This window comes from Streptomyces sp. WAC07094 (assembly GCF_036320405.1).
In the GTDB taxonomy this organism is placed as follows: Bacteria; Actinomycetota; Actinomycetes; order Streptomycetales; family Streptomycetaceae; genus Streptomyces; species Streptomyces lannensis.
Map to the genome: position 1 here is coordinate 1 of NZ_JAVMJZ010000002.1, position 225,426 is coordinate 225,426.

214 protein-coding genes and 21 pseudogenes are annotated in these 225,426 nt (G+C 68.4%); 117 read left to right on the top strand and 118 right to left on the bottom strand.

Annotation, left to right across the window (positions count from 1 at the left end; translation table 11 throughout):
- Window positions 1-28: 28 nt before the first annotated feature.
- The 5 genes from RCR19_RS38060 to RCR19_RS38080 all read right to left on the bottom strand — a co-directional run bounded on the left by RCR19_RS38060 (window position 29) and on the right by RCR19_RS38080 (window position 5,878).
- Window positions 29-1,057 (bottom strand): hypothetical protein, encoded by a 1,029-nt coding sequence (locus tag RCR19_RS38060; RefSeq protein ID WP_331263088.1) that lies wholly within the window; start codon window positions 1,055-1,057, stop codon window positions 29-31.
- 32 nt (window positions 1,058-1,089) lie between these two features.
- A complete protein-coding gene (locus RCR19_RS38065; protein ID WP_331263087.1) occupies window positions 1,090-2,823 on the bottom strand; it encodes a thiamine pyrophosphate-dependent enzyme in 1,734 nt (577 codons plus the stop codon).
- A gap of 40 nt (window positions 2,824-2,863) precedes the next feature.
- Window positions 2,864-3,706, bottom strand: coding sequence for an alpha/beta fold hydrolase (locus RCR19_RS38070; RefSeq protein WP_331263086.1), 843 nt, complete (start codon window positions 3,704-3,706; stop codon window positions 2,864-2,866).
- A gap of 249 nt (window positions 3,707-3,955) precedes the next feature.
- Window positions 3,956-5,152 (bottom strand): helix-turn-helix domain-containing protein, encoded by a 1,197-nt coding sequence (locus tag RCR19_RS38075; RefSeq protein WP_331269676.1) that lies wholly within the window; start codon window positions 5,150-5,152, stop codon window positions 3,956-3,958.
- A 225-nt stretch (window positions 5,153-5,377) separates the two neighbouring features.
- The gene (locus tag RCR19_RS38080; protein ID WP_331269677.1) at window positions 5,378-5,878 is read right to left on the bottom strand and encodes a hypothetical protein; all 501 of its coding nucleotides are present in this window, start codon (window positions 5,876-5,878) and stop codon (window positions 5,378-5,380) included.
- Window positions 5,879-6,135: 257 nt separating this feature from the next.
- Between RCR19_RS38080 and RCR19_RS38085 the strand changes: the two genes are divergently transcribed.
- Window positions 6,136-6,687: a DUF308 domain-containing protein gene (locus RCR19_RS38085; protein WP_331269678.1), complete on the top strand. Its 552-nt coding sequence runs from the start codon at window positions 6,136-6,138 to the stop codon at window positions 6,685-6,687.
- A gap of 110 nt (window positions 6,688-6,797) precedes the next feature.
- Here RCR19_RS38085 and RCR19_RS38090 read toward each other — a convergent pair whose 3' ends face one another.
- From RCR19_RS38090 to RCR19_RS38100, 3 genes are all read right to left on the bottom strand, one after another.
- On the bottom strand, window positions 6,798-7,844 hold the full coding sequence (locus RCR19_RS38090; RefSeq protein WP_331269679.1) for a helix-turn-helix domain-containing protein: 1,047 nt from the start codon (window positions 7,842-7,844) through the stop codon (window positions 6,798-6,800).
- A 555-nt stretch (window positions 7,845-8,399) separates the two neighbouring features.
- Window positions 8,400-8,765, bottom strand: a complete 366-nt coding sequence (locus tag RCR19_RS38095) for a hypothetical protein (RefSeq protein ID WP_331269680.1) — start codon at window positions 8,763-8,765, stop codon at window positions 8,400-8,402.
- Entirely contained in the window at window positions 8,762-9,025 is a 264-nt protein-coding gene (locus RCR19_RS38100; RefSeq protein ID WP_331269681.1) for a hypothetical protein, read from the bottom strand. The genes RCR19_RS38095 and RCR19_RS38100 overlap by 4 nt, the downstream gene beginning before the upstream one ends.
- Before the next feature lie 594 nt (window positions 9,026-9,619).
- Between RCR19_RS38100 and RCR19_RS38105 the strand changes: the two genes are divergently transcribed.
- On the top strand, window positions 9,620-10,468 hold the full coding sequence (locus RCR19_RS38105; protein WP_331269682.1) for a hypothetical protein: 849 nt from the start codon (window positions 9,620-9,622) through the stop codon (window positions 10,466-10,468).
- A 460-nt stretch (window positions 10,469-10,928) separates the two neighbouring features.
- On the opposite strand, the gene RCR19_RS38110 is transcribed toward RCR19_RS38105, so the two are convergent.
- Window positions 10,929-12,158, bottom strand: a complete 1,230-nt coding sequence (locus tag RCR19_RS38110) for a SpoIIE family protein phosphatase (RefSeq protein WP_331269683.1) — start codon at window positions 12,156-12,158, stop codon at window positions 10,929-10,931.
- Between the two features lie 554 nt (window positions 12,159-12,712).
- Between RCR19_RS38110 and RCR19_RS38115 the strand changes: the two genes are divergently transcribed.
- Window positions 12,713-13,219: a hypothetical protein gene (locus tag RCR19_RS38115; RefSeq protein WP_331269684.1), complete on the top strand. Its 507-nt coding sequence runs from the start codon at window positions 12,713-12,715 to the stop codon at window positions 13,217-13,219.
- Window positions 13,220-14,638: 1,419 nt separating this feature from the next.
- On the opposite strand, the gene RCR19_RS38120 is transcribed toward RCR19_RS38115, so the two are convergent.
- On the bottom strand, window positions 14,639-14,935 hold the full coding sequence (locus RCR19_RS38120) for a hypothetical protein (RefSeq protein ID WP_331269685.1): 297 nt from the start codon (window positions 14,933-14,935) through the stop codon (window positions 14,639-14,641).
- A 247-nt stretch (window positions 14,936-15,182) separates the two neighbouring features.
- On the opposite strand from RCR19_RS38120, the gene RCR19_RS38125 reads away from it, so the two are divergent.
- Window positions 15,183-16,355, top strand: coding sequence for a site-2 protease family protein (locus tag RCR19_RS38125; RefSeq protein WP_331269686.1), 1,173 nt, complete (start codon window positions 15,183-15,185; stop codon window positions 16,353-16,355).
- A gap of 164 nt (window positions 16,356-16,519) precedes the next feature.
- Here the strand turns inward: RCR19_RS38125 and RCR19_RS38130 are convergent.
- Window positions 16,520-16,950: pseudogene (locus RCR19_RS38130) on the bottom strand (DUF4259 domain-containing protein).
- A 211-nt stretch (window positions 16,951-17,161) separates the two neighbouring features.
- Entirely contained in the window at window positions 17,162-17,584 is a 423-nt protein-coding gene (locus RCR19_RS38135; RefSeq protein ID WP_331269687.1) for a hypothetical protein, read from the bottom strand.
- A gap of 826 nt (window positions 17,585-18,410) precedes the next feature.
- Here RCR19_RS38135 and RCR19_RS38140 point away from each other — a divergent pair.
- From RCR19_RS38140 to RCR19_RS38150, 3 genes are all read left to right on the top strand, one after another.
- Complete coding sequence (locus tag RCR19_RS38140) at window positions 18,411-18,557, top strand: hypothetical protein (RefSeq protein WP_331269688.1); 147 nt, start codon at window positions 18,411-18,413, stop codon at window positions 18,555-18,557.
- Between the two features lie 114 nt (window positions 18,558-18,671).
- Window positions 18,672-21,308, top strand: coding sequence for a discoidin domain-containing protein (locus tag RCR19_RS38145; protein ID WP_331269689.1), 2,637 nt, complete (start codon window positions 18,672-18,674; stop codon window positions 21,306-21,308).
- A gap of 280 nt (window positions 21,309-21,588) precedes the next feature.
- On the top strand, window positions 21,589-22,002 hold the full coding sequence (locus RCR19_RS38150; protein WP_331269895.1) for a cytidine deaminase: 414 nt from the start codon (window positions 21,589-21,591) through the stop codon (window positions 22,000-22,002).
- 23 nt (window positions 22,003-22,025) lie between these two features.
- Here RCR19_RS38150 and RCR19_RS38155 read toward each other — a convergent pair whose 3' ends face one another.
- Together RCR19_RS38155 and RCR19_RS43320 are read right to left on the bottom strand one after the other, a co-directional pair.
- The gene (locus tag RCR19_RS38155; RefSeq protein ID WP_331269896.1) at window positions 22,026-23,330 is read right to left on the bottom strand and encodes an IS30 family transposase; all 1,305 of its coding nucleotides are present in this window, start codon (window positions 23,328-23,330) and stop codon (window positions 22,026-22,028) included.
- A complete protein-coding gene (locus RCR19_RS43320; RefSeq protein WP_348541442.1) occupies window positions 23,228-23,512 on the bottom strand; it encodes a hypothetical protein in 285 nt (94 codons plus the stop codon). Before RCR19_RS43320 ends, RCR19_RS38155 begins: the two co-directional genes overlap by 103 nt.
- Window positions 23,513-24,657: 1,145 nt before the next feature.
- Here RCR19_RS43320 and RCR19_RS38160 point away from each other — a divergent pair.
- The 4 genes from RCR19_RS38160 (at window position 24,658) to RCR19_RS38175 (ending at window position 28,752) form a co-directional block, all read left to right on the top strand.
- Entirely contained in the window at window positions 24,658-25,299 is a 642-nt protein-coding gene (locus tag RCR19_RS38160) for a hypothetical protein (RefSeq protein ID WP_331269690.1), read from the top strand.
- A 75-nt stretch (window positions 25,300-25,374) separates the two neighbouring features.
- Window positions 25,375-26,007, top strand: coding sequence for a response regulator transcription factor (locus RCR19_RS38165; RefSeq protein WP_331269691.1), 633 nt, complete (start codon window positions 25,375-25,377; stop codon window positions 26,005-26,007).
- A 52-nt stretch (window positions 26,008-26,059) separates the two neighbouring features.
- Window positions 26,060-26,683: a DUF4255 domain-containing protein gene (locus tag RCR19_RS38170; RefSeq protein ID WP_331269897.1), complete on the top strand. Its 624-nt coding sequence runs from the start codon at window positions 26,060-26,062 to the stop codon at window positions 26,681-26,683.
- 11 nt (window positions 26,684-26,694) lie between these two features.
- Window positions 26,695-28,752 (top strand): ATP-binding protein, encoded by a 2,058-nt coding sequence (locus RCR19_RS38175; protein WP_331269898.1) that lies wholly within the window; start codon window positions 26,695-26,697, stop codon window positions 28,750-28,752.
- Window positions 28,753-28,848: 96 nt separating this feature from the next.
- Here the strand turns inward: RCR19_RS38175 and RCR19_RS38180 are convergent, their stop codons facing one another.
- Window positions 28,849-29,244 carry a GNAT family N-acetyltransferase gene (locus RCR19_RS38180; protein WP_331269692.1) on the bottom strand — a complete coding sequence of 132 codons (396 nt, stop codon included), beginning with the start codon at window positions 29,242-29,244 and terminating at the stop codon, window positions 28,849-28,851.
- 292 nt (window positions 29,245-29,536) lie between these two features.
- Between RCR19_RS38180 and RCR19_RS38185 the strand changes: the two genes are divergently transcribed.
- Window positions 29,537-30,013, top strand: coding sequence for a hypothetical protein (locus RCR19_RS38185; protein WP_331269693.1), 477 nt, complete (start codon window positions 29,537-29,539; stop codon window positions 30,011-30,013).
- Between the two features lie 249 nt (window positions 30,014-30,262).
- On the opposite strand, the gene RCR19_RS38190 is transcribed toward RCR19_RS38185, so the two are convergent.
- The 3 genes from RCR19_RS38190 to RCR19_RS38200 form a co-directional block, all read right to left on the bottom strand.
- Complete coding sequence (locus tag RCR19_RS38190; protein WP_331269694.1) at window positions 30,263-30,502, bottom strand: hypothetical protein; 240 nt, start codon at window positions 30,500-30,502, stop codon at window positions 30,263-30,265.
- A gap of 131 nt (window positions 30,503-30,633) precedes the next feature.
- Window positions 30,634-31,404, bottom strand: coding sequence for a GNAT family N-acetyltransferase (locus RCR19_RS38195; protein ID WP_331269695.1), 771 nt, complete (start codon window positions 31,402-31,404; stop codon window positions 30,634-30,636).
- 532 nt (window positions 31,405-31,936) lie between these two features.
- Window positions 31,937-33,358: a hypothetical protein gene (locus RCR19_RS38200; RefSeq protein ID WP_331269696.1), complete on the bottom strand. Its 1,422-nt coding sequence runs from the start codon at window positions 33,356-33,358 to the stop codon at window positions 31,937-31,939.
- 265 nt (window positions 33,359-33,623) lie between these two features.
- Here RCR19_RS38200 and RCR19_RS38205 point away from each other — a divergent pair, with 265 nt between their 5' ends.
- From RCR19_RS38205 to RCR19_RS38220, 4 genes are all read left to right on the top strand, one after another.
- A complete protein-coding gene (locus RCR19_RS38205; protein WP_331269697.1) occupies window positions 33,624-35,168 on the top strand; it encodes a phage tail sheath subtilisin-like domain-containing protein in 1,545 nt (514 codons plus the stop codon).
- Between the two features lie 114 nt (window positions 35,169-35,282).
- Window positions 35,283-35,726 (top strand): phage tail protein, encoded by a 444-nt coding sequence (locus RCR19_RS38210; RefSeq protein WP_059131189.1) that lies wholly within the window; start codon window positions 35,283-35,285, stop codon window positions 35,724-35,726.
- Window positions 35,727-35,764: 38 nt separating this feature from the next.
- Window positions 35,765-36,190 carry a hypothetical protein gene (locus tag RCR19_RS38215; protein WP_331269698.1) on the top strand — a complete coding sequence of 142 codons (426 nt, stop codon included), beginning with the start codon at window positions 35,765-35,767 and terminating at the stop codon, window positions 36,188-36,190.
- Window positions 36,187-36,342 (top strand): DUF6760 family protein, encoded by a 156-nt coding sequence (locus tag RCR19_RS38220; RefSeq protein WP_331269899.1) that lies wholly within the window; start codon window positions 36,187-36,189, stop codon window positions 36,340-36,342. The genes RCR19_RS38215 and RCR19_RS38220 overlap by 4 nt, the downstream gene beginning before the upstream one ends.
- A 1,517-nt stretch (window positions 36,343-37,859) precedes the next feature.
- On the opposite strand, the gene RCR19_RS38225 is transcribed toward RCR19_RS38220, so the two are convergent.
- The gene (locus RCR19_RS38225) at window positions 37,860-38,051 is read right to left on the bottom strand and encodes a hypothetical protein (protein ID WP_331269699.1); all 192 of its coding nucleotides are present in this window, start codon (window positions 38,049-38,051) and stop codon (window positions 37,860-37,862) included.
- A gap of 1,540 nt (window positions 38,052-39,591) precedes the next feature.
- On the opposite strand from RCR19_RS38225, the gene RCR19_RS38230 reads away from it, so the two are divergent.
- The 10 genes from RCR19_RS38230 to RCR19_RS38275 all read left to right on the top strand — a co-directional run bounded on the left by RCR19_RS38230 (window position 39,592) and on the right by RCR19_RS38275 (window position 48,021).
- Window positions 39,592-39,819 carry a hypothetical protein gene (locus RCR19_RS38230; protein WP_331269700.1) on the top strand — a complete coding sequence of 76 codons (228 nt, stop codon included), beginning with the start codon at window positions 39,592-39,594 and terminating at the stop codon, window positions 39,817-39,819.
- Window positions 39,820-39,868: 49 nt separating this feature from the next.
- Window positions 39,869-40,306: a phage tail protein gene (locus RCR19_RS38235; RefSeq protein ID WP_331269701.1), complete on the top strand. Its 438-nt coding sequence runs from the start codon at window positions 39,869-39,871 to the stop codon at window positions 40,304-40,306.
- Entirely contained in the window at window positions 40,306-41,043 is a 738-nt protein-coding gene (locus RCR19_RS38240; RefSeq protein ID WP_331269702.1) for a LysM peptidoglycan-binding domain-containing protein, read from the top strand. Before RCR19_RS38235 ends, RCR19_RS38240 begins: the two co-directional genes overlap by 1 nt.
- A gap of 37 nt (window positions 41,044-41,080) precedes the next feature.
- The gene (locus RCR19_RS38245) at window positions 41,081-42,934 is read left to right on the top strand and encodes a VgrG-related protein (protein ID WP_331269703.1); all 1,854 of its coding nucleotides are present in this window, start codon (window positions 41,081-41,083) and stop codon (window positions 42,932-42,934) included.
- Complete coding sequence (locus RCR19_RS38250; RefSeq protein WP_059131193.1) at window positions 42,934-43,341, top strand: GPW/gp25 family protein; 408 nt, start codon at window positions 42,934-42,936, stop codon at window positions 43,339-43,341. Before RCR19_RS38245 ends, RCR19_RS38250 begins: the two co-directional genes overlap by 1 nt.
- 5 nt (window positions 43,342-43,346) lie before the next feature.
- Window positions 43,347-45,299: a putative baseplate assembly protein gene (locus RCR19_RS38255; RefSeq protein ID WP_331269704.1), complete on the top strand. Its 1,953-nt coding sequence runs from the start codon at window positions 43,347-43,349 to the stop codon at window positions 45,297-45,299.
- A complete protein-coding gene (locus RCR19_RS38260) occupies window positions 45,296-45,847 on the top strand; it encodes a phage tail protein (RefSeq protein WP_331269705.1) in 552 nt (183 codons plus the stop codon). The genes RCR19_RS38255 and RCR19_RS38260 overlap by 4 nt, the downstream gene beginning before the upstream one ends.
- Before the next feature lie 428 nt (window positions 45,848-46,275).
- On the top strand, window positions 46,276-47,145 hold the full coding sequence (locus RCR19_RS38265; RefSeq protein WP_331269706.1) for a hypothetical protein: 870 nt from the start codon (window positions 46,276-46,278) through the stop codon (window positions 47,143-47,145).
- A 163-nt stretch (window positions 47,146-47,308) separates the two neighbouring features.
- A complete protein-coding gene (locus RCR19_RS38270) occupies window positions 47,309-47,800 on the top strand; it encodes a DUF2975 domain-containing protein (protein ID WP_331269707.1) in 492 nt (163 codons plus the stop codon).
- Window positions 47,800-48,021: a helix-turn-helix transcriptional regulator gene (locus tag RCR19_RS38275; protein ID WP_331269708.1), complete on the top strand. Its 222-nt coding sequence runs from the start codon at window positions 47,800-47,802 to the stop codon at window positions 48,019-48,021. The genes RCR19_RS38270 and RCR19_RS38275 overlap by 1 nt, the downstream gene beginning before the upstream one ends.
- Window positions 48,022-48,318: 297 nt before the next feature.
- Here RCR19_RS38275 and RCR19_RS38280 read toward each other — a convergent pair whose 3' ends face one another.
- Entirely contained in the window at window positions 48,319-49,164 is an 846-nt protein-coding gene (locus tag RCR19_RS38280) for a helix-turn-helix transcriptional regulator (RefSeq protein WP_331269709.1), read from the bottom strand.
- 145 nt (window positions 49,165-49,309) lie between these two features.
- On the opposite strand from RCR19_RS38280, the gene RCR19_RS38285 reads away from it, so the two are divergent.
- The 9 genes from RCR19_RS38285 (at window position 49,310) to RCR19_RS38325 (ending at window position 63,006) form a co-directional block, all read left to right on the top strand.
- Window positions 49,310-50,158, top strand: coding sequence for an SDR family NAD(P)-dependent oxidoreductase (locus RCR19_RS38285; protein WP_331269710.1), 849 nt, complete (start codon window positions 49,310-49,312; stop codon window positions 50,156-50,158).
- A gap of 920 nt (window positions 50,159-51,078) precedes the next feature.
- Window positions 51,079-53,919 (top strand): BTAD domain-containing putative transcriptional regulator, encoded by a 2,841-nt coding sequence (locus RCR19_RS38290; RefSeq protein ID WP_331269711.1) that lies wholly within the window; start codon window positions 51,079-51,081, stop codon window positions 53,917-53,919.
- A gap of 146 nt (window positions 53,920-54,065) precedes the next feature.
- Window positions 54,066-55,052: an NAD-dependent epimerase/dehydratase family protein gene (locus RCR19_RS38295; RefSeq protein WP_331269712.1), complete on the top strand. Its 987-nt coding sequence runs from the start codon at window positions 54,066-54,068 to the stop codon at window positions 55,050-55,052.
- 270 nt (window positions 55,053-55,322) lie between these two features.
- Entirely contained in the window at window positions 55,323-55,571 is a 249-nt protein-coding gene (locus RCR19_RS38300; RefSeq protein ID WP_331269713.1) for a hypothetical protein, read from the top strand.
- An 874-nt stretch (window positions 55,572-56,445) separates the two neighbouring features.
- Complete coding sequence (locus RCR19_RS38305; RefSeq protein ID WP_331269714.1) at window positions 56,446-57,357, top strand: SCO0930 family lipoprotein; 912 nt, start codon at window positions 56,446-56,448, stop codon at window positions 57,355-57,357.
- A gap of 305 nt (window positions 57,358-57,662) precedes the next feature.
- On the top strand, window positions 57,663-58,337 hold the full coding sequence (locus RCR19_RS38310; RefSeq protein ID WP_331269715.1) for a DUF4232 domain-containing protein: 675 nt from the start codon (window positions 57,663-57,665) through the stop codon (window positions 58,335-58,337).
- 328 nt (window positions 58,338-58,665) lie between these two features.
- Complete coding sequence (locus tag RCR19_RS38315) at window positions 58,666-60,105, top strand: hypothetical protein (RefSeq protein WP_331269716.1); 1,440 nt, start codon at window positions 58,666-58,668, stop codon at window positions 60,103-60,105.
- Between the two features lie 259 nt (window positions 60,106-60,364).
- Window positions 60,365-62,776, top strand: a complete 2,412-nt coding sequence (locus tag RCR19_RS38320; RefSeq protein WP_331269717.1) for a glycoside hydrolase N-terminal domain-containing protein — start codon at window positions 60,365-60,367, stop codon at window positions 62,774-62,776.
- A gap of 125 nt (window positions 62,777-62,901) precedes the next feature.
- Window positions 62,902-63,006: a twin-arginine translocation signal domain-containing protein gene (locus RCR19_RS38325; RefSeq protein ID WP_331269718.1), complete on the top strand. Its 105-nt coding sequence runs from the start codon at window positions 62,902-62,904 to the stop codon at window positions 63,004-63,006.
- Window positions 63,007-63,174: 168 nt separating this feature from the next.
- Here the strand turns inward: RCR19_RS38325 and RCR19_RS38330 are convergent, their stop codons facing one another.
- From RCR19_RS38330 to RCR19_RS38360, 7 genes are all read right to left on the bottom strand, one after another.
- On the bottom strand, window positions 63,175-63,855 hold the full coding sequence (locus tag RCR19_RS38330) for a GntR family transcriptional regulator (RefSeq protein ID WP_331269719.1): 681 nt from the start codon (window positions 63,853-63,855) through the stop codon (window positions 63,175-63,177).
- An 84-nt stretch (window positions 63,856-63,939) separates the two neighbouring features.
- Window positions 63,940-64,596 carry an amino acid ABC transporter permease gene (locus tag RCR19_RS38335; protein WP_331269720.1) on the bottom strand — a complete coding sequence of 219 codons (657 nt, stop codon included), beginning with the start codon at window positions 64,594-64,596 and terminating at the stop codon, window positions 63,940-63,942.
- Entirely contained in the window at window positions 64,596-65,276 is a 681-nt protein-coding gene (locus tag RCR19_RS38340) for an amino acid ABC transporter permease (protein ID WP_331269721.1), read from the bottom strand. The genes RCR19_RS38335 and RCR19_RS38340 overlap by 1 nt, the downstream gene beginning before the upstream one ends.
- Window positions 65,277-65,278: 2 nt before the next feature.
- On the bottom strand, window positions 65,279-66,196 hold the full coding sequence (locus tag RCR19_RS38345; protein WP_331269722.1) for a transporter substrate-binding domain-containing protein: 918 nt from the start codon (window positions 66,194-66,196) through the stop codon (window positions 65,279-65,281).
- A 31-nt stretch (window positions 66,197-66,227) separates the two neighbouring features.
- Complete coding sequence (locus RCR19_RS38350; protein ID WP_331269723.1) at window positions 66,228-66,953, bottom strand: amino acid ABC transporter ATP-binding protein; 726 nt, start codon at window positions 66,951-66,953, stop codon at window positions 66,228-66,230.
- 59 nt (window positions 66,954-67,012) lie between these two features.
- The gene (locus RCR19_RS38355; RefSeq protein WP_331269724.1) at window positions 67,013-68,305 is read right to left on the bottom strand and encodes a threonine synthase; all 1,293 of its coding nucleotides are present in this window, start codon (window positions 68,303-68,305) and stop codon (window positions 67,013-67,015) included.
- Window positions 68,306-68,380: 75 nt separating this feature from the next.
- Window positions 68,381-71,065 (bottom strand): M14 family zinc carboxypeptidase, encoded by a 2,685-nt coding sequence (locus RCR19_RS38360; RefSeq protein WP_331269725.1) that lies wholly within the window; start codon window positions 71,063-71,065, stop codon window positions 68,381-68,383.
- 615 nt (window positions 71,066-71,680) lie between these two features.
- Here RCR19_RS38360 and RCR19_RS38365 point away from each other — a divergent pair.
- Window positions 71,681-72,445, top strand: coding sequence for a class I SAM-dependent methyltransferase (locus tag RCR19_RS38365; protein ID WP_331269726.1), 765 nt, complete (start codon window positions 71,681-71,683; stop codon window positions 72,443-72,445).
- Window positions 72,446-72,510: 65 nt separating this feature from the next.
- Here the strand turns inward: RCR19_RS38365 and RCR19_RS38370 are convergent, their stop codons facing one another.
- Complete coding sequence (locus tag RCR19_RS38370) at window positions 72,511-73,050, bottom strand: transposase (RefSeq protein ID WP_331269727.1); 540 nt, start codon at window positions 73,048-73,050, stop codon at window positions 72,511-72,513.
- 1,390 nt (window positions 73,051-74,440) lie between these two features.
- Here RCR19_RS38370 and RCR19_RS38375 point away from each other — a divergent pair.
- A complete protein-coding gene (locus tag RCR19_RS38375) occupies window positions 74,441-75,496 on the top strand; it encodes an LLM class oxidoreductase (protein ID WP_331269728.1) in 1,056 nt (351 codons plus the stop codon).
- Window positions 75,497-75,538: 42 nt separating this feature from the next.
- Here the strand turns inward: RCR19_RS38375 and RCR19_RS38380 are convergent, their stop codons facing one another.
- The 3 genes from RCR19_RS38380 to RCR19_RS38390 all read right to left on the bottom strand — a co-directional run bounded on the left by RCR19_RS38380 (window position 75,539) and on the right by RCR19_RS38390 (window position 78,302).
- Window positions 75,539-76,147 (bottom strand): NAD(P)H-dependent oxidoreductase, encoded by a 609-nt coding sequence (locus RCR19_RS38380; protein WP_331269729.1) that lies wholly within the window; start codon window positions 76,145-76,147, stop codon window positions 75,539-75,541.
- 13 nt (window positions 76,148-76,160) lie between these two features.
- Window positions 76,161-77,006, bottom strand: coding sequence for an aldo/keto reductase (locus RCR19_RS38385; protein ID WP_331269730.1), 846 nt, complete (start codon window positions 77,004-77,006; stop codon window positions 76,161-76,163).
- 102 nt (window positions 77,007-77,108) lie between these two features.
- Window positions 77,109-78,302 carry an MFS transporter gene (locus tag RCR19_RS38390; RefSeq protein ID WP_331269731.1) on the bottom strand — a complete coding sequence of 398 codons (1,194 nt, stop codon included), beginning with the start codon at window positions 78,300-78,302 and terminating at the stop codon, window positions 77,109-77,111.
- 276 nt (window positions 78,303-78,578) lie between these two features.
- Between RCR19_RS38390 and RCR19_RS38395 the strand changes: the two genes are divergently transcribed.
- On the top strand, window positions 78,579-78,995 hold the full coding sequence (locus RCR19_RS38395; protein WP_331269732.1) for a LysR family transcriptional regulator: 417 nt from the start codon (window positions 78,579-78,581) through the stop codon (window positions 78,993-78,995).
- Window positions 78,880-79,287, top strand: a pseudogene (locus RCR19_RS38400) (LysR substrate-binding domain-containing protein); the annotation flags it as partial. The gene RCR19_RS38395 and the pseudogene RCR19_RS38400, both read left to right, overlap by 116 nt.
- A 288-nt stretch (window positions 79,288-79,575) precedes the next feature.
- Here RCR19_RS38400 and RCR19_RS38405 read toward each other — a convergent pair.
- A complete protein-coding gene (locus RCR19_RS38405) occupies window positions 79,576-79,911 on the bottom strand; it encodes a hypothetical protein (RefSeq protein WP_331269913.1) in 336 nt (111 codons plus the stop codon).
- A gap of 191 nt (window positions 79,912-80,102) precedes the next feature.
- Between RCR19_RS38405 and RCR19_RS38410 the strand changes: the two genes are divergently transcribed.
- On the top strand, window positions 80,103-80,264 hold the full coding sequence (locus RCR19_RS38410) for a hypothetical protein (protein WP_331269733.1): 162 nt from the start codon (window positions 80,103-80,105) through the stop codon (window positions 80,262-80,264).
- Window positions 80,265-80,459: 195 nt separating this feature from the next.
- Window positions 80,460-81,452, top strand: coding sequence for a L,D-transpeptidase (locus RCR19_RS38415; RefSeq protein WP_331269734.1), 993 nt, complete (start codon window positions 80,460-80,462; stop codon window positions 81,450-81,452).
- 65 nt (window positions 81,453-81,517) lie between these two features.
- On the opposite strand, the gene RCR19_RS38420 is transcribed toward RCR19_RS38415, so the two are convergent.
- Both RCR19_RS38420 and RCR19_RS38425 read right to left on the bottom strand, forming a co-directional pair.
- Window positions 81,518-82,147, bottom strand: a complete 630-nt coding sequence (locus RCR19_RS38420) for a hypothetical protein (RefSeq protein ID WP_331269735.1) — start codon at window positions 82,145-82,147, stop codon at window positions 81,518-81,520.
- A gap of 75 nt (window positions 82,148-82,222) precedes the next feature.
- A complete protein-coding gene (locus RCR19_RS38425; protein WP_331269736.1) occupies window positions 82,223-82,387 on the bottom strand; it encodes a hypothetical protein in 165 nt (54 codons plus the stop codon).
- Window positions 82,388-82,541: 154 nt separating this feature from the next.
- Between RCR19_RS38425 and RCR19_RS38430 the strand changes: the two are divergent.
- The 4 genes and pseudogenes from RCR19_RS38430 to RCR19_RS38445 all read left to right on the top strand — a co-directional run bounded on the left by RCR19_RS38430 (window position 82,542) and on the right by RCR19_RS38445 (window position 85,533).
- A pseudogene (locus RCR19_RS38430) lies at window positions 82,542-83,721 on the top strand (IS3 family transposase).
- Window positions 83,722-83,949: 228 nt separating this feature from the next.
- Window positions 83,950-84,312 carry a metalloregulator ArsR/SmtB family transcription factor gene (locus tag RCR19_RS38435; RefSeq protein ID WP_331269737.1) on the top strand — a complete coding sequence of 121 codons (363 nt, stop codon included), beginning with the start codon at window positions 83,950-83,952 and terminating at the stop codon, window positions 84,310-84,312.
- Complete coding sequence (locus tag RCR19_RS38440; protein WP_331269738.1) at window positions 84,296-84,868, top strand: SRPBCC domain-containing protein; 573 nt, start codon at window positions 84,296-84,298, stop codon at window positions 84,866-84,868. The genes RCR19_RS38435 and RCR19_RS38440 overlap by 17 nt, the downstream gene beginning before the upstream one ends.
- Window positions 84,868-85,533: a dihydrofolate reductase family protein gene (locus tag RCR19_RS38445; protein ID WP_331269739.1), complete on the top strand. Its 666-nt coding sequence runs from the start codon at window positions 84,868-84,870 to the stop codon at window positions 85,531-85,533. Before RCR19_RS38440 ends, RCR19_RS38445 begins: the two co-directional genes overlap by 1 nt.
- Window positions 85,534-85,792: 259 nt before the next feature.
- Here the strand turns inward: RCR19_RS38445 and RCR19_RS38450 are convergent, their stop codons facing one another.
- Together RCR19_RS38450 and RCR19_RS38455 are read right to left on the bottom strand one after the other, a co-directional pair.
- Window positions 85,793-86,548: an SDR family oxidoreductase gene (locus tag RCR19_RS38450; RefSeq protein ID WP_331269740.1), complete on the bottom strand. Its 756-nt coding sequence runs from the start codon at window positions 86,546-86,548 to the stop codon at window positions 85,793-85,795.
- A 382-nt stretch (window positions 86,549-86,930) separates the two neighbouring features.
- Window positions 86,931-87,920, bottom strand: a complete 990-nt coding sequence (locus RCR19_RS38455; protein WP_331269741.1) for a YafY family protein — start codon at window positions 87,918-87,920, stop codon at window positions 86,931-86,933.
- 92 nt (window positions 87,921-88,012) lie between these two features.
- Here RCR19_RS38455 and RCR19_RS38460 point away from each other — a divergent pair, with 92 nt between their 5' ends.
- From RCR19_RS38460 to RCR19_RS38470, 3 genes and pseudogenes are all read left to right on the top strand, one after another.
- Complete coding sequence (locus tag RCR19_RS38460) at window positions 88,013-88,411, top strand: VOC family protein (RefSeq protein ID WP_331269742.1); 399 nt, start codon at window positions 88,013-88,015, stop codon at window positions 88,409-88,411.
- Window positions 88,412-88,528: 117 nt separating this feature from the next.
- Window positions 88,529-88,720, top strand: a complete 192-nt coding sequence (locus RCR19_RS38465; protein ID WP_331269743.1) for a hypothetical protein — start codon at window positions 88,529-88,531, stop codon at window positions 88,718-88,720.
- Between the two features lie 57 nt (window positions 88,721-88,777).
- Window positions 88,778-89,457, top strand: a pseudogene (locus tag RCR19_RS38470) (transposase family protein).
- On the opposite strand, the gene RCR19_RS38475 reads toward RCR19_RS38470, so the two are convergent.
- The 5 genes from RCR19_RS38475 to RCR19_RS38495 form a co-directional block, all read right to left on the bottom strand.
- Window positions 89,447-90,199: a 3-oxoacyl-ACP reductase family protein gene (locus RCR19_RS38475; protein WP_331269744.1), complete on the bottom strand. Its 753-nt coding sequence runs from the start codon at window positions 90,197-90,199 to the stop codon at window positions 89,447-89,449. The pseudogene RCR19_RS38470 and the gene RCR19_RS38475 sit on opposite strands and share 11 nt — an antisense overlap.
- 657 nt (window positions 90,200-90,856) lie before the next feature.
- On the bottom strand, window positions 90,857-91,756 hold the full coding sequence (locus RCR19_RS38480; protein WP_331269745.1) for a carbohydrate ABC transporter permease: 900 nt from the start codon (window positions 91,754-91,756) through the stop codon (window positions 90,857-90,859).
- Window positions 91,753-92,739: a sugar ABC transporter permease gene (locus RCR19_RS38485; RefSeq protein ID WP_331269746.1), complete on the bottom strand. Its 987-nt coding sequence runs from the start codon at window positions 92,737-92,739 to the stop codon at window positions 91,753-91,755. Before RCR19_RS38485 ends, RCR19_RS38480 begins: the two co-directional genes overlap by 4 nt.
- A 225-nt stretch (window positions 92,740-92,964) precedes the next feature.
- On the bottom strand, window positions 92,965-94,206 hold the full coding sequence (locus RCR19_RS38490) for an extracellular solute-binding protein (protein ID WP_331269747.1): 1,242 nt from the start codon (window positions 94,204-94,206) through the stop codon (window positions 92,965-92,967).
- Between the two features lie 125 nt (window positions 94,207-94,331).
- On the bottom strand, window positions 94,332-95,417 hold the full coding sequence (locus RCR19_RS38495) for a LacI family DNA-binding transcriptional regulator (protein WP_331269900.1): 1,086 nt from the start codon (window positions 95,415-95,417) through the stop codon (window positions 94,332-94,334).
- A 130-nt stretch (window positions 95,418-95,547) separates the two neighbouring features.
- Here RCR19_RS38495 and RCR19_RS38500 point away from each other — a divergent pair, with 130 nt between their 5' ends.
- Entirely contained in the window at window positions 95,548-97,692 is a 2,145-nt protein-coding gene (locus tag RCR19_RS38500; protein WP_331269748.1) for a glycogen debranching N-terminal domain-containing protein, read from the top strand.
- 191 nt (window positions 97,693-97,883) lie between these two features.
- Here RCR19_RS38500 and RCR19_RS38505 read toward each other — a convergent pair whose 3' ends face one another.
- Entirely contained in the window at window positions 97,884-98,096 is a 213-nt protein-coding gene (locus RCR19_RS38505) for a hypothetical protein (RefSeq protein ID WP_331269749.1), read from the bottom strand.
- A 580-nt stretch (window positions 98,097-98,676) separates the two neighbouring features.
- On the opposite strand from RCR19_RS38505, the gene RCR19_RS38510 reads away from it, so the two are divergent.
- Entirely contained in the window at window positions 98,677-99,096 is a 420-nt protein-coding gene (locus RCR19_RS38510; RefSeq protein WP_331269750.1) for a VOC family protein, read from the top strand.
- A gap of 184 nt (window positions 99,097-99,280) precedes the next feature.
- Here the strand turns inward: RCR19_RS38510 and RCR19_RS38515 are convergent, their stop codons facing one another.
- Both RCR19_RS38515 and RCR19_RS38520 read right to left on the bottom strand, forming a co-directional pair.
- The gene (locus tag RCR19_RS38515; RefSeq protein ID WP_331269751.1) at window positions 99,281-99,694 is read right to left on the bottom strand and encodes a hypothetical protein; all 414 of its coding nucleotides are present in this window, start codon (window positions 99,692-99,694) and stop codon (window positions 99,281-99,283) included.
- Between the two features lie 224 nt (window positions 99,695-99,918).
- Window positions 99,919-100,092, bottom strand: a complete 174-nt coding sequence (locus RCR19_RS38520; RefSeq protein WP_331269752.1) for a hypothetical protein — start codon at window positions 100,090-100,092, stop codon at window positions 99,919-99,921.
- 203 nt (window positions 100,093-100,295) lie between these two features.
- On the opposite strand from RCR19_RS38520, the gene RCR19_RS38525 reads away from it, so the two are divergent.
- The gene (locus RCR19_RS38525; protein ID WP_331269753.1) at window positions 100,296-100,781 is read left to right on the top strand and encodes an NUDIX domain-containing protein; all 486 of its coding nucleotides are present in this window, start codon (window positions 100,296-100,298) and stop codon (window positions 100,779-100,781) included.
- A gap of 1,051 nt (window positions 100,782-101,832) precedes the next feature.
- Window positions 101,833-102,045 (top strand): hypothetical protein, encoded by a 213-nt coding sequence (locus RCR19_RS38530; RefSeq protein ID WP_220289594.1) that lies wholly within the window; start codon window positions 101,833-101,835, stop codon window positions 102,043-102,045.
- Between the two features lie 449 nt (window positions 102,046-102,494).
- On the opposite strand, the gene RCR19_RS38535 is transcribed toward RCR19_RS38530, so the two are convergent.
- Window positions 102,495-102,941, bottom strand: a complete 447-nt coding sequence (locus RCR19_RS38535) for a hypothetical protein (protein WP_331269754.1) — start codon at window positions 102,939-102,941, stop codon at window positions 102,495-102,497.
- 141 nt (window positions 102,942-103,082) lie between these two features.
- Between RCR19_RS38535 and RCR19_RS38540 the strand changes: the two genes are divergently transcribed.
- The 4 genes from RCR19_RS38540 to RCR19_RS38555 all read left to right on the top strand — a co-directional run bounded on the left by RCR19_RS38540 (window position 103,083) and on the right by RCR19_RS38555 (window position 105,600).
- Window positions 103,083-103,775, top strand: a complete 693-nt coding sequence (locus RCR19_RS38540) for a hypothetical protein (protein ID WP_331269755.1) — start codon at window positions 103,083-103,085, stop codon at window positions 103,773-103,775.
- Between the two features lie 239 nt (window positions 103,776-104,014).
- Window positions 104,015-104,272 (top strand): helix-turn-helix domain-containing protein, encoded by a 258-nt coding sequence (locus RCR19_RS38545; RefSeq protein ID WP_331269756.1) that lies wholly within the window; start codon window positions 104,015-104,017, stop codon window positions 104,270-104,272.
- Between the two features lie 8 nt (window positions 104,273-104,280).
- Entirely contained in the window at window positions 104,281-105,042 is a 762-nt protein-coding gene (locus RCR19_RS38550) for an IS3 family transposase (protein ID WP_331269757.1), read from the top strand.
- 369 nt (window positions 105,043-105,411) lie between these two features.
- A complete protein-coding gene (locus tag RCR19_RS38555) occupies window positions 105,412-105,600 on the top strand; it encodes a hypothetical protein (RefSeq protein ID WP_331269758.1) in 189 nt (62 codons plus the stop codon).
- Window positions 105,601-105,818: 218 nt separating this feature from the next.
- On the opposite strand, the gene RCR19_RS38560 is transcribed toward RCR19_RS38555, so the two are convergent.
- Both RCR19_RS38560 and RCR19_RS38565 read right to left on the bottom strand, forming a co-directional pair.
- Complete coding sequence (locus tag RCR19_RS38560) at window positions 105,819-106,187, bottom strand: helix-turn-helix transcriptional regulator (RefSeq protein ID WP_331269759.1); 369 nt, start codon at window positions 106,185-106,187, stop codon at window positions 105,819-105,821.
- A 1,464-nt stretch (window positions 106,188-107,651) separates the two neighbouring features.
- The gene (locus RCR19_RS38565) at window positions 107,652-108,197 is read right to left on the bottom strand and encodes a MarR family transcriptional regulator (RefSeq protein ID WP_331269760.1); all 546 of its coding nucleotides are present in this window, start codon (window positions 108,195-108,197) and stop codon (window positions 107,652-107,654) included.
- A 137-nt stretch (window positions 108,198-108,334) separates the two neighbouring features.
- Here RCR19_RS38565 and RCR19_RS38570 point away from each other — a divergent pair, with 137 nt between their 5' ends.
- Complete coding sequence (locus tag RCR19_RS38570; RefSeq protein WP_331269761.1) at window positions 108,335-108,898, top strand: NAD(P)H-dependent oxidoreductase; 564 nt, start codon at window positions 108,335-108,337, stop codon at window positions 108,896-108,898.
- Between the two features lie 230 nt (window positions 108,899-109,128).
- Here the strand turns inward: RCR19_RS38570 and RCR19_RS38575 are convergent, their stop codons facing one another.
- The 5 genes from RCR19_RS38575 to RCR19_RS38595 all read right to left on the bottom strand — a co-directional run bounded on the left by RCR19_RS38575 (window position 109,129) and on the right by RCR19_RS38595 (window position 114,497).
- Window positions 109,129-109,977: a class II fructose-bisphosphate aldolase gene (locus RCR19_RS38575; RefSeq protein WP_331269762.1), complete on the bottom strand. Its 849-nt coding sequence runs from the start codon at window positions 109,975-109,977 to the stop codon at window positions 109,129-109,131.
- A 97-nt stretch (window positions 109,978-110,074) separates the two neighbouring features.
- Window positions 110,075-111,004 carry a DMT family transporter gene (locus tag RCR19_RS38580; protein WP_331269763.1) on the bottom strand — a complete coding sequence of 310 codons (930 nt, stop codon included), beginning with the start codon at window positions 111,002-111,004 and terminating at the stop codon, window positions 110,075-110,077.
- The gene (locus tag RCR19_RS38585; protein WP_331269764.1) at window positions 110,991-112,001 is read right to left on the bottom strand and encodes a BadF/BadG/BcrA/BcrD ATPase family protein; all 1,011 of its coding nucleotides are present in this window, start codon (window positions 111,999-112,001) and stop codon (window positions 110,991-110,993) included. Before RCR19_RS38585 ends, RCR19_RS38580 begins: the two co-directional genes overlap by 14 nt.
- A 34-nt stretch (window positions 112,002-112,035) precedes the next feature.
- Window positions 112,036-113,208 carry an SIS domain-containing protein gene (locus RCR19_RS38590; RefSeq protein ID WP_331269765.1) on the bottom strand — a complete coding sequence of 391 codons (1,173 nt, stop codon included), beginning with the start codon at window positions 113,206-113,208 and terminating at the stop codon, window positions 112,036-112,038.
- Complete coding sequence (locus RCR19_RS38595; protein ID WP_331269766.1) at window positions 113,205-114,497, bottom strand: D-tagatose-bisphosphate aldolase, class II, non-catalytic subunit; 1,293 nt, start codon at window positions 114,495-114,497, stop codon at window positions 113,205-113,207. The genes RCR19_RS38590 and RCR19_RS38595 overlap by 4 nt, the downstream gene beginning before the upstream one ends.
- Before the next feature lie 150 nt (window positions 114,498-114,647).
- On the opposite strand from RCR19_RS38595, the gene RCR19_RS38600 reads away from it, so the two are divergent.
- Window positions 114,648-115,436: a GntR family transcriptional regulator gene (locus RCR19_RS38600; protein ID WP_331269767.1), complete on the top strand. Its 789-nt coding sequence runs from the start codon at window positions 114,648-114,650 to the stop codon at window positions 115,434-115,436.
- 106 nt (window positions 115,437-115,542) lie between these two features.
- Here RCR19_RS38600 and RCR19_RS38605 read toward each other — a convergent pair whose 3' ends face one another.
- The 3 genes from RCR19_RS38605 to RCR19_RS38615 form a co-directional block, all read right to left on the bottom strand.
- A complete protein-coding gene (locus RCR19_RS38605) occupies window positions 115,543-116,121 on the bottom strand; it encodes a 1,4-alpha-glucan branching protein (protein ID WP_331269768.1) in 579 nt (192 codons plus the stop codon).
- A gap of 463 nt (window positions 116,122-116,584) precedes the next feature.
- A complete protein-coding gene (locus RCR19_RS38610) occupies window positions 116,585-117,217 on the bottom strand; it encodes an NAD(P)H-dependent oxidoreductase (RefSeq protein WP_331269769.1) in 633 nt (210 codons plus the stop codon).
- Between the two features lie 42 nt (window positions 117,218-117,259).
- The gene (locus RCR19_RS38615; RefSeq protein ID WP_331269770.1) at window positions 117,260-117,979 is read right to left on the bottom strand and encodes a DsbA family oxidoreductase; all 720 of its coding nucleotides are present in this window, start codon (window positions 117,977-117,979) and stop codon (window positions 117,260-117,262) included.
- 101 nt (window positions 117,980-118,080) lie between these two features.
- Between RCR19_RS38615 and RCR19_RS38620 the strand changes: the two genes are divergently transcribed.
- A complete protein-coding gene (locus tag RCR19_RS38620) occupies window positions 118,081-118,521 on the top strand; it encodes a helix-turn-helix domain-containing protein (protein ID WP_331269771.1) in 441 nt (146 codons plus the stop codon).
- Window positions 118,522-118,641: 120 nt separating this feature from the next.
- Here the strand turns inward: RCR19_RS38620 and RCR19_RS43325 are convergent.
- Window positions 118,642-118,877 (bottom strand): annotated as a pseudogene (locus RCR19_RS43325) (Tn3 family transposase); the annotation flags it as partial.
- A gap of 79 nt (window positions 118,878-118,956) precedes the next feature.
- Between RCR19_RS43325 and RCR19_RS38625 the strand changes: the two are divergent.
- Both RCR19_RS38625 and RCR19_RS38630 read left to right on the top strand, forming a co-directional pair.
- Window positions 118,957-119,106: pseudogene (locus RCR19_RS38625) on the top strand (glycerol-3-phosphate acyltransferase); the annotation flags it as partial.
- Between the two features lie 297 nt (window positions 119,107-119,403).
- Window positions 119,404-119,742, top strand: a complete 339-nt coding sequence (locus RCR19_RS38630) for a helix-turn-helix transcriptional regulator (RefSeq protein WP_331269772.1) — start codon at window positions 119,404-119,406, stop codon at window positions 119,740-119,742.
- Between the two features lie 296 nt (window positions 119,743-120,038).
- On the opposite strand, the pseudogene RCR19_RS38635 reads toward RCR19_RS38630, so the two are convergent.
- Together RCR19_RS38635 and RCR19_RS38640 are read right to left on the bottom strand one after the other, a co-directional pair.
- Window positions 120,039-120,218, bottom strand: a pseudogene (locus RCR19_RS38635) (NUDIX hydrolase); the annotation flags it as partial.
- Window positions 120,219-120,264: 46 nt separating this feature from the next.
- Window positions 120,265-121,608 carry a transposase gene (locus RCR19_RS38640; protein WP_331269773.1) on the bottom strand — a complete coding sequence of 448 codons (1,344 nt, stop codon included), beginning with the start codon at window positions 121,606-121,608 and terminating at the stop codon, window positions 120,265-120,267.
- 25 nt (window positions 121,609-121,633) lie between these two features.
- Here RCR19_RS38640 and tnpA point away from each other — a divergent pair, with 25 nt between their 5' ends.
- Window positions 121,634-122,065 (top strand): IS200/IS605 family transposase, encoded by a 432-nt coding sequence (gene tnpA / locus RCR19_RS38645; protein ID WP_331269774.1) that lies wholly within the window; start codon window positions 121,634-121,636, stop codon window positions 122,063-122,065.
- Window positions 122,066-122,163: 98 nt separating this feature from the next.
- Here the strand turns inward: tnpA and RCR19_RS38650 are convergent.
- Window positions 122,164-122,443 (bottom strand): annotated as a pseudogene (locus RCR19_RS38650) (NUDIX domain-containing protein); the annotation flags it as partial.
- Between the two features lie 88 nt (window positions 122,444-122,531).
- Complete coding sequence (locus RCR19_RS38655; RefSeq protein ID WP_331269775.1) at window positions 122,532-123,119, bottom strand: Imm21 family immunity protein; 588 nt, start codon at window positions 123,117-123,119, stop codon at window positions 122,532-122,534.
- 359 nt (window positions 123,120-123,478) lie between these two features.
- Here RCR19_RS38655 and RCR19_RS38660 point away from each other — a divergent pair, with 359 nt between their 5' ends.
- Window positions 123,479-124,477, top strand: a complete 999-nt coding sequence (locus RCR19_RS38660; RefSeq protein WP_331269776.1) for an NAD(P)H-dependent glycerol-3-phosphate dehydrogenase — start codon at window positions 123,479-123,481, stop codon at window positions 124,475-124,477.
- 58 nt (window positions 124,478-124,535) lie between these two features.
- Here RCR19_RS38660 and RCR19_RS38665 read toward each other — a convergent pair whose 3' ends face one another.
- Window positions 124,536-124,997: a MarR family transcriptional regulator gene (locus RCR19_RS38665; RefSeq protein ID WP_331269901.1), complete on the bottom strand. Its 462-nt coding sequence runs from the start codon at window positions 124,995-124,997 to the stop codon at window positions 124,536-124,538.
- Between the two features lie 102 nt (window positions 124,998-125,099).
- A pseudogene (locus tag RCR19_RS38670) lies at window positions 125,100-125,465 on the bottom strand (helix-turn-helix domain-containing protein); the annotation flags it as partial.
- A gap of 86 nt (window positions 125,466-125,551) precedes the next feature.
- Here RCR19_RS38670 and RCR19_RS38675 point away from each other — a divergent pair.
- The 7 genes from RCR19_RS38675 to RCR19_RS38705 all read left to right on the top strand — a co-directional run bounded on the left by RCR19_RS38675 (window position 125,552) and on the right by RCR19_RS38705 (window position 132,013).
- Window positions 125,552-126,217, top strand: coding sequence for a DUF4097 family beta strand repeat-containing protein (locus RCR19_RS38675; RefSeq protein ID WP_331269777.1), 666 nt, complete (start codon window positions 125,552-125,554; stop codon window positions 126,215-126,217).
- Between the two features lie 556 nt (window positions 126,218-126,773).
- A complete protein-coding gene (locus tag RCR19_RS38680; protein WP_331269778.1) occupies window positions 126,774-127,340 on the top strand; it encodes a Uma2 family endonuclease in 567 nt (188 codons plus the stop codon).
- A gap of 115 nt (window positions 127,341-127,455) precedes the next feature.
- Entirely contained in the window at window positions 127,456-127,851 is a 396-nt protein-coding gene (locus RCR19_RS38685; RefSeq protein WP_331269779.1) for a hypothetical protein, read from the top strand.
- A gap of 362 nt (window positions 127,852-128,213) precedes the next feature.
- A complete protein-coding gene (locus RCR19_RS38690; RefSeq protein WP_331269780.1) occupies window positions 128,214-129,104 on the top strand; it encodes a S41 family peptidase in 891 nt (296 codons plus the stop codon).
- Between the two features lie 283 nt (window positions 129,105-129,387).
- Window positions 129,388-130,965, top strand: a complete 1,578-nt coding sequence (gene rox, locus RCR19_RS38695) for a rifampin monooxygenase (protein WP_331269781.1) — start codon at window positions 129,388-129,390, stop codon at window positions 130,963-130,965.
- 422 nt (window positions 130,966-131,387) lie between these two features.
- A complete protein-coding gene (locus tag RCR19_RS38700; RefSeq protein ID WP_331269782.1) occupies window positions 131,388-131,636 on the top strand; it encodes a hypothetical protein in 249 nt (82 codons plus the stop codon).
- Window positions 131,636-132,013, top strand: a complete 378-nt coding sequence (locus RCR19_RS38705; protein WP_331269783.1) for a fic family toxin-antitoxin system, toxin component — start codon at window positions 131,636-131,638, stop codon at window positions 132,011-132,013. The genes RCR19_RS38700 and RCR19_RS38705 overlap by 1 nt, the downstream gene beginning before the upstream one ends.
- Window positions 132,014-132,523: 510 nt before the next feature.
- Here RCR19_RS38705 and RCR19_RS38710 read toward each other — a convergent pair.
- Together RCR19_RS38710 and RCR19_RS38715 are read right to left on the bottom strand one after the other, a co-directional pair.
- On the bottom strand, window positions 132,524-133,309 hold the full coding sequence (locus RCR19_RS38710) for a DUF6114 domain-containing protein (protein ID WP_331269784.1): 786 nt from the start codon (window positions 133,307-133,309) through the stop codon (window positions 132,524-132,526).
- A 153-nt stretch (window positions 133,310-133,462) separates the two neighbouring features.
- Window positions 133,463-134,086 (bottom strand): DUF6230 family protein, encoded by a 624-nt coding sequence (locus RCR19_RS38715; protein ID WP_331269785.1) that lies wholly within the window; start codon window positions 134,084-134,086, stop codon window positions 133,463-133,465.
- 373 nt (window positions 134,087-134,459) lie between these two features.
- Here RCR19_RS38715 and RCR19_RS38720 point away from each other — a divergent pair, with 373 nt between their 5' ends.
- Complete coding sequence (locus RCR19_RS38720) at window positions 134,460-134,906, top strand: hypothetical protein (protein WP_331269786.1); 447 nt, start codon at window positions 134,460-134,462, stop codon at window positions 134,904-134,906.
- 98 nt (window positions 134,907-135,004) lie between these two features.
- Here RCR19_RS38720 and RCR19_RS38725 read toward each other — a convergent pair whose 3' ends face one another.
- Window positions 135,005-135,622: a TetR/AcrR family transcriptional regulator gene (locus RCR19_RS38725; protein WP_331269787.1), complete on the bottom strand. Its 618-nt coding sequence runs from the start codon at window positions 135,620-135,622 to the stop codon at window positions 135,005-135,007.
- A gap of 152 nt (window positions 135,623-135,774) precedes the next feature.
- On the opposite strand from RCR19_RS38725, the gene RCR19_RS38730 reads away from it, so the two are divergent.
- Window positions 135,775-136,662, top strand: coding sequence for an oxidoreductase (locus RCR19_RS38730; RefSeq protein ID WP_331269788.1), 888 nt, complete (start codon window positions 135,775-135,777; stop codon window positions 136,660-136,662).
- 28 nt (window positions 136,663-136,690) lie between these two features.
- On the opposite strand, the gene RCR19_RS38735 is transcribed toward RCR19_RS38730, so the two are convergent.
- Window positions 136,691-137,329, bottom strand: coding sequence for a TetR family transcriptional regulator (locus RCR19_RS38735; RefSeq protein WP_331269789.1), 639 nt, complete (start codon window positions 137,327-137,329; stop codon window positions 136,691-136,693).
- Between the two features lie 154 nt (window positions 137,330-137,483).
- On the opposite strand from RCR19_RS38735, the gene RCR19_RS38740 reads away from it, so the two are divergent.
- Together RCR19_RS38740 and RCR19_RS38745 are read left to right on the top strand one after the other, a co-directional pair.
- Window positions 137,484-137,957 (top strand): cupin domain-containing protein, encoded by a 474-nt coding sequence (locus tag RCR19_RS38740; protein WP_331269790.1) that lies wholly within the window; start codon window positions 137,484-137,486, stop codon window positions 137,955-137,957.
- Between the two features lie 203 nt (window positions 137,958-138,160).
- Window positions 138,161-138,295: pseudogene (locus RCR19_RS38745) on the top strand (short-chain dehydrogenase/reductase); the annotation flags it as partial.
- Between the two features lie 20 nt (window positions 138,296-138,315).
- Here the strand turns inward: RCR19_RS38745 and RCR19_RS38750 are convergent.
- From RCR19_RS38750 to RCR19_RS38765, 4 genes are all read right to left on the bottom strand, one after another.
- On the bottom strand, window positions 138,316-138,729 hold the full coding sequence (locus tag RCR19_RS38750) for a hypothetical protein (protein ID WP_331269791.1): 414 nt from the start codon (window positions 138,727-138,729) through the stop codon (window positions 138,316-138,318).
- A 316-nt stretch (window positions 138,730-139,045) separates the two neighbouring features.
- Window positions 139,046-139,483, bottom strand: a complete 438-nt coding sequence (locus tag RCR19_RS38755; RefSeq protein ID WP_331269792.1) for a glutaredoxin domain-containing protein — start codon at window positions 139,481-139,483, stop codon at window positions 139,046-139,048.
- 385 nt (window positions 139,484-139,868) lie between these two features.
- Window positions 139,869-140,042: a hypothetical protein gene (locus tag RCR19_RS38760; protein ID WP_331269793.1), complete on the bottom strand. Its 174-nt coding sequence runs from the start codon at window positions 140,040-140,042 to the stop codon at window positions 139,869-139,871.
- Window positions 140,039-140,215 (bottom strand): hypothetical protein, encoded by a 177-nt coding sequence (locus tag RCR19_RS38765; RefSeq protein WP_331269794.1) that lies wholly within the window; start codon window positions 140,213-140,215, stop codon window positions 140,039-140,041. The genes RCR19_RS38760 and RCR19_RS38765 overlap by 4 nt, the downstream gene beginning before the upstream one ends.
- 254 nt (window positions 140,216-140,469) lie before the next feature.
- Here RCR19_RS38765 and RCR19_RS38770 point away from each other — a divergent pair, with 254 nt between their 5' ends.
- Entirely contained in the window at window positions 140,470-140,769 is a 300-nt protein-coding gene (locus RCR19_RS38770) for an antibiotic biosynthesis monooxygenase (RefSeq protein WP_331269795.1), read from the top strand.
- Between the two features lie 264 nt (window positions 140,770-141,033).
- Here RCR19_RS38770 and RCR19_RS38775 read toward each other — a convergent pair whose 3' ends face one another.
- Complete coding sequence (locus RCR19_RS38775; protein ID WP_331269796.1) at window positions 141,034-141,549, bottom strand: amino acid transporter; 516 nt, start codon at window positions 141,547-141,549, stop codon at window positions 141,034-141,036.
- Window positions 141,550-141,885: 336 nt separating this feature from the next.
- Here RCR19_RS38775 and RCR19_RS38780 point away from each other — a divergent pair, with 336 nt between their 5' ends.
- Window positions 141,886-142,992 carry a PP2C family protein-serine/threonine phosphatase gene (locus RCR19_RS38780; RefSeq protein ID WP_331269797.1) on the top strand — a complete coding sequence of 369 codons (1,107 nt, stop codon included), beginning with the start codon at window positions 141,886-141,888 and terminating at the stop codon, window positions 142,990-142,992.
- Between the two features lie 400 nt (window positions 142,993-143,392).
- On the opposite strand, the gene cpt is transcribed toward RCR19_RS38780, so the two are convergent.
- The 3 genes from cpt to RCR19_RS38795 form a co-directional block, all read right to left on the bottom strand.
- Entirely contained in the window at window positions 143,393-143,920 is a 528-nt protein-coding gene (gene cpt, locus RCR19_RS38785) for a chloramphenicol phosphotransferase CPT (protein ID WP_331269902.1), read from the bottom strand.
- 184 nt (window positions 143,921-144,104) lie between these two features.
- On the bottom strand, window positions 144,105-144,449 hold the full coding sequence (locus RCR19_RS38790) for a VOC family protein (protein ID WP_331269798.1): 345 nt from the start codon (window positions 144,447-144,449) through the stop codon (window positions 144,105-144,107).
- Between the two features lie 71 nt (window positions 144,450-144,520).
- Entirely contained in the window at window positions 144,521-145,294 is a 774-nt protein-coding gene (locus tag RCR19_RS38795; RefSeq protein WP_331269799.1) for an oxidoreductase, read from the bottom strand.
- A gap of 82 nt (window positions 145,295-145,376) precedes the next feature.
- Between RCR19_RS38795 and RCR19_RS38800 the strand changes: the two genes are divergently transcribed.
- The gene (locus tag RCR19_RS38800) at window positions 145,377-145,952 is read left to right on the top strand and encodes a TetR/AcrR family transcriptional regulator (RefSeq protein WP_331269800.1); all 576 of its coding nucleotides are present in this window, start codon (window positions 145,377-145,379) and stop codon (window positions 145,950-145,952) included.
- A gap of 271 nt (window positions 145,953-146,223) precedes the next feature.
- Window positions 146,224-146,730, top strand: coding sequence for a helix-turn-helix domain-containing protein (locus RCR19_RS38805; RefSeq protein ID WP_331269801.1), 507 nt, complete (start codon window positions 146,224-146,226; stop codon window positions 146,728-146,730).
- A 42-nt stretch (window positions 146,731-146,772) separates the two neighbouring features.
- Here RCR19_RS38805 and RCR19_RS38810 read toward each other — a convergent pair whose 3' ends face one another.
- Window positions 146,773-147,174, bottom strand: a complete 402-nt coding sequence (locus RCR19_RS38810) for an OsmC family protein (protein WP_331269802.1) — start codon at window positions 147,172-147,174, stop codon at window positions 146,773-146,775.
- Between the two features lie 581 nt (window positions 147,175-147,755).
- Between RCR19_RS38810 and RCR19_RS38815 the strand changes: the two are divergent.
- Window positions 147,756-148,519, top strand: a pseudogene (locus RCR19_RS38815) (transposase family protein).
- 137 nt (window positions 148,520-148,656) lie between these two features.
- On the opposite strand, the gene RCR19_RS38820 reads toward RCR19_RS38815, so the two are convergent.
- Window positions 148,657-149,319 (bottom strand): Type 1 glutamine amidotransferase-like domain-containing protein, encoded by a 663-nt coding sequence (locus tag RCR19_RS38820; RefSeq protein WP_331269803.1) that lies wholly within the window; start codon window positions 149,317-149,319, stop codon window positions 148,657-148,659.
- 183 nt (window positions 149,320-149,502) lie between these two features.
- Between RCR19_RS38820 and RCR19_RS38825 the strand changes: the two genes are divergently transcribed.
- Window positions 149,503-149,661: a hypothetical protein gene (locus tag RCR19_RS38825; RefSeq protein ID WP_331269914.1), complete on the top strand. Its 159-nt coding sequence runs from the start codon at window positions 149,503-149,505 to the stop codon at window positions 149,659-149,661.
- Between the two features lie 309 nt (window positions 149,662-149,970).
- Here the strand turns inward: RCR19_RS38825 and RCR19_RS38830 are convergent, their stop codons facing one another.
- A complete protein-coding gene (locus tag RCR19_RS38830; RefSeq protein ID WP_331269804.1) occupies window positions 149,971-150,108 on the bottom strand; it encodes a hypothetical protein in 138 nt (45 codons plus the stop codon).
- 501 nt (window positions 150,109-150,609) lie between these two features.
- On the opposite strand from RCR19_RS38830, the gene RCR19_RS38835 reads away from it, so the two are divergent.
- Complete coding sequence (locus RCR19_RS38835) at window positions 150,610-151,407, top strand: HAD family acid phosphatase (protein ID WP_331269805.1); 798 nt, start codon at window positions 150,610-150,612, stop codon at window positions 151,405-151,407.
- Between the two features lie 231 nt (window positions 151,408-151,638).
- Here RCR19_RS38835 and RCR19_RS38840 read toward each other — a convergent pair whose 3' ends face one another.
- The 4 genes and pseudogenes from RCR19_RS38840 to RCR19_RS38855 all read right to left on the bottom strand — a co-directional run.
- Window positions 151,639-152,637 (bottom strand): hypothetical protein, encoded by a 999-nt coding sequence (locus tag RCR19_RS38840; RefSeq protein ID WP_331269806.1) that lies wholly within the window; start codon window positions 152,635-152,637, stop codon window positions 151,639-151,641.
- A 746-nt stretch (window positions 152,638-153,383) separates the two neighbouring features.
- Window positions 153,384-154,091: a transposase gene (locus RCR19_RS38845; RefSeq protein WP_331269807.1), complete on the bottom strand. Its 708-nt coding sequence runs from the start codon at window positions 154,089-154,091 to the stop codon at window positions 153,384-153,386.
- Window positions 154,092-154,196: 105 nt separating this feature from the next.
- Window positions 154,197-154,964: a hypothetical protein gene (locus tag RCR19_RS38850; protein ID WP_331269808.1), complete on the bottom strand. Its 768-nt coding sequence runs from the start codon at window positions 154,962-154,964 to the stop codon at window positions 154,197-154,199.
- Between the two features lie 76 nt (window positions 154,965-155,040).
- Window positions 155,041-156,186: pseudogene (locus tag RCR19_RS38855) on the bottom strand (IS110 family transposase); the annotation flags it as partial.
- Between the two features lie 607 nt (window positions 156,187-156,793).
- Between RCR19_RS38855 and RCR19_RS38860 the strand changes: the two are divergent.
- The 4 genes from RCR19_RS38860 (at window position 156,794) to RCR19_RS38875 (ending at window position 159,736) form a co-directional block, all read left to right on the top strand.
- Complete coding sequence (locus RCR19_RS38860) at window positions 156,794-157,297, top strand: hypothetical protein (RefSeq protein ID WP_331269809.1); 504 nt, start codon at window positions 156,794-156,796, stop codon at window positions 157,295-157,297.
- Between the two features lie 102 nt (window positions 157,298-157,399).
- Complete coding sequence (locus RCR19_RS38865) at window positions 157,400-158,566, top strand: IS4 family transposase (protein WP_331269810.1); 1,167 nt, start codon at window positions 157,400-157,402, stop codon at window positions 158,564-158,566.
- 452 nt (window positions 158,567-159,018) lie between these two features.
- Window positions 159,019-159,333, top strand: coding sequence for a hypothetical protein (locus tag RCR19_RS38870; RefSeq protein ID WP_331269811.1), 315 nt, complete (start codon window positions 159,019-159,021; stop codon window positions 159,331-159,333).
- A gap of 280 nt (window positions 159,334-159,613) precedes the next feature.
- Window positions 159,614-159,736 carry a hypothetical protein gene (locus RCR19_RS38875; RefSeq protein ID WP_331269812.1) on the top strand — a complete coding sequence of 41 codons (123 nt, stop codon included), beginning with the start codon at window positions 159,614-159,616 and terminating at the stop codon, window positions 159,734-159,736.
- 157 nt (window positions 159,737-159,893) lie between these two features.
- On the opposite strand, the gene RCR19_RS38880 is transcribed toward RCR19_RS38875, so the two are convergent.
- From RCR19_RS38880 to RCR19_RS38890, 3 genes are all read right to left on the bottom strand, one after another.
- A complete protein-coding gene (locus RCR19_RS38880; RefSeq protein ID WP_331269813.1) occupies window positions 159,894-161,309 on the bottom strand; it encodes a DHA2 family efflux MFS transporter permease subunit in 1,416 nt (471 codons plus the stop codon).
- Window positions 161,310-161,329: 20 nt separating this feature from the next.
- A complete protein-coding gene (locus tag RCR19_RS38885; RefSeq protein ID WP_331269814.1) occupies window positions 161,330-161,458 on the bottom strand; it encodes a hypothetical protein in 129 nt (42 codons plus the stop codon).
- 226 nt (window positions 161,459-161,684) lie between these two features.
- The gene (locus tag RCR19_RS38890; RefSeq protein WP_331269815.1) at window positions 161,685-162,128 is read right to left on the bottom strand and encodes a hypothetical protein; all 444 of its coding nucleotides are present in this window, start codon (window positions 162,126-162,128) and stop codon (window positions 161,685-161,687) included.
- A 606-nt stretch (window positions 162,129-162,734) separates the two neighbouring features.
- Between RCR19_RS38890 and RCR19_RS38895 the strand changes: the two genes are divergently transcribed.
- Complete coding sequence (locus RCR19_RS38895; RefSeq protein ID WP_331269816.1) at window positions 162,735-163,373, top strand: HAD-IA family hydrolase; 639 nt, start codon at window positions 162,735-162,737, stop codon at window positions 163,371-163,373.
- Window positions 163,374-163,606: 233 nt separating this feature from the next.
- On the opposite strand, the gene RCR19_RS38900 is transcribed toward RCR19_RS38895, so the two are convergent.
- From RCR19_RS38900 to RCR19_RS38910, 3 genes are all read right to left on the bottom strand, one after another.
- Window positions 163,607-164,449, bottom strand: a complete 843-nt coding sequence (locus RCR19_RS38900; RefSeq protein WP_331269817.1) for a hypothetical protein — start codon at window positions 164,447-164,449, stop codon at window positions 163,607-163,609.
- A gap of 71 nt (window positions 164,450-164,520) precedes the next feature.
- Window positions 164,521-165,093 (bottom strand): DNA starvation/stationary phase protection protein, encoded by a 573-nt coding sequence (locus RCR19_RS38905; RefSeq protein ID WP_331269818.1) that lies wholly within the window; start codon window positions 165,091-165,093, stop codon window positions 164,521-164,523.
- 232 nt (window positions 165,094-165,325) lie between these two features.
- Complete coding sequence (locus RCR19_RS38910) at window positions 165,326-165,841, bottom strand: DinB family protein (protein ID WP_331269819.1); 516 nt, start codon at window positions 165,839-165,841, stop codon at window positions 165,326-165,328.
- Window positions 165,842-166,174: 333 nt separating this feature from the next.
- On the opposite strand from RCR19_RS38910, the gene RCR19_RS38915 reads away from it, so the two are divergent.
- Window positions 166,175-167,347: a hypothetical protein gene (locus RCR19_RS38915; RefSeq protein ID WP_331269820.1), complete on the top strand. Its 1,173-nt coding sequence runs from the start codon at window positions 166,175-166,177 to the stop codon at window positions 167,345-167,347.
- 368 nt (window positions 167,348-167,715) lie between these two features.
- Window positions 167,716-169,329, top strand: coding sequence for a DUF4157 domain-containing protein (locus tag RCR19_RS38920; protein WP_331269903.1), 1,614 nt, complete (start codon window positions 167,716-167,718; stop codon window positions 169,327-169,329).
- A 116-nt stretch (window positions 169,330-169,445) separates the two neighbouring features.
- Here RCR19_RS38920 and RCR19_RS38925 read toward each other — a convergent pair whose 3' ends face one another.
- A complete protein-coding gene (locus tag RCR19_RS38925; protein ID WP_331269821.1) occupies window positions 169,446-170,654 on the bottom strand; it encodes a phospholipase D-like domain-containing protein in 1,209 nt (402 codons plus the stop codon).
- Between the two features lie 501 nt (window positions 170,655-171,155).
- Here RCR19_RS38925 and RCR19_RS38930 point away from each other — a divergent pair.
- Window positions 171,156-171,704, top strand: coding sequence for a hypothetical protein (locus RCR19_RS38930; RefSeq protein ID WP_331269822.1), 549 nt, complete (start codon window positions 171,156-171,158; stop codon window positions 171,702-171,704).
- A gap of 95 nt (window positions 171,705-171,799) precedes the next feature.
- On the opposite strand, the gene RCR19_RS38935 is transcribed toward RCR19_RS38930, so the two are convergent.
- Window positions 171,800-171,970 (bottom strand): hypothetical protein, encoded by a 171-nt coding sequence (locus tag RCR19_RS38935; protein ID WP_059133504.1) that lies wholly within the window; start codon window positions 171,968-171,970, stop codon window positions 171,800-171,802.
- Between the two features lie 138 nt (window positions 171,971-172,108).
- Here RCR19_RS38935 and RCR19_RS38940 point away from each other — a divergent pair, with 138 nt between their 5' ends.
- Together RCR19_RS38940 and RCR19_RS38945 are read left to right on the top strand one after the other, a co-directional pair.
- Complete coding sequence (locus RCR19_RS38940; RefSeq protein ID WP_331269823.1) at window positions 172,109-172,282, top strand: CsbD family protein; 174 nt, start codon at window positions 172,109-172,111, stop codon at window positions 172,280-172,282.
- 623 nt (window positions 172,283-172,905) lie between these two features.
- Entirely contained in the window at window positions 172,906-174,348 is a 1,443-nt protein-coding gene (locus RCR19_RS38945) for a hypothetical protein (RefSeq protein ID WP_331269824.1), read from the top strand.
- A 21-nt stretch (window positions 174,349-174,369) separates the two neighbouring features.
- Here the strand turns inward: RCR19_RS38945 and RCR19_RS38950 are convergent, their stop codons facing one another.
- Both RCR19_RS38950 and RCR19_RS38955 read right to left on the bottom strand, forming a co-directional pair.
- Window positions 174,370-174,534, bottom strand: coding sequence for a hypothetical protein (locus RCR19_RS38950; RefSeq protein WP_331269825.1), 165 nt, complete (start codon window positions 174,532-174,534; stop codon window positions 174,370-174,372).
- Window positions 174,535-175,259: 725 nt separating this feature from the next.
- Window positions 175,260-176,129: a helix-turn-helix transcriptional regulator gene (locus tag RCR19_RS38955; protein ID WP_331269826.1), complete on the bottom strand. Its 870-nt coding sequence runs from the start codon at window positions 176,127-176,129 to the stop codon at window positions 175,260-175,262.
- A gap of 114 nt (window positions 176,130-176,243) precedes the next feature.
- On the opposite strand from RCR19_RS38955, the gene RCR19_RS38960 reads away from it, so the two are divergent.
- The 5 genes and pseudogenes from RCR19_RS38960 (at window position 176,244) to RCR19_RS38980 (ending at window position 182,599) form a co-directional block, all read left to right on the top strand.
- Window positions 176,244-176,942 (top strand): SDR family NAD(P)-dependent oxidoreductase, encoded by a 699-nt coding sequence (locus RCR19_RS38960; protein ID WP_331269827.1) that lies wholly within the window; start codon window positions 176,244-176,246, stop codon window positions 176,940-176,942.
- Window positions 176,943-177,089: 147 nt separating this feature from the next.
- A pseudogene (locus RCR19_RS38965) lies at window positions 177,090-178,091 on the top strand (IS5 family transposase).
- A gap of 165 nt (window positions 178,092-178,256) precedes the next feature.
- Complete coding sequence (locus tag RCR19_RS38970) at window positions 178,257-179,840, top strand: FMN-binding glutamate synthase family protein (RefSeq protein ID WP_331269904.1); 1,584 nt, start codon at window positions 178,257-178,259, stop codon at window positions 179,838-179,840.
- Window positions 179,841-179,854: 14 nt separating this feature from the next.
- Window positions 179,855-181,624, top strand: coding sequence for a thiamine pyrophosphate-dependent enzyme (locus RCR19_RS38975; RefSeq protein WP_331269828.1), 1,770 nt, complete (start codon window positions 179,855-179,857; stop codon window positions 181,622-181,624).
- Window positions 181,625-181,789: 165 nt separating this feature from the next.
- Window positions 181,790-182,599, top strand: a complete 810-nt coding sequence (locus tag RCR19_RS38980) for an RNA polymerase sigma factor SigF (RefSeq protein WP_331269905.1) — start codon at window positions 181,790-181,792, stop codon at window positions 182,597-182,599.
- Between the two features lie 272 nt (window positions 182,600-182,871).
- On the opposite strand, the pseudogene RCR19_RS38985 reads toward RCR19_RS38980, so the two are convergent.
- From RCR19_RS38985 to RCR19_RS38995, 3 genes and pseudogenes are all read right to left on the bottom strand, one after another.
- A pseudogene (locus RCR19_RS38985) lies at window positions 182,872-183,228 on the bottom strand (toxin Doc).
- A 16-nt stretch (window positions 183,229-183,244) separates the two neighbouring features.
- Window positions 183,245-184,143, bottom strand: a pseudogene (locus RCR19_RS38990) (transposase); the annotation flags it as partial.
- 78 nt (window positions 184,144-184,221) lie between these two features.
- Window positions 184,222-184,653: a response regulator gene (locus RCR19_RS38995; protein ID WP_331269829.1), complete on the bottom strand. Its 432-nt coding sequence runs from the start codon at window positions 184,651-184,653 to the stop codon at window positions 184,222-184,224.
- Window positions 184,654-184,790: 137 nt separating this feature from the next.
- Between RCR19_RS38995 and RCR19_RS39000 the strand changes: the two genes are divergently transcribed.
- Genes RCR19_RS39000 through RCR19_RS39010 form a run of 3 tightly spaced genes read left to right on the top strand, consistent with a single transcriptional unit; the run spans window position 184,791 to window position 187,938 of the window.
- Window positions 184,791-185,123 (top strand): hypothetical protein, encoded by a 333-nt coding sequence (locus RCR19_RS39000; protein ID WP_331269830.1) that lies wholly within the window; start codon window positions 184,791-184,793, stop codon window positions 185,121-185,123.
- A gap of 5 nt (window positions 185,124-185,128) precedes the next feature.
- Window positions 185,129-186,730, top strand: coding sequence for an ATP-binding protein (locus RCR19_RS39005; RefSeq protein WP_331269831.1), 1,602 nt, complete (start codon window positions 185,129-185,131; stop codon window positions 186,728-186,730).
- Window positions 186,727-187,938, top strand: a complete 1,212-nt coding sequence (locus RCR19_RS39010; protein ID WP_331263857.1) for a fused response regulator/phosphatase — start codon at window positions 186,727-186,729, stop codon at window positions 187,936-187,938. Before RCR19_RS39005 ends, RCR19_RS39010 begins: the two co-directional genes overlap by 4 nt.
- Before the next feature lie 249 nt (window positions 187,939-188,187).
- Here RCR19_RS39010 and RCR19_RS39015 read toward each other — a convergent pair whose 3' ends face one another.
- From RCR19_RS39015 to RCR19_RS39045, 7 genes and pseudogenes are all read right to left on the bottom strand, one after another.
- Window positions 188,188-188,598, bottom strand: coding sequence for an STAS domain-containing protein (locus tag RCR19_RS39015; protein ID WP_331269832.1), 411 nt, complete (start codon window positions 188,596-188,598; stop codon window positions 188,188-188,190).
- Between the two features lie 130 nt (window positions 188,599-188,728).
- Window positions 188,729-189,104, bottom strand: a pseudogene (locus tag RCR19_RS39020) (hypothetical protein).
- Window positions 189,105-189,699: 595 nt separating this feature from the next.
- Window positions 189,700-190,110, bottom strand: coding sequence for a VOC family protein (locus RCR19_RS39025; protein ID WP_331269833.1), 411 nt, complete (start codon window positions 190,108-190,110; stop codon window positions 189,700-189,702).
- Window positions 190,111-190,398: 288 nt separating this feature from the next.
- Window positions 190,399-190,722 (bottom strand): ANTAR domain-containing protein, encoded by a 324-nt coding sequence (locus tag RCR19_RS39030; protein ID WP_331269834.1) that lies wholly within the window; start codon window positions 190,720-190,722, stop codon window positions 190,399-190,401.
- Between the two features lie 153 nt (window positions 190,723-190,875).
- Window positions 190,876-191,544 (bottom strand): phosphate signaling complex protein PhoU, encoded by a 669-nt coding sequence (phoU, locus tag RCR19_RS39035; RefSeq protein ID WP_331269906.1) that lies wholly within the window; start codon window positions 191,542-191,544, stop codon window positions 190,876-190,878.
- Between the two features lie 245 nt (window positions 191,545-191,789).
- Window positions 191,790-192,626, bottom strand: a complete 837-nt coding sequence (locus RCR19_RS39040; RefSeq protein ID WP_331269835.1) for a cytochrome c oxidase assembly protein — start codon at window positions 192,624-192,626, stop codon at window positions 191,790-191,792.
- Window positions 192,627-192,634: 8 nt separating this feature from the next.
- Complete coding sequence (locus RCR19_RS39045; RefSeq protein WP_331269836.1) at window positions 192,635-193,201, bottom strand: DUF2243 domain-containing protein; 567 nt, start codon at window positions 193,199-193,201, stop codon at window positions 192,635-192,637.
- Between the two features lie 524 nt (window positions 193,202-193,725).
- Between RCR19_RS39045 and RCR19_RS39050 the strand changes: the two genes are divergently transcribed.
- The 6 genes and pseudogenes from RCR19_RS39050 (at window position 193,726) to RCR19_RS39075 (ending at window position 200,026) form a co-directional block, all read left to right on the top strand.
- Entirely contained in the window at window positions 193,726-194,013 is a 288-nt protein-coding gene (locus tag RCR19_RS39050) for a hypothetical protein (RefSeq protein ID WP_331269837.1), read from the top strand.
- A gap of 443 nt (window positions 194,014-194,456) precedes the next feature.
- Complete coding sequence (locus tag RCR19_RS39055) at window positions 194,457-197,027, top strand: Pls/PosA family non-ribosomal peptide synthetase (RefSeq protein ID WP_331269838.1); 2,571 nt, start codon at window positions 194,457-194,459, stop codon at window positions 197,025-197,027.
- A gap of 52 nt (window positions 197,028-197,079) precedes the next feature.
- Window positions 197,080-197,178, top strand: a pseudogene (locus tag RCR19_RS39060) (alpha/beta hydrolase); the annotation flags it as partial.
- Between the two features lie 784 nt (window positions 197,179-197,962).
- A complete protein-coding gene (locus tag RCR19_RS39065; RefSeq protein WP_331269839.1) occupies window positions 197,963-198,715 on the top strand; it encodes an alpha/beta hydrolase in 753 nt (250 codons plus the stop codon).
- 197 nt (window positions 198,716-198,912) lie between these two features.
- Window positions 198,913-199,509, top strand: coding sequence for a hypothetical protein (locus tag RCR19_RS39070; RefSeq protein WP_331269840.1), 597 nt, complete (start codon window positions 198,913-198,915; stop codon window positions 199,507-199,509).
- Between the two features lie 151 nt (window positions 199,510-199,660).
- Window positions 199,661-200,026: a hypothetical protein gene (locus RCR19_RS39075; RefSeq protein ID WP_331269841.1), complete on the top strand. Its 366-nt coding sequence runs from the start codon at window positions 199,661-199,663 to the stop codon at window positions 200,024-200,026.
- A gap of 252 nt (window positions 200,027-200,278) precedes the next feature.
- On the opposite strand, the gene RCR19_RS39080 is transcribed toward RCR19_RS39075, so the two are convergent.
- Window positions 200,279-200,785 (bottom strand): SUKH-3 domain-containing protein, encoded by a 507-nt coding sequence (locus RCR19_RS39080; RefSeq protein ID WP_331269907.1) that lies wholly within the window; start codon window positions 200,783-200,785, stop codon window positions 200,279-200,281.
- Between RCR19_RS39080 and RCR19_RS39085 the strand changes: the two genes are divergently transcribed.
- The gene (locus tag RCR19_RS39085) at window positions 200,695-201,240 is read left to right on the top strand and encodes a cation transporter (RefSeq protein WP_331269908.1); all 546 of its coding nucleotides are present in this window, start codon (window positions 200,695-200,697) and stop codon (window positions 201,238-201,240) included. The genes RCR19_RS39080 and RCR19_RS39085 overlap by 91 nt on opposite strands.
- A 427-nt stretch (window positions 201,241-201,667) precedes the next feature.
- On the opposite strand, the gene RCR19_RS39090 is transcribed toward RCR19_RS39085, so the two are convergent.
- The 3 genes and pseudogenes from RCR19_RS39090 to RCR19_RS39100 all read right to left on the bottom strand — a co-directional run bounded on the left by RCR19_RS39090 (window position 201,668) and on the right by RCR19_RS39100 (window position 205,737).
- Window positions 201,668-202,552, bottom strand: coding sequence for an ATP-binding SpoIIE family protein phosphatase (locus tag RCR19_RS39090; protein WP_331269842.1), 885 nt, complete (start codon window positions 202,550-202,552; stop codon window positions 201,668-201,670).
- Window positions 202,553-202,583: 31 nt separating this feature from the next.
- Window positions 202,584-204,164 (bottom strand): annotated as a pseudogene (locus tag RCR19_RS39095) (PAS domain-containing protein); the annotation flags it as partial.
- A 1,171-nt stretch (window positions 204,165-205,335) separates the two neighbouring features.
- Window positions 205,336-205,737, bottom strand: a complete 402-nt coding sequence (locus RCR19_RS39100; RefSeq protein WP_331269843.1) for a MerR family transcriptional regulator — start codon at window positions 205,735-205,737, stop codon at window positions 205,336-205,338.
- Window positions 205,738-206,147: 410 nt separating this feature from the next.
- Between RCR19_RS39100 and RCR19_RS39105 the strand changes: the two genes are divergently transcribed.
- The 3 genes from RCR19_RS39105 to RCR19_RS39115 all read left to right on the top strand — a co-directional run bounded on the left by RCR19_RS39105 (window position 206,148) and on the right by RCR19_RS39115 (window position 208,372).
- Window positions 206,148-206,471, top strand: coding sequence for an ANTAR domain-containing protein (locus RCR19_RS39105; protein WP_331269844.1), 324 nt, complete (start codon window positions 206,148-206,150; stop codon window positions 206,469-206,471).
- 602 nt (window positions 206,472-207,073) lie between these two features.
- Entirely contained in the window at window positions 207,074-207,394 is a 321-nt protein-coding gene (locus RCR19_RS39110) for an ANTAR domain-containing protein (protein WP_331269845.1), read from the top strand.
- Window positions 207,395-207,742: 348 nt separating this feature from the next.
- Window positions 207,743-208,372: a hypothetical protein gene (locus tag RCR19_RS39115; RefSeq protein WP_331269846.1), complete on the top strand. Its 630-nt coding sequence runs from the start codon at window positions 207,743-207,745 to the stop codon at window positions 208,370-208,372.
- Between the two features lie 304 nt (window positions 208,373-208,676).
- On the opposite strand, the gene RCR19_RS39120 is transcribed toward RCR19_RS39115, so the two are convergent.
- The 3 genes and pseudogenes from RCR19_RS39120 to RCR19_RS39130 form a co-directional block, all read right to left on the bottom strand.
- Window positions 208,677-209,144: a hypothetical protein gene (locus RCR19_RS39120; protein ID WP_331269847.1), complete on the bottom strand. Its 468-nt coding sequence runs from the start codon at window positions 209,142-209,144 to the stop codon at window positions 208,677-208,679.
- 236 nt (window positions 209,145-209,380) lie between these two features.
- Window positions 209,381-210,197: pseudogene (locus tag RCR19_RS39125) on the bottom strand (helix-turn-helix transcriptional regulator).
- Window positions 210,198-210,248: 51 nt separating this feature from the next.
- A pseudogene (locus tag RCR19_RS39130) lies at window positions 210,249-210,727 on the bottom strand (DUF6879 family protein); the annotation flags it as partial.
- 152 nt (window positions 210,728-210,879) lie between these two features.
- Between RCR19_RS39130 and RCR19_RS39135 the strand changes: the two are divergent.
- The 4 genes from RCR19_RS39135 (at window position 210,880) to RCR19_RS39150 (ending at window position 213,761) form a co-directional block, all read left to right on the top strand.
- Window positions 210,880-211,149, top strand: coding sequence for a barstar family protein (locus tag RCR19_RS39135; protein WP_331269848.1), 270 nt, complete (start codon window positions 210,880-210,882; stop codon window positions 211,147-211,149).
- 187 nt (window positions 211,150-211,336) lie between these two features.
- The gene (locus RCR19_RS39140) at window positions 211,337-211,810 is read left to right on the top strand and encodes a carboxymuconolactone decarboxylase family protein (protein ID WP_331269849.1); all 474 of its coding nucleotides are present in this window, start codon (window positions 211,337-211,339) and stop codon (window positions 211,808-211,810) included.
- 189 nt (window positions 211,811-211,999) lie between these two features.
- The gene (locus tag RCR19_RS39145) at window positions 212,000-212,923 is read left to right on the top strand and encodes an RNA polymerase sigma-70 factor (protein ID WP_331269850.1); all 924 of its coding nucleotides are present in this window, start codon (window positions 212,000-212,002) and stop codon (window positions 212,921-212,923) included.
- A 223-nt stretch (window positions 212,924-213,146) separates the two neighbouring features.
- Entirely contained in the window at window positions 213,147-213,761 is a 615-nt protein-coding gene (locus RCR19_RS39150) for an RraA family protein (protein WP_331269851.1), read from the top strand.
- Window positions 213,762-214,054: 293 nt separating this feature from the next.
- Here RCR19_RS39150 and RCR19_RS39155 read toward each other — a convergent pair whose 3' ends face one another.
- The gene (locus RCR19_RS39155) at window positions 214,055-214,387 is read right to left on the bottom strand and encodes a YciI family protein (RefSeq protein WP_331269852.1); all 333 of its coding nucleotides are present in this window, start codon (window positions 214,385-214,387) and stop codon (window positions 214,055-214,057) included.
- Between the two features lie 122 nt (window positions 214,388-214,509).
- Here RCR19_RS39155 and RCR19_RS39160 point away from each other — a divergent pair, with 122 nt between their 5' ends.
- Complete coding sequence (locus RCR19_RS39160) at window positions 214,510-215,415, top strand: hypothetical protein (RefSeq protein ID WP_331269853.1); 906 nt, start codon at window positions 214,510-214,512, stop codon at window positions 215,413-215,415.
- A complete protein-coding gene (locus RCR19_RS39165) occupies window positions 215,358-216,017 on the top strand; it encodes a hypothetical protein (protein WP_331269854.1) in 660 nt (219 codons plus the stop codon). Before RCR19_RS39160 ends, RCR19_RS39165 begins: the two co-directional genes overlap by 58 nt.
- Before the next feature lie 309 nt (window positions 216,018-216,326).
- On the opposite strand, the gene RCR19_RS39170 is transcribed toward RCR19_RS39165, so the two are convergent.
- Window positions 216,327-216,704 carry a helix-turn-helix domain-containing protein gene (locus RCR19_RS39170; RefSeq protein ID WP_331269855.1) on the bottom strand — a complete coding sequence of 126 codons (378 nt, stop codon included), beginning with the start codon at window positions 216,702-216,704 and terminating at the stop codon, window positions 216,327-216,329.
- 100 nt (window positions 216,705-216,804) lie between these two features.
- Here RCR19_RS39170 and RCR19_RS39175 point away from each other — a divergent pair, with 100 nt between their 5' ends.
- Complete coding sequence (locus RCR19_RS39175; protein ID WP_331269856.1) at window positions 216,805-217,452, top strand: NAD(P)-binding domain-containing protein; 648 nt, start codon at window positions 216,805-216,807, stop codon at window positions 217,450-217,452.
- Window positions 217,453-217,718: 266 nt separating this feature from the next.
- Here RCR19_RS39175 and RCR19_RS39180 read toward each other — a convergent pair whose 3' ends face one another.
- From RCR19_RS39180 to RCR19_RS39195, 4 genes are all read right to left on the bottom strand, one after another.
- Window positions 217,719-218,387 carry a histidine phosphatase family protein gene (locus RCR19_RS39180; RefSeq protein WP_331269857.1) on the bottom strand — a complete coding sequence of 223 codons (669 nt, stop codon included), beginning with the start codon at window positions 218,385-218,387 and terminating at the stop codon, window positions 217,719-217,721.
- A gap of 231 nt (window positions 218,388-218,618) precedes the next feature.
- Window positions 218,619-219,308: a hypothetical protein gene (locus RCR19_RS39185; RefSeq protein WP_331269858.1), complete on the bottom strand. Its 690-nt coding sequence runs from the start codon at window positions 219,306-219,308 to the stop codon at window positions 218,619-218,621.
- A 511-nt stretch (window positions 219,309-219,819) separates the two neighbouring features.
- Window positions 219,820-221,346 (bottom strand): LCP family protein, encoded by a 1,527-nt coding sequence (locus tag RCR19_RS39190; protein WP_331269859.1) that lies wholly within the window; start codon window positions 221,344-221,346, stop codon window positions 219,820-219,822.
- Between the two features lie 773 nt (window positions 221,347-222,119).
- A complete protein-coding gene (locus RCR19_RS39195) occupies window positions 222,120-223,205 on the bottom strand; it encodes a hypothetical protein (RefSeq protein ID WP_331269860.1) in 1,086 nt (361 codons plus the stop codon).
- A 407-nt stretch (window positions 223,206-223,612) separates the two neighbouring features.
- On the opposite strand from RCR19_RS39195, the gene RCR19_RS39200 reads away from it, so the two are divergent.
- The gene (locus tag RCR19_RS39200; RefSeq protein ID WP_331269861.1) at window positions 223,613-223,900 is read left to right on the top strand and encodes a hypothetical protein; all 288 of its coding nucleotides are present in this window, start codon (window positions 223,613-223,615) and stop codon (window positions 223,898-223,900) included.
- A 137-nt stretch (window positions 223,901-224,037) separates the two neighbouring features.
- On the opposite strand, the gene RCR19_RS39205 is transcribed toward RCR19_RS39200, so the two are convergent.
- The 4 genes and pseudogenes from RCR19_RS39205 to RCR19_RS39220 all read right to left on the bottom strand — a co-directional run.
- A complete protein-coding gene (locus tag RCR19_RS39205; RefSeq protein ID WP_331269862.1) occupies window positions 224,038-224,433 on the bottom strand; it encodes an HIT family protein in 396 nt (131 codons plus the stop codon).
- Window positions 224,434-224,437: 4 nt separating this feature from the next.
- Window positions 224,438-224,683, bottom strand: coding sequence for a hypothetical protein (locus tag RCR19_RS39210; protein WP_331269863.1), 246 nt, complete (start codon window positions 224,681-224,683; stop codon window positions 224,438-224,440).
- A gap of 210 nt (window positions 224,684-224,893) precedes the next feature.
- Window positions 224,894-225,175, bottom strand: coding sequence for a Na+/H+ antiporter NhaA (locus tag RCR19_RS39215; protein WP_331269864.1), 282 nt, complete (start codon window positions 225,173-225,175; stop codon window positions 224,894-224,896).
- Window positions 225,176-225,303: 128 nt separating this feature from the next.
- Window positions 225,304-225,402, bottom strand: a pseudogene (locus RCR19_RS39220) (arsenic resistance protein); the annotation flags it as partial.
- Window positions 225,403-225,426: the final 24 nt, after the last annotated feature.

Sequence of the window (225,426 nt, forward strand, 5' to 3'; positions counted from 1 at the left end):
CGATGCGGGTTGACGCTCGGCGCGGCCGCTACCGGGCTTGCCATTCCCTGGCGCTGGCCGCGTAGACGGTGCGGCGGGCACGGTTGAGATTGCCGAGCGGGCGGAACTCTGCAGGGGCGTGCCAGGGGTTGAATGCGAGGGTGTCGATACGGTCACGGGTAGCCCGCCCCTGGGCGTCGAGGATGCTCTGAGGGGGAATCGCCAGGGTGGCCACGCTGACCCAGGGCGAGACTGCCTCCTTCCATTCGACTGCCCCGTCCTCGATCGGGGTGAGCCGCTCACTGACGTACTTTTGGATGTGGAGGGCGAACCGCACCGGCGAGGTGCTCAAGCGGGCGGAGAAGTCGGCTAGGAGTTCGTCCGTTGAGTCCGGCCGCAGGGTAGGCGCAGTGGGTGCGCCGAGGGGACTGAGGCGGAATCTGACGGGCCCGGTGTCCCCCCACAGGACGGCGCCGCGACTCCAGTAGGACTCCTGGGCCAGGCTGGCCGATGGGCGGTTGGCCTTCTTTAGATTGCCGAGGATGCGTGCGGTCTCCGAGGGACCGAACTCCGCCAGCATGCGCGGCAGGACCAGGGCTTTGGGACCGGCGCCGATCCTGGCGATCTCGACGAACTGGGCGGCGTTACGGGCGTGGGAGACCGGATAGCTGGTCATGAGGAGGTCGTGCTCGCTGCCACCGGGGAGGGTGATCTTCAGTGCTGCGCCGCGGAGGTCGGGGCTGGTGTCGGTTCGGACGGCACCGCTGGCGTTGGACAGCCGGACGATGGCCGGCAGCCGTGCCCCGGCGGTGAAGTTTCCGGCGTGCAGGTCGGCGGGCAGATCGTCCCGGAAGGCGAGTTCGGCGTTGTCCACGCCGACGACAATCTTGGCGTGGAACGTGCGGCGGGAGACCTGGGAGCCGGATTTCTGCTTGTTGGTCCGCTGGATGTTGACGATGACGTCCGCCAGGTCGCGGAAGTGAGCCTCTTCGGCCTCCGGCGAGCCGCCGTGGTGGATCTCGTGCCAGGTGGGCGCCGCGCCCGCGGTTTTTGGTGGGGAGTCGTGGCTGTCTTTCATTGTGCGTCTTCCTTGGTCGGCGGGGCGGCGGTTCAGATGAGCCGGGCGTTGTGCGTAGCGGTGTCGATGACGTCGTCGAGACGGCCGGCGAGGACTTGCCGGGCCGCACTGAGTGTGAATCCGACGGCGGTTTTGGCCGGTACGTGGGCTGGGACGGCGAGTGCGTAGGGGTCGACGAGGACGTCGACGACGACCGGGCCGCCCGTGTGGGCCAAGGCGGCTGCGAGGCCGTCCGCGACGTCGTCGGGGTCTTCGATGCGGATGCCCTTCGCGCCCATGGCCTCGGCGACGACGGCGAAGTTCGGGTTGGTGAAGTCGGTGCCGAACGGGACGAAGCCGGCTTCCTGTTGCTCGATCTTGACGAAGTCCAGGCTGCTGTTGTTGAGCACGATGTGTACGACGGGCAGTCGGCGCTGTACCTCTGTGAGCAGGTCGCCGAGTGCGAGCATGGTGAATCCTCCGTCGCCGCACAGCGCGATCGTCTGCCTGCCGGGGAAGGCGAGCTGGGCGCCGAACGCGCCGGGTGAGGCGGTGGCCATCGACGCCCAGGAGAACGATCCCAGCAGCCGCCGCCGCGGGCCGTACTTGATGTGCCGGGCGGCCCAGATGACGGGGGTGCCGGTGTCGGCGAAGAACAGTGCGTCGTCGGCGGCGAGGTCGCTGAGGACGGTGGCGAGGTACTCGGGCCTGATCGGTTTGATGCGGGGGCCCTTGCTCGTGTAGTGCCGCGTCCTGCGGTGGAACCGCTCGGTCTCCTCCACGCAGCGGGTGAGGAACCCGCCGTCGGGTTTGGGCTCGACCAGCGGCAGCAGCGCGGCCACGGTGGCCTGTACGTCGCCGGTGACGCCCAAGGCCACCGGTACGCGTCGGCCGAGCCGTTCCGGGTTCTCATCGACCTGGATGATCCTGGTCCTGCCGTGTGGCAGGAAGCTGGTGAAGGGGAAGTCGGTGCCGAGCATCAGCAGGACGTCCGCGTGCTGGAGCGCGTGATGGCAGCCGCCGTAGCCGAGGAGGCCGGTCATTCCGACCGCGTTCGCGTTGTCGTGTTCGAGGAACTGCTTGCCCTTGAGTGAGTAGCCGACGGGCGCACTCAGTTTTCCGGCCAGCGCGGTGACCTCGGTGTGGGCCCCGGCGCAGCCCTGGCCGCCGAAGACGGCGACCGTGCCGGCTTCGTTGATCATCTCGGCCATGGCGGCGAGATCCTCCTCCCCGGCCGGCGCGCGCACCGGCCGGGGCAGCCGTATCTCGTAGCGATCCTTCGGCGCGTCCGCGGCCGCTATGTCGCCGGGCAGTGCGACGACTGCGGGACCGCCCCGGGTTACTGCGGCCGTCACGGCCGAGGTCACGACGGTACGGAGCTGGCCGGGGTTGACCAGCCGGCCCACGTACACCGATGCGGGCGCGAAGAACCGGTACGGGTTCAGTTCCTCGACGGTCTCGCTGTCCATCAGGCCGGTTTCGGTGTCGCCGGCCAGGACGATGAGGGGCACCTGCTCCTTGAGGGCGTCCAGCATCCCGTTGATCAGGTGAGCCACCCCGGGGCCGGCCGTTCCGCACACGGCGACCGGATGCCCCGTCAGTTTCGCCTCGGCGACCGCGGCGAAGGCGCCGAACTCCTCGTTTCGCACGTGTACGAAGTCGACCTGGCCGTTGCGGCGCATGGCGTCGACCACCGGGTTGAGCGCGTCGCCCACGATTCCGTAGCAGCGCCGTACACCGGCGCTGACCAGCATCTCCCACAGGCCGTCGGCCACCGTCTTCGACATGGCGGGACTCTCCCTTCTCAGCGGGTTGCGTCGGATCCGGTCAGTGTTCGCCGGTGGTGGCGTCGAGGACTCCGCTGCGCGGGTTCAGTGCCCAGTCCAGGGCGTAGTCGGCGACGGCTTCCCAGCCGGGCTCGCCGCAGGTGAAGTGATCGCGGCCTTCGAAGACGGTGTGGGCGGTGACCGCCGTCGAGTGCTTGGCGTTCTTCTCGTAGTTCTGCCGCTGGACGGCAGGGGGCAGGATGTGGTCGCTGCCGCCGGAGACAAACAACAGCGGCGCCCGGTCGTTGTCGGAGAAGTTGAACGTCGTGGCTGCGTGCGGGGTGACGGCCGCGAAGCCGCCCTGGAACAGGATGCGGGCCGGTGTCGGCACCGCGTAGCGGTCGTAGGCCTGCTGAGAGGCGTTCTCATCCAGGGTGTTGGTGAAGGCGTAGTGGAACTGCTTGGCCGTCAAGGGGACGGCCCTGTGTATGTTCGCCGGGTCCTTCAGGACCGGCAGGACCGAGCGGAGTTCTGACAACGGCATCGCGTTCACACCCTTGACGGCGGCTCCGTCGATCGACACCCCGGCGGCGCCGAGCCCGGCGCCCACCAGCAGCTGGGCGAACGTCCCGCCGAAGGAGTGCCCCATGATGATCGGCGGAGTGTCGAGCTTCTCGATCACTTCGGTGAGATGGTCCAGCACCTCGCGCACCCCGACACCGGCGATCGCCGAGGGGTCCTCGCGCAGCGCCGCCACTCCGGCCTCACCCGCCTCGATCCCGGGGTATCCGGGTGTGAGCACGGTGAAGCCCCGCTCCTCGTATCGGGCGGTCCAGTGCTCCCAGGCCAGCGGGGTCATCCAAAGGCCGTGAATCAGAACGATCGTGTTCGGTGCATCACTCATGTCGGCATCCCCTTTGTCGCTGCGGTAGTTGTCCGGGCAGACACCCGGCGATCTGTCCTGCCGCGATCAGCCTGCCGCCACGTGCACTGTGCGTGGCCCCAACGATTTCGCCGGCGGTTGTGCACAGCAACGACCAGGAACAGCAGCTGAATTCGCGATGCCGGCTATGAGCGGTGCACGCGTGCGTTCGATATCCCCGACCGGACCGCTTCCCAAGGGCAGGACCCATCGGCGCATCCGCGCCGGCTCTCACTCGTGCCGGGCCGGAACATCGCCGCCCATGGTGTCCCTCCAGACCACGGCCAGCCGGGCGAGCTCGCGGTGCGCGTGCCGTTCGAGATCGAGGCCGGTCAGCTTCTCGATCCGGTTGATGCGGTAGAGCAGCGTGTTGCGGTGGGCCGGGAGCGCTGTTGCTGCCGCCGTCCGGTTGAAACCGTGCGCGGCCAGGGACCGCAGTGTCTGTGACAACGTCCCGGAAGGGTCCTCGGCATCCAGCAGGCCGAGGACACGTCGCACGATGTCTTCGGCCAGCCGCGGGGAGTTCGCGAGCATAAGCTCCGTCAGGAAGTCGTCCACGCGGATCCGTCCCCGGCGTCCGGCCCGGGCCGCGAGAGTGACCAGATCGTGCAGGTTACCGACCGCATCAGCGAGCCCGTCATCGCCGGTGGCCGACTCGGCCGCGAGAATCAGTGCACTGTCGGCGAGAAAGGGGCCCCAGTCGAAGCCCGGCATGGTCAGGCCCGCAACGCGGTGACCCTCCGCGCTGGCAAGTGCACCCGCGGACCGGATGCGCGCCGCCAGGCCTGCGTGTGCGGCGGCCGAGCCGCCTTGGAGCGCCGCAACGAACGGACAATGGGGCCCTGCCAGTTGGAACCCCATTTGCTCCGCCCGGTCGAGGTCCTCGATGGTCGTCGCCGACCGTGCACAGACCCGGGCGAACAGTGTCGCCGCCCGAGAGTTGCCGGAGGCGGACGGAAGGTCCCGTTGGTCGGCGTACGCCCGCGTGACGGTCGTCAGGGCGACATCGAGGAACGCCCACGGCACTTCCAGGTGAGGCAGCAGCCAGACACCCCCGCCCTCGGGTGAGCCGGCCTCCAGCACGGCGCCGCGCACCGCCCGCGCCGCCCCACAGCACGCACGTATCACGTCCTCGGCAGCCAGACCGTGCCGCGCCGCCTCGCGCGCCGCCTCATACAGGTCCGACAGCGCGCCGGCGTCGGGCCCCTGTCCGCTCAACAGCCAGTTCCGCACCAGTTCCAGGCTGCGGCGGATGATGTCCTCCACGACGCCCGCCTGGCAGCCGTGACCGGATATCCGGCCTACTGGAGCACCGTTCAGACCACAGGCCACCTGCCGTGCCAGCAGCTCGCTGTCGAGGTCGTGGAGAACGCTGCGCAGCCGACCGATCGCCGCGGGCCCGCTGTCGGCCCGGGGCATGGCGTGCATCTCTGTTCCTTCCAAGGGCTCGGGCGATCCGGCTGTCGCCGGGGTAAGGGCAGTGGAAACCGCTGCACGGGCGGCCAGTGGCGGCCGGAGCACAGGGAATCCCGGTGCCGCCCGATACATGGGTCTGCGGCGATGGCAATCAGTGCAAGGCGCCGGCCCCGTGGTCACCATTGGCTCCGCTGCTGTCCCGGACGTGGCCGGAGACAGTCCTCCGGCGCAGCGCCGTTACAGCATGTCCGGCGGCGGCAGCAGAAAGTTCCATGCACTCAGCACACCGCTCACGAACGCCACGAGCGAGGCGGGCAGCAGCAGGTAGAGCCCTGCAGGCCTGCCCGACGCCAGGACCGCTCCGCCGGCCACGAACAGCAGCATCACGACAATGCCGGTGTCACGGCGATCGAACAGGCCGACCAGCCGCCCGGGAGCAGTGGCCAGAGCGCGCTTGCGCCGCCCGATGGCCAGCAGACTCAGACCCCCGGACAGCCCGGCGGCAATGAACTCAGTGCCCACGGCCCAGTCGGGCTGACGAGGCACCAGCAAAACCGTCGCCATCACCAGCGGCGCAATGAACAGCACAAGCGTCTGCGCCGCGATCGCCCGCAGAACCGGATGTCCGGCGATCCGTTGGGCGTTCAGAGACACCGCCACGAACAACAGGCCGGTGAGGGCGCCGCTGGCGCCCCCGGTCATCACGCCGAAACTTTCCCAATCAACGACACCGGCCATGTCCTGGCACCCTCCCCATCAGCAACTGGAACGGTCGAGGCAGCGAACGCACCTCGCCCTGGCAGCGCCCCGTCGCTCACTTCCCACGGGGTTCGCGCCCGATGACCGCGGTTGGCCCGTATTACCTGACGAACTCGAGCCTCTCCGAGTGTGGCGCCTGCCCTGGCCATTCAACGTCCTTCCCACCTGTGCACGGGCACGAAGACGAGGTCGGATTTTGGGAACTCGCCCACCGGGAGCGCCCATAGCTTCGCGGCATGAACAAGAGCCCCGTCGCCCGCATGGGCGGCTCCTGGACCTGGCATCTGCTCTATGGCCTGGTCTCGATCGTCACCGGCGTCATCGCCGTGGCATGGCCCGGTCCGACCCTCGTTGTGCTCGCGGTGCTCCTCGGCACTCAGCTGATCGCCACCGGGATATTCCGGCTGGTGGGATCGGCAAGCCTGGGGGAGACGAGTACTGCCCGCACCCTCACGGCGATCCTCGGCGTGGTGAGCCTGCTACTCGGCCTGTACACGATCCGACACGTGCTGATCACGCTGCTCGCGCTGGGAGTTGTACTCGGCGTCTACTGGATCGTGGACGGTTTCACGGCCGTGTTCGCAGCGGTCGACCACCCAGGCCTGCCCGGGCGAGCCTGGAACGTCTTCATCGGGCTGCTCGGTGTCCTCGCCGGCCTGACCTTGCTTGCTTGGCCGGGGCTGTCACTGCTGACGCTGGCCCTCCTGGCCGGACTGTGGCTGATCATGCTCGGCGCCATGCAGCTCGGCCTGGCACGACGGATTCGAGTTACCGCCCGACCGACCTGACCCCCCACCCTCCCGCACAGCGCAGCCTCGAGCGTGCTCCGGGTGGTGATCGGCGCCCGACTCATGTGATCAGTTGGCCTTCCCCACAGGATGACGTGCGCTCGGCAGACCTATCCCAAGGCGTCCGGCCGCTCCGAGGCCGACCGTACGTCTGCGGTGATGGCCTCCCAGGTGACGGCGAGCAGCACGAGGGTACGGTCCCGCTGATCTTTGAGTGACAGTCCAGTCAGCTTCTCGATCCGGGCTACCCGGTAAAGCAGCGTGTTGCGGTGCACCGGCAACTCGGCTGCGGTCGTCGTGTTGTCGAAGTCGTGGGCGGCCAGACACCGCAAGGTGTGCGCCAGATCAACGGCTTCGGCCCGCTCAAGCGGGCCGAAGACCCGGCGGACTATCCGGTCGGAGGCTTCCGGCGAGTCGGCCAGCAGCAGTTCGGGCAGGTAGTCATCGGCGCGCACCCGGCCCCGGCGTCCGGACCGGGTCGCGATCTCGATCAGCGCGCGCAGGCCGTCGACGGCCGACCCGAGCCGATCGCGGGGGAGGGGCGAGTCTTGCGCCAGAATCAACCGCGGATCGTCGAGAAACACCGCCCAGCCGAACCGGTCCGGTGTCAGGCCAGTCACCCGGAACCCCTCGGTAAAGGCGAGCGCCCCCGACGCGCGCAGCCGCGAGGCGAGACGGGCATGGTCGGCGACCGTGGCCCCGGCCAGCCGGGCAGTGAAGGGGCGGTACGGTTCCACCAGGTCGAACCCGAGCCGGGCGGCCCGGTCGCGGTCTTCGATCGTGACCGGCAGCCGCGCGCACAACCGGTCGAAGAGGGCACGGGCACGCCGGTCACCGGCCGTTGACGGCGCATCCTGCTGGTCGGCATAGGCCTGCACGAACACGTCCACGACCAGGTCGAGGTAGTCCTCCAGACAGCCCCAGACCGTGTCCCACTCTGCGACGAGCACCGCCCGATCCTCGTCACCCGCCAGATCGAGCAGCGCCTCCCAAAACATACGCGCTCCACGGCGGTAGACCAGGATGCTGTCCTCGATCGGCTGACCGGCGACGGCGCGAGCGCGCAGGAACTCGTGCAGTTCGGACCGGAGATAGTCGTCCGGCGGAAGCCCGTTGATCATCCAGCGCATAATGAGGTCGACGTTCCAGCGCACCACGGCCGTCCGGTCCACCGGCCACTCGAAGCTGGTGTAAGCGGCCAGCCGGTCGAACCCGGCCGTCATCCGGCGCACCACGACTCCGACGTCGAAGCGCTCCAGAACAGACCGCAAACCATCGTCTGCCGTCCCCGCGCCGGACGGGGGAAGCGCATTCACGGGCCCAATTTTGCCACATCACATCGCACCTCACCGGGGCCTTCGGGGGCGTGGGCAATGGCGCCCTGGTTCACTTCCGGAATATCAGCCCGAAGATCAGACGCAAGGGGCGTCGATACGGCCCGGCGAGTCCCGCCACCTCCTCGGGGCAGCCCCCCCTGCTGATCCTGCCGGGTAGAGCACCTCACCTCGCCGGCTGCCCGGCCCGAGCCCCACGCCCCGGAATCCTGAAACAACCGCCCAAGCTCCCGCCGGCCCACCGGGGGCCACCGGCCCCAGTGCAGCTGCGACGGCCTCATTCCGCTCCGGCCCGGGAATCTGCATCGGGCCCGTGGTGCTCCCATGCCGCCGCCAGTTCGGCCCAGGCTTTTGCAGAGGTCTCACACTGCGAGACGATCAGCTGGTCCAGGTCTTGATCTGAGCGGCGATCTCCCGTACGGGGAGCCCGTCCCGAGCGGCGCGGGCCAGTGGGAGAACGGTGTTCAGGCCAGGACTCACCGGCAGGCCGCATGCCGACAGGTACGCAGCGGTCACTGTGGCCGCGAACAGGAGGTTCCTCACCTCCAGGCTCGGGTTTCTCGCCAGCTCGCACAGCAGCGCCGCAGCCTTGTGATGGGGCTCCGGGTAGACCTCGTGGTCAAGGATTTCCGCTCGATGACGTGCTTCCGCCGCGACCGGGACGCCGTAATCGACGACTTGGGGATCCCCCGGAATCTGCTGTGCCACTGCCAGAATCCAGGCGACATCGATGCGGAGGTTCACGCGGCGTCCTTCGGCGCGGCCTGTGCCGGCTTGCCTGGGAGGCCGGGGTACCGGTCCTCACCGACCTCCGCCTCGAACTCTTCCGTGTACGCGGCGAGGAACGCCGCGGCGCCGGCCATGAAGGCGGCGCGTGACTGGTTCACATCGGCCTCGATCAGATCGGCCACATACCCCTGCAAGCTCAGGCCGCGGCGCTTGGCCCGCTCCTCAGCGGCCGCTTTGACGGCTTCGTCCAGTCGGATGTTCGTCTGCTTTCCCATACCAGCACTCTAGCTATGTGCCGATACCGGCGTATAGCAGATGTGTCTGGACCGGGGATACGGATCCCGAAAGGGCAAGACGTGATCAAGGTCCAAGTGGGACGGGTGCGCGGGATGGGGGCTGATCGACTTCACTCAGCCCGAGCAGCCGGAGCTGCTCCGCGACGCCCCCCTGCGCCGCAGCCCTCGATCCGACCGCTTGGTGAACTCCCATAGGAATCCATTAGGTGCGTCTTGATCTTGGTGTGGTGTGGTGTGTGGTCTGCCGGGCAGGTGGTGAGATGCCGGTCCGGTCCAGCACCTCAGGGCGTCCTGAAGAGCGTCGAGGATCTGGTAGAGGTGAATGCTGCTCGGGTGCTTTTGGGGCCAGACGTTGTTCGGGAAGAAATGCGTCGGCGGCGGTCATGAGGGTGACATGGTAGTGCCGGTCCGGCCAGAAGCGGCCTTCGCAGTGCCCCAGAGTGGAGGTCCTCATTACCGTCCTCCGCGTGGGGCGGACAAATCCCCTCGGGACAGGGACCGTTCCGGTTGGCGAGACCGTAAGGAGACCGGCCCGTTGTCCCAAACCCGCTGTCGGCCCGCGACCATGCAGACATGGATCATCCAACGGGGGGAAACGGTCCGGCGGGCTCGCCGGCACGCGGATGCCTGATCGCCGTGCTGGTCGCGGTCGGCCTGGTGTGCGCGCTGGTTCTATGGCAGATCCACCGCATCCTGGACCGCACGCCGCCCGATGTTGGCGCCTTCGCGCACTCCGCCGCCACCCAGACCGCCGACGCGGCCGCGGCACGGACGAGTTCCGCGGGCCTGACGAACCTGACGGCGGCACTGCCCTGGGCCGTTCAGCTCGGCACATCGGTAGCGGACTCCTGCCGTACGGAGGACCAGAACCCGTTCATCGGGCCAGCGCACTGGGCACCGATCAACTGCGTCCGCAGCAGCGTCCTCTACCTCGCGTTCGACGGGAACATCCGCACGCACCTCCACCAACTCGACGCGATGCTGGCCGAGCAAAAGTGGGTGGGCTCGGGTTTGTCCCCGAACACGCTGACCGGGATGGCGACTTGGATGAGCCAGGCCGGCGGTGACCCGTCCCCGGCCGGGTCGCAGCAGGGAAGCACCGACCCCCCGGGTTCGCAGCCGATCTGCCTGTCCACGACGTACGGCCCGGCCACACAGAAGCACGACATTCCGTACGGCGGGCTCGGCGTCCGGCTGCGAGTGGCGGTGGCGGAGCTTCCGTGCACGCCCAGAGCGGAGACCGGCGACATCCAGATAGGCGGCAGACTGGAGAAGGCCGCGGTCGACGGGACCGTCTACCTCGCCTGGCACCCCCTGTTGACCGACACAGTGAGCCGCTCCGCCTACACCACGCACCGCTACGTGGTCGCCTTCTCCCTCGTCGACAGCTACGCCGTCCAGTCCACCGCTCCCAAGGACTGAGCGGGAGTGGGTCCTGTTGCCAGGACCCAGGCTCAGCTGAACGCCCCGGACGGTCTTGGGGGTTCTGGGGCAGGGGTCAGCCTGAGCGGCGCAGGAAGGGAGGCGACGACGGGGTGCGCACCCGGCACGAAAGCGCACATGGGCGGTCCGGCCACGAGGTGGATCACGGCAGTACGGCGGACCTGTTCGCTCAAGGAGTTGGAGCGGAACGGATATCTGGTCCGCGAGCGTGAAGGACGCGCGGACGGCACGCTCGGTGCCGCCGCCTACTTCATCACGGCCATGCCCGAACCCCTCGCCGGCCGCCCCAGCCGGCACCACCGCCTTCCAACCACGCAGCCGGTCACCGCCAAGGACAATCGCAGGCCGGAGTCGGAGCCGCAGAGCCACCGCGGTCGTCACAGCGGGATCCTGCCATCTGCCTGGCACGACACCTCACCCGCTATCACGCACCAACTCGTCAGAGGCGAACCACGATAAGGGCGATGTCGTCGTCACCGCCGTGGGCGACCTCCATACAGTCCAGCAGGGCGTCGGCGGTTTGTTCGTGGCCGAGGGCGCAGCAGCGGACAAGCTCCTCGATCATCAAGGCCAGGCCTGCGTCGATGTCCCGCCCCCGTCGTTCGATCAGGCCGTCGGTATACATCACCAGGGTGTCACCCGGCGTGTAGTCGACGCTCACCTGCGGGCGCGGGAGGTGTAGAGGTGCGATGCCAAGAGGCGGACCGGTGGCCTGATCCAACAGCTCGAAGCGCCCGTCGGAGTGCATCAGCACCGGCGGTGGGTGCCCAGCGACGCTGTAGATGATCCTCCGGGGTCGTGCGTCGATGAGCGCAGTGGCTACGGTGGTGTTCAGCGCGCCGTCTATGGATTCCGCGTAACGGCCCAGCACTTCTAGCGCGCCCGCCGGGCTGTGGATGGCGCGGCTCGCACCGCTGAGTGCGCTGCGGAGCATACCCATGAGTGCGGCCGCTTGCAGCCCGTGTCCGACAACATCGCCGATCGCCACGGAGCACCGGTCGGGTGGCACGTCGACCACGTCGAACCAGTCTCCGCCTACGTGCAGGGACTGGACCGCGGGGATGTAGCGGACGGTGACATTGTCGTGCCGAGAAAGGTCGGGGTCCTCGAGCATGGCCTCCTGCAACGTGACCGCGACCTCGCGTTCCCGGGCATGTGCCCGGCGCAGCTGATCGTTGCACCCTTGCAGTGCGCGTGTGCGGTTGTACAGCTCCGCCTCCACGGCTTCATCCTGGATGCCGGGCAGTGCGCCATGGCGGCGGGCGAGGACGTAATCGGTGACGTCCTCGGATTGCTGGATGATCCACTGCACGGTGCCGTCCGGTCCCGGAACCGGGACGTGGGCTCCGTACCACCAGCGTTCTTCGTACCTGTCCCGGCTGCCAGGGGCGAGGAGGTCGTACCTCTGCAAGGTCAGCGGATCCGGTTCGCCGGAGTCAAGAACGCGAAGCAGTGAAGCCTTGACTGGGCTCAGGCCGTCGATGGTCGTGCGTGCGCGGATGTCCGGGAACACGTCGAAGACGGGCCGACCAACCAATTCTCTCCTGGCACGCCCAGTGACCTGCATATATGCGCGATTGGCGTAGCCGATTACAAGGTTCCGGTCCATAACCAGGTAAGGATTCGGTGCCGCATCGAACAATATTTCGAAATTGATCTCAGGCATCATCACCGACCACCTGCAGGTCTTTTATGCCCCCGGATTCCAATCTACAAGACTGCTACCAGCACGCCTGGCTGCCGACGCCCCCACCCTCACAGGCGCAGACGCGGTCTGGCAGTGCGCCGACAACCGGTCATACGAGCAGTTGACGGCCTGTGCATGCTCCGTTGCCCATTCCGGGTCGACACGCTCACGCGAAAACCCCCGCTCTGGCAGAGATCGTCTGCCGGCCCCGCGTCCCGCGATGCGGCCCATCAGAGCGTCGAACATGCCCTGCCAGCGGGCTTGATCAATGCTGTGACCTGCAGTCACCGCCTGAGCTTCTGTCTTCACACATCGGTGGTCGTATCCGTTCAGCCGCCGATCGTTGAGCAGAAGGTACCGGGGTATCGGTGCCCTGATCGGGCTGACACAGCCAAGCGACTACAGGGCAACAACGAGCGCGCAACGGGTGGGTGGCGACACTGCGGTCAGACGCCACTCGCCCCTACCATCCGGGAGCAGGGGGCCACGCGTACCCCGGGCAGGGGCTAAGCATGTGGTCGACCACTTCACGGTCGGTGTTCCGGCGCTTCGTCGGCGCCGTCGCGGTCGGCGTGGCCCTGGCCGCAACCTCAGGATGCACCGTTCCCGTTGACGCCGTCGCCAGCATCTCCGTGGCCGCCGACGGCCATCTGCTCGGAGTCATGATGGCCTGCGGCCATCAGATCGATGGCGCGACCTTCTACGCGGACAGCGACGACGTCAACAAGGAGGTAAGGGTCGGTTCATGGACCGCCGATCGCCCCCTCATGCCGGGTCTCGCCACCTGGCCCCTCGATTCTCCGGCTGCTGGTTGGACCGCAACCAGATCCCTCGCTCCGCTCACCGCTAAGACCGCCTACGCACTTTACGGGTGGACCAAGGACAACTCGTGGTCAGCGAGCAGCATCTCCTTCACCCTGGCCGACCGGGACCGGCTCACCGCCGGACAGGTCCGCTACGACAGTACTTCGGACAACGGCGACGAATCTGCAATCACCGTCTCCATCGAGGAGTTCAAGGCTGCGGCCTGCCAGAACACGTAACGCTACGGCGCCTCCGACAGGTCGAGGTGCTTGCGTGTCGGCAGGCACGCGCTAACCTCCGCTGCGGCAAGACACCTCGCGGTCTTGCCGCAGCGCCCGGCACCGGTGCGAGATCAGCGTCGACGCCCCCTGCCCGCGCAAGGGCCCCTTGGGGCTACCCAGCGACGACTCCAGGGTGAGCGGAGCGCACTACGGAAGGATGGGTTGTGGATGCGAAGAGCTACGGCGCCACAAATGATCACCGGCTAAATTCTGATCGGCGCAAAGACAGCACCCCGACTTCAGTGATGACCGCCTTGCAGTAGCGCAGCTTCCAGCTCATGCCGCAAGTGAGCGTTCCTGTCCAGGTATTGCTTGCGTAGCTCAATGCGGTTCGACGATAGGAGACCCGCATTGCGTGACGGGCTCGCCCGGCTGCGTGTCGGCCGGCCCGGGCGAAGCCCCTGCTGGACTGCCCAACCACGCCCTGCACAACCGTCGCCTAACACCGCGGCTACCACGTCATCGACGACTGTCGGCCCACCCTCGACGCACCCGCCGTGCAGGCCTTCCGGGGTCGCGTCAACGGCGTGAGCGCTGGTGAAGGCGGCCGGCCCGACAGCAGCGCCACGTGGCACAAGAACCTTTCGCCGGCCTGCCGTGCCGTACGAACATCGCGTAGGCATCCTGGCCAGGACGGTCCCATGTCGAGCCGGGCCGCGAGGGCGCGACTCATTTCAAGGGCCTGCATCGTCAGGTCGGTGAGGCTGGCACCTTCGTACCCCTGCGCCCAGAAGACCATCAGCAAGCGGAGAAACCGCGGCGGCGTTCCGCCTCCCTGTTTCCGAACCCTTGCTCGTTCGTTGGGCAGGGTGTGGACACTCGTGACGACGCGGAGCGCGGTGTGGCCTTTCCTCCGGCTTGCCTGCTCCAGCTGAAATCTGGTGATCGCAGCCGGTTGGCCTCATGCGAACGTGCGAGAGAGCGGCTGGCGTCGTGGAGCGGGCGTGCGGTGATAGTGGGCATCGCGGTGACCACCGTGGCCGTCGCAGTGGTGTCCGTGGTGGTGCGTGAACTCCTGGCGAGGTGAGAGTCGAGCTGGCCGGGGAGCCGGTGGTGCAGTGCTGGCGCGCCGCAGCCGGGCCGGCGACCCACGGGACGGCAGGATGACCGCACGGGCGGGCGGATCCCCGGGACCCTGCGCCCCGACGGCCGCCCCCGCAGCACGCAGCGCTCAGAGCGCCTGCGGGAGCCAGCCCGCTGCCCCGTTCTCCCAGCGGTGCAGCGGGCGATGTCCGTGCGCCGCGTGCCGATGGAGGTGCGGCGCGGCCGTAAAGGCCGCTTTCGGCGGATCGACGACAGCGCTGCGCCGGGCGGCGGGGTGTGTGAGGGGAAGGGCACCCGGATCGCGCGCCTTACAGGGGCAGCGGCGGCCCGCGGCTACTGCTGGGGGAGGGCGAGTTCGCGGCCGTGGTAGAAGCCCTCCCGCTCCTCGACGACATACGGGGCCATGGCGGTGCGCCGCTGGGCCTCCGGCCCGGAGTCCCGCCAGGAGTCGCACGCCTCTCGGGAGTCCCAGAACGACACCCCGGTGATCTCCTGTCCGTCCTCGGACCAGTACGCGAAGGCGCGGCGCATGCCCTGCGGGTAGGAGGCCGGGCGCCATGCACGCTCGAACGCCTCCAGCGTGCCCGGCTGGAGGCGGCGCGTCGTCACCCAGACGAAGTGCTCCTGCATCGCAGTCTCCTCCGCAGCGCCGTTCGGTCACCCGCCCCGCTCATCACACCACCGTAGGTGCCCGGCACCCGTTCCGCCTGTGCAGCGATCGCAGCGGTGCCGAGGACCGCTGGCACGGTTCAGGGCTGCGCCGGCTCGGTGTCGTAGGACGGCTTTTGGCCGCGGGGCCGCCGGGACGGACCATGGAAAGGGGACCCCGAACCGCGTTCGGGCCTGCCCCCTGTGTCTCCTGTCGGCGGTGAGGGCGATGAAGGGTTCGATCCGGATCGGGAGGTTGCGGGGTCTGGAGCTGCGGGCGCACTGGAGTGTGCCGCTGATCATGCTGCTCTTCGCGTACGGCCTGGCCAAGCGGACACTGCCCGCCTACGCGCCGGGCATGCCCCCGGTGGTGTACGCGGTCGCCGCAGTCGTCGGTGCTGTGCTGTTGCTCGTGAGCCTGGTGGTGCATGAGGCGGCGCATGCGCTGACGGCCCGCCGAGCTGGGATATCCGTACAGGACGTGACGCTGTGGGCACTGGGCGGGATGACCCGGATGGACCGGCCGACGACGGCACGGGCGGCGTTCGCGGTCGCCGTCAGCGGGCCGCTCGCCAGTCTGCTGCTCGGTGGGGCCGCCCTCGGAGGCTCAGCCGGGGTGGACGCGATACTCCATTGGCGGATACCGGTTGCCGTGCTGGGCTGGCTGGGCGGGACGAACCTGCTGCTGGGTGTCTTCAACCTGCTGCCCGGCGCGCCACTGGACGGGGGCCGGGTGCTTCAGGCAGCGCTGTGGTGGCGCACGGGGGACCGGGATCGTGCCCAGCGGGCGGCCGGACGCGGCGGGCAAGTCGTCGGCATGGTGCTGGCCGCGGTGGGATGGTGGACCTTCGTGAAGGGGATGTCGGGCGGATTGTGGCTGATGGTCATCGGCCTGTTCGTGGCGTCCGCCGCCGCGGCCGAACGACGGTGGGCCCAGTTGGCCACGGCCCTGCGCGGGGTACGGGTGGCCCAGGCGATGACCCGTCCGGTGGTCACCGGTCCCGACTGGCTGACCGTGGATCGCTTCCTGTCCGAGGCGGCGGCTCAGGTAGGGCATTCGGTGCTGCCGCTCCTGGACTTCGAGGGCCGCCCCAGCGGTGTCGTGCGGCTGCGCCGACTGGCTGCCGTGCCGTCCGGGCGTCGGGAGGCGCTGCGGGTACGTGAGGTGGCCACCCCGCTCTCACAGTGCACGATCGCCGCACCGGACGAGCTCTTGACCGCCGTCCTGGAGCGCCTCGGTTCCGGGGGCGGACTGCCCATCCTGGTCATGGACGGCGGTCGGCTTGACGGGATCGTCACCACGTACGACATTGACCGGCTCTCCAAAAGGCAGAGGAGTGGCCCGGATCACGGGGGTGCACCTTCCGGCGGCGGTGTCGGCCGCCAGGGGAGTGATGCGTAGCCACATCTCATGGATCTGAGCACTGCAATGGGCAGCGAGCCAAGGCACGCCGAACCCAGCGTGCCGGCCCGACCATGGGCCCGATCAACGGCAGCCCGGGCGTCTTCTCTGGCGTGTTGACGAGTTGTGGTTCCGGCTCGACTTCTGCGCAGAATGACGCTCCGTTATGGCTGGACTTCGAAGAGAGCGATGGAAGGCGGCGGCGGGGCAAGCACTGTGCGAAGGCGGGTGAGTATGGCCCGCCACTGCTTCCAGTCCTCCGGGTCGACCCAGTTTGAGGCCGGCCCAGCCTCGTCGCTGGCGATGCGGGCGAGGGCTTCGTCGGCGAGTGCCCGAAGGTCGGAAGGGAACGCGGGCATAGGTGTTTCCGGGCCGTAGGGCGTGTCGACGGGTTCCCTCCCGGGCATTGCGCCGCGATGAGTGCGGCGGCGGCCACCGCCTGGTCCGCTTCCGCGAGATAGCCCGTGGCGTCGATCGTTCGGACGAGGACGCCTCGGATCAGGGCTTCGCGTGCCTCGGGTTCGGCGTCGTCGAGAGCGTTGGCGAAGTCCGCGGCCGTGTCGTTGTCGAAGGGGCCGGTATCCCAGGTGCCCATGCTGATCTCCTTGCGTCAGGTCGTCCGGATCGTGGCATCAGGCACTGACATGACTGCATGATCACGACCGATCTGCCGCACGGGACAGGCAGGGAAACCGACGCGCCCGAAGACGACTGCCGTCACTTCCCGTGGACGTCCAGAGGGCCAACGATCACCAAGTGCCACCGGACCGTGAACAAACGCTGTCGGGTTTGACAGCACGTCCGCGTCATGAGCTTCGGGTCGATGACGCCTCAAAGCCAGTGAGGATCACCTGGGCATGCCGTTCCTGCGGGGCGATCTCCTCGACCATCTCGCCTGCCTGCTCGGTCCGGTCTGTCTCGCAGAGCAATCGGATGAGGGTGTAGAGAGCGTCGCGGTCGTCGTCCTCTGCGTGCTCGTGGAGCATGGCTTCCATACCGCGGTCGCGAAGCTCTCGGTTGAGCCGTCGACGTGCATGGACGTCCGTGTAGGCCAGGTCCGTGAGCTCTGTGAGTCGTTCCGCGTGGGCGAGCAGGGCCATGTGCCACAGATGGTTGCTGTGGGCGTAGTGGTCGGTGGAATAGCACTCGGCGCGGGCGCTCACCAGGGCGATGGCGGTGTCCCAGTCACCGGACTGCTCTGCTGCCCGTGCCTGCTCGAACCATGTCACCGGTCGAGTATCGCCCAGCCCTGCTGGGCGGCAAGGGCCGCGCAGACTCCACCGCCTTGCGGTAGGTCACCCCCATACTCGCGCTCCAAGGCCCGCGTCGACTCGCCAGACTCCTGCGAAAACGAGTCCTACTCGGTGACTGACTTCTCTGTCTTCGAACGGAGATCAAGAATCGGGAACGTCGTGGGTGAGGAATGTCCTTTGCACGTTCCTCCTTCTCGATGCAGTTCTTCGGGCCGCAGCGCCCAGGCGATGGCCTCGCCCGGGCCGCAGAATGAAGGATCGAGGTGGAACGTGGTCCGGGTCCCGAACAGTTTCAGCGCTATGAATCTTCCCGTGGACTGGCAGGATCCCATCCCTACCAGCTCCTGTCGATAGCCGCGGCCATCCAGCCACACCTCTAGCTCAGTCGCGTGATTCCCGTCATGAGGATCAGCCTGACGGCCATGTTCTGGGCACACGAAGCGACTTGAGGAGCCTCAGGGGTGCCGTTGTAGGCCTGCAGCTCGCCGGGGCGGGCGTAGCCGGTGGAAGAACGGGCCGATCTGGCCGGCCAGGGCGCGTGTGACGCCGGAACGGTCCTTCAGGAGTCGCGCTCCCGGATCGAGGTCGCCCACATACAGGGGGTCGTAGCCGGCGTCGCCGATGAGCCCGGCGGTGACGTCCTTCGCGTCCGGTTCGGCCGCGTACAGGTTGCTCGGCGTTGCGCGCTGTTCGCCGATCAGGTCGTAGGCGGATGCGAAGAGCGTGTCGAACGCCTTTGCCGTCGGACCGCCGATGTCACGCGATCTGGTCGATCGACAAAAGCCTCACGGCCATCGACCTGATGGAACTCGACGTCGCGAAAGCCTCCGACGGGGCCGGCGAGGGCGGTACAACTTCCTCAAACATCGACAACACCCGCCTGGCCGCCGACGGAATCCGCGTACTCCTCATGCATCACGGCGAGTTCATCGCCCTCTGTACGTCCTGAAACTACTCCTGTCCCAACTCTGTACGGGCGCCCCGTGTTCGAGATAGCGTCACCTCGCAACCGGGAATTGAAACGATTCAGTCCGTTCTTGCTCAAGGGAAAGTGGGGAGCGTCATGGCGTCGAACAGCACACCGGACAAGGGCCTTTCCCGGCGGACGGTTCTGGCCACGGCCGGCACTGTCGGGCTCACGGCGGTTTCCCTCTCCGCCGCACTCCCCTCAGCCGAGGCGCTCCCCGTCCAGGGAGCCTCCACTCCCGTCAGCGGGGGCCCGTCGCGCCGCCCCGGCGGCTGGCACCGGTACGTCCAGGGACCGTCCTCCCGCACGGTCCGCCCCGTGCGGATCGTCGCGGCGAGCGGCGACGTGACGAAGCCCGAGGCGTTGCTCGAGCCCGGCGGCGCCAGATCCGTCCTGCGGCGTCCGCGCCCCGCAGCGGCGCCGCGCTGGCCCGACGGCACCACGGCCGAGGCCTCGTCGGCTCACGCGGGCAACAACGGCAACGACGGGCAGCCGCGCACCTACGACGCCGCCAACGCGATCGACGGCAACCCGGACACCTTCTGGAACGACGACACGCCGGGGGCGTTCCCCGACGTCCTTACCATCACCGTGCCGCAGGTCACGCCCTTGGCGGGCATCACGGTGATCTCCAACAGCGACGGCGTGCCGACCGACTACACCGTCGACGTGTGGAGCGACGGCGACTGGCGCACCACCGCCACGGTCACCGGCAACGACGCGGTCCAAAAGGCCGTTCCCTTCACGGAAGAGATCAGTACCGATCGCGTGCGCATCACGGTGACCAACGCGCAGGACACGCCGCACGGTTACTTCACGCGGATCAACGAGGTCTGGCCCGCGCCGGTCGCCCCCATTCCCGTACCGAGCATCACCGTGGACTTCGGCAAGGTCGTGGTCGGCTATCCGCAGATCCGGTTCACCTCGGCGTCCGACAACTCCCCCGGTGTGCGGGTGGCGTTCTCCGAGACCCGGCAATTCCTCACCGACCGCTCGGACTTCACCCGCTCCGACCAGGCGGGCGGTGCCGGGCAGGGCACGGATCAGTTCGCCGTCCCCGCAATGGGCGCCAACTGGACGGACCACAAGGGCTTCCAGACCGGTGACCAGGTGTTCGCGGACGGACTGCACGGTTTCCGCTACCTCAGGATCAGCCTCGATGCGCTGGCCTCGGACGGCCCTGCCGCCCAGCCCTGGGGGACGGTGGAGATTGACTCGATCGCGCTGCAGTTCACCGCGTATCTGGGCACGCCCAGCACCTACCGCGGCTGGTTCCTCTGCTCCGACGACGACTTGAATCGGTACTGGTACGGCGCCTCTTACACCAACGAACTGGTCACCGATACCTTCCGCCAGGACGACGTCGATCCACGCAACGCCTGGAGTGCCTCGCTGGAAGGGAAGCTGGTCCTGCAGGACGGCGCCAAGCGCGACCGCGACCCGTATGTCGGCGACCTCGCCGTCTCCGCGCGCACCCTCTACCTGACCCACGACGACGCCGCCGAGGCAGCCCGCAACGTCCTGGCCGACCTCGCCGACCACCAGCGCGCCGACGGTTGGATCCCACCCGCCTCCATCAACAACTACACCCTGCCCCTCTTCGACTACCCGCTCTACTGGGTCACCTGCAGCTGGGACTACGTCCTCTACACCGGTGATCGCCCGTACGCCACCCGCTACTACCCGACCCTGCTGAAGGTCCTCGACACCTGGTACCCCAGCGTCACCGACGACGCCGGTCTGCTGAGCAAGGGCCTCAACAGCACCGGGTCGTACGGCGACTACGCCTTCCTGGGCCGCACGGGCCGCGTCACCTACTACAACGCGCTCTACGTCCAAGCCCTCCAGGACGCGGCCCGGCTGGCCCGGCTGCTGGGGCGGAACGCCGACGCCTCACGCTGGAGCGCCAGGGCGGGCAAGGTGGCGCAGGCCGTCAACTCGCTGCTGTGGGACGCCGACGCGGGCGCCTATCTGGACTCCGGGACCGGCGCGGCGCGTCACGCCCAGGATGGCAACTCCCTGGCCGTCGTCACCGGTATCGCCGATGCCGACCGTGCCGCATCGGCGCTCGCGCATCTCGACGCGACGACCAAGCGGGCCTACGGGAACGCGTTCATGGACAACGACACCCTCTTCGACCAGGCCTCCCAGCGGGTCTACGCCTTCACCTCCTATCCGGAGATGGAGGCGCGTTTCCTGGCCGGCCGGGCCGACTCCGCGCTGGACCAGATCCGCCGCACGTACGGCTGGATGGACAGGAACGACCCCGGCATCACCCACTGGGAAGGCATCGGGCCGGACGGATCCCTGTACGAGGGCGCCTACACCAGCATGGCTCACGGCTGGTCCACCGGAGTCCTGCCGGCCCTGACCCACCACCTGCTCGGTGCCCGGCCGACCTCGCCCGGTTACGCCACCTGGGAGGTGCGCCCGCAACCCGCCGATGTCGACTGGGCGACGGGCCAACTGCCCACCCCTCACGGTCCCTTGGGTGTCGAATGGGCGAACAGCGCGAGCTCCTTCCGCCTTACCGTCCACGGGCCTGGGCGTACCCAGGGGGCGGTCGCCTTCCCCGGAGACCCGCGCGGGCAACGCGTGCGCACCGGCCGGCGGACACTGTGGGACGGCCGTCGGGCATCGACACGCGACGTCGCCGTGGTCGACGGCACGCTCACCGTCTCGAGCCTGGGGCCGGGCGACCACACCTTCGTGTGCGAGCGGCACGGCGGGTGACCATTCCGGCTCCGCCCATGGTCGGCGGGCGACCACCCGACCTCCTCAGGCCCGCCCTGGCTGGAGCAGAACCTGCGAATGTCCTGAGCTCACCGTCTCGCGGAAGCACGGGCGGATCGCAGACAGCGCCGCGATGAGTGCCACACCCAGAAGAACCGCCCTCACGGCAGATGCCACCGGGCGCGACGTATCAGGAGATCGCGCACCGGCCGCCGATATCCGCTTGCAAAACTTCCTCACGCGGGCCAACGTCGCCTGGCACCCGACGAAGGCAGAGAAGATGACCACACAGACCCACCCCGTCGACCGCGAACTGATCCAGGCCGCAGCCCATATCGCGCGCACACGCTGCCAAGGGGACAACCACACGATGGCGGCCGCGGCCCGCTCCGCCGATGGCCGCATCATCACCGCGGTGAATGCCTACCACTTCACGGGAGGCCCCTGCGCCGAACTGGTGCTCATTGGCGCAGCGGCTGCCCAGGGCGCCTACGAGCTGGACACCATCGTCGCGGTGGGTGACCGTGACCGGGGGGTTGTTCCACCGTGTGGCCGGTGCCGTCAGGTCCTTCTCGACTACTTCCCTGCCCTCAAAGTCATCGTCGGTGAAGATGACCACATCCGGACCGTCCACATCACCGACCTGCTGCCCGAAAGCTACATCTGGGCGGACCACCAGTTCGAGGCTGAGTAAGCCGCGCCACTCAGCACGGGCCGTCACCGCCGGCCGTCAACGGGGCAAACGTTGCCTAATTCGGGTATGGCGGCGATGGCTGCCTTGATCTTGAGATCCTGCCGGAGAGGGCCCACTGCTCCGTCATGTCGGACTCGGCCGGCAGTCTCGGTCAGGAAGGACTTGGCGCAGGACGCCTGGAAGCCGATCCCGTACTGGTTGTCCACCCCGGAGTCTCCGGCGTAGATGTCGCCGAGACCACCTTCACCTGCTTCGCGCATACCAAGAGCCGACTGACGGTCCGGCTGATCGTCCGCCGGGTTCGCCCCACTCCCGGCTCGCAACTGGCCCTGTTCACCAGCTACGACCACCATGCGTTCGTTACCGACCGCGAAGGCGACGTGTTGGAGATCGAGGCCGACCATCGGCGGCATGCGGTGGTCGAGCAGACCATAGCCGAGCTGAATTCCGCCGGTCCGGCCCACCTGCCCTCGGACCGCTTCACGGCCAATGCCGCCTGGCTCGCGCTCGCCGTCATTGCCCACAACCTCGGACACGCTATCGGCATCCTCGCAGGTCACGACCTGCCCCGAGCCACAGCCGCCACCATAGATCACGCAGGCGCTCGGCTTGGGTTCTCCAGCCGAGCGTTTTGCGTGGTCGGCCACTGAGTTGCTGGGCGACGTGTTCGAGGTCTTCGGCGCTGTGCACGGACAGGTCGGTGCCCTTGGGAAAGTAAGGCGCAGCAGGCCGTTGGTGTTCTCATTCGACCCGCGCTGCCAAGGAGAGTGCGGATCACAGAAGTAGACCGGTACTCCCGTGGCCACGGTGAACTGCTTGTGCGCGGCCCTCTCACAGCCCTGGTCCCAGGTCAGCGAGGCGCGCAGGTGCCCGGGCAGGGTCTGGATCAGCGGCACCAGCACGTGGCGGACCTCCTCGGCCGTGTGCCCACCCGCCAGATGCCCGAGCATCACGTAGCGGGTGGAGCGCTCGACCAGGGTCACGATCGCGCTGTCGCTTCGGGGGCCGACGATCAGATCGCCTTCCCAGGGCCGGGAACCGCCCGGTCCTCCACCTCGGCAGGACGCTCGGAGATCAACCATCTCGTGGACGAACCGGCGGGTGCGCTGCTCCGGGCTGCGGCGAGGCTTGCGGTGGGTGCGACCGCTGCGCAGTGCGACCGCGATCTCGCGGTGCAGGCCGCCTTGGGCCTGGACGTAGATGGCCTGGTAGATCGTCTCCGGACTCACCCGCATGCTCTCGTCGTCGGGGAACTCGAGGACCACAGCGTGACTGATCTGCTCCGGGGACCAGCGGTCGCGCAGCTTGTCCTCAACGTATCGACGCAGCGGACCGTCTGCGGCGAGGTTCGAGGCCTAGGGCCGTGACCGGCTCTCGGCCCAGGCCCGCTGGGCCCGGTGCGGCCGGTAGACGCCGTCGACTGCCCGGGCGTCGATCTCCCGCTTGATCGTGGACGCCGGTCGCCCAGAGTCCGTCCGATCGCCCGCAGCGGATGGCCGGCCCGGTGCATGTCAGCGATCGTCTCCCGCTCGGTCACGTTCAGAAACCGAGGGTGCAGCCGTGCGCCGACCGCCGCGAGGGACGGCTGGGTCGTGGTCACACCGGTCTTATAGACGATCAGACGACCGTCAGCGCGCAGTCGCGAATGGCCGACCTGCCGGATGCCCAGGTCCCAGTCCTGGGCGGTGCGCTCGTGGACGCCGATCTGCACGGCGGCATCTCGGCGTCGGACTCCGGCCGCACGCAGCCGCTCGTACTCCGCCGGGCCCGGGTGTCCGGAGGCGCCGGGCTTGCCGCGACCACGGACACCGGCCTGACGGGCCCATCCGAACGCCGTACTGCGGTTCACACCGGCTGCGTGAGCGGCATTGGTGATACTGCCGTCCTCCCGGTCCAGCGCCTCAAAGAACCTCGCCTTCAGCACCTCAAAATCCACGATCCCTGCAACACCCTGAACTCCAGGGTGTTGCGGGGATCAGTACGGTCCAACCGAAGGGGCAATGCCGCGTAGGCGCCGGTCAGCCCTGCGGGGCGACCTCCCTATCAGCCCACAGGTTCGTCAGTCGACGGCTGGGCTGTGCATGCGGCCGATCCGGCGGATCTCTTCCAGCGGATACGGGGTCTGCCTACTCTGGCGCTGAATGTGCGGTTGAAGTCCGATAGCACGGCGGCGGTCGGCGCATGCCGGGCGAGGATCATTGGGCGGTGCGGCAGCTGTGCCAGGTATGCCCGTGGGGTGGTCGGCCGCGGTCAACAAGGGGAGTGACGCGGAGCCCGTGTGGTGCGCTGTGTCAGTCCGGGAGGGCGTTCTCCGGCCCCTCGGTGGAATGGTCGACTCAGGTGCCGGTGCGGCTGCACGCTCTGCCAGGCGTGGGCGATGAGCTCGGTCGAGTCACTCTCCCGTGTGACCGTACGCCTGGTGTCCTCCTGACCGCGTGGACAGTGCCTTCGGCTCCACGTCAACCGAATGAGGACATCTCGTCAACACGTTATCGACGGGGCGTGGACGTTCACACGGTTGGCTGTCTGTGGCAACGGCACCATTCAGGCTGCCCACTTGGGCGCCGGGTGATGCGCGCTGCCGCACACATGGTGCGGCGCACCTCGTGTGTCGTGCGTACCAGCTGTCTGTATGAATACGACAAGGGAAGTTCAATGACGCGTTCCTACGCATCTCTCGGCCTGGCCGCATCACTCAGCAGCGTCCTCTTGCTTGCTGGGTGCGGCGGCTCCGACAGCGGAGCTGCGTCCTCGGCGCCCAGTGCGCCCGCATCCGTCCCTCCCGCGGCCGCCGGTTCCAGCGGCACTGCGGGCGGTAGCGGTGGATCCGGCGCTGCGGGGGACGCCGGATCCAACGGTACGGGGAACGGGGCGGCCGCCGGTCAAGCGCCTCAGCCTGCGCAGTCGACGAACCCGTCGGGCGGCTACTGGCCGGCCACGGTGCAGCTCGGGCACAACGATCGCCTCGGGAACACCGTGGTGGACGGTGAGGGCTTCACGCTGTACCGGTTCGACCCGGACTCCGCCAACCCCTCGAAGGCCACGTGCGTGGGTGACTGCGCGGTCACCTGGCCGCCGGTCCTCGCCAACGACAAGATCGTCTTCCAGCGGCTGTACCGCGACAAGATCTCGACGGTCACCCGGCCCGACGGAACTCAGCAGGTGACCATCGGGGGATGGCCCGTATACCGGTTCTCCAAGGACACGGCGGCAGGCGAGATCAAGGGTGAGGGGGTGGGCGGGACCTGGTTCGCGGTCGCTCCCGACGGCACCAAGGCCAAGGACAGCAGGGACTGAAGTGTTCGGTCGGGCGTGGGGCCGGTCGTGTGCCGGCCCCACGCCCGGGGCTCGTGAGGCAAGACATTGATGACAATGATGGCAAACAAGATGATCACGGTGACCCTGCACGCCGACGACCCGATCGCGCGGGCCGGCCTCTCCGGTCTCCTCCGAGGACAGCCCGAGATCGAGGTGCTGGAGCGGCCCGTGCAGGGTGTCGGACGCCGCTCGGTGGCCGTGATCCTCGCCGATCGCGTCGACGACGACGCCGCGGTGATGCTGCGCCGGCTGGTCCGCGGCGAATCACGGGAAGCGGTCCTGGTGGCGGGCAAGCTCCATGAGCGGGAACTGCTGAGCGCGGTGGCCTGTGGAGTGCGGACCTTCGTGTGGCGGCACCAGGCCACGGCGGAGAGCCTGGCCAAGGCCGTGCGATCCGCGGCCCGTGGCGACAGCGAAGTCCCGTCCGACCTGCTCAACCGGCTGCTCGTGCAACTGGGCCGACACGGCTCCGGTGCATCGTCGGTGCCCATGGTCACCGGGCTGTCCGATCGTGAGGTGCAGGTGCTCCGTTTCGTGGCGGACGGGCTGGAGAACCGGCAGATCGCGGGAAAGCTCTCCTACTCGGAACGCACGGTCAAGAACATCCTGCACGGTCTCATGACACGCATGCAGCTGCGCAACCGCGCCCACGCCGTTGCGTTCGCACTGCGGGAGGGGTACCTGTGAGCGCACCGGTCGTGTCGGCATCCCTGGTGGACACCGTCCCGGGGACGTGCCGGTGATACACGAGATCGACGAGGCGCTACGACGTCTGCTGCGCGCCCAGGCCCTGCCCGCCGGCGCAGCGGAGGTGGTCTTCGACGCCCCCACCCGTGAATGGGCCGCCCGCCGCAACGCTCCCACCGTGGACGCGTATCTCTACGACATACGGGAGGAGGTGGCCCGGCGCGAACGCGGTGCGATGGCGCTGCGGGATGCCACCGGCACGGTCACCCGGCGCCGCCAGCCGCCCCGCTGGTTCCGGCTCTCGTATCTGCTCACCGCGTGGACCAAGCGCACCGAGGACGAGCATCGACTCCTGTCCGCCGTTCTGACCGGCCTGCTTCCCCACGAAGCACTGCCGGCCGAATACCTCGAAGGCCCCCTGGCAGACCTCCGTCCGGCGATTCCGCTCACCATCGGTGTGCCACCGGCCGAGTCCCGCTCCATCGCGGACATCTGGTCGGCCCTCGGCGGAGAACTCAAGCCGTCGCTGGAGGTCGTGGTGGTCGCGCCGATGCCGGTCTCGCCCGACTACCAGGTGGCACCGCCGGTCCTCGAGCCGACGGTGGCCGTGGTGCATGACCTCGCCGACAGCCGTGAAGGCGGTTCAAGGCCTTCGGCGAGGAAGGACGTGCAGTGAGCGGCGCGTTGATGAAACGCCTGGCGCTGCTCCGGGAGAGGACCCGGACCCTGGTCGACGAGCGCAGCGCCGAAGATCCGTCGGCAGGTGACCCGTTGCGGGGGCTGTATCTGTCGCGGGAGCACATCGGGCGGATGTTGGAGGTCGACGGTGCGCAGCAGTCGGTCCGGCTCGACGACGCCTACGGAAGTCGTGGTGACCCGGAGGGCCGTCTGCTGCGCCTGGCCGAACGATTTGCACTCACGCAGTTGGATGTCCACATCCTGCTCGCCGCCCTGGCCCCGGATGTGGACCGCGACTTCGAGTCGCTCTACGGATATCTCAACAACGATGTCGGACGTCGGCGTGCCACCGTCGCGCTCGCCCTCGATCTCGTGGGACTGGCACCGTGTCAGGCGTCCGCTCGTGCCCGGTTCCATCCTCGTGCTCCTTTGCGCTCGGGTGACCTGATCACTCTGGACGACGAGGACCGGCCTCTGCCGGGCCGGGCACTGCGGGTCCCAGAGCGGGTGATCGCCCATCTGCTCGGCGACGACGCGCTCGACGGCGACCTCCCCGGCTCTGTGTACGTGCAGTCCGCCGACGAGCCGGACGGGAGCACCGGCCGGGCCGATCCCGGGACAGGCCCGTTCGCGGGGCGGCTCGGGGCGCTGCTGGCGGCCGCTCCCGCCGTGGTCCACCTGCGTGAGAGCCGGCACGGCACCGGACTCGCGACCGCCGTCGCGGCCGTGCACGCCGCGGGTCTTCCGGTGTTGCGCTGCGATGTGGCGCACACGGCGCAGCAGGCCGACCGGATTGTTCCCGCGCTGCTCAGAGAGGCACGCCTGCTCGGAGCCGGCGTCGTCCTGGGCCCCTTGCCCAAGGAGCCCGAAGCCTGGGTCAATGCGGTGGAGCAAGGCGCCGTCCTGAACACACCGGACCCCACGGCGTCCGCAGCGGCGGGAGTGGACAACACCGGTGCCCGCCGCGCGCTCCCTGTCGTCATCTTCGGCGCCGACTCCTTCGACCCGCGCTGGTCGCCGTCCGGTGACGTGTTGTGTCTGGACGCGCCGCCCGACGGTGTCAACACCGAAAGGCTGTGGCACAGCCATGTCGGTGACGCTGCCGAGGGTTTCGACCTGCCTGCGACCGTCGCCTCCTACCGTCTGGCTCCCGAGCAGATCTCGCACGCGGCCAAGGCCGCCCGCTCGCTCGCCGCGCTGGAGGGCACGACCCTGGGCGCGCTCCACATACAGCAGGGTGCCCGCCGGCAGTCGGCACCCACGCTGGACCGGCATGCCCGGCGTGTGAGTCCCGCCGTGACATGGGCCGATCTCGTACTGCCCGATGAACCCCGTACCCAGCTCGCAGAGCTGCTGACCCGGGCACGGCACCGGGAGCGGGTGCTTGGGCAGTGGGGGCTGCGTACCGGTGGTGGGCGCGGGCACGGCGTGGTGGCACTGTTCGCGGGGGAGTCGGGGACGGGAAAGACGTTGGCCGCCGAGGTCGTCGCGGGGGAGTTGGGCATCGACCTCTACATCGTCGAGTTGTCGGCCGTGGTCGACAAGTACATCGGTGAGACGGAGAAGAACCTCGAAAAGATCTTCGCCGAGGCCGATCGCACCAATGCGGTCCTGCTGTTCGACGAAGCGGACGCGATCTTTGGCAAGCGTTCGGAGGTCAAGGACTCCCACGACCGCTACGCCAATCTGGAGAGTGCCTACCTACTGCAGAGGCTGGAGTCCTTCGACGGCATTGCTCTGCTCACCACCAATCTCCGGGCCAACATCGACGAGGCCTTCACCCGCCGGCTCGATCTGCTGATCGACTTCCCGTTCCCCGACCCGTCGCAGCGCCTGGCTCTCTGGCGCCACAGCCTGACCGGAGTGCCCTGCGCGGACGACATCGATCTCGACTCCTGCGCACGGGACTTCGAGCTCGCCGGCGGTTCGATCCGCAGCGCCGTGGTCACGGCCGCCTACATCGCCGTGGGCCGTGACACACCGGTCACCACGGAGGACCTGCTGGCGGGAGCGAAGCGTGAGTACCGCAAGGCGGGACGCCTGGTCCCCGGCGAGGTCGTTGTGTAGGAGCAGCGGACACGGCGACGTCCGGGCCGTGTCCGCTGCTGAAGGAGCCGCGCTTCTGTGCCGCTTCGCACCGCAACCGAGAGCTCGGCCACGGTGCTACAGAGCGATCAGACCGGCTGTCGTCTCCCTGAAGCCGCACGCATCGAAGTAGAACGAACGCAGGTGCGCCTCGAAGTCGACGTGGAGCCATTGGCACTTCGCGGCACGGGCTTCGCGAGCCGCGGTCGCGACCAGTGCGGTGCCGATGCCTCTCGCCTGCAAGGGCTGGGCAACCACTGTGTCCAGGAGAAAGGCGTGAACTCCACCGTCCCAGGCAACATTGACGAAGCCGACCAAGGCGCCGTCCTCGTCGGCGCAGACCCAGCCGAGACTGTAGCGCTCAAGTCGTTCTCGCCAGCCGGTCTCGGCGACCGGGGGACCGAAGCCGTCGGCGTGCAGGGCGTCGAGGGCGGCGTTGTCGAAGTCCCCCCGCCACTCGTACTTGATCGTCACTCCCCGATCGTAGTGACCGAGCCACGTTCAGTGTTGCGATGGGGGAGTGGAGGTGACGGTGTCGGGGTCGTCTTCGAGGTGCTGAGCGCAACGGTGGAGACAGGGAGATCGATGGCAGGCGTCGACCGCTTGGATCGAGATCTTCAATGTCCGAGGTTACGGCGACGAGAGGATCGATGGCAGGGCCGACGACACCACCTCATCGTCCTGGCACAGTGCGACCCAATACAGCAGTCACGGCCCTACGTAACCCACACCGTTGAGAGTGTCTGGACGTGTGGTTCCGATGTATGTGGCCGCGGCGGTCAGCCTGCGGAGCGAGCATGCGGTCGGAGGGCCTCCAACGGCATCATGGAACTCCGACCTTGAGGGAGTGCTGCGCGTGCGACTGGTTCCCGATCCCGTCCTCGGCGAAGTGGATCTCACCGCTTCAGCGGAGGAACTGGCCGGCCTGGCAAATGCGGTGACCGAGGGCGAAGGGTTCATCGGATCGGCATCACCACTCGCCGGCGAGGCCTTGGCAGGGATCGAGGTGAGGAATACTTCCGGACCGGGGGTGCGGATCGAGTTCGACACCTCGCGGCAGGTCCTTGTGATCAGTGGAGATTTCGGCGCCAGGGCGATCCTCGCGGAAAACCTCCAGGCCATGACGACCGCGGAGGACGGCGGCCACCTCCACATCGACTACTTCCCCGAGCACCCTTACCTCGTTGAAGGGTCCGTGCCGATCGTGGTCAACAGCCCTCACGGAGGCATGCCGACCCGATGAGTGCCGAGGCGGCCACCATCGGGATCTGTGATCGTGCGCGACCAGTGCGCGGGTGACCGGTGCACCGACCGTGTTGTTGCCAAGACGCCGACCGCCTTTCCAGAACACGCTGGGCAACCAGGACGGCGACGCGCCGGCGCAACGCCAACGCTCGTCACCGAGATGGCCTGGCGGCCGAGCGGCGTGAACGCGTTTGTACGCAGCGAGAAGGGCGTCCACTGAGGCGGACGTGCGCGAATGGCAGCTTGATCACTCGCTGACGTTCAAGGTCGCGCAGTCTGCGACCCCGAGATCCGACAGCACAGCACGCAGCCGCGCAAGCGCCACTGTCGTCGTCAAGCCCTCCACGATTTCAAGGTCCAGATGGCAACGTCCCATGCCACTGCCCGCGCCGGTGACCTCGCCGTCGAGTTCGAACGCCGCTTCCAAAGCCTCCTCGACCTCATCACGGTCGATCGGCAGCCCCACCAAGACGATCTCGACGAACACCTCGATCCTCCCACTCAACCCGGCGAACCATAGCGGTCAGAGCACTGGCGCATCGTAGGACCGGCGCCCCGCGTCGACGGCCGAGGCCCTCGCCCGAACAGGCGAGGGCCGAGGCCGGTGTCGGATGTGCATCATGCCGGGGCGGTGAAGGCGGTCAGGGTTTCTTCGGTGCGGAAGCCCAGGGATGTGTATACGGGCTCGCCCATGGGGCTGGAGTAGAGGTAGGCAGTCGTGGCGCCTGCTTCCCGCCCCGCGCGGATGATCTCCGCCGTGATGGCCTGCCCGTGGCCTTGCCGCCGATGTTGTGGGAGGACGCTGATGTTGAAGACGCCCACGAGGTGGTCGGTGACCGCGGACATCCCCGTACCCACTACGACGCCGTCCGCCTCCGCCAGGTAGAAGACGAAGTGCTCCGTCTTGGCCAGGGCGGGTTCGGCGAACATCGCGAACACCTCATGGGGAGCGCCGAAGCCCTCCGCCATGGTCAGGGCGTACAGTCCCAGCTCTTCACCCTCCACCGGGCGTATGCGCAAGGATCCCGCGGGCGCCGGCGGCATCCCTGCGTCGGCTCGCCTGATCATGAGCGGCGACGTGCTGACCGCGGTCAGCCCAAATCGCGCCGCCACCTCTGTGACGGCCGTCCCGGCACGACCACGAACCTGGATACTCCATGGCAAACCGGTCCCACTCACCTCACCGGCCAAAGCCTCCACGACCTCGGCGCTGGGCTCCAGGTTGGGGCTGAGTACGGCGTTCAGGGTGGCGACCGGGGCCCCCGACACAGCCAGAACGGTGCCGTCCGGGTCTCTGTGGAACCGCCCGTTCGTCGCGGTTGCCAAATGGTCGCAGACGGCCGTGTAGGCGAAGACGATCGGTCTGAGGGGGTCGTGGAGCTGTGTCATGGTGTCGTCTCCGGGTGGTGCTGGGATCGTCGGACGATGTGAAGGAGAGGCCCGCCCAGGTTGCGACGTTGCAGCGTGGGACATGGTCCCGGAGGCAGGCAGAGTACGCAGGGCGGCGCCGCCTCGGCGTGGAATGTAATAGTGCGCGGGCACGGCGTCGCTGCGGCGACCTGCTCCAACCGATCATATCGGGCAGAGGTTCGGATAGAACGCCGGTGCCATGTGGCCTCGAAGGGGGGCGCGATGTGACGGCCGGACCGGTCGCGGGCGGTGGTCGGACGTGCCTGCCCGGTCGATGGCCGCTGATGCAGCGGGCCCGGTCAGTCGCCGGCGACCGCCGGTGGAGCCGTTTCCTGATACCTGGCCGGGCGGGCCCGATGCCGCGGGCTCGGACGCTGTGTGCTCGCGCACGGCACCGCAACGATGAGCGGCCTCCTGCACCGACGGGTGCAGGAGGCCGCGCGGCGGGACACCGGACCAGGGGGGAGCATGCACGGTGCCGGGTCCACGCCGCTCATCGTGGAAACGAAGTTCAGCGGGTGACGGGCTGTACGAGCTGCCATCGCTGGATGGCGGCGAATGCCGCGTCACAGGGCCGGACCTGCACCTGCACGTCCTTGCCCATATTGGTGAGGCAGCCACCCGTCTGGGCGTTGACGATCGTCACGATGTCCTGGGACACGGGCTGCAGACGCCAACGTTGGAGAAGACCCGCCTGACCCGCTCGTACGGCCTCTTCACCGCCGGGGATGGTCCTGAGCCGGACCGGCGCCTGACCGTCGAACTGGTCTAGAACGCTGCCGAGCGTATCGCTGGGCGCGAGCGCTTCCGTGCCGTCCGAGAAGGGGATACGTGCCCAGAACCGGTTCTGCTGCTGCCCTTGCACCTTGTCGTCGTCCGCGAGGATCACGGGAGTTGCGTCGTCCGTGCGGCCGTCGGGAAGGGCAAGGACCTGTCCGTTCTGGGTGCTGCGGATCGTGACGATGGCGTTGTCGGCCGTGTTCGTGTCCGTGCCCGCCTGGTCCTGGGTGCTGTTCTGCGAGGGCGCTTCCTGTGGTGCCGGCTGTGACGGGGAAGGTGAGGGGGCGGCGGGCGGGGGACTGGGGATCGGCGGCGGGGCCTGAGGAGCCGGTGGCAGAGCGTTCACCGGCGCGGCCGGCGGCAGTTGCTGGGCTACCGCGTTCGACACCAGGGCCGGCCGTGGGACGAACCAGAGCGCCGCGAATGCGGCGGCGCCCGCCGCCAGCAGCCCCAGCGTGACCAGCAGCCATTTCGGGAAGAGCGGCAGCCGGATGAATGTGCCGCGCAACTGCGCGGGCGGGAGCACCCCCGTCTGTCCGGGCAGACGATCCCGTGCCGGGGTGAGTGTCAGCGTGAACGGATATCGCTCGGGCTGGCCGAGAAACTTCACCCCACCGGGCCGGATCCTCACCCTGGCGAGACGGGTACGGCCCTGCGCGACCTCCATGGTCTCCGGAGAGGGACGGAAGGCCAGCACGTCCTCGTCGTCCTGCCCCGAGATCCCCACGGGCAGCGGTGCGTTGCCGAGGTTGTCCACGGCCACGCGTGACCGCGTCGACAGCCGCCCGCGCACCGTCACGGGAACCAGTTCCGCGCGCATCTCCGCGAACGGCGAGACGGTGACGACTCCCTCGCCCACGTTCGACAGCTCGGGGCTCTGCTGCGGTTGGACCAGGATGCCGAACGGCAGGCTGCCCGCGGTCGTTTCCGGCGCACGAGGTGGGGAGAAGACCACCGAGGCCGAGCCCTCGTCACCGGGGTAGAGCCGCAATGTGTCGGGAGCGATGCGCGTCCATGCGGCAGGGTCACCGACGACCGAGAGCCGATACTCCTCGACGGTGTCGCTGTCGTTGCGGAGTCGCACGGTGGTGGTTTCGCTCGAACCGGGATCGACCGCGACGGAGCTCGGTTCCAGGGAGGTGAAGGTGGTCACACGACAACCTTTGAGAAGCACCATGAGGTGGGCCAGAGGCATCCGGGCAGGGTCCGATGGCCGTACGGGGGACCGTATGGTCATGACCCGGCCCTGGAACGGCCTGTACAAGTGAGGACACACGGAGGACGGCCGGCACGCATGACCACATGGGCCCGACGCTTTGCCCCAACGGCCTGTCGATCGGCCGTTTCGGGCAAGGCCTGCCCACGTCAGGCTGGTGGCAGCTCGATCATGTGAAGCTGTCGTACAAGGAGAAGCCGCTATGCCCACGTACCTCTCCCCTGGCGTCTACGTCGAGGAGGTGGCCAGTGGATCGCGTCCCATCGAGGGGGTTGGCACCTCGGTGGCCGCCTTCGTGGGCCTTGCGCCGTCGGGGCCGCTGAACGAGGCCGTCCTGGTCACCAACTGGTCGCAGTACACGTCGACCTTCGGGGACTTCACCGAGGACTATGCCCTGGCGCATGCGGTGTACGGATACTTCAACAACGGCGGTACGACCGCGTATGTCGTGCGGGTCGGCGGTGGGGCCTCCGGCGCAGGCGAGCGACCCGCGCTTGCCGCGGCGCAACGACAGGCGCCCCTCGGCACCTTCCGCGTGACGGCTCTCGAGGGGGCGAACCTGGGGGGTGCGCCTCAGGTGGAGGTGTCGGCCCCGGCCGGCGAGGGTCCGGACGACCGGTTCACCCTCACCGTCAAGGACGGCGACAAGGTGCTGGAAACCTTCGACGTCTCCTCGAAGAAGGGCAACCGGAACTACGTCGTCACGCAGATCAAGCAGCGGTCCAAGCTGATCGCTGTGGAGGAGACGGCCCCGGCGACGCAGATCGCCCGTCCCGACAACGGGACGGTCGCCCTGGAGGCCGCGCCGTCCTCGCTGCCGGTGCCCTCGCAGGAGAGCCTCACCAGCGGCCACTTCCTCGGCGACGCCGCCGACCGTACGGGCTTCGGCGGACTGGAGGCGCTGGATGCGGTCACCATGGTCGCGGTCCCCGATCTGATGGTCGCCTACGAGCGCGGCGCCCTTGATATGGACGCGGTGAAGGCAGTGCAGCTCGGCATGATCGCCCACTGCGAACTGATGGGTGACCGCATGGCGATCCTGGACCCGCCGCCGGGCATGAACGCCAAGCAGATCCGGGACTGGCGTCAGGACACCGCGGGCTACGACTCCTCGCACGCCGCCCTGTACTACCCCTGGGTCAAGGTCCTCGACCCCTCAAGCGGCCGGCAGCGCCTGGTTCCGCCCAGCGGTCACATGGCGGGCATCTGGTCCCGCAACGACTTCGAGCGCGGGGTGCACAAGGCGCCCGCCAACGAGATCGTCCGCGGTGCAGTCGACCTGGGCCTGCAGATCACTCGCGGGGAACAGGACCTGCTCAACCCCATCGGCGTCAACTGCATCCGCGCCTTCCCGGGCCGGGGTATCCGGGTGTGGGGAGCGCGTACGGCCGCCTCGGACCCGGCCTGGCGCTACCTGAACGTGCGCCGGTACTTCAACTACCTCGAGGAGTCGATCCTCGCCGGCACGCAGTGGGTGGTGTTCGAGCCCAACGACGAGGCCCTGTGGGCGCGGATCCGGCGCAACGTCTCGGCGTTCCTCGTGAACGAGTGGCGTGCGGGTGCGCTCTTCGGCTCCCGGCCCGAGGAGGCGTTCTACGTCAAGTGCGACGCGGAGACCAACTCGCCGGAGTCGGTGGAGTCCGGCCGCGTGGTGTGCGAGGTCGGCATCGCTCCCGTCAAGCCCGCCGAGTTCGTCGTCTTCCGGCTGGCGCAGTTCTCCGACGGCACCGGCGAACTCGCCGAGTAGCACCTCCGGTGCCGTGTGTGCCGGCCTCGATTGCCGGGCCGGCGCACTCACGGTGCACAGCCACGGACCATTTTCCTTTTGTTCGGTTGATTCCAGAAAGAGAAACGAACGATCATGTCTCTCCAGCCTGGTGATGCGCTCGCCTCACACAATTTCGGCCTGCAGATCGACGGCGTGATGGTCGAGTACCTCCAGGAGGTCAGCGGCCTCTCCGTCGAACAGGACGTCATCGAATACCAGCAGGTCTCGGCGGACGGAAAGCCCGTCATCAAGAAGATGCCCGGTGTGCGCAAGGCCGGTGAGTGCACGGTTACCCGAGGGATGACCGAGTCCAGCGCGTTCACCACGTGGATCAACGATTCCATAGCCGGGAACATGGGCGCCGCACGCAAGAACGCCACCATCATGATGATGGACTACCAGAACAACCCGGTGAAGCGGTACAACATGCGCAACGCCTGGTGCAGCAAGGTGGAGACCAGCGGAGTCAAGGCCGGCGACACGTCGGCGCTGACCGAGCAGGTGACCATCACCTTCGAAGAGCTGGTCATCGAGTGATCAGGCGCACCGCCGCTCGTGCGGGGGTCGAGTCGGCGATGGCAGCGCCGGATCCCGAGCCGGTCAAGCCGTCACCGCCCGCCTCGGCCCCGGCGCCCCTTCGGACGGAGTTCGCGTTCGAACTTCCCCGTGGATACGTCGACGAATCGGGTGCCGTCCACCGATCGGGAACGATGCGTCTTTCCACGGCACGCGATGAACTGGTCCCTCTCCGGGATGTACGCGTCCAGGAGAACCCGGCGTATCTCTCGGTCGTCCTGCTCGGCAGGGTCATCACCCGCCTCGGCACGCTCCCGTCCGTTCACGACGGGATCGTGGAGAACATGTTCGCCTCGGATCTGGCCTTTCTGCAGGATTTCTACCGCCAGATCAATGCGGAGGGCCATACCAGGGCGGCGGTGTCCTGCCCTCATTGCACCGAGTTCTTCGAAGTGGACCTGGCCGGGAGCCGCCTGGGGGAATAGCGACGTACGCGACCGACCGTCTGCACGACGAGGTCGCGTACCTCGCCTTCCATCTGCACTGGGGGCTCGAGGAGTTGTTGGACCTGGAGCACGCGGATCGCCGTCTCTATGTGAAGCGGAGCGCGGCATTGGTGAGCCGCGCGGAGGAGTGAGTTGAGTTGAGCGGTTTCCTGGCAGGGATCTGGGGCCGGGTGTTCGCAACCGTGCCGGGCACCGAGGCTCACGACAGCCGTCTTCCGGAGTCGCCCTTTGTAGGTCCGGCCGACCGGCCGGACCTACAAAGGGCCACCGGCGGTCAGTGGCAGTCGGCTGCGCCGGTCCAACGAGTACTCGACGGTATGGCGCCCGTAGTGGTGTCGCACAACCTCGCGGCGCATCTCGCGACCCACGGGAACCCCGCCTTGACCGGGGGAGAACCTGCCCCGGGGAGGGGGATGCCGGTTCTGGACCATAGCTTGCGCACGCCTGACGACCGCACCCACAGCGCCTGGCGGCGGACGGAGACAACCGCACCATCGGCTGCGCGATCGGGCGTACGGGCAGGCAACGGGGGATCGGGCTTTCCGTCAGCGGGCGCTGTCGGCAGTCCGGCACCGGTGGAGGTCCCGTCGCCGGGGCCCGCGGCGCCGCGGTCGACGACACCGACCGGTGCTCCGGCCTCTCCTTCGTACACCCAGGCGGCTGCGGCTCAGGGCGCGCCCGAGCCGCGCAAGGCGTCGGTGCAGCGCGTGACGCGGGCGACGGCCGTACGTTCCGCACGATCCCCCTACCTCTCGGCCCCGCCGGTCCCCGCCGGCCGACGGCTGACGGCAGTTGTGGCCGGGGCAGAGGACCGCTCCCTGCGCGTCGGTCCGGTGCCCACAGATCCAGCCCATGCAGTCCTTGAACCATCGGCTCCCCGGACCAGGAGCACCGGCGGGTCCACGCCGACAGCCGACCCGTCCGCATCCCCGGAACGTCCCGTCCCGTCCGCGCCCGCGACTGACACACCCGTGTCAGTCACGGCCCACGCGAAGCCGCCTGGGAGCGACGCGGTCCGCGTCCCGCACGCTCCGGCTTCTGCCGTTGTGCAGCGCAGGGCGTCGCAGGGCGACGTCCCGGCAACCCGGACCGGGCACGCCGTGCGGACCGCGCTCTCCCCGCACACCGAGCACACCGATCACGCCGAGCACACCGATCACGCTGTGAAGACGACGCCGACAGTGCACGCAGCGCCGACCTCGGACACAGAATTGCCCGCCCGCAGCCGTGGCAGCCGAGACGCAGGCGACGAGAACGCCCGAGCAGGCGAACTTCCCCCGACCACACAGCCGGTGCACTCACAGGCCACCGGCGGCGACGCCGTTGCACCGATGCCGGCGCAGACGGTCGTACCCGACACCGCGGTGCAGCGCTCGGTGAACAGGGACGTACGCATGCCGAGCAAATCCTCGGTCCCAGGGCAGCGGGCCACCGTCGTGCATCCGACGGCACCAGGCGCGGCCCCAGGTATGTCGACCACCCCCGCTCGTGGGGCCGGTTCCCCATCGTCCGGCCTCGGTCTCGGCGCCCCCCTTCGGCAGCAGCGGGAAGTAGCCCCGGCTCAGGACACCGTCCCTGTGCAGCGAACGCCCGCACCGGGTAGCCAGGTTGTGCAGGCCCCCCGATCCGTGACGCCCGGAGGAGCGCATCAACTCGGTCTCGGTGCGCCGCTGCGGTCGCGGTCCTCCAACTCCGGTGCGTCCGCACGGCCGGATGGCCAGGCCGCGAATCCTGCCTTCCCCTCGACCGCGTCGGCGTCCAGGCCGACGGTCCAGCGCTCCGCCCTGCAGCGCCGGGACGAGGCGGCCACCATCCCCCGTCCGGCCCGGACGACAGGCACGGAGCCCTCCATTGCGGCGCCTGTCCTGCCGGCGCCCACTGACAATCCGGCCGCCCCGTTCCGTGCGTCGACGCCGGCTTCGGCGAACCGGACGGTCAGGAGACCGGCGGCGGACACGCGAGCCACGGCTCCCGAAACAACATCGTCGGAGACCCCACACACCAAGCCTTCTCACCCGGATCCTGCCGGCCCCGGTGCGGCACAGGCCCTACGCCCGGCATCACCGCATGCGGTGGAGCCGGCGCTCACGCCTGCCGAGCGGACCGCGCCCGATCGGGAGCGAGGCGCCGTCATTCAGCGCCGACTGCGTTCAGGTGCAGGGGAGTTCGGAAGGAACCACGTCGCAGTGCCGGAGCGAAGGGACGCCTCGGCTTCCGCTATGCCGGGGGTGGCCCGCTCCCTCGCGTCGAGCAGCGAGTTGGTCGGTACGCGTCTGCAGCGCAGCACCATCGCTGAGGCGATGTCGGCGGGCCCGTCCCCGGCCCCGGGTGTAGCCGTCGTGGGACCGTCTCAGACCGGCCGCACCGAACGCGTCGGCCGGGAGACATCAGCCAGCGGCAGCCACACGCTGCCCGCCGCTTCGGGCGGCTCCCTCGACACGGGCCGCCCGACCACCCCGCATGCGGTCGCTCGCACCACACCTTCCTCCTCTGCGGCACCCACCACGGGTCATGTACAGGGAAGTCCCGCCACGGCCTCCGGTCGGACCTCGCCCGCACAGCCCACCGCATCCCTCGCCGCCGTGCAGAGGCGAGGCCCGCTGCAAGGCGCCGGGCGGTCCACACCGCAGACCCTCCGTCCTGTCGCCGCCGCGGCCATGCCACGAGTGCTGACCGTGCCGGTGCAGCGCTCCCACGCCGGGACACCGAGCCCGCAGGCGATCTCGCGGTCGACTGCCGTGCCGGGTAACGCCGTTGACGCGGGTTTGCCCGGCGCTGCGGGTCGCGGCCTCGGGCAGGGCCTAAGCCGGGGTATGGACCCAACTGTCGGGTGCCCGGTACACCCGGTTCGCCCGCCGCTGGTCCGTCCGCGTCCGGTCACCGTGGCGTCCGAGCGCGTCGCCGCACCCTCTCCACCGCTGGTCGTGCAGCCAATTCGCGGCCAGGCGGCGCGCCCTGTATCTGTCGTGGGTCCCGGTGGCCCTGCGACACCGGAGCGCTCCCGCGTCAACGCACCTGCTCCGGCGCCCGGTCCGCTGCCGCCTGCCCCGACGACGCCCCCCAGCTCGGGCACAACCGCTGCCGCGCCTCCGTTGCTGTCCCGTGGCCAGGCGGCGCCGGTGCGTACTCCCACAACTTCTCGGCAGGATGCCGCGCCGCACCGGCCGTCACCGGCCCCCGCCGCCCTCTCCCGTACGCCCCGTGCAGTAGCGGCCCCCTCCTCTCCTGCCACCGTCCAACGGGCCCGCCAGCCATCGCGGGCAGCACAGCCGATCGCCCCGTCCGCGCGACGAGCCACCTCGAGCGCGCCCCCCGTCGGGCCGGGGACCGCGCAGACGCCCGGACCGCTGCCTTCGGTGCCACCGGAGCGTTCCCCGGCCGTGCAGCGTCAGGGGCAGGGGCAGGCGTCCCCCGCGCAGCGCAGCCCTTCGGCCCCCGGCCCGGGCGCCTCGACGGCTGCGGGCGGCTCGGGGCCCGCACTCCACGCACTGCCCCCCGAGTCGCTGGACGCACTCGCCCGGTCCCTTCTGGAGCCCCTGTCCCGCCTCCTGCGTTCCGAACTGCGCGGTGACCGCGAGCGCATCGGCCGCCTCCGCGACACGCCCTGACGCGCATCCCAGCCTCCGAGAACCACCCCACGACGCAAGGACCCAGCACATGCCCACCCCTCAAGACCCGGCCTCCACCGTCTTCTTCAGGCTGTCCATCGACGGCCTGGATCTCGGTCTCTTCAACAGCTGCGAGGGGCTTGCTTCCGAGGTGCAGGTGGAACAGCGAGAGGAAGGGGGCAACAACGGGTTCGTCTGGCAACTGCCCTCCAGGATCACGTACTCGAACATCCGGCTGACCCGTCCGCTCACCCCCGACACCGGCAAGGCCGCGGCCTGGATCTCCTCCATCGCCACGGGCGTCACCAGGCCGACGGGGCAGATAGCCGCCCTGCGGGCGGACGGTTCCGTGGTCGCGCAGTGGGGGCTCGTCGAGGTGCTGCCCGTACGGTGGCAGGGCCCGAATCTGGACCCGGCGAGCCCCGGAGTGGCGACCGAGACGCTGGAAATCGCCCACCACGGCTTCACCGACGCCCAGGGGGCCTGATGTCGCCGGCCACGGGCAATGCCAACAAGAGTCTTGTGCGGGCCCGGCTCGCCATCCACCATCCGCCGAGTGGGTCCAGCCGCACCATGGGCGGGCGGATCGGCGAGGTCGAGTTCCAGTTCAACCCCCATCAGATGGAGCTGTCGCGCTCGGCGTCCTGGTACGCGCAGCGCGCCGTCGGCTTCGACCGCGGCGCGCAGCAGGAGTTCTCAGGAGCAGAGCCGGCCTCGCTGTCCCTCGAAGTCTTCCTCGACGCCTCCGCAACGCCTGGAAGCCCACGTGTGCGCCAGCAGGTGGAGAAACTGCTCTCGTGTTGCGAAGTGGATCCGCAGACGCTTCCGACCAACCGGCCCTCCCCGCCCTGGGTGCGCTTCTCGTGGGGCGGATTCAGCACGGTCCAGTTCACGGCGTACGTCGAGAGCGTCAACGCCGCCTACTCCCTGTTCAGTCCGACCGGCGAGCCCCTGCGCGCCACCTGCCGCATGTCCCTGAAAGAGATCCCGACACCGACGAAGGGGCAGAACCCGACCTCCGGCACCCTGCGGACCCAGCGGGTCCATCGGGTGGTCGCCGGTGACTCCCTGCCGTCCCTGGCCTGGCGCGAGTACGGCAATGCCACGCAGTGGCGTGCCATTGCCGAAGCCAACGGCATCGACGACCCCATGCGGCTGCGCCCCGGCACGGAGCTGCTGCTGCCGCTGGCCGACGACCTGCGGCGGGGCGGTGCGTCGGCATGACGACCGCGCGGGCAGGCTCAGAAGTGAAGGCTCATCCATGAAGTCCTATACGACCGTCCTGAAGGTGAACCTCGCAGGCGCACCGCTGCCCGATCCGGTGGCCGGGCGGCTGGTCTCGGCCTGGATCGACTCGAGCGTGAATGTGCCGGCCGCCTTTCGGCTCGTCTTCAGCGATCCCGCGCGCGATCTGCTGGGCCTGCTGCCGTCCCTCACGGTCGGCGCGAAGGCGGAACTGGTGCCGTACACGGACGGCACGTCGGGTCGCCCCCTGGTCACCGGCGAGGTCACGGCGCTGGAGGCCGACGCAGACGGCCTGGGCAAGTCGCTGATCGTCCGTGGGTACGACCCGGGCCATCGGCTGCTCCGCAACCGCCGGGTCGCGGGCTACCCGAACATGACGGCCGCCGACATCGTGCGGCGACTGGCCACTCAGAACGGGCTGACGGTGGGGACGGTGGACGCGACCCCGACGGTCTATGAACTGGCGACCCAACCCAACCTCACGGACTGGGAGTTCCTGTCGCGGCTGGCCCGTGAGAACAACGTTCATCTGTACTTCGACGAGGAGGGACACCTCCAGTTCACGGCCCTGCGCACCGCCGCGGGCGCCCCGTCCGACAGTACGCCGGCGGCACAGAGCCCCTACGTCGTGGAGTTTGGCGTCAACGCCACCAACAGCCGGGTCGCCGTCACCGCGGCCGGACAGGTGCCCTCGGTCTCGGTGCGCGGCTGGGATCTGCAGACGAAGCGACCGCTGTCCGCCGACGCCCCCGCGACCACCACCAAGGACATCCTGGCGGACATCACACCGGGCGAGATGAGCCGGCCCTTCGGGCAGGCCTCGCTCACCGGCACCGCGGTCCCGTACACCACCCAGGCCCAGGTACGGCAGGCCGCCCAGGCGCTTGCGGACGACGTCACCGCGTCCTTCGCGGAGCTCGAGGTCGCCGTCGACGGCAACCCGAAACTGCGCCCGGGCATCCCCGTGGCGCTCAACGGCGCGGGAGCGCCGTTCGAGGGGAAGTACACGGTCACCGGTGTCCGGCACGTCTTCGCCTCAGGCGAGCAGTACACGACCTGGGTGCAGGTAAGCGGTCGTCAGTTCCGTTCCCTGTACGGCCTGGCCGCAGGTCAGCAGCAGGCGCCGACGATGCCGGGGGTGGTGATCGCCGTCGTGAGCAATATCAAGGACCCGCTGGGCATGGGCCGCGTCAAACTGCGCTTTCCCTGGCTGTCGGATTCCTACGAGAGCGACTGGTGCAGGGTTGCGCAGTTCGGCGGTGTGCGTGGTGGCGGGCTGATCCTGCCGGAGGTCAACGACGAGGTGCTGGCCGCTTTCGACCGGGGCTCACTGGAGCACCCGTACGTCCTGGCCGGACTCTACAACGGCGTCGACAAGCTTCCCCGTATTCAGGAGGGCAGCCCGCCCGTGGACCCGACCAGCGGCTCCGTGAACTGGAGGAAGCTGGCCTCGCGGAGCGGGCAGGCAGTTGAGCTGCTGGACGACGCCCGCCGGGCACAGGGCGTACGACTGCGGACCGGGGACGGGTCGCTGACCGTCCACCTGGACCAGAACCGCACGAGCGTCACCGTCAGCAGCGACGGCAGTGTCTCCATCCGGGGTGCCCGCGGCGTCGACATCAAGGCGGGCGGAGACCTGAACCTGACGGCCGGGCGAGCGGTGAACATCTCGGCAGGAGCTGCGCTGAACCTGAAGGCCGCGGGCAAGGTCGGCCTGGCGGCCGGTGGAGCCGTCTCGGTCGACGCGGTCGGCGTCGCCAGCATCAAGGCGGCCGGTGCGGTGTCCCTGACCTCGGCGGCGAACGCCTCCGTCACGGCCGCGACGGTGACCTTGACGGGTGTCACACTGCGCAACGGGGTGCCCTTCTGATGGCCGAACAATTCGTCGGCGCCGGCTGGGCGTTTCCACTGCACACGGACGCTTCCGGTGCCATCGCCCTGGTGCGACGTGAACGGGAGATCGAGGAGGCCATTCGCCTGGTGCTCGCCACGGCGCCCGGTGAACGCCCGATGCGCCCCGAGTTCGGCTGCGCCGTGCACGACCTGGTGTTCGCACCGGTCAACGAGGCGACCGCAGGCCGTATCAGTTACGAGGTACGCACCAGCCTGGAGCGTTGGGAGCCCCGCATCGAGGTGGCCGAGGTCGCCGTGACGGCGTCCGACGACGACCCCTCCGTACTGCTGATCGACGTCAGGTACGCGATCCGCGGCACCAGCAACCCGCGCAGCCTTGTCTTTCCCTTTTATGTGATCCCGTCCAGCGAAGGCGACGTGTAAGCCCGATGCCCCTGCCCACCCCGCATCTCGACGACCGGCACTTCCAGCAGTTCGTCGACGACGCCAAGCGCTACATCCAGCAGCGTGCCCCGGAGTGGACCGACCACAACGTCTCCGATCCCGGCATCACGCTCATCGAGGCCGTGGCCTACATGAGCGACCAGCTCATGTACCGGCTGAACCGGGTACCGGACAAGAACCACCTGGCGTTCCTGGACCTGCTGGGGGTGACACTCTTCCCTCCCTCGGCGGCCCGGGCCGATGTCACCTTCTGGCTGTCTGCGGCCCAGCCCGAGCCCGTGCTGCTGCCGGCCGGCACCGAGGTCGCCACCATGCGCACCGAGACGCAGGAGGCGATCGTGTTCACCACCGAGCGCGACCTGCGCGTGCCCTCGTCCTCCCTGGAACGCGTACTGCGCCAGGAGAACAGGCAGAGCCCGCAGGACCGCACCAGCGCCGTGCTGGGTAACACCAACGTGCCCGCGTTCTCGAAGAAGCCGCAGCCGGGCGATGTCCTGCTGTTCGGCCTGTCCGCCGCCGTACCGGACTGCGCGGTGGTGCTTGTCCTGGACAGCCAGGTGGACGGTGTGGGTGTGGACCCTCGCCAGCCACCGCTCGCCTGGGAGGCGCGTACGGCCACCGGGTGGGAGCCCTGCGAGGTGGACGAGGACACGACGGGTGGTCTCAACCGGGCCGGGGAGGTCGTGCTGCACGTGCCGTCCGGGCACACGTTGTCCCAACTCGGCCAGCACGAGGCGGGATGGTTGCGGTGCCGGGTACTGGAGCCGGCTCAGGACCAGCCGTTCTACTCCGCTACCCCCACCATCCGAGCGGCTTCCGCCTACACCATCGGCGGCACCGTCCGGGCCGTGCACGCGGTCGAGGTCCGCGACGAGGTGCTCGGCGAGTCCTCGGGAGCCCCGGGGCAGCGGATGCAGCTCGGGCAGGTGCCGCTGATCGCCGACGACCCGCTGGTCGAGATCGAGGTGACGGACGGCGACGGGTGGCAAGCGTGGGAGGTGGTCTCCGACTTCGCCGCTTCCGGACCGCACGACAGGCACCTGATGGTGGACGCGACCACCGGGGAGGTCGCCTTCGGGCCCTCCGTGAGACAACCGGACGGGAGCATGCGGCTGTTCGGTGCCGTGCCCGCCAAGGGCGCCGTGGTGCGGGCCACGCGGTATCGGACGGGGGGTGGGCGCCGCGGCAACGTCTCCCGGGCTCAGCTGCAGGTTCTGCGCAGCTCGATCCCGTACATCGCCCGCGTGGAGAACCGGGAGGCCGCCGGCGGCGGAGTCGACGGGGAGAGCGTCGAGGAGGCCAAGGTCCGGGCGCCGATCGCACTGCGGGCTCAGGAACGCGCCGTCACCGCACGGGATTACGAGGAGCTTGCCCGGCAGGCGGCGCCCGAGACCGCTCGGATCGTGTGTGTGGCCGCGGAACCCGAATCGGATGGGGTGGGTGCCGTCCGGGTTCTTGTGGTGCCGGACGCCGTGCCGGACGCCGGTGGCAGACTGCGCTTCGAGCAACTCGTACCCAGCGATGCCCTGCTGGAGCGGGTGACCCGGCATCTGGACGAGCGGCGGCCCCTGGGCACCCGCCTGGCGGTCGGACCGCCCTACTACCAAGGCGTCTCCGTCACCGCGACCCTGCACGCCTACCGCAGCAGGCCGGCACAGGAGGTCCGGGCGGCAGCGCTCGACTGCCTTTACACCTACCTGGATCCGCTGACCGGTGGAGCGGAAGGCAGGGGATGGCCGTTCGGCCGTCCCCTGCGGACGGGGGACGTCTTCGCCGCGCTGCAGCGTGTCCCAGGAGTGGAACTGGTCGACGACGTCGAGCTGTGCCCCGCCGACCCGTTGACCGGGCGCCGCGGCGACCCGACCGACCGTATCGACCTGGCGGGATCTGCCCTGCTCTTTCCGTACGACCACCGGATCCGCGTGATAGGAGCATGATGAGCACCCTCTTCCCGGCATCCCCCCACCCGCTGCGGGACCAACTACCGGGTGTCTACGCACAGGACACGTTCGCCGGGGTGTTCGCGGACGGTCTGGACACGATGCAGGGGCCGGTCCTCACGACGCTGGACTGCCTGGACGCCTACTTCCGGCCCGGGCTCGCACCCACCGACTTCCTCGACTGGATCGGCGCCTGGGTGGGAGCCGAACTGCAGGACCTGATGTCCGAATCCGCGCGCCGCGAGGCCGTCGCCATGGCTGTGGTGATGCACCGGCGCCGAGGAACCGCCCAAGGACTGGCCGCCGCCGTCCGGTTGGCCTTCGGGGTCACACCGGACATCACCGAGAGCGGCGGCGCGGCCTGGTCCGCCCGGCCGCGCGGCCGCTTCCCCGGCAACCCCCTGCCCTCGCTGCGCGTGGTCGTGCGGGTGCCCGACCCGGCGGCGTTCGACGCCCGGCGCCTGGAGTCCCTGGTCGCCGCGGCCCGCCCCGCACATATGCCCTTCACCGTTGAGGTATTGAGCGAAAGGTCTGACAACCGATGAGCGAGAAGGCGACGTCCGACGGCCTCTGCCCGGTGTGCGGGACGCCCGGACCCGAGGGCGGGGAGTCGTTCTGCGACGTGTGCGGCACGCTGATCGACTGGGACGTGCCAAGGACTCCGCAACCCGTCTCCGGCTCCGCATCGTCACCGGCGACTCACGAGGCGGGACCCGACCGAGAGCCCGCCGCCTCAGGTGCGGACCCGGTGGCGGCCGGTTCTCCATCAGGTGTGGCACCGTCCCCGTCGCCCTCCGCCGGCGGGAGTACGTCCGGGACGGGTGGGAAGCCGCCGATGGCAGCGGGAGAAGCCACCGAGGGCGAGGAGAGCCGTCCGGGGCGACGGAGCGGCTCCCCGGCCGGTCCCAAGTCGGAGGCGGGCTCCGAGCCGGATCAGAAAGAGGGGGAAAGCGGTGGCGGTGAACCCGTTACCGTGGGAGATCCCGAGCGCGTACGACCTGACGGCGACAACGGCGATGGTGGCCGGCAGCGGGCCCGGGCTCTGCTGGTGCCCGTACCGGATGCGGAGGGGGCGGAAGCAGGGGTGCCCGCCGTGCTGCCGGGACTCCCCGTTCCCGCGCGGCCGACCGTGCGGGCCCTGCAAGCGGACGAGGAGAGCGGCATCACCTGTCCACGGTGCGGGGTGGAGAACCGTTTGGATCGCGCATTCTGCCGGAACGACGGCACACCGCTCGACGGCCGGACGAACCAAAGAGGCCAGGACCCGGGACTGCGGCGGCAGCGCCTCGCGGGCTGGCGCCCCCGGATCCCGTGGAAGCGCGTACTGACCATCGCGGGGATCGTCAGCGCGGTGATCGGCGCGGCATTGCTGACCCCCCTGGTGATCCGCACGGTCAACGACCACTTCAGCGATCCGGCCCCGCTGCCACCGGCCGCGGTGAGCGCCTCGAACGCCGACGCCGCGCACCCCGCGCAAGCTGCCTTCGACGGGGTCAGCAACAGTTGGTGGGGGACCGGGTACTCCGGCGACTCAGCCGGCCAGTACCTCCAGGCGAACTACGGCCGGCCGGTCAAGCTGGAAAAGATGATCATCACTCCTGGCGTCTCGCGCCAGGTCGAGGACGGCTCCCAGGCCCGCCCCGAACGCCTCGACGTGCTCCTCACGGATGCCCGGGGGCGCACCGCACTCATGCACTACGCGCTCGCCGACGGCGGTGTACAGGTCGTGGACGCGCACATGGACGACGTCGTCCAGGTCGACATGATCGTGCGCAGCGCCTACGGCACGGCGGAGAACAAGCAGGTGGCGATCGCGGAGGTGGAGATGTTCGGGCGGTCGTAGCGCCATGCCCCGCGCGAGCCGGGCACGGTCGCACAGGGCGGGGCGTGCGAGGGGCGGCGGTCTGCAACGGTGCCGCGAAGCGCTGCCCACCCCTCACCCCAGCCCTTGCCTCATCTATCGATATTCGATAGATTCCCATCGCAACTCGATGGAGGGATGGGTTATGGGAAAGCTGGCCGTGGGCGCGCTGCGCGCGGTGCTCGTGGTGGTGTTCGCCGGCACCGTGTTCGTACAGGCGGGGATGGTGTGGGTGCTGGTCAGCGGGAGCGACCCGGAGGACGGGTCCATCCCGCTGACGGCGCTGCGCGTGGTCACGATCCTGGGCATGGTGTCGGCCCAGGTCGCCCTGGTCTGCGTATGGCGGCTGGTGACGATGGTGCGACGCGGAACGGTGTTCTCCCATGCGGCCTTCCGGTACGTGGACGGCGTGATCGGCGCGATCGTGGCGGCCGCCCTCGTGTGGTTCACGGTCACGGCCATCAATGCGCCGGGTCAGCGGGACGATCCGGGCGTCTCCATCATCATGGGCGGGATCGGCCTGGCCATCCTGGGGGTGGCACTCATCGTGCTCGTGCTGCGGATGCTGCTCGCCCAGGCCGTCGCGCGCGACGTCGAAGCGGCGCAGATGCAGGCCGAGTTGGACGAGGTGATCTGATGCCGATCGTCGTCGACATCGACGTGATGCTGGCCAGGCGGAAGATGTCCGTGGGCGAGCTCGCGGAGCGCGTGGGGATCACGCCCGCCAACCTGGCGGTGCTCAAGAACGGCCGCGCGAAGGCGGTGCGCTTCGCGACGCTCGCGGCACTCTGCGAGGTGCTCAAGTGCCAGCCGGGCGAGCTGCTGCGCTGGGAGGCCGAGGACACCGCGAGCGGATGACCTGCCCGCGGGCACGGGCTTCCAAGATCATGGAGTTCGCGAGCCCCGTGATCCGCACGGAAGTCCGTGCCTGTTGGCGCATCGATGTCGAGGCCGCCTGCCTTTGACCGGCTCCGCAAGCATCTCGGACCGTGCGCGGCGGCCCCGGGTGGGTTGGAGCGACCGGCAGAGATGCAGACCTCACGATCCGCGCGGCGTACGGCCCGATCTGCTGTCCCTGAAGCGGCGCCTGCCGGCGGAGGCGACGGTGGCCTGCTGGCCCGCATCGACGGTGACGCGCTGGACCGGGCGGCGGGCTCACCGAGAAGAGCGCTGGGCGGCTAGCGGTCCCAGGGAACCGAGAAGTGTGAGGCGCTCCGCCGTCGGTGTGCCCGCCGCAGGCGAGAACAGGGCGAGGATCTGTGTGCGCTCCTCGTCGACGAGCATCTGGCAGTCGAGTTCCAGAAGGCCCACCGCGGGGTGCTGGATGCGTTTGCGTCTGCTGCGCATCACTCCCACCGAATGCAGACGCCACAGGGCCTCGAACTCGGGACTCGCCCGTAGCAGCCGTTCGACCAGGTCCTTCGCCTGGGTGTCGTCTCGGCGGACCGCTGCGGCCCGCAAGTCGGCGACGAGCGCCCGGGACTCCGTCGCGTGGTCCTGAACCGGATACCCGGCCCGGGCCCTGGGATCGGTGAACCACCGGTACACCACCGTGCCGGCGGCACCGCGCGGCCGGGTGAGATCGCCGAAGACGGCCCGTGCCAGGTCGTTCTGGACCAGGGTGGCACCGAGGTCGGTCATCACCTGAGCCGGGACGTCGGAAAGGCGGTCCAGCACACCGAGCAGGCTCGGTGCGACATGGTCGTCGGACCGCGTGCGGTCCGGTGGTGGGTGGCCGGACAGCCGGAAGAGATGGTCGCGCTCGTCCAAGGTCAGGCGCAGCGCCCTGGTGATCGCCCGCAGCACGCCCGGCGAAGGCTGCGGCGCACGATCCTGCTCCAGACGGGTGTAGTAGTCCGTGGAGATGTCGGCCAGGTGCGCGACCTCCTCGCGGCGCAACCCCGGAGTGCGACGGCGCCTTGTGCCTGGGAGGCCTACGTCCCCGGGGTCGAGCGCCTCCCTGCGCACCCGCAGGAAATCCGCCAGCTGCTTCGTGTCCACCCTTCGAGTCTGCGTCACAGCCGGACCGGCATCCAGAGACCGCCTATCCCTGGGTAAGGCGACTCTGCCTGACGGCTCCGATCGGCGAAACGCTGATTGCCGGACCGGGAGCCGCCCGGTTCGGATGACGATGGAGAAGATCCTCATGAGCAGGGCAATGACTTCCCGGACCTGGTTTCTCACCGGAGCGTCCCGCGGGCTGGGCGCACACTGGGCCGAGGCGATCCTCGCCCGCGGTGACCGGCTCGCGGCGACAGCCCGTGACAAGACGTCGCTGGCGCCGCTGTCCGAGCGGTACGGCGAGCGCTTCCTGCCCCTGCAACTGGACGTGCGCGACTCCGCGGCCGTTCGCGACGCCGTGCAGAGCGCTCAGTTGACGTTCGGCGGAATCGACGTGCTGGTCAACAACGCGGGTCACATGCTGACCGGCGCCGTCGAAGAGGTCGAGGAGGAACAGGCCCGGGCCCAGATGGACGTCAACTACTTCGGTGCGCTGTGGGCCACCCGGGCCGTGCTGCCCGGGATGCGAGAGCGCCGTGCGGGCAGGATCCTGCAGGTCTCCTCATTCGGGGGCCTGGTCGCCTATCCGGCGCTCGGCATCTACCAGGCCTCCAAATGGGCCCTGGAGGCGATGAGCGAGTCCCTCGCGGCAGAGGTGGCCGCGTACGGCATCCATGTCACATTGATCGAGCCGATCATGTTCCCGACCGGTCTGGCGGCCGCATCCCCGCAGGCCCGGCAGGACCCGGCCTACGCCCATGCCCGGCAGGCGCTGTACGCGGGGGCGGCAGCCAGCGGTCTCACGCCCGGCGATCCCGCGGCGACGGCCGAGGCCCTCCTCGCGCTCACGGAAACGCCCGAGCCGCCCATGCGGGTCCTGTTCGGGACCGGCGGCCTGGAGGCTCTGCGCACCGAGTACTCCGGCCGGCTCGCCGGGCTGGAGCAGTGGGACCACGTCGCGCGCCTCGCGCAGGGAAAGCCGAGCGGATCATGACCGGCTTCGACCGGCACGCCGAGCGGATCGTGAACCGCTTCGACCGGCACGCCGCGCGTACGACGGACGCCGCGCGAGCCTGACGCGCTGGGATGGCGGGGCGGTTAACCCCGGTGGACCGCCCGATCCACGGCGTCGATGCCCGATCCATGGCGTGGAGTCGACACACAGAGGTCGACTCCACACCGTGGTACGCCACGCCTGCGTGAGGAACCCACTGACGAGGCGGAGCAACCGCACCCTGGCGCACGGGACCGGGCACCTTGCGTGGCCAGGTCGTCGAACGGGGGTGCGTCAACATGGCATCTCCGTTCTATGTGCGAGCGGTGCGCTCGGGGAACAGTGGAGAGCGAACAGCCGTAACCCGGCCGCGGACGCCATCGCGTCAACGGAGCGTCGGAGGGCTGGCAGGCCGGTGCGCGTGGTGAAGCTGGGTGCGCGCCGGCCGCGAGCGACGTTATGGGCAAGGGCGCCCTGAACGACTCGTCGGCGACTCCTCGCGGCGCGCCGCTTCGTAACCCGATGCGGTTCGTGAGAGCTGTGGAAGCCACATACGAGTCGGGCAATCAATCAAGTTACCCAAAGGCGGTACGCGTGGCCATGCCGGCAGGCATCGTTCCTCTCCTCGAACGGGCGGAGGCCGAGGAGACATACGAGTGCATGGCCACCCTGTCCGCGGAACCCACGCACGTGATCGCCGTGGCGCACCCGCTTCCCACCGGTCGTGGGGGCAGGGGGAAGCCACCATTGCTCGCCGAAGGCCACCGGTCGTTCAGCCCGACTTGGCCGGCACATGTCCCGGCGCACGGTATCGCGGTGCCGCACTCGCGCGGAAGAGCGTTCGCACCTGCGGGAACGGGCGGACACGGTTCGGCAGGCGTACGGGGTGGGAAGCGCCGTGTTCTCAGGGAAGCCACGTGATGGAGCAGTTGCGTTTTGCCGTCCTGGGACCGGTGCGGGCATGGCGAGGAGCCCTGGAGGTCGACCTCGGTCCGCCTCAGCAGCGAGCGGTGCTGGCCGCGCTCCTGCTCGCCGAAGGCACCCAGGTGTCCATGGGCGAACTCATCGACGCGGTGTGGGGGACTCGCGCACCGGTTTCGGCGGCCGGCACGCTGCGCACCTATGTGCACCGTCTGCGCAAGGTTCTGGGTCCCGTCGGCGAGAGCGTGTCGTCCGTCCTGCAGTCCCTGGGGCGCGGTTACCGGCTCCACATCGGCCAGGACGACGTCGACTTCGGCGTATTCCACAGGCTGCTCGCCCGAGCCGAGTACGCCCACGACGCCGGCCATCTGAAGGAGGCCGCGGACCACTGGAGGGATGCCCTCGGCCTGTGGCAGGGGTCGGCTCTGTCGGGTGTCCGGGGTGAGTTCGCGGATGCCCAACGGCACAGGCTCGGTGAGCAACGGCTGTCCGCCGAGGCGATGCTGATGCGGGCCGAGATAGAACTGGGTTCGCACGTCCAGGCAGCCGGCGCCCTGGTCGGCCTCGTCCGGGACCATCCCCTGGACGAGCGCTTCCGGGAACTGCTGATGCTGGCCCTGTACCGTTCGGGGCGGCAGGCCGCAGCGCTGGCCACCTACCGGGAGGCGCAGGCACTCCTCGCCGACGAGCTCGGCGTCGACCCCGGACCGGGCCTGCAGGCGATGTACCAAAGGGTGTTGCGGGCGGACGGCGACCTTCTCGCACCGGCGGGGCCCGCCCGCGTGCAGCCGGCGGACAAACCCGCACAGGACCACCTCGCGGCGACCCCCGCCCAACTCCCGGCCGACCTGGCGGCGTTCGTCGGCCGTGAGGTCGAACTGGAGGCCGCCTCCGGCTTGGTGACCGGCGACGGCGCCGCCGTCAGCGTCGTCACCGGCATGGCAGGTGTCGGGAAGACCGCCTTCGCCGTCCACTGGGCCCGGCAGATCGCCGACGCCTTCCCGGACGGCCAGATCTACCTCAACCTGCGAGGCTTCGACCACGGGGGTCCTCCCGTCGCGTCCGAGCAGGCCCTGCGCACCGCGCTCGAGGCACTCGGCGCCAACGCCGGAAAGCTGCCGCAGGAAGTCGACGCGCTGGCGGCCCTGCTGCGGACCTGGCTCGCGGGCAGACGCGTACTTCTGCTGCTGGACAACGCACGCGACGCGGCCCAGGTCAGGCCCCTCCTGCCGGGAGAGCCCGGCTGCCTGGTCATCGTCACCAGCCGCAACCAGATGGCCGGCCTGGTGGCCGTCGACGGCGCCCGTCCGGTCCATCTGGACGTCCTCTCGGAGCCGGAGGCGCGGCGCTTCCTGACCCGGCGGCTCGGGCACGCCAGGACGGCCACCGAGCCCGAGGCGGTCGCGGACATCGTCGCGATGTGCGGCCAACTGCCACTTGCCCTGGCCATCACCGCGGCCCGCGCGGCGACCCGTCCTGCCATGCCGCTGTCCACCATCGCCACGGAGCTGCACGACAGCGCAGGCTGTCTGGACGCCTTTCGCAGCGGCGACTCCGCAGCCGACGTACGGGTCGCCTTCTCCTGCTCGTACCACGCCCTGGGGCCGGACGCCGCACGCCTGTTCCGGCTGCTCTCGCTCCACCCGGGGCCCGACACGGCTTTGGCCGCCACCGCGAGCCTTGGCGGCTTCTCCGTCTCCCACACGCGCCATCTGCTCGACGAACTGATCCAAGCCCACCTCGTGGAGGAGCGCACCCCGGGCAGATTCGCCCTGCACGACCTGCTCGGCGCCTACGCCTCGGAGTTGCTCCAAGCCACCGATCCACAGAACGAACGCGACGCCGCCCACCTCCGACTGCTGAACCACTATCTGCACAGCGCCGACAACGCACGGCAGTTCTTCAAGTCGGGCCGGGACGACATCGACCTGCCCGCCGTGCTGGCGGGCGTGTGTGTGGAAAAGGCAGGAAGCGAAGGCGGTGCCGAAGCAGCCAAACGATGGTTCAACGTCGAACACGCTGCGCTCATCAGCTGCATCGGCATGGCCTCCCGCGACCCGCAGCACGACGCCTACACCTGGCAACTGGCCTGGGTCATCAAGCAATACCTCGACCGACGAGGCCGATGGGGCGACATCGTGACGACCCATCGGGCCGCTCTGGACGCGGCGCTCCGGCTCGCAGACTCCCTCGGAGAGGCATTCATCCGCCGTGGGCTGGCGAGGGCGACGGCGACCCTCGGCCGTGCCGAGGAGGCCAGGGCGCACATGGCGCGTTCGGTGGAACTCTTCGTCGAGACCAAGGACCCCGCTCTCAGTGGTGAGGCCCACCGCCAGGCGGGCTGGCTCGCGGAACGGCTGGGTGACATCCAGAGTGCGCTGGGCCACGCTGAAAGAGCCCTCGAACTCAGCCGTGCAGGCGGCGACGCCGCAACCACCGCACGCTGCCTCAACGCCGTCGGCTGGTACCACGCCCTGCTCGGACACCACGAGCGGACCCTTCACTACTGCCTTCAGGCCCTGCCCTTGCACCAGGCGGCCTCCGACGTGTGCGGCTCGGCGGACACACACGACAGCATCGGCTACGCACATCACCAGATGGGCCAGTACGAAGAGGCCGTCGCCGCGTACCGAGAAGCCGTGGCCCGCTACCGCGGGATCGACGTTCTGTTCGGCAGCGCGGACACCCTCAGCCGACTCGGCGACACCTATATGAGCATGGGGCGTCCATGGGACGCGCACACCGCCTGGAATGAGGCTCTGGACGTCTTCGACGCACTCGGCCATCGACAGGCCGACGACATCCGGGGCAAGATCAAGGAATTGGGCGTGGACGGTTAGTACTTCAGTGCGACTTCAGGATCGACTGTTTGAATGCCTCGGGGGTCGACGTTATTGCCCGGATGTTGAGGTTGATCTCGCGGCTGACCATCTGCTGTCAGCGAATCGGCATGGCCGGGCGGTGATCCCGGTGCTTGTGTGTCGGTATGGAGATCCTGGTTCTGGGCGGAACGGCATGGGTGGCTCGGGAGCTGTCCCGGCAGGCGATCGAACGCGGCCATCGGGTGACCTGCCTCGCGCGTGGCGAGAGCGGAGAAGTCGCGGACGGAGCGAAACTGGTCGCCGCCGACCGGCGCGACCCGTCGGCGTACGAGCCCCTGCTCGACCGCGTATGGGACGCGGTCGTCGAGGTGTCATGGCAGCCGGGCTTCGTTCGTGGAGCGCTCGACGTGCTGGGCAGCAAGGCCGGGCACTGGGTGTATGTCTCGTCCGGCAACGCCTACGCCTCCCACGCCACGCCGGGGGCGGACGAGTCCGCGGCCCTGCTCGCCCCGACCGACCGGAGCGAGGTCGACCGCGAGTTGTACGGCGAGGCGAAGGTCGCCTGCGAGCAGGCGTCGACAGCCGCTGTCGATGACCGCCTCCTCATCGCACGAGCCGGGCTCATCGGCGGGCCGGGCGATCACAGCGGGCGCTCCGGCTACTGGGTCGCCCGCGCCGCACGCGATCCGCTAGGGCCGATGCTGGTCCCCGACACACCCGCCATGCCCACCCAGGTGGTCGACGTGCGGGACCTCACCTCCTGGCTGCTCGACTCCGCGGAGACGGGAACCACCGGCACGTACAACGCCGTCGGCCCGGTCGTGCCGTTCGAGGAGTGGATCGAGCTGTCCCGCGCCGCCGGCGCGCACACCGGTCCGGTGGTCACCGCCGAATCGGCGTGGCTGCTCGCCAACGGCGTGGCCCAGTACATGGGGTCCGAATCGCTGGCGATGTGGCTGGTTGAGCCGGGCTGGGAAGGGTGGTCGGCCCGGGACGGGTCCTCGGCGCGCGCCACGGGGCTGAGACACCGGCCCACGGCGGAGATACTGGCCGACACGTTGCGCTGGGAACGCGAGCAGGGGCTGGACCGGGAAAGACGCGCAGGCCTCAGCGCACAACGCGAGCGCGAGTTGCTCGACGCCCTCGGCTGACGGCACCGGGCCTTCCACCAGGTTATGATCCGAATCGCGAGCCATTTCAGGCGAGTTGGGCACCGGACCGCGGCCCGTTCCCACCAGCTCGCGCTGCTGTCGAACGTCGAACGGAAGAACTGCCGGCGGCTGGCCGAACACGCGGGCCACACGCGGCCCGAGCCGATGCGGCGTTTGCTGCGCCTCGCCCGCCGGGACGCCGGTGCGGTCCGTGACAGGACCTTGGTTCGGAGGACTCCGCATGCCGCCGGTCCCACATATATTCGCGTGGTGGACGAAGCCGAAGCGAGCGGTCAGGTGTGGAGGGACGAGGTTCGCATGCGCCCGACGGCGGAGCAGGATCGGGACGCGTTGGCACGGCTTGTCGAGGAGGACTCGGATCCTTTCGAAGTCGAACTCTACGAACAAGCGGCGGATCCTCAAGTGCTTTCGATCGACCGTGCTCAGAGGTCGTACGCCGGGCAGTACGCCAGGCACTTGCGGTGGCTTCAAGCCCGGCAGCAGCACAAGGGCTGTTGACCTGTAGCTTCCGGAACCGACGAGGCCGCGAACCCCAACGGGATCGGCGGCCGGGATGGGCGGCCTCGGCAGGGCCGGCGCCTCGATGAGACCGTTGCTATCCCGTTTCCGTCTGCCGGGGGAACGCGCTGCACAATACGCTTCGTCGGCTACGCCGGAGGCCGCACCCACGGGGCGAAGCGCTGACCAGGGGCCGTGTCGTCCCGCCAGTACCTCAGAACGGTCTCATGCACGACCTCGAGCCGTTCCGCGGCGATGAGGCATGAGATGGGTTCCTGACCGCCCGCGTCTGCATCGAAGGGGACGAAAACCGATGGTTCCTCACCAAGTCGGCGAGCGAGTCGCATCCGCTCCTCGCTCGTAGGCACGCGGAAGACCGGGTTGTGAAACGTCGTCGGGCAGCTGACGAAAACGGGATCACCGAATCCCAACTCCAAACCGTGAGAGTAGGTGAGGTCATGTCCGGCCGCCAGACGGAACTGCCCGGCGTTCCAGGTGATGACGTCCCAGTCCCACCAGGATCCTTCGGGTAGGTGGATGCCGACGTGCTGGCCTTCCCTGTCCACGATCAGCGCCTGCCGTTCGAGTAGATCGACAGGCTACACAGGGAGTCAGCAGTCGCAGTTTGGCTTTTTGCACGCCTGAGGCGTCTGGAGGGATTCGTGCCAGCGGGGGTGCGCCTCGGCTTCACCAAGACTCGTACGGGTGCATGACCGCGCACGGTTGTGGCCATCCGGCCCACGTGATGTGCCCTCGGGTACCTGGTCCGGGCGCCGGCGACTGGGAAAGGCTTGGCCTGAACCCTGTGGCTGCGGGGTCATGCACTGCGTAACTCCGTGACGGAGTACGTGCTCGATGAACTTGGGGAAGTGTGATGAAGAGCAACGCCCGGAACTCCTTGGCCATGGCCGGCGCCGCATTGCTGGCGCTGACCGCCCTGACGGCCTGCGGTGGCGGGACAGAGAACCAGACGTCTGCGGCCGCACAGCAGCCCGCGGCGAACGCCGCTTCCGGCAGCCCGTCGGCGACCGCGGCGACACTGTCCTCAGGTGAGGTGTCCGTGCGTGCCGACAACTCCCTCGGTGACGTCGTCGTCGACGGGAAGGGCATGAGCGTCTACGTCTTCGCCAAGGACACCAAGCCGGGTTCCTCGAGCTGCGAGGGCGAGTGCGCCGCACAGTGGCCGCCGGTCCCGGCGGGTGAAGCGAAGGCCGCGAAGGGCATCAACCAGGAGCTGCTGGGCTCCATCACACGAACGGACGGCTCCAAGCAGCTCACACTGGCGGGCAAGCCGCTGTACTACTACGCCAAGGACACCAAGCCCGGAGACGTCAACGGTCAGGGCGTCAAGGGCGCCTGGTACGCCTCCGCGCCCGACGGCTGGAAGGCCGGCGTCAAGCGCCCGGCCCTCGGAGTGCTCAACGACCCGAAGCTGGGGATGGTCCTTCAGGACAAGGACGGCCGGACTCTGTATCTGTTCACCAAGGACCAGCCGTGGCCCATGAAGACCGCATGCGACGCGACCTGCCTGCAGAAGTGGACGCCCACCGCTCCGGTCTCGGCCGCAGACGCCAAGGCCGCCGGACTCGATCCGAAGGCACTGTTCACTTTCACCACGCCTGACGGCACCCGGCAGGAGGCCTTCAACTGCTGGCCCGCCTACACATTCAAGGGCGACACCCGGCCGGGCGACATCAACGGCCAGAACGTCGGGGGCGTCTGGTTCGCCATCAAGCAGTCCATCACCATCGACCAGGGCAAGACGGTACCGGCCGCGAAGGGCTGAGGCACCCACCCCGGTTTTCCGCCGCCGAACCCAGCAGGCCGACCGAGACGAGCCGTCCCTCCTTGTCACGGGGGTGGTCTGCTCAGTCGAGGGTCTGGCTGGAACTCGATGTGGAGTCGGACCGTCTGGAACGGGGGCCGTCACAGGAGTCGGCGATGCAGGAACGCGACCAGAAGCGGTCGTGAATGCTCCCCGGGTTTCCATGCGGCCGGTGAACTCTTGTCGCAGGAGTCCGGGGGAGTGGGGACCTCCATTTGAACATGGCGGGGGATCCACCCTGTCACCGCACAAGAAGTTGGGTTTTCATGCACGTTGCGACCGTTCGTCGCGCCATACCCGTCCTCGTTCTGGCTCTCGCCGCGTTGACGGCCTGCGACAAGGATACGGCGGGCGCTTCCGGTGTCCCGTCGACCGATTCGTCGACAGCACTCTCCCCGAGTTCTGCGTCGTCGGCCGACCCTGCCGCATCGGACGGCGGCGCCTCCTCGGCATCCCGGAGCCGAGCCGGTGCTCAGGACGGCAGCTCCGACTCCGATGCGGGGCGCGGAGGCGACCCCCAGCGGTGCACGTCCGCACATCTCCGGGTCTCCGCAGAGAACGTGGATACCGCGGCCGGTACGACCCACTTCCAACTGGCCTTCCAGAACACGGGTGACTCGACATGCACGCTCACCGGCTTCCCCGGTGTGTCCTTCCGCGGCCGCGACGGCGCTCGGATAGGCAACGCCGCCGAACGTGACACGGACACTGCCGTGACCACGGTGACCCTCATCCCCAACGCCCACGCCGCCGCGGACGCTCAGGCTCCCAGCGGGCGCTCCGGCTACTCCGACGCGGAGTGCCGGCTGAAGAGCGTCTCGTTCCTGGGTGTCTTCCCGCCCGGCTCGAGGGACCAGATCGATGCGCCGTGGAAGACGGCCGAGTGCGGCAGCTCGGCCATCCACGGACTCAAGGTCGGCCCGGTCCACCCCATCCGCTGACCTCAGGGGTCCGGACACCTTCACTGGACTGCGGTGAGGGTGTCCACGAGGTCCGCCCGGAAGGGACGTCCGGGCCGATACGCCAGTGCGGTGGAGCAGCGGCCGGTGGTCGTCGGACGCGAAGCCGCCATCGCCGACATGCTCGGAGGACGACGTGCAGGGACGTGAACACTTGGCCGACGCCAAGCGAGGGCAGAGCGCGGTTGCAGCGGCCCGGCGTCAATCTGCCGTCGAGGGCCCGGGCGTGGCAGGGAAGCTAGGTGCTGTCTCGGCGCAGCAATTGTTGGCCTTGCAGCGAAGTGCGGGCAATGCCACGGCTGTTCGGTGGATGACGAGCACGAAGCCCGGCGGGCCGCCGCCGGCGGGGCCCTCGCTGAGTGCGGCCGCCGAGAAGGCGGGGGACGTCACTTCCGCCGGGGACGCGAACAACCAGTTCACGGGCGCGTCGGTCGCCGGTGGTTACAGGAACCCGGATGCGACGACGAATGCCGCGCAGTACGGCAGCGTCGTCGGCTCCGGCGTCGGAACGGTCACCTCGGCCGCGGGGCTCGTGGGTCAGGGCGTCAGGTTCCACCGTGCACGCATGGACAGGAAGAACGCCAAGCCGGGCACGGCCGAGGACCACGCGCTGGGCCGAGACATGAAGGCTGGCGCGGGAGGGACGGCCGAGCAGGGGTTGAGCTTCGTCAACATGTCCACCGGCTTGGCGGCCGCCGTGATGAACCTCAAGCATGTGGTCCAGGCGGCCGTGAGCGGAGTGGCCGCTGCCTCTTCCGGTATCGGAGTGGTCGCGGCGTCCGTTCAGAGCGTCCGGTTCATCAGAAAGGCGGACCGCGCGCGTCGGCGCGTCGCCGCGTTGCAGAGGCTGATGGATGACCAGAACAAGCCGAAGCAGGCACTGAGGGCGGCGAACGATCAGGTGGAAGCCCTGCAGAAGGCCGTGAACGACGGTCGGACCGACGTCGAGACGGCGGAGGCATCCTTCGAGAAGGCACTGTGGGAGCAGGCACAGCAAGAGGTAAGAGGGGCAGAGGTGGACTTCGCCCTTCTCGTCCGTCTCCTGGAACGGGCGGACCAGGCTCAGGCAGCGCTCGAGCGGGACCAGGCGGATCTGGAGGCCGCGAGGATCCGGCAAGAGGAACGCGCGGTCACTTCCGCCAAGATGCAGGACGCCCTAGAGAAGCAGACGGAGAAGGCCAAGCGTTACCGGGGCGGCGCGGTCGAGGACATCTCACTGCGTGACATTCAGGAGTACGCGGCACGGAAGAACAGCCGAGGCACCACCATGAAGGCCATCGGCGCCGTTGCGGGTCTGCTGGGCGTCGGCGGTTCCATCGCCTCGATGGTTGCCGGGGTGGTCCTCGCCGCCGGAGTGGCCGCCGGGGCCGGAGTCCTCGTCGCCACGCCTGTCGGCTGGGGACTCGCCGGCGCCGCCGCCACGGTGGCCCTGGGATCGGCGGGCTGGAAGACCTGGAGGTTCTTCCAGCATCGTTGGGAGCAGAGCGCCGCACCGGAGACTGCGGGTGGCCCCACCCCTTCGCGCCGTGACCGCCTGCGCAGGACGCTGGCCTTCTGGAAGGACGTGGGCCCGAACGAGCGAGACCAACATGCGGCGGCGCTCTACGAGATGGCGCGCGACGAGACGAAGCCCGAACGGGTCAAAGAAGCACGCGACACGCTCGTTGCCCTCGGTCTGAGCTGGGACGAGATGAAGGACGACTCGGTGAACGGGAAGAAGCTCATCGCTGCCAAGTTCGCCTCCGCGTAGGCACGTTTCGGGTGCGGCCGTGTCGTGGATGCGCGGCTCGGTCACTCACCCCTCACACGGCGCGTGCCCGAAGATGAGGCGGGAAGCCTCGAGCTGGTGAGAGCTTCTGTCGACGAGTGGGGCGCCACAGACATCCGATGTAAGGGTCGAGATCCCTCTCCGTCGGAACCCTTGAATACATTAATTATGAGTTTTATGTTGCTCCTGTGTACCTGCAAGCACCCTACGTGCCGCAGAACTCATCAGGAGGACAGCTCACATGACGGTGCCCCACCCCGCCGCCCCGCAACCGCCCAGTCGTCGGAGCTTTCTTTCGGCCGCCGCTGTCGTCGGAGCCGCGAGCTCACTCGCCGCTTTCGGCCTGCCGACCTTCACCGCGGCTGCCGCCGAGCCCCACCGCCCGTCGGACGACCCTCGAACCCCGGACGGCGAGGCGCTGAAGCTGTGGTACACCGCGCCCGCGGCGCAGGACGGCATGATCCAGCAGGCGCTGCCGGTCGGCAACGGCCGGCTCGGCGCCCTCGTCGGAAACGATCCGAGCCGCGAGGCGCTCTACATCACCGACAGCACCCTGTGGACCGGCGGACGCAACGACGTCCTCGACAACGACGGCCAGTTCCCCTACGAACGGGTGGAGTTCGGCTCACTCACGCAGCTCGCCCACCTCACCGTCGAACTGCCCGACCACACCCCGGACACGGTCACCGGCTACCGCCGAACCCTTGATCTGAGCAACGGCCTGGTCACCGCCGAGTACCGGCATCGCGGAGCCGCCCACCATCGCGAGGTCTACGCCAGCCACCCCGACGACGTGGTGGTACTGCGATTGATCCAACCCGACGGCGGCCTCACCGGCGCCATCACCCTGGGCGGCACCCATGGCGAGACCGCGGTCACCGACGCCGCCGACGTCACCTCCTCCTTCGCCGCGGCCTTCGGCAACGACCTTCGCTACGCCGCGGCGGTCACCGCGGTCAGCCGCACCGGCAGGATTGCCACCACTGCCACCGGTCTGACCTTCACCGACTGCGCCGACCTGCTGATCGTCTTCAGCGGTGGCACCGACTACGCACCGGACCCCACCCGCGGCTACCGAGACCCAGCCGCCGACCCCCACGCCCTGGCGTTGCAAAAGGTGCACACAGCCGTCAGGCACGACCCGGCCACGCTGCGCGCGACCCATGTCGCCGACCACCGCCAGTTGTTCGACACCCAGCACGTCTCTCTCGGCACCTCCACCGGCGAGCAGCGCGCCGCCGACACCTGGACACGTCTCCAGGCCCGCGCGCAGAAAGGTGCCGCGCCCGACCCCGAACTGGAGGCCGCATACCTGCAGTTCGGCCGCTACTTGATGATCGCCGGCTCCCGGGACAGCGTTCCGATGGGCCTTCAGGGGCCTTGGCTGGACGGCAACGATCCGGACTGGATGGGCGACTACCACACTGACATCAACGTCCAGATGAACTACTGGATGGCCGATCGTACCGGCCTGTCCGCCTGCTTCGACGCCTTCACGGACTACTGCCTCGCCCAGCTGCCCTCCTGGACCGACACCACACGCCGCCTCTACAACGACCCGCGCAACCGGTTCCGCAACTCCTCAGGGAAAGCGGCGGGCTGGGCCGTCGCCTTCTCCACCAACATCCACGGTGGTTCGGGCTGGTGGTGGCACCCCGCGGCCAACGCCTGGATCGCCAACACCCTGTTCGAACACTGGGAGTACACCCAGGACACCGCGACACTCGCCCGTATCTACCCGCTGCTCAAAGGCGCCTGCCAGTTCTGGGAGACGCGACTGATCACTGCCACCGTCAACGATCCCGTCACCGGGCAGGACCGCGAGGTGCTCGTCGACGACAAGGACTGGTCACCCGAACAGGGCCCCCAGGACTCCGTGGGCAACACCTATTCACAGGAACTGGTGTGGGCGCTCTTCGGCAATTTCCACACCGCCAGCCTGGCCCTCGGCAAGGACGCCGCCTACCGGCGCACCCTCGACGGGCTCCGCGAGCGCCTGTACCTACCGCGGGTCAGTCCCACCAGCGGCTGGCTGGAAGAGTGGATGTCACCGGACAACCTCGGAGAGGAACAGCACCGGCACCTCTCTCCGCTGATCGGCTTCTTCCCAGGCGACCGCATCACCCTCGACGACTCACCCTCCGACCTGCTCTCCGGCGTGCGTGCACTGCTCGTCGCCCGCGGCATGGACAGCTACGGCTGGGCCAACGCCTGGCGCGCCCTGTGCTGGGCCCGGTTGAAGGACGCAGAGCGTGCCTACCAACTGGTGACCACCAACCTGCGGCCCTCCACGGACAACAGCAACGGCTCCGCCATGAATCTCTTCGACATCTACCAGGTCGAGGACGACCGGAGCATCTTCCAGATCGACGCCAACTTCGGCACACCATCGGCCATGGTCGAGATGCTGCTGTACTCCCGCCCCGGGCGGATCGAACTGCTGCCTGCCCTGCCCGCGGCCTGGGCCCGGCAAGGCCGCATCACCGGGGTCGGCGCCCGTGGCGGCTTCACCGTCGACCTGGCCTGGCGCAAGGGCAGGATCACGGAGGCCGTGATCCGCAGCGTCGGCGGCCGCACCACCAAGGTGATCGCCCATGGAGTCACACGGACCCTGCGACTTCACCCGGGCGAGACCGCGACGCTGCACTGGTGAACGACGCGGAGTGGCCCAGCGCTCGGCTGCGCAGGGTCCTCCGTCATGGACGGGTGCGCGGGTACTCACCCGCCGCACCGCTCCCGCGCGGGACCATTGCATCAGGCATCAGGAGGATCTTTTCCATGAGTGAACAGACCGGGCACGGCGGTGCGTTCAGCCGCCGGGGCTTCCTGGCCGCAACCGGTGCCGCAGTCGCGTTACTGACGGCCTGTGTGGCACGGCCCTGACATCGTGCCGCACAGGCACCCCACTCACCCACGTCGACACGGGCCGATGAGAGAGGTTCCATGGCTAACAGAATGAGCCTCGAAGTCCTGGTCACAGTCGCAGGGATTCCTGACGGTGTCGACGAGTTGTCCGCCGATTCGCCGCTCGATCGCGCATCGGTGGCGTGATCACGGCTGCCGCGGCTTCCCCAGTGGTCCCTGTAGGTCGAGGTAGCGCCGCAGGGCCTGGCCCGCTTCACGGACGTGGCGGCGGATGTGGCGTTCCGCGGCACGCGGGTCACCCTTCCCGATCGCCTCCAAAATGGCCTCGTGCTCATCGACAGCGACGGACAGACGGCCGGGGGCTCGCGCGGAAAGACGGTTGCCCAGGCGCACCTGAGCGATGAGGTTCTCCGCTATGGGGATGAGCCGTCGGCTGCCTGAGCCCTCCCAGATGAGGCGGTGAAACTCGAGGTCCAATTCTCCGTAGCGGTTCAGGTTGTTCGCTTCGATGGCCTCTCGCTGTTCGGCCAGTAGTTGGCGCAGCTGTGTGGCGATCTGGTCGTGATCGGGTGCCACGGCCGTCCGGCGCGCTGCGAGGCCGTCGACGGCCTCCCGCAGCTCGTACAGTTCCAATAGGTCGTCCGTGCCGGCTTCGGGGACGAAGTAGCCGCGATGCGGAACGGCGATGAGGAAGCCTTCGCGTTCGAGCGCGGCAAGGGCGGTCTTGATGGGGGTTGGGCTGAGGCCGAGTTTTTCGGTCAGAGGGCGGACGGTGACGCGGGAGCCCGGGGTGAGGGAGCCGTCGAGGATGGCCGCTCGCACGTGGTCGTAGGCGGCATTCAGCAAGGTGTGGCGCGGGACGGTCATGATCGCCGGTTCCCCCCTTTGTCTCCGTGTGTATCGGTACGGAGGACGCTACCTGCCCGAAGTTGCCGGCCGCGGTCGGGCAGGTCAGTGCAGTCTGCGCTCGTACCAGCGCGACAGCATGGTCAGCGGCAGGCAGATGACGAAGAAGACGGCAAGTACGGCGCCGAGGATCGGTACCGCGTGGGTGGAGCCGCCGGAGAGGGTGAGCCGTTCGATGGAGCGCTGTGATGCTTCGAGGATGTCGACGAGTCCGATGACGGCGGCCAGTGAGGTCTGTTGGGTCAGGTTGACGACGAGTCCGATGAGCGGGGGGAGGGCTCGCCGGGCGGCCTGGGGCAGGAGGACGTGTCGCATGCGGCCGGTCCAGGAGAAGCCCAGTGCGGCGGCGGCCTCGGCCTGCCCGCGTGGTACCGACTGGACGGCGCCGCGGACGACTTCGGCCACGTTGGCGCTGCCCCACAGGGACAGTCCGATGGCGGCGGCGATGAAGGTGTTCACCCGTACGCCGATGATGGGCAGGACGAAGAAGATGAGGAACAGGGTGATGATGATCGGTAGACCGCGCCAGATTTCGACATAGGCCCGGACCACGGCCCGGACCGGTTTGCCGGGCAGGGTGAGTAGTGCGCCGAGCAGGATGCCGACCAGGAGGCTCGCGGCAATGCTGACCAGGGCCAGCAGGGCGGTTTCGCGCAGGCCGCCAGCGAGGTAGTCGGCTACGGGGCCGACCCATGCGGGCATCAGTGTCCTCCTGGTATCGCGAAGCGGCCCTCGATGGCTCTGGCGCCCAGTGACATGAGCCAGACCAGTCCGAGGTAGACGACGCCGATGGCGAGGAACATCTCGAAGACCCGGAAGGTGACGGCGACGATGTTGACGGCGGTTTCGGTGAGTTCCGGGTAGCTGATCGCGATCATGAACGATGAGTTCTTGAAGACGGAGATGAGGATGTTGGTGACCGACGGGAGGGCGATACGGGCGCCGATGGGGAGGGTGACGTGTCTGAAGGCGGCCAGGCGGGGGAAACCGAGGGCTCGGCAGGCTTCGACGTAGCCGCCTTCGACGGCTTCGAAGCCGGCGCGGAAGTTCTCCACGTTGTAGGCGCCGCCCCATACAAGCAGTGACAGCCAGCCGACAGTGAAGCCGCCGAGTTGTAGTCCGGTCTCCGGTAGTGCGAAGTAGAGGAAGAAGATCTGCACCAGGAGTGGGGTGTTGCGGAACACTTCGACGTAGACCGTGATCAGTTGTCGGGCGACCGGTATGCGGAGCGTGCTCACCGCGCCGAGCAGTGCGCCGACGATCAGGGCGCCCGCCATGCCGATGGCGCTGATCGCGAGCGTCCGCAGCAGGCCGGTGCCGAGGTCGCCGAGGTGGTCGACGATGATCGCCGGGTCGAATTGGTAGCCGGAGTCGTCGGGCATGTTCAGCACTGGATGGTGGCGCCGGTCGGGTAGGTGAGGTTGTGGCCCGGGCGGGGCAGGTACTTCGCGAATTGCCGCTGAGCGGTGGTGTCGGTGACGGTCTTTTGGAATTCGCTCCAGAAGAAGTCGGTCTTCTGCATGTGGGCCAGGGCGCCGTTGATCCAGGCGAGCATCTGTGCGTCGCCCTTGCGGACGCCCATGCCCCAGGGGCTGTCGGCCTTGGCGTCGCCGACAACCTTGAGGTCGGGGTTCTTGGTCGCCAGGTCGAGCAGAAGGGTGTCGTCCTGGGCGAGGGCGACGCCGCGGTTCTGGTTCAGTGCGGTCAGTGCCTGGCTCGTCTGTGCGAACAGGGTCTGCTCGACGTCCTTCATGCACTGGGTCAGCCAGAGGCTGGCGGTGGCGCCGCTGATGCTGATGACCTGCTTGCCGGCCAACTCGTCGAAGGAGGTTATCGAGGAGTTCTTGGGTACCAGCAGTTTCACGCCGCTCGCGAAGTAGGGGGTGGAGAAGTCGATGGTCTGGGCGCGTTCCGGGGTGTAGTTCATCGTCGCTTCGATCAGGTCGATGCGCTTGGAGGTCAGGAACGACACCCGGTTGGATCCGGTCACGCAGGTGAGGGTCAGGGCGTTGGGGTCACCGAAGGCGTAGGAGGCCAGCTGGTGGGCTATGTCGATTTCGAAACCCGCGTTTTTCGAGGCTTCGTCGATGTATCCGAACGGCGGGTAGTCGCACTTGACGCCGACGGCAAGCTTGCCCTTGTTCTTCACCTCGGCGGGCAGCGGGGCCCCCACGTCGACCGGGTGGGCGGACGCGCCGGAGCCTGCGGCGGACGATGATGACCCGTCCGACGAGGAGGAGCAGCCGGCGGCGAGAGCCAGGACCATCGCCGCGGAGATGACAATGCCGAATCTCGATTTCACGACTCAACTTCCTTCTGCCCGCTCGGGCGGGCTACCTGAGTACCTTGCGCAGGAACTGGCGGGTGCGGTCGTTCTGGGGCCGGTCCAGCACATCGGCCGGACGGCCTTGCTCCGCGATCACGCCACTGTCGACGAACACCAGTCGGTCGCCGAGTTCACGGGCGAAGCCCATCTCGTGGGTGACACACAGCATCGTCATTCCGGAGCGGGCGAGGTCACGCATCACGTCGAGGACCTCGCTGACCAGCTCCGGGTCCAGTGCGGAGGTCACCTCATCGAACAGCATCACGTGCGGGTCCATCATCAGCGCGCGGGCGATGGCGATCCGCTGCTGCTGACCGCCCGACAGTTGCCGCGGGTAGGCATCGGCCTTGCCCGCCAGCCCCACTCGGTCGAGCAACGTGGTCGCCCGCTCGTACGCCTGGTCTCTGGACATCCGCAGCAGCTTGCGCGGCGCCAAAGTGAGGTTGTCGATGGCGGAAAGGTGGGGGAAGAGGTTGAACTGCTGGAACACCATGCCGATACGTCGGCGTACCTTGTCCAAGTCGACGCCGGGTGCGGTCAGATCCTCGTTCTCCAGCAGAACCTGTCCGGAGGTCACCGGCTCCAGCAGGTTGACGCAGCGCAGCAGGGTGCTCTTGCCACCGCCGGACGGACCGATGACGGTGACCACCTCACCGCGGGCCACCCTCAGGTCGATGCCCTTGAGTACCTCGACGGTGCCGTATGATTTGCGTACCCCGCGCAGCTCCACCATAGGTGCCTGTCCATCGGCGGATGACTGGACGAGCGGACCGTCCACGCCAGGCGACCCGGTCATCGAGGTGTCCGACGGCCACGGACCGTGCCGGTCGTTTCGGCCGTGGAGGTCGCCTCCGGCGGCAGGTCTGCATCCCGTCCCAGGGGGGTCGGCCGGTCGACCTGCAGGGTGTCGGCGTATTTCAGCGCACTGCCGGTGTTGAGCACCAGGACTTCCTCGTCCCCGGCAAGCCACCCGTCGGTACGCAGCCGGCGTACCGCGGCCAGTGTCGCCGCCCCCTCCGGGCACATCAGCACGCCGTCATCGGCCGCGCAGGCCACCTGCTCCTCGAGGATGTCCTGGTCGTCGACGGCGATCGCCGTACCCTTGCTGTCCCTCAGTGCGGACAGGATGAGGAAGTCGCCCAGCGCTGCTGCGACGTTGATACCGAACGCGACGGTGCGTGCCTCGTCCGCCGGCCACGGTTCGGCGGTCTCGGCCCCCGACTCGAAGGCCCGCACAATCGGTGCGCAGCCGGTGGACTGCACGGCCACGAACCGGGGCAGCCGCCCGGTGATCCAGCCCAGCGCGGTCAACTCGTCGAGTGCCTTGCGGATACCGATCAACCCCACGCCACCACCGGTCGGGTACACCACGACATCCGGCACCCGCCAGCCGAACTGTTCGGCGATCTCCAGGCCCATCGTCTTCTTGCCCTCGATGCGGTAGGGCTCGCGCAGCGTGGCGGCACTGAACCAGCCGTCCTGTACGGCTTGCCCCGCGATACGGCCCGCGTCGCCGATCAGACCGTCCACGGTGTACACTCGGGCGCCCGCTGCAAGAGACTCCTTCCGGGTCACCTGTGGAGCGTCCTCGGGCATCACGACCAGACACTCCATACCGGCCCGTGAGGCATAGGTGGCCCACGCGGCGCCGGCGTTGCCGTTGGTCGGCAGCGTCAACTGCCGTACCCCGAGTTCGTGTGCACGGGAGACGCCGACCGCCGCGCCCCGCGCCTTGAAACTGCCGGTCGGCAGCATTCCCTCGTCCTTGGCCAGCAGGCCCGGTACCCCGATGCGTCGGCCGTACCGGGTCAGCGGCAGGATCGGCGTCCAGCCCTCACCGAGAGTGATCACGTTCGCGCGGTCCCTCACCGGCAACAACTCCCGGTATCGCCACAGGTCCGCTCCACGTGACGCGATGTCTTCCGGTCGGACCGAGGCCCGGACCTGATCGAGGTCGTAGCGGACGAGCAGCGGCGAACCGCAGTGGCACACGTTCTGGGGCGCATCCGCGTCGTACCGCTCGGCGCACCGTCCACACTCCAGGTGGGTCAGCGCGCTCGTCCAGCCTCCGTCGTCGGGGTACAAGCGGGGTCTTCCTCTCTCTGTCTGGCCGGGAATGGCCGATGGTGGGGGCGGTAGGGCCCGCCCCCACCCTGCGATCTACTTTCCGAGGCGCTGGAACTGGCCGGCGGTGAGCTTCTTGGACGGCCCGTAGTACGCGGCGTTGAAGAGCATCCGCTGTTCGGACCGGTTCCAGGTGCGGAACCCGATCTCATTGCCGAAGGTGACGGCGTAACCGCTGCCGATCGTCCAGGACAGTCCGTTGACCGCCCCGTTGAGGTGCTCGCCGCCGATCAGCCAGCCGCTCTTCAGCTGATCACCGCTGTCGGGGTACTTGGCAACCACGTCCACCGGGTACGTGCTCGTGCTGGTCAGCTTGTACGCGTCGTCCGAGACGAACCACACGGGATTGTTCGCCGGCACCCCCCAGGCCGCCGGGTTGTTCGTGTCGAATTCCTGGCTCAGCAGCGACCCCGGGCAGTAGAAGTCCGAATTGGAGCCGCTGGGCAGAGTGGAGGTGATGGGCAGGCCGAACAGCGACTGGGCCGTCGCGGTCCCGCTGCCGAAGGTGACCAGCGTGCCGCCGCCGGTCACGAAGTCGTGCAACTGGTTCCAGCCGGTTGTGCCGACGCCGAACGCCCAGGCCCACTCGGGCGGGTACTTCGTCGAGCTCAGGCCGTTGACGATGGAGCTCTTGCTGACCCCGTCCGGCACGATGATGGCGTCGTACGTGTCGGCGAGGTTGGCGTAGTCGCCCGCCTCCACGACCGAGTAGTTCACCCCGTACTGGTCGAACGTCCACATCAGCCAGCCGGACGGCATGTTGTCCGGGGGCTTGAGCAGGCCGATCTTCGTGCCCGGCTTGAGCTGGACACCGGCGACTGCCGGCACCGTTTTGATGGCGGACACCGGGATGCCGGTGGCCGTCGACTGGGTGCGCAGGAGCTCCCTGGCCGCCGAGGACGGCGGGACGAGGAAGGTGCCGGCGGGGAAGGTGCGACCGCCGTCGGTGAACTGGGCTGCGGCGCGGAAGGTGGGGATGTTCTCCTTCTGCAGCGCGGCGACGATCCGGAACACCCCATAGGACTCCGGTCCGATCGCGTACGCCCCGCTGCTCGGCGCTACGGACGGCTTGGTGACCACCGCAGGCTTGATGGAACTCAGCAGTTCGGTGTCGGCCGAGAAGGATGTGGTGATGAGGTCGGCTTCGAAGCCGAGCAGCATCGGCAGGGTCTGCGCGGTGGTGTCGTAAGGCCGCTGCGGCGGGCCACCGGGGTATTGCAGCAGCTGCGGGTAGCTCTGTACCTCCAGCAGCGTCTTGGCGAACGCCGCGTACGGCTGCTGCAGGTGGATGATGTACGAACCGGCCGGGTACTGCTTGCCGTCAGCGGTGAAGGCGACCCGTGCCTGGCGGATCTCCACCGCGCCGCGGTGGAAGATCTCGAGAGCGTCGCGGACGGCCTGCGGGTCACGCTGCCCGGCCGGGATGACGTAGGCGTACGGGCTGGTCCGGGTGACCGCCTTGGTGCCGACGCGATAGGAGTTGTAGAGCCAGTTGTAGGTGTCGTAGGCGACCGCTTCCAGACCCGAGTAGAAGGCCTGGGAGACCCAGTCGATGATGTTGCGGAGCGTCCAGGTGTTGGAGTCGTACGGCTCGATGAAGTTGATGTCGGTGGTCTGCTGTCCGAGCGGTTTCGTGCCCACGTTGGGGTAGGCGAGGTTGGAGGCTGCCGCCGCCTCGGTCAGGATGCGCGCCGAGCCGTGGTAGACGCAGTATTGCCGGGACGGGGACCAGTAGTCGTATGTCGAGCCCCAGCCGTTCCCCTTCATGCCGGCGACGGTCATGCCTCGCTGCATCGCCAGGCCCACAGTGTCTGTCTGCTGCACCAGGATGGTGTCGATGTTGGGGTCGTACGGCGAGAGGTACGGGGGGGTGAACAGCCGGGGGGCGTTGGCGCCGGCGCCGTGGGAGTCCTGGAAGACCTGCGGCCGGTACTTGTTGAGGATCGAGACGTTGTATCTGCTCTCGATCTGGGTGAGCATGATCCAGTCGCGGTTGTCGTCGTGGCCGGTGTACTTGTTGTACAGGTCGGGGTAGGTGCGCGAGTAGTTGGTGCCGGCCGTGGCGGCGAAGTAGTCGTTGACGAGGACGATGCCGTCCGGGTTCTGGCACGGCTGGAGCAGGATGACCAGGTTGTCGAGGATCTTCTCTATGTAGTCGGATTTCTCGGTCGCCAGCCGGTAGGCCCATTCGATGGCGGCCTGGGAGTTGCCGACCTCGGTCGAGTGGATGCCGGCCTGCACGTAGTAGAAGGGCTTGCCCTCGGTGGCGAGCCTCTTCGCGTTGGCCTCGGACAACCCTCGGGGGTCGGCGAGCCTGGCATTGGTGGCGACCAGCTTGTCGAGATTGGCGAGGTTCTTCGGCGAGCTGATGGTCAGTAGGACGTACGGATGTCCCTGAGTGGTCTTGCCGATCTCCTCGTACTTCACCCGGTCGCTGTGAGCGCCGATCAGCTGGAAATACGGGACCATCTTGTCCCATTGGGCCAGGAAGCCTTCGGTTCCGATCGGAGTTCCGAAGTACTTCGCAGGGGCCGGGATGGACCCCTGCTTCTGCGTTCCGGCAGCCGGCTGATCGTGATCGGTCCGGGTCGGGGACATCGCGGGCGCCGCTGAGGCGGTGCCCGGACCGATCACCGTCGTCGCCGCTGCCGCGGCGCCGGCCACCGCGGTGGTTCGAAGAAGAGTTCGGCGGGACAGCCTTGAGCTTTCGCTGCTGGTCATCTATCGACATCGCCTTTCACGGTCCGACTGGGCCGGACCGTTGTCCGAGTGAAGTCGGGGGTGGGGCGACTTCACTGCCCTGCGGGTGTCGTACAACGCCATGTGTGGCGCGGCGCTGCGCCACGATGGTTGCCGCGATGCCTGGGTGCCGCGCGCTGCTGTCGGGCAGAGCTGCGTTGATCCGCGAGCAATCCCGACCCCGGGCCGTGAAACGTTGAGTGCCAACACAATCTGTCAGCTGACGGCCAATGAGAGCAACGATTCGATATTGGATTTAATATCAAGTACACACTGTGCAACATTGAGTGAGGCGCCGAAGCGTGATGTGTGCAGGTCGGAAGGATGCGCTGGCTGTACTGTCCGTTCGCCGCCGCTTTGACCGCCCTCACAGGACAAGCACGGTCGCCCCGGGAACATGCGACCAGGCCTGCCGCATCTCTCCACACGTGATAACGACGTCGGACTGGAGCATCAAACCCCCTGGCAGAGGGTCGCTTCCGTATGGCCGTGCCCGGCAGGAGCGCACGGCGCGGCGGCGCGCGCCGCCGCGCCGCTCAGCGCTGTAACCCGAAAAAGCAGTGGCTGCGCACGCTCGGACCGCATACGTTCGCCTCCATGGTTGACGCAGCTTTCGGACATCCGCGCCTCGCCGCCGTCTACGACCAACTCGATCCGGACCGCAGCGATCTCGACGCGTACGTCGCGATGGCGGAGGAGTTCGGGGCGCGGTCCGTGCTGGACATCGGGTGCGGTACGGGCGTGTTCGCGCTGCTGCTCGCCGAGGTCGGGATCACCGTCACCGGGATCGACCCCGCACGGGCCTCCGTCGACGTCGCGCGTGGCAAGCCTGGCTCGGAGCGGGTGCGCTGGCTCGACGGTGACGCGGGAGACCTGCCGCCCATGCAGGTCGACCTGGTGACGATGACGGGGAACGTCGCCCAGGCGATCGCCGACCCGCAGGCGTGGCATACGACGCTGCGCGGCGCGCACGAGGCGCTACGACCCGGCGGGCGGCTGGTCTTCGAGACGCGCGATCCGGCGCAGCGAGTGTGGGAGGAGTGGGCGGAGTGGACGCGTGAGACCACGTACCGCGTGACGGACATCCCGGGTGTCGGCCATGTTGCGACCTGGGCCGAGCTGACGGACCTGAGCCTGCCGCTGGTGAGCTTTCGGGGTACGCACGTGTTCGCTGCGGACGGGGACGTCCTGATCTCGGAATCGACACTTCGCTTCCGTGAACGCACGGAGATCGAGCGGGACTTGCACGATCACGGCTTCGTCATCGATGACGTACGCGACGCACCCGACCGGCCGGGCAGAGAACTCGTGTTCGTGGCGCGGCGCGGTATCGCGGAGCCCGTACCTCCCGAATTGCCCTAGTCTAGAGGGCTCGTGAAGATCTTGGGGAGGGGCTGTTCGGCCGTAGGCCGGGCAGCCCATTTTCGCTATGTGGTAGCCGGGGCGAGTTGCCAGGTGCCGCCGGTTTGGGTGAGTCGGAGGTTGACCAGTCGGCGGAGGTTGAGGGCGGCTGCTCGGGTGTGGAGCCAGACGTTGTTGGCGATGGTTCCGCGATAGCGCAGGCGGCGATTGCCGTGCTGGACGAGCCAGGCGACGGCGCGTTCGACCGGTGGTCGCCAGCGCCGGTAGTTGGCGTGCCATGTGAGATCGTTCGCGGCTTGGTGACGGGCGGCGGCCTGGAGGTCGTGGTGCGGGCGGATGGTCACAACGCGTCCGGCCTTGGCTTTGGTGCACCGCTTGCGCAGCAGGCAGCCGGTGCACAGGTCCTTGAGGAGGCGGTGCGCTGGTCGTGCCGTGAGCAGGACGTTGTGCCTGCCAGGGCAGGTCACGAGGGCCGCGGTGGTGTCGATGGCGAAGTTGTCGAAGGTGAAGCCGCCCAGGACGGCAGGCCGTAGCGGGGCGGGTTTGAGGAACAGCCGGTGACCTGAGTCGTCGAGGCTGCGGCGGGCGTGAAGCTTGGTCTGCACCCCCCAGTGCCCGGGCCCAAGGGCCCGGGGCTCCGCCATTCGGCGGGGCGTCTTCCGGCATTGCAGCATCCGTCCCTTCTCGATACCGCTGCCGCCCTTCCCCATGCGGCCGGCTTTCCCGGCCTCGGAGTACTACGGCGGCTCCGCCCCGTCCCCAACCGACCGGCGGTCGACGCGCCCAGCGCCGGCGGGCCTGCTGGCAGCAGACGGCGGGGCGAGGTTCGGGACGGTTCCCGTGTTCACTGTGGTTCCGCTCGACGAAGGAGGAGCCTGACTGTGTCCCTGCGGCATCGCCACGACATGAGATGCGGGGGCAACCCCCGGCCAGCCGTACGGCCGTTCCTCTGCAGGAAGCTGCGCGGCGTTGCGGCGCATCGAACGAGAGCCGCTGATCGGACGACATGACCAACTCGGCGAAGCGGGGCGGTGCCAGGGCGCCCCGACGAGCGGCATCACTCCGCCCCTCAACGAGCCAGCAACACACCAGATCAGCCACTACCCCGACCATCACCCCCGGGCTTGGGCCCTGAGGAAGCGGGGCGGGCCGGCACCGTGTCTGACGAGGTCATGCTCATCTTTTGGGAGCAAGTGAGAGCCGCGCCGGCCGTGCCCCACGGTCCAACGACCTGGCAGGGTGGCTGATGGACATCGCCCGACAGCTCCCCGCCGTCGAACGCTCTCGACGCCGAACGGGCCGACTGGAAACGCGACGGCGGGAAAGTCGACCGTGCCCACAGGCACGGCGCCCTGACGCACATCCGGCAGACCGGCGCCGGTGTCCCCATTTGCCGGGGCGGAGGCCGTCTGACTTGTGCTCGGAGGTCTATGGAGCCCGCCGCTTTTCCGCCCGCCGGGAGCAGGCAGAGTGTGGCCCACAGCCGGAGCATAGAAACGACCTCTGCCGAGGCGCATGCGTCATGACGCCCGCCAGCCGACCACCAGCCAGTTGCAAAGCTTCAGAAAAAGGACGGCTCGTGGACTACAACACCTTCCGCGACACCATCACCCGGCGCGTCCCTGTAACCCTGGCCGAGCGCCTCACCAGGGGCGAGGCGCAGGGCCTCGCGTCCAAACCGCCCAAGCCACTCAAGGAACCGCTGGTCTCTCCCACTCCAGAGGCCGAGCCCTCGGGACTCGACGAGTCCACGAATCGGGTGAGCAGACGGGTAGGGGTGAGCCCGAACGAGGAGCGCCGAGGTCGGCGCCCTCATCGGGGGAGAGGGAGCCGGCCGTACTCACAGCGGCCACCGTCACACTGGTCGAGGGGCGGACGTTCTGTGTCTCAGGCACCTCAGGCACCTCGGCCGACATGGAGGCCGAGGCCGCACCACCTCACCGCGCTTTCCGAACGTCGGCACTGCGTCGGCGCATGAAATCGCCGGAGGATCGCATGACACAATCGACAGTTCCTTCAGCCGGCGCACCCCTGGACGTCGAAGGCGGGGCGCAGCGGCCGTTCTCCGAGCACGCGGCCATGGCCAGAGCGTATCCCGGCGGCAGGATGACCGTGGGCGCCATCACGCCCCTGGAGGGCTTCGACGGGCCCGTGCCGTCCTTGGCCGGGCACATCGAGCGGATCCAGCAGGCCGAGCGGGCCGGCTTCGCCTCGCTGTGGGTCCGTGACGTGCCGCTGCTGGACCCGAGTTTCGGGGACGCCGGGCAGGTCTTCGACCCGTGGGTGTACTTGGGGCAGCTCAGTGCCCGCACCACCTCGATCACACTGGGGACCGCCAGCATCGTCATGCCGCTGCGGCATCCGTTGCACACCGCCAAGGCGGCCGCCTCGGTGGACCGGCTGTCAGGCGGACGGCTCCTGCTCGGGGTGGCCACCGGTGACCGGCCCGTGGAGTTCCCGGCCTTCAGCCAGGACCTGGGCGGCCGGGCCGAGAGGTTCCGGCAGTCGCTGGAGTACTTCCGTATCGTCCTCGAGCACCGTTTCCCGCACGTGGAGTCGCCGCTCGGCCGGATGCGCGGCACCGATCTGCTGCCCAAGCCGGTGTACCGGCGGATCCCCGTACTGATGACGGGACGTGGCAGGCAGGATGTCCGGTGGATCGCCGACAACACGGACGGCTGGCTGTACTACACCCCGCCGCTGCAGCAGCAGGCCGAGAACATCGAGCGGTGGCGGGAGCTGACCCGGGGCGACGGCGGTGGGTTCAAGCCGTACGCGCAGGCCACCTATCTGGATCTGACAGCGGACCCGCTGGCCCTGCCCCGGCGCATCCACCAGGGCTTCTCGGTGGGCCGGGTGTCGTTCCTGGCGATGATGCGGGCCTGGCAGGACATCGGCATCGACCAGTTGATGATCAACTTCAAGCACAGCCGCCGTCCGGTCGCCGAAGTGATTGACGAACTGGCCGAACACGTGCTGCCGCACTTCCCGCCCGGGCGCCCCGGGGCGCGCGGGGAGCACCGGCGGCCCGTGGAGCGGACCGGGCGCTGAGGGAGTACGACCCCGGCGCCCCCCTGCGTGACAGGGCCGCGCTCAGTCCCGGACGTCCCCGGACGGCAGCTCCTGCGCGTAGTCGCACGTGCCCTCCGCCCGGAACTGCAGGGCCGCCCTGGTCACCTCCGCGCCGAGGCCGCGCAACTGGTCCGCGACCGCCTGGTCGGTGAGGCGTCCGTCGCCGTCGAAAACCCGGGAGGACCGCGGGACCGCGAACACCAGCGGCACGGCCCAGCCGCGCAGCGACCGCACGATGAACTCCATCGCGTTGATCGCCTGCAGGCCCTGCACTCCACCGGCGGTCGTCAGCATCCCGACGGGTTTGTTGCTGAGGTAGGGCGGGTCGTGGTCGGCCAGGAGGGCGAGCCAGTCCACCGCGTTCTTAAACGCGCCGCTGACTGACCCGTGGTATGTCGGGCTGCTCCACAGCAGGGCGTCGGCGGCCTGAACGGTGTCCGCGAGCCGGCGGGCGGACGCGGGGATCCCGTGCTCGGACGTGTAGAACGGAAGGGCCAGCCGCTTGAGGTCCATCACCAGGGTGCCGGCGCCCGCATCGGCCGCCCCCTCGACCGCCACACACAGTGCGGTGAGACTTGTCGACGGCGTGCGCAGCGAACCTCCCATTCCGACGACGAGCGGGCGCGCCATCCTGCCAACTCCTTCAGAGCATCTCCAGGGGCGTGGGTCCGCTGGGCGGCGGGAACGCCTCGTCGAGAGCGTCGAGCGCCTCGGTGGGAAGGCGGAGGTCCACCGCGCCGCGGTTCTCCCGAACATGGTCGGGTGATCCGGAACGCGGGATCGCGGCCACCCCCTGTTCCAGCACCCAGGCGAGTGCCACCTGGGCCGGCGTGGCTCCGAGGGCCCGGGCCACGGCATCCAAAGCGTCGCCCTTCAATAGCCGCCCCTGCTCGATCGGGGAGTAGGCCATGACCGTCACCCCGGCCTCACGGCACCAGGGGAGAAGATCCCACTCGATGCCGCGCCGGGAGAGGTTGTACAACACTTGGTCGGCGCCTACGGCTTCGCCGCCAGGGAGGGTAGTCAGCTCGGCCATGTCGGCGACGTCCAGGTTGCTCACGCCCCAGTAACGGATCTTCTCCGCCTCCATCAGGTCGGTGAATCCAGCAAGCGTCTCCTCCAGTGGCCACCGTCCCCGCCAGTGCAGCAGGTACAGGTCCAGCCGTTCCGTGCGGAGCCGCCGCAAACTGCCCTCGCAGGCGGCGACGGTGCCCTTCCGGTCGGCGTGGCCGGGCAGCACCTTGCTGACGAGGAAGACCTCTTCCCGGCGCCCCCGGATGGCATCTCCGACGAGCTCCTCGGCCGCGCCGGCGCCGTACATCTCCGCCGTGTCGACGACCGGCATGCCCAAGTCCACGCCCAACCGCAGCGCGGCGATCTCCTGTTTACGCCGGCCAGGGTCCTCGCCCAGGTACCAGGTGCCCTGCCCGAGCGCCGCGATCTCCTCACCGGAGGGGAGCGCAATCGTTCTGGCCGATTCCGCAGACATTTCGGGCCTCCCGTCCGCCGCGGATCCGTGTCACGTGCACCCGCACCGAGTGCCCAGGTCCGCGCCTCCCAGACAGCCGGTGCCGGATACGCCGCAGGCAGGTCAGGAGGGGCGAGCGGACTGCGCCGAGAGCTCGCCGGGACCGGGTGCGCGATCCCGCAACGTGACGGCCACCGACACAACGGCGCCGCAGGAGAGGACCGTCGCGAAGCCGATCATCGCGGTCTGCACGGCGAAGTGCCGCAGGGCGATGCTGAACAGGACGGAAGGCAGGCCCATTCCCAGATACGCGACGACGAAGAACACGGCGAGGACCCCGGCGCGGGAGGCGGGCTCGGCCACTGAACCGGCACGTTCGACTCCTCCCTTGAACAGCAGCCCGGAGCCGGCTCCCGACAGGGACACGGCGACCAGGTAGAGCCAAAGCGCCGGGTGGTAGAGGGCGACGGCGCACAGGACTAGCCCGACCGGAAAGACCACTGCCCCCACGGTCAGGACCCGGGGCAGCGGGAGGCGTCCCAGCACCAGCTGGGCGGCCGCCGCGGAACCGAACATGAGGAAGGCCGCCAGGCCGACCACGAGGTGCGAGTCGGTGTGCAGGGTGCTGTGGAGCACGCTCGCCCCGAGGGAGGAGATCAGGCCGAGGATCGCGAAGGCGAAGGCGCCCAGCGCGCTGGCCGCGCCGAACGCCCGCCGGCCGCCGGGGCGCAGGACGAACCTGCTGGGCGGTTGGGCCGCGGGCAGTTCCAGGTCCACGGTCTCCGGGGTGCACACCACCAGCGCCAGGCACAGTGCCATGCCGAGCGTGAAGATCGCCTGGGCCGTGATCAGGGGCATGGGAAGCCATTCGGCGGCGGCTCCGGCGACCAGAGGCCCTGAGGCCAGGCCGCCGAGGTTGGCGGCGGTGGCCACGATGCCGGGCAGCACCGAACCCGTCCGTTCTGGACGGACCTCGTGGTGGAGGTCGTGCAGGTACGTCGTCGCGGTCGAGGCCATCAGCCCCAGTCCGACACCGTTCAGGCCCCTGCCCGCGATCAGCCCTGGCAGGTCCCGCCACACGATCAGTACGACCGACGCTACGATGCCGACCAGCAGCGCCGGGACGATGATGCGCCGCCGGCCGAGCCGGTCCGACAGGTGCCCCAGCCCTAGGAAGGCGACCGCTGCGCCCACGACCATGGAGGCGTACGCCACCGTGACCGTGGTCGCGCCGAAGTGGTCCCGGGCCTCGTACAGCGGCCACAGCGGAGTCGGCGCGGTGCCGAAGGCCATCAGCACGGTGAAGGCCACCGCCACGAACCAGAAGCCGGTCGTGTGCGAGGCACGGCGCCGGGCGGGGGCGCGGCGCGGCAGGTCGGCGGGAGCGGGTGCTGGGATCCGGTGGGGCGGGTCGTCGGGAACGTCGGCTGTGGGACGGCTCAGCTGCGTCGGAACGGCAGGCAGGGGTACCCCTCCTCGGGCGGAAGTGGATGGCTCTTTCCATCCTCCCCACCAGCCAGAATTAGTGCCAGCGAATGTTTTTGCTGAGCTCCAGCAATGCGAGTGATACTTCACCCTGTGGAGCTACGTCAGATGGAGCACTTCATCGCGGTCGCCGAGGAGCTGAGTGTCAGGCGTGCCGCCCGTCGGCTGCACGTGGTGGAGTCAGGGGTGTCCGCCGCGATGCGCTCACTGGAGCGCGAGCTCGGCTGCGGGCTGTTCGAGCGCACGTCGCAGCAGGTCCGGCTCACCGGGGCGGGCGCCGCGCTGCTTGCCGGAGGCTCGGGCCACCCTGAACGCCGCCCAGGCCGCCCAGGCCGCCATGCACGCCGCACAGGACACGCTGCGCGGCACGGTGAACGTGGGCGCCATGGCCTCGCTCGAGGTGGTGGACCTGCCTGCGCTGCTCGGGAAGCTGCACGCGCGGAATCCGGCGATCGACGTCCGGCTGCGGCTGGCGACGGCCGGGTCAGCGGGCCTGGCGCATGCGCTGCTCAGCGGGGACCTTGACGTGGCCTTCCTGTCGCTACCCGAACGCAAGCCCGCCGGGATCGAGGCACGGGAAGTGACCACTGTGCCGCTCGTCCCGGTGTTGAGCGCCGCCCATCCGCTCGCGCAGCGGGGGGAGGTGGCACTTGCGGACCTCGCGGGGAATCCCTTCGTGGACTTCCCGCCGGGCTACGGTAACCGTGAGTTGGTCGACCGGGCGTTCGCGGCGGCGGGCGTCGTACGCAGGGTGGCACTGGAAGTGCCCGACATCAACATAGGCGCGGCACTGGTCCTGCACGGTCTGGGCACCGCCTTCCTGCCCGCGTTCGCCGTTGCCGGCACCCCAGGCCTGCACGTCCTGGACGTTCAGGGCACCATGCTCCGCTGGAACAATGCATCTCGGCACGTCGTCGACCCGGCGGCCCAGCTCGGCCCTGGGGGCGCTGCGCGACATGGTCGACCTCCACGTCATCGCCCTGTGACGCTCGGGCCGCGGCCTGGGAGTCCGTCACCCGTCGGTGGTGTCCGGGCCCCTGCGTCCTCCTCGCTCCGGCCGCGACATCTGCCGCAGCATCCGCTGACGCTCACGCTGCCGTCGTCCCTAGGTGGCGTCGGACACCTTCTCGTCCCCTTCGAGGCTGGTGCCGAAGGCCCTGCCGATCATCGCGATGGCGGTGATGAACCAAGCCAGGAAGAGGTAGTCGCCGACGCCGACCTGCCGTCCGATGAACTTGCGCAGGACGGACGCGTCCAGCAGCAGGAAGGAGACGGCCTTCGACCTGGTCGACGGAGGCGACGACCTGACCGGCTGGCCGTACGCGTGGCGACGGGCGGCGCTGGAAGCGTCGTTCGCGGACCGCAGCCTGGTGGCGGCGTTCACGTTGGCGCGGGATTGGCTGGCGTGGACGGCAGCCGGGGTGGAGGGGCTGTGCTTCAAGCTGCTCAGGAGTGGACTCGCCAGACGCAGGCGTGGAGTCACCCAGTTGGTGCGGCCCCTGTCGCATGGTCAGCCCCGCGCCCTCGGACAGGTCGCCCGCGACCTCGCCTGCAGGTTACGGCTGCTGCGCGTCGGCGTCGACGCAACTGATGAGGTCGGCGCAGGACAGTTGTCCTGGTACCGCCAATGCCATGAAGACGCGTCAGTACCTGATCGAGTGCTTCTTGTTGCTCGTGTTAGGCATGACAGAAGCAAAAACGTCCGCAGGGTCGGCCGTGGAGTTCATCGAGCTGGGGCCAGAGGCTGCCCACGACCCCTGCGATCGCCAGGGCGGCTTTCACCGGCAGTGGTGATGTTGACCTCAACGCTCTGACCTGCTCCAAAAGTGGGAGGCGACTTTCGAACCGCTGCTCTTCTCTGCGATCCGCGCGGTGCACATCCGTTCTTGGTACATGCTTTACACGACGCATGCAACTACTCTCGCTCCGCCGTTGTCTGACAAGGAGTCGGGCCCGTCAGGGCTGTAGAGCGAGAGCGCGGGGCAGATCATGGGACGGCGCAAGGGCGGCATAGGGATCGCACTCGTCACGGGGGTGATACTCCTGGGCGCGAGTGCATGCGGCACGGGCGGCAGCGATAAGGCCGGCGGGGGCGATGCAAAGGCCTCAGGCAGAGCGACCGCGAGCGCGTCTCCGTCACCTACGCATTCGAAGCCCGCGGGTCCGCCGATGCTGCTGGAGACGATCACCCCGCAGACCGGAACCACGGTAGGCGTGGCCATGCCGATCTCCGTGGTCTTCACGAACCCGGTGGCGGCGAAGGCGCGGGCCACAGTGGAGAAGCACCTCAAGGTGAGTGCCTCGCAGCCCGTGGCCGGCGCCTGGCACTGGTTCGGCGACAAGCGAGTCGACTGGCGCCCGAAGACGTACTGGCCCTCGGGCACGAAGGTGAAGATCGATGCTGACATGAAGGGCGTCAGTAACGGCAACGGACGGTACGGCGTGCACGGCTACACGCACACCTTCACGATCGGCGACGACGTGCGCGCCGATGTCTCGGTGGTCAACCACACCATGAAGGTGACCCGGAACGGCCAGGCGGTGCGCACCCTGTCGATCAACGCGGGCAGCGCCGAGTTCCCGACGTGGAACGGCACGATGGCCGTCATCGACAAGCAGAAGAAGGTCCACATGACCTCCTGCAGCGTCGGCATCAGCTGTGACAAGGGCAGTCCCAACTACTACGACCTGACGCTGCCCTGGGACGTCCACCTGACCCAGTCCGGCACGTACGTACATTATTCGACCGGCGACCCCGCCCCGGGCAGCGGCAGCGCCCGCGGCTCGCACGGTTGCGTCCACCTCTCCCTGTCGGACGCCAAGTGGTTCTACGGCCAGGTGAAGCAGGGTGACCCCGTCACCATCACTGGCTCGCCCCGCGCCAAGGCACCGGCCGACAATGGCTATGCCGACTTCAACCTGGGATGGGACCAGTGGCTCACGGGCAGCGCGTCCGGGACGGGGACGACCGCGACGCTGTGAAGGGAGGCGGTCACAGCGCCCGTCAGCCGGCACACGCCTGCCGTGCGAGTCCGGACGGGCACAGATCAGGAGCCGCCCGCGGCGGGGGCGGGCTCAGGGGAGGGGCCTTCCGGGGGTGGCATGGGCTGGAACTGGTCCTGAACGGCTACAGCGGTACGGCTGCCCGCAGGTGTGATGACCAGGTACCGCTGGTCCGGCGCTGACGTCGCGGACTTCGGCGGTGTGAGCACTTCGCGCAGGAGTCCGACGGCCTGACCGATCCGTGCGCCTGCGGCGTTGGCGGTGAACATGGTGAGCGCCTCCTTGCGTCCGAAGGGGGCGGTGCGCTTTTCGGTGAGCCAAAGGTAGTTCCTGCCGGGTTTCAGTCCGGTGGCCGCGATCTGGAGGAGGTCCAGGGCGCCGAGCGCGTTCACCGAGACGGTGGCGTGAGTGCGCTCGCCACTGCCCTTGGGCGGAGACAGAGTGAGATGGCCTGCTTTACCGGCGACGCCGAGCGGCTGGAGGTTGACGTTCCCAGGACCTCTGGGAACGGCGCGCGGCACGTAGAGCAGTTGCTGCGGCTGCTGGCCCACCGGGATGGTTGCGATCACCTTGTTCTGGAGGGTGTCGACGGCGACGACGGCATCCTGGTTCTCCAGTCCGACGTAGACGCGCGTACCGTCACCGGAGCCCCAGATCCCGTGCGGCAGAATCACCGGTGGGGACGGTGGCCACCAGACTGGGGCTGCTGCCGCGTCGGTAGACCTTGATGACGTTCTCCCCGCCCACCGTCACATAGGCGACTTGCCGGCGCTGTTGTCGACCAGGGTGACGTGGTTGGTGATCAGCCCGCTGTCGATCGTGGAGAGGATCCGGAAGGGCGGCCGGGTGCTCATGATCTGGGTCTTGCCGCTGTCCTTGAGGGTGAACCACACCTCGGTGCCGTCACGGCTCACCGCCAGGTTCGGGGAGAAGGGGCTGGCTTGCGGCCATCACAGCGATCTCTTGCTGCTGGGTGACGATGATCTCCTGTGCCAGCCGTCTGAGGGGCCCCGAAGTTCCCGGACAGGCACCCAATAGGGTTGTCCTGAACGAGGAAACGAGGAAGAAGTGGCGCCACCCAGTAAGTACTCGTCGGAGTTCCGCGAGGAAGCCGTCCAGATCGCGTTGAGGTCAAGTAAGACGATCTCCGAAGTCGCCCGGGAGCTTGAGCTGAACTGGGAGACCCTACGCGGCTGGGTGAAGAAGTACCAGAAGCAGCAGGAACCGGCCCCCGATGCGGAACTGACGGTGAACGAGCGGGCGCGCCTGAAGGAACTCGAACGACGTAACCGCGAGCTGGAGATGGAAAATTCTTTCCTGAAAAAAGCCGCAGCGTACTTCGCGAAGGATCCCCGGTAGCAAGCAAGTACGAGTTCATCGATGAGATGCGGCTCGACACCGAGGAGTACGCATACAGCGTCGAGTTCATGTGCGGTCGGCTTGGTGTATCCCGATCCGGCTACTACGACTGGCGCTCCCGCCCGGAATCCGCGACAGCCCAGCGGCGCGAAGAACTGAAATTGCTCATCGAGAAAGCCTTCGACATGTCCGACAGCACCTACGGGCACCGGCGCATCCAGGCCCAGCTGGACCGCTGGGGCGTGTCCGCAGGCGTGGAGCTTGTCCGCCGCCTCATGCGCGAACAGGGCCTGGTGCCCTGCCAGCCACGCCCGAAGAGGTTCAACCTCACTCAGGCTGCGGCTGGCCAGGTGCCAGACCTCGTCGGCCGCGACTTCACCGCGGATGCGCCCGGCGAAAAGCTCGTCGGCGACATTACTTACATTGCGACCGGGGAAGGCTGGCTGTACCTCGCGACGGTCATCGACTGTTGCACGAAAGAGGTGATCGGCTACGCGATGGACGACCACTACCAGACTCCGCTGATATCCAGGGCGATCCGCAACGCGGCACGGAACAGGAACCTCTCGGCCGGCGCGATATTTCACTCCGACCGCGGAAGTAACTACATGTCAGCCGAGTTCGGGAAGACGCTCGACCGGTTCGGGCTCCGCAGATCTTCCGGTCGCACTGGGATCTGTTTCGACAACGCTATGGCCGAATCATTCTTCGGCGCCCTGAAGAACGAGCGCGTGTCAAGGGTGACTTACCTGACCCGCGAGGCAGCCCGGCAGGACATCACTCGCTACATCGAATTCTGGTACAGCGCAAACGCCTCCACTCGGCGGTGGGTTACCGCCCTCCGTGCGAAGTCCGCGCCGAGTACGAGAAGTTGCGAATCGTCGCGTGAAATGAACGGTCAGAAGTCTGTCCGGAAACGCGAGGCCCCTCAGGTGCCGACGGGTTTGGTCGGTTTGGCGATGGGTGGGCCGCCGCCCGGTCGCGATGCGGGGGTGGCGGTGCAGCGGTCTTCCGCGTGCCCAAGAGTTCCAGCCGGTCATTCGTCGCGCAGCCCCTCCAGCGATGTGGCCGGACGACGCGGCGTTGACGCATGCCGATATAGGCATATGATGGCGCCATGGCACGAGCGGCAACGACCTCGGACGCGTTCAACGCGATAGCCGAACCACAGCGGCGGGAGATCCTGGTGCTGCTGCGGGACGGCGAGCGGCCGGTGACCGACCTGGCGCGGGACCTGGGGATGACCCAGCCGCAGGCGTCCAAGCACCTGCGCGTCCTGCGGGAGGTCGGGCTGGTGCAGGTCCGCGGGGCGGGCAAGCAGCGGCTGTACGGCCTGGACGCCCGCGGGCTGCGGCCGATCCATGAGTGGGTGGGCGGCTTCGAGCGATTCTGGAACGAGAGCTTCGACCGGCTGGACGAGTACGTGCAGGAATTGAAGCAGGCAAAGCAGGAGGGACCACAAGATGGCGACGACCAGTAGCGGCGGCGAGGCTGCGCGCGAGACCACGGACCGCGAAGTCGTGATCTCCCGGGTGATCGGCGCCCCGCGGGAGCTGGTGTTCGAGGCGTTCACGGGAGTCCGGCACCTGTCGCGGTGGTGGGGACCGGAGGGCTTCACCACCACGACACGGACCTTCGAGTTCCGCGTCGGCGGAGAGTGGGACTTCGTGATGCACGGGCCGGACGGGATCGACTACCAGGAGTGGATCACCTGGCGGGAGATCGTGCCGCCGGAGCGGATCGCGCTGCTCCACGGCGAGTCCCGCGACGACCCGAACGCCTTCGAGTCGGTCCTGACCTTCGAGCCGGCCGGCGAGCGGACCCGGATCGTGATGCACACGATGTTCCCCACCAAGGAACTTCGCGACGAGGCCGTGGAGAAATACCACGCGATCGAGGGCGGGGAGCAGACGCTGCGCAACCTGGCGGCCTACGTCACGGAGGTCGTCCGGGAGCGGTCCACGGCCCACGGGCCGGCGACCGCCGGCGAGACCACGACCGAGCCGGAGACCGGGCAGGAAGGGACGGTGCGCTGATGGCCGGCAAGGTGTTCTTCAGCGTGACGATGTCACTGGACGGCTTCATGGCCCCCGAGGACGTGCCCGTCGCGGACGTCTTCTCACCCGAAGGTCGGAACGACCCGAGGGTCCAGCGCTGGATGACGAAGTGGTCGGAGTTGCAGGCGTGGGCGTTCCCGCTGCGGTGGTTCCGGGAGAACCTCAAGCTCGGCGAGGGCGGTGAGGAAGGACTCGACAACGACATCGCACGGGCGACGTACGAGCGCACCGGTGCGAGCGTCATGGGCAAGCGCATGTTCGACGGTGGCGAGCTGGCCTGGCCGGAGGAGGCGCCGTTCCACACCCCCGTGTTCGTCGTCACCCACACCAAGCGTGACCCGTGGGAGCGGCCGGGCGGCACCACCTTCCACTTCGTCAACGACGGCATCGAGAGCGCGCTGCTCCAGGCCCGCGAGGCCGCCGGGGACCGCGACGTGCGCATCGCCGGCGGTGCCGAGACCATCCAGGAGTACCTCGATGGCGGTCTGATCGACGAGTTCTCGATCACGCTCGCGCCGGTGCTGTTCGGCACCGGTATCCGCCTGTTCGACCGCGTGGACCCCGCCCACCTCGCGCTGGAGCAGACGCGCACGGACGTATCGTCTCGGGTTACCCACCTGACCTACACAGCCGGGAAACGCTAACCCGCGTTCCCGCATTGCGCGGTGCCGGCGGGGCCGATGTACCAAGGCGTCCCTCGATCCGGGGCGGTCCCAGATGCTTCTCGGGGCGAAGGTGGACGGTCCTGCGCACCATCGGGTGTGGTGTAAGCGACGGACTCCGGTGCGACCGCGGGCCGCCGGGTTTTCGGGGCTCGCCCTCGCCAGACTGCGGCGGAGCTCCGGTGCCGTCGACTGTCATCCTGGCATCGGAGCTCCGCGCGTGATGGCTGCGGATGCCGGATCAGATGCTGAAACCGCCGTCGACGGTCAGCAGCGCGCCCGTGATGTACGAGGCCTTGTCGCTCGCGAGGAAGGTGACCGCCTTGGCGATCTCCTCGGTGGTGCCGAAGCGGCCGAGAGGCGTCCCGGCGATCTGCGTGGCCGCGAAGGGACCGTCCGAGGGGTTCATGTCGGTGTCGACGGCCCCGGGGCGGACGACGTTGACGGTGATGCCGCGCGGGCCGAGGTCACGCGCCCAGCCTCGGGCGAGTTGGTCGACGGCGGCCTTGCTCGCCGCGTACTCGGCGACACCAGGAGCGGCGATGCGCTCCGCGACGATGCTCCCCACCAGGACGACGCGCCCACCGTCCGGCAGGAACCGCGTCGCGGAATGCGTGGTGACGATGGTCCCCAGCACATTGGTGGCCATTATCTTCCGGACACCTTCGAGGAGTTCGACCTCCAGCTGGTCCACCGTCCCCATGACGGCGATGCCGGCGGAGTTCACCAGCACGTCGATTTGCCCGCCCAGGAACTCCGCAGCCTGCTCGACGGCGGTCGACGCCTCATGGGGATCCGTCTGGTCGGCCTGCACGGCGAGCGCCTTCGCGCCGAGAGCGGTCAGTTCGGCGACGACTTCGTCAGCCTGCTTACCCGCCTTCTGATATGTGATGACGACGTTCGCGCCCTCGCGGGCCAGTTCACGGGCAATCTCGGCACCGATGCCCCGAGACCCTCCGGTCACGAGAGCGGTCTTGCCTTCAAGAGCCTTGGACATGGTGATCTCCCTGTACGTTCAGCCGATCTGCGCTACCCAGCCGAACCTAAAGATTGACACTAGTGTGAAGGTCAACCGCTGCAGACGTGACGCCCTTCACGTCGACGGGCGGCGCCCGGGTCTGCCGCTTCGGCGCAGTGGCGTCGCCCTCCGCAGAGGGATTCCGGGCCAGGCTTCCTTCGTCCGGTCGGCCGCCAGCGACCGTGGCGAATGGGACGAGGTCCAGCGGTTCAGGGAATGAGAGGCCGAGCGCGCAGGGGGAAGGAGAAACGACCTACCCGCCAGCTTTTATGCGGAGCGGTGCTCCTCGAACGCACTCGGGTGCCGCACAACGGCCTCGGTCGCCCTCGCCGTCGTATGGACCACGGAATGGCAGGAGGCATCAGGCCTGGCGGGCGTAGGAAGCGAGGCGATCCGCGAACGCTTCGATGAGGTCGCGCAGTTCATCGGGGCGCTCGACGACGAAGGGCCGGTCGAGTGAGGCGAGTACCGGAGGCAACCAGTCAAGCCGCTCCGCCCGTAGCTCGACGCGTAGCCAACGCTCGGCAGCCCGGTCCTGGCCCGACTGGGACTCGTGCTCCTCCAGGCTCGCGATGCTGGCGGGAAGGTGGGCGCGGATCTGCTGTGCTGTCCCGTGGATCCGCAAGGTCACCTCATGCTGGTACTCGGCCGTGGCAAATCCCGACAACACGCGCTGCGCCGGACCGGGGCCTACGGGGGCTTCGAATGAGCCGGGCAGCGTCCTTGCGTCCATGATGCGATCGAGCCGGAAGGTTCGGTCCTCGCCGATCTGAGGGTCCGTGCCGGTGACATACCACCGGCCGGCATGGGTGACGATCCCGTACGAATGGAGCGTGCGTTCGGTGCGCCGTCCGTTGCGGTCGGTGTAGCGGATCGAGACCGGTCGGCGGTGGCGCACCGCATCGGCGAAGGTGAGCAGGACCCCAGTGTCCGGGGCTTCGAACTCGCCGGGCTGATCCGTGAAAGCGAGATCCTCCAGGAGTGTGTCCAGTCGGCGGGCGATGTGCTTGGGCAGTACCCGCCGGATCTTCGCCGATGCCGTCTCGTTTGCCGTGTGCTCCGTCGTCGTCAACCCTGCCCGCCGGCCGGCGACCAGGCCGAGCAGTACGGCCAGCGCTTCGTCTTCGGTGAGCATGAGCGGAGGCAGGCGGTACCCGGGAGCGAGGCGGTACCCGCCATAGCGGCCCCGCACCGATTCCACGGGGACGCCCAGGTCGGTCAGATGCTCCACATACCGCCGCACGGTGCGCCCTTCGACGCCGAGCCGGTCGGCGAGCTCGGCCACAGTCCGAGTGCCGCCCGATTGCAGTAGCTCCAGGAGTGTCAGCACGCGGCCGGTGGGTCGGGGCATGTGCACACCTTAACGCGAATACAGGACCGATTCTGTCCGCTATCTCTCCTAGCCTGCGAAGTGCATGCCTTCAGCACAACCGAGGAGATCCCATGGACTTCGTCTCGATCCGCATCATCACCAGCGACGTGGCGCGCCTTGTCGAGTTCTACGAGCGAGCCACAGGGGTGCAGGCGACGTGGGCCACCGAAGACTTCGCCGAACTGAAGACTGCGGGCGCAACCCTCGCGATCGCCGGCACCCGCACCGTCCCGCTGTTCGCCCCGGGCTCTGCCCGGCCGGCGGACAACCAGAGCGTGATCACCGAGTTCCTCGTCGACGACGTGGACCGCGTTCACCAGAACCTGACGGGCTTCGTCACCGACTTCGTCAACGAGCCCACTACGATGCCCTGGGGTAACCGGTCGCTGCTGTTCCGCGACCCCGACGGCAACCTCGTCAATTTCTTCACCCCCGTCACTGAAGCAGCTATCGAGAAGTTCGCACGTTGACGCCACGCGCAGCGGCGTTCGGGAGTCAAAGGGCTGTCCCGTTGTCGACCTCCGCGGCGTAGGGTCGGCGGGACGGCGCGGCCAGTGGCGCCGTCCCGCCGACCTGAGAGGGCATCGTTGAACCCGAACCCCATCTGCTGCTTCTGCTACCGGTCCATCGATCTCGACCAGGACGGGGCAGCGACCGAGCTCAGGCTTGGAGCACTGGACTCGGGACGCGGAGGCCAGGTGCGGCAGAAGGCCTACGCCCACTCAACCTGTCTGCGCGAGCGAGTCCATCCGAGCATCGACCTCTGGTGGGAGTTGTGAGGCGGTTCGACTTCCAGAGCTGCCGGTGGCGGATGCGATGATCTTGGGGTCTCTTGTGTGATCTCGGCGTCGGAGCCTTCCTGGATAGCCCATTCACCGGGCTGAGTCCGCGAGCGTTCGGAAAGCTGCTCGCCCTGCTGTGAGGGGAGGGGGCCGACGCGGCTCGACCGGGCCGGTCCTGCGGCCTGCCGCCGGACGACTGGGTGCTGCTCGTCGCCGCGTGTTGGCGCACCAATCTGACTCTGCGGCAACTCGCCCCGCTGTTTGGGGTGTCCAAGTCGGCGGCGGATCGGATCGTGGACCGCACGGGGCCACTGCTGGCACTGCACCAGCGCAAGCGATTCCGTCACGGCACTGTGCTCATCGTGGACGGGACGCTGGTGCCGACGCGTGATCATTAAGGTAGCGGAGCAGCCGAAGAATTGCGGCTACTCAACCAACCGCCAGGTGGCCATCGACGCCGATCCCTGCGTGGTCGTTGCCTCGGCCGCCCGGTTCCGGGCAACCGCAACGAGTGCAAGGAGTGGTCCGAGTCGGGTGCCGCGGGGGCGGTGGGCAGGACGACCACCGTCGCCGACGGTGGCTACCGGGGGACCGGACTGATCGTCCCGTACCGTCGCCCCGCCGACGGCGAGATGTGCGACTGGAAGAACCTCCGATGATCACGCGATGCCCGTCCCTCTTGCGCGCTGGGCATCGGCGTGGTTTCGAAGTCGATCTCTGGTGTCAGGCCGTGAAGCCGCCGTCGACGTGGATCGAGGCTCCGGTGATGTAGGAGCCGTCCGCGCTTGCCAGGTGGGCGACGGTGGCCGCGATCTCGGCCGCTTCCGCATAGCGGCCTACAGCCGTGAAGCCGGCGATCACCTCGGAGTTCGGCCCGTCGGCGGGGTTGGTATCCGTGTCGGTGGGGCCGGGATGCACCAGGTTGACGGTCACTCCACGCGGACCGAGTTCTCGGGCCAGTCCCTTCGTCATCCCGGCCAGAGCCGTCTTGCTCATCGAGTACAGCGCCAGTCCGGGGAAGACCGCACGCTCGGCGACATTGCTGCCGATGCTGATGATGCGGCCACCCTGGCCCATGTGACGCGCTGCCGCCCGGGACGCTGTGAACGGTGCCCGGACGTTCACCGCCAGGGTGCGATCGATCTCTGCCGGCCCCAGGTCTTCGAGGGGACCAACGAGGAAGACGCCGGCGTTGTTGACCAGGATGTCGAGTCTGCCGAATACCGCGGCGGCCTCGTCCACCGCGGTGGTGAGTACCTCAGGGATGGCGCTGTCGGCCTGGATGGCCAATGCCCGGCACCCTCTGGCTTTGATCTGCTCCACCACCTGGGCGGCGCGTTCCGCGCTGTTCTCATAAGTCAGGGCAATATCGGCGCCCTCTTCGGCCAGCCGTAACGCCACAGCGGCACCGATGCCCCGGCTGCCACCCGTGATCAAAGCCAAGTTTCCTTCAAGTCGCCTCATGACGTTGAGCATTGTCGGCACCAGCGCCGGAAGCTGGCGGGAATCCGACCTGGCGTTCGGCCTCCTGGAGACCGATACCACTCTGATCACGAAGCCGCGTTGGAGTAGTACTCCAGCTGTAGATCGCGGTCCTGCTGTCCAGTGCCACGATGCCTTGAGCAGATGCTGCCGAAGTCCGACTGCAGGGTGGCCCGTGTCGTCGGAGTCGGGTTTCCGCAGCCGCAGCCGCAGCCGCAGCCGCAGCCGCAGCCGCAGCTGAGCGCCCGTTTGAGAGTCGACGGATGGCCAAACTTCGGTGGCAAAGGACAGTTGCTGGTCGGCCCGACGGAGCGCGAGCGTGGGCCCGAGGTGGAGCAGGCGTCAGGGTCCCATCTTCACAGAGAGTAGAAGAAGATCGTCAGTCCCAGGCAGAATGGACTGCTGCCTCCACCCTGCGCCTCCCGGGACCTGCCACAAAGGCGGACGACGTCTGACCTCCTGTCGCGCGGAGTTGCGGGTCAGGTCTTAGAGATCACGGGGCTCCCGATGAACGCCGGCGCGAGTCCGTGAGCGCCACGAGCAAACTCCATTCGCTACCTGGCCGAGTGGCACTCCCGCTGGGGCACACCGCGAGAACGGACTGCTCAGCGACTCCTCCCACCTGGCAAGGCACCGCGCGATCCTGAGCCGTCACTCCTTGACCGCCCCTGCATTGGCCCCCTGCACGAAGTAGCGCTGGAAGCAGAAGAAGAGCGCCGCCACCGGCAGTGTGGAGAGCAGGGCCGCTGCCAGTTTCAGCGGGTACTGGGTGCCGCCGCCGAGTCCGCCCGACACGAACCGTGCGAGTCCGGTCGTGAGCGTCTCGTACTGGCTGGACTGAGTTGCCACCAGGAAGTGGGTGAACTCGTTCCATGAGCTCTGGAACGACAGGATCGTCAGGGTGATGAGTGCGGGTCGCGCCATGGGCAGTACCACCGACCAGAAGATCCGGAAGACGCCCGCACCGTCCACCCGGGCGGCTTCCTCCACTTCACGGGGGATCGACTCGAAGAACTGCTTCATGATGAAGATGCCCGCCGCGTCGACGAGCAACGGAAGAATCATGCCGGTGTAGGTGTCGAACAGCCCGAAGGTGTTCAGGACGAGGAACTTCGGGATCAGCAGCGCCACGCCGGGTACGGCCATCACTGCCAGGACGAAGCCGAACAGCAGTGACCGGCCGGGAAATCGCAGCCGTGCGAGCGCGTATCCCGCCATCGAGTCGAACAGCACGCGACCGGCGGTGACCAGGACAGCGACGAACGCGGAGTTGCCCAGCCATCGGAAGAACGGTACCCCGTCCCCGGCCCGACTCAGCCCGAACAGCCGCTGGTAGGCGGCGGTCGTCGGGGTCGACGGCACCAGCGCCAGAGGATGAGAAGCCGCGTCCGGGTCGGTTTTGAACCCGGTCACCAACTGGATGACGAACGGGAGCACGTACAGCAGGCCGAGCGCCACGACCAGTGCGTAGCCCAGAATCCGCAAGGGCAGCCGGAACCTGCCGAGAACGGGACGGCTCGGCTGCCGGACGGCTTCGGTCGTGGTCGTCATCGGGTCCTCCCGGGGCCGGCGTTGCGCTCTCGCAGGGCCCAGCGTTGCAGGGCGGTCATGCAGAGGATCAGAGCGAGCAGCACGAAGGCGATGGCCGCGCCCTGTCCGAAGTCGGCGTCGTCGAATGCGGACGAATACGACAGGAAGGCAGGTGTCAGCGTCGTGTTGCCGGGGGCGCCCTGACCCATCACGTACACCTGGTCGAAGACCTGCCAGGTGGAGATCAGCCCCAGGGTGAGGACGAGGAAGAGGACAGGTCGCAGCGCGGGCAGGGTCACGTACCGCAGCATCTGGAAGCGGTTGACGCCCTCGATGGCCGCTGATTCCTCCAGCTCCCGTGGGATGTCCTGGAGGGCGGCGAGGAAGATCAGCATGAAAGTGCCGGAGGTCGTCCAGACGGCGAGCAGGATGAGCGTGCACATCGCGACGGACGGGCCGGACAGCCACTGGTACCAGGACAGGCCCATGAACGAGTGGGCGGCGAGCACGCCGGTGGGATGGTCGGGGTCGACCAGGCCCAGCGCGCCGAGCAGCAGAGACAGCACCCCGCGCGAGTCTGCGAACCAGTTCGGGCCCTTGATCCCGATCCAGGACAGCATCGTGTTGACGGCGCCGCTGCCTTGGAACAGGAAGAGGAAGACCGTGGACACCGCGATCGAGCTCGTGACGGAGGGGAAGAAGAACACGGTGCGCAGAGCGCTGCGGCCGCGCAGCATGCGCTGGTTGACGACGAGCGCCAGCACCAGGGCGAGGGCGGTCTGGAGCGGCACTGTGAGTAGTACGTAGTAGGCGGTGTTGCGCAGTGAGGTCGCGAACAGGGTGCGGTCGAGGCCGTCCTGGGTGAGCAGCGAGCGGTAGTTGTCGAGCCCCGCGAACTCGGCCTGCCCACTGAACGGGTTGGACTGTCCGTCCCAGTGCAGCAGGCTCACCCACAGCGCCATCAGGATGGGCAGGACGAGGAAGAGGCCGAGGACGAGCACCATGGGGCTGACGAACAGCCAGCCCCATCGGCCGTCGCCGCGCCGGTGCCCCGCACGCGGAGCACGGCCCGCGTGGGGCGCTGTGGTGGGACCGGACCCGCCGGACGCGTCAGGTGCGTCCGGCGAGCCGGTCGTTCCAGGGACTCCGCCCTTGTGTGGGCGGGAGACGGGCGAGGTGTCACCGGGGGGATTGTGCGTTGCGCGGGTGGTACGGGGGGACATGACGGCTCAGTTGCCCTTCGTCAGGGCCTGCTCGCCGTTGCGCTGGAGGGCTGCGAGGATCGTCTTGGGGTCGGTGGTGCTCAGCGTCTGCAGGTCGGTGTTGAACTGGCTGAGCACCTTGTCGAATCCGGCTATGGTCACGGGGCCCTGGGCGTATGCGGCGGAGTCGACCCATGCCTTGGCATCCGGCTCCTGCCGGGCGTAGGTGTCGAGGGTGCTGGTACGTGAGGGCATGACACCGAAGGCGTCCGCGAACGTCAGCTGCTGCTTTGCGGAACTGAGGTATTTCACGAGGTCCACGGCGGCCGTCCGGTGGGCGCTCTCGGCGGCCACGCCCCAGCAGGTACTGAAGGCCAGCGTGCCCTTTCCGGACGGGCCGGCCGGCAGTTCGACCATCTTGTACTTGACGTTCGGATAGTCGAGCTTCATGGCTCCGCTGAGCCAGTTGCCTTCGATGGTCATGGCGGCCTTGCCCTTGCCGAGGGCCTCGCCGCCCCAACTGGTGTCGACCTGCTGCGCGTACTTCAGCGCACCCGACTTCAGCAGGGACTGTACGAAGCCGAGTCCTTCGGCGTTCTGTGGGCTGTCGGAGGTCATCTTCGACTGGTCGGGGTTGGTGACCCATCCGCCCGCCTGCTTCATGAAGACGCCGAGCCGCTGGTATTCGTTGGTGGTGACCAGCCCGGTGACGCCACCCTTGGTGAGCTTGCCCGCGACCGCCTTCAAGTCGGCCCAGGTGGTCGGGTAGTCGTTCTCGGTCAGTCCTGCCTTCTTCCACAAGTCGGTGTTGACGGCGAGCGCGAGGGTGGAGGTGTCCTTCGGCAGGCACACCAGCTTGCCGTCGTACGAGAAGGAGGAGCGCAACTGCGCGGAGAAGTCATCCGCGTCCTTGATCCGGTCGCCGTAGGCGTACAACGAGCCGGCCTTCGCGTAGTTCGCGAACTGGTCGGAGTTGACGTAGAAGACGTCTGGCGGCTTGTGCCCGGCGAAGGACTGGGCCAGTTGCTGGTTCATGTCCTTGGCGACCTCGACGGTCACCGAGTTGCCGGACTGCTTCGCGTAGGCGGCCGCCGCCTCCTTGACGGAATTCGTCTCGGCGTCGCCCGATGTGGCGATCAGCACCGTCAGCTTCTGTCGACTGCCGGTGTCCTGCTTCGTCTTGCTGCCGCTGCCGAAGTTCGACGAGCAGCCCGTTGCGGCGAGCAGTGCTGCACAGGTGAGGATGGCGGCGGCCGTGCGGGTGGTCATGTGTGCCTCCGGGGATTCGAGGTGGGGACGTGCGGCTCCACCCGGGCGGCACGGCGGTCAGTGGGCCCGGGGTGGGTTGGCAAAGGGAAGAAGCGGGGGCGGGCCGGGGGATCGGTGGCGGCTGTCTACCGGTCCGCCGTCGAGGTTGTCGGCCCGCTCGGACCGGGATGCACCGCGGGGGTGCTGTCCCGGACGACGAGGAAGGGTTCCAGCAGGACCCGTTCAGGTGGCGCGGAGGCGTCGGCCATCCGTGCCAGCAGCAGCCGTACGCACTCCCGGCCGACCGCCTCCATCGGCTGGGCGATCGTGGACAGGGTCGGGGAGAGGATCGCGGCAGTGGGCGAGTCGTCGAAGCCGATCACGGACACGTCCCGGCCCGGGGCCGACTCTCGCTCACGCAGCGCGTGGTAGCAGCCGAGAGCCAGCATGTCGCTGGCCGCCACGACGGCTGTGACGCCCGCGTCGAGCATCGGCTTTATCGCACTGCGTGCGGAGTCGATGTCGTCCACGCTCTGCGCACGTCGCCCACGTGTCGGCAGTCCGTGCCTTCGCATGGCTCGCTGCCAGCCCTCGGCGCGATCGTCACCGACACCGGAGCCGCGTGGCCAGCCGAGAAAGGCGATTCTGCGGTGCCCGAGGGCGACCAGGTGCTCGACCGCGGCGTCCGTGCCCGAGGCGCCGTCCACGTCGACCCAGTCGCCGATCTGGCGGCCCGACCACATGCGGCCGAAGCCGACGAACGGCACGCCCCGCTGGGCCAGCCACGCCTGGCGCGGGTCCTGGCGTGCCGTGCCGCTCAGCACGAATCCATCCACCTCGTGCTGCCCGAGCAACTCCTCGTAACCGTCCAGGGTCGGGCCGCCGGGCGGGCACGCGAACAGCAGTATGCGATACCCGGCCTCGTCGGCTGCCTGGGACAGGGCATGCAGGAAACGATCCATGACGGGGGTCGCGAGGCCCGCCGGGGTGGGCTGGACGCCGTAGCCGATCAGCTTGCTGGAGCGGGTGCGCAGCGTCTGCGCGGCGCGGCTCGGGCGGTACCCCATCACGTCGATCGCGTGGCGGACCCGTTCCAGGGTCTCCGGACGCAACAGGTCCGGCGAGTTGAGGGCGTTGGAGACGGTCTGCGGGGAGACCCCGGCCCGGCGGGCGACCATGGCGAGCGTCACCGGGCCGCCCTTGGACGAGGAACTGCTGGTGGAGCGGGGCATGCGGGTCTCCGACATGAGAGGACGAACAGAGTCTTACCGGCCGCATTAGAGCGTTCCAATGGCATTGCCAGCGCCTTGACTTGGCCATTAGTGTCATTGGAACGATCTAACGCTGAGAGGTTCTTCTCTTTTGGACAGCACTGTCAAGACCCAAGACACCAACGGTCCGGTCGCGGGGGCTGCGCACACCACCGAGGGCCTGCAGCCGTTCCTGCACGACGCGGTCGTCTCGCTGTACGCGCCGAGCTTCGTGATCTCACGTGGGGACGGACAGCTCGACGGGGGAGCGGACGGCTTCTTCCACGGTGACGGCAGGGCCCTCTCGCGACTGACCACCACAGTCGACGGCATCGCCCTCACGCCGGTCGCGGGCGGATTCAGGGAAGCTGATCGGGCGGAGTTCCAAGCGATTCTGCGCGGGCTGGGCGAGGTGACGCCAGACCCGGCGGTCGCTCTGCACCGCCGCCGCACGGTCACGTCCGGTCAGCTGGAGGAGGAACTCGAGGTCGTCAACTCGGGTACCCGGCATGTGAGTTTCCGGCTGAGGGTCACGGCCGGCACCGACCTTGCCACGATGGAGCAGGTGAAGTCGGGACGCCGCCCGGCGCTCGTACCGGCGCGGTCGCAGGACGGCGCCGAACTGGCATGGTCCCGGGACACCTTCAGCGTGCGACTGGTCAGCGAACCGGCCCCCGACGCACTCGACGCCGCAACGGGCCGGCTGTCCTACGACGTCGAACTGGCCCCCGGTACCTCATGGACGACCAGGCTCCGATGCACAGCGGCGTATGCGGAGGGCGACCAGTTCCCGGCACCCCCCGCGGACACCCTGCCATGGCGGCACCCCGTCCTGCGCAGCGCGGACCGCCGCTTCGACCACTGGCTGCAGCAGTCGGTCGCCGACCTCGATCGACTGCGTCTGACGGATCCGCAGTCGGGCGAGGGGCAGACGGGCACCGGCGGCCGTCTGGACCAGTTCCTGGCCGCCGGCGCCCCGTGGTTCCTGACTCTGTTCGGGCGGGACTCGCTGTGGGCCGCCCGTATGCTGCTCCCGCTCGGCACCGATCTGGCGCTCGGTACGCTGCGCACACTCGCCCGCCGCCAGGGCACCGTCCTCGATGTGGTCACGGAGGAACAGCCGGGCAAGATCCTGCACGAAGTACGCCGTGCGACACAGGACTTCACGGATTCGTTCTCCCTGCCGCCGGTGTACTACGGCACGGTGGACGCGACACCTCTGTGGATCACGCTGCTGCACGACGCCTGGCGCTGGGGCCTGGTCCCGGAGGAGGTCGAACAACTGCTGCCGCACGCCGAGTCGGCGCTCGCCTGGATGCGCGAGCACAGCGCCGCGGGCGACGACGGCTTCCTGAAGTACGTGGATGGGACCGGCCGAGGCCTGTCCAACCAGGGCTGGAAGGACTCCGGCGACGCCATCCGGCACCAGGACGGCCGCCTTGCCGAACCGCCCATCGCCCTGTGCGAGGTACAGGCCTATGCCTACGAGGCCGCCCGCGCCGGAGCAGCCTTGCTGAGGGCGTTCGGACGGCCCGGAGCCGACGCATGGGAAGAGTGGGCCGAGCAACTCGCCACCCGTTTCCGCAAGCGATTCTGGGTCGAGGACGCGAACGGCCCGTACCCGGCGGTCGCATTGGACCGGGAGGGCACACCCGTGGACGCGGTCACCTCCGGCTTCGGACATCTCCTCGGCACAGGCCTGCTGAACCAGGAGGAGACCGCGCTGCTGGCGGCACGGCTGACGGCCCCCGACCTCGATGCGGGTCACGGCCTGCGCACACTCAGCAGTGCAGCGGTGGGCTTCAACCCCTATGGCTACCACATCGGTTCGATCTGGCCGCACGACACGGCCATCGCCGTGCACGGCCTGGTGAGGGCGGGCTTCGCCGACGCGGCCGCACCCCTTGCGGCGGGCCTGCTGACGGCATCGGCCACCTTCGACGCACGCCTGCCCGAGCTCTACGCCGGCCACGGCAGCGAAGCCGTCGCCCGCCCAGCCCCCTATCCGGCGTCCTGCCGCCCCCAGGCCTGGGCGGCGGCGTCATCGGTACAGGTGCTGCGCGCCGCGCTGGGCCTGGAGGCGAACGTCCCGGGCGGCACGGTCACGGTGGCCCCCGGATTCGCCCGCTCCTACGGCCCTCTGACGGTGACGGGACTCCAGGTCGGCGGGGGACCGTTGGACATCACGCTGGCGGCGGACGGGACGGTGAGTGTGACAGGTCCGAAGGGACTGACCGTGGCCACGACTGACCGGTAGGGGCGATTGCACGTGATCCGCCCTCTATGAAGGTCATTCCTGGGGGCGGAATAGGGCCAGGCCCGGGCCGAAGTGACGGTCGTGCCGGCGGTAGGGGAGGGATGGTGTGACCGTCTTTTGCCGCCGGGCGACTCACGGCTACTGACCCGGGTGGACAGCCTGGACGCCGGTGCCTGAGCACGCCTTCGGCGTCACGGTGAGCAGGAAGCGGCCGTGGGGTGGGCCGCGGAGGGTCGGGCGGCGTGGATGGCGTGGACGGCAGCCCAGGAGTGCGCGAAGCGCAGCAGCTCGGCGGCTGTGACCGCGGCGTCGGGGTCGAACGTCTCGATCCCGATGAACCGCAGCCTCTCGATGTAGCCGAGCAAGCCGGGCCGCTCGACGTCGCCGGCCGTCAGTGACAGCACCGGCGAATTGCAGAGATCACCGAGTCCGTCGGAGGCCTGGACCAGAACGCGGCGACCGCCTTGTTGAACGGATCCTTCCGGTCCTGCAACGCCGCGGCGGATGTGCGGTCCGGGCCGACCGCGATCGCCGCCACTGCGCGGCCGACCGCGGACCGTGCGAGGCGGCGCCCAGGCGCTCCAGCAGAGTCCAAGCCGCCGCCTCCGGACTCGGCGCGTCACCGAGCGCGGAGGCAAGCTCCGAGCGGGGCGGCTCGGCACGCTCGGCGTATTCGGCCTGCGTCGGCGTGCGTTGCGCCAGGTCCTCGACCAGGCCGTGGATGGTCGTATCGCGCTCGGCCGCCGTCCGGGCCGTCGGGTCCTGCGCGGCGGTCCCGGCGCGGCAGGCGCGGATACGGTGCGCGTGTCCAGGGGCGGGCCATCTGGACCAGTAGGCGAAGAAGTGAAGGTTCGGGTCTTTGAGCTGCGGCCGTGATCTCGATCAACACAGCGACTACGACGAAGCCGAAGTCCGCCGATGAGTTCCGCCGGCCGGGCCGGTCTACCACGACGCACGCCATCCAGGCACTGAAGGAGACCCACCATGTCCAATCCCGCGCACCCCGGCCGCATGCTGTTTGTGAACATGCCTGTAGCGGACCTCGAGCGCAGCAAAGCGTTCTTCTCCAAGCTCGGGTTCAGCTTCGACCCGATGTTCACCGACGAGACCGCCGCCTGCATGCCTGTCGGCGAGCAGGCCTTCGTCATGCTCCTCGGCCGCGAGAAGTTCGCGGAGTTCGCGAAACTGCCGATGGCCGATCCCACCACGCACACACTGGCGCTGTACTGCTTCAGCGTGTCATCCCGCGACGAGGTCGATGCGGTCAGCGCCGCTGCGCTCGCGGCGGGCGGCGGCGAAGCCGATGGCGCCGAAGACCACGGCTTCATGTACTCACGCAGCTTCTTCGACCTCGACGGCCACGGCTGGCAGGTCATGTGGATGGACCCGGCGGCAACGGCATAGGGTCGGAGGCGTTCACGGCCTCCATGCAGGACACCGACGTGCCGGCCTGATCGACCTCCGTGCTCCGCACGTGTGCCGTCGTCGCGTGGTGCGGGCGGCAGCGAGCCGCGTGGGCAAAATCGGCGGGCCGGTAGTCGTGGTCGTGGGTACTGTCTGCGACCACGACGTAGGTGACAGTCAGAGGTCAAATGGCGGCAATCTCGAATCCGGAGGATTCGTCCCACGGAACCGCTCTCCACAGGCTCACCACGGCAGCCCAGATGCGGTGCACCAGAGCCCAGTCGGGGTTGTCCCCACTGAGGGTGACGGTGGCAAGCAGGTCGCATCCCCAGATGCCCCGCTCGTCATCGGGTGATGCGGCGATCACGGACGCTGCGATCTCGGCTACGCCCACGTGTACTTCCAGGGTCAGCAAGTCCGCGACCGGCCTGTCGATGCCGGTACCCAGTCTGAACGCGGCCACCGAATCTTCGAACGGCCCCAGCCATTCGCCTACCAAACGAGCGCCGCTCTCCAGCAAGTAGTCAAGCAGGCGATCAAGCGCTTCGTCGCCTCTCTCTTCTCCAGAACGGCAGAAGAAGCTGAGTCGGTAGGCCACGGGTCCCCTGTCGCGCGTACTTGATCGGAAGTTGTTTCCAGTGCGCCATCATGCACCCGTGCCCGCGGTCGCGGGGCGGTGCGGCGGCTTTGCGCTGTCGAGTCCCGCCACCAGCGCTTGGGCGGCCGTTTCGGAGGGGTGCTCCGTGGCCCGGCACCCTCAACGTGAGCCGGGCAAGCGCCTGTCAGGGGGCATGAGCGCGTCTGCCGGCGCTGCTCCTCGTGTCAGTCGGAGGGAATCAGGTAGCCGTGGACGTCGGGCTCGTATTGTTTGTGATCCGAAGTTGGTGGAGTCCTCCTGGCGGGCAATGCTCCCAGTATGGAAAGGGTAACCGGGCCGTCCGGGTTGACGGTGATGTTCTCCGGCGCGTTACCGGTGGAGAAGTCGAACGTCGCCACGGTGCGGACATCGGTGACGGAGGGCCGGGCGTGTGCGTGCTCGGTAGGGCTCAAGCGTAGGGGCTGTCATTAGGACAGCACTGGTAGCCACGCCAAGTGGGTGCGCCCCTCTGACGGCAAGGGCCGGGCGCCGACGCTGCGGCCTGCTTGACTGATGAACTCAAGTTCGAGGCCGCGGACTTCTTTCCCGAGAGGACGCCAGAATGACGAACGCGTGGCTCCCACCCGAGCAGTACATCGAGACCATCGCCCGGGCCACGTCCTACGCCTGCCTCTACTTCACTGACGTCGCCGGCCGTCCCTTCCAACTTCGCTCCCACAACGAGTGGGAGGTCTGGCAGTGGGCCGGCGGCAACCTGGAACGCGGCGAAACGCCCTGGGATGCCGCTCGGCGCGAGTGCCTGGAAGAGACAGGCATCAACTTCCAGGGGACGCAACGGCTCCTGGGCGTCCACTTCATCCCCGAGCGGGAGAATTGGCCTGCGAACCACATCGGTTTCATCTTTGACGGAGGGGAGCTCACCGATACCCAGCTCTCCCAAGTGCGCCTTACCCACGAGCACACCGAATGGCGCGTGGCGACGGTCGACGAGTGGCGTAGGGAGATGTCGCCGGTCAAGTTCAATCGGCTCAAAGCGATTCACGCCGCTCGGGAAACGCGAACCATCGCCTACCTGGAAAGCCTGTAGGAGGCCCCGGACGCGTGTTGAGTCGGGATCAGCGGGTGTCGTGGGTGAGGTTGTTGAGCCACGTCGTCCAGGCGAGCAGGCGGAGCCGACGAGATTGTTGTTCTGAGACCAGTCGTATCGGGTGGCGATTCCTTGCCAGGCCACAGTAGTGCCGCGGTGAAGCCGCCGCCCGGAGAGATGACACGTTGAACAGTTGGTCAGTTGAGGAGGTGGGCTTCGCGGCAGGCGCAGGTCCGGTGGGCTGATGTCCCTGCATTGCCGTGTGCAGGGGAACCATCGCCTCGAACGCAGTAGGCGGGACCGGCACGGTCTGCGCGGCCTGACTGACCGGGGCGCTGGTTGGGCTCTGGTTTGCGGGGTGTCTGTCGGGAGTTGTCCCGGGGGCCGGCGCCTACGTGGGGGTGAACTCGCCTTGCATGCGCGCACGGGTTGCTCGCGATTCCGCTTGGTCGGTGTGCGAGCTGGATCGCGCTGAGGAGGTCCTGGTGGGGTGGGTGGCTGACGTGCTGCCGGCGTGCCCAGCGGCAGGGTAGCTGTGTCCGAGGCGGGTGCAACTGCCGTGTAGCTATGGGTATTTGATGCCTCGTCGGTCGAGGCGGGTGGGTTTGTCGAGGGAACGTTGGCGGGTTGGGCTGGTGGGTGCGGTGTGAACGGTTGTACGTTTTTGAACGCTTGTCGGGTATGGGGGGTTTGCGTTTCTGTGTGAGGTTCGGCTACCGTCCAGGGCCTCCGGACAAATTGTTCGGAGTGTTTGGACGGCGGGGTTTGGTCATGACCTGTTGGCCCTTGTGCCAATGGGTCCGCCGTTTCCGCTGCTCCGCAGCCGGGTTCCCGCATGACCCGGCTGTGGGGCGGTGGGTCCCCCTCGTTCGGACGCTGTTGTGGTGCGGGAGGTTGGGTCGGTGTGTGGTTCACCGCCGGCCGGGCTCTCGCGCCGCAGGTGCAGGACGCGGCCCAGGGCGGCGGTTCGGAGGATTCACTCTTCGGCCGCCTGGGCTCGGTGCCCGTTCTGTTCGACCGTTCCTTTGACAGGATGAAAGGTGTTTCTTCCATGAACATGGACCAGCTTGAGGCCGAGACCGCGGAGCTGCTGCCCGGGCGGGAGGCGCTGGGGAAGTTCTCGTTCAACTTCACCAAGATGACCAACATCACGAAGAAGGTCGCTCACGTGGACGCGCACAACGAGTCCGAGGCGGTCAACTCGTGCTCGCCGTACGCGGTCGCGCAGTCTGAGGCTTCGCAGGCCATCAGCGTGCAGCAGTAAGACCCGGTGGTGCAGGGTCGCTCATGCAGCGGAACGCGGCCCTGCACCCGCCCCACCCGCGGAACCCGGCACGTCGGGAAGCCGGCCCCGGCACCGCCCTTCGGCGGAATGGAAGCCCTGCTGCCGTGTGCCTGGTCTGGGATGCGGTCCTGGACTCCGCTGATCGCGGTTCGCGGTCCTGTGTTCCGGCTGGTGTGGTGCATGGGCTTGTGTCCGGTGGTCCGCCCGGTGCCGGGTTCCAAGTTCGAGGTTCTGGGCTGTGGGTTTGCGGTCTGTGTCGTGCCTGTGATGTTCGCGGGCTGCACACCTTGTGGTTCACCGGCCGCGCGTGTTGTTGGGATCGTCGGCTGCGCGTCTGGCATGTGAGGTGTGTGTGATGCAGGCCGTGTGCGGTGGTGCGTGCCGGTTGCGGTGATGCCGTGCGGCCGGTACGCCCGCCGTGCCGGGCTTCAGCAGCTCCCGCTGCTCGGACCGGGAGCCGGTTGTGGCAGGGACTCCGCACCCCGCACCGACCGCTTCACAGCCGATCCTTCACCGGGACCCTCGCCCCGGGCCCGCCGCCGGGCCGTCCCACCCTCCGGCCGACCGGCGGCCGTGCCGTCGTCCGCTGCCTCCAGCCCCGCCCCGGCCTCCTCGAGTCCGGGCAGCGTCTCCCGGACGCCGAGTGCGTCCCCTACGCGCACCCACCCCACGCCGGATCCGTCGGGGAGCAGCCCGACCCCGTCCGTGACCGGCACGCCCCCCACCGGCTCACCCTCACCTTCACCGTCCACCTCCACCTCGCCCACACGTTCACCCTCACCCTCGGGCACGTCACCGTCGCTGCCGGGGCCGCCGGGTCGCCGGGCCGCGGTGGTACCTGAGGCCGGCTCGGTCGCCTTGACGGCAGGGAGCACTTGAGCTCCGCTGCCTGCCGTGAGCAGCACCTTTAACTGTTGTCTTCGCCTTCATACAGGTCATTTTCGGTGTGGGCGTCGTGGGGCCGTTGGCCTTGTCCGGCGTCTGCTCTACCGCCTTTATGGCAGGAGGAAATTTTCATGAACCATCGCAAGCCTTCGACGCGTCGTCGTTCGCGGTCGGCTGTCGGTCTTGGTTTGGGGGTTGCGGCGAGTGCGACGTTGTCTCTCGTGGCGGCCACGGGTACGGCGGCGGCGGGTCCGGTGGCGGGCCGGTCGGGTGGTGCGGCGATCGCTGTGGATCTGGCGCAGGCGCGTGCGGATCGGACGCGGGTGAATCAGTTCGATGAGTCGTTTCGGATTCACGAGTACGGGCCGTCGGTCGCGGTGAGCGCCTACAACCGGGCGGTTGCCCAGTCGGTGGGCTGTTCGGTCCATGCGCCGTGCCGGTCGGTTGCTCTGTCGTTCCAGATCGTGACCACGGCGGGCAGCAATGCGCGGCTGATCAATGCGACCAATCTCAGTCAGGCGGTCAATGAGCACTGTCCGGGGTGTCAGACGTTCTCCGGGGCCTATCAGTTCGTGGTGGCCACGCCGAGGGCGTTCACGCTGGGCAGTGCCGCGCGTCGTGAACTGGCCGTCATCGAGGACCAGGTGGAGGCGTTGAAGACCTCGCGGGTGTCGGTGGCGGAGGTGACCCGGCAGGCGGACGTGCTCGCGCGGCGGGTCAAGGCCGTGCTGGACGGTGAGATGGCGCGGGCGCCGAGGGCGACCGGTTCGGATCCGCTGGCCGATTTCGCTCCGCATGTGACGATGTACCGCCACGTGCGCTGAGGCCCCCTTTCAAGCGCTCAGGGCTGCGGACTCCCACCGCAGCCCTGAGCCCCGGGAGGGGAGCACCCCCTCTGTCCTTCGTTCCGGCACCCCGACCGGCCCCATCCCCGCTTCGCCCTCGGCCCCCTTCGTCGCCCTGTTTCGTGCCGTCGTGTTCGGTGGCACGGCCTGGCGTGGGCGGGTGAGTGGGTGCGGGGCGCGGTCGGGTGTGGTTTGTTTCTTTTCCCGTGTGAGGTCCGGTGAGCAGTTCTCATCCGTCCAATGTGCGCGATCAGGCTCTGCAGCTTCTTTTCCAGGGGCGTTCCGTCAGGGATGTGGCGGTGCAGCTGGGGCTGCCTCAGCAGACCGTCTATCGCTGGCACCGCACGTGTATCTCGCAGTCGGAGTTGATGCAGGCCCGCGCCCGTATCGAGGTGCTGGAGGGTGAGGTCGCGGCCTGCCGGCATCTGATCGACCTGATGAAGGAAGTGGTGCCCCCAAAAGACGGTACGAGATGATCGCGGTGATGGCCCGGGAGGGTTTCACCGCCCGGATGACCATCGGCCTGCTGGGGGTGTCCGAGTCCGGCTACTACGCCTGGCGGGAACGCACTCCGTCGGCGCGCTCGCTGCGCCAGGCGTGGCTGAGCCGGATCATCCGTGACATCCACCGCTCCTCGGGGGCCGTCTTCGGATACCGCCGTATCCGGCAGGAACTCGGTCACCGCTACGGCATCAACGTCAGCCATCAGACCGTGGAACGCCTGATGGGCCAGGCGGGCCTGCGCGGCCGTTCCGGACGCGTCGGCTACCACGGCCCCGGGCCGGCCGGCGGGCCGGCCACCGGTCCGGGCAGCGGGCCGGCCGGTGGGGTGGGGGGCCGGCGCTGGATCATCGACGTCGACAGCCCCGATCATCCTCACGCCGTCTGGTGGGCTGCGATCGTCCTGGACACCACCACCCACCGCCTCATCGCCTTCTCCACCGGCAGGCGCCCCACCGGCCACCTCATCGAGCAGGCACTGGACCAGGCGATCACCCAGGAAGCCGCCACACCCCCCGCCCCGGACACGGCCGGTGAACTGGCCGGCTGCTCCTTCACCGCCCGCGCCCACGCCCTGCGCCGCGCGCCCGGCTCCGGGACGGTCGGCGACTGGTACGAACACTCCCTGACCGAGGCGTTCTGGCACACACTGCGCCGCGAACTCGCCCACCACGCCCGGCCAGAAGCAGACCACCACGGCCAGACACTCCTCGACACCCTCGAACGCCTCACCCGCCAACCCTGACCACCCACCCCCCGGCCAAAACCCGCACCCGCACCCACCTTCGGGCCGCACGACCCGCGCCCAACCCGTCGCCGGCCTCGGCATCCGGTGCCCGCCGCCCCCTCCACGCCCCGCCGGCCCGGTCCCCGCACCGGCCTCGACCCACGCGCGCCAGTCATGACCTGCCCGCTACGACCACAACCCGCCCACCCGGACGACCCGTTCGGCCACGATCTTCCCGCCCCGGCCACGACCTACCCGCACCGGACTGCCCGCTTATTTTTGCCTCTGCGCGCTTCTTCTTCGATCCGTCCCATTCGATCCCGCTCATGACGAAGGAACATGGACATCACTCCACCTCTGCCCATCGCCCAGGTGTTTCGGACCGAGATGAATCACGACGGGCCCCTGTCGGCGACCCAGGCGCACCAGGTCCTGCTGTACTGCGCGCTGGACGCGGCGTGTGTGCCGATGGACCCGCTCGCCGTGCAAGCGGTCGTCCGGCTGGCGCAGTTGGACTATCCCACCGTGCAGGCCGTCATCGACTGGATCACCACGGCCGGGACCCCGCGGCCTTGACCCGGTCCCGCCCCGGCCCGCTCCGCCCCGTTCAGGAACAGGCACCCGCCCCCCGATCCCACCTCCGGATCACGCCCTGGGGTCTGCTCGTCCCGGCCCCGTCAGGCTTTCCGCAGACGCGCAAGACCAGCGGCGTGTCGGACGGTTCGACAGACGCCCGCAGGCGTTGGGAGCAGGAGCGGAAAAGAAGGCGGAAAAAGAGAAGAAGAGGAAGGAGGTCAGGATTCGCCGGCGCGGAGCAGGGATTCGACGAGGACGGCGACGTGCCGGCGGTCGGTGGGGCTGAGTTTGTGGACGCTGGCGATGAGGATCTCCACCTCGGGGTCGGCGATCTTGGGTCCGTTCTCGAAGTAGACGTGGACGCCCGCGGCTTCGGCCGCGGCCCGGTGGATCGGTGCCACCGGTACTCCCAGTCCCCGGGCCAGGCCTTCCAGGGTGGCCTGCTGGGGCATCTGCGCCAGCCGCACGGACGTCGCGAGATGGTGGACCGTGGAGCGGGAGATCCCGCCACGGCGCGCTACATCGCTGTAGGACCACCCTTTTTGATCCAGCTTGCTTTTGATCAGTTCCTGCAGTGTGTTGGGCACCGCTGGTTCTTCCCGCCCTCGACCGGCCGCTTGTCAATGAGTCTAACGGCCCCGCCCCCGGGCAGTTCTGCACGAGCCCGCACCCCCCCGGGGGCGCACTGCCCGAACGGTATGAGTCCGGCGTCCCATCGGCGTAGGCCGCGGCTCAGCCGCCGCCGTCCCGCGCACCCGCGTGCGCTCCCGGGCGCTCGCATGCCCACCGGAAGCCGGTGTCCTGTGGGGGTCGGGTCGATTGCGGGGTGCCGGGGTGTGCGCTTCGGCCTTGCCGTGGGGGAGGGCCTGTTGGCCGGTTCGGCGCCCGGGGCGCGAGCCGGGCGGCGCGGCAAGGGAGTGGGGACGGTTGTCTGCAAGCACTCCCTGGGCTCCAGCGTACGGAGTTGTATCGGCCCATGGGCAGGTCGGGCTGAAAGCGCCGTGGTTCAGCAGGGCGATGCGGCCCCGCTTCGATGGGGTGGGCGGGATTCCGTGGTCGTTGCAGGATGTGTCGGTATGCACACGAAAATTTGGACGGCCGCTCGGCCGCGGGGAGAAGGCGACCGGCGGAGCAGGCCTGCGTATCCTCGCGTCGACTCCCGACGTCGGGAGGGGGCTGGGAGGGGTGTGTACGTGCTGAGACTGCTTGGCTTCTTCGACGACTTCGGTTACGCGGGCGAGTGGCGGTCGGACCGCTCAGGGGCCAAATGCAACCAGCCGGTGAACCGGATGAAGCGGAAATTGTGCAGTATTTGGATGTGGGTCATCGCGTTACATACTTCATGGAGGCGGGGGTCGATGTCCTCACAGGTGAGGTTCACCGGCACACGTCGGGCTGCTCGTCGCTGGTCACCGATGGCGTGTGGATATGGCGCGCGGACTTTGCGCACTATCTGGAGGCGTATCACGTGCCACTGCCCGCGGCCTTCACTGCGCGCGTGCGGCGGCTGCACCACCAGATGCCGGACCTGGTCGGTGCGGACTTTGCGCCGGTCTTCGACGAGCTCGTCGCGGGATTCGGATGGACGGAGGTGGACCCGTGGGACGGCGGGTCGGTTCTGCGTCCACGACCACGAGCTGTCCTGACGAGGAGGGAATTTGTAGCCAGGCTCCGACAGCAAAGACCTTCCGGACCCTGGGGGAGGGCGCCACGCAAGCCGCGCAGGGGCAGGGAGTAGCTCTTCACTCGGCGATCGACACAGGTCGGGTCACCAGTTCATGGGTTGCGTTGGTGCCGTTGCACTCCCGCTTGCCTGTACCGACTGGTGCTGACCATTCGGCACGCGTCCAGGCTGCTCACCGTCTGTCCACGAGCCGGAAGTGTTCCTCCCGCTCACGGGTCAGCTTTTTGCGTCCCCGCGATACCCGGATCTTGCGGATCTCGAAGGGCAGGAGGCCCCGCCTTCATGCCCGGATCGCCGGAAGACCATCCGACCGAGTCACCACATGCAGCCGACGCCCCGTAACCCCCTGCGTCTCGCACCGGGTCCGTCACGGAGTGGCACCCCGCTGTGAGGGCTGAGGGGCGGTGTCCTTGGTGTGGCAGGCCTGCTGCTCGTGGCGGTCGATCCGCTTGCCGATCTTCTCGGCGGCGGTGCGCAGGAGGGTGAGTTCGGCGGGGTCGAGAGCGTCGAAGACGAGGTCGCGCACCCGGGCCACGTGCCCGGGGGCGGCTTCGACGAGGTGGGCGTGGCCGGCGTCGGTCAGGATCGCTTGGGTGTACCGGCCGTTGAGGGGGTCGGCTTCGCGGCGGACGAAACCCCGGCGTTCCAGCCTGCTGATCATGTGCGAGAGGCGTGACTGCTCGGAATTGGCCAGGACGGCCAGCTCGCTCATGCGCATGCGGTGTCCCGGCTGGTCGGACAGTCCGGCAAGGACGTAGTACTCGATGAAACTGAGGTCCGCGTCCTGCTGCAGCTGCGCTCCCAGGGCGGTGGGCAGTCGGTGCAGCATCAGGGAGAACTGCTGCCACGTCTCCAGTTCTGCCGGGGTCAGCCAGCGGGGCTGACCGTGCGACGGCTGGGGCTGTTCGGGCATGTCCGGAGTCTATCCGGCATGAACGTTCACACGTCAGAGCGACGCTTGAATCTTCATGAGTCGCGCCCTAGGGTGTGACATGAATGTTCAAGTGAAGGGGTCGGCCTCCGTCGGCGGCCCGTCAAGGAGAAGACCACATGAGTGACCTGAAGATCGCCGTCATCCTCGGCAGCACCCGTCCCGGCCGCAACGGCAAGGCTGTCGCGGACTGGGTGGTGGACCGCTCCGGCGCTCGCGCCGGCGTCGAGTACGAGCTGGTCGACCTCGCCGACTACCCGCTGCCCCACCTGGACGAGGCCATGCCGCCGGCCATGGGCCAGTACCAGGGTGAGCACACCCAGGCATGGGCGGCAAAGATTGCAGAGTTCGACGGGTACATCTTCGTGACCCCCGAGTACAACCACTCCACCTCCGGCGTACTGAAGAACGCGATCGATTACCTGTACGGCGAGTGGAACAACAAGGCCGCCGCTTTCGTCTCCTACGGTTCTCTCGGCGGCGCCCGGGCCATCGAGCACCTGCGGGGTGTGGCCAGCGAACTGCAGATCGCCCACGTGCGTCAGCAGCTGTCCTTCTCGCTGTTCACCGACTTCGAGAACTTCTCCGTCTTCAAGCCGGCCGAGCAGCACGACGCTGCCGCGACCACCCTGTTCGAGCAGCTGGAATCCTGGGCCCGCGCCCTGAAGACGGTCCGCGGCTGACGCTCCGGTCCGCCGGAAAGCGGGCGTGAGGACTTCCTCCCCCGCCGTAGCCCGCAGGAGAGGCGCCGAACGCCGGATGCCGCGTTGGTTGCGGGTTCGGCCGGCTTTGCGGCCGACGTCCGCAACGGGGCCCCGGCATCCCGGGGCCCCGTTTGCGGACGTCGGCCCGTTCCGCTTTCCCGGGGGCAGGCGGGCACCCGGGCGCCCCTTGCGGTTGAGGCGTGTCGTGGTCAGGTCGCCAGCACAGTGAGGACGTCTCGCACGGTAATCACCACGGCATCGCGGGCCGGGCCGAGGTATTTGCGCGGGTCTGTCAGCGCCGGCTCCCTGAGCAGCACATCGCGGACGGTATGGGTCAACGAGATGTTGAGGGCCGTCCCGATGTTGATCTTTACCATGCCCGCCAGAACCGCGGCGCGGAGTTCTGCATCGGGAACCCCGGATGATCCGTGCAGCACCAATGGGACTGGAACAGTCTCTCGAAGGCGTGCGATGAGGGTGTGGTCCAAGGCCGCCGACCGCTCGGTCATGGCGTGGCTGCTGCCGACCGCGACAGCCAGGGCGTCCACACCCGTACGCGCCACGTAGTCGGCGGCTTCCGCCGGGTCGGTGCGCACTCCTTCGGCGTGCGCACTGGCGGGGGAGTCGGGCTTGCCGCCCACGTACCCCAGTTCGGCCTCGATCCAGAGGCCCGCTTCGTGCGCCCACCGTGCCGCCGAGGCGGTGGCGGCGAGGTTGTCGGCGTAGGACAGTGCCCCGGCATCGAACATCACCGATGAGAAGCCGGCGTCGGCCGCTTGGTGCAGCAGGCCGATATCGGTGACGTGGTCGAGGTGAAGAGCGACGTCGACCGTTGCCGTCTGAGCTATGGACGACGCCGCCAGTGCGAGGGGAGTGAGCCGTCCCCCGTGGTACCGCACGGCGTTCTCGCTGATCTGCAGGATCACGGGCCGGCCGGCGGCCTCGGCGCCCGTCACGATGCCCTCGGCGTGCTCCAGGGTGATGACGTTGAAGGCGGTGACGCAACTGTGCTCGGCGGCAGCCCGGGCGACGAGGTCTCCGGTGGGGACCAAGGACATGTGCGTACTCCTCGTACGTGGGGGCTCGGCTTGTCGTGGGGGAGAGACCTGGCCCGCCCGCTGGGCGGGCCGGGTCCAAACTGCAGGATGCAGCGGCCTACGATCCGACAGCCGGTGTCGACGGCTCCAGGACCTGCGGAATCTCCTCGCGCTTCTCGTCGGCGTAGACCATCAACGTCGATCCACCGAGGGCGAGCACGATGCCGACCGTCGCCCAGATCGTCGGCAGCGTCTGATAGACCACCAGCGACAGCACGATCGTGAGGACGGGCGCCAGGGCGTTGGTGATCGGTGCGACGACGCTGGCCTTCCCGCGGCTGAGCGCCATGACGAGGAACAGTGCGCCCACGGCGTTCAGGATCTGGGTGCCGGCGGTGAGCGCCGGGGCCTGCCAGGGCGCGTCGGGCAGCCCACCCATCATGAGAACGGCGACAGGGACGAGGAGCAGTCCGCTGATGGTCATCCAACCGAACGTCGTCGCGTCGTTGACACCGGCGAGGGCGGCCTTGCGCATGAAGAACGCTTGCGCTCCCCAGGCCACACAGATGAGGACAGCCAACAGCAGCCAGGATCCGGTGCTGACCGAGCCGCCCGCGCCCGCGGGGATGCTGATCAGCACGATGGCGATCAGTGCGGCGATCACTCCGATGACGGCGAGCTTCCCTATCCGCTCCCGGAGCAGTGCCACAGCCATCAGGACGGTGATCACGGGGGAGAGGGAGACCACGGGGAAGATCAGGTACGCGGGACCATCGGACAGCGCCTGGAACAACAGGAGTTGACCGCCCGCTCCGGTGAGTCCGGCCGCGAGCCCGTACACCGCTGCGATCGGGCGGCGGTCGAACCGTTCCCGGCGCAGTGCGACCGCGGCCGGGACAAGCATCGTGAAGGCCCAGATGACGTAGATCATCTCGTCCGGATAGCCATAGCGCTCAGTCGGCTGACTGGAGAACGCTCCCCAGACGCCCCAGAACAGAACCAACAGGCCCGCGTAGAGGATCCAGGTTCGTTTGTCACGCGTCGTCATGGCTGTCCTCCGTGGTGGTGATGTCCGAGCTGGAGCGCAGGGTGGCCAGTGCCTCGGTGCCGAGAGGGGTGCCGGCGAGCTTGGCCGCGTAGATCGCGGCGCCCACCACCGGTTCGAACAGGGGTTGCCGCAGCTCGTATTCGGCCGCACTGCTCTTGAGCGCGCCGGTGAATGCGTCGAGCACGCGGGGCGAGCGGAAGACGCCGCCGGAGTAGGAGACGAGGACGGTCTCGTCGGGGGAGAAGCCGAGGCGGCGTCGGGCACTGTCCACCAGCAGGGCCAGTTCCCTGCCGGCATCGATGAGGATGGCGGTTGCCTCCGTGTCACCCGCCGCGGCCGCCTCGACCACCAGCGGGGTCAGTGAGGCGATCTCGCTGCGGTGTCCCTCCCAGCGGTTGAGTACGACGTCGATCACCTCGAGATCCGAGGTCAACTCGAGATGCCGGCGCAGTAGTTCGACCAATGGACCCTCGGGCAACCGGCCGTCGCTCATCCGGGAGAACACGTTCAGTGCGCGGGCGGCGATCCAGTACGCCGATCCCTCGTCGCTGAACAGTTCGCTCCAGCCGCCGGTGCGGACGCCATGGCCCTGCCGCTCGCCGTAGGTCATCGAGCCGGTGCCGCTGATCACGTTGATGCCGTCCACCGCGCCGAGCGAACCGGCCCAGCCGCAGATCATGTCGTTGTCGCTCGCGTAGCGCCGGTGCCCCAGTACCCGGCCGGGGGCGGCGTCCAGCGCGGCGACGTCGCCGGGGACCTCTCCGTAGCCGGGCAGGCCCAAAAACGCGTGGTCGATGTCCGCGGGTGTGATGCCCGCGGCCTTGGTCACGGCCCCGATGCCCTGTTCGAGGACCCGTACGACGTGGTCGACGCCACCGGTGGCGTTGTCTGCGAAATAGTAGGCACCCTCTCCGAGAGCGCGGGCCCGGATGGTGCCCGCACTGTCGATCAGACAGAAAGCTGTCTTCGTGCCTCCGCCGTCCACACCTAGAAACATCGTTGTTCCTCCGCTCGGCTTTCTCGGGACGCTGTTACGCGACGTCGTTCCGTCGCTCGGGGAGCGCGTGCACGGTCACGCCCTGCACCACGCGGTTCACCTCTCCCGAGGGGAACGGGTTGTCGGGCCGGATGCCGCGGGCCATGGAGGAACGCAGTGCGATGAGCTGCGCGGTGACCACGGCGGGCAGGGCGATCGCGGCGTCGTCGGCGCCGACGAGTCCGGGCAGTAGCCAGGTGTCGTCCCCGGGCAATCCGTCGGGGGACGCGGTGACGGCCACGACGCTGCCGGGCGCGAGGCCCGCGCGCAGCTCGGTGATGATGTCGAGGTCGTAGCGGCGCGTGTAGGGGTCGTTGGATACGTACACGACGACGGCCGTGCGGTTGTTCAGCACCGACTTGGGGCCATGGCGGAAGCCGAGTGAGGACTCCGAGGACGCGACGAGTGCGCCCCCTGTCAGCTCAAGCAGCTTCAGAGCGGACTCCTGGGCCAGGCCCTTCAGCGCGCTGCTGCTGCCGAGGTAGACCAGCCGTTCGGGCCGGCGGGCCAGCAGGGCGTCGATGGCCGGGTCCAGGCCTCCTGCCGTGATGTGCTCGGCCGCCGCGGCCGGTGCATCGATATCGCCGGTGTCCAGCGCACCGAAAGCGAGCAGAGACGCCAGCAGCATGCTGGTGAAGCTCGACGTCATGGCGAAGCCCTGGTCGTTGGCCGCGGCGGGCATGAGCAGGACATGGGACGCGGAGGTCTCGCCGTGCGTCCGGGCCAGGTGTCCGGCGCTGTTGCAGGTGATGACGAGGTGGTTCACACGCGTCAGTACCTGCTCGGCGAGCCGGGTGGCCGCGACGCTCTCGGGGCTGTCCCCGGACCGCGCGAAGGACACCAGCAGCGTGGGGACGTCGTAGGGGAAGGCGGCATAGGGGTCGGCGACGATGTCGGTGGTGGACACCGCGTCCACGTGCCGACCGGTGGCCTGCGCTATCGCCGACCGGACGACCTCCCCGGCGAAGGCCGAGGTGCCGGCTCCGGTCAGGACGATCCGCAGGTCCTTCTCGGCGAGCAGCGGTTTGAGGAACGTGTCCAGGCGGTCCCGCCCGTCGGCGACGATCGCGCCGACCTCACGCCATACCGAGGGCTGCTGAGTGATCTCCGCGACCGTGTGGTCGGCCCCGCCGCCCTGGGGCATCGCGGTATGGGTGGAGGTGGTCACACGTACTCCTTGTCTTGAACACGGCATGCGCGGTCGTAGTCGCGCAGGACGTCTCGGATCCGGTCGACGACCAGGTCCCGGGGCGTCGCGGTCAGAGCACCGGTTCGAACCCGCCGGTACTGGTCGGGCAGGTGGGCACTCAAAAGGGGAAGGGGGATGTCGAGGGCCGAGAGATTGGCGAACAAGCGGTCCTGCGCGGCGGCTATCTCGGGGTCCGGCCAGTAGTAGCGCATACGGTCGCTGTAGCTGTATCGCCTGGCCAGCCGCTGCTCGGCAGCGTCTCCCTCGTAGTACCCCGACCACCAGGAGGGCTCGTCGCGCATCCGGCGGTCCACCACCTCGGTGATTCCGGAGCGCACCTGGGGGGCAACGAGCTCGTCCTCGATGGCAGCCAGTGCGAACAGGGCCTCGCGGAGCGCGAACGTCAGCCCGGGGCCCACTTTGAGTACGGCCCAGTGGTCCTCCACCAGGGCGGACAGACCGTCGACGGTCTGGTAGTCCGTCGAGTGGGCCTCAAACACCATGTTCGGCTCGCCCGCGAGGACCTCACGCAGCTCGGTCGTCCGCTCGCGCCGGTAGTCGAACACCTGAAGGTGGTCGAATTCGACACCCGGCTGCACGACCAGGGCCATCACACGGGGCCAGGCCTCGGCGACATGGTGCGCCATGAACGCGTCCCGATTGCGCTCCAGGGTCAGGCGTGCGGACGGAGGGCTGGTGGCCGCCATGTCCTCCAGGGTCTCGTGGGCCCCTCCCGGCACCGGCACCTCGGTGCCGATGACGTAGCGCAGGGCGCCGGCAAAGCCGCCCGCGGTCTCCTCGGCCACACGCACCAGGCGGGCAGTGCGCTCGGCGACCACGTCGTCAGTCAACGGTACGGGGTCGCCGGCGCAGGAGAAGCTGCAGTCGAGGTGGATCTTCGTGAAGCCGGCCCGGACGTACGCCGCGACGAGGATGTCCGCCTCGGCCATCGCCTCCTGCGGCGGCAGCGAGCGCCACCGGTTGGGTCCCAGGTGGTCTCCGCCGAGGACGACCCGGTCCAACGGCAGGCCGTGCTCGGTGGCGATGCCGTGAACCAGCTCGCGGAAGTCCTCCGGCCGCATGCCGGTGTACCCGCCGTACTGGTCTACCTGGTTGGAGGTCGCCTCCACCAGGAGTGTGCCTCCCGAGGCGAGAGCCTGGCGTACGGATGCCTCGATGACCAGCGGGTGGGCCGAGCACACAGAGGTGATGCCGTGCGACTCACCCGCCTTCTGGCGTCGCACCACTTCGTCCAAGGGGTTCCACATGATCCGCTCCAAGGTTCGCCGAAGGGCGCGGCCCGAAACGGTACGCATGCCTCCGGAAACGTCTCCGGAATGCTATTGGTATGCCTCTCGGTCGTCAATGGTCTCAATCTGGTATTGCACTGGTCTTAGTCGAACTGGTATATATCTGGTATGCCATCGGACAATGCTCTCCCCCAGGGCCTGCTGGGCGCCGACTCCCTGCCCCTGTACTCCCAGATCGCCGGCCGCCTTTTGGACGACATCGCCGCCAACGGCGCCCGACCCGGAGACCGCCTGCCGTCCGAACGGTCACTGGCCGGCCGGTACGGGGTCTCACGCGTCACGCTGCGCAGCGCGCTGAACGAACTGGCGGAGCGCGACGTCATCGAGTCCGCGCCCGCCCGTGGATGGTTCCTCGCTCAGGGCTACGAACGCGCGGTACCGGCCTCCCGGCCGTCATCCGCTCCCGAAGGCGGTCAGTCGGTGCAGGGCTTCGCCGACTACGCCGACCAGCACGGTTTCCAACTCCGGGACGAGGTCCTGGAATCCAGGGTCCGAGCAGCCACGGTCCAGGAGTCCGAGCTGCTGCGCATCGGCCCGGGTGCGGCGCTCTTCGAGATGCGCCGACTGCGTTTCCTGGATGACATCGTCGTCGTGCTGGAGCACAACCGGCTGCCCCTCGGGCTGTGTCCGCAACTGGCAGAAACCGACTTCACCAAGGACACCCTCTTCGCCACCCTCCGCCGCGCCGACCCACCCCAACTGCCCAAGGTCGCCGACTACTCCGTAGAGGCCCGGCATCCCACCGAGGAGGAGCGCAACCTGCTGGAGATCACCGATGCGACCCCCGTCCTGGTCGCCACCCAGCTCGCCTTCAACCAGAACGCCCAGCCACTGGAACTCACCGCAGCGGTGTTCCGAGGTGACCGCTACCACTTCCGGGCCTCGATCACCGGGTGAACTCGTCGCCTCCGGACCGGCACCGAATGCGACCGCTACCAGACACCCAGGACGAATGCCTGAACCGCCGGCCGTGGCCGCGCGCCTGCTGTCTGTGCGCGATCTCTTACCGCAGCGCGACGGCCGCGAGTACGCCCCGCGCAGCCGTTCCGTCTGGCCAGGTCCACCGGGCGACGAGGTGTGCGGACGAGCTCTGCGCGGTCCCAGTCGGCTGCAGGACGCGGTTGATGTGAACGTCGGGCCCGGCCTCGGAGCCGGTTCTGTGCACGGTGACGGTGGGGTCAGGGGTGTCGCTCTTGCTCTGGTGCTGCGGCACTGACTCGCCTCGCAAGAGCGCTCGCAACTGGGCCATGACCACCGGGTCGTGGACGCCGTCGTAGATCCACCGGGTGCCGAGCACCCCGTGCTCGGACGTGCCGATCAACGCCTCGCCGGGGGCATCCTCCAGTGCCGCACCGCGGTAGCCCATCGGCACCAGATACGCCACCGGCTCCTGGGCGGTGGTGTCCGCTACGATCATGAACTCGATCCCGACCGCGCCTTTCGGGTCATCCAGACGGAACCCGCCGGCCTTGACCAGTTCCGGCGCTTGTGCGTCGCCCACGTACCAGCTCTGCTTCGGCAGCCAGCCGGTGAGCAACTCCAGCTTGGTAGGCGTCATCGTGGTGCGATGGATCGCGGCCATGCGAGCTCCCTCACGGTAGGTCCGGCCCGTTCTCCGACGGGATGCGATCGAACCTATAGGGCGCGGCCGGGCTTCTTCTTCGTCAGCTCTCCTCCGTCAGCGACGGCGTCGACCAACTGCTCCGACTGGAAAGCCAGTAACCGATCACCGGCCACCACGTGCACGTGCGCCGGCGGATGTGTGTCAGCACGTGTTGCGGCGCCGGTGCACGGAGTCGTTGCGGCCTGTGAAATCTTCTGACGGCAAATACAGGATTCCTGGTCCGCCCCTACTCGGACCCTGAATCTACTTACCCGCGCTGGATGGTGACGGCTGTGTGAGTCCGTTCGGTATGCGGCCGCGGTGCGCAGCCATGTGGATGTGCCGCCGGCGGTCGTGAGCTGTGGGGTCGCTCGCGGGGCGGCGGGCTCGCGCAGCGTGGTGCTGTGCGAGCCCGAAGCAGGGCCTGCCGGTTCCGGTGGCCTCAGGCCGCCGGGGCGAGGTCCACGGCGTTGCGGCGGGCAAGGTCGTGGGCTTCGGCCAGGGAGGTTTCGTGGAGCGGGAGTAGGTGCTTGAGAGGCTCCATGACCGGCGCGTACGTCAGCTCCGGAGTGATGGTGCGGACATCGAGGCCCAGTGTGTCGCCGAGGATGGTCTGAAGGGTGGGAACGACGAAGTCCTTACCGTGCTGGGGGCTGCCGGGGCCGTAGCCGCCGCCGCGAGCGGAGACGAGGACGGCCGGTCGGCCGGCGGCAGGGTCGGCATCGCCCATACCGAAGGTCTTTCCGGGGATCATGATGTGGTCGAGCCAGGCCTTGAACACCGAGGGCATCGAGTAGTTGTACATGGGGACCGCGAAGAGGTAGGCGCTCGCGCCCAGGAACTCCTCGACGAGCTCGTCCTGCAGCGCGGCCGCCGCGCGTTGCTGTGGCGTCTGCTGGTGGGCGGGGACCGTCCGGGCGGTGATGCCGGCAGCGTCCAGGTGGCCGAGCGGGTTGCGGGCGAGGTCGCGGCTCACGACGTCTTCGCGCCAGAACTTGACGAAGGTGTCGGCGACCTGCCGGGAGTAGGAGGTCTCGCCGGACGCGGAGGAGTCGATACGCAGAAGGTAGGACATGGTCGTGCTCTCTGTATGTCGGGTGGTGTGGTGCGGGTGTGTTCAGGAGGCGTGTGTGCCGGAGACGGCACAGCCGTCAACGCCGCAGACTCCGTCGGCCTCGGCGACAGTGGGCAGCGACTGCGCGACGGGGTGGTCGGCGTCCCAGGCCTCGGTCATCGCGGAGAGGAGCTGGTCGGTCCCGACGGCGCCGTTGATGGTGCGGCGGCCGTCGATGACGAGGAAAGGCACACCCCGGGCGCCCAATCGTTGGGCCTCACGCTGGTCGGCTGCCACCCGTGTGCGGTAGCGACGGTCCTTTAGGACCTCGGCGGCAATCTCGCGGTCCAGACCCAGCCGGGCCGCGAAGTCGAGCACCTCGCTCGCGGTCCACAGCTTGCTGCCCTGCCCGAAATGGGCGCGGAACATCGCCGTCCACGCTTCGTTGCCACGCCCCTGGTCGGTGGCGTGGGCGAGCAGTTCGTGGGCCAGGTCGGTGGGGCCGAGCGTGCGGTCCAGCACGCGATAGGGTGCCAGACCCTCGGCCGCTGCCTGCCTCTCGACCGGCCGGAGGACCTGGTCGGCGACGGAGGGCATGCCGGCCTTTTCCAGCAGTTCCAGCTGCGTGATGCCTTCGCGTGGCAGGTCGGGGTGGAGCTGGAAAGAGCGGTGAACGAGCTGCACCTCGGCGGCGTGGTCGAAACGCTTCCATGCCTGCTGGAGCCGGTGGTCCATCAGGCCGCAGTAGGGGCAGACGATGTCCGACCAGAACTCGATCTTCACGGTGACCCTCTCTCACTTTTTGTTCGTAGCCACACTGTGCATTAGTCTGGCAAGCCTTACAAAAGGCACACTCATGTGCGCGCTGAGGAGAGGTGTCGGCCATGAGCTCGGGCAAGATCGGAGCGGTGCGTGCCGACGTGCTGCGGAATGTGCAGCGCCTGCCGGGCCCGTGCGCGCAGTGGGACAGTGCGCAGACGAACTTCATCCGCGAGATCCTCGACCTGGTCGGCGACAAGTGGAGCGTGCTGATCGTCGGCACGCTTGCCGAAGGCCCGGTGCGCTACTCCGACCTCGCGGACGCGATCCCCGGCATCTCGCAGCGCATGCTCACCCTCACCCTCAAGCACCTCCAGCGCAGCGGGCTCGTGAACCGCACCGCATACCCGGAGGTTCCGCCCCGTGTCGAGTACTCCCTGACCAACCTGGGCACCTCGCTGCTGTCCACGGTCCTGGACCTGGCTGCCTGGTCCGCCGGTCACTACCGTGAGATCCGCGATCACCAGAGTGCGTTCGACGCCGAAGCAACACGAACGAAGCGGTGAGGGTCGACCGCGGCCGCGCGGGAAGGACCGCGACTGCTTCCGGCTCTCCTGCGTGAGCATGAAGCGGGCCGTCGAGCGGCACGACGCCGCCCCAGTCCCGTCGGCTGAATCTCGCGGGGTCTCCTCCTCTCCCATCTCGTCGGCCTGCTCAGGCGCGTCCGGGACACGCAGGGCGCCTGCCGCCCGGACGGACGCGGCGAAGCTGTAGCGGCCGGGCAGGTTCGGATTGCGGTGCTTGAGCGGGGCAGCCGGGCGATGTCCTCCTCCCGGATCTCCTGGCCCTTGGCGCGGAGCTGTTCGACGGCGGCGTCGATGTGCTTCATTGTCCAGAGCACGACAATTGCCACCAAATCGCCCGGCAGCGATGGGTCTGCCCGGCGGGCGCGACGTGCAGCCGCTTCTCCGTCAACCTCCGTGCCTCCAACACCTGCCAGCCCCGCCGCCTTGAGGGCGACGATTGACCCGGCCGTTGCCCTGGACGGCGCCGAGTACCTGGTGCTCTCCACTCCCGCCCAGACCCTCCGCGGCAACCTCGCCGCGTGGGTGCCGCACATCGGCCCGGACACGGTGATCGTGTCGCTGATGTCATGGCGGGGAGGCTGCCATACGGCCGTCGGCGCCTGCCGAGTCGGCAACGCGGGGGCTGCCGCCGCAGCGCGTTCCGTGTCCCGGGGCGGTGCGGCCTCGCCGTCACAAAGTCCTGGTGCGGCCTGAAGTCCTCGTTCGGTGGGCTGAACACGCTGGTTGTCGCGGTCGTATCTGGGAGAGTGAAACTTCGTCACCCGCGGCGTCAACTGCCGCTTGGATGGCGTGAATCCGTATGTCCCCCCACCAGTGCGAGGACGCGAAACGCGTTCTCGCCCGCGCAGCACGGAGCATGTTGTGACTGACGATCTCTACCGCCGGCTCGGCGCCTACCTTCGCACCGTCCGCCAATCCCGCGGCATCGCCCAGGAGGATCTCGCCCGGGCGGTTAAACTCACCCGCGGTTCCATCGCCAATCTGGAAGCCGGCCGTCAGCGTATCCAGGTGCACACCCTCATCGCCGCCTGTCATGCGCTCGGCCTCGACCCGGCCGAGGCCCTGGCGCGAGCGCTGGAGGGCGGCAATGCGCCGGCGCCGTTACCGGCCGATGACCGGGCCCGGCTCGCTCCGCTTCTTCGTCAGCTCTCCTCAGTCCGCGACGGCATCGACCAACTGCTCCGACTGGAAAGCCAGTAACCCGCCATCTGCGACCGGCACCGCGCGCACGTGCCCTGGCGTATGTGTGTCAGTACGTGTTGCGGCGCCGGCGCACGGAGTTGCTCCGGCTCCACTGCCGGGCTCGAAGGGGCGTGTATCGGTGTGATGCACGCCCCTGCGGCAAGGTGATTCGGCCCCACTTTGATCGGCTGGTTCCGTCGGCCCGGCAGGGGTGAGCGGGGGCACGTAGCGGGCCTGCCGCTGGTCCACCGGTGAACGGCGCCGCCAGCGGGGAGCAGTTTCGGACTTTGATGGCGCCTCAGTGCTGGATCAGGGCCGCCGACCCGGACGGCGGCGACGTGGCCGGTTGCCGGCAGCGTCTGAGCCAGGACGAGGCCGATATCAACCAGCGACGACCGGCGCAGGCCCGCGACATCGGAAATCGGAGTCCAGACCGACTCGGCGATTTCACCGGTCGGCTCCGGCCGAAGCCGACCGTCGGTGATACGAACCTGTTGAAGTTCTCCCCTCTCTTCGCAAGCTCAGGGAGGGGATTCCCGTCTACCTTTCGGCGACAGGCTTGACGGATTTACCCGCCTTACGACCGCGCCTTCCGGCGGCCGGGATCTCCATGATGATGTGGCCGATCCGATACAGGTGCAGGATGTTCCGGGCCGCGTTCCAGTCGGCGTTTCCGGTCCATCCACACTCGGTGTTCTTGCACGCGAACAGCTCTTGGGTCTCTCGGCTGCCTGGCGTGATGAAGCCGCACGCTGAGCATCGCTGGGAGGTGTACGGGGCCGGTACCTTGACCAGCTCGCTGCCGCGCCGGGCGAGCTTGTACGTCAGCATCATGACCGTCCGCCCCCACGCCTCTTGTGTGATGGAGCGGTTCGTACCGGCCTTGGCCTTGGCCCCGTTGCGCAGGTAATTGCCTTCGTTGCTGGGGTCGGGCTTCGGCTTGGGCGCTTTGGTCATGCCGAGGATGTTGAGCTGTTCGACCACGACCGTGCCGTAGGTGCGGGCGAGGTAGGTGGTCGTCTGGTGCTGCCAGTCCAAGGCTCGTCGCGTGGCTTTTGCTCGGAGCCGCTTGATCTGGTCGTAGGTGTGCTGCAAGCGGCGGGAGGTCTTCTCCCCCTTCTTGCGGAAAGACTTCTGGTGTGCGGCCTGCCGCTCCAGCGTGAGGAGCTTGGCCTTCTCCTTCTGGGTGAGCCACTTGTCCCGGTCAGCGGTTCCGTCCGGGAGACGGGACGGACGTCCGTGGTCCTGGTGGTCCTCGTTGGAGAGGGCAAGGGGGACGTTCACTCCGGCGTCGATGCCGACCTCCGGCCCCTGGCGGGGCTCGGGCCTGGCCTCCACGGTCTGCACGCGGAATGCGATGTGCCAGCCCAAAGCGTCCCTGACCAGCCGGGCGCCGGTGATCCGGTTCCCCTTGGTCGCTTTCTTGCCCACGGGCAGGTCCATGGTCCAGCGGAAGCGAACCCGGCCCACCTTGGGGATGTTGACCATGCCCCAGCGGCGGTGCACGCGGACGATGTTCAGGTCCCGACCCTGCGGGATGTCCACGGACATCGCGGAGCGGAAGCGGCCCTTGTAGTTCGGCTCGCCAGCGCGGCCTTCCCAGCAGTTCTTCCAGCTCTGGAAGTACGTCTTCAAGACGGCCTGCGCGGCCTGCGCGGGCAGCTTGCCGAGGTAATCGAGATCCTTACGCCCCTGCCGTATCGCTTCGTCGGCGGCGGCAAGGGTGCGCTTGCCCTTGGGGAGCATCGTCCACCAGGAGTGCAGGCAGTTCCACATCGTGCGGGCCGCGTGCGCCTGGTCGTCCAGGAGCCGGATTTCGGCAGTGCTGAGCGCCAGCCGGGCACGGTGCCCGAACTGCCGTTTCACCAGGCAGAGTTCGCTCACAGCGATCACCATACACAGTTGGTCTATGTCACCGCGCTGGAACCCTCATCCCGATGTCAGGACCGGACGCCACGTCGTCACCAACCTTCACGTCCACTTGGTGTGCGTCACCAAGTACCGGCGTAAGGCCTTCACCGACGAGATACTGACGCGCTGCGAGGAGATCATGCGAGAGGTGTGCACCGCCTTCGCAGCCGACCTGAAGCAGTTCAACGGCGAACAGGACCATATCCACCTACTCGTGCACTATCCTCCCAACGTCCAGCTTTCCAAGCTGGTCAATTCCCTCAAGGGCGTCTCTGCCCGCCTGCTACGCAGGGAGTACGACACGCACGTGCGCCGGTACCTGTGGGGCGGACACTTCTGGTCCGGCTCGTACTTCGCCGGAAGCTGCGGCGGGGCGCCGCTGACCGTCGTACAGCATTACATCGAGCGGCAGCAGCGCCCCGTGGACTGAGGTATACAGTGCCAACCCATACTCACGCGCGGGGCAGAGCGGGCTTGAGACGGCCTTCACCACCGCCCTGAAAGGCGGCCCACTGGCCAAGATCAAAGGTAGAAGACGCCGACATTGTGATGCTCCGGTCCGCCGGGGACGGCACGTTCGGCCGCGGGGATGACCCGGGAGTCCACCCCCCAGCAGGCGATCCATCACCGCGTCGCAGCCGGTCTCCTCGGCCACCTCCCGGATCACCGCGTCGAACGGATCCTCGGCGTGCTCGACCCTGCCACCCGGAAGGGTCCAGTTGCTCTCGCCTTTCGGCGGCACGTGACGGGCGAGCAGTACCCGTCCACCCTCGAGGCACACGGCATACGCCGCCAGCCGAAAACTCATCCCGGAACCATAGCCCGATGTCCAAGATTCAGCAGTGACGAGGCCACTGCGGAACAGCCCCCGTGAGACGAGCCGTTGGCAGGCGGCATCAGGAATCGGTGGGCAGGATCTGGACCAGACCGACCCAGTTGCAGTCGTCCGCCTGGGTGTGGGTGGCTCGGATCGTGTAGTGGCCGGCGGGCAGCGGGACCGGGGCCTGGGCAGGATAGCCGCCGCCGGGGTAAGCGATGTTCAGTTCGGAGCCCGCGTCGGCGGAGTCCATGAGGACGGCCGGCCCGTTGAGGACCCATGTGCCGCACTCCTGCCACCGGGTGGCGGGGTCTGCGAGGACGGTCTCTGCCGCGGCCTTGAGTCCGCTCTCGGAGTCGGCGGCGAGCCACTGCAGGAAAGCCCGGTGCCCGGGCAGGTAGCAGCTGGTGGCCGGCTCGTCCGCGAGGACCAGTGCCTGCGCACCGCTCGCGCCGACGGTGGTCACACCGGCCGGACCGTCCACCGCGCAAGCACGGTCGTAGTCGTCCGGTGCGGTGGCGTCTCCTGCCATGATCCCGGCCGGTGTGCACCCACGCCATGCGGCCAACGCTGAGACGGGGACGACGATCAACGGTCCGCCCATCGACTGTACCCAGACGGAGGAGGCGGCCGACGCACCGGTCGCGGTGGGCGAAGAGGCGTTCATGCCGTCAGTGTGCCCCCGCCCACCGACAACGCCCGTGGGCGGGTGCGTCGGCGCCCAATTCCGGGAGCGGCTTGGCGCGTTGCGGCGGCCCGCATCCGTCGCCGGCAGGTGTGCCCGGCCGTCGCCGCTTTCGTACTTCTGCGCTGACGGGCGGGGCGGGACGGTGTCGGTCGGCGTGGTGGGTGAGGTGTCCGGGGTGAACTCTTGTCGTCCGCTTTCCCCGGCCGGTGTGCCCGGGCAGTTCACCCTGGTGGTGCCTCGCGTCTGCGCGAGGTATGGGTGTGGGTGGCCGATAGGATGGCCCGCCCTTGCCGGCAGCGATGAGGGGTGTTGCGGTGAACTTGTATCGTCCGTGCTGCGTGGTGCGTGCGGCAGTGCTGTCGGCCGGGTCCTGGGGGACCGCCGCCGCGAAGGTCCTGGCCGATGCCGGCAGCGATGTGGTCGTTCATGCCCGCCGTGGCGAGGTCGCCGACGCCATCAACACCCGGCATCGTAATCCGGCGTACTGGCCAGAGAGCGAGCTGCCCGCCGCCTTGAGGGCGACGACCGACCCGGCCCTTGCCCTGGACGGCGCCGAGTACCTGGTGCTCTCCATTCCCGCCCAGACCCTCCGCGGGAACCTCGCTGCGTGGGCGCCGTACATCGGCCCGGACACGGTGATCGTGTCGTTGATGAAGGGCATCGAGGCGGGGACCGGGCTGCGGGCGAGCCAGGTGATCACGGAGGTGACGGGGCTGCCGGCGGAACGCATCGCGGTGCTCTCCGGCCCGAACCTGGCGGCCGAGATCATGGCGGGGCGGCCCGCGGCCGCCACCGTTGCATGCTCCGACGAGAGCGTCGCGCAACGCGTGCAGAAGGCGTGCCACACCACCTACTTCCGCCCTTACACGAGCACCGACGTGATCGGCTGTGAACTCGGCGGCGCCCTGAAGAACGTGATCGCTCTCGGGGCGGGCATCGCCACGGGCATGGGGGTCGGGGCCAACGCGACGGCGGTGCTGATCACCCGGGGCCTGGCGGAGACCACCCGCCTCGCGGTCGCGATGGGCGCGGATGCGGCCACCCTCGCCGGCCTTGCAGGTCTGGGCGACCTCGTGGCAACGTGCTCGTCTCCGCTCTCCCGCAACTACGCCTTCGGCGCACACCTCGGCCGCGGCTTGAGCGTGGAGCAGGCGGCGGCCGTCACCTGCCGGACCACCGAGGGCGTCCGCAGCGCCGAGGCCGTCCTTGACCTCGCCCACGCCCACGGAGTGGAGATGCCGATCACACGCGTCGTCGTCGCGCTGCTGAACGAGAAGATCAGCCTCGAGGAGGCCACCGCCGCACTCATGCAGCGGCCCCCCAAACCCGAACGGTGACCTGCCCCTTCGCGTGCGCCCGCCGGGCCGCCCGTGAGAGTGGTGGCGGTGGGGTCGTTCATGGTTGGTCGGGGTGGGGCGGGCTGGTGTCGGTGGAGGCGTCGGCGGTGGCTGGTTTGGTGTGGAGGACTTCGCGGGCTTGTTCGGCGGCGCGGGTGATGCTTTCGCTGATGAAGTCGAGGAAGCGGGCGATGTTTTCCAGGCGGGTGGCGGCGGGGGTGTGCGGGCCGAGGACGGTGACGCCCTGGCGTGCGGTTTCGACGAGTTGGTCGTTGGAGCGGGCGCTGGCGATGGTCGCCTGGTAGAAGAGTTCGTCGTCGACGATGTATCGGTCTCGGCGGCGTTCGTCGCGTTCGCGGCGCACCAGGCTCTGGCTCTCCAGGAAAGCGATGGCCTTGGAGATGGACGCCGGGCTGACCTTCAGGCGCTCGGCGAGTTGGGACGCGGTGAGGCTGCCCGCGTCGGTGGTGAACAGGCAGGTCAGCACCCGGGCCGTCATCTTGGTCAGGCCGGAGGCCATGAGGACGGTGGTGAGGGTCTCCTCGTACTCGGCCACGGCGGTGGCGTCGCGTCCGTCGACCTGGGGGGCCGTGTGGGGGGTGCGGGAGGAGGCGGGCAGGCGGCGGTGGGCGCGGCGTTCGGTGGCGCGGTGGGCCAGGTCGGCGCGGTAGGCGGCGGGGCCGCCGTTGCGCATCACCTCACGGGTGATGGTCGAGGTCGGACGCTCAAGGCGCCGGGCGATCTCGGCGTAGGGGAGGCTGTCGGCCAGCCCCAGCGCGATCTGCTGGCGTTCCTGCTGGGTGAGCCTGCCTCCCGGCATCGTGATCTCCCTGATGGTGCTCGTGTGAGGGTCCTTGCCCGGTGGTTCCCGGCCCCGGTCACTATAGCGTTCACTCTCCATCCATTGCAATGATCGACAACAGGGTCGTTGCGTTACCGACAAGCTCGTTGCAACAGTTTCTAGTGAGCTACCTGCCCAGATACCCATTCCGTGCAACGAGAGCGTTGCCAAGCAATGGAAAGCAACGTAGCGTTTCTGGAGTCGGAAACAGTGAGTGTGTATGGGAGAGCATCATGCAGACGTTCGCCAGCCCCACCCCGATCTCCGCCGTCCTCGAGGTTGCGGCCGGACGTATCCAGTTCATCGCCGCCGACCGTGCCGACACCGTCGTCGAGGTCCGGCCCGCCGACCCGGCCAAGGGACGAGACGTGCGCTGCGCCGAGCAGACCCGCGTCGAGTACGCCGACGGCGTCCTGCGGATCCACACCCCTGAGGGGGCGAACCGGCTTGTGGGCCCGTCCGGCTCGCTGGAGGTCACCGTCCAACTGCCCGCCGGCTCCCGCGTCGAGGCCAAGGCCGCAAGCGCCGAGCTGCGCGGTGTCGGTCGTCTCGGCGATGTCGTCTTCGACGGCGCCTACCGCCACATCAAGATCGACGAGGCGGCGAGCGTCCGCCTCACCGCGGTCGACGGCGACGTCGAGATCGGCCGGCTGGGCGGCCCCGCCACGATCAGTACCGCCCGCGGCGACATCCGGATCACCGAGGCCGTGCGCGGCACGGTCGAACTGCGCACCCAGTCGGGCGACATCACCCTCGGCGCCGCCGCCGGCGTCTCGGCCGCCCTGGACGCCCACACCGGCCTCGGCCGTATCAGCAACGCCCTCAAGAACGACGGCACCACCGGGCTCGACATCCACGCCACCACCTCCCACGGCGACATCACCGCCCGCAGCCTGTGAACACCGGCGGATCCCGCCCTTCAGGCGGGATCCGCCGGGCCGTCACCGACCACTTGGTTCCCGTCTGGAGGCGGTGTGCAGTCCTGGTCGCGGGGGCCTGTACCTGCCGCACACGACGCCTGATCCGCCACATGGGGGGGGACCACATGACGAAGATGCGCACTGCCGCGGCCGTGGACGGGCGTGGGCGTTCTGTCGGCCTCGAGACTCCTCGTCCGGAGCCGTTTTTTCGCGAGCGACAGGCACTGCTCGCCTGCAGAGGGTCTGTATGGGCAGGGGTTTGGAAGACGGAAAGCCTTCCCGGGCCGGGCCAGGGGGAACTTCTCGGCATGCACCTGTTGTGCAGCCACACAGGCCTACTGCCCGTTCCGGCCGGGATTCGCCTGAGGTGTCGGCCGGTGACGTAGACGGAACTCTTCACTCGTCGCGGGCTCCCTGGTCGGATGACGGCTGAGGGAACGGGGCGTGAGCGACGTCAGCGGTGCCGGACTGATGGCGGATAGTACGCTGAACCCAGCGGGATCGGCCCCGCAGCAGAGCGTCCAGGAGGTGCTTCATGACAGCCGACATGGTGGCCCCGGCGTGGATGCATGAGCAGATCACGGCTGAGGAGTATGAGTCCTGGTCCGAGGAGCAGTGCGCCGGTGTCGAGATCGTGGACGGGATGGTCGTCGTGAGTCCGAGTGCGTCCAAGCGGCACAACCGGCTGGCCCGGATTCTGGCGAACGCCCTTGATGCCGCCGCGGGCCCGGAGTGGAACGCCGACACGGGCTTCGACGTCCGGCTTCAGGACCTACCGCTGACCAATCGCCGCCCGGACGTCGTCGTATACCGCGCCGACACGATCGACATCACCCCCACCCGCCCTGAGCACGTGCTGCTGGTCGCGGAGGTGGTGTCGCCAGGCTCGGAGACCACCGACCGGATCGTGAAGGTCGACCAGTACGCCAAGGCAGGCATCGGCTTCTACTGGCGGATCGAGCAGGCCGCGACAGGCGTTCCGCTCGTATACACATACGTTCTCGACCCCGCGACGAAAACCTACCGGGACGGAGACGTGTTCACCGGCGTCCTCAAGGCAGTGGCCCCCTTCCCAGTGGAGATCGACCTCGGGCAGGTGTGACCCATGCGCGGCTCAGCAGTCGACACCGCGTGAGCGGACAGCCCGCAACCCGCAGCACTGCCTGGGCAGCGTCCTGGTCGACGGCACGTCCTCCTATGACTGACTGGACGAGGCCATGGAACAGCGGAACACCACCCTGTTTCGGCGGATGGGCTGGTTCCTGCCACTGCTGCGGCCGACCGGCCTGGCCCCGCGGATGAGCGCCGCGCAGCAGGCACACAGCAACATCGAGCTCGGCAGGCTCTCCCGCACCCACGAACTGGGCCCGGTCCTTGACGACATCACCTTCCCCGCGCGCTACGTGGTCGCCTCGGGCACATCCTTCGGCAGCCGCGGGGACGAGCAGGAGCTCATCCGCACCAGCCGCGATACGGTGACCGCCCGCAACCCGAACATCCGCATCGGCGCGAAGGTCACCAGCAACCACGGCGCGATCCTGAAGAAGGACTACGGGGCCGTCGCCGGCGCCGTCCGCGAGGTCGCCGCCCCCGACCACCACGGGAAGCGCTGACGACACCAGGGGCGGGCCCGCGGTCCGCCCGCACACCGCACGCCCCTGGTGCGGCCACGTTCCGCGGCCCACGCGCGGTGCCGGGGCGGGGAGTTGGAGCACCGGTCGTGCGGAGGCCGCACCGGCCCCGGTCTCCTCGCTCCACCCCGCGGTCATCTCGGCCGCACGGTCATCTCCTGCCCGGGGAACAAGAGGTTGCGCAGGCAGGCGATCCGGATGAAGCGGGCGGTCTCCACCGGGCCGTCGCACAGCGTCCGGCGCTGAGGGGGCGCATCGCCCAGGAAGTCGGTGAGCGGAGCACGAGAAGAAGCAGCCGTGAAATCCGTTGGGCACGCGTTCGACCCGGACCTACCATCGCGCACATGACGACTCATCACGAGATACTCGACGCCGCGCTGGCCCGGATCACCACCGGCTATGTCTTCCCCGAACAGACGGCTGCCATCGACGCCGCGATCCGGCATCGGCTGGCCGAAGGCGCATATCAGAACCTGGACGTGCGAGAGCTGTGCGAGCGCGTCACGGACGACCTCCAGAGTGTCTGTCCGGACAAGCATTTGCGGTTGTTGTGGACCGAGGAGCCGCAGTCGATGGACGAGGAGCCGGAGGACGTTGCCCGCGCCCGCTTCGCGCAGTACGCCCGGGAGAGTAATTACGGCGTCCGGCGCGTGGAGCAACTCGACGACAACATCGGCTACCTCGACCTGCGCATGATCGCTCCCGCCGATCTGGGTGGCCCCGCCATCGCCGCCGCCATGCAACTGCTCGCTTCCACCGAGGCATTGGTCATCGACCTGCGGCAGTGCCGGGGTGGCTCACCGGAGGGCGTGCAGTTGTGGTGCAGCTACTTCTTCGCCGACGACGGGGTGCACCTGAACGACATCTACGAGCGGGCCACGGGCTCGACCCGCCAGTACTGGACCCTCGGGCACCTGGCCGCACCGCGCTACCTGGACCGCCCGGTCACCGTGCTGACCAGCGACCTCACCTTCTCCGGCGGAGAGGAGCTGGCGTACAACCTGAAGGTGCTGGGGCGCGCCACCCTGATCGGCCAGACCACCCGCGGTGGCGCCCATCCCACGGACCGTATTCCGGTCGCCCCGCACGTTACCGTGACCGTTCCCGCCGCCCGCTCGATCAACCCGGTCACCGGCACCAACTGGGAAGGCGTCGGAGTCGAGCCTAATGTGGCCATCGCGGCCGGGGACGCGCTGAAGGCGGCGCTGGAGGATCTGCGCACGCGGATCGGCTGAGCAGCGCTCGACGCTTCGCGCAACGCGTGGACCACCTACCGCTGGGATGCACGTCCCCCACAACACCGGCCATGAGGGGCCGCATGTCTGCGCGGCATTTTAAGGATTGGACTCGGTGATGCCGGGGCTTGTAGCTTGCAGTTGACCGGACACCGCCCGAGGAGGTGAGACCCATGAACGCTGTATCGATGTGGGTGCTCCCCCTTTCCGTCACGGTCGGGCGATTGACGTAGGTGTCGCCGGGAGCGCCTGGACAACAGGGCACTCCCGAAAGGCAACACCCATGGACTCTGTGCAGTTCACCCCCGAGCCGTCGTCGAACGACACGGCCGAACACGCCATCCCCGTCGGCGACACCCCGGCGGGCGCCATCCCGGTGGGCGACGTCCCCGGCGCTGTCCCGGCGCCGGCGTCCGGCGCCGATCGTGCGCCGCTCATCTTCGATGTGATCATCGCCGGGTGCGGGCCGACCGGCGCGATGCTGGCCGCCGAACTGCGGCTGCACGAAGTGCGGGTACTCGTCGTGGAGAAGGAAACCGAGCCCGCACCGTTCGTCCGCATCGTCGGGCTGCACATACGCAGTCTCGAGCTGATGGCGATGCGCGGACTGCTGGACCGTCTGCGCGCACACGGACGACAGCGTCCGGCCGGCGGATTCTTCGCCGCCATCAACAAACCCGCGCCCAAGAACCTGGATTCCGCGCACGCCTATCTGCTGGGCATCCCGCAGCCGGTCCTCGTCCGCCTGCTCGAGGAACACGCCATCCACCAGGGTGCGCAGGTCCGGCGCGGTTGCGCGGTGGCCGGTGTCCGGCAGGACGACGAGGGGGTGAGTGTCGAGCTGGCCAACGGCGAACAACTGCGTTCGCGCTACCTCGTCGGCTGTGACGGGGCGCGCAGTACGGTGCGCAAACTCCTCGGCGTCGGCTTCCCAGGCGAGCCCTCACGGAGCCATACGCTGATGGGCGAGATGGAAGTGGGTGTGCCGCCCGAGGAGATCGCCGCCAAAATGAGCGAAATCGGCAAGAGGAACAGGCGATTGTGGCTCAGGCCCGTCGGCACTGGCGTATACAGCGTCGTCGTCCCCGCCGCGAACGTCGGCGACCGCGCACAACCACCCACCCTGGAAGATTTCAGGCAACAGTTGCGCGCCGTCGCCGGAACCGATTTCGGCGTGCACTCCCCGCGCTGGCTGTCCCGCTTCGGGGACGCCACCCGGCTGGCCGAACGGTACCGGGTCGGGCGGGTGCTGCTGGCAGGCGATGCGGCACACATCCATCCACCCACCGGCGGACAGGGCGTCAACCTGGGCGTCCAGGACGCCTTCAACCTCGGCTGGAAACTGGCCGCGCAGATCCGCGGCTGGGCGCCGGACACCCTGCTGGACACCTACCACGCCGAACGCCGTCCGGTCGCCCAGGACGTGCTGGACAACACCCGCGCCCAGGAGGAACTCCACTCCACCGAACCGGGCCCCCAGGCCGTGCGCAGGCTGCTCACCGAACTGATGGACTTCGACGAGGTGAACCGCCATCTGATCGAGAAGATCACCGCGATCGGCGTCCGCTACGACTTCGGTGAAGGCCCCGACCTGCTCGGCCGGCGCCTGCGCGACATCGACGTGAAACAGGGCCGCCTCTACGATCTGCTGCACCGCGGTCGCGGCCTGCTCCTGGACCGCACCGGCCACCTGAGTCCCGGCGGCTTCTCGGACCGGGTCGATCACCTCGCGGACCCCACCGCGGCACTGGATGCTCCGGGCGTCCTGCTCCGGCCCGACGGCCACGTCGCCTGGATCGGCGACGATCAGCAGGACCTCGACAACCACCTGTGCCGCTGGTTCGGCAAACCCGCCGACTGATATCGCCCGAGGCCGTCCGAGCAGCCGAAAGTGCCCGACAGGAGATGAAAACGGCCAGTGGCGGCTGACCATCTCGAGGCAGGAGGCAGCATCAGCCGTGGTGCTCTGGAGCCAGGGGGTCGGCCCGCAAGAAGGGGTGTCCTGCGCGGGAGGACCACACGACGGCCACAGAGCACCGCGGAGCGGATACCGGCCAGGCGGCCGTGCGCTCGGACTGCCCCATCCGGTCTGACGACCGGCCCGGGCAACGGGGGAGAGGGCACAAGACGCGGGGCGGGCCGTCGTCCGCGGCCTGCCACTCGCCCACGAAACCCCGCCGCGACGCTGCCGGGCCGGCCGCGGACAGAGCCCGGCCCGGCGGCTTGCCGGTGAAGTCCGCTGCGGAGCGCCCCCCGATTGGTAACAGCTGTTACCATCGGGGGGTGGCGAAGACACAGAAGACACAACTCGGTGCACGCGTTGATGACGAGATCAAGCAACTGGCCGAAGCACGAGCCAGGGACCGTGGTCTGAGCCTCGGCGACTACATCGCGGTCCTCGTACGCGAGGACACCGAAGGCCTGCGGCGGCGCGGGCTGGATGCAGCGGAGCGCTTCCTCGCCGAGCACCAGGGCGTCTTCGACGAAGCCGAAACCGCCGATCGTCCCGCCCCGGGAGCGCACGCCGCGTAATGGACCTGTACATCGACGTCCCCTGGATCCTGCAGGTTGCCGAATTGGCCGGGGCAGGCGATCCCTCGCCCGACGACTACGGAGTACCCATCGCCGCGGTCGCCTGCCACCGGGCCGAACTGCTCGAGCAGCCCGTCTACGACGGCCCCTACGCCCGCGCCGCCGCCCTGGTGCACGTCCTGGGCCGCTGCCGCTGGCTGGAGCGCTCCAACCTGGCCGTTGCCGCGGCCACCGGGGTGATGTACCTGGAGGCCTCCGGTATCCCGGTCAAGCCCACCCGCGAGGATGCCGTCGCCCTGCGCGAGATGATGCGTGACCCCGGCTGCACCGCCGCACGGATCGCCGCCCTGCTGCGCTCCTGGCCGCAGCCCACCTGAACCGGCCGCCGACCCCGCCGCTCCTCCGAGGGGGCCCCGGGGCCATGCGGTGTCCGGGGGGGCCCGGCCGGTGGTGATGCCGCGTCAGAACGCCACGGCTTGATCGTGGGTCGCGGAGGGGGTTAACAACTGTTGTGTGGCACATCAGTGAACGTCAGTCTTTCTCAACTGGGCCGTATGCCGGTCCCGGTTCGTCAGACGCCGTCCGGGACGTAGCTGGTCGACGAAGGCGCTGCGGCACTGAGGCGAAGGGCGGCACGTCCTGCCGGTCGGCCAGGAGCCGGGCCCAGGCAGGGGCCGCGGCGGCCCCAGAACCGGCGCCGGCCAGGAATGCGTCGCTGACCTGCAACGCGGTCTGCACCAAGGGAAGGGACGAGGGGTCGGCTTCGGTCAGGTAGTCGGCCAGCGCCTCCAAGACCGGACGCAGGGCACCGTCGGCCTCGGGCACGTCGATACCGGCGAACTGCGGCTGGGTAGCGCCCCCGTCCCGTGACGGCCGGGCGGCCCGGCTCAGTGCGGTCCGTCGTGCGGCTGCGCCGGGGCCGGGGGCGGCGGGTCGGCGGCAGAGATCCGCTCGAGTTCCACCGTCTCCTCCAGATCCGCCCGCGCACCCCGGCCTTCCCGGTCCTCACGCTCTCCTCGCGAGTCCCGGTTCTCCCGCTCTTCCACGCCCTCCTTCCGTTCCTGTTCGTCCTTCCCTTCCTGCTCACCCTGTTCGCCCGGGCCCTCCTTCCCTTCTCGCTCACCCGGCTCGCCCCGCTCGTCCCGGTCCGGCCGGTCCTCCAGGCCCGCCCATTGCTCCAAGCTTGCCCAGCCGTCCGGGTCCTGCCGGTTCTCCCGGTCCTCGAGGTCCTGGCGGTCCTGCTCTGCTGTGGGCGGGTCGGGTGCGGGCATCCAGGCGCAGGCCAGGGAGCCGCCGACCAGGCCGCATGTCAGTCCCAGGAACAGGCCGCCGAAGTTGGCGAGGGGGAAGGAGGTCAGGGAGAGCAGCAGCGCTGCGATCCCGGCGAAGACGCGGTGCTGCTGCTGGAACCACAACGTCAGGCCCAGGACGACGAGGAGGACCCCGATGATGAGGGATCCCGCGCCGGACGTGGTCGACAGGGCCAGCACGATGCCTTGCAGATCCAGGTCCGTGTAGGGGAAGTAGATGATGGGCAGTCCCGCTGTCATGGTGAAGGCCCCGGCCCAGAAGGGCCGTTCGCTCCGCCAGGTCCGGAATTTGCGCCACAGGCCGGCCACGGCGGTGGTGGTGCGCCGTGCCGGGCGCGGGTCGGACATCGGATCCAGGAACACGTCTCTCCCTGGGGTGGGGACGGAAGCAAGAAGAGGAGGGCGGGCGGGTGTGGGTCAGAGGGTGCGCTCGCGTCTGGTGCGCTCGCGCCGCGGGCCCGCCGGGGGGCCGCGAAAGTGGAGACGGGGGTGTGGGGGAGGGGTGTTCGTGGGGGGTCAGAAGCAGGGGTTGTTGCCTTGTTCGACGCGCATGCGGAAGTTGGGGACGTTGAGGGTTCCGGCGGAGGTTGCGACTGAGATCACGCGTACGTTTTTGAGGACGACCGACTGCGCCTGTTGGGCGAAGACGTTGGGGTCGAACCAGCGCGAGTTTCTGTCTTTGGGGTTGATCGGTCCTTTGGTGACGGCGCCGGCGGCGACGCCGATGTCGATGTTGTTGGTGTTGGCCTGGGCGGCTGCGACGGAGGTGGCGTCGATGAACAGGTTTGCCGCCTCCACGGGGCGTCCGGTGCCGCCGGTCACCACCAGGGTGTAGGGGCCCAGGACGGGGATGGGGATGACGACCGACAGGCACAATCTGTTGATTTGCGCGTGGCGGAATCCGAGGACCACGACCGGTACGAGGGCGCCTTTGCGGGTCACGTCGACCATGGGGTAGATGCTCACGCCCCGGCCGCTGAGGATGTCGGCGGAGAGTTGGAAGCGTTGGCCGGAGATGAGGAACGATGCGGCGAGTGCTCCTTGGGCCATGCCGATGCCCAGGGCCGCTGCGGCGGCGAGGGACGGGACGAGGATGGCGCCGAAGCGTCTCCAGGACGTCCTGCCGGAGCGGTGCAGCATGGCGCCTCCTCCGTCGCGCATGGGGCCCCCTACCCGTGCCGGATGGAAAGGGGCGGGCGAAGTGCGGGTGGCTGCTGACGGAGTCTAGACTTCCGGGCCCGGAAGCCGACGGCACGTCAGGTCGGCCGGTCGGGTGGTATGCCCGCCGAAGGATCCCTGTCCGGGCCGGCCGCGGCGAGCGGCTGTCCAGCATTCCCGGAGAATAGAGATTCAGCGGGACGTGTCGTGGCTAGGCTGCCCGGATGAAGATCACGGGGGCGGTCGTAGTCGGCTTGGTGTTCGGATCGCTGACCTCGCTCGCCAACGCCTTGTCCTCGCCCTATGGGCCGATCGGGCCCGTGTCGCGGGAAGCGCCGCTGCCAGGGCGGGCACGGTGGTCAGTCTTCTCCTCGATGCCGGGTGGTCGTGGGCGGCGCTGGCGGTCGTAGTCGGATGGGCGGTGGCGACACCGGCCCGAGCTGCGGTGGGCGCGATGGCGGCGCTGGCGGCCGCGACCGTGTCGTACTACGTCGTGGACGCCTACGTGTGGGATGCGGGCACCGACATGGTCGTGTGGCTGGTCGTGGGGGTGCCCTTGGGACTGGTCCTCGGTGCGGTCGGAGCGCTCGTCAGGCGGCCGGGCCTGACCGGGCTGTTCGCCGCCCTGGTCGTCCCGGTCGGGGCTGCGGTGCAGATGGTGGTGATGCCGCCCGGCGTGGGCCTGATCGACACTCGGCCCGCGAACGTGGCGGCGGTCATCGTCTGGGCCGGAGCCGCGCTGAGTACGGCGTGGGCGCTGGGCCGTTTCTGGCGCCGGCGCCGCGCTGCGGCCACCACGTAGGGAGGCCGCCGGCCTCGAGCGGCCGCCCGGGTGCGGCCATGCGTCAGGCGCCGGCCACGTGAGGGGGCGCCGGGCGTCATGGCCTGCGGCCCTGTTCCTCAGGGCTGTTGTTGAGGCTGTTGTGGCGTGATGACCCGGAGCCAGACCTCTCGCAGTGTCCGGGTGGCGCTGTCGAGGGTGTCGCCGTCGTCGCCGTGGGCGCGGTAGTAGACGCGTTCCGTCATCCAGCACAGCGCACGGGCGAGGGCGCCGGCGTCGGTGGGGCCGTCGCCGTCGGGCAGCCCGGCGCGCACGAGGACGTGCCGCATGGCCTCGGCGAAGGCCTCCACCGTCTCCTCCCAGGATCGTTTGACGGCCTCGTTGAGGGCCGCGTTCTCCACGGCCGCGCGCATCACCGTGCCGTGCTCGCGCCACATCCGCTCGGTGTGCTGCAGGGCGCGTTCGACGGCCCGGTCCGGGGGCGTGTCGGTGTCCTTTGCCGCGCGGGCGGCGTCCTCGCGGATGGCGACCATCGTGCGGGCCACAAGGGCGGCGAGGACGTCCTGCTTGGAGCCGAAGTAGAAGTAGAGCGAGCCGCGCGAGATGCCGGCACCCTTCGCGATGTCCTCGACGGTCATCCGCTCCAGTCCCGTGCGCGCCAGCAGCTCTTCCGCGGTGTCCAGGAGCGCCTGCTCGCGCAGATCGCCCTTGCGTGGCGTCTCGCTCCGCCTGCCCATGCGATTTCGCTCTCCTCACCCCGCGGGGCCGTGCCGGCGCGGACCACCCGAGCCTACCCGCTCCCCTAGAAAATCAACGTCACGTTGAAAAAAAACTGCACTGTGTAGACTCGGAGATGTCCCTGCTTTCCCGACCCAGGAGCAGCCCCGCCATGACGGACCCCATTCACAGGACCTTCCTCATCACCGGTGTCAGCAGCGGCCTCGGCCGTGCCTTCGCCCTGGGCGCTCTGGAGGCCGGCCACACGGTGGCCGGGACCGTCCGGCGCCCCGAGGACGGCGCCGCCTTCGAGGCGCTCGCGCCGGGACGCGCCCACGCCCGCCTCCTCGACGTCACCGACGGCCGCGCGGTCGTTGAGGCCGTGCGCGACGTCGAGGAGAGCGTGGGCGCGATCGACGTGCTCATCGCCAACGCCGGCTACGGGCTCGAAGGCGTATTCGAGGAGACCCCGCTCGCCGACCTCCGGGCCCAGTTCGAGGTCAACGTCTTCGGCACGGCCGCCACCGTGCAGGCGGTCCTGCCCTACATGCGGGCCCGGCGCCGCGGACACGTCCTGGCTGTCAGTTCGATGGGCGGCCTCGCCTCCTTCCCGGGCGTTTCCGCCTACTGCGCCAGCAAGTACGCGGTGGAGGGGTTGCTGGAGGCCGTCGGCAAGGAAGTCGCCGGCTTCGGGATCCATGTGACCGCGATCGAGCCCGGCTCCTTCCGCACCGATTGGTCCGGCCGCTCCATGGTCCGCGCGCCCCGGTCTCTTCCCGACTACGACGAGCTGTTCGAACCGATCCGCGCCGCCCGGCGGTCGGCGAGCGGCCGGCAGCTCGGCGACCCCGCCAAGGCCGCCGCGGCGGTGCTCAGCGTCCTCGAGCTGCCCGACCCGCCCGCCCACCTGGTGCTGGGCTCGGACGCGCTACGGCTGGTGCGGGCCGGGCGCGCGGCCGTCGAGGAGGACCTGACAGCCTGGGAGGAACTCTCACGTTCGACGGACTTTCCCGACGGCGCACAGATCGCCGCAGGGGTGCCGTCGCACCGCGCCGGCTGATTGCGATTGCGCGGGCGCGGGGGTTCGCCTACCAGAGCGGGCCGGTGCACATGTGCTGGATGGTGGACGCCAGCGCCTGCTTCAGTAGGTCGGCATCCGCCCCGGCGATCGCGTCGAACTCCAGCAGGTAGCGCCCCACGTGCAGGCCCAGCAAGTGGCTGGCCACCAAAGAGGCCCGAAGCTCGGCCCGCTCGGGGGTGATGGCCCTGACGATCGGAGCCACCACGCACGTGGTGAACAGCTCCCGCATGAGCGTGGCCGCTTCCGGACGCTCGCATGCCGCGTGCAGCAGGGTGAGAGCCGTGTTGGGCCGACCGTCCTGCTCCCAGGTCTCAAGGAACACGTCGGCCAGACGCTCGCCGATGTGGTCGGGGCCCATGGCGAGGACCTCGCGCACCACCGTGTCGGGGTCGAAGGGCCATTCGACTGTCGCGGCCAGCAGGCCCGCCTTCGAGCCGTAGAAGTGCACGACCAGTGAGGGCTTGACCCCTGCGTTCCTGGCGATCTCGCGTAGCGACGTCTGGGCGTAGCCCTTGTCGTCGAAGGCGGCACGGGCAGCGCTCAGGATCGTGGCGCGTGACGCCTCGCCGTCCCGCGCACGCGTCGCATCGGGAGACCGCGCTCCGGGGACGTCGGCGTCGAGGGGCGATGTCTTCGGCGCTGCCATACCGACAGTCTGGCACTCCTCGACTGTACATGTACAGTTGCTGTAGCCCGCAACTGTACATGTACAGCAGGCGCGGACCCGGTGACGTCCTTCGCGGATCGTCCGCTCCGGTCACGCGCACCGACCACCGGGCGACACGATCGAAGGAGTCACTATGGAGGCCATGCGCACGGCGCTGGTGGTGCAACCCGGTGAGGCGGCCGGGGCGTCGCTCAAGGACGGCGCGTTCGAGCTGCTCGCCGACGGGGGTGCGGTCAGCGCCAGCAGGCTCACCCTCGCAACCGGCGCCGACGGGGCGCCCCCGCACCACCACAAGCTCTCCCACGAGCTCTTCTACGTGCTGGACGGGACGATGTTGTTCCGTCTCGGCGACACTCTGACCACGGTGGGAAAGGGCGGCCTCGTCGTCGTACCGCCCGGCCTGCCGCACGTCTTCGGGGCGGCAGAGGGCGAAGTGGCCGACGTGGTCGTCGTGCTCAGCCCTGGCATCGAACGGTTCGGCTACTTCGAACAGCTGGCCGCCATCAGCCGTGGCGAGGCGGAATTCGCCTCACTCCTGCCTGAGCAGCGCCGCTACGACGTGCACTTCGAGGACCTCCCCGACTGGCGGTCGGCCCCCTCACGGTAGGTCGTTCCCCGTGGGGGGGCGATGAGAGCGGCCTGGGACGCAAGCGCGGCCGACGCGTTCCTCGCCGGGCATGCATGGCGGCGGCCGCACCGCGGAGGGCAAGCCGGCCCCGGACGACGCCGGATCGCGCGTCAGTGTCCACGTGCGTGACATCGTCGACAAACAGCGGCGAACGAGAGGCATGCCGGCGCGAGGCCAAGCGTTCCTTCCGCACCGACTGGGCAGGCCGCTCCATGGTCCGCGCGCCCCGGTCCCTGCCAGACTACGACGAGCTGTTCGAACCGATCCGCGCCGCCCGGCAGTCGGCGAGTGGCCGGCAGCTCGGCGCCCCCTCCCGGCACCCATGCCCGTTGCGCAGTCACGCGGCGTCGGTCTGCGGGGCAGGCGCCCCGCGGTAGAGCTGCTCGACGCGGTCACGCCGGGTGTACATGTCCCAGTAGCACCCGGCGAGGTCGTCCGGATCTACCATCGGGAATGCGGCGCGGGCGTCGGCCCGGGCCGCTCGGGCCGGCTCGCTGCGGGCGATACCGGCCCCGATGGCGAGAGTGCCGGGATAAACACCGGTGTCCGCCAGTTCAGTGTTGAGGAAGTACAGGTAATTGCGGGCGGCGGACACCACCGGGCCCACGCCGCTGAAGTGAGGCATCGGCTGCACCGCCGAGGAGCCGTAGGTGAGCAGGACGGCGCCGTCACCGCGCTCGATCATCTCCGGCAGCACGGCCCGGACCACCTCGACCGGCGCGAACAGCAGCAGTCCGGACAGCTTCCCCAAGGTGGCCGCGTCGGCGTATCTGCCGCGCCGCGGTCGGTCGCGCTCGAACGATTCCCTCTGGACCCTTCAAGCCCCCTTATTAGGACGCATTGCCGCAAGCAGTACACCGCGTTCGGCGTTCGCGTGACGGTCTACGCCGCTCCATACCTCGCCCCCCACCCCGGGCCCCGGACCGACCCCGCTCAGCTTCGCGGCGACACGGGAACGACAAGGTGTCGAACGCAACCTCGCACGAGCCCGAAGCCGCCGCTTGCGTCTGAGGCGGCGGGCCCGGACGAGAGGGTGCGGACGGCGTCCACGAGAAACCGGCTCCTCCTCATGCGGAGGGGGAGATCTGTTCGCGCACCCATGCAGGTTCGGGATTGGTGTAGGGATGGCCGTCCACGATGACGGTGGGCACGGTCTCATCGCCGTTGTTGGCCTTCCGCACCGCGGCCGCTCCAGCCGGGTCACGCCAGATATTGACCCAGTACAACCGGCGGGCGTCGCGACCCAACCGGATACGCAGGCGCAGACAGTACGTGCAGCCCGGCCGCCAGAAGACGACCGGCCGGCCGTCGACCGTGCTGCGCTGCTGCGCCTCCAGCGCACCGATCGATTTCGGGAAGACCAGAGGCGAGTTCACACCTGCGAGCAGCACGAACACCAGCAGCAGTACTGCGGCGGGTGCGGGGTCCCCACCGGAGACCAGCCCCGTCGCGGCGACCAAGCCGCAGAGCACCAGCAGAATCGGCAGGATCCACGCGCGCATCATGGTGCCGCAGGCTACCGGTGAGCCTCCATGGGCCTCGAACCAGGCCGCTCGCCTGGGCCGTCGCCCGACGAGGCGGTGGCCCTCGTGTGGTCATGCGCTCTCATGAAGGCGTACCGGTCGAGACGAAAGCCGTCTGCTGCCTGACAACCGGTCCCGCGGCATTCCGGAACGTCGGCCGGTGGACTGCTCCCGCAGGGCGGCCTCATCCGGGGCGAGCGGCGGCACCCAAACCAGCCTGCCACCGATCAGCCCTGGCAGGTAGCCGGTGGCCAGCTGGGGATATGGGCTCCGGCGGGGGCGTTTCCCTTGTACTCGACTTCTTTCGTCCCGTCGGCTTGCCAAGGAGGGCCCATGAATTCGGCTGTCACTGGCGACTGCGTCGTCGTCACTGACCGGGCTGCGCCTTGCTCGCCTCGCGGTGCAGTCGTCCCGCCTCTTCCACCAGGCTCATGGCGTGTGCGTTGTCCGTGGCCTCGGCTGCCTCGTCTTCCAGGCGGTGCACCCGGGCCTTCAGTTGAGGATCCCGGGCGAGTGCGAATTCGGCCCACCACCGGGTCATGAAGGCAGGCAGCGGGACAGCTCGTAGGTTTCGGCGATCTTCTGGTTCCGGTTGCGGTCGAAGTCGGGCAGGAGCTTAGGGGTGTGCTGTTCGATGGCGGCGCGGAGCGTCTTGGGGGTGCGTTCGGGCATGGGCGGGAGGGGCCCCCGCAGTCCGGCGGCGGCGGTTGTCATTGCGGCACGCCCTTTCGTCATGACCGTGTGGTTGGGACGTCCCCACCGGCCTGCTGCGCCCTGTCGGTGGGCCCGCTCCGGCACGGGCCGACGGAGACGGCCATTGCGGGGCAGCGGGTGAGGAAAGCCGTTGGCGATCGGCCGTCAACGCCGGCCCGCGTGGCCTGGTACGTCAGCGGGGCATCACCGGTGCGTCACCGTGCGGCTCACCGGCCGTTGGCGCGGCAGGCCACCGGGTCTGCAAAGATCCTTCCATGGTTACCGAAATCGTCATCATCGACGTCCAGGCGGGTCAGGATGCAGCGTTCGCCGCGGCCTTCAGGGAGACCGGTTACGAACTCCTCGCGACGACGCCCGGATGTCTCAGCGTGAAGCTGCATCAAAGCACCGAGAACCCTTTGCGGTTCGTCAATGTGAACGAGTGGGAATCCGAGCAGGCCCACCTCGAGAACTTCCGTGACAGCGACCGCTTCGTGAAGTTCGGGCAAGCTCTTGGGCCCTACCTGGCCGGAACCCCGGTAGTCGAGCACTTCACCGACGTGACGACCGGCTGAGTCCCGCCTGCTGCATCGCGCTCGGGCGGCGATGTCCACGCGGTGGCGGGGCCGAAGCCGCCCGGATGAATGCGCGGCCACCGAGGATTTCCGCGCCGAGCTGCAGGGGCCCTTGGCCGTTCTGTTGTGGGCATCGTGCCCGCTTACGCCCCGGACCTGAACGCAGCCGAAGCGTCTGGTCGCTGGTCAAGCGCGACATCGGCAACCTCGCCGCCGCCGACCTCGCCCAAGTAGCGCGTGCGGTGAGACGACGGCTCAAACAGCTCAATGTGCAGGCGGCAGGACCGTGTACTCCTCGGGGAGTGCGACTCCCGTGCCGGCATGCAAGCGCGCCATGTCACGGCGGTCCTTTTCGGTGGCCTCGTAATCGACGTGGCACTGCACCTGGGTAACGGCGTCAACGCACCAGATCTCGTGTCCGCCGATGGTCCCGGTTGTCGGCGCCGGATAGTGGAACCGCTCACCGTCGGGGAGAAGTTGATATCCCCCCTCACAGCGCGTCCCAGTGATGGGATGCAGGTCGATCTCCCTGCCGGCTCCGTCCGCGACGGCCGGCGCGGTGGGAAGCCGGTCTCGCAGGATTTCCTTGAACCCGGCCTTGGCCAGCGTCGCGCGTACCACGGGGAGTTCGTTCAGCAGGACGACCAGGTCGAGATCAGAGTGGACTCGGGTCGTCTCACCGACCAGAGCGTCCACACCCCAGCCGCCATCCACCCATGCCGTCACGCCCGCGGTGTCCAGCAGGCGCAGGAGTCCGACCACATCAGTTTCAATCAGCACGCAGGGAACTCTGACAATGCCGACGCCCGGTGGCCACCGGATACGCGACACAACAGCGGCACCCACCCGACCACTGTCCCAATCGAAGGCGAAGCGCGAGCTGCACCAAACCGACATCACCCATTCAAGCTCAGCAGCACAGGTCACACACAGGTCGTAGGCAGCGCTCCACTTTGCTGCGCCTGGGCGAGGTCATCCGGAAGCGGCACATGACGAAATCCCATCCTGCGTTCGAATCGATGACGTACTTTCACATCGCTCCGTTAACGGAGGATCATCCCAGGATGCTGGTGGCAAATGAACTCAATAACACAATTAATCTCATACTCTACTTAAGTGAACTATTCCTTTCGATTCCGGCGTGCGGGCAGCCTCCGGGAGGACTTGGTGCTCATCGCACCGCTAGCGCTGACCGCCATCATCACCGTGCTGGCCTATGTCACTCCGAGTAACCTCTACTTCAGTCGCTTTCTCGCACTCGCGCCCGCTTTCGCCGCCTCGGTGTGGCCGGTGGCCAGAACGGTGGCCATCGGCGTTCTCGCCGCGGCCATCGACGTGGTGATCGCCGTGACCATCGGCCAGATGACCGAGGAGCACACATACCTGTTCACCCTCGCAGTGATCGCTTGCGTCACCGCCACGGCCGCCTACGCCAGCCATGTACGTCAGCAACGGGAGCAGACACTCGCCGACGTCCGAGCCGTCGCGGATACGACCCAGAAGGTTCTGCTCCGACCCGTACCGGAACATCTCGGCCGGCTGGACCTCGAGACCCTGTACCTGGCCGCCGCGGCCCAGGCCCGCGTCGGCGGCGACTTCTACGAAGCACTGGAGACAGCCCACGGCGTCCGCCTGATCCTCGGAGACGTGCGCGGCAAGGGCCTTCCTGCGGTTGGCATGGCTTCAGCGATCGTCGGCTGCTTCCGGGAAGCCGCCTACGACGAGCCGGACCTGGCACGGCTGGCGCGCCGGCTCGACGTGAGCACGAGCCGGTACACCACGCTGCTGCCCGGTGACAAGATGGAATACTTCGCCACCGCCCTGCTCGCCGAGATCCCCGACGAGGGATCGGTCGTGAAAATCGTCAACTTGGGACACCCCCCTCCGCTGCTGTTCCACGCGGGAGCGGTCCGCGAGGTCACCCCGACGGCGCCCTCACCGCCCATCAACATGGGTGCACTGCTGTCCGGGGAGGACTACAGCATCGACACCGTCCTCTTCACCACCGAGGATCAACTACTGCTCTACACAGACGGAGTCACCGAGACCCGCGGCCACACCGGCGCAGTCTTTCCGCTGGTGCAGTATGCGGGTCTGTGGGACGTGGACTCCCCGGCCCGGCTGCTCGAGCAGTTGCACAGGGACCTGGTCGACTACAGCCGTGGCCGTCTGGACGACGACATCGCGGCCATCGCCATCCGTGCATCGGCCACCACGGCGTGAAACGGGCCGCGCGGTCGTCCACGCCGCCCGCTTTCACTGCATCCCAGCCGTCGACCAGCTCACCGGTCAGGCCCTACCCCTGGGTCGAGGAAGCGAGCAACCCAGCTGTCCGCGGCGGTCCAGTCGGGCCGCAGGAGCACTGCACGGCATTGAAAGGAGGCGTGCCGCAAGCCTCTCGCCCCGGCGCGCGTCGCTCTGCGCCGGCCGCCATCCCGCACGACCTGCGGCATGCCTCCGTGTCCTTCCGTCCTTCTGTTCGGCTCTGCCGGCCAGAGCGTCGCCGTTCTCCAGCGCTACAAGGGGATTTGAACCCACGCTGACTTTCGCCACGACGGTTTTCAGGACCGGCCGGCGTGTACCGGAGCGCGGCGGGGGAGTGGCGTCCGGCCGTCGGTGTCGGTTATCCGACGTGCACGGCGATGGCCCGGGCGCACTCCATCGACTCGGTGTGCGTGGTGTCCACCTCCAGGTCGTAGACCACGCCGTGGTGGACGAGATCCGCCTGGGAGAGGGCCATCCCGGTGACCCGGTCGCCGCGCGCGATCTCGCGGCCCGCGGCCACCGCGCCGTCGCAGCGGACGCCGACCCACAGCACCTGCAGGTCGCCCAGTGCCTTCTGCCAGCGCTGCTGCGAGCCCGCCTGGCCGAGGAAGACCTCGTCGACGATGATCCGGGCACCGGCACGGGCCATCGCGGCGACGCCCTCGATCCACGCCGCCTCCAGCGCCCGGAACCGGGGCCCGACGCTCACCTCGCCGTCCGCGGCGAACTCGATCCCCGTATCCGACGTGCGCAGCGATGCGGGCATCGCGTCCACCAGGGTGTCGGTTCCCAGCGCGAGCCACGGATCGGGCAGCAGCACCTGCAGACACCGCGCGATCCCGGACTTCCCCGAGCTGGAACCTCCGTTGAGCACGATCACGTTCATGGCCACGGCGCCACCCTAGAGGGCACCGCACCTCCGCCCGAAACGGATTTCCGGGGACTGTGCGCCAGTCCTCACACCGTGTCAGGCAGCCCAGAGGGCCGAGGGGCCGAGGCCGCGGGGGCCGCAGGACACCATCCGTGTGCCGCACGAGCGACCGGCGGCGGTCCCCGCGGCGCCTTGCGAGTCAGGTGGAGCGAATGCAGAAGGGGTGTCCGGCGGGACTGGCATACACCCGGGAGCCTGTGTGGCGGGCAGAAGCGCTGGCGTCGTCCGCGGGCCGCAGCCGTCGCCCGCCTGCGCCGAGCACGCGCTCGTCCGCGGCGGCCGTATCGTCCGTGGTGAGGTCGACATGCATCTGCTGCGAGACGCCGTTGGGCCACTGCGGTGGCACGTGGCCGGCGGCGTGCTGGATCACGATGACGGGGAAGGCATCGACGTGCAGGAAGTGGTGTGTGACCGTTTTCGTCATCGAGCCGCCGAGCAGCCGGTGCCAGAACGAGCTTTCGCTGTCCAGGTCGGCGGCGTCCACGACGAGTGCGCTGAGGCGGGTGTGCACGGTGCGTGCCTTTCGTTGCGGAGGGTCTTTTGCGTGGGTGCGGCTCACACCACGGGGATGATGCCGCCGTCGACCCGGAACTCGGCCCCGGTCAGCCACTTGGCGCGCTCGGAGGCGAGGAACGCGATCATTTCTGCGACGTCCTCGGGCTCACCGGGACGACCCATCGGCACCTTCAGGTGGTCCACGATCTGCTGCTTCACTTCGTCGAGGGCGACTCCCTTGCGGTCGGCCATGTGCTGAAGGTGGGTGAGCGCCCCCTGCGTGGCGACGAAGCCGGGCAGTACGCACACCACGCGGACGCCGTGCCCCGCAACCTCCGTCGCCAACTCGCGGCTGTAGGTGTTGAGTGCCGCCTTCGCCGCGGCGTACGAGGCTTCGGCAGGCTGTGGGAGCCTGCTGGCGATCGAGGAGACGTGCACCACGACGCCGAAGCCGCGCTCGATCATCCCGGGCACCAGTGCCCGGTCGATGCGGACGGCGCTGAGCAGGTTCATCTCCAGGTCCGCGTGCCAGGACGCATCGGACCGCTGCAGGGTCGGTACCGGAGCACTTGAGGCTCCCGCGTTGTTGACCAGGACGTCGATGCCCCCGACGCTCTCCTGCACCCGCCGGCCGAGGTCCGCTGCCCCCTTCTCCGACCGCAGGTCCACAGGGATGAATGTGGCCGGCAGATCGCCCGGGGGCGCGGTGCGTGAGGCCACCAGTACGGTCGCGCCGGCCGCGGCGAAGCGGCGGGCCGTCGCCTCTCCCAGTCCACGGCTACCCCCGGTCACCAGCACCCGCAGCCCGGTGAGCCCCTCGTCCACGACTGTCACGCGCGTGCTCCTCTCAGTAAAGTGAACCCGACTCCGGAAACTGTACACATAAACGGAACCCGACTCACCTTATGGAGGACTGTTGCCGTCGTCACGCCCCCTGCGCGCCGATGCCCGCCGAAACCGCGAAGCGCTGCTGGCCGCTGCGCGCGAGGCGTTCCTGACCGGCGACGCCGACGCACACGTGGAGGAGATCGCCCGGCGGGCCAAAGTGGCGGTCGGTACGCTCTATCGCCACTTCGCCACCCGCGAGGCGCTGGTCGCGGAGGTGTACCGGCAGGAGGTCACCGAACTTTGCGCCGCCCCCGCGCAACTGCTCGCTCAGCACACCCCGGACGAGGCGCTGCGCCGCTTCCTGCTGCTGCTCGTGGAGCACTCGGCGGTCGGCAAGGGCATGGGGGAAGCACTGGAGAGCATCATGGCGACGGACTCCGCGGTCTTCGACGACGCCCGTACCGAGATGGCTCAGGCCCTCGACGAACTGCTCGCCGCGGGAGTGGAGGCCGGTGTCGTCCGCGACGGCGTCAGCGGACGGATCCTGCTCCGCGCACTCGGCGGCATCTGCCACATGCGCACCCAGGGGTGGCAGGACGACGCGGTACGCATCACCGCGATCTTCTACGACGGATTGCGCTACGGCGCGGCAAGCCACGACTGAACCGCCCCGGCACCGCCGGGAACCTCCTGGCGCCTGTCTTCGGCACAGCGGCCGTATCGGCACTCTGCGGCTGGGGAGTTCGGCCGGTGCCGCGGCCGTGCCCCAGTGCCCTGCTCCGCCGGGATGGGTGCCGCCGGGCCGGGACCGGACGACCTGAGTTGCAAGAGAAAACTCAAGGGGTAGACTCGAGGACTCGAGGTGTCACTCGTGCGGTCGTCGCGGCGCGTGAGGGACGCGGACATCAGGTGGCGGACGTGCGTGGAGGTGGGCGGTGTCGACCGGACGGCAGTGGTCGGGTCCAGGGGACGAGGAGCCGGCCTGCTCCATCGAGCGCAGCCTGCAGATCCTCGGTGAGCGCTGGGCGTTTCTGGTGCTGCGGGAGATCTTCGCCGGCCGCCACAAATTCGCCGAGATCCGCGCGTCCCTGGGTATCGCCTCCAACCTGCTCAGTGCCCGGCTCAAGCTGCTGGTCGAGACCGGCGTGCTGGACACGCAGACCTACCAGGAGCCGGGCAGCAGGCCGCGCCAGAGCTACCACCTGACCGAGGCCGGGCGCGAGTTGCGTGTGGTGCTGGCCGCGCTCCAGCAGTGGGGCGACCGGCACCGCCCGCGCCCGTCGGGCCCCTCCGCGCTGCGCCGGGTGCGCTCCACCAGCCGCCCCGTCCATGTGGGATTCCTCGACGACGACGGCCGCGAAGTGCCCGCCGCCGACGTGGTCATGCTCACCGCACCGGGCGCGCCCCGACCGGCCGCCGCCGACAGCCCGGCCACCCGATAGCCCCCGCCTCTCCTTCAGGGTGTCCGGGCTGGCCGTGTGCCTTCAGTCGGCGGAGCGGGTGACCGCGGCACCCTGACGCAGAGCGCGGGGGATCTCGGCGACCTCGTCGACGGTTGCGATCAGTGCCGCGATGAGTGTCTGCGGGGCGTCGCAGTCGACCTCGACGGCGTAGGAGATACCCGTCGACTCCCAACGGGAGGTATCGAAGCCGCCCTCAGCCCGCACCCGGACACCATGCAGTTCCACCCCGCTGGTCGCAGCCTCGCGGTAGAGGTCGTTGAGCACGCACGCCGCCACCGCCAGGTTCAGCACGTGGCCACCGGTGAACGCCGACCGCACCCCGACCCCGCCGGGGGTCCACCGATGCGGCAGCCGGACGGTCTCACCGTCCTCCTCCTGCAGATACGACCCCGCGCTCGCCACGACCGCGAACCGCTCCTCCATGGCCTGCCCCCTCCTGGCCGTTCGTGCAAGTGCCGTCCACCCGGACCCGTCCCCGCATCATGGCGCAAACTCGCCAGCCCAGGTGGCGACTTCGCATCCCTGGTGTCAGCCCGGCCGCGATGATGTCCGGCCGAGGAATTCACACAGGGGAGACCCACTGGCTCACTCAGCGTCTGTCCATCGACATTCCGAAGTCGTCGCGGTCGCGGCTCGTTGGGTTCGCCTACCTCTTTAGCCAGGTCATGAAGCGCGTGTGTTCTTCGCCGCACTGACCGTTGCCGGAGGCTTTGGCGCTGCTCGGGCTGAAGGTGGAGCCATACGGTCCGGAGGTAAGCTCGCAAGCTTCCCGTACGGGCTGAAGAGCGTAGGAGCCGAACGCGATTAGTGCCCCGGCCAGCAGGGTCGTCAGCACGTAGTGGCGGGCTGTGGGGGAAGACATGCCGTCATGCTATCGGCGCTTCACATGCACTGGGGCTCTGCCAACTTACCGCGGCAGGTCGCTGGTTGGTTCGACACAAGAGTGAAGCCCCTGGTACACGGGGGCACGACCAAGATGACCCGGTATCCAGCAGAGGCTTCACGTGCTTGTCTACCCGTGCGGACTGGACGTGTCCAGTCGGGCCCTGTCTTTCCTCGCTGCTCGTCTGCGTGAATACCGTCGTCGGATCGGGAGCCGCTGGCGCCGGCTCTCGACCGGACGTCAAGCGTTGCTGGTGCTGGCTCATCTCCGTAACGGGACCACGTACGCCCAGCTCTCAGCAGGTTCGGGAAAAGTACGGTCTACCGCTACATCAGCGAGGCCGTCGACCTGCTGGCCGCACTCGCCCCGACCCTCGACGAGGCTGTCCGAGTTGCCTCGGCGAAAGCGTAGGTCCTCCTCGACGGGACACTTCTGCCGATCGACCGGATCGCGGCCGATCTGCCCTACTACTCCGGCAAGCACAAGAAGCACGGCATGAACGTGCAGGTCATCGCCGATCCGTTCGGTCGGCTCCATTGGGCCTCGCCCGCACTGCAAGGGGCCGTCCACGACATCCGTGCAGCCCGCGAACACGGCATCATCGAGGCCCCCGACCGGGCCCACGTCCCCTGCTGGGCGGACAAGGGCTACCAGGGCGCCAGCGGCACAGTCCGGATGCCGATCCGCGGCCGATGGGAGGCGCTATCAACCGGTCAGCAGGCCGTGAACCGATCCCAGGCCAAGATCCGCGCTCTCGTCGAACCAGCCATCGCCACCCTTAAGACCTGGCGGCTCGTCCGCAAACTTCGCTGCTCGACCACCCGCATCACGGGCATCGTCCAGGCAATACTCACCCTCCATCACGCCAGCTCAACTGGAGGTTGAAAACGCCTCACTGGCACCTTCTGATCCGTAGCGCTATGTGGATTGGTCGGTAACGGCCAAACCGGTCGGGCGACGGCTCTGTGAGGGCATGACTGGGGGGCCCGGTTGTTGTGGTTGCTGTAACGAATCCCGGGCGGCTACGACCCGAACTTCGTCCATTGCCCTTCGGAGACCACCTCGACGGAGTCGTTGACGACCTTGATGGCCGTCTGTTCGTCGATGGCGTAGGCCGGGACGCCGATGTCTGCGGCCCACCGCTTTGCGTCAGCCAGGGTGTTCTGCGGGAAAGCGTCCAGGTGCGGGAAGATCGAGAAGTCGACGAGTCCCAGAGTGCGGTCGTCCGGCGCGGACGGCCACTCGACGAAGTACGCTCCGATCCGGGGCGTCATCACCATGCTTCCGGCACTCACTCCCACCCACACCGTGTCGGGCAGCGAAGGCAGCAGATCGGCCAGCCCGGACTCCCGCATCCAGTGGCACAGGTACGTCGCGTCGCCGCCGTCGACCAAGAGCACGTCGGCCTCCCGGATCCAGGGCACCCATCGTTCCGCGCCGATGGTGGGCAGTGCGGTGAGCTCGAGCACACCGAGCGACGCCCAACCCAGGCCGGTCAGGTGCTGCCACGTGGGCTCGGCGGCTACGAGGCCCCGCACCGATGTCGGGCTGCACATCGGGTGACCCCACTGTGCTGTCGGGACGCAGAGGGCGTGGCACTCGGCGATCGGTTTGCCGAGAAGCTGCACGAGCGCCGAGTGGATGCTTGGGTTCGTGACGCCGCCTGACGTAAGCAAGAGCTTCAAGGTGCCTCCAGATTCGCGCGCGGAAGGTGGATGTACCTGAAGACCCGGGACCGTGCTGAAACTCATCGCATCCCGGTCCGTTTTCCAGGGCAGTCAGGAGTTCAACCAAGATTGATGAGTGCCGCATCATCCCGCCGACCCCGTCTCGGACTTCGTCCATGGCCGGATGGAGGAGATCGCCTGATGGCCCAGCAGCTCAAGCGGCACCCCAACGCGGCGGGCACCACTATCAAGCGCAAGGAGGGTCGCTTCCAGTGCGGGGTCCACGTGCTCCAGCCGGACGGCACCCGCGCCCGCGGCGATGCGGCCGCGTCGCCGGCCACCGGAGCATGCCGAGGATGACTGAACCCGGCGGACGACGCTCTGACTGTGCTCACCAGGACCGGCGTGCCGGTTCCTGGACGGGTTGATCAACTCCAGCCACCAGGTCGTCATGAACGGTCCTCAGCTACCGACCCACCAAGCGGCCGAAGGGCACCACCGAGCCCCCGGCCACGTAGGGGAACCCACCCCAGCTGGGGATCTAGCCGACAGTAACTCCTGGGGGAGACGCCGTGGACACGCTCTGGCTCACAGCCACCGCTTGGCTGCTGTCGCCGCCACTCGTGTTGAACGCGATCGCCACCTTCGGCGCGTGACGGCGGACCAGATTCACGACTTGCTCGAAAAACAGCAGAAGCGGTTCCGGCTTGCGGATCCCGCCCCCGACGACACGACGTCCCAGCTGTGCTCGGACAGTTCTGCAACGATCGCCGGCTGGGCCGACTCATCCAGCTCGATCAGCGTCATGGACGCATCGATGGCGTGTTCGCGGAATCGGGACAGTTCGTGATCGAAGGCCGCCCGAAGGGAATCTCCGTCTATACCGGGCACTGCGCGCGGGTCGATTCCAAAAAGGAGGACACGGGGCATGTCCAGGAAGACGATCAGCCGTCAAGCGGAGTTCCCGAGGCACGAGGTCGGCGTCCGCCAGGAGGAGCGATGCCCTGGGGGATCCACGGCTGGGACCACGGCCGTGCCGCAGACCCGTCCTACTACCCCGACTGTGCAGGCGCCGGGGCCGCCCCGGTCGGGTGCGGTGCGACGTAGTCCCCGTCTCGATCGGCACAAAGGGGAGTTGGCGCTCAAAAGCCCTCTTCCTCTAACCCTGTAGAGTGAATGGGGCCGGTAGGGATCGTGGATCGTCAGCGAACAATTCATCTCGATCGAATAACAAGCGATGCGGCTTCGGATGTGATGCGCGTAGACAAGGCTATGCCTGTCTTCCCGCGTATCACATCCGGAGATCCGATGCTGAAGTCCCACAAAGCGGTAGCAGTTGGTGCTGCCTGCATCCTCGCCAGTGCGGCGCTGTACGGTGCCGGCGCGGCCGGCGCCGGTCAGTCGACGGCGAACTCGACCCGGGAGCCCTACAACATCGGGCTCCTGGTGAAGGACATCGACACGTACTACGGCACCACCACCGACGCTGCCGGCGTGTACCAGGCATCCCCGGACAGCCCGTACGCCAAGGACCTGGCGAAGATCGACGCCGCCGCCAAGAGCTACATCGACAAGGCGGCGCGCGAAGACCACCGTCGCGGCAAGAAGCCGGCTGTCGTCTTCGACATCGACGACACGCTCCTTCTCAGCCTCGACTACGAGAAGCGCTACAACTACACCTACAACGCGACCACGTGGAACGACTACGTGGACCGCGCCGACCGCCCGCCCGTGTTCGGAAGCCCCGAGCTTGTCCGTTATGCCGCCTCCAAGGGCGTCGAGGTGTTCTACAACTCCGGTCTCAGCGAAACCCAGCGCGCGGGCGCGGTGGAGAACCTGAAGAAGGTCGGCGCCGACGTCAACCTCGACACCGCCCACATGTTCCTCAAGGACAAGGCCAACCCACCCGCCTACCTGAGTGACTGCGCCACGCCGACCACCTGGACCTGCACGACTGTGCAGTACAAGTCCGGCACCCGCGGGCACATCGAGCACGACCTCGGGTACGACATCATCGCCAACTTCGGCGACCAGTACTCGGACCTGGACGGCGGCAACGCCGATCGCACGTACAAGCTGCCCAACCCGACGTACTTCGTCTCCTGACGTCCCCGTTCCGGCGGGTGACTCTCCCGGATCGGCCGTTCGTCTCCCGGCCTCGGTCCTGGTGATGTCCCCGCCGCCGACGTGGTCATGCTCACCAACGCGCCGGCCGTGCCTGGGCCGGCCGCCGACGGCAGCCCGGCCACCCGATAGCCCGCGCCTCTCCTTGACGGAGTCCGAGCGCGTCGTGTGCCTCAGTTTCCGTCCGTACGCGGCCAGTTCCGCGCGGGGCGGTCAGCGGCGCCGACGGCGACGTCGGAGAGGCTCCGGCTCGGTTGCGGCCTCGCGAGGCGCGAGTCTCTCCAGGAGCCGTCGGTAGGCGTCAGGGTCCCGCTCGAAGTCGGTCCCGGCTGCGAGGGCGGCCCGGTCGGTGTCCTGCCCCCGGAGCAGGTCGACCGATGCCTGCGCGAACCGCTCCCGCAGGCCGTGCCGTTCGGCGTCGGCCAGCAGTCGGCGCAACTCGGTGACCGCCGCCTCGGCGTCGGCGCGGGCGGTCGGCCCGGCCTGGAGCCTGTTCCGCAGCCCGGCGGCGGGGGCCGCCTCCTCAAGTAGTGGGCGCATCCGGTTCACGAGGTCCTGGGCGTCCGCCGCCGCCCTGCGTGTCTGCGGCCCGGCCTCCCGCAGAACCCAAAGGGAGCGGACCAGTTCGGGGTCGGGTGCCGCGTCGAGCGACCCGTGGCGTCCGGCGTCCCGCACCGCGTCCACCGCCCGCGCGTAGTCCTCGGCTGCCCACCCTGCGGCCTCGGCCAGCCGGGTCGCGCGGCGCACGAGCCGTGCCTCCACGCCGAGGACCCGGGGGAGGGCGCGGAGGTTGCCGCCGACCAGCCCGATCAGGATGAGCAGTACCCCCAGCAGCAGGAGGGTGTCCGAGGTGGTGAAGTCCTGCTCTTCCGAGGAGGCCTCGAAGTCGTACAGGTCCCCCCGGTCCGTCCCTTCCGTGAACATGAACCCGGACTCCCAGCCGTAGCCCCGGCTGTCCGAGTAGTTCGGCGCCTTGAGGATGTCGTCCCGGCCGGCGTCGCAGTGGTATTGCGCCTCCCGCGTCTTCTTCTCGTACGGGTCGCTCCACCGGACCCGGCAGGTGCCGTCAGCCTTCTCATCGACCACCGCCAAGTCGATCTGACGCGTCGCGGGCACTTCCGGATCCGACTGGATCGCGTACAGCCCCGCCGAACACGCGAAGAGCATGAAACCGACCGTCAGAACCCAGCGGAAGAAAGGTATATGCCTCATGTCGTCATCCCCCCACCGTCAGCCTCGCACAGCGCAGGCAGGTGAGCGAGAGGCCGACTCCGGCAGCGTGTCACCGCCGTCCCTGCCCGGGTCCGGCAGGGCACTGTATCCGGTCCGCTTCGCCGAGGCCCCGCCCGCAACACGGCGATGGATGAGACGTGCAGAAGGATGCCCACCTCGAACCATGCAACCCCTTCGACACCGTGTGCGCTGAACCGCTGACGGAGGCGACGATCTTCGAACTCGCAAGATCGCGTTGCCCTTCACACGCTTTCCGACTGCCCGCGTGGCCGTACGAGGGGCGTTCGCCAGGGTTCAACCTGGCCTACCTGTCGGCACACGGTGTACTTCCCCGGGCCCTTGAACGCTCTACCGCTCAAGGCTTCCGGGTCGTCAACGTGCACGTCGAGCGCACGCCCTGGCAGAACGGGACTGCGGAGACCCATGGGACCGCCGCGAGTACCGAGGTAGGCCTGTCCATCGAGGGCACCGGCGACGTGCACCGCCTCCTGACCGAACTCCACGCAATTCAGAGCCTCTCGGGTCCCACGCGATCGCGATCAGGCTTTGCGTTGAGGATGCTTACGGCCGGGGATCACGTGACACCTGCAATCCTGACGCTGTAACTGCGTAGCCGCTGGAGTCGAGCATCGCGCGGCAATTCGGGCACAGGCTACCTAAGGGTTGTCCCGTAATTGATCTGCAAGTGGTTCGAGGCATGGTCGGCCGACCCGCAGCACGCGGGCTCATGCAGCCTGGACGAGGTTGTGTAGGCGGGCAACGCCGAGCATGGCGTGGTGGACGCCCTCGCCCTTGAGGCGGCAGTCGCGGAGGATCTTCCAGGTCTTCATCCTGGCAAAGACGTGCTCGACGCGGGCGCGGACCTGTTTGTGTTCGCGGTTGTGGTCGGCCTGCCAGTCGGTGAGCTCTCCACCCTTCGGGCGTCGGTGCGGAATGACCAGGCCGGTGCCCGGGTAGCCGCCGTCGGCGATCGTGGTCGTGCGGCCGACGGCAGCCTTGGCGCCGGATTCCTCCCATGCTTTGCAGTCGTTCCGGTTGCCTGGCAGAGGTTTGCCGACCGCCACGACCAGCCGGGAGTGGGCGTCTATGACCACCTGGTGGTTGGTGGAGTACCTGTAGTTCTTGGATCGCTCGGCGATGGTGTGGTCACGGGTCGGGACCAGGGTGCCGTCGACGATCAGCACAGTGTCCTTTCGGAACCGACGCCGGGGTTTGAGAGCCAGGAGCGGGCCGGTGTGCTCGATGATTCTGCCGACCGCGGACTTGGACACCCCGAACAGCGGCGCGAGCTGTCGCAACGTGAGGTTGGTGCGCCAGTAGGCCGCGACCAGCAGAACCCGGTCCTCCAGCGAGAGGCTCCACGGGCGGCCTCGGCGAACCGTGTCGGCACCCTCGCGGTGGAGCATGGTGATCAGTTTCTTGAACTCGCGCATGCCCAGACCGGTGAATGGGGCTATCCAGACACCTCACGGCGCCAGGCCGTCAAGTCGGGACAGTGGGCATGAGCTCACTGTTCGATTCCGAGGGGCCGGTGGTCATCAGAGAGCGTCCTTGATGTGGCCTCGGGCGAAGTCCCATGGGGCGGGTGCGTTGGCGGCCGCGTACTCGTCTGCGATGCCGAAGACGCTCCCGCATCCTGGGCATTCCGCTTGGCCGAACAGGTGCGTCAGGCCCCAGGCGAGTCGTTGCTGGCCATCCCGTACGGCCGACTCGTGCAACATCCTTCCGGTGCTGGTCAGCTCGTCCGGGACGGCCGGCCGGAGCGGGACCTGGTGGACATCCCCCAGATTCCAGTCCCGGATCGAGGAGTAACAACCGTAGTCGCCGACCGCGATCGTCACGGGTGCGTCGCAGTGCGGACAAGCGACAGTGACGAAGGAATCGGTGAAGTCGTCCAGGGCCTCGAACCACAAGGGCTGGCCGTCGAACGCGAGCATGGTGCGCAGCCGGCTCAGGTAGATCTTCCCGTCCAGGCCAGACCGCAGCCGGGCGGCGGCCATGGCGCGAAGCTCGGCCAAAGTCGCCGCACAGCGGGCGACTTCTTCGTCGGCGCCGTGAGGTTGAAGGAGGCCACCCGCTATGGCTCCGGCCAGATCGAGCGCCCAGTCCCCGGCGTCCTCGGTCTTGGCTACGTCCGCCAGCTGCGGCAGTGCGGCGATGCTCGCCGGGGTGATCGTCCCCTGGTGGCACAAGCGCCCCCAAAGCGAGTCGATGGCCTCCTGGTCACGACCGATGGCTCGGTCCAGGAGCCCGGGGATCGCGTGTGCCGGGCCGTAGGCGTCGTGGAGTGTGGACCAGTCGATCATCCGGTGATTCAAGCACGCTGCGGAGCGGCCTCCGGGGGCAGTGATTCGTGGGTGGGACCACGTATGCCACCGCCAGTGCTGGGGCCTGCGGCGCCGGGAACGCGGTGTGCTCATCGAACAGGCGGCGGTTCTTGAGGCAGTGGTGGAGCTGACCTAGCATCCGGTTGAACAGATTGCGCTGGCCAGCGGCGTGCCAGTCTCCGTGGTCGTCACGTCGCCGCCGGTAGTGGGCTTTGGCACCGGGCGTACTTCTTGCCGGAGGCCCGGGTGACGGTGAGGCGCCCGCGTAGGCCTTCAGGCCGCGGGCGTCGGCGAAGCGGGTGCGGTCGTCTCCGATTTCGGCCAGCACCCGGGCGGCAAGCTGGATACCGAGGCCGGGAAAGCTGAGGATAATTTCGGAGTCCGGGTGCTGCGGGAACGCCTCCTCGACGGCCTGGGCAAGGTCGTCGGCGGCGGTGAAGGCGGCCGTGAGCTGTCCGAGTAGGGCGAGCGTCTGCTTGCCGAGCGCGTCGTCGACAAGCTCGGGCTGACGGGCCCAGTCGGTGCGGACTGCCTCGCGCAGCCGCTCGACGTCCGACTCGATGCCGCGCTTGCGGCCCGCACGTTTGAGAGCCGCCGTGATCTGGGTGCGAGTCAGGCTCGCGGCCTTGGCCGGTGTCGGCGCGAGCTTCATCAGCTCGCGGGCCTCCGGTCGGCAGAAGCCGTTGTCCCACTTGGCGAAGGCTTCCAGAGCGGCGGGGTAGTACTCGCGCAGCAGCGAGCGGAGCTGGTTGGCGACCTGCTGCCGGTTCCAGACCGCGTCCTGCTGAGCACGGGCCAGTACGGCAATGGCGCGGGCCAGGTCGCTGTCGTTCGGCAGCGGTCGGTGGGCATGCATATCCGTGCGCAGGATGTTTGCCAGGACCAGGGCGTCGCCGGGGTCGGACTTCTTGCGGGAGACCGCGTGCCGGTCGCGGTAGCGGGCGGCAGCCATCGGGTTGATCGCGAACACCTTCCGCTTGCCTGCCCGCAGCACCGCGACCAGCAGACCGCGGGAGGTCTCGATCGCCACCGGGATCGGGGTCTCCTCCGTGTCGCCGTACTCGGCGAGCAGGACCATCAGGTTCCTGTAGCCGGCCGCGTCGTCGGTGATGTGTCGCTTCGCAAGTAGCTGGCCGGTGTCGTCGACCAAGGCAACGTCGTGTGTCCTCTCGGCCCAGTCGATGCCGCAGTAGATCAACATTTCCTCCCCAGAGGAGCGGCGTTTGCGCTGGTTGCGAGCGCATGCGGGCCACGCAGCGACCTAATTCCAGGACTCGACCATCCGGTCGGTCCGCCACCTCACTAGCCGATCGTGGCACCAGCGCACCCCACGGGCCCCGGTCTCCTGGGGAGCTCCGACGGCTCTGGAGTATCAGGAGGTCACCGTGCGGCAGGCTCGCACCACCAACACCAACGAGTGATCAAGTGGACGGTGTTGACGGTGGTGGCGACCTCGAAGACACCGAGCGCCGCCGCTCTGGATAAAGGGATCGAGTGCCCAGACGGCTCCAGGCGTACAGTCGGTGCCCGCGAGGCTGCCACCACCTGCACTGTGGAAGGCCGGGATGAGAGAAGGGCATCGGCCCCGGCGCTCGAACGGGCGGGTGGCAACCCCTGGCTCCCACGGCCCGTTACCAAGGAATTAGGACGGGTCCGACGCCGTGATCACTCCAGCCACGGCAAGATCATGGCAGCAAGCCGGGTCCTGCGGCCACGTCTGCGGGAGTTGCCGCCTGGCTGGCAACCTGTAGCCGGAGCATGGTTAGGGCACCGGCGGAGCCGGCGGGCAGATCTGATGAGGAGCATGGGTGGGAAGTCTGTTGAGAAGCGTCTCCGGGGTCCGCTGGGCGGACCTTCGTGACGCGACGGGGGCTCCCGCCGGCGGCATTCCCCCTCTACTCTCCCGTATCGCATACGGGGACGAGGACACGGCCCGCACCGCGATCCAGGAACTGGGCGATGCCGTCTGTGCGCTCGGGTTCGTCGTCGGCGAGGCGACAGCCCCCGCAGTTCCGTTCCTCGTGGAGCTGGCAGGAGCTCCCCAGGTGGCTTGCAAGGCCGAGCTGCTAGACCTGTTGGGAAGCATCTACCAGACCGACCAGTGGCACTCCGCCGCTGTGGCGGCCAGAAGCGTTGAGTCCGACACGAGCTACCGGCAGCAACCCGGCTGGGAAGCGGCCGCGAGGACAGCCGTCTACGCGGGCCTGTCAGTCATCGAATGCGTAGCGACCTCCGTACGGCCGGAGGAGGCCACAGCTGCAAAGAGGTTGCTACAGATATTGGACCACATCCCGCCGTTTCCGGAGCTGTGACCGGTCATTGCGGGACAGCCCTTAGGCGCAATGCCGTTGCCTTTGCTGTGGGCGTAGTCTGCTTGGCAGTGGGTCTCGGGGGTGGTTCGGGTGGCTGCGAGTGTGTCTGACTTATCGGGTCTTGGCTTGTTGACCTGGGTGTATCCGCCAGGTTTGGTGGATCGGGTGGTGGCCGCGTGTGGGCGTTCTGAGCAGCGTCAGCGGCTGCTTCCCGCCCGGTTGGTGGTGTACTTCGTGCTGGGGCTGGCCCTGTTCTCGCCTGCTCCGTATCTGGAAGTGATGCGGCACCTCGTCGAGGGACTGCGGGGTGTGGGCCTGCTGGGTACCTGGCGTGTTCCGGCGAAGTCCTCGCTGTTCAGGGCTCGGGAGCGGCTGGGATCCGAGCCTTTGCGGGTGCTGTTCGCCGCGACCGCGAAGCCGATGGCCACTGAGGCGACTCCCGGTGCGTTCTGGCGGGACTTACGGCTGCTGGCCGTCGACGGAACCTGCTGGGACGTCGCGGACAGCGAGGCGAACGAAGCCGCTTTCGGACGTCCCGGCAGTGGCCGTGGGTCGGGCAGGAGTGCGTTCCCGCAGGTGCGGATGGCGGCGTTGGTGGAGGTGGGCAGTCATGCGGTGCTGGATGCGGAACTCGCCGGCTGCCGCACCGGGGAAGTCACCCTGGTCGCCCGCCTGCCCCGGTCGGTCGGCCCGGGTCAGCTCGTCCTGGCCGATCGTGAGTTCCTCGGAGTCCCGTTGTGGCAGGCGTTCACCGCGACCGGCGCCGACCTGCTGTGGCGAGTGCCCGCCAACCGCGTCCTGCCGGTGATCAGGCAGTTCCGTGACGGGTCGTGGCTCTCTCATATCCGGGCGAGCAGTGGCCCCGCCCGGGATCAGCCGGTCGTGGTGCGTGTCCTGGCCTACCGGGTCAAAGAACAGGCTGGCGCGGACGGGGGTGACGGATACCGCCTGGTCACCACTTTGCTGGACGCCCGACGGTATCCGGCCCGGCAACTGGCCGCGCTCTACCGCGAGCGCTGGGAGATCGAGTCCGTCTTCGCCGAGATCAAGACACACCAGCGCGGCGCACGCGTCGTCCTCAGCAGCAAGACACCCGAAGGTGTCCGTCAGCAGATCTGGGCACACCTCCTGGTCCACCACGCACTGCGCGAGCTCATGCTGAGAACGGCTGCCACCCGTGGCCTGGACCCTGATCGGGTTTCCTTCACCGAGACCCTGCGCTCTGCCCGGCGCAGCGTGACCGTCACGCCGGGCAGTTTTTCCCCCTGACCTCCTGGTCAGAGCACTGGTGATGCTCGAGCAGGACCTCCTGGAACGACTCCTGCCTGTCAGACGGCTCCGCAGCCAGCCCCGCGTCGTGAAACGCAAGATGTCCAACTACCACCTCAGACGAGCCGAGCATCGTGCCTGGCCGCAGCCGACCCGCACCGGCACGCAAGCCGTTCTCGTCATAAGACCCCAACCGGCGAACCCGTAAAAGCAACGGCATTGCCCTTAGGCGGTGCGTCTCGCCACGTAATGCTGTGTACGAAGGCGACGTCCTCGCTGCCGGTGCAAGCACATTCCCGGCGGCTTGACGGCAGCCGACGGCGGCCGGGGTCGTCATGAACGGGCTGACGCCTTCACGCTCTCGGTTGTCGGGGCGAGCGGGCTTGATCGGGGTGCGATTCCAGGCGGGGAGCCGGTGCCCAACCGCGTGCGCCCCTTGGCCTGATGGTTCCGTGGACGATCTGGAGCGCAACGCGGCAGCGATCATGGAGTACTACCGGGCAATCGACAAGGGCGCCACTCTGCGGCACTACTTCCGCCACGCTGACGAAGAAGGCGGCCTCTGGTACCTCGAGGCCGTACCCGTCCGCGGCGAGTTGATCGTCGTCAAGCAGGCCGAGCTGACTGCGGCCGGCCGGCTCTACCGGTACAGCTGGGAGCACCTGGAGGACGAGCACGGCGGCCTGACGGACCAAGCGATCGACCCGGAGCAGGATCCGCTGGAGACCATCCCGGCCGAAGAGTTCCAGCGCGTGTGGACCCGGTGAACGGGCTAAGCGACTACTTGCACAGCGGTACATCTGCCAGCGATTGCTTGCGTGACTGCCGTTGAGGACTGGGCAGTTGTCATGGCTGAGAATCCTTCCACAGCCCGGAGACGCCCGGACGGAACGGGCTGAAGGATCAGAGACGACATGGAGACGCCTCGACTGTCGTCCGGCTACAGACTGGTTCATTTCCCTCGCCCTCGCCATCCCGTTCGTGGGGCTGGGGACAGCCATTGTCCGGGACTATCGCGGGCTTCGGAGCAGCTTCTGCCAGCCTCGGATGGGGCCACCGTCTGAGGCAGCGGAGCGACGCTACGGCGGGGTCATACGACTGGTCGGGCGGGTCTTCATCGTGCTGTTGCTGTACCCGCTCGTCGCCGAGACGATCCGACTGTTCGTGTAGGTCTGTGCACGGTCTTGGAAATAGTCGTGGCGCGAGTCACCCGGTTTGAAATCCCGCACCCACCGCCCTTTCCGTTCACGTGCACGCCGGAGGCCGTGCCCCGCAACTGGGACACGGCCTTTCCAGTGAGTGTGCCGATGCTCGTCAAACAATCCGTTCATGCATGGGTGGGCGCCCTCTCCTCCTCTGCCGCGAGAATCAGCGTTGCGGCCCGTGCGGCGCTCGCTTTCCCGGCCCGGCCGGTGGTCCACAGGGCGACGGCGAGCACGACGACTCCGCAGCCCACGACGATCCACCAGCCGGGGCGGGTCGCTGTGGCGAACCCGGTGGTCATGGGGCCGTGCAGGTTGTCGGCGAGCACGGAGCCCATGACGGCCACGCCGAGGGAACTACCGATCTGCTGGGTGGTGGAGGTGATGGCGGAGGCGACGCCCGCCTGAGAGCGGGGCATGCCGGACATAGCGCTGTTGATGATAGGGGGGCCGACCCAGCCCATCGCGATGCCGAAGACCAGCCCGGACATGATGACGTACCAGATGGGCGAGGAGTCGGTCATCCGCGTCAGCATCAACCCGCCCGCGATCAGTCCGGTGCCCGCGATGACCAGCGGGATCCGGGGCCCGCCGCGGGCGGCGATAGTCCGGCCGGCCAGCGGCGCGGACGCCGCGAGCATCAGCGCCATCGGCAGCAGGCACAACCCCGTGATCAACGGAGAGTACGCGCGCACATCCTGCAGGTAAAGGACCATGAGGAACAGGAAACCGCCCATGGTCAGCAGCGCTGAGATGGCTGTGACGGCCGCGCCGGAGAACGGCAGACTGCGGAAGAACCGGAGATCGATGAGGGGCTCGGCACGGCGGGGCTCGTAGGCGAGGAGAATCACCAGCGCGACGAAGGCTACCGCGAAGCAGGCCAGGATTCGGGCCGAGCCCCAGTCGTAGGTCGGGCCCTCGATGAGCCCGTAGGAAAGGGTGCCGAGCAGGAGGATGACCAAAATCTGGCCGACCGGGTCCAGTGCCCGGGTCCGGGCCGCCTTGCTCTCCGGGACGTACAGGGCGGTGAGGATGATGGCGGCGATGCCGACCGGGACGTTGACCCAGAACACGCCCCGCCAGCCGACCGAGTCGATGAGTGCGCCGCCGATCACCGGGCCGAGCGCCATCGACATGCCGAAGACGCTGACCGTGACGCCGATCGCCTGGGCCCGTTCCTTGGGATCGGTGAATACGTTCGTGATGATGGACATCGTGACGGGGTTCAGCATCGATCCGCCGACGGCCTGCAGGCCGCGGAATGCGATTAGCCATCCGAGGCTCGGCGCCAGGCTGCAGGCCAGCGAGCCGACGGTGAACACCGGCAGGCCGATCTGGAACACCCGACGGCGGCCGATCTTGTCGGCCACGGATCCGGACAACATCAGCAGGCTGGCCAGGACCAGCAAGTAGGCATCGATCGTCCACTGCAGCCCAGAGACGGGCGCGCGCAGCTCCCGTCCGATGGAGGGCAGCGCCACGTTGGCGATCGTGGAGTCGATGCCCACGAGGAACAGGCTCAAGCAGCAGGTGGCCAGCACGAGATAACGACGCTGGCGTGTCAGCTCCGGCAGCGCGATCCCTCCTCCGGGACCGTGGGGGTGACGACGCTCGGCTCGAACATGCCTGCCGACGCCCCGTCGTATCCGGCTGCGACGCCTTCGGAGAAGTTCCTGTCCTCGTCAACCATGCCGGGCACCGTACCGTTGCGCGTCGCGTAGGCGCCTGTCGTTTTCTCACCGGCCGCGCGGACGCCCGCTGAGCTGGAACGGCGTTGACCGACGGCAGAGTGGCTGTCCCACTCCGAATCCCCGTGGCTCCCCGCCCGGCACCGACTGGTCGGGCACGCATGGGGCACGAGTACTCAACGTGAGCGAGCGGAACGCTTGGTCGCCGGAGCTCGGCAACGCTCACGATCAGTCGTCCTCAATGTACTCGGGAGCCGGCGACCACGACGGAGGCAGTTCATCGTCGGGCTGGCCGATGACGCGACGAGGGTAGCGATCGTGCCACCATCTGCCGTTCCGCCGGCCTTCGGCCTCCTTGCCCTGCAATGGGGCTGTCGCAGCGGTGAATCGATTATCCATTTCGTTGAGAAAGGGCTGGCGTAGTGTGCGTACCCGAGCGGTCAGGAGCGGCCATGCTTCACACAGCCAGTCACGGCAGGCCAATTCGTGGTGGTACTCCCAGACCCACTGCGTGTCGAAACCCTCCTCAATGTCCCTCACCACCAGTCGCCACCAGGCCAGGGCCTCGTTGAGCGTCAAACCGCTTCCGTATCGGCCGGTCAAGGTGTGCATGGCTGTGAGAATGGACGCGTAGTCCTCTTCCGTCAGCGAGGTGTCTGCCTGTTCATCCACGCAGCGCACCGTAGCCTGTAGGTCGGTGGTGCACCTTTGGCCTGGAGATTCAATTACCCGGGTAGATGGCGCAAGGGGCACTCGATCAGTTGTTCTGGAAGTGATGACCCATGTCTGTTACGTGCAGCGGCTTACCGTAGCTGAGCCTGTTCCGTGGGGGCGCGTCGGCGCGGACCGCAATCCGACCGCGCCGGGGGTCCACCGGTGCGGCAGCCGGGGGGCCTTACCGTCGTCCTTCTGCAGATACGACTCCTCGCTCGCCACCACCGCGAACCGCTGCTCCATCTTCTTGCCCTCTCATGGCCGTTTGTGCAGGTGCCGTCCAACTGGTCCCGTCTCGGCATCATGGCGCAACCCGTAGCAGGTGGCGACTTCGCACCCCTGGTGTCTGCCCGGGCGCGTGATGTCCGGCCGAGGAATCCGCGGATCGTCATGAGTTCGAAGGCGCGTGCTGATGCAGCCGAGTCGTGTCGGCGACTCGCAACAGGGCTGCCACAAGGTTCCAAGACCGCTTGACCTTGTTCCGGAGGGAAGGACAACAGTGTCTTGCTAGACACACGAGCGCGCTTGTGCGCTCGCCGGTCGGCATAGCGAAGGGGGGTCGGAGTGGCGGCGGCCTGCGTCATTCTCGATATCGGTGGCGTACTGGAGATGACACCGGAAACGGGGTGGGTGCAGCGGTGGGAAGAGCGGCTGGCGTTGCCGCCGGGCACCGTGCATGAGCGGATGGACGACGTGTGGCAAGCCGGGAACGTCGGGAGCATCAGTGAACGAACGGTTCACGAGCAAGTGGCATCACGCCTGGGGCTCGACGCGCCCCAGGTGGAAGCCTTCATGGCCGATCTCTGGACGGAATACCTGGGAGCGCCCAACGAGGAACTCATCGCCTATGTGCGGGGGCTGAGAGGAAGCTGCAGGCTTGGCATCCTGAGCAACAGCTTTGTCGGCGCCCGGGAGCGGGAGACGGCACTGTACCGGTTCGACGAACTGGTCGAGCAGATCGTGTACTCGCACGAGATCGGCATCGAGAAGCCGGACCTGCGTGCCTTCGAGGCCGCATGTGCCGCCCTGGCGGTGCGGCCGGAGAGCTGTCTCTTCATCGACGATTACGCAGTCAATGTGGAGGCTGCCCGGGCGGCGGGTATGCGGGCGCATCTGTTCGAGGACAACGCCGGGACGATCACACGGATTGCCGCTCATCTGGACGCTGGCCCTCGGGTGGCCGGGCATGTACCGCTCGGTTGACGTCGCCTGGCGGGCGTTCAGCGGTTGCCGGACAGGCGGTGGGCCCGTTGGTCAGCCCGCTTCCGCGTGTTCGGCAACCAGCTCGGGTGCTGGCCAGACGGTAGGAGTCGGTGCCGGTCTCGATGATGGTGCCGCCAAAGGTGAGCCGGTCCACTCGTGAACAAAGCTGGTGGATCGGTTGGGCGGCTGCCCCGTGCCCGCTTCGGTGTGCGCGACGACGTGTACCGTTCCCGTCAGCCGAGTTTGCGCAGCACCTCGTCCAGGTGGCCCCGGTAGGTCCGCAGGGCGGTGAGGCCGGCGGTGTAGCGGTCGCCGTGGCGGGCGATGTCCGCGGCCTGCTTCTGCGCCAGTACGGTGTGCCAGACCTCGGCCGTGTGGTGGCGTTGCTTGCAGGTGACGTCCGCGACGGCGGTGGCCCGCTCCCGTTGTGTGTGCCGGGTGTTGCCGTCGCTGCCCCGCTGCCAGGCGGTGTCCGTGTAGGCGGCGACGGGGTCGGGGTAGCGGGTGAATCCTTGTGCGACCACACAGCGGGACCACACATCCCAGGCCGCGCGCAGACGAGGGTCGCCCTCGACCGCCTTGTCGACCTCGATCGCCCGCCGGCCCGCGTAGAGCCAGTCCCGTGTGAGGTTGATGCCGCGCATCAGATCCCGGGAGGCGTCGGCGCTGCAGGCGGGCCAGTCCGCGTACTCGGCGCTGGTCATGCGGCGGCCCTTCGGCAGGGGGGAGGGGTGCAGCGCCGGGTCCCAGCCGTAGCCCCAGCGGCGGGCGGTGTCCGGGTCGAGGACGCCGAAGTCGGTTGCGACGGCGGTGCCGGCGATGGGGTCGCTGGGGAGGCGGGGGTCGAGCGGGAAGTCGCGGTGGCCGCGGTCGGCCATGCACTGCCGGACCAGCAGCGCGGACGCCTGCTGGGAGCGCTGGTAGTCCTGCGTCGTCAAGGTGTAGCGGTCGGCCGGCAGGGGGCCGAGGTCGGAGGCCGCTCGTACAACCTCCGGCTGTTCCGGACCGGAGGCGCAGATCGCCGCCAGTATTGCCACCCCCGCCACGGCACCCGTCCGCCACCCCCGCCACACCATGGCCAGGATGCTAGCGGGCGGCATGTCCACGACTGACCGCGGGCCCCCGCCTACGCTACCGGGTCGCTGACTCAGCCCAGTTGGGCTCCCTTGGCCGCTGCTTCCTCCTCGAAGCGTGCGGTGTCGGTGGCGAGTGTGCCGGATGCGTTTTCCAGGTGGGCCCGCACGAACCACTGGAACTGCTCGAGGTCGCGCAGCTGCTCGATGAGGAGGTCCTCGGTGGCGGGGTCGATCTGGCCCGCCTCCTTGATCGAGGTGCGCACATCCTCGATCAGGCCGGTGTAGACGAGGTCGAGCGCTGCGAGATGCGCGATGGCGTCGGCACGACCGATGGCGTAGTCGTCCCAGGTGCGTTCGCTCACCAGTGCGCCAGGGGTGCCCTGCGCCACGCCGCCCAGTGCGGCGAGACGTTCGGCCACGTCGTCGGCCATGTCGCGGACCCGGTCGACCTGGGGGTCGATCATCTGGTGGACGGCGATGAAGTGGGAGCCGACGACGTTCCAGTGGACGTGCTTGAGCGTCAGGTGGAGATCGTTGAGGGCGTGCAGCCGCATCCGCAGCAGGCCGATCAGCCGGCCGGCGGCCTCACGCTCGATACCGGGGACGGTGTACTTGGGGGTCAGGTCCCCGAGCTCCTTGGTCATGGTTCACCTCGTATCACTCGGTGTGGCATCCGATGTCGCATGAGCTCTGGTGCCCCGCCCCGGCGCTGTCAGACATGTCCGATCCGCCGGCCGTGCTGCCAGGCGGGGACGGGCACGTGCAGGGGGCGGTGGTCGGTGAGCCTGCCGCACAACCTTGTGGGCTCTCCCGCACGTGGTCGTGAGGCGTGTTGGCCCGGCTCCTGTGACAAGGGCCCCGTCACGCGGAGCCGCGCTAGTAGTAGCCCTTTGTGCCGTCGAGGAGTTCCCGGACGATGTCCGCGTGCCCCGCGTGCCGCCCCGTCTCCTCGACGAGGTGGATCAGCATCCAGCGGAGGTTGGCGCTACCGGAGCGGAAGCCGGGGTGGCGGCCGACGTCGTCCAGGGCTGCCGTGGCGACGATCTCGTTGCTGCGGGCGCACTGGGTCTTGTACTCCGCGAGGAGCTCGGTCAGGGCGCGGCCGTCGGTGTGCCAGTCGGCGTCGTCGGTCGATTCGTCGAACGACGGGTTCTGCTTCTCGTCGCCGCCGAGGAACAGCACCTCCAGCCACATGTGCTCGGTCCAGCGCATGTGGGTGATGAGACCGGCCATCGTCATGAGCGGTGAGGTCGGGATGACCGGCCGGTACGCGTCCTCATCGCTCAGTCCCTCGCATTTCCAGCGCAGGATCTGCCGTTGCAGGTCCAGCCAGCCGATCAGCGCGGTGCGTTCGTCTGCTTGGAGCGGGGGGCGTTCCAATTCCGATGTCATGCCGGCGCACGCTACCGGGGCAGTGGGGTGGGGACACCTGGATTTGGGCAGAACCTCCGGTCCAACGCGCATCTGACCAATAGCGGGAGAGCCCGCTGGGCGTGTGGTGTTCCTCCGGCGCCGATGGGGGCGGGGGAGCTGGCACGGGCGTTGACGCCGATGCGGAGGCTTTCAAGGGACAGGACAGCGCAGGCCGGCGAGTCTGCCCTTGTTGCTGCCCGTGCGTCCCTTCCGCGGACCGGATGCAGCCCGTCAGGCTGGCCATTTGCGGACATGCGAGGGGCCCGTCGGCCGTGGTGGCGGGGCCTGTACGACGGGAGTGGTGGGGAAGCGGTGCGTGCACGAGAAGAAGAACCGGGCCGGGTATCAGCCGGTGCCGCCGTCCGCAGTGCCCTGCGGGCAGGAACCGGCAGGCCCCTGTCCGGTCCCGGTGCCGCGCTCGGCGAACTCCAGGCGACGGTGGGCAACTCGGTCGTGGCCGAGCTGGTGGCCCGCGCGCAAGGGCCGACGCCTGACGTGGTGCCACCGGTGGCCGTCCAGCGCGCCGGGGACCGCGTGAAGGAACACTGGGTGTCGACCAAGAAGGCCGGATCCGGCTTCCTCCGAAAGGAAGGGGGCATATTCAGCTACACCCCTTTGGCCGGTGAACGTCTGGCGGGCTTGTCCCAGGATGAGGTGACCGAGACGCTTGGCAAGTTCACCCCCATGGCCCCGTTCGACTCTCGTCCGCCGGAGGAGTTGACCAACGCCACCGGTATCCCTGGCATGGTCATGGAGTTCGACGACTCGCCGTACTCTTTCGCCCACCGGTCCTACAACGGCACCTCGGCGGGACGGAACGGCCGTGTGCAGCCGAACGACCATCTCACCGTCGAGAACTCCCTGGCAGCGATGCTGGTCCACGCCGGCCGCGACCCGAAATATATGCACGACTTCCTTACCGACCGCATGGGCAAGATGAAGCCCGACTTCAACGAACAGTTGGACTGGCACAAGTTCGGGCAGATCGACAATCTCCACTTCCGTCCCGGAGCCGACGAGCAGCGCCGCGCCAATGGAACCGCGGTAGACGTGTCGGATGTGGACACGGCGGTCTCACTGCGGCAGTTCCTCGACTTCGTCGACGACACGGCGGAAAGACTGGGGCTCCATGCGACGATCCGCGATGGGCTCAGAGCGTCGGCCGAGCAGGTCCAAGGCCGGATGGGGATAGCTGTCGACCGCATGTACTTCGGTGTCTCCGGTAGGCGCGACCTGGCGAAGTTCGTCGTTCTGGCACGGCAGCTGACGGGTCAGTCCGTGCCTGAGGAGTTGCAGGGGCTGTCCAAGCAGAGGGCGGAGCTGCCCTACGACGGCGTGATGCGCACGGAAGGCAGTCCGGGTTTCACCGATGCGGTCAAGGAACTCATCGGCGGTGAGAGCCCGGGAAGGTACTGGCCGCAGATCGTGGCATGGGCGACGAACCTCCAGCCGGCACAGCCCGCCGCCACCGGGAGCACCCGCTGAGCTGCCCGCATCCGTACGTTCCTGGTCTTGCGACGGCGCAGAAGCCTCGCGTATCCCCTTCCCGGCGCATCCCCTCTTTCCAGCGGCACGCCGTGGTGAATGCGCGAGACCGCAGGGTCCTCACGAATTGCCCGCGCAGCCATGTGACCCTGCCCATCCGTACCTGGCCTCCGCAGCCGCCCACCGCGTAGGTAAGAGGGGAGTCGGTTTCCCTTCATTTCAAAGAGGCTGTTGTGCGGGACCACGAACACGCCGAATCGGTCCGGACGGAGAACCGCCGCACTCCGGCGGCTGGAGCCGGAGTCGGCACACCGCCCTGGGGGCTGCTTGCCCTGCAGAGCACCGCCGGGAACGCGGGTGTTGTCCAGATGCTCCGCCGGGCAGGGCACTCCTGGGAGCGGGGCCAGCATGAGCATGACGCCGACTGCGGCCGACAGGCCGAGCCGCCCGTCGTGCAGCGTTCCGCCGTCCATGATGCCCTGCGTGGTGGCGGGCGGCCCCTGGACGAGGCGACCCGGTCCGATATGGAGGCCCGCTTCGGTACCGACTTCTCCGACGTTCGTATCCACAATGACGCCGCGGCAAGGGTGTCCGCCGCCGAAGTCGGCGCCCGCGCCTACACGTCGGGCAGCCACATCGTCATCGGCCAGGGGGGAACTGACGAGCACACCCTGGCCCACGAGCTGACGCATGTCGTCCAGCAGCGTCGGGGCCCGGTCGCGGGCACCGACAACGGCGCGGGCCTTATGGTCTCCGATCCGTCCGACCGGTTCGAACGCGAAGCGGAAGTCAACGCGACCCGGGTGATGGCCCGGCCGGCCCCCGAGTACAACCCGGCCGTAGACGCAGGCCGGATGCCTGGGACTGGAACGGTGCAAAGGACCATCAACACCGGTCTTCGCGTGATCGACGGGAAGCAGGTGACGATCGCTGAGCTCGCCCGCTGGGGGGCGCACGAGCCCACCTTCTTCACCTTCGGTAAGCCGGCAAGGACCAAGTGGAAAATCCGTACCCCGGCTGACATGCAGCGCGTCCAGCGCGAGTTGTTCGCCACGCTGAACCGCTTGATCGAGTCCGACGAGACACACGAGGCCACGACCGCGGACGCGCTGAGCGAACTCGTCAAAAGAATGCACGGAAAGACCCCCGCTGCTTCCGCTGCGAAGCCCGGGCCGTCCGCCGCCGTCGGTGCGAATGATGACGCGGCCGTGCAGGCGGGCGCGAGTACGGTCCTGGCCGAGCTGATGGCGATGGGGAGTCGCGCCTTTCCGCGGGATGAGATCCAGTCCCTCGCGCGGAAGGCAGCGCCGGGCAGCGGATGGTTGTACGAGCTCCAGATGGGTCTGATGGAACTGAACGAGGACCCGGAATGCGTGGTCCAGTTCGGTGCATGCAGCCTGGCAGACATCAACCACTACCTCGGCATGGCGTCGGGCGCCGAGGGCGACGGCAACCACATCGCTGCCTATGAAGCGGAGAAGCGGTCGGGCAACGTCGGCGCCGACTGGGTGATCTGGCGGCCCGTCGCCTCGGGCGGGGGCATTAGCGCCGGAGCGCAGGCGGCCGGTATGTACACGGGCGAGTTTGTCCAGGCGAAGCAGACGGTCGAACGGAACTTTGCCGGAAATCTCAAGGCGGCCGCGTTCCAACTCGAAGGAAAGAACGCCAGCGGGCAGGGCAACGCCACGACCGAGCCGGAGCTCACCCTGCGTTCGGGAACGGGCAGCGCGAACCGCCACAGGGGAACCATTGCCGTGCAAGTCACCGACGACATCCGGGACTTGCGCAAAGTCGAGATCGCCATTGACAAGGTACTCAAGGTCCCTGGTAGCAGAAACCCGAGGTCCTATGTCGACCGCGTCATCCTGGAAGAGGCAGCGGCGGGTGGCAGGCGCACGATGTACGAGATCAACAGCGGAAGGATGGTGAAGACGACCGCGCCCGCGGGCCAGACGGAGTCGGCCGTGACGGACCAGCGATGACGGCACGGTCATCTTCGCTTCAGGCTCAGGCCCCGGGTGACCACCCGTCAACGATTCCCCTCCCGGCGGACGGCCCTTGGTGCCGACGGCTGCGGGACCGGCCGGGGCCGGTGCGGTCACAGGAAGCGGCGGATCGGGGTGATGGCCGCTTCCTTGGCGCGTTGCAGGGCCGCACGCCGTTTCCAGCGGGTCAGGTCGATGGCGATGCTGTGTTCCAGATCCTGTTCGTAATCGGCGTCGAGGGCGGCGGTGAACGTCTCGTCCAGGACGGCGAGCATGACCTCTTCGTCGTGGTCCATGGAGCGGCGGTTGAAGTTGGTGGAGCCGATGAGGGCGGCGACCGAGTCCACGGTGATGATTTTGGCGTGCATCATCGTCGGTTGGTACTGGCGGATGTGGACGCCTGCCTGAAGCAGACGTGTGTAGTGGTGCTGGCCGGCGAGTTGGCAGGCGCGCTGGTCGGTGTGCGGGCCGGGCAGGAGGATCTCCACGCGCACGCCGCGGCGCGCGGTTGCGCACAGCAGGTCGACGAAGTAGGTGTCGGGGGCGAAGTAGGCGGTGGCCAGGCGGAAGCGCTGCTCGGCAGAGGTGAGCATGATGCGGATGAGGGTCTGCATGTCCTGCCAGCCGATGCTGGCGGAGCCCCGTACGACCTGGACGATGGATGAGCCGGCCTGCGGGTGGTCGGTGAAGCGGTCGTGGTCGTCGAAGAGTTCGTCGTGGCATTCGGCCCAGTTCTGCGCGAACGCGGCGGCGATGCCGTCCACGGCGGGGCCGCGCACTTTGACGTGGGTGTCGCGCCACTCGCCGGGGTTGCGGGCGTTGCCGCACCATTCCTGCGCGATGCCGACGCCTCCGGTGAACGCGGTGTGCTCGTCGACAATGAGGGCCTTGCGGTGGCAGCGGTGGTTCTGTTTGAACGGTGACAGCCAGACCGGTTTGCGGAACCAGGCCACCTGCACGCCTGCGGTGTCCATGAGGTCGAGCAGGCGCGGTTCGATCTTCTGGGCCCCGAAGCCGTCGAGCAGCAGTCGGACCCGCACCCCTGCACGGGCACGTTCGGCCAGGGCGGCGGCGAAGTCATGGGCGATCTGGCCGCGCCAGTAGACGAACGTCATCATGTCGATGGTGTGCTGGGCGGAGCGGATCGCGCCGAGCATCGCGGGGAAGATCTCGTCGCCGTTGCGCAAGGGGATCAGTTCGTTGCCTTCAGTGGCGGCCACGCCGATCAGCCGCTCCAGGCGGCGGCGCAGGCGCTGTTTGCGGGCCTGCACATCGGCTTGGGCGCCGGGCTCAGCGGGTGCGGGTATGCCGTCGAGGATCACGCCAGAACTCCCGTAGGGGCAGAAAGAACTATGAGGACGGTGCGGGCCGCCTGACGCGCCCGGAAGAGCAGATGCCCGGCAACCCCCGCCTCACTCCCGGCACCGGTTCGACGCTACCCGCGGCACCTGAAACCCGCCCGCTGCGGGATGGCACCACCGGGCGGGTGTCTCCGAGGGTGTGGCGCCGTCGGCGCAGGACGCAAGGCTGCCGATGACGGCCCTGTCGTCACCGGCAGCCTTGCGCCAGCCGGCCCGCGGTTACGACGCCCGGCGGGGCCGAGGGAGGGAGTCGGTGGCGGGACGCGGCGGGAGGTGGCGTGGCTTCCTTCACGTGTGCCGGTCCCGCCTCCGACGTCGACCCGCCTACCCATATATCCCTTCGGGAACCTTTGCCCACCCGGCCGTCATTGGGTGAGGGGAGCGAGACTGCGATGACCGGGCCCGGCCGGGTCGGACTGGGTGTTGGTGAGAAGCCCGTCCGGGTGGAGGGATGATGGCCGGATGTTCTACGAGGATCTCAGCCGCTACACCTACGCGGACGCAGCCGAGGTGTTCAGTGACCACGTCGACGGTATGCGGTTCGTCAGCTTTCGGCCTGCCTACGAACGCCTCAACGTGGGCTGGCTGGAATCCGGTCACCGGTGGACGGCCGGCCCGGCTCCCCAGGCTTTCACTGACGGGCTCCTGGCCATACTTGAGGCTCAGGAGGTCAACGCGAAGCTGGGGTTGCACGAGTGCGACCTGTGCCCCGCGTCCCTGCCGGACTCGCATCCCTGGTACATGCCCCGGCCGGGACATCTGCGCGCGAGCGAAGGAAGCGGTGAGATTCGCGTTCCGGGAGTCCCCGGCACGGTTTTCGCAACTCCACAGCTGATCGGCCACTACGTTGCCGATCATGGTTACCTGCCGCCGGACGCTTTCGTCGACGCGGTCCTTGCTTTCGATCCGTACGGCCCCTGGCCGGCGAGGTTTCCCGGGATCAGGTTCCCCTGGGTCCCCGATGACGCGATCCTTCGCCATGTGGACGACGGGGAGTTCCTCGACATCTGATGAGGTAGGGCGCCACTACGTGAGACCACGCCGTCAGGGCCCGGCCGTCATGGACGGCCGGGCCCTGACAAGGGTGAGGGTATGCGCTCGTCAGTTCACCATCGGTACCAGCGGCCGCGGCTGCCGCCTGCGGAGGTGGAGCGCATGAGGAAGCCGAGCAGCCACACCACGAGCACGGCCAGGGCGACCCACCACAGGATTTTGACGGCGAAGCCGGCGCCGAAAAGGATGATTGCGAGCAGCAGGACAAGAAGCAAAGGAACCATTGTTATCTACCTCCTGGCCCGCCGTGTGCCCTTCCAATGCTTGTTCATTCACCGAGCGCCCCTTGTTTGTGAAGGGGATGCCGGGGCACATGCGTGTCACCGCGACAGCGGCACCCCAACTGTGAGGAGGCTTGTTCCATGAGTGCAGGCGAGAAGGCGAAGGCGAAGACCGAGCAGGCCGAGGGCAAGGCCAAGCAGACCCTGGGAAGGGCCCTCGGCAACGAGCGCATGGCTGCCGAGGGGCAGGCGGAGAAGAGCACGGGGGATGCCCGTGAGGCCAAGGAGAAGACCAAGGACGCCTTCAAGCACTGACGTCGTCGGTGCCCGTGGACGGTGGTGAGCCCTCCGGCATCACGGAGGGCTCACCACCGTTCGGCGTGCTGGCGAGTTCTGATGCGGGCCGGCGCGGATCTGGTGCGTTCCGGCCAGATCCGGTGCGCCGAGGCGGCCGTTTTGTAACCCGTCTGATTGTCCGCCAAGGCCTCTCGCATCCTGCGGGATCCTCAGATGGCTGGCGCCCACCGCAACGGATTGGTGCCGGCTTCGATGACCCAGACCGCGTGTTGGCCGCAATGACCCAGACCGCGTGTGGTTATATCGTCACGGCGAGGGCGAGGGCAACTAGGCGGCACACCTACCGCTTTCTGCGGTAGCAGGATCATCGAGCTACGGTCCTTGGCAGCGGCTCACTCGCGTAGTCCTCGCCGTGTATCTCAAAATGCCAGGAAGATCAGTTCCGGTCATTCGGGCGGGCCAGACCTCTCGATGTCGGGTGAGATGGCGGTCGTCCAGTCCACGATGGCAGGTCACATTTCATGACGGACAGCGAAAGTGCGCGAGCGGGACGATCACGCGGGAATTTGAGTAGGCGACGCCTTCTCCAAGGGACGGCCGGCACCCTCGGTACTGCTCTGGGTTCCGCCGGAATCTATGAGTTGATCGACAGCATTGCAAAGCCACCGGATCGAGCGGCTGTCGCGGACAGTCCGCCCATCCAGGAACAATATGTCCTGCAGAACGAGCAGGTCGTCATGGTCGATGGCTCAGGCGTGAAGAGCAGCAACGGAACGATTGCGGTCCGGGTGCCAGCCTTGCACGACCATGTCATTACCGCACGGCTGAATGTGCCGGCGAAAGCAAAAGCGTTGCAGGAGGCGCAGCACCATCTCGAGTCTGTTCTCCTGGATCTGGAACGTCAATTTCCGCCCACCCCTACAGGGGTGGCCACCACGGTAGCCTGGGGGCTTCCCTACTTCCACCACTACGTCCCAACCCTGGGCAAGGCGTCGGGCTTCTTCAAGGCGGGAACACCTTACCCGGTGTATCTGCCGGTTGATTTGATGACCTCCAAGACGGAGGGCCGTACCGTATATGCGCTGCAGGAGGCCAGGACGTTCCCCAGCGACCAGGCCCCGCCCGGCTTCGGGCCGGTTCGCTTGGAACAGAATGACGTGGTCGTACTGCTCCGCAGTGACTCGCTCGCCAATATCAAGGCAGCCCAAAACGCCCTCTTCGGGACAGGAAGCGACCAGGCGGGCAGCCTGTTCAAGGTGACGAGTATCCGTCAGGGATTTTCCGGGGGCGGTTTTTACGGGCAGCAGGGCCTGCCGAGCAAGCTGGCGCTGGCAGCCGGTATCCCCGGTGCACAGTCGATTCCTCGACAGGCGCAGGGCTTCCTTGGCTTTGCCACCACCCTGGACTCGAATATGGGACCCGATAACGTCCCCAGCCTGGAGACTCTGCCCGGCTTCAGCGATCAGTGGCCCAATGGTTACTTCAAACAGGGGACCACTATGCATCTCTCGCACCTGTTTCAAGATCTGGTGACTTGGTACGAGCAGAACTTCCCTCAGTACACGGATCGCGTCCAGGCGATGCTCCAGCCCGGCCTCTCGCCCGCACCCGCGCCGGGTACGCTCGCCCTCCAACCGCCAGGTCAAAGTGAGGCCGAAGTGGCGCAAGGGGTCCAGCGGTATCACGCCTACGGCCACACCGGGAGCATGTCGCAGGTGGACAGCACCACATCACCGATGACCAGCAACTACGGGAAGGCCTACCCCTCGGGGACGACCATCCCCGTGCGCGGCGATTTCGACACGCTGGACAATCCATTCCACTACACATCCGATCCGACGGCAGACCACTACAGCACGAAGCCGGCGGCCGGATTGCACTTCATTTCGTTCCAGCCGACGATTGGAATCTTCAACCTCGTTCGGCTCTCGATGGACGGCTACTATCCCGATATGACGCTCCCGCTGGCACCCCGCAGCCCCCACGCCGGCATCAATTCGGTTCTGCACACGACCCACCGGCAGAACTATCTGGTTCCACCGCGTCGCCATCGTTCCTTCCCGCTTGCGGAGTTCCTTATCTGACACACGCCGTGCGCCGCACCCCTACAGCAGCCAACAGAATGGCGCCCGCGGGCTGACCTTGGACGTCACCGCCGGATCGCGCACGTAGCCGTTGTCGAGTTCCGTCCAGGTGACGTCGCCGACGCTGTCGTAGAAGGTGACCAGGTCGGCCGTGACGTGGCTCGCTTGGGCAAGCGCGCGAGCCACGGTTTGATCGTCGAGGTTGGCCGTCCGGAGCTCCTTGGTGCCAAGAGGAAGCCGTGCCGACGCTCAAACTGGCCTGTCATTGCCGTGAGGGTCCCCAGACTCTGTCTGTCACGAGGCCGGCCAGGCGCTCTTGGCCGTGGATTGCGTCGGCGGGCCGGTCGGTTCCCGGAAGTATCCGGCCCTCACCACCTGCACTGCGATCTTCGGTTGCCCGCCCGCTCCGAGACGATCGGGAACACGGCGGTGCGAGGTGAAGTATGGGGCGGGTGCAGCGCCGAGTCGACCGTTCCCGCCCCGCTGCCCATGGGCTCGATCATGCAGCGGAGCCGTCGAGGATCTCGCCGCCCGTCTCGGCTTTCCCTGCAGCGTGCCGGTGTCGAGGGCGCGCGCGAACCGCCCGAGCAGGGTAGGGGCGCATTGCGCGGCATGGACACATACGCCGTGGCTGTGGGCCGCGCGGGAGGTGGACTCGATGTCCAGGGGCCTTAGGGCGCGTATCAAGTTGTGATCAATGAGTGGTCCGGGTGAGGTCTATGATCCAGATCATCGAGGCGCGCAGGTTTATGGCGAGGCAGCCGTCTGGGGTCCTATCGGATGGTGATGCCTCGCCAGGCCTTGAGCTTGTTGATCAGGCCCTCGACGGTGTTTATCTCCTGGTAGAGGTCAGCATCGCGGTTCGGCGCTCGCCGCGCACATGCAACCGGTCGGTCGACGCGTAGAGCGGATCAGTTGCGCATGCCGGCCGGTGGGCCGACGACGGTGGTGAGCCGGAGTTTGGTCTCGTCCTCACTGCCCGGCGCGGCGGTCATGATGACAATCTTGAGCTCGGTGTCGCCATCGGTCAGGACATCGCAGTCCACCGTGACCGGGCCCACCGACGGATGGTCGACCGTCTTGTGGACCTCGCGGTTCGCGGTCACCTCTCCCGTCGCCCACAGCTCGGCGAACCTCTCGTTGCCTGCGTTCAAGTCGCGGACCAGCGCGGCCAGGCGGCTGTCCTGGGGGAAGCGGCCGGTGGCGCGGCGCAGGTCGGAGACGAGGGCGGCGTCGGCGGTGTCGGGGTCCGTCTCGGTGACCGGCCACAGCGCGAGGGGGGTGTGATCGACGTCCACCGGGAACCTGTCGCGTGCGAAGTTACGCATCCGCGGTGGCGAGGCCAAGGGGTCTCCCAGCAGGGCGGCCCACCCGTGGTTCCACCACACCAGTTGCCAGTCCGCCGCGAACACGGCCACCGGTACGTCCCCGAGGCGGACGAGCACCCGCTGCATGCCGGGCGGGAGATGGTCGCAGATCGTGCCGTCCGTCGGCGGCACGATCTGGGCCAGCCGGTAGAGGTGGTCCCGCTCGGCGGTGGACAGTTGGAGAGCGCGCGCCAGGGACGCCACCACCGACGCCGAGGGTGTCGTGGCCCGCCCCTGCTCCAGGCGCACGACGTAGTCGACCGACACTCCGGCCAAGTCGGCCAGTTCCTCGCGCCGCAGCCCGACAGCCCGGCGCTTGCGGACGACCGGCAGCCCAGCGGCTGACGGAGGCAGCCGGTTCCGCCACGTGCGGATCATCGCGCCCAGTCCAGCCCCGGGGGGTGTCGTCGTCATGCTCTCCATCCTCCCGCGTCCCCGATCACATGCGGGGGCGCGAGGGTGGTACTGGTCTTCCCACCGTCGAAGCGTCCCTGGTCCGGCTCCCTCGTCAAGGCAACCATCGAAGGCATGACGATCACTTTCATCACCGGAGCCAACAAGGGCATCGGCCGCGAGACCGCCCGCCGCCTCATCGCGTGCGGTCACACCGTTCTCCTGGGAGCCCGCGACCGTGAGCGGGGTGAGGAGGCAGCCGCCGCGCTGGGCGCACGCTTCGTCCCCATCGACGTGACCGACGACGCGTCCGTGGCCGCCGCCACCGCGGACGTCGCCGAGCACGAGGGCAGGATCGATGTCCTGATCAACAACGCGGGGGTCCAGGGTCCCTTCGGTGATCCCGGCGACCTCACCGCCGCCGACGCCCGCGCCGTCCTCGACGTCAACGTCATCGGCGTCGTCCGCACCACCACCGCGTTCCTGCCGCTGCTGCGCCGTTCGGACGACCCCGTGATCATCAACGTCAGCAGCGGCATGGGCTCCCTCGCCTTCACCCACGACCCCGGCCGGTCCGAGTCGCACGTCGTCGTGCCGCTGTACGCCTCCTCGAAGGCGGCGCTGACGATGTTGACCACGCAGTACGCCAAAGGGCTCAAGGGCATTCGCGTCAACGCCGCCGACCCCGGCTACACCGCGACCGACATAAACGGGCACAGCGGCTCCCAGACCGTCACCGAGGGCACGGACGCGATCGTCGCCCTCGCCACCGAGGGGCCCGGTGCCGGCACCGGACGCTTCATCGACCGCCATGGCGAGATCGCCTGGTCCTGAGACCGGCGGCGCCGGATCACCACTCCGGGCGACAAGGACATCACGTAGTCGTCGCAGTATTCGGGGCAGTTCGAGGGCGCAGATCGGATCGTGATCAATCTGCGGGATTCGCCCTCGCGGCGGGCCCGGACCGGTAGATCTTCTTGCGTGACGCGAGTGCGGCTGAAGGACGTCGAATGGGAGCTCATCGAGCCGTACCCGCCGATCGGCGGGTACGGCCCCTAGCCCGAGCGGCTGGGGCAGCAGTTCGAAGGCGTGATTCGGCGGTTCATGGCCGGCGGCCAGTGGCGGGAGATGCCGCAGGAGTTCGGTGCCGGCCGACCGTTCACAACCGCTTCCGGCACTGGCGTGACGCAGGCGTCTTCGAGGCCCTGCTGGAGGACCTGATCGCGGAAGCCGCGAAGCGGGATGCGGTGGACCTGTCCCTGGTCAGCATCGACTCCACCACTGCGCGCGCCCACCACGACGCCGTCGGCATGCACCTGGGCGAGGACGTCCTCCCCGCCCAGGAGAAAGCCGCGGCTGAGGAGGAGAAGGCCAGGCCAAAGGGGGCAGCGACGAAGGAACAAAACGGACAGGACGCCGAAGCGGATCCCGAGTGGGAGGAGCGACGACGTATCCGACGTCTGCGCAAGTTCCGGCTGAAGGCCGCCCTCCTGGGGCGTTCCAGGGGGGCAGACCAGCAAGGTCAACCTCGCCGCCGACCGGAAGTGCCGCCCGCTGGCGTTCGTCCTGACCGCGAGCCAGGCCGCGGACAGCCCGCAGATCATCCCCGTGCTGGGGACGATACGGGTCCCCGGACCCGTCGGCCGGCCCCGCACTCGGCCGGACGCGGTCGCCGGGGACAAGGCCTACTCGTCCCGCGGTAACAGAGTCCACCTGCGCAAACGCGGTATCAAGGCCGTCATCCCCGAGAAGAAGGACCAGGCCGCCAACCGGAAGAAGAAGGGCAGCGGCGGCGGCCGGCCTGTCAGGCACGACGCCGACCCTGTACAAGGAGAGGAACACCGTCGAGCGCCTGATCAACAAGCTCAAGGCCTGGCGAGGCATCGCCACCCGATACACAAGAACCCGAACAGCTACCTCGCGGGCCTCCACCTACGCGCCTCGATGATCTGGATCAAGGACCTCACACGAACCACCCCTTGATCACAACCCAATACGCGCCCGAGGTGTCACAGTCCGCCGACGTGTCCGCCCCACCGGGAGCAATTCAATGTGGGGGTGTGGCGGTGGGTTCACGCTGCTACGGGCTTTGAAGGTCTTTTCCATAAGCCGGTGCATGGGGGCCGGTCGGCGGGCAATCCGCGAGGGGTGACGCGTGTAGGAGTTGTCGTTGTTGCCTTGCTCGCCGGGCTCGGGGCCGTTGTGGCTGCGGTCTGGGTCTCGCCCTGGTGGTGGCCGGCTGCCGTGCTGCTGGTGTGGGCGGGGGCCTTGGGCGCGTGGGATGTGGTGCAGCGCCGGCATTCGGTGCTGCGCAACTATCCGGTGCTGGGTCATGCCCGTTTCCTGCTGGAGCGGATACGTCCGGAGCTTCAGCAGTACTTCATCGAGCGGAACTTTGACGGGCGTCCCTTCGACCGGGATGTGCGCAGCATCGTCTACGAGCGGGCGAAGGGGACCGACGCCGAGCAGCCGTATGGCACCGAACGGGATGTGTATCGGGCCGGCTACGAGTTCCTGGTGCCGTCGATGGCGCCCTGCGCGGTGCCCGAGGAACTGCCGCGGGTGCGGGTCGGCGGGCCGGACTGCTCCCGCCCCTACGACATGGCGTTGTTGAACGTGTCGGCGATGAGTTTCGGTTCGCTGTCCTCCCAGGCGGTCCTCGCGCTCAACGGGGCGGCCGCGGCCGGTGGTTTCGCCCATGACACGGGTGAGGGCGGGCTGTCCGAGTACCATCTGCAGCCGGGCGGTGACTTGATCTGGGAGATCGGCACCGGCTATTTCGGCTGCCGGACGGACGGCGGTGATTTCGATGCGGCCGAGTTCGCCGACAAGGCGGCGCACGATCACGTCAAGTGCGTGTCGCTGAAGCTGTCGCAGGGAGCCAAGCCCGGGATCGGCGGCGTGCTGCCCGGAGCCAAGGTCGATGCGCAGATCGCCCGGGTCCGGGACGTACCCGTGGGGCGCACCGTCATCTCTCCGCCCTACCACCGGGTATTTGCCACGCCGCGCGAACTCGTGCGCTTCGTCGCCCGGATGCGCGAGTTGTCCGGGGGCAAGCCCGCCGGTTTCAAGCTGTGCGTGGGCTCGCGCCGGCAGTTCCTCGCCGTGTGCAAGGCCATGCTGGAGGAGGGCACGGCGCCTGACTTCATCGTGGTGGACGGAGCCGAGGGCGGGACCGGTGCTGCGCCGCTGGAGTTCGCCGATCATGTGGGTGCCCCGCTCACCGAGGGCCTGCTCACCGTGCACAACGCCCTGGTGGGAACGGGCCTGCGGGATCGTGTGCGGATCGGGGCGAGCGGCAAGATAGCCACCGGCACCGACCTGGTCAAACGCATGGTGCAGGGCGCCGACTACGGCAACGCGGCGCGGGCGATGATGTTCGCCCTGGGTTGCATCCAGGCCCAGCGGTGCCACACCAATACCTGCCCCACCGGAGTCACGACCCAGGACCCGCGCCGGGCCCGCGCTTTGGACGTACGGGACAAGACACCGCGCGTGCAGCGGTTCCAGGAAGCGACCGTGGCCAGCGCGGTGCAGATCATGGCGGCCATGGGGGTCACCGATCCCGCACAGCTGCGTCCGCACCTGCTGCGCCGGCGTATCGACCCCTGCACCGAACGCTCCTACGAGGAGCTGTACGAGTGGCTGGCGCCCGGGCAGTTGCTCGATGAGGCGCCCGCCTCGTGGGCGGCCGACTGGAAGGCCGCCAACCCTGACCATTTCACCGTGTGAGCTGGAGGATTCACGTGGCCCGAACCGTTGCCCGTGTCATCGTGGACGTGCTTGGCGACCTGGGCGTGCGCCAGGTCTTCGGCGTCGTGGGGGATGCACTCAATCCCCTGACCGACGCCCTGCGTACCACCGAGGGGCTGGAATGGGTGGGCTGCCGGCACGAGGAGGCGGCGGCGTTCGCCGCGTCCGCGCAGGCCCAACTCGGCGACACCCTCGGGGTGTGCATGGGCACGGTGGGACCTGGTTCGGTCCACTTGCTCAACGGACTGTACGACGCGGCCAAGAGCCACGCCCCGGTTCTGGCGATCGCCGGGCAGGTACCGCTCGCCGAACTCGGCAGCGACTACTTCCAGGAAGTCGACAACGACGCCCTCTTTCGTGATGTGGCCGTCTTCCACGCCACCCTCACCTCGCCCGAGCAGCTTCCGCAGATGCTGGAGACGGCCGTGCGCACCGCTTTGGGACGCAAGGGCGTTGCCGTCCTGACCGTGCCGGGCGACCTGGGTGAGCGCGAGGTGCCGGACGGGCGGCCGGCCCGGTTCGGCCTGAGCCGCGCGGTGAGCCGGCCGGAGGAGCCGGCCGTCCAGCGCGCCGCCGAGCTCCTTGACCGCTCCGAACGCCTCACCCTGCTCGTCGGGGCGGGCGCCCGCGCGGCCCGCACCGACGTCCTCGCCCTCGCCGACCGCCTGGCCGCACCGATGGTGCTCACCCTGAAGGCGAAGGAGGGCTTCGAGGACGACACCAATGGCTTCCAGGTCGGCCAGACGGGCCTGATCGGCAACCCGGCGGCGGCAGCGGCTCTGAAGGACGCCGACACCCTCCTGCTCCTCGGTACCGACTTCCCCTACCGGGACTGGTATCCCACCGACCGTACCGTCATCCAGGTGGACACCGACGCCACCCACATAGGACGCCGGGTACCGGCCGACGTCGCGCTCGTGGGCGATACCGGCGCCACCGTACGCGACCTCCTTGACCACCTCGCCTGCCCGCCCGCCGGCGCAGACGGGGCACGCGACCGCTCGCACCTGGCCCAGGCCCGTGAACGGTTCGAGCAGTGGCGCACCGGTCAGGCGCGGCTGGCCGATCCCGCGCACGACACGGGTCTGGTCGGCCGCGTCCGCTCCGCCCTGGACAACCGCAGCCACGATGTCCGCCCCGAGGCGCTGGCCGCGCTCGTCGACCGGGTCGCCGCCGAGGACGCCGTCTTCACCTCCGACACCGGCATGGCCACCGTATGGCTGTCGCGGTTCGTGCAGATGCGCGGTCGGCGAGCACTGATCGGCTCCTACAACCTCGGTTCGATGGCCAACGCGATGCCCCAGGCCCTTGGCGCACAGTGCCTGGACCGCGACCGGCAGGTGGTGGCGTTCTGCGGGGACGGCGGGCTGAGCATGCTCCTGGGCGACCTGATGACCCTGAAGACGTACCGGCTGCCCGTCAAACTCGTGGTCTTCGACAACCGGCGGCTGGGCATGGTGAAACTCGAACAGGAACAGGCCGGTCTGCCCGAGTTCGGCACCGTCCTGGACAACCCCGACTTCGCCGCCGTCGCCGACGCCATGGGCATCACCGGCATCCGCGTGACCCACGCGGCCGAGCTGGAAGACGCCGTACGTCGAGCTTTCGACACTCCCGGCCCGGTCCTCCTCGACGTCCTGACCAACCCCGACGAGATCGCTGTGCCCGCCAAGCCGACCGTCGAGCAGGGCTGGGGCTTCGCGGTGGCCAAGGTGAAGGAAGTCCTGCGCAGCCACACCGACCCCCAGGAGGGGGGCCACTGAAGAAAACCCGAAAAAAATTTCAGGAATAACCGGTCGGACGTCGGGTACGTGCCTGCTTGCCGGAGGACAAGGCCGGCGGGATGGGAACCGAACGACCGGGAGGGGCGCGTCGTGGCGACGACGACCGTGCAGACAGTCGAGACGACCGTGCAGGCAGTCGAGCAGATGGTGGAGGTGCCGCAGATCGCGGACCCGTCCAAGGTCGCACCCAGGGACGCCCGGGAGTTGTCGAGGCTGTTCTTCGAGCAGTTGGCGGTACTGGAGGAGGGGACACCTCAGTACAGCTATGCCCGCAACACCCTGATCGAGATGAACGTCTCCCTGGTCCGCTTCGCGGCCGGGCGGTTCCGCAGTCGGGGGCCGGAGGAGATGGAGGACATCGTCCAGGTCGGCACGATCGGGCTGATCAAGGCGATCGATCGGTTCGAGCTGTCCCGTGAGGTCGAGTTCACCTCGTTCGCGGTCCCGTACATCGTGGGGGAGATCAAGCGGTTCTTCCGCGACACGTCCTGGGCCGTGCATGTGCCCCGCCGGCTGCAGGAAGCCCGCGTGCAACTGGCGCGTGCGAAGGAGGAACTGCACAGCCGGCTGGGCCGAACCCCCACCACGAGGGAACTGTCCGAGCTGATGAGCCTGCCGGAGGAGGAGGTCGTCGAGGCCCAGCTGGCCTCCAACGGCTACGCCTCCGCCTCCCTGGACGCGGCGATCGGCAACAGCGAGGACGGGGAGTCCGCGTTGGCCGACTTCATCGGTGACGAGGACGCGGCCCTGGAACTGGTCGAGGACTTCCACACCCTGGCCCCCATGATCGCCGCACTCGACGAACGCGACCGCCGGATCATCCACTGGCGGTTCGTCGAAGAGCTCACCCAGGCCGAGATCGGCGAACGCCTGGGCGTCTCCCAGATGCACGTCTCCCGCCTGATCACCCGCCTGCTGGCCCGACTCCGCGAAGGCATGCTCACCACCCAGTGACCGGGCGGGGCAAGCCGCCGGCGTGTCAGCGGTGCCCCGGCCAGTGGCCGTCCCGCCGGGTATGGAAGGCGCCCGGTGGGATGCTCCGCTGTGCACTTCTGTGCCCGGCCGGGCAGGAGACCGCACAGAGGGGGCGGTGGACGCCGTCGGGCTGCGCCCTACCGTTCCCGCAAGCCGTGCCACTGCTGCCCTGGCCCGGTGCCCGGCATGCGCGGCCGGGGCGGCACGGAGCACCCGGCCGCTGACGTGGCCTTGCAATCAAAAACAGGCTGTCAGGTACGCCGGCCGTGGATCATGTCGGCGGCGCCGAACACATCGGCCTTGTCGGCCATGAGGTCCTTGCAAAGCTCCACCAGGTCCCGTAAGGGGAGTCGAATCCCTCGCCGCTGGCTTGCATGTAGGCAATCGTCACGGCGCATGCGTAACGGACGTTGAGCGAAGGGAGCGGCCGCAGTGACGGCAGCGTGTGCAGCAACGCGGCCGCCCGCCACCACGCATCCGGCTCAACACCACGGCGAGGCGGCTCTCCACGATGCCGCGCCACAGCCGCCACGAGCGCCGAGAAGTCGCTGATGCGGCTGCTCGGGAAGAGCGGCCTGGTCGACGCCGTCGCTGCCGCAGGCATCGATGACGGCCAGGTGCCCGGCGTAGGGCGGCCGCGTGCCAGGCTCCGTGGCTGTCGCGCCGGCGCCGGTAGTGGGTCTTGGCTCCGGATGAGCCGTTGGGGGCAACATAGGCGCCCCAAGATAGCCGCCGTGGTTGAGCCGATAGTTCTTCACCCTCTCCCGGGTGATGCTCGACTTCTTGCCCCGGGCTCTGGTGATCGGCGAGGAGTCAGGACCGGCCTTCAGACCGCGCGCTTCGGCGAAGCGGCTTGGTCGTCGCCGATCTCGGCCAGCACCCGGGCGCGGAGCTGGATGCCGAGGCCGGGGATGCTGAGGATGACTTCAGCGTCCGGGGGAAAAGCCTCCTCCACCGCCTCCGCGAGGTCGTCGGCGGTTGGGCAGGCGGCTTCCAGCTGGCGTAGGAGGGCGAGCATTTACCTAGCACGTCCCCGACCAGCGGCGGCTGGTGGGCTCACTCGGAGGGGAGGTCGTGGGGGCGAGTCGGAGTAGTTCGCTTGCCTCGGGACGGCGGCGGCCGTTCTGCCAGTTGGTGAAGGCGTCCAGGGCTTACGGGTAGTACTCACGTAGCAGAGACCGGAGCTGGTGGGAGTGCTGCTGCCGGTTCCAGGTGGCGTCCTGCTGGGTGCGGGCCAAAAAGGCGATGGCGCGGACGGGTCGTTGTCCTGCGGTAAAGGCCGGTGGGCGTGCATGTCGGTGCGGAGGATGTTCGCCAGAACCAGGGAGTTGCCGCGGTCGGACTTCTTGCGGGAGACGGGGTGGCGGTCGGGGTCGCGGGCGGCGACCATCGGGTTGATCGCGAAGACCCTGGCGCGCTTGCCGGTCGGCAAGACGGCGGCCAGCAGACCGCGGGAAGTCTCGAGTGCCACCGGGATTGGGTTCTTCTTCCGTGCCACCGTACTTGGCGAGCGTGCCCAGCAATCAGCCGGTAGCCAGGCACCGCAGCGCCCCCCGTGCCCTCTCTTTACAGGAGAATGGGCACGGGCGGGCTCGGCTCTGTCAGGTGCGCGGCAGGTGGGTGATGGTCTCCAGGTAGAAGGCGTCGATGTTCTGCACGGCGCGCTCGAAGTCCTCGAGGTTGACGGGCTTGGTGACGTAGGCGTTGGCGTGATGCCTGTAGGCGCCGGTGACGTCGTCCGGCGCGGAGGAGGTGGTGAGGACGACTACCGGGATCGTGCGCAGGTCCGGGTCCTGCTTGATGACGGCAAGCAGTTCGCGGCCGTTCATGCGGGGCATGTTGAGGTCCAGGACGATCAGATCCGGCCGGGGCTTGGCCGTATCGCGAAGGTAGTCCAGGCCGGCCACGCCGTCTTGGACCTGGGTGAGGTTTCGGGCACCGCGGGCCAAGAGCGCGTCCTCGATGAGCAGGGCGTCGGCCTCATCGTCCTCGACCAGCAGCACATCGTACGGGCGGGCTGGGGCGGTCATCATCGGGTGCTCCCGGTTGGTGGGTCAGTTGCTGTGGGGGGCTGGTTGAGCAGGCCCGGCCAGCGGCGGCGGGCACCTTGCCTGGTCATATTGGACGCCCGGCCGATTTGTGGATAACCGGCTCCAGCGTCTGCGGCCTGGTGCGCGGCCTGAGCTTCCAGGCGATCCACGGCCTGCTGGAGATGGGTGAGCAGATGGAGGTGCGCCAAAGCCTCTGCCTGCTCGGGGGAGTGATCCACTGGGCCGCGCACAAGCTCAAAGACTTCAGGTACGAGCCGACCGACAAGCTCGTCGACCTCGCGGGCGACGAGTTCAACGATCTCGGCTTCGGTCTTCCGCAAAGAGAAATGGACGCCAGGCATGCCCCTAACCGTAGGGGACGCACCTTGAAGATGACAACATTGGTTGTCGTAGGCGGTAGAGTGTCCTCGCCGCGCGCACGTCAGAGCGGCGTCTGGACACCCGAGGAGTAGCAGCGATGACCGCAGGGCAGGAACCGGCCGCCCGGCAGCGCCTCCTTTCGAGGTGGACGACGCGGCGGTGGCTGCGCGTGGGAGTGAGCGTCGCGCTCAGCTTGCTGGCTGTCCTGAGCGGGCTGGGGATGTGGGCGATGGACCGTGCCGCTTCGGTCACCACGGATCTCGTCAACACACGCTCGCCCGCACTGACGAACTCCATACGCCTGGAGGCCGCGCTGGTCAACCAGGAGACCGGCATCCGCGGTTACGGCCTGACCGGTCAGAAACAGTTCCTCGAGCCCTACAAGCAGGGCCTGGCCGACGAGAAGGCAGCTGTCGATCGACTCAACCAGCTCCTCGTCGGCAATCCCCGTGCCCAGGCCGACCTGCGCACCGTGCTCAGCCGCGCAGGAGCCTGGCAGCAGCGCATCGCCACCCCCATCTCCAGCGCTCCCGCAGGCGCTCCCGCGCCACTCGCCGGCGATCGGGCCGCGGAGGGCAGGGTCAACTTCGACCGCCTGCGCCAAGCAATGACGACCCAGCAGGACCACCTCGTTGACGCGCGCGGCAACGCCGTGGACGACCTGGCGCGCGCCGAGAGACTACGCAACTGGGTCTTCACCGCCATCGCACTGGTGATTGTGCTGCTTGCCATAGCGGTGTTCGAGGGTCTGCGCCGCGGTATCACCGATCCTCTCAGTCGGCTCGGCACGGCCGCACGTGACGTCGCGCAGGGCCGCTTCGACCATCCCATCGACGTCGTCGGTCCCGCCGACCTGCGCCGGCTCGCCTCCGACGTGGATTCGATGCGTCTGCGCCTGGTGGAGGAGCTGCGGTTCAGCGAGGCGGCCCGCGCACTGCTGAACGAACAGACGGAGGACCTGAAGCGCTCGAACACGGAGCTTGAGCAGTTCGCCTACGTGGCCTCGCACGATCTGCAGGAACCCCTGCGCAAGGTGTCCAGCTTCACCCAGCTTCTTCAGCGGCGCTACGGCGGCCAACTGGACGACAAGGCCGACCAGTACATCGCCTACGCCGTCGACGGCGCCAACCGTATGCAGACCCTCATCAACGACCTCCTGACCTTCTCCCGGGTCGGCCGCGTCCACAGCGACCACCAGACCGTCGACCTGGAAGCAGTCCTGAACAGGACCCTCGACAGCCTCAGTGTGACCATCGAGGAGACAAATGCCGAGATCACCCACGACGCGCTGCCCACCGTCGTCGGGGACTCGAGCCAACTGGGCATGCTCTGGCAGAACCTGTTGTCGAACGCCATCAAGTTCCGCAGCGCCGGCAGCACGCCGCAGATTCATGTGAACGCCACGAACGACGGCGGCACCTGGGAGTTCGCGGTGACCGACAACGGCATCGGCATCGCACCGGAGTTCCGGGAGAAGGTCTTCATCCTCTTCCAGCGACTGCACACCAAGGACGCCTATCCGGGCACCGGCATCGGCCTTGCGATGTGCAAGAAAGTCGTCGAGTTCCACGGCGGCACGATCAGGATCGACCCCGGTCACACGCCGGGCACCCGCATCGTCTTCACCCTCCCCGCTACCCAGGCCGCCCCGGCTGCCGAGGCTGAGCTCGCGGCCCCGGACAGAGAGACACAGTCGTGACCGCTCCAGCCGCAGGCCGCGACGAGCAATATGACGTGCTGCTGGTGGAGGACGACGACGGAGACGCCCTCCTGGTCGAGGAGTTCCTCCACGACACCGATCTGCCGCATGCGCTGACACGGTGCCGCACGGCCGTCGACGCGCGTGCGGTCCTCGCCTCGGGGCCCGTCGACTGCGTCCTGCTCGATCTGCATCTGCCGGACGCGTCCGGAGTGGAGACCGTCCAGGCGATCCAGGCGGCCACCGACGCCGCCGTCATCGTCCTGACCGGCCTGGACGAGCCCCGCGCGGGAGTCGACGCCCTTGCCGCCGGTGCCCAGGACTACCTCGTCAAGGGCAAGGTCGATCCCGACCTGATGCAACGCGCCGTCCGCTACGCCGTCCAGCGAAAGCAGGCCGAACGCGCCAACGCCGCCCTCCAGATCGGACGTCTGCGTGCCGAGGAGAACGCACGCCTGGAACGCGGGCTGCTCCCGGAACCCCTGTTGTCCTCCAGCACGGTCAGCGCCTCCAGCCGCTACTACCCCGGACGTGCGCAGGCGTTGTTGGGCGGCGACTTCCTCGACGTCGTGCAGACGGGGGACGGACAGGTCCACGCCGTCATCGGAGACGTCAGCGGCCATGGCCCCGACGCGGCGGCGCTCGGCGTCTGCCTGCGCATAGCGTGGCGTGCCCTGACCCTCGGCGGCCACCGGGATCAGCAGCTGCTCCATCTCCTCGAACAGATCCACATAGCCGAACGCGCCGGCAGCGACCTGTTCACCACGTGCACCTTGATCACCCTGGATCCGCAGGCGGCCTCCCTCACCCTGCACCTCGCCGGCCACCACGAACCGCTGCTCGTCACCCCCGACGGCACCCATGAGGTGGCGGCCGCCCATGGAGTCGCGCTGGGCATCGCACCCGGACTGGGCCAGTGGCCCGCCACCACGCTGGCACTCCCCGCGAGCGGCGCGCTGGTCGCCTACACCGACGGTCTCATCGAGGGCTTCGCGGACGGCACGGGCGCCCGCCTCGGGGTGGACGGTCTGCTGCGCATCATCGACACGCTCCATGCACCCGATCCCGGCACCCATCTCGACGAGCTCATCACCCGCACCCGCACGCTGAACGCGGACCGGCACACAGACGACCTCGCCGTGCTGCGCCTGGACTGGAACACGGGCACCGCCGGCCCCACGGCGAAGACCTCGCGCACCGCACCGTAGGCCCGCACCGCACCGCACCGCACCGCAGCGCGGCGCGGCGACGGCTCCACGGCGGGCACGCTCCCAGGCCGAGAGCGACACTGAGCCGTCGAACGTGTGCCGACCGGGTCGGCCCGAGGCGCACAAAGACGGCGGCGGAGTAGCCGGACACAGCACGCACATCCTGCTGCGCCCCCGTGTCGGACGCCGCCCGTGCCGTCGACCGGGCTGTCGACGGGCTGTGATCCTCGGTTCCGGGCCGCCGCCCCGCTATCCCTGAACTGCCGCATGCGTCGAGGCCGACGTGTCCGCAGGCGAAGAAGATGCCGCTGCGCCCCCGCCGTCGACGGCGAGGGCCTCTGAAGCCGTGGGGTACACACCAACGAGCTGGTCCAGGCCCGTCAGTCTGAAGATCCGCGCCACTGTTGGGGGCACCGCCGCGAGGCGCAGCGTGCTCCCGCGTGCGGACAGCCACTGGTGGATCGCGATCAGGCTGCTGATGCCGGAGGAGTCGCAGAAGCCGAGGCCAGCGCAGTCGATCACCATCAGCCTGGGCTGCAAGAGCCCGGCCACCACCCTCTCTGCCGCCTCCCGCAGCTGCACGGCGCTGGTGAAATCCAGCTCGCCGCGCAGCGACACCAACCACGCCTGTCCAAGCTGTCTGACCTCGACCGCGAACATCCTCAGCCGCCTCCCCACCCGCCGTGACGGGACCGATGATAGTGACAGCGGAGTCAAGAGGTACCCATATAGCCCTGACTACAAGGATTCGGATGCTCTGGCATGCCCGTCACGTGGTTGCCCGTGTACGTCAGGTCAGCCGGGCGAAGGCGTCTTCCTGCACGGTGCGCACGGTACGGTCGCCGAGGGCGCGCAGCACTGGCCACATGTCAAGGAGCAGGTCCTGGTTGAGGTAACGGGGCAGGTCGTCGCTCAGGCCCTCGTGCAGGACGATGCGCTACAAGGCCCATGAGCTGCCGAGGCTTGTGCATGTCGTGGGAGGTCATCCCCGACCAGGCGATGTGCTGCGCCAGATCCACGACCCCCGGGGTCGGGCCGCGCAACTCGTCAAGCGACTGTGGCAGTCGGCGCCGGAACTTCTCCCGGTACAGCTCGAGGTCGTCGGCGTCCGCGCCCGAGAGGTACGTAATCGCCGGCGCAGGGCGGGCTGGAGGGCATGGCTTCATGATGGCGGGCGGAGAAGTTGTGCAGGCCTTGGTGTGAGTGCCGGCATCCGAAGGGAGCGAGGGCGAGGGTGCGTTGAGCGCATGCCGCAGGCCGCGGTCGCAGGGCTGATCTTGTTGCAGGGCGCGTGGACCGGCACATCGCAGATGGCACATGGGTTGCGGTCGTGCGTAAGAGGTGGATCGGCTGGGCTGTGAGTGGACCGCTTTTGGCGGCATGGGCCGCGGCCACGCTTGTGGTCTGGCTCACCAGCAGGCGTACCGACGAGGGCCCTTTGGAATCAGTTCGGGCTGGTCGTCCTGGTCGGAGGCGATCTCGCGGACCGGCCCCGAAAGCGCCGACGGTCCCGCGGAGCCAGATCAATCGCCGACGTGAAGGCCAGGAGTCGCGATACACGCGCCCGAGTGCATGGGGTCACCGTGTGGCATTCGGTACGGGCAGTGCAGCTCGGCGGTGCGGTCTCGTCAGGGTCGTAGGCGCAGCCGTCTTGCGTCTTTCGTGTTCAGACGTCCGTCCGCCGTGTATCCGGGGTGGACGGCGTGACGGGTGCGGGCCGGGCGCCGCTTGGGCGCCCGGCCGGCTGCGGGCGGCCTGTTGTCAGCCCTGCGGCTGCGCGATGTTGACCATCCAGGTGATGCCGAAGCGGTCCGTACACATACCGAAGACGTCGCCCCACATCTGCTTGTCGAGGGGGGCGGCGACGGTGGCGCCGTCGGACAGCTTCTCCCAGTAGCTGCGCAGCTCCGCGTCGTCGTCGCCGCTCAGGCTCACCGAGTAGGCGTTACCCGGCTTGTGTTCGCCGGCCGGGGTGTCGGCGGCCATGAGGGTGTAGTCACTGGGGGTCTCGAGCATGCCGTGCATGATCTTGTCGGTCATGGAGGTGTCGGGCTGGCCGGCTTCACCGTAGGTGTTGAGCACCAGGGTGCCGCCGAAGACCTCCTTGTAGAACTCAAGGGCCTGCCGGGCGTCGCCGGCGAACATCAGGTACGGGTTGAGGCGTGAGGCCATGATTCCTCCCGGATGAGGGGGATGCGGTCGGTTGCGGCGCACAATAGCCGCGGCCACTGACAACGGCCCCGGGCCGCGCAACACGCTCGGATACGCCCGGCACCCGGGGAGCCGGCCCGGACCCAGAGTCCGATCATCGCGCCGTCCCGGCGCATGCCCGGGTCGGCGCCTGCATCCGCTCGTATCCGGGCGGCTTGCAGCCCGGAGAACAGCCGTATCGCCCCCGAGCCTGCTTGAAGGGATGCCGCCCAGCCCGGGGCTCGGAGAACCGGGCTGGACGGTAGGAGATCAGTTCTCGCTGCTCAGCCGGCGGGCCAGTTCCGCGCGGATGTCTGCCGTGAGGTTGCCGGTGACACCCAACGTGAGGACCAGTTCGGCCACATGGCGCAGTTTGGTGTTGGTGCACATGGACGTCTCGCGGAGCAGGTCCCAGGCCTCTGCGGGGGTCAGACGTTCCGCGGCGACCACGACACCGATCGCCTGATCGATCACGGCGTGGGAATGCACGGCACGCTCAAGCTGGGCGACCTTGGTCTGCAGCTGCTCAATCTCACCGGCAGAGTTCTCCGGCTCCTGAACTGCAACGGGGAGCTTGTGCGAGTGGCTGTGCACGTTGCCTCCGAAGGGAAAAGGGCGTCGTCCGCATCCTGGTACGTCTGTCCCGCCTTGTGTAGTTACGCCCGCTTACTCCCTACCTTCACATCCAGGGACGCCAGGGGGCAACAGCGACATCACCCATGCCCCAGGGCGGCCGGTGGGGAGTGCTCAGGCGGGCCTTTCCGTGATCAGCTCATCCACGCGCTCGCCTGTCACCAGGTAGACCACGCGCCGAGCCACGGAGACGGCGTGGTCGGCGAACCGTTCGTAGTAGCGGCCGACGAGGGTGACGTCGACGGCGGTTTCCACGCCGTGCTGCCACCGGTCGTCCATCAGGTGCTGGAAGATCATGCGGTGCAGTTCGTCCATGCGGTCGTCGTCCTTCTCCACCTGTAGTGCCGCATCGATGTCCTGGGTGAGGACCACCTCGGCCGCCTGGGCCATCAGGCGTTGCGCGAGCTGGCCCATTTCCAGGATCGTGCGGCGCAGATCGCGCGGGATCGCCTGCTCGGGGTAGCGCATCCGGGCCAGTTTGGCCACATGTTCGGCCAGGTCACCGCAGCGCTCCAGGTCTGCGCTCATGCGCAGTGACGTGACCACGATGCGCAGGTCGGTGGCGACCGGCTGTTGCCGTGCCAGTACCGCGATCGCCTGGTTCTCCAGGTCACGCTGGAGGTCGTCGACCTTTGCGTCGGCCGCTATCACGCTCTCGGCTAGCTCCAGATCGGTATCCAAAAGAGCGGTCGTGGCCCGGCCGATGGCCGAGCCGACCAGGTTCGCCATCTCCACCAGGCGATCACCGATCGAGGCCAGTTCCTCCTGATAGGCCTTCCGCATCATGTCCTCACCCCTCCAGTCGTGTGGGCCGCCCGCCGGTCCACGGTCAGATTCGAACACATCATCCAGGGATTGCTCGGCTTCGGCTCGGTCCTGGACAGGTGTCGTCCCACCCGGAGCCGGGATGGCCTCTGCGTCGCTCGTGGAGCAGGATGCGCAGGCCCACGTGGCCGACGTCGTCGACCGCTCCTCTCGGCGATCAGGGAAGTCGGCCGGCTTGACCAGGAGCGTCGCCCGATGCGGCACTAGCTTTGGGCTTTCGGTGGTGCTGAAACGCCCGTTCCCACGGCCAGAGACATCCTGACGGCCTTGGCGCGGCGCTCGGGACGCCAGGTCGCCACCAGTGCGCCGGCCAGGAGGAGTTCGGCGATGTCCCCGCCGTAGTACATGATCTGCGCGGCCTGCTGCACCTGGTCGATGGGGGCGCGGATGTCGACGAAGAACCCGCCGTACAGGGCCTGGGCGATCAGGGCGTGCGCGGCGATCGCCACGCCCAGATATACGAGGCGGGCCCGCACGCCGGGCCGGGCGGGCGCCGGGTCCGGGCCGGCGATGGCGTGGGCGAACAGGCAGCCGGAGGCTAGCAAGTGCGCGTGCATCAGCCAGTGGCCCGCCGGGTGGCTGGAGGCGGTGTTGTACAGCGGTGTGAAGTACAGCGCGCCCAGAGAGCCGGTGCTCAGTGCCAGCGCCGTCGCGGGATGCGTCGCCACCTGCACCGGTCTGCTGTGCAGGGCCGCGGTCACCTGGCGGGCTGTGGAGGCCGGCAGTGTGCGCAGCAGGAGCGTGACCGGTGCGGCAAGAACCAGGGCGAGCGGGGCATACATGCCGATGAGCATGTGCTGGGCCATGTGTCCGCGGAAGTCGGTGTGCGCGGCGGATCCCAGCGGCGGCAGCAGCCCGATGGCGAGCAGACCAAGGCCAGCGAGGAACGATGTCGTCCGCCAGGCGCTCCAGCCCCGTGTCCGGTTGCGGCGCCGAGCCTGTCGTGCAGCAAGTAGATAGGAGCCGCCCGCCCCGGCGAGCAGCAACAGCACGGTCAGCGACGTCCCCGGCAGGCTCGTTCCGCCGTCGTGGTGCTGCATGGCGCCCATCAGGCGCGGCCTTGGTGCGCCGCGGCGCCGGGGCCGGTCTCGGGGTCGAAGGGCCGGCCGCTGCGCTGCAGCAGGTAGCCGCCGATCAGGAACAGGCCGCCCAGGACGAGGAAGCCGGCGTCCCACCAGGCCTGATAGGAGCCGCCGTGAACGTGGTGGATGCCCAGGATCTGATGGTCCAGGATGCCCTCGACCAGGTTGAACAGGCCCCAGCCGACCAGCATCCAGCCCCACAGGACCCGCGACGCCCACACCGCCCGCCGGTTGTGCGTGACCCGTCCATACAGGATCGCCATTCCCAGAAGGACGGCGATCCAGCACACGGCGTGGAAGATGCCGTCCCACACGGTGTTCATCTCCAGCCCCGAGACGGTGTGGGGGTTGTAGTATTTCACGCCGATGCGGTCGTGGTTGGTGCTGGAGAGCATGTGATGCCACTGCAATAGCTGGTGCAGCAGGATGCCGTCGAAGAACCCGCCCAGGCCCACTCCAAGGACGATCCCGGGCAAGCGCAGACTGCTCGGCGCTGCCGGAAGCGCCCAGGCCCGGCCCGCTGCGGTGGCCATCACTGGGCTCCATCCCGTCGACAGAGGGCAAAAGAAACTTCCGGTTAGGGCTTCCCGCCCGTACCCCCTGGCTCACTGTGCGTGCGGGGGCTTCAGCCATCTCGCCCATCGGCAGATCACCACGCTCGCTCCCGTCCCCCCTTTCGTCCGCCATCGCCGTTCACACCGGGGAGCGGCTTTCCCAGCGGCGGGCGGAGCACGCCACGGCACGAACGGGAGGTAAGGAATGCCCCAGTCCGACCGGTCGCACCTTTGTTCCCCCGGTCGATAACCGGTGTCGGTACCGGATGGCGTGCTGCGACGCTTCCGGCCATGACCGCACCCGAGCTCGGCGAAAGGATTACCTCCGGGAAATCGAGCGTCTGGCTCACCGCGTCGGTGTGGAGGCTTCCTGGGAGGGTCGGGTGTGCCTTCCGGCCGATCCCGAGGATGCGACACCGCTCCAGGCGAGTGTGAACGCGCTGGCCCGGGCCTTGCGCACCTATCACTTCCCGGGTGATGGATGTGTGGAGGAGGACCGGACCTTGACCCGGTTGGTTGGGGCGGCCGTGTTCGGGCCGCTGGTCATGCCGGCCGGGGTGGAGGAGGGCCACGGGGAGGCGTGTGCGTGCCTGGGCGTCGCGCTCAGGTCCGAGGGCTGGGCTTTGTGGAACACCTGGGGTGAGGGGGGTCTGGAGGTGACGTTGGTGGTGTCCGCGGTCGAGACGACGGTCGGGTTGCTGGAGAACTGGTCACGGGGCAGGGCCGTGGACCCGGCGTGCCGTTGCCGTCGCGGATCGCCGTGGTCCGCCGGGGCTGGATCGGACCGATGACGTTGGCGCCCCGTGCCGCCCGCTGGGCCGGCCTGGGCGGCCGACCGCTGTCCTAGGCAGACCATCGGCCCCGCTGCCCGGCCTCCCCAGGCCAGGCAGCGCGAAGGCGCCGGATGCCCAAGGCCCTGACGCCGGATGCTCAAGGTCCCGCACCAGGGTACCGGCCTCGTATCCGGGCCGGTGCTGCCTGTTCCGGCCCGCCCGGACCGGTGGCGGCCCGGGCGGGCCGATGGGGGGTTCGGTCTGATGGGCCTGTGTACCAGGGGTGCGGTACGGGGTTCCGGTGGCCCGGTGGCCGTGTGGGGGGTGATGGCGGAGACTGGATGGTGTTCTTGGTGTCCGGGTGGAGTCGAGCTGCTAGCTCCCCGCCTGGGCCGGAATGCCCGCTGGGGGTGGTCGTGTGGGGTTGTGTCGGCGACCGTGTATCTCGAGGGGTTTGTCATATGGTGCGTCCTGCGGGAATTTCGTCATCTGCCATCAGCACGTCTGAAACCGGTACGTCTGAAATCGATGTATCGGGAAACGGCGACAACGGGTGTGTCGCTTCACCAGACGCTCTCCAGGGTCGGTTCGCCGATGTGCTTGCCGGGGTCCTGCAGACGGACCAGGTGAGTCTCGACGGGAACTTCTTCGAGGAGTTGGGCGCGAATTCGCTGGTCATGGCGCAGTTTTGTGCGCGGGTGAGGAAGCGCGCGGATCTGCCGTCGGTGTCGATCAGGGACATCTATCAGCATCCGACGATCCGGAGTCTGGCTGCTGCGGTGGGTGGGGCGGCCGAGTCGCCGGTGCCGGCGACCGACCCAGAGTCGGCGCCGGAGTCGGCGCCGGTGCGGGTGAGTTCGTGCCGTTACATGGTGTGTGGGGCGGTGCAGTTGCTGCTGTTCGTCGGTTACGTCTTCGTCGTCGGGCTGGTGGCCGCGCGCGGCTACCACTGGGTGGCGGCGGGTGAAGGGCTGCTGCACATCTACCTGCGGTCGGTGGTGTTCGGCAGTGCCGGGTTCGTGGCGTTGTGCGTGTTCCCGATCGCGGCGAAGTGGATTTTGGTGGGCCGGTGGAAGGTCGGTGAGTTCGAGTTGTGGGGGCTTGCCTATGTGCGGTTTTGGATCGTGCGGGTGCTGGTGCGCGCGAATCCGATGTTCTTCTTCGTCGGCAATCCGCTGTATGTGCTGTATCTGCGTCTGCTGGGGGCGCGGATCGGCCGAGGTGTCACGATCCTCTCCCGCCGCATACCGGTGTGCACCGACCTGCTGACGATCGGGGACGACACGGTGCTGCGCAAGGAGTCGTTCTTCCTGTGTTACCGGGCGCACGGGGGCCGTATCCAGACCGGCCCGGTCACCTTCGGCAGCAACGTGGTGATCGGTGAGAAGACCGTGTTCGACATCGATACCTCGGTGGGTGACGGTGCCCGGCTGGGCCACGCCTCCTCGCTCCACCGCGGGCAGCGTATTCCCAAGGGCGAGTACTGGCACGGCTCCCCGGCGCAGCCGGCCCGCACCGGTATGGGGGTTGTCCCGCCGGTGCGTTGCGGGACCGCGCGTCGTACCGGGTATGCCGTGATGACGTTGGCGCAGGTGTTGTTGGTGGTGGTGCCACTGGTGGTGGGCGGCTCCTACATGCTGCTGGACACTTCGCCGGCGATCGCCCGTACGGTGGGCACGACCGCGACGGCCGCGCCCGGCGTCACGACGGCCGGTTTCTACACCGATGCGTTGCGGGTGTCGGCGGTGGTGTTCTTCGGGTTCGTCGTTTTGGGGACCGCGGCGCTGTGTACGGTGCCACGTGTGCTGAACCGGCTGGTCAGGCCTGGGCGGGTGTATCCGCTGTACGGGGTGCATTATTCGGCGCACCGGACGATCGCCCGTACCACCAACGTCAAGTTCTTCAAGCGGCTGTTCGGCGACAGTTCCTACATCGTCCACTACCTCAAGGGGCTCGGCTACAAGCTTGCTCCGGTGCAGCAGACGGGTTCCAACTTCGGCACCGAGGTGGAGCACGAGTCGCCGTTCCACAGTGCGGTGGGGACCGGCACGATGGTGGCCGACGGCCTGTCCATGGTGAACGCCGACTTCTCCAGCACCTCCTTCCGCGTCGGCGAGGCGCGGATCGGCCGGGACAACTTCATCGGCAACAACATCGCTTTCCCCGTCGGCGCCCGGACCGGCGACAACTGCCTACTGGCGACGAAGGTGATGGTGCCGCTGGACGGTAAGGTCCACGAGGGGGTCGGCCTGCTCGGCTCGCCACCCTTCGAGATCCCGCGGTCGGTGGAACGCGACAGCCGCTTCGACCACTTCCTCTCCGGCGACGAACTGCCACGCCACCTCGCCGTGAAGAACCGCTACAACCTGGCCACCATGTGCCTGTTCCTGGGCGCGGGCTGGGTGTACTTCTTCGCCGTCACGCTGCTGGGCACGGCGACCCTCGCCGCCCGTGGTGTGGCGGGGTCGGTGATGGTCGCCGTGTCGACGGCGCTCACCGTGGTGTTCACCGCCTTCTACCTCATCCTCGTGGAACGCCTGGTGGGCCGGTTCCGTCGACTGCGCCCGCAGTTGTGCTCGATCTACCACCGGGACTTCTGGCTGCACGAGCGGTTGTGGAAGGTGCCGGTGGAGTACTTCCATGTCTTCAACGGCACCCCCTTCAAGCCGCTGGCCTGGCGTTTGATGGGGGCCCGCGTGGGCCGGCGGGTCTTCGACGACGGCTGCTATCTCACCGACCGCACGCTGGCCGCGATCGGGGACGACTGCACCCTCAACCTGGCCAGCAGGATCCAGTGCCACTCGCAGGAGGACGGCACGTTTAAGTCTGACCACAGCACCCTGCACGCGGGCGTCACCCTAGGCGTGGCGGCCCACGTGCACTACGGGGTGAGCGTGGGCAAGGATGCCACCTTGGCACCCGACTCGTTCCTGATGAAGGGCGAGGAAGTCCCCGCCGGGGCCCGCTGGTACGGAAACCCCGCCACCGAGGCCAGAAGCACCGAACGCCCCTGCCCCGTCCCCGCATCCTGACCTGTGCAGCCCGCGGCCGACGGGCCGCTCCCGGGCACCGATGCGCTCACCCGCAGCCGGGGTGAGCGTGGTCCCGGACCGCGGTCACACCATCAGGCTGGACAACCCGGAGGGCTTCGCCCGCGCCACCGCGGCGGCGGCGGCAAACTGAATGCCAGCAAGGAGCAGGCCGTCCGCGCGGTGGCCGGAGTAGATGCGACTGTGCGGGCTGTCCTCTTCGGTGTTCGCTGGTGGTTACTCTGCTGGATTCAGCGCGATGATGCCGGTGCCTGCATACAGCGGGGGATCGAGGGCTCAGAGAGGACGGTGACGGCTCACCGGCTTTCGCGGCCTGCCGAGCGATGGCCGCACAGTGGGCCACCGGCCACTCGATGTCCGGCCACGCCATGGCCTCCAGGGCGTGGATCGAGGTGAACGGCACCTGTTCGGCGAAGCGGAGCGATACGGCGTGCGTGCCGGAACATGTGAGGTGGCGCTCGGCGGGCGAGGCGGCCAGGGACGGTGGGGTCTAGCCGCGGAAGCGGGCCCGGATGCAGGGGGGCGAACCCGTACTCGTCCGCGGTGTGCCGGTGCCATCGGACCGGGGGCCTGGCACCGCGCCCTCTCACTTCCGCAGGGGCGACCTCGAACTTACTCCCGGGGCCGTCCAGACCTCACTCATGTGGCCGTTCATGCTCCTCTCGCGTGGCCGTCCAGGCCCGACCCGTGTGGCCATCCAGGTCTGCCGTCCAGCCGCCAGGCGACCGGACCCCGCACCACACCGTCCAGCCATCCCCGCATCCGACTCAGGAACTCTCGCACGATTAGATTGCGCGCAAGATAAATGCGTACTAGGTTTCTGGGTGTTGCCCCGGGCCGGCAGGCCAACGGGGGCGGAGAGTGCCCTGACCGCGCCGTCCGCGGCGCGCCCGTGATGTGAAGGAGAGTGTCCTGTCATGAACCTCAAGCCTGTGAGCCACTCCGCCGGTACCCCGGTGCTCCCGACGATCGTGCTGGTGCACGGCGCGTTCGCGGACTCCTCCAGCTGGAACGGTGTCGTAGAGCGTCTGCAGCGTGCGGGATATCCGGTCATCGCCGCCGCGAACCCGCTGCGTGGTCTGGCCGATGACGCCGCCTACGTCGCGAGCGTGCTGGAGGGTGTGCAGGGGCCGGTGGTGCTCGCCGGCCACTCCTACGGCGGCGCTGTGATCAGTGAAGCCGCGGTGGGCAGGGCGCAGGTGAAGGCGCTCGTCTACATCGCCGCCTTCACTCCCGACGAGGGCGAGAGTGCGCTGGAGCTGTCCGGCAGGTTCCCGGGCAGCACCCTGGGTGCCGCCCTCACCCCCGTTCCCTTCCCGCTTCCCGGCGGCGGCACCGGCACCGACCTGTACATCGAACCCGCCAAGTTCCACGACCAGTTCGCCGCCGATGTGCCCGAGCAGGTCACCGCCCTGATGGCCGCCACCCAACGCCCGGTCGCCGCCTCGGCGCTGGAGGAGAAGGCGAACGCGGTCGCCTGGAAGACCATCCCCTCCTTCAGCCTGATCGCCACCGAGGACAACAACATCCCGCCGGCCGCCCAGCAGTTCATGGCCCAGCGCGCCCACGCCCGTACCGTCGAGGTGAAGGCCTCCCACGCGGTCGCGGTCTCCCGGCCCGACGCGGTCGCCCGCCTGATCGAGCAGGCCGCCCAGTCCTTCGCCCACTGACACCCCGCCAGACCCGCCCGCCCGGTCGGCGCCGCGCGGGCGGGTCTGGCGTAGGCCCGGCAGCTGGTGCCGGTTGGTGCCGCGCTCGGTCCGGGGTCGCGCTGCGGCGTGCAGCGGCAGGGCGGGCTCCCCAGCGGCCACCGGCCGGCCGGGCGCGGGCCCTGTTCTGCAGCGGCGCAACCTTCTAATGTGGCCGCATGACGCAGCCGGCACCGGTTAGGGCCTCGAGCCCGGTGCGCGTGGACTTCCACACGTTCGAGCTGACCGACTCCCACCGACGCGCCCCCGTAGGTTTCGACGCGTCCAACGGACTGGTCTTCTCACAGCCGGGCATGGTGGTGATCTGCACCGGCATCAGCTCAGGCTGGGTAAACGTCCAGGTCCGGGTATGTGGGCGTCCTCCCACTCGGGTGGAGACAGGCGCATGGGACGAGGTTGTCGACCACAGTGTGGAGACCACCACAGGCGCGCTGTATGTCACGAGCGTCATGAGCGATACCCCCCGACTGCCGCTGCTGACGCCGCAGGGGCCGGGCACCTATCGCGTTCGGGTCCATGCGCGGGGCCGTGACACCGCCCCCGACGGCGACGCCCAAGAACCCGTCGAGGACTACCTACTGATCGTGTGGCCGGCCGCGTCGCGGCCGGACGAGATCCACCAGCACAGGGACCGGTACGGCGCCGAGCTGCGAGCCGGACCGGGCCGGCCTGTGCCCCCGCCGCCGGCCAGTGATGCCGAAGACGACATCCGGCGGCGCCAACGCGCACGGCTGCTTCGCCCCCGCACGCCCTGACCCCATTTCCCGCCGGGCGGTCGGCACCTATTGGCCCTCACGCAATCGGCTCGGGCCGAGGCGCGCTCCCGTGTCCCTGTCGGCGCCGGGGCTTTCTTCGAGCGGCCCTCTATCCTGAAGCCTCAGTAGAACACGGGGGAAGGAGCAGAGGGTGGACTGGTTCTGGTGGGTCCTCATCATCTTCTGGACGGGCGGCTTCGCGTGGGCGGCCGACAACATTCGCACCGCCCTGCGCAACCGGCATGAACGCAGGATGCAGTTGATGGAGGCGGCCCGGCAGGAACGCCTGGCCGTCGAGGCGGCGCACCAGCCGCCGGAGCCGGTGTGCGGGTGCACGCACCATCTGGCCAAGCACGACAAGCAGGGCCGGTGCCATGAACGCGTCGAGGTGCCCACGGCGTGGGACGAGAACAAAAAGCCGCTGCGCTACGAGGCCGGGCAGTGCAACTGCCAGCAGTACGTGGGTCCGCAGCCGCTGTCGCAGGTGTTCGCGGAGGAGTTGACCGACCGCGCCTGACCGGCCGGCCGCGGTGGGCCGGACTTTGGGGCGGACGGTGGAGTGCTCCGGCCGCCCCAGGAGCCCCCGGCCGGTCTTCCGGCACCTGGAGCGCGACCTCGACGCTCTCACTGCCGGGCTCTCGCAGCAGTGGAACTCCGGAGTCGTGGAGGGCCATGTCAACCGGATCACGATGCTGAGGCACCGGATGTTCGGCCGCGCCGGCTTCGAGCTCCTCCGAAAGCGAGTACTGCTCTACAGGTGACCGCCCCGTCAGGACGGCTTCTCGTACCCCTCATCGATTCGGCGAGGAGCCACGCCGAGAACCAAGTGCTCCATGGAGTGCGGCATCGGTCCGAAGCCGGCAACCCACGTCTCGACGAGATAGATCACGCCCGCTTCATCGATGCCCAAGAAGAACCGGCCGTGGTCCAGTTCGCCGAGCGGGTAAAGATGGCGCCCGATCGCTTCGCCCCACTCTACGAATCGATCACCTTCGCCCCAGGTCAGCTCGGGGTCCAACGCGAACGGCGTGCGTGCACAGCTGATCCCCGGTCCGCTGACGTTCACAGTCAGACCACCGAACGGCCCGAGACGCTTGCAGGCCCGAGGGGCAGGTCTGGGAAGATCTCCCGGTGACCGGCACTGATGACGCCACCCGCCAGAGGCTTGTCCGTCGTGGCTTCGCTCTGGAGTACGCCACTCTCGGCTGGAATGTGATCGGCATCGTCGTACTCGCTGTTGCCGCGATCGCGGCGAGGTCCGTGGCGCTGGCGGGATTCGGCTTGGACTCCCTGATCGAGATCGGCGCTTCTATCGTGGTCATCTGGGAGCTGTCCGGTAGCGGCGAGGACCGCCGGCGCCGTGGTCTGAAGCTGATCGGTGTCGGCTTCGCGCTCCTGGCGGTGTACCTGCTGGTGCAGTCCACGTGGGTGCTGGCCACCGGCTTCCGGCCCCACCACTCGCCGCTGGGCATCGGCTGGACTGCGGTGACGGCCGCGGTGATGTTCGCGCTCGCTGCCGGCAAGGCACGCACCGGCACCGCGCTGGACAACCCGGTGCTGAAGACCGAGGGCCGGGTCACCCTGATCGACGGCCTGCTGGCGGCCGCCGTGCTGCTGGGCCTCCTCCTGAATTCTCTGGCCGGACTGTGGTGGGCCGACGCGGCCGCCGGGTACGTGCTGGTCTACTACGCGCTGCGCGAGGTCATGGAAATCTTCGCCGGCGCGCACTGACGGCTCTGAACCGGCCAGCAGCACACCTTACGGTCACCGGTGCCGTACTCCGGCGCGCCTGGCCCGGGGCGCGAAGAGGCGACGCAACCGGCGGCAACCGATGTTGTCATTATTCGTGAACATCGAACATGACGAGACATGACCGCCTGCCGAAGTACTGAATAAAGGAGCGTTTTCTCCTGTCGAAGGTGTTTGGTAAATCGATCGAGGAGGATGGCGGGGTGCTGGGCAAGGTAGAGACGCAGCTTATCAAGTCGAACCATCGCCAGCTTGATCTTGGCTTCCGAGCGGCGTGGGTGGACCGACCTCGTAGTCGCGTGCGAGCCGTTTCACCGGTACGGCCGTCTTCGCGAGCTGGGTGTCCAACCTGGTGAATGTGGGCCGCGACCGTGATGGCGCCCAAAATCAAACACGTGCATGAATTTAGTCATGCGACCGTTCCTCGACGACCTCGTCCAGGCGTGCCGGGGGCCGGTGCGTGCAGGTCTTGTTCGGCCCAGACGACTTTGCCGCCCGATTCCGAGCGGGCGCCCCATCTGCGGGACAGTTGGGCGACCAGGAAGAGGCCGCGGCCGTTCTCGTCGACGGCGCGTGCGTGACGCAGGCGCGGGGAGCCGGCGTCGGTGTCGAACACTTCGCAGGTCAGGACTTGGTGCTGGATCAGACGGAGTCCGATCGGGCCGGTGCTGTGGCGGACGGCGTTGGTGACCAGTTCACTGACGATCAGTTGCGTGCGGTCCTGGAGGCTTTCCAGGCCCCATTCGGACAACTGGTGGGCTGCCATGTGCCGGGCTCTGCGGACAGTGGACTGGTCGTTCGGCAGTGTCCACGAGGCGACTTGGGTGGGGCTCAATGCGTGCGTGCGTGCCAGGAGCAGGGTGATGTCGTCGGATGGTGCCTGGCCCAGAAAGGTCTGCGTGACTTGGGTGCACAGGTCTTCCAGGGAGCGACCGGGTTGTGCCAGGGCGGTGCCCAGGCGGCGCATTCCCGCGTGGATGTCGTCGTGGCGGGTTTCGATCAGGCCGTCGGTGTACAGGGCGAGGAGGCTTCCCTCGGGCAGTTCCAGTTCCACGGCCTCGAAGGGGATGCCCAGTCCGATGCCGAGTGGGCTTCCGGTGGGCAGGTCGGGGAAGGTGACCCGGCCTTGTGGGTCGATGATCGCGGGCGGGGGGTGCCCGGCCCGTGCCATCGTGCACCGGTGGGTGGCCGGGTCGTAGACGGCGTACAGGCAGGTGGCGCCGACGACCGTGGGCGTCTGGTCCGCGACCCGCGGCGTCGGCGTCTTGCTCGGCCAGCCGCTGGAACGTGTCATCGAGATGGGCCAGCAGTTCGTCGGGGGGCATCTCCAGGTCGGCGAGCGTGCGTACGGCGGTGCGGAGCCTGCCCATGGTCGCGGCGGCGTTGATGCCGTGCCCGACCACATCACCGACGACGAGGGCCACCCGGGCGCCGGACAGCGGGATCACATCGAACCAGTCGCCTCCGACGCCGGCATCCGTGTCGGCCGGCAGGTAGCGCCAGGCCGCCTCGACCGCCGCGCCGCCCATCAAACGGTAGGGGAGCAGGTTGCGTTGCAGCGCGAGGGCTGCGGTGCGTTCGCGAGTGTATTGGCGGGCGTTGTCCAAGCACAGCGCGGCCCGGGTGACGAGCTCCTCGGCGAGCAGCAGGTCATCCTCGTGAAACGGAACGGGGTCCTCGGCGCGGACGAACACCGCGATACCCAAAATGGCGCGGCGCGCAATGATGGGCACGATCACCACGGAGTGCACCCCGTACTCACGGATCTTTTGCGCCCGCGCCGGGTCCAGGTCGACCCATGTCCCAGGGGAGGCGTCCAGCACCGGTTCCAGGTGGGATTTGCCCGTGCGCAGAACGCCGGCGAGCGGCGAGGCCGGAGGGACGAAAACCGGCTCCCCTCGCGCAAAGGTCGACTCCGGGATTCCTGGGCGGATCGAGGCCTGGCCGGCACGGAGGAAAACGGGAGGGCGGTCGCTCATCGGGTCGACTCGGGTCGAGGGCTCTTCGCCGAACGGGATGGACTCCCCCAGGTCGACGTAGGCGTAGTCGGCCAGCAGGGGCACGGCAAGGTCGGCCAGTTCCTGCCCGGTCCGCATGATGTCCAAGCTGCTGCCGATACGCGTGCTGGCTTGGCTGAGGATGGCAAGGCGCTCGCGCACTCGCTGGCTGCCGGTGACATCCACGCTGATGCAGCACAGCCCCAGTGTCTTGCCGTCCGCGTCCTGGAGGCAGAGGTATGAGGCCGAGAACGCGTGCTCCTGGCGCGGATCTTCCGTCGGCCACGCCCGGTACTCGTGGACCGCGGTGGTGCCGTTCCGCAGCGCCCGCCGCATCACCGCCTCCAGGGCTTCGGCCTCGAAGCCGGGCAGTGAATCGGCTAGTCGCCGGCCGAGCCGCCGTTCATGGGAGATGCCGTCGTGGCTCTCCATCGTGTCGTTCACCCAGACGCAACGCAGCTGCGGGTCACGAACGACGATGCCGATCGGCGCACGGGTGAGAAGCGACTCCCGCACCGATCCGTTTCTTACTTCCCGGGAGAGCGTGCCGATGTCGGTGACGGACACAAGCCACCGAATCGTTCCGTCCTGCCCCCACAACATCGAGATCCGATGGTTGATGTCGAGCATGCGGCCGTCGCGGTGGCGCACCGTCATCGTGTCCGACCAGTCATTGCGGGCGCGGCATTGCTCGATGAACGCCGATATCGTCGGCGTTTTCTCGGAAGGCGGCAGCACGAGTGCGGCGGACCGGCCCACCACGTCCCCGGCGGAGTACCCGAGAAGCTGCTCGGCGGCCTGCGTCCATGCGACCACCGCCCCACGCTCGTCGAGCATCGCGACCGCCGATTCGGATACCGCGAGCGTGTTCAAGCGCTTGCCAAGGGTCACCCTGTCGGCACCGGTCATCGAGCTGCCCTCCTCACCTAGGTGACTCGTTCTCACGCGGGTCAGCTGCTGCGATCAGGACCACGGCGGCGTGGACGGCTGGAGCAGCAGGTGTCCCCGCAGGACGTGGGCGATCTCCGCCGGGTCCTGCTGAGATCAAGTCGTTGAGATTTGTACCTTTTAGGTGATTGACAGGGCAGGGCTCCGATCTGTGACAGGGGCTGCAGCCGAGGCTGATGCCGAGCCGCGGCGAGCAGGCGCCTGCGTAAGCGGGACTGCTCGCCCGGCACGCTGACCTTCTGTTCCTTAGCTCTGCATAGATCGGTCGCAGACGGTCATACAGGTCGCACTTCAGCCCTCAGGGGACGCCAAGGGGTGGGGCCGGTTGCTGTGGTTGCAGTATCCAGATGGGGATCCCCTGGTGGGGGTGGCGGCATGGAGCGCGAACTACTCGAACGGCTGCTGGTCGGCAACGACGAGGCGTCTGCGGCCGCCCGGCCGCTCGGAGCGGCCGGGACCCTGGGCGGCGAACCCGTACCCGTCGGCGGTGTGCCGGCGCCACCGGACCGGGGGCCTGACATCGCGTCCCCCCTTCCGCCGACGGGACCTCGGCCTCACTCCCGTGGCCGTCCGGACCTCACTCATGTAGCCGTCGAGGCCCGACCCGTGTGGCCGTCCAGGCCTGCCCCGCATGTCCTGGCCAGGCAGCGCGAGGGCGTCCCAGATGATGAGCAGCGCCGGATACCTCTCGACCAGCTTCCGCGCCCTCGCCCGGTGCCGAGGCCGCACGGGACTGGCAGCTTCGAAGCTGATGACGGCGTCAACGATGATCACGGCCTCCCCGTCGAGCACGACCCCAGGGAGGCAGGTCTTCCTGCGAGGGCGATGTCCATCCAGGATGCGGTGACGTCCCGGCCCCGTCGGTGGTCGCGGCAGGAGCTGAGCGAGGGCCACCGCCACGCGAAACTCCACGTGATCACCTTGTGACGGAGGGTGGTGGTCGCCGTATCTCCGCGATGTTGCGCCGGCCCGTGCGGTTGGGCGCCGATTCGCGCAGACCTGGCACCTTCTCCGGAACCGGGATGGGAGCCTGTTTCCCGCGGGGGTCATCCGCGCATATGTTCGAATACAGCGGACGGGTCCTCCTCGGCAGGAGTGCTGAACGCGGCTGCATTCAGCTGCTGCTGGCCGGTCAGCGTTCGATGATCGGGCAGTACGGTTCGTCGGATGCGGCGTCGCTGGGTGCGGTGGCCGCACGGGCGGTGGCCAAGGTGGCGCGTAGGGCTGCCAGCTCGGTGATGGCCCGGTCGATCTCGGCCAGGCGCGCGTCCAGCATGTCGCGCACGACAGAGCAGGGCCGAATGCCGCTCTGACGCAGGGCGAGGATTTCGCGGATGTCGTCGAGGCTCAGGTCGAGGGCGCGCGCACGGCGGATGAAGGTGAGCGTGTCGATGTGGTCCTGGTCGTACAGGCGGTAGCCGGCTGCCGTGCGGGTCGTGGGCGGCAGCAGGCCGCGGGACTCGTACATGCGCACCGCCTTGCGGGTCAGGCCCGTCGCTTCGGCTGCCTGCCCCACGGTCATCGTCGTGGCCATCGCCCACCTCCGTGCGGTTCACTCGGTCGCTTGACCTTGCCCCGGGGGATGGTTCTAGCGTCGCACCCACCAGCAGATCGAGAGGAGGCGGCTGGTCATGCCTCTTGTCGTGGGTGAGAGGTACCGGTGCCCGGACGCGGACTGCGGCTGTGAGATCACCGTGACCCGGGGGGCGCCCGGCCGCTGCGGGGACCGCAACCCCACCTGCTGCTGCGGTCGCACGATGGTGAAGCTTGGCTGAACGGGGACGGGCCGAGGCGGGAGTGGATCCACTTGCGCCAGGTGCGGCCGAACCCAGGCATCCGCTGTTGTCTCCACCCCCTTCCATGTGAGCGTGAAAGCACGCGGGGCATACATGGGGGCAGCTCGGACAGAAGCAGCAGGAATGCCCCTAGAACCGGGAGGGCAACGTGCACGGCGAGCCGCAGTCGCTCCCCGGAGCTGCACAGGAGCCGGAAGGCCGCCTCAGCGAGATCGAAGAGTTGGAGATCGAGGTTGCCCAGCTCAAGCAAGCCGTGAACTCCCACGCCGTGATCGATCAGGCGATCGGTGTCGTCGTCACACGCGGGCGCATGACACCGGACAGGGCGTGGGACGTGCTCCGTGAGACGTCCATGGGCACCAACATCAAGCTGCGGCACGTGGCCGAGATGGTTGTCACCTGGGGTGTCACGGGGGAACTCGTGGCAGACATTCGCGAGGAACTGACGCGCAGGCTGAACAGCGCCCGCTGATTTCTTGCAGTCCACCAATGCGACTGAGCCATAGTCTCAGCCTCGCCCGCGGACACCGGATCCGCGCGCTTGCCGCTTCGACACCCGCATGGCTGCTCCGGTTCGCGGTGCCGACAGCCGCCAGGTCAGGATGGTCCCGACTCCACGCAGCCTGGTGCCCTCCCAGCCCTGGCTGCTGGAAGTCGAGGCAGAGCGCGCCTCCCGCCCGGCCGGACGCAGCACCGCCACGGTGGGAGGCGCGCTCGTGTGGTCGAGATGCGGTGGAACACCGGCGGCGTCAGGCTTGAAGTGGTGGAAGGTGCCCCAGTCGATCGGGGCTCCCAGACCGCCGGTTGCGCCGAGCGTAGCCCGACGGCGGCTGGTGTCGCTGCCTGTCGGCTACGCCCTCGATGCCCGCGCAACGCATCGCGCCCCTCGCACGAGCCACGCCGTGCGGGGGGCGATCGGCGTCCAGGGTGGCGGAAGAGCGACGGGACCGCTCCACTGCTGCCTTTACCCGGCTTCCGGCGTGACCGTGAGAAGGAAGCCGTGTGCGGGTACTCGATTCGCACTGTGGACACCCAAACCATGAAGGCCGACCGCCCTCTCACCGTGGAGGCACCGTGTCTCACGCGAACGAGTTCTCCTACACCGTCCCGGAGCCGGAACCCCGCACCGATGAGCAGCTCAAAGACCTTCAGGGCAAGTTCGCTCACCTTGAGCAGGCCGATGCACACGCCTTGATCGATCAGGCGATCTGCGTCATTGTCGCCGTCGGAGGTCTGACCCCGGCAGAGGCATGGGATCTGCTCCGTGAGACGTCCATGCACACCAACATCGAACTGCGGCAAGTAGCCGAGCTGGTGATCGCCTGGGGTGCCGCCGGGGAGCTTTCATCAGACCTTCGTGAAGAGCTGGCGCGCAGGCTGAACAGCACCCGCTGATCTCCTCTGGCCGCCTACTCCCTGTACGGCCGTTTACTCCCACATCTCAGGGCCGCCCCCGCGCCACTCGATCAGCTCACCGGCAGCGGCGATCGTGTTCTCGCATGTCAGATCCACCTCGGTCAAGTCATTGATGCCCGCACGGCAAAGGCCGCGCGCGTGGCGGAGCGCGTGAGCGGTTCCCGCGCGGATTGAGCCATCCGCCCCCAGTGGAGGTGCCGAACCGCCATCCGGTCCGGGGCCTGGCCTCTGCACTTCTCCGTCACAGTCCCGTCACACGCCACCGGCACCTCACGATGCGTCACCTATCCTCACCCCCTGACACGACCTGCACTCAGGGGGACCACCATGAACCACAGAGTTGCGACGCTCGCTGCGCTGCTCATCCTCGGCGCAGTCGCCGCCTGCGACCCGGCCGCCACCGACAACGGCAGCAACGGCAGCAGCCCCAAGGCAACGGCGAGCAGCAGCAGTGCCGCCAGGAATCCGGCCGCGACCACGGCCGCCGTCCCCAACTTTCGCGGTATGGCCCTCCAATCCGCCCAGGACACCGCACAGAAGAGCGGCTTCTACAACCTCGCCAGCCATGACGCCCTTGGCCGCGCCCGCAACCAGATCCTCGACCGGGAATGGAAGGTCTGCTCCCAGAACGTGAAGGCCGGAGCGAAGCAGCCGACAGACGCCAGGCTCGACTTCGGCGCCGTGAAGCTCGCCGAGACGTGCCCCGCCCAAGACCAGAAGGTGCCCACCGCCGCTGGTGGGACCATGCCGAACTTCAACGGCAATAGCGTGAAGGCCGCCCGCGGCGCCCTCGACAGCGGCACGTCGATCACCGTCAACGATGCATCCGGGGACAGCCGGTTCATCCTCGTCGAGTCGAACTGGAAGGTCTGCACCCAGACTCCGGCGGCCGGCGTGAAGCTGAACGGGCAGCCGGTGACGTTGGGCGCGGTGAAGTTCGAGGAGACCTGCCCGTAGCCCGGTCCTGCGCTGAACGCGCCGAGGGCCCGGAGCCGCCGTCCGACTCCGGGCCCTCGACTCACCCCGCCACCTCAGTGACGCTTACGCCCCCGCGCCTGCCTGGGTCTTCGAGGCCTTCCTCGCCATCAGGGACCGTTGCGGGTACGAGCGTCCGGCGTTGCTGATCTCCGCCGCGCGGGGTTCTGGAGACGATGGGCGCGGCCGGCGTCGCCTCGGCCGGCTCGCTCGTGCAGGGCATGGTCGCGCGGGCCTTCGGCTCGAAGAACTCCGCGTCCCTGGCCAAGGGAGCGGAGTGGCTGCTTCAGCAGCTGGCAGTGCCTTGCCGGGTGATGTGAGCGGTTGAGGAGTTGTCTACCTTGACGTACCCCGCTGACAGGCCGATCCGGTTGTACGTCTTGGTCACGTCGGTCTGGCCATGTCGAACGAACTTCACCGTGTAGCACCAGCCTGCGTCGACCTGGAAGCCGTCCCAGTCCTGGTTGCTCGGGGTCCTTGATCCGGCGGCGACGTTGATGAATGACTGAGAGACGCCGTCGGAGGTGCATGTCGTCGGCTTGGTAGTGATCATGGTCATGTTGCCTTGGTCGCCGCACCAGTTCCGGAACGCTGTGGCGCCGAGGTTGGTGTCGTTCGCGGTTCCTGAGCACCATCCGAGGACGGGCGTACAACTCGAACCCGCGTAGGACGCAGGTGCCGTTACCGCCAGGGATGCGAAGACTATGGCCCCGACGATCCCGGCGGCTCCAGCCGTTCGCTTCGTCAACCTCACAGAGTTCTCCCTTTCATCCGTTGGTTGTCGTGCACGCTTCAATAAAGCAGAGATGTGGAGATGCTGTGACCGATTCGCCATGTCAGTGAGAAGCCATGGACGGCATTGAGCCACAGCTCGGTCCGACTGGTCAGTTGTCCCACTACAGACGCTTCGTCACGTTCGTCCACCACATGCGTTGCGACGATCCCTGAAATTCGCCCGAAGCGGTGAGGGCCCTTTCGTCATGCCCGGGGTCAGCGGGGACCTGGGACACCCCGCCGCGCGCGGTTGATGACGTTCCGCGCGTCGGCTTCGTACATGGCCGACTCCCGCAACGTCTCCCATACTCGCCGCTACGTGGTCACGCTGTCGGCGTCGTCGAGCCACAGTTCCGCGTGCCAGTCCTCGGCAATCACGAGCCGGTTGTCCAGCACCCAAAAGCCATTGGCCGGGGGAATCCGCAGGGACGCGGACAGTGGGATCATCCCGAGCTCGACATTGTCCATGCCGATCAGCGTCGGTGAGCCGGTCGAGCTGCCTGGCGAGGACTGCCGGCGGGCAGATCAGCGCGTGGAGCGCCGCCTCCCATACGAGCGCGTGGAAGGTGCGGTCTGCCTCGTAGAACCACTCCTGTCGCCGCATGCGGGCGCGGACGGCGTCGTCCGTGTCACGGACGGTGCCCTGGAGGTCGGTGTAGCGCAGGAAGATATGCCTGGCGTAGTCCGCGGTCTGCAGCATGCCGGGGATGACAGACTCTTCCCAGGCGTAGATCACCGTGGACCGGCCGACTTCGATGTTCCAGCCGTCTTGAAAGGGCTGGTGGCCGCTGGCGAGTTGGCGGCGCAATGAGCGGATGTGGGACTCGAAGCCCTTGAGGCGGGCGTCGAGTTCGTCGAACGCGTCTGGCTGGCCGATGCCGTCCGCCCAGGCGCGGAGGTCTTCGCTCGTCGCGGTCTGTCGGCCGCCTTCCACCTTGTCGATCTTCGAGTGCGGCCAGCCGAGCAGCTGCGCAAGTTGCGGGCCCGTGAGCCGGCCGCCAGGCGCGGACGTGCGCAGCTCACGCAGGCGCAGTCCGAGGGCCTCGCGGGTCTGCCGGAAGTCCGTACTCTTCGGCCGTTCGCTCTAGTTGGTGGTGCCGAGCTGAGCCGCGAACGCGTCGTAGGGCACGGAGCCGTGGACTGCGGCGTCGCGGACCTGGCAGTACCGCAGTACTTCGCTGGCTCGGTGATGACCTCGACGTCGTGGAGGACGTCCTCGTCGTCGAAGCGGAGCACGGCTACGACGCGGCTGTCGAAGACCCAGAAGTCCTCTTCCGGGAGGTGGAGTTCTGCCGCGTCCTTCCGCCACAAGTTTCGCGCGTCCTCGCCCGTGGCGGCATTGCACCGCGCATGCGACAGGAGAAAGCGCTGGCCCTCGGTCGGCGGGTTGTCGACGACGCGGACGCGGCCGACGTACCGGCCGGCGGTTGTCTGGCGAAGGATCTTCTCGCACCACTCGCTGTCGAGGTCGCACGGCGCCTCGCCGGTCTCGAGGAATGCGGAGTATCCGGGGTCCTCGCGGTCGGAGGCGTAGCCGCGCCGGGTCTCGAGGTGCCAGGCCGAGGCTGGGACAGCAGGGCGGCCGTGACGGCGAAGATCGTCCGCCCTGCTACCTCGACCGGTGTTGTACTCGGCTGCTGGTTGCCGCTACCTGCGCTGTCGTTGATGTCACTCGTAGATGTCAGAACGGTGCAACCCCGTGCAAGTATGTTGCCGTGATCACCATCGATGTCAGCGAGGTCGGCGACGATCGCTCTCTCCACCTGCTTCTGGCACGAGAGCTGGACTTTCCGGAGTTCTACGGCATGAACTGGGATGCCTTCTGGGACGCAATCACCGGACTGGTCAGCATCCCTGATCGTGTGCGCTTTCTCGGCTGGCATCGGCTCGCGGCCGGCGTTCCCGGCGGGGCCGCCATGCTTCGCCGGGTGCTGGACGACTACCAAGCCACGTACCGCCCGGAGTTCGTCGCTGAGTACAACTAGCGATGAGCAATCTTCGGGCTTGAGTGCCCGTTCTCGTGGACAGAGGCACCCCGGGCAGGGGCCTGGGCGGTTGTGAGGAACTGAACTGGGCTCAGGCCGTCGCGTTGGCGTGCCGTGCCGGCGTGTCACAGGGAGCGGGGCTGTCTCGTCTTGGGTGCAGTCACCGATGATTCCCGAGGAGCATGTGATGGACGCACGAGTGAATTATTTCGCCGACCCGGTCGCCGGCAAGGCCCTCAAGCATCTGATGTCAGCGGCCAGGGCGCTCAAGGAGTCGTCGCTGCCGGCTGTGACGCAGGAGCTGGTGGCGTTGCGTGTCAGCCAGATCAACGGCTGCGCCGTCTGTATCGACATGCACACCAAGGACGCCACGGCCACTGGTGAGAGCGTGGTGCGGCTGCATCTGGTGGCGGCGTGGCGGGAGGCGACGGTTTTCACCGAGGCCGAACGGGCTGCTTTGGAGGTGGCCGAGCAGGCGACCCGGGTCGCGGACGGCGCGGGCGGTGTCAGTGACGCGGTGTGGGCGCGTGCGGCCGCGCACTACGACGAGGAGCAGCTCGTTGCCCTGGCGGTCCTGGTGTCCTTCATGAACACCGCGAACCGACTGAACATCATCGCCCGGCAGCCGGCCGGTGATTATGAGCCCGGACAGTTCCACTGAACAGCCCTCGGGTTCCCGGCCATGGGAAGGGTCGTGGCCGGGAGCCGGGGGCCGGGGGCCGGGAGCCGGGGGCCGGGGGCCCGGGGGTGTCACCCGGTTCCGCAACACGAACCGGGTGAACTTCGCAGACCGCCCCGGGCCGGCTGGAGGCCGGCCCGGGGCGCAAGGACATGAAGGGGGCAGGCAGTTGTGAGCAAGGTCGAGGAGTTCGAGGAGCTGCGGCCGCTGCTGTTCTCGATCGCCTACCGGATTTTGGGCAGTGTGGGCGAGGCGGAGGACGCGGTGCAGGAGAGCTGGCTGCGCTTCGACGCCTCACCGGCCCGGCCCGCGTCCCTGAAGGCGTTCTTGTCCGCCACCGTGACCCGTATCGCGATCGATGTGCTGCGCTCCGCGCGGGTGCGGCGGGAGCAGTACGTGGGGCCGTGGTTTCCCGAGCCGCTGCTGAGCGACCCATACGAGGACCCGGCACGCGCGGCCGAGCTGGCCGATTCGGTGTCGGTGGCGGCGCTGCTGCTCCTGGAACGGCTCAGCCCGCTGGAGCGGTCGGTGTTCGTCCTGCGGGAGGTGTTCGCGTTCGGCTTCGACGAGATCGCCGCGGCGGTGGGGCGTTCGGAAGCGGCGTGCCGACAGCTGCTGGTGCGGGGGCGGCGCCATATGAGGGACGGACGCCCACGGTTCGAGGCGGACCGTCAGGAGCGGCAGGAACTGGCGGCACGGTTCTTCGACGCCCTGCGCGAAGGCGATGTGAACGGGTTGCAGGATCTCCTGGCCGCGGATGTGTCGATGGTCGGTGACGGCGGCGGCAAGGCGCCGCAGCTGGCGAAGGCCGTCAGTGGCGCCGGGAAGGTGGCCCGGCTGCTCGCCTCCGTCTTCCCCCTGATGGCCCGGATCGATGTGACGTTTGTGGAGGCCGAGGTCAACGGCCAGCCCGGTGCGGTCTTCCGCGACCGCGACGGCCTGGTGCTGCACACCCTGGTCCTGGAGGTGCTCGACGGGCGGATCCAGACCATCCGCACGGTGATCAACCCCGACAAGCTCGGCCACCTGGGGCCGGTCGCCGATGCCTTCGCCGTCGCCCGCGAGGTGAAGCAGGCCCGCCGGCACACGAACTGACCCGGCACCGGCCCGGACGTGCTCACTCCCGGCACCTCACTCGACCGTGGGAACAGCCGCATGTTCGCGCGGTGAGGTCGAGGGGCCGGCCCGGGAGTTCCCGGACAGTGATCATCGTCACCGGGCGGCACGCGCAACCTCCGCCGCCACGCGGAGGAGGATGACGGCGGGCGGCGCGGCGTAGTGCCGGGCCGGGACAACCCACATATCGGGGAGGACAACAATGGGCGGCGCTTTCGAGGACGTTCCCACCACGGCCGTCGCGGATCTCGTGGGCCGTGAGCAGGTGATGGACATCGGTATCCGTCCGCTGTGGGGCGCACCGCACGTGGCCGGGCCGGCGTACCCGGTGCGGTGCGAGCCGGGCGACAACCTGATGGTGCACGCGGCGATCTACCGCGCCGAGCCCGGCTCGGTGATCGTGGTGGAGTCCGGCGACCTTGACTACGCGCTGGCCGGAGGCAATGTGTGTGCCATCGCCCAGCGCCGGGGTGTGGCCGCTGTCGTGGCCGACGGCCTCATCCGCGACGTGGGCGAAGTGCGTGAGGCCGGCTTCCCGGTGTTCGCGCGCGGTGTCATTCCGATTCCCGGCGCGAAGCGCAGGCTCGGCAGTCTGGGTGAACCGGCCCGCGCGGGCGGGGTGCTGGTGCATCCGGGCGACATCGTCATCGCCGACGAGGACGGCGTCGTGGTGGTGCCCGCCACCCGCGCGCAGGAGGTCCTGGCGGCGGCGCGTACACGGCTGGCGCGGGAGGCCGAGCAGTCCCTCGACGACTGGGAGCAGGAGCACCGGGCCCGCGTCGACAAGGCGCTGGACGAGGTCGGGTTCACCGGCTGAGTCACGAGCGCGCCCGGCGCGCGAGCGCGCGCCTAACGCCGAACGCCGGGCGGCGGCCCCGGCACAGCGAGGTGAAGGGCCAGCAGGGAAATCCGCGATCTCGAACGGCCTGGCACGCACCATCGACGGGGCCGCCGCCGGCCCGCTTCGACCGGTCCGAGCCCCCGGCGACCACGGCGGTGCTCCACCCGGCAGGCATCACCGTCCTGGCCGCACAACACCGGGCCGCCACGTGCGGCGGTGTTCTACGACGGTGAGATCACGGCTGACGCTGTTGCCCGGCCCGCACGGTGTTACGGCAATTCGTGCAGCGGCCAGATCTCGACGACGCCCTGGGCGACGGCGCAGGGGGTCTTCGAGGCGAGGTGGACGGCCTCCTCGAGGGTTTCGGCTTCGATGATGGCGAACCCGGCCACCGGGAGGGTGGAGGACAGGAAGGAGCCGGACTCCACGGTCGTGCCGGCGCCGTCGTGGTTGCGTACCTGTACCGGCGCGCCGGCGATGCCCACAACGGTCCCGGCCTCGAGCAGGCGGGCGTCATGCGCATGCGCCTGGTTGCGTACCGCCGTGTCGGTGCGGTCGTAGCCGTCCTGGTCCCCGTATCCGATGGTCACGAATTTGGCCACAACAGGTCCCTCCATTCGTTCGTAGCCAATGCTCACCAGTTCCGACTCTCGGCCGTGCCCGAACTCATCGTTGTGCCGGCCGATCAGTAGACCCGGCGGCAAGCCGGGCATCACTTGTGCAAGTGCACCCGCTGTGGCTGACGCGGTGGAGGATGATCGCCGGCGTTGACCGCGTACCCGCGGCATGCCCACAATCTGCGGGCCTGCGAGGGCCGTCGGCGAACACAGGGGGCACCATGCGTGGAGACCACGATCACCGCGAGACCATTACCGCGATCGCGCGGAATCCTGCGGCGCCCGCCGAGGTCTTGATCAGGCTGCTGTGCGAGGAGGCCAAAGCGGCCTGGAACATGATCGCTTGGCGCGCTCTGCCGGACGAGGTGATCGACGCCGTCGTCGCGCATCCCGACCGCAGGCTGCGCTCCGCGTTCGCCGAGAACGCGATGGTGACGGGGGAGCAACGCGCCCGGCTCGTGGACGATCCCGATCCATATGTCCGCCAGGCTCTGGCCAACGGGCCCGGCTGGTTCCGCATCCCGGTGCAGCCGCTGCCTCTGTCCGCTCAGCAGCACCTGCTTGCCGATCCGGAATCGAAGGTTCGCCGGGAGGCGGCCTTCTCCCGTCACACGGCAGCGAGCCTGGTCGCCGGGCTCGCCGACCACCAGGACGCGGACCTTCGGCAGGCGGCCTGCCGTCACTGGGCTGTGCTGGGCGAGGACACCCGGAGCCGTCTGCTGCGCGACGCCGATGACACCGTACGTCGGGCAGCGATGATGGAGGCCTGCCGCGACGACGCGGACTGCACGGACCGTCTTCTCCACGCAGGAATCGGCGGCTTCGACAGGCGGGATGTGATCCGGTACGGCGCCATGAGCGCGGCGACCGCCGAACGGCTCGCCGCAAGCACCGAAGAGGAGGACCGCCGGGAGTGGCGACAAATCTCAACGTCCCCATCGCCGTCATCAGGCCATTGGCGGACGACGACGCGCACAGCGTCCGGCTGGCGGTGTCGGTACGGCCCGAGCTGACGGAGAGTGAACGCGCCGCCATGGACGTCACCATCAGCCCGTCCGACCGGCTCCATCCCGTCGAATGGGTTCGCCTGTGCACCGATCCCGACGTCCTGCGCCGGTGCGCCACCTCGGCCAACACCCTGCTACGGCGCAGCGCCGCCCACAGCCGGCACCTGCCTGCCGACGCCATCGACCTGCTCTCGAAGGACGACGACTACGCCGTGCGGCTCCTGCTGTGCGAGAACCAGCCGGCCGTCGACGGCGAGGTCGTGCTGCAGACGTATCTGGACTGCAAGGTCATCACCAAGGGCGCCCTGCTCAGCCACCCCAACTTCCCGCGCACGGGGGCCGGGCGACGCTTCGCCGACGATGTGGATCCGGCGAAACGACGGCTTGTGGGGCTCGACGCCGAAGCGCCCGTGGAGGTGGTGGTCCGGCTGCTTGCCGACCCCGACGATCATGTGCGTGCCATGGCGGCCGCGCACCCCGCGCTGCCGGTCGATCTCATCCTGCAAAGCTGCGGGAATCCGGACGTCTCCTCCCACGCCCTGAGCAACCCCAGTCTTCCCACGGACGCCATGCACCAGTACCTGGACGATGCAGGCGTCCCTCGCTGACTGGATGGAGCAGAAGCGCACAGCACGTTCGGAACTCCTCCCCGTGCCCTTGCTCCCGTTCTGGCCTTGGGCCCCCACGCGCTTCTACGTGGCTCCCGGACTCGTCCTGCAGGTCTCGGACGAAGGAGGTGACAACGGATCAGCGCCCGGGCCGGAGCCAGCCACCGCAGTGTTCTCGCCCCCTTGGCCGACGTCCCGGTCGAGTGGGACAGATTCGACGGCTGACATCGCGAGCCGCGTCGTCGGCTTCGCCGCCGGACACCGGTAGAGGTCTGTGAACGCTGCTTGATGACCCACGTCAAGCCTTGCTCACAGCCCTTTTCCCGGCTCTGTCTCCTGGGCCTCGAGAAGTTCGTCACCGTGCTCGATCGCCCAGCGTCCGAGCGCCATCATCGGGCCCTCGACCAGGCTCTGCCCCAAGCTGGTCAGAGCGTAGTCGATACGCGGCGGCGCCTCCGCATGTGCGTGCCGCTCGACGAGTGTGCCCGCGAGCAGCCGTTGCAGGGAGTCGCTCAGAACCTTGTCGCTGATGCCGCCGATCGCGGCCCGCAGGTCCCGGCGTCGGCGCGGTCCCATGCGAAGCGCCGCCAGTACAACGGGATCCCAGGTATGGGCGAAGAGATCGGTGGCCGCGCGCAAACGGCAATCAGCGACCAACTCATAGCAGTGGGTGTCGTGATCAGTCATCTCACAGCCCATCATCGCGCGTCGGCTACGCACCGAATGGTGCGTAACGCCTTCCTTACCGTAGCCATCCGACCGACCACTGTTGGAGAGGAACAGGCAGATGCGTATCGGAATCCTGGGAACAGGGGCACTGGCGGCGGCTCTGGGTGAGGGCTGGGCACGTGCGCGACATGAGGTGGCGATCGGCGGACGGTCGCAGGTCAAAGCAGAGAAGCTCGCCGAGCGGCTGGGCCACCGGGTGCTTGCTGTCACGCCACGGGAAGCGGCCACAGGGTGTGATGCGGTGCTGCTCGCCGTGTCCTGGGACGGCGTCGAGGACATGCTGGAATCAGTGGGTCCGTCCGACGGCGTGTTCGAAGGGATGCCGTTGATCGATCCCACGAACGCCGTCAGCCATGGCGTCGGCACTCTGCTCACCGAGGGCGGCGAGTCCATGGCCGAGCGGATCACCAGGCTGGCTCCGGGAGCCCGGGTCGTGAAGGCGTTTCATCTCTTCCCCGCCGGTCAGTGGACGAGCACGCCCGGTGGTGATGCGTCCCGTGTGACGGTGGCGATGTGCGGCAATGATGCGACGGCACTGCACGTCGTCGGCGAACTGGTCCGTGACGTCGGCGGAGTCCCGGTGACCTTGGGGACGCTGGATCGCGCACGCCAGTTGGAGGAGGTGGCGGGTTTCGTCATCGGTTTGGCCTTCGCAGGCTTCGACCCTGGATCCGCCCTCCCTCACATCCCTTCGAACAGCAGGTGAGGCGGCTCGTAGAGGTAGCTGTATCTCTCACACGCCCGCTGATCCACCGCGGACAGGGTCTGTGAAAACGGCTTGATGACTCATGTCATCCGGGCCCGCTGCCACATTGCCGGGAATGGCCCTCCCAAGCGGCGGGCAGACCGATCTTTGGCGCGTACGCCTGTAGACGGTGACCGTGGAACCCGTCGCGGAGGTGCTCCCACGGGCCGGCCACGGAGTGCGGCCCGCGGGACGGCCGGCGCGGGGTCAGCCGTCGGCGACCGGGGTCAGTTGTCGGTGACGTCCACGGCTTCTCCTGCGGGTCCGCTGGCCTGGGGGGCGCGGTCGTCGGGGCCGAGGGGGAGGTCTGCCCAGGATACGACCCGCCAGCCGCGGTCCGGGGCGCCGGACAGGATGACGACACCGGTGTTGCGTAGTTCGTGGGTGGAGGCGAAGGCGACGTCGATGTTCTCCGCGCGGGCCGCCGTCCACATACGGATGACGGCGCCGTGACTGACCATGGCGACGGTGTGCGCCGTGGTGGCGGCGGCTTCGGCGACGACCGTGTCGAAACGCTTCAGGGCCTCTACACCGCTCTCCCCGCCCGGCATCCGGCGTTCGGTGTCGCCCGCGGACCAGGCGAAGGCGGTGGTGAGGTAGGTCTCGACGGCCTGGTGGTCGCCGCGCATCTCCAGATCACCGGCCGCCAGTTCCCGGATACCGTCGCGCACCTGCACGTCAAGACCGAGGTGGGTTGCCAGGGGAGCCGCGGTGAGCTGGGTGCGCACCAGTGTGGATGCATACAGGGCGCCGATGGCCTCGGCTGCCAGCGCCGCGGGCAGTGCGGCCGCCTGCTCCTGGCCCAGGGGGGTCAGTGCGGGCCCCGGCACGGCGGTGTCCAGGAGGTGCTTGACGTTGGAAGGGGTCTGGCCATGGCGGATGAGGAGCAAACGCATGCGGGGGCCTGTCTCCCGGGTAGCTGGGTGCGGTCCCCTCACTGTGCCATTGCTCAGGCCCGCCCCTCCCGGCGGGGGTGGGCACACCACCCCGGCCGCCCCGCGTTCGCACCCTCGCCGCCCGGCCGTCATCGGCCCGCCGTCACCGGCAGGCCTGTGGCCGGCGGCCCGCAGACGATGCCCGGTGGGCAGCGGATCGGTGCTTTCCCGCTCACCGGCATCGGCACGTCCTCAGCGCCGGACGGTCAATAGCCGTTCGTGCTGTTCGCGCGCGATGGCCTCGGGTACTGCCGCAGGGCGGTCCTCACCTTGCTGCAGCAGGAACGTGGACAACGTACCGCCCGTGCGGATCACGGACTCCACGTTCCCCTTTCCGCCCGGCGCGGTCGAGTTCGTGATCAGGTAGGACACCGACTGATCGCCCGCCTTGACCGGTGCGAGCGCCTGCACGGTGAAGGTGTAGTCCCAACCGGCGGCGGACGTGGCCTCGAAGGTGCCGCAGTGGGGCAGAGCCTTTGCGAGGTCCGCCATCCATGCCTGCGCCTCGGCTGTCGTGTGGCTGCTGAGCGCCACGCTGCCCGACGTCTTCCCGCCGGCGCCGCGCACACCGTCCAGCACCTCCCACACCAGCGCTGTTCGCGGATGGCGGGGACGCACACTCATCATGTCGGCCAGCGGCTGACACGTTGGCGGCGACGCGGTCACGACATCGTCCTGGTCGAACAGGGGCAGCCCCGGCCCGACGTCGGCGCTGAGTCCTGGCACATCCGAGTCCCGGAGCAGCGCCTTCGCCAGCTCTTTTCTGGTCAGCGGTTTGTCATCGCGGGATTCCGCCGCCCTGGAGTGATCGTCGCAGCCGGCGGACATCACCACGGTCGCCGCCACGAGCACGGGGACGATACGGCGCACCGGACTTGGCATGAAACAGGTCCCCCGACCACCCCTGGAGGGGCGGCAGCCCCTCTCATCCCGATCTCAGCGCTCACCCTAACAGCCGACCGGAGCAGGCAACTCGCCGAGCACACACGGCCATGACGACGGCCGGCACAAAACCGACGGCGACGGTCACCCCCCGGGCGGTGGCGCGCCCCTACCGGCCACGAAGCATCCAAGGCAGCGGCAGCTGGAGAGCTCTGGAGGAGGACCAGACCTCTCCCGCACACCGGTCGGCCACCCCTACCGGGGTCATCGTGGGCCGCTGGTGTGAGCTCAACGTCTTGGCTTGCCACGATGATCGTGAGCACCCCGCACCGCTGGAACATCCAATAGCTTGAGCCCACCTGCCGGCGCGTGCCGTGAACATCGAACATGCCGCGGATTGCGCGCCGCCCCAAGGCACTCCATAGCTGCTGTCGAAACCGGTGAACACAGCCACAGGACCCCTGTTCGACCTGCGACCCGGGAGCCCGCTGACGGATAAGCGGGTGGCTTCTCAGGGCGCCGAGTCCTTCACTTCTGGGCTGAGGGCGTAGGCGCGCGTCGGGGTGGTGCTGGAGGTCGGATGGTCCGAGGAGGTGGGCTTGCCGGACGCGTCCAGTCCGATCGCTGTCTTGAAGGTGCTGACCTGGGCGCACGTGGCGTTGTCGTTGCCCAGCTTCACATTGGCGCCGTCGAGGGTGGCCTGGGTGTCGACGGGTGCCGGGGCGGTCTTGCTGCCGGGGAAGCTGGTGCCGCTGGGCCAGTCGGTACCGATGACCAGGACGATCCCGGTGCCGGATTGCTGCTTGAGTACCGATACCGGCAGGCCGAGCGCTTCGGCAACGGCCTTGGCCTGCCGTATGTGGCCGGCCTGGTAGGCCAGCGACGTGGTGGTGGCAGGGGTCCCGTTGACAGCGGCGGTTTGCTCGCTGAAGCCGCGGCGCAGGAGTTCTTGAGCGATCGTGTTGGCTCGGCCGCGGACGGTCGTGCCGTTCTGCACCTGTACGGCGATGGCAGAGGTCACGACGGCCGTGGCGGCGGGAGCGGTGGACGGCGACGCCGGGCTGGCTGCGGCCGTGAGCGACTGATCGTTCGCAATGCTCTTGAACATGTTGTTCGCGCCCGGATTGGTGACCAGTGTCTGCCAGACTCCGTTCACCTTGAGGTCGTGCGTCTGCATGGTGGCGAAGGTGACGCGGTTGGCGGGGACCTTGTTGAGGTCGCCGGCCAGGCCGACGAGCTTGGTGGCGGAGTTCAGCGAGCTGTCGACCGTCAGCGACTGGGTGGCGGCGTTGGCGATGGCCCACATTCTGGTGGGGCTGCTCAACGTGCCTTTGGTTTTCAGCTGGTTGAGCAGGGAGCTGAGGAAGATGTGCTGCGCGGCGGTTCGTCCGCGGCTGTCGCTGGAGTCCCCGAAGCCGTGCCGGGTACGAACGAACTCGAGCGCCGCCTGGCCCTCCAGCACGTGCGGGCCCTCCTTCAACTTCAGGTGGCTGTAGGGGTCGTATATGTCGTGGTCGACGCAGATCGGGACCCCGCCCACCGCGCGGGACATAGTCACCACTCCGGAGAAGTCGACCATCATGAAGTGGTCAATGGGGATCCCGGTAAGTTCGTGCACGGCGACGACACTGCAGCCCGGCCCGCCCTCCAGCGCCGAGTTGATCATCTGGTTGGACTGGGGGCCCATGCTGGGGTGGTGCGCTGCGTGGCAACCGTTCCAGCTGCTGCGCAGGTCGCGGGGGATGCTCATCACGGTGGCGTTCGACCGGTCGGCCGATATGTGCACAACCATCTCCACGTCGGCCCGGGCGCCGCCGGCTGTCCCGCAGGCGCCGCCGAGCTTGCAATCCGAGGCGGTCGCGCGGGCATCCGAACCGATGACGAGGATGTTGATCGGGCTGCGTCCGAACGCGTCCGGTGTCTCGTGTCCCGCGCCGTCCTTGCCGTTGGCGGACAGGTCGTCGGACTTGATACCGCTGGTCAGCTTCCAATACGCGTACGCCGCCGTGCCGATACCGAGCAACAGCACGAAGCCCATCGCCAGCCCGACGACATTGAGGACCCGCCTTCTCCCCGACTTCCTCCTGGCCTGGCGCAGGGCCGTCCGGCCGCCGGCAACCGGCGGCGCTGATTGCGCCCCCTCCGCCCTGCTCCGACGCGCTCCGCGCCTTCGCGATCCACTGGAGGACTTCGTCATGGGCACTTCCTCGCACGTCGGGCCGATGAATCATGGAACGATCGAGGAGTACGACATTCCGAACCGGTGATGGGTTGCATTCCGAGCGACCCTTCAGGTCGCCGGGCTCCTGCTCCGGCGCAACGCTCGGCGAAGCGGTGCTCAAGGACGCTGCAAGCCGGCCTCCGCTGGCCCGACCGTGAGCCTACTTGTGGCGCCCATGTACCAGCCCACCGCCGGCACGATGAGAAGCGACAGAACAAACGCCCACAGGGGCGTCGCCGCATCGTGGGACCAGTACACCAGGGCCGGCATGCATGACGGATACCCGGCCTGCGACCTGGCAGCACCGCACAGGACAACGGGCAGTCCCGGTGGAGGTGAGTCGCCCCCCGGGGGGTGGTCCGGTGGTGCCTGCTTCGGCGACTGGAGGGTCAGTGCGACCAGTCACGAGGCGGAGGCGGAGGCTTGGAGGGCGGGCGGCCCGTGGGACGCGATGGGGAAGCGCTGCCCGGGCCCGTTCAGGCCTCGCACCCCAACGTCTCACGGCGGGGTGCGAGGCAAGCCCTGCGTGCGCAGCCTGATGTGGCGTCAGGCCGCTTTCTCGTCAACACCACGAGGGGTGCAAGCAGTGCCTAGCCGGCCATCAGGTCGTTCTCCACGGCGGGAGCCAGCAGGGAGAGCCAGTGCCGGGTCTGGGCCGGTTCCAGGATCCGGTCGAGCCGGAGGGCCGGTGTCATGTGCTCGAACACTCGACCCGCGCCCATGCCGTATTTGCCGTTCGGCGGGTGCAGAACGAGGACGCGGGTGCCGTCGAGGATTTTGATGTCGGCAGGCACGCCTTCCGGGCTGATGTAGGTCCCCTCGCCGTCGAAGAGGCGGAAGCAGCGGATCGCCGGGTCGTCGGGGCCGAGGTAGGGGTTGCCGCTGGTCGCCGCCTCGACCCAGGACCGCGCTGGGCGATCCCCGGCGACCAGGCCTTGTTGGGGGTCCCCGACGAGCCGATCGGCCAGGAGGATGTGCAACTGGCCGTTGTCCCCGATTCCGCTCATGGTGAGGGCGTATCCCCGGTGTGTGCGGGGGTCGATGACGATCAGCGGCTCGTCGTCAAGGACGGCGGCCAGCGCGCCGACCCAAGCAGCCGGCTGGGACCGGTGTGCGACCGCGGCGGCACGTTCACGCAAGTCGGCTTTGACGTCGCCGGAGACGGCCGCACGGAAACCTTCGTCCGCCATGACGGTGATCAGGGCTTTGAGCCAGTCCTCCATGTCGAACCAGGACATGGCGATACGCGTCATCGTGCCCTTGTCGACACCCCGGCGCCACCGGGCCACTCTGGTCAGCGTGCGCACCAAGTGAGGGCTGCTGGCACTCACCGGTTCGGGCAGCGGCCGTCCGCGGGCTGCTTTGGCCCACAGTTCCGGCACCACCTCGTTGAGCATCATGGCTTCCGAGGCACGCTGCGGCAGCACGTCGACGAGAGCCGTGGGGGACGCACCCCACTCGACGCAGGCGCCCGCCAGAACCGCGGTCATGGCGAAGTCCCCGCCCAGACCCGGCAGCAACGGGGCGAGGGCTTCCACGGTGGCCGTCAGGCTCTCGGGGCCCCCTGCCTGAGCGGTGTCCGCAAGCCGCCCCAACGCGGTTCGGTAAGCGGGAGCGGAGCCGGACTTCATGTGTGCGACGAGTTCGTCGACCAGGCGGGGTATCTCCGAGAGCACGAGGGGACGTTAGCAGGGGTGACGGTCCGTCCAGAGCCGCTGTATCTGGAACAGCCATGTGGCAGACGAGGTCAGACCAACCGGCGCCTGCAGTGACATCCAACGCTGACAGCTGCCACTAGCCTGTGACCGGCCGGGCACGACAGGCGCGTCAGGTCGGCAGCCACCGTGCTTGCCGATCGTTTCAGAACGCTGTTTGACGCAGATGACGCACGCCTGTGTGGAACAACGGATTCCGGCGTGGACCGGGGGAGGCCTCATGGAACGGGGCTCGGGTGCGGAAGAACCGCACGCGGTGACAGTGCGTGATCTTGTGGTTGGTTACATCGATGCCCTAACGCGGTTGGTATGGCCATGAGAGCGGCGATCACCCCGCTTGAAGGGCTGGGGGACATGCTCAGCTCACCTTGGCCCGTTCGCACCGGATCATCGGCCGGAGCGGGAAAGTCGGTAGCTACGCCTACCAGGTCCACGGAGTCGGCTGCCTCTTCATCAGCGACAACGGCACCGAGATCGATGTGGACTTCACGGTCGACGGCAGGGAGGTCTTCGATTTCTGGCGGCTGCGCCGCTATGGGCGGAGCTTGCCTGACCCTCATGACCCCACGGAGCAGGACCTGCGGTTCGCGGTGGAGTCGCTGAAGCCGTTGCTGATCGAGGTGCGGCCGGGATGGTTCAGCACCGCTTCAGCATGAGAGCGGTGCGTCGGCTGACAGTTGGTGAAGGCTCCCCCCTAGAGAGCGCACGGCTGAGCCAAGTGGCATGAGCATCAGGTGAAGTGTCCGCAGCCGCACGCACCGGGCGGGCTCGGCGCCCGCCCGGCCGGGCCGACTCAGTCGAGGGCGGCGATGATGCGTGATTGGGCTTCGTCGAGTTCCGTGGCCGGTACGTCGCTGTTCGCGCGGCGGAAGTCGAAGTCCTCCAGTCCCCAGGCGGGGAAGACGTGCAGGTGGCAGTGCGGGACTTCGAAGCCGGCCACCACCAGACCGGCCCGTGGGGCGTCGAAGGCGCGCCGCTGGGCGGCACCGATCTGGGCCCCGATGGTCATGAGATGGCCCATCAGGTCGGGTTCGATCGTGGTCCAGTCGTCGACTTCCTCCCGCGGGACGACGAGAGTGTGTCCCATGGTCAGTGGCGCGATGGTCAGGAAGGCGACAGCCCGGTCGTCGGTCCACACGAACCGGCCGGGCAGCTCACCGTTGATGATCTTGGTGAAGAGCGTGGGCATGAGCTCATTGTGGCGCGCGCCGGGCCGCAGCGATCACCGGGCCGCCGGGCTCGGCCATACGTTGCGGACCGGGCGTGTCCAATACCTTCACGATGGGTACGCGTTCATGCGTCACGATGTCCTGGCGGGCAGTCGGCCACTCGGTCGCCGACTGCTCCATCGTGGCCTGGACGACGATTCGCGCTACCGCCTCCACGGGCTCGGCAGTTGAGAGAAGTCGCGCCGCGCCATCGGCAACAGCAGTCGCCACGGGCCCGGTTGACCGTCCTCGGTGCCGGCGGGTCTTGTCGGCCTCATGCGGCCGCAGGTGACCGGCCCTCCCGGTCAGCGCTCTCGCGGGCATCGTGGCTCCTGGGGCGTGGAAGGACCGGCCGGACGTTGCGGGAACGCTATTACGGGTCGCTGACAATCTCATGTGCCGTCCGCTTCGGTGGGCGGCTGATCGTCCGGGTCGGCGTGCTCACCTGGGTTGTGCCGTCTGTTGTCGTAGGCGGCGGTGGAGGGTGTTGCGGCGGCTTAGGATCAGTGCGGCCACGAGTGAGGCGGAGGCAGAGGGGAGGAGGGCGGCGCTCTTGGCCTGGGTGAGGTGGGCGGTGTTGTCGTAGGAGAGGTCCGCGAAGATCAGGCAGACGGTGAAGCCGGTCCCGGTCAGTACGCCGATTCCGGCGATGTCGGGCCAGGCGAGCAGCGGATTGAGGTGCGCGCCGGTGAGGCGGACTGTCAGCCATGATGTGCCGAACACGCCAAGGAGGCGGAGCGGCCTGCGTCGAATGATCCGGGCAAATCAGGCCTCCGCCCCAGGAGGACGGCCAGGCCCTTGAGCGGCCAGGACGGCAGGAGCACCTGACGAACCGTTTCGGGCGTCGTCGCGAGGCGGGGAACGAGCCGAACGTAGGCGACCATCCCGTGGGTCCCCACCAAGGTCTGGGGTACCACGACCGCCGCGGCGGCAGCCATGTCGTCCGGCATGGGCCGACGCCTCGCCGAACCGCC

Bases quoted from the DNA above. Each gene is read 5' to 3' on its own strand.
- RCR19_RS38060 (WP_331263088.1), bottom strand. From the start codon at position 1,057: ATGAAAGACAGCCACGACTCCCCACCAAAAACCGCGGGCGCGGCGCCC.
- RCR19_RS38065 (WP_331263087.1), bottom strand. From the start codon at position 2,823: ATGTCGAAGACGGTGGCCGACGGCCTGTGGGAGATGCTGGTCAGCGCC.
- RCR19_RS38070 (WP_331263086.1), bottom strand. From the start codon at position 3,706: ATGAGTGATGCACCGAACACGATCGTTCTGATTCACGGCCTTTGGATG.
- RCR19_RS38075 (WP_331269676.1), bottom strand. From the start codon at position 5,152: ATGCACGCCATGCCCCGGGCCGACAGCGGGCCCGCGGCGATCGGTCGG.
- RCR19_RS38080 (WP_331269677.1), bottom strand. From the start codon at position 5,878: ATGGCCGGTGTCGTTGATTGGGAAAGTTTCGGCGTGATGACCGGGGGC.
- RCR19_RS38085 (WP_331269678.1), top strand. From the start codon at position 6,136: ATGAACAAGAGCCCCGTCGCCCGCATGGGCGGCTCCTGGACCTGGCAT.
- RCR19_RS38100 (WP_331269681.1), bottom strand. From the start codon at position 9,025: ATGGGAAAGCAGACGAACATCCGACTGGACGAAGCCGTCAAAGCGGCC.
- RCR19_RS38105 (WP_331269682.1), top strand. From the start codon at position 9,620: ATGGATCATCCAACGGGGGGAAACGGTCCGGCGGGCTCGCCGGCACGC.
- RCR19_RS38110 (WP_331269683.1), bottom strand. From the start codon at position 12,158: ATGATGCCTGAGATCAATTTCGAAATATTGTTCGATGCGGCACCGAAT.
- RCR19_RS38120 (WP_331269685.1), bottom strand. From the start codon at position 14,935: ATGCAGGAGCACTTCGTCTGGGTGACGACGCGCCGCCTCCAGCCGGGC.
- RCR19_RS38125 (WP_331269686.1), top strand. From the start codon at position 15,183: ATGAAGGGTTCGATCCGGATCGGGAGGTTGCGGGGTCTGGAGCTGCGG.
- RCR19_RS38140 (WP_331269688.1), top strand. From the start codon at position 18,411: ATGGAACTCGACGTCGCGAAAGCCTCCGACGGGGCCGGCGAGGGCGGT.
- RCR19_RS38145 (WP_331269689.1), top strand. From the start codon at position 18,672: ATGGCGTCGAACAGCACACCGGACAAGGGCCTTTCCCGGCGGACGGTT.
- RCR19_RS38150 (WP_331269895.1), top strand. From the start codon at position 21,589: ATGACCACACAGACCCACCCCGTCGACCGCGAACTGATCCAGGCCGCA.
- RCR19_RS43320 (WP_348541442.1), bottom strand. From the start codon at position 23,512: ATGCACCGGGCCGGCCATCCGCTGCGGGCGATCGGACGGACTCTGGGC.
- RCR19_RS38160 (WP_331269690.1), top strand. From the start codon at position 24,658: ATGACGCGTTCCTACGCATCTCTCGGCCTGGCCGCATCACTCAGCAGC.
- RCR19_RS38165 (WP_331269691.1), top strand. From the start codon at position 25,375: ATGATGGCAAACAAGATGATCACGGTGACCCTGCACGCCGACGACCCG.
- RCR19_RS38175 (WP_331269898.1), top strand. From the start codon at position 26,695: ATGAAACGCCTGGCGCTGCTCCGGGAGAGGACCCGGACCCTGGTCGAC.
- RCR19_RS38195 (WP_331269695.1), bottom strand. From the start codon at position 31,404: ATGACACAGCTCCACGACCCCCTCAGACCGATCGTCTTCGCCTACACG.
- RCR19_RS38205 (WP_331269697.1), top strand. From the start codon at position 33,624: ATGCCCACGTACCTCTCCCCTGGCGTCTACGTCGAGGAGGTGGCCAGT.
- RCR19_RS38210 (WP_059131189.1), top strand. From the start codon at position 35,283: ATGTCTCTCCAGCCTGGTGATGCGCTCGCCTCACACAATTTCGGCCTG.
- RCR19_RS38215 (WP_331269698.1), top strand. From the start codon at position 35,765: ATGGCAGCGCCGGATCCCGAGCCGGTCAAGCCGTCACCGCCCGCCTCG.
- RCR19_RS38235 (WP_331269701.1), top strand. From the start codon at position 39,869: ATGCCCACCCCTCAAGACCCGGCCTCCACCGTCTTCTTCAGGCTGTCC.
- RCR19_RS38240 (WP_331269702.1), top strand. From the start codon at position 40,306: ATGTCGCCGGCCACGGGCAATGCCAACAAGAGTCTTGTGCGGGCCCGG.
- RCR19_RS38245 (WP_331269703.1), top strand. From the start codon at position 41,081: ATGAAGTCCTATACGACCGTCCTGAAGGTGAACCTCGCAGGCGCACCG.
- RCR19_RS38250 (WP_059131193.1), top strand. From the start codon at position 42,934: ATGGCCGAACAATTCGTCGGCGCCGGCTGGGCGTTTCCACTGCACACG.
- RCR19_RS38255 (WP_331269704.1), top strand. From the start codon at position 43,347: ATGCCCCTGCCCACCCCGCATCTCGACGACCGGCACTTCCAGCAGTTC.
- RCR19_RS38260 (WP_331269705.1), top strand. From the start codon at position 45,296: ATGATGAGCACCCTCTTCCCGGCATCCCCCCACCCGCTGCGGGACCAA.
- RCR19_RS38270 (WP_331269707.1), top strand. From the start codon at position 47,309: ATGGGAAAGCTGGCCGTGGGCGCGCTGCGCGCGGTGCTCGTGGTGGTG.
- RCR19_RS38275 (WP_331269708.1), top strand. From the start codon at position 47,800: ATGCCGATCGTCGTCGACATCGACGTGATGCTGGCCAGGCGGAAGATG.
- RCR19_RS38285 (WP_331269710.1), top strand. From the start codon at position 49,310: ATGAGCAGGGCAATGACTTCCCGGACCTGGTTTCTCACCGGAGCGTCC.
- RCR19_RS38290 (WP_331269711.1), top strand. From the start codon at position 51,079: ATGGAGCAGTTGCGTTTTGCCGTCCTGGGACCGGTGCGGGCATGGCGA.
- RCR19_RS38295 (WP_331269712.1), top strand. From the start codon at position 54,066: ATGGAGATCCTGGTTCTGGGCGGAACGGCATGGGTGGCTCGGGAGCTG.
- RCR19_RS38305 (WP_331269714.1), top strand. From the start codon at position 56,446: ATGAAGAGCAACGCCCGGAACTCCTTGGCCATGGCCGGCGCCGCATTG.
- RCR19_RS38310 (WP_331269715.1), top strand. From the start codon at position 57,663: ATGCACGTTGCGACCGTTCGTCGCGCCATACCCGTCCTCGTTCTGGCT.
- RCR19_RS38315 (WP_331269716.1), top strand. From the start codon at position 58,666: ATGACGAGCACGAAGCCCGGCGGGCCGCCGCCGGCGGGGCCCTCGCTG.
- RCR19_RS38320 (WP_331269717.1), top strand. From the start codon at position 60,365: ATGACGGTGCCCCACCCCGCCGCCCCGCAACCGCCCAGTCGTCGGAGC.
- RCR19_RS38325 (WP_331269718.1), top strand. From the start codon at position 62,902: ATGAGTGAACAGACCGGGCACGGCGGTGCGTTCAGCCGCCGGGGCTTC.
- RCR19_RS38330 (WP_331269719.1), bottom strand. From the start codon at position 63,855: ATGACCGTCCCGCGCCACACCTTGCTGAATGCCGCCTACGACCACGTG.
- RCR19_RS38335 (WP_331269720.1), bottom strand. From the start codon at position 64,596: ATGCCCGCATGGGTCGGCCCCGTAGCCGACTACCTCGCTGGCGGCCTG.
- RCR19_RS38340 (WP_331269721.1), bottom strand. From the start codon at position 65,276: ATGCCCGACGACTCCGGCTACCAATTCGACCCGGCGATCATCGTCGAC.
- RCR19_RS38350 (WP_331269723.1), bottom strand. From the start codon at position 66,953: ATGGTGGAGCTGCGCGGGGTACGCAAATCATACGGCACCGTCGAGGTA.
- RCR19_RS38360 (WP_331269725.1), bottom strand. From the start codon at position 71,065: ATGACCAGCAGCGAAAGCTCAAGGCTGTCCCGCCGAACTCTTCTTCGA.
- RCR19_RS38365 (WP_331269726.1), top strand. From the start codon at position 71,681: ATGGTTGACGCAGCTTTCGGACATCCGCGCCTCGCCGCCGTCTACGAC.
- RCR19_RS38375 (WP_331269728.1), top strand. From the start codon at position 74,441: ATGACACAATCGACAGTTCCTTCAGCCGGCGCACCCCTGGACGTCGAA.
- RCR19_RS38380 (WP_331269729.1), bottom strand. From the start codon at position 76,147: ATGGCGCGCCCGCTCGTCGTCGGAATGGGAGGTTCGCTGCGCACGCCG.
- RCR19_RS38385 (WP_331269730.1), bottom strand. From the start codon at position 77,006: ATGTCTGCGGAATCGGCCAGAACGATTGCGCTCCCCTCCGGTGAGGAG.
- RCR19_RS38395 (WP_331269732.1), top strand. From the start codon at position 78,579: ATGGAGCACTTCATCGCGGTCGCCGAGGAGCTGAGTGTCAGGCGTGCC.
- RCR19_RS38410 (WP_331269733.1), top strand. From the start codon at position 80,103: ATGAAGACGCGTCAGTACCTGATCGAGTGCTTCTTGTTGCTCGTGTTA.
- RCR19_RS38415 (WP_331269734.1), top strand. From the start codon at position 80,460: ATGGGACGGCGCAAGGGCGGCATAGGGATCGCACTCGTCACGGGGGTG.
- RCR19_RS38435 (WP_331269737.1), top strand. From the start codon at position 83,950: ATGGCACGAGCGGCAACGACCTCGGACGCGTTCAACGCGATAGCCGAA.
- RCR19_RS38440 (WP_331269738.1), top strand. From the start codon at position 84,296: ATGGCGACGACCAGTAGCGGCGGCGAGGCTGCGCGCGAGACCACGGAC.
- RCR19_RS38445 (WP_331269739.1), top strand. From the start codon at position 84,868: ATGGCCGGCAAGGTGTTCTTCAGCGTGACGATGTCACTGGACGGCTTC.
- RCR19_RS38450 (WP_331269740.1), bottom strand. From the start codon at position 86,548: ATGTCCAAGGCTCTTGAAGGCAAGACCGCTCTCGTGACCGGAGGGTCT.
- RCR19_RS38455 (WP_331269741.1), bottom strand. From the start codon at position 87,920: ATGCCCCGACCCACCGGCCGCGTGCTGACACTCCTGGAGCTACTGCAA.
- RCR19_RS38460 (WP_331269742.1), top strand. From the start codon at position 88,013: ATGGACTTCGTCTCGATCCGCATCATCACCAGCGACGTGGCGCGCCTT.
- RCR19_RS38475 (WP_331269744.1), bottom strand. From the start codon at position 90,199: ATGCTCAACGTCATGAGGCGACTTGAAGGAAACTTGGCTTTGATCACG.
- RCR19_RS38480 (WP_331269745.1), bottom strand. From the start codon at position 91,756: ATGACGACCACGACCGAAGCCGTCCGGCAGCCGAGCCGTCCCGTTCTC.
- RCR19_RS38485 (WP_331269746.1), bottom strand. From the start codon at position 92,739: ATGGTGCTCGTCCTCGGCCTCTTCCTCGTCCTGCCCATCCTGATGGCG.
- RCR19_RS38490 (WP_331269747.1), bottom strand. From the start codon at position 94,206: ATGACCACCCGCACGGCCGCCGCCATCCTCACCTGTGCAGCACTGCTC.
- RCR19_RS38495 (WP_331269900.1), bottom strand. From the start codon at position 95,417: ATGCCCCGCTCCACCAGCAGTTCCTCGTCCAAGGGCGGCCCGGTGACG.
- RCR19_RS38510 (WP_331269750.1), top strand. From the start codon at position 98,677: ATGTCCAATCCCGCGCACCCCGGCCGCATGCTGTTTGTGAACATGCCT.
- RCR19_RS38525 (WP_331269753.1), top strand. From the start codon at position 100,296: ATGACGAACGCGTGGCTCCCACCCGAGCAGTACATCGAGACCATCGCC.
- RCR19_RS38530 (WP_220289594.1), top strand. From the start codon at position 101,833: ATGAACATGGACCAGCTTGAGGCCGAGACCGCGGAGCTGCTGCCCGGG.
- RCR19_RS38540 (WP_331269755.1), top strand. From the start codon at position 103,083: ATGAACCATCGCAAGCCTTCGACGCGTCGTCGTTCGCGGTCGGCTGTC.
- RCR19_RS38550 (WP_331269757.1), top strand. From the start codon at position 104,281: ATGGCCCGGGAGGGTTTCACCGCCCGGATGACCATCGGCCTGCTGGGG.
- RCR19_RS38555 (WP_331269758.1), top strand. From the start codon at position 105,412: ATGAATCACGACGGGCCCCTGTCGGCGACCCAGGCGCACCAGGTCCTG.
- RCR19_RS38565 (WP_331269760.1), bottom strand. From the start codon at position 108,197: ATGCCCGAACAGCCCCAGCCGTCGCACGGTCAGCCCCGCTGGCTGACC.
- RCR19_RS38570 (WP_331269761.1), top strand. From the start codon at position 108,335: ATGAGTGACCTGAAGATCGCCGTCATCCTCGGCAGCACCCGTCCCGGC.
- RCR19_RS38575 (WP_331269762.1), bottom strand. From the start codon at position 109,977: ATGTCCTTGGTCCCCACCGGAGACCTCGTCGCCCGGGCTGCCGCCGAG.
- RCR19_RS38580 (WP_331269763.1), bottom strand. From the start codon at position 111,004: ATGACGACGCGTGACAAACGAACCTGGATCCTCTACGCGGGCCTGTTG.
- RCR19_RS38585 (WP_331269764.1), bottom strand. From the start codon at position 112,001: ATGTTTCTAGGTGTGGACGGCGGAGGCACGAAGACAGCTTTCTGTCTG.
- RCR19_RS38595 (WP_331269766.1), bottom strand. From the start codon at position 114,497: ATGTGGAACCCCTTGGACGAAGTGGTGCGACGCCAGAAGGCGGGTGAG.
- RCR19_RS38600 (WP_331269767.1), top strand. From the start codon at position 114,648: ATGCCATCGGACAATGCTCTCCCCCAGGGCCTGCTGGGCGCCGACTCC.
- RCR19_RS38605 (WP_331269768.1), bottom strand. From the start codon at position 116,121: ATGGCCGCGATCCATCGCACCACGATGACGCCTACCAAGCTGGAGTTG.
- RCR19_RS38610 (WP_331269769.1), bottom strand. From the start codon at position 117,217: ATGTCCTACCTTCTGCGTATCGACTCCTCCGCGTCCGGCGAGACCTCC.
- RCR19_RS38620 (WP_331269771.1), top strand. From the start codon at position 118,081: ATGAGCTCGGGCAAGATCGGAGCGGTGCGTGCCGACGTGCTGCGGAAT.
- tnpA (WP_331269774.1), top strand. From the start codon at position 121,634: ATGTCACCGCGCTGGAACCCTCATCCCGATGTCAGGACCGGACGCCAC.
- RCR19_RS38655 (WP_331269775.1), bottom strand. From the start codon at position 123,119: ATGAACGCCTCTTCGCCCACCGCGACCGGTGCGTCGGCCGCCTCCTCC.
- RCR19_RS38665 (WP_331269901.1), bottom strand. From the start codon at position 124,997: ATGGCCTCCGGCCTGACCAAGATGACGGCCCGGGTGCTGACCTGCCTG.
- RCR19_RS38675 (WP_331269777.1), top strand. From the start codon at position 125,552: ATGCAGACGTTCGCCAGCCCCACCCCGATCTCCGCCGTCCTCGAGGTT.
- RCR19_RS38680 (WP_331269778.1), top strand. From the start codon at position 126,774: ATGACAGCCGACATGGTGGCCCCGGCGTGGATGCATGAGCAGATCACG.
- RCR19_RS38685 (WP_331269779.1), top strand. From the start codon at position 127,456: ATGGAACAGCGGAACACCACCCTGTTTCGGCGGATGGGCTGGTTCCTG.
- RCR19_RS38690 (WP_331269780.1), top strand. From the start codon at position 128,214: ATGACGACTCATCACGAGATACTCGACGCCGCGCTGGCCCGGATCACC.
- rox (WP_331269781.1), top strand. From the start codon at position 129,388: ATGGACTCTGTGCAGTTCACCCCCGAGCCGTCGTCGAACGACACGGCC.
- RCR19_RS38705 (WP_331269783.1), top strand. From the start codon at position 131,636: ATGGACCTGTACATCGACGTCCCCTGGATCCTGCAGGTTGCCGAATTG.
- RCR19_RS38715 (WP_331269785.1), bottom strand. From the start codon at position 134,086: ATGCTGCACCGCTCCGGCAGGACGTCCTGGAGACGCTTCGGCGCCATC.
- RCR19_RS38725 (WP_331269787.1), bottom strand. From the start codon at position 135,622: ATGGGCAGGCGGAGCGAGACGCCACGCAAGGGCGATCTGCGCGAGCAG.
- RCR19_RS38730 (WP_331269788.1), top strand. From the start codon at position 135,775: ATGACGGACCCCATTCACAGGACCTTCCTCATCACCGGTGTCAGCAGC.
- RCR19_RS38735 (WP_331269789.1), bottom strand. From the start codon at position 137,329: ATGGCAGCGCCGAAGACATCGCCCCTCGACGCCGACGTCCCCGGAGCG.
- RCR19_RS38740 (WP_331269790.1), top strand. From the start codon at position 137,484: ATGGAGGCCATGCGCACGGCGCTGGTGGTGCAACCCGGTGAGGCGGCC.
- RCR19_RS38755 (WP_331269792.1), bottom strand. From the start codon at position 139,483: ATGATGCGCGCGTGGATCCTGCCGATTCTGCTGGTGCTCTGCGGCTTG.
- RCR19_RS38760 (WP_331269793.1), bottom strand. From the start codon at position 140,042: ATGACCCGGTGGTGGGCCGAATTCGCACTCGCCCGGGATCCTCAACTG.
- RCR19_RS38765 (WP_331269794.1), bottom strand. From the start codon at position 140,215: ATGACAACCGCCGCCGCCGGACTGCGGGGGCCCCTCCCGCCCATGCCC.
- RCR19_RS38770 (WP_331269795.1), top strand. From the start codon at position 140,470: ATGGTTACCGAAATCGTCATCATCGACGTCCAGGCGGGTCAGGATGCA.
- cpt (WP_331269902.1), bottom strand. From the start codon at position 143,920: ATGAACGTGATCGTGCTCAACGGAGGTTCCAGCTCGGGGAAGTCCGGG.
- RCR19_RS38810 (WP_331269802.1), bottom strand. From the start codon at position 147,174: ATGGAGGAGCGGTTCGCGGTCGTGGCGAGCGCGGGGTCGTATCTGCAG.
- RCR19_RS38825 (WP_331269914.1), top strand. From the start codon at position 149,503: ATGGCCCAGCAGCTCAAGCGGCACCCCAACGCGGCGGGCACCACTATC.
- RCR19_RS38830 (WP_331269804.1), bottom strand. From the start codon at position 150,108: ATGACGCTGATCGAGCTGGATGAGTCGGCCCAGCCGGCGATCGTTGCA.
- RCR19_RS38835 (WP_331269805.1), top strand. From the start codon at position 150,610: ATGCTGAAGTCCCACAAAGCGGTAGCAGTTGGTGCTGCCTGCATCCTC.
- RCR19_RS38840 (WP_331269806.1), bottom strand. From the start codon at position 152,637: ATGAGGCATATACCTTTCTTCCGCTGGGTTCTGACGGTCGGTTTCATG.
- RCR19_RS38845 (WP_331269807.1), bottom strand. From the start codon at position 154,091: ATGCGCGAGTTCAAGAAACTGATCACCATGCTCCACCGCGAGGGTGCC.
- RCR19_RS38850 (WP_331269808.1), bottom strand. From the start codon at position 154,964: ATGATCGACTGGTCCACACTCCACGACGCCTACGGCCCGGCACACGCG.
- RCR19_RS38875 (WP_331269812.1), top strand. From the start codon at position 159,614: ATGGGGCCACCGTCTGAGGCAGCGGAGCGACGCTACGGCGGGGTCATA.
- RCR19_RS38885 (WP_331269814.1), bottom strand. From the start codon at position 161,458: ATGGTTGACGAGGACAGGAACTTCTCCGAAGGCGTCGCAGCCGGATAC.
- RCR19_RS38900 (WP_331269817.1), bottom strand. From the start codon at position 164,449: ATGGTGTGGCGGGGGTGGCGGACGGGTGCCGTGGCGGGGGTGGCAATA.
- RCR19_RS38905 (WP_331269818.1), bottom strand. From the start codon at position 165,093: ATGACCAAGGAGCTCGGGGACCTGACCCCCAAGTACACCGTCCCCGGT.
- RCR19_RS38910 (WP_331269819.1), bottom strand. From the start codon at position 165,841: ATGACATCGGAATTGGAACGCCCCCCGCTCCAAGCAGACGAACGCACC.
- RCR19_RS38920 (WP_331269903.1), top strand. From the start codon at position 167,716: ATGCTCCGCCGGGCAGGGCACTCCTGGGAGCGGGGCCAGCATGAGCAT.
- RCR19_RS38930 (WP_331269822.1), top strand. From the start codon at position 171,156: ATGTTCTACGAGGATCTCAGCCGCTACACCTACGCGGACGCAGCCGAG.
- RCR19_RS38935 (WP_059133504.1), bottom strand. From the start codon at position 171,970: ATGGTTCCTTTGCTTCTTGTCCTGCTGCTCGCAATCATCCTTTTCGGC.
- RCR19_RS38940 (WP_331269823.1), top strand. From the start codon at position 172,109: ATGAGTGCAGGCGAGAAGGCGAAGGCGAAGACCGAGCAGGCCGAGGGC.
- RCR19_RS38955 (WP_331269826.1), bottom strand. From the start codon at position 176,129: ATGACGACGACACCCCCCGGGGCTGGACTGGGCGCGATGATCCGCACG.
- RCR19_RS38960 (WP_331269827.1), top strand. From the start codon at position 176,244: ATGACGATCACTTTCATCACCGGAGCCAACAAGGGCATCGGCCGCGAG.
- RCR19_RS38980 (WP_331269905.1), top strand. From the start codon at position 181,790: ATGGTGGAGGTGCCGCAGATCGCGGACCCGTCCAAGGTCGCACCCAGG.
- RCR19_RS38995 (WP_331269829.1), bottom strand. From the start codon at position 184,653: ATGATGACCGCCCCAGCCCGCCCGTACGATGTGCTGCTGGTCGAGGAC.
- RCR19_RS39005 (WP_331269831.1), top strand. From the start codon at position 185,129: ATGACCGCAGGGCAGGAACCGGCCGCCCGGCAGCGCCTCCTTTCGAGG.
- RCR19_RS39015 (WP_331269832.1), bottom strand. From the start codon at position 188,598: ATGTTCGCGGTCGAGGTCAGACAGCTTGGACAGGCGTGGTTGGTGTCG.
- RCR19_RS39025 (WP_331269833.1), bottom strand. From the start codon at position 190,110: ATGGCCTCACGCCTCAACCCGTACCTGATGTTCGCCGGCGACGCCCGG.
- phoU (WP_331269906.1), bottom strand. From the start codon at position 191,544: ATGCGGAAGGCCTATCAGGAGGAACTGGCCTCGATCGGTGATCGCCTG.
- RCR19_RS39040 (WP_331269835.1), bottom strand. From the start codon at position 192,626: ATGCAGCACCACGACGGCGGAACGAGCCTGCCGGGGACGTCGCTGACC.
- RCR19_RS39045 (WP_331269836.1), bottom strand. From the start codon at position 193,201: ATGGCCACCGCAGCGGGCCGGGCCTGGGCGCTTCCGGCAGCGCCGAGC.
- RCR19_RS39055 (WP_331269838.1), top strand. From the start codon at position 194,457: ATGGTGCGTCCTGCGGGAATTTCGTCATCTGCCATCAGCACGTCTGAA.
- RCR19_RS39065 (WP_331269839.1), top strand. From the start codon at position 197,963: ATGAACCTCAAGCCTGTGAGCCACTCCGCCGGTACCCCGGTGCTCCCG.
- RCR19_RS39070 (WP_331269840.1), top strand. From the start codon at position 198,913: ATGACGCAGCCGGCACCGGTTAGGGCCTCGAGCCCGGTGCGCGTGGAC.
- RCR19_RS39090 (WP_331269842.1), bottom strand. From the start codon at position 202,552: ATGACACGTTCCAGCGGCTGGCCGAGCAAGACGCCGACGCCGCGGGTC.
- RCR19_RS39100 (WP_331269843.1), bottom strand. From the start codon at position 205,737: ATGGCCACGACGATGACCGTGGGGCAGGCAGCCGAAGCGACGGGCCTG.
- RCR19_RS39115 (WP_331269846.1), top strand. From the start codon at position 207,743: ATGAACCACAGAGTTGCGACGCTCGCTGCGCTGCTCATCCTCGGCGCA.
- RCR19_RS39140 (WP_331269849.1), top strand. From the start codon at position 211,337: ATGGACGCACGAGTGAATTATTTCGCCGACCCGGTCGCCGGCAAGGCC.
- RCR19_RS39150 (WP_331269851.1), top strand. From the start codon at position 213,147: ATGGGCGGCGCTTTCGAGGACGTTCCCACCACGGCCGTCGCGGATCTC.
- RCR19_RS39170 (WP_331269855.1), bottom strand. From the start codon at position 216,704: ATGACTGATCACGACACCCACTGCTATGAGTTGGTCGCTGATTGCCGT.
- RCR19_RS39175 (WP_331269856.1), top strand. From the start codon at position 216,805: ATGCGTATCGGAATCCTGGGAACAGGGGCACTGGCGGCGGCTCTGGGT.
- RCR19_RS39180 (WP_331269857.1), bottom strand. From the start codon at position 218,387: ATGCGTTTGCTCCTCATCCGCCATGGCCAGACCCCTTCCAACGTCAAG.
- RCR19_RS39185 (WP_331269858.1), bottom strand. From the start codon at position 219,308: ATGCCAAGTCCGGTGCGCCGTATCGTCCCCGTGCTCGTGGCGGCGACC.
- RCR19_RS39190 (WP_331269859.1), bottom strand. From the start codon at position 221,346: ATGGGCTTCGTGCTGTTGCTCGGTATCGGCACGGCGGCGTACGCGTAT.
- RCR19_RS39205 (WP_331269862.1), bottom strand. From the start codon at position 224,433: ATGCCCACGCTCTTCACCAAGATCATCAACGGTGAGCTGCCCGGCCGG.